The 170,948-nt window shown below is 63.5% G+C and carries 175 protein-coding genes, 3 tRNA genes and 5 pseudogenes; 125 read left to right on the forward strand and 58 right to left on the reverse strand.

All coding sequences use genetic code 11. From position 1 onward, the window contains the following. The first annotated feature begins 45 nt into the window (after positions 1-45). From rnd to ACFOJE_RS20155, 7 genes are all read left to right on the forward strand, one after another. Positions 46-1,170: a ribonuclease D gene (gene rnd, locus ACFOJE_RS20125; RefSeq protein ID WP_377816749.1), complete on the forward strand. Its 1,125-nt coding sequence runs from the start codon at positions 46-48 to the stop codon at positions 1,168-1,170. A 3-nt stretch (positions 1,171-1,173) separates the two neighbouring features. Further along, positions 1,174-1,467, forward strand: coding sequence for a YcgL domain-containing protein (locus ACFOJE_RS20130; protein ID WP_377816750.1), 294 nt, complete (start codon positions 1,174-1,176; stop codon positions 1,465-1,467). Positions 1,468-1,553: 86 nt separating this feature from the next. Then, on the forward strand, positions 1,554-1,988 hold the full coding sequence (locus tag ACFOJE_RS20135; RefSeq protein WP_377816751.1) for a hypothetical protein: 435 nt from the start codon (positions 1,554-1,556) through the stop codon (positions 1,986-1,988). 105 nt (positions 1,989-2,093) lie between these two features. Continuing rightward, positions 2,094-2,543 (forward strand): YcgN family cysteine cluster protein, encoded by a 450-nt coding sequence (locus ACFOJE_RS20140; RefSeq protein WP_377816752.1) that lies wholly within the window; start codon positions 2,094-2,096, stop codon positions 2,541-2,543. 64 nt (positions 2,544-2,607) lie between these two features. Continuing rightward, a complete protein-coding gene (locus ACFOJE_RS20145) occupies positions 2,608-3,831 on the forward strand; it encodes a hypothetical protein (RefSeq protein ID WP_377816753.1) in 1,224 nt (407 codons plus the stop codon). A gap of 212 nt (positions 3,832-4,043) precedes the next feature. Continuing rightward, positions 4,044-4,493: a bacteriohemerythrin gene (locus tag ACFOJE_RS20150; protein ID WP_377816754.1), complete on the forward strand. Its 450-nt coding sequence runs from the start codon at positions 4,044-4,046 to the stop codon at positions 4,491-4,493. Between the two features lie 101 nt (positions 4,494-4,594). Further along, positions 4,595-5,464, forward strand: a complete 870-nt coding sequence (locus ACFOJE_RS20155) for a YihY/virulence factor BrkB family protein (protein WP_377816755.1) — start codon at positions 4,595-4,597, stop codon at positions 5,462-5,464. Here the strand turns inward: ACFOJE_RS20155 and ACFOJE_RS20160 are convergent. Continuing rightward, a complete protein-coding gene (locus ACFOJE_RS20160) occupies positions 5,461-7,494 on the reverse strand; it encodes a S9 family peptidase (RefSeq protein WP_377816756.1) in 2,034 nt (677 codons plus the stop codon). The two genes, ACFOJE_RS20155 and ACFOJE_RS20160, sit on opposite strands and share 4 nt — an antisense overlap. Positions 7,495-7,580: 86 nt before the next feature. Between ACFOJE_RS20160 and ACFOJE_RS20165 the strand changes: the two genes are divergently transcribed. Together ACFOJE_RS20165 and ACFOJE_RS20170 are read left to right on the forward strand one after the other, a co-directional pair. Beyond that, entirely contained in the window at positions 7,581-8,042 is a 462-nt protein-coding gene (locus tag ACFOJE_RS20165; RefSeq protein ID WP_377816757.1) for an MFS transporter, read from the forward strand. A 34-nt stretch (positions 8,043-8,076) separates the two neighbouring features. Beyond that, positions 8,077-8,859 (forward strand): class II glutamine amidotransferase, encoded by a 783-nt coding sequence (locus ACFOJE_RS20170; RefSeq protein WP_377816758.1) that lies wholly within the window; start codon positions 8,077-8,079, stop codon positions 8,857-8,859. 57 nt (positions 8,860-8,916) lie between these two features. Here ACFOJE_RS20170 and ACFOJE_RS20175 read toward each other — a convergent pair whose 3' ends face one another. Next, the gene (locus ACFOJE_RS20175; RefSeq protein ID WP_377816759.1) at positions 8,917-10,095 is read right to left on the reverse strand and encodes a vWA domain-containing protein; all 1,179 of its coding nucleotides are present in this window, start codon (positions 10,093-10,095) and stop codon (positions 8,917-8,919) included. A 29-nt stretch (positions 10,096-10,124) separates the two neighbouring features. Beyond that, positions 10,125-10,970, reverse strand: coding sequence for an AAA family ATPase (locus ACFOJE_RS20180; RefSeq protein ID WP_377816760.1), 846 nt, complete (start codon positions 10,968-10,970; stop codon positions 10,125-10,127). 201 nt (positions 10,971-11,171) lie between these two features. On the opposite strand from ACFOJE_RS20180, the gene cysK reads away from it, so the two are divergent. The 4 genes from cysK (at position 11,172) to ACFOJE_RS20200 (ending at position 14,903) form a co-directional block, all read left to right on the forward strand. Continuing rightward, a complete protein-coding gene (gene cysK / locus ACFOJE_RS20185) occupies positions 11,172-12,149 on the forward strand; it encodes a cysteine synthase A (RefSeq protein ID WP_377816761.1) in 978 nt (325 codons plus the stop codon). 86 nt (positions 12,150-12,235) lie between these two features. After that, entirely contained in the window at positions 12,236-13,948 is a 1,713-nt protein-coding gene (aceK, locus tag ACFOJE_RS20190; RefSeq protein ID WP_377816763.1) for a bifunctional isocitrate dehydrogenase kinase/phosphatase, read from the forward strand. 133 nt (positions 13,949-14,081) lie between these two features. After that, the gene (locus ACFOJE_RS20195) at positions 14,082-14,216 is read left to right on the forward strand and encodes a PA1414 family protein (RefSeq protein ID WP_377816764.1); all 135 of its coding nucleotides are present in this window, start codon (positions 14,082-14,084) and stop codon (positions 14,214-14,216) included. 87 nt (positions 14,217-14,303) lie between these two features. After that, entirely contained in the window at positions 14,304-14,903 is a 600-nt protein-coding gene (locus tag ACFOJE_RS20200; RefSeq protein ID WP_377816765.1) for a tRNA-uridine aminocarboxypropyltransferase, read from the forward strand. 15 nt (positions 14,904-14,918) lie between these two features. Here the strand turns inward: ACFOJE_RS20200 and ACFOJE_RS20205 are convergent, their stop codons facing one another. Further along, positions 14,919-15,320: a YbaN family protein gene (locus ACFOJE_RS20205; protein ID WP_377816766.1), complete on the reverse strand. Its 402-nt coding sequence runs from the start codon at positions 15,318-15,320 to the stop codon at positions 14,919-14,921. A gap of 7 nt (positions 15,321-15,327) precedes the next feature. After that, positions 15,328-15,912, reverse strand: a complete 585-nt coding sequence (locus ACFOJE_RS20210; RefSeq protein ID WP_377816767.1) for a UPF0149 family protein — start codon at positions 15,910-15,912, stop codon at positions 15,328-15,330. 213 nt (positions 15,913-16,125) lie between these two features. Here ACFOJE_RS20210 and recQ point away from each other — a divergent pair, with 213 nt between their 5' ends. The 4 genes from recQ to ACFOJE_RS20230 all read left to right on the forward strand — a co-directional run bounded on the left by recQ (position 16,126) and on the right by ACFOJE_RS20230 (position 20,154). Next, a complete protein-coding gene (gene recQ, locus ACFOJE_RS20215) occupies positions 16,126-18,249 on the forward strand; it encodes a DNA helicase RecQ (protein WP_377816768.1) in 2,124 nt (707 codons plus the stop codon). A 162-nt stretch (positions 18,250-18,411) separates the two neighbouring features. Continuing rightward, on the forward strand, positions 18,412-18,873 hold the full coding sequence (locus tag ACFOJE_RS20220) for a MarR family transcriptional regulator (protein WP_377816769.1): 462 nt from the start codon (positions 18,412-18,414) through the stop codon (positions 18,871-18,873). A gap of 30 nt (positions 18,874-18,903) precedes the next feature. Further along, positions 18,904-19,197 (forward strand): SelT/SelW/SelH family protein, encoded by a 294-nt coding sequence (locus tag ACFOJE_RS20225; protein ID WP_377816770.1) that lies wholly within the window; start codon positions 18,904-18,906, stop codon positions 19,195-19,197. 132 nt (positions 19,198-19,329) lie between these two features. Further along, positions 19,330-20,154: a UDP-2,3-diacylglucosamine diphosphatase gene (locus ACFOJE_RS20230; RefSeq protein WP_377816772.1), complete on the forward strand. Its 825-nt coding sequence runs from the start codon at positions 19,330-19,332 to the stop codon at positions 20,152-20,154. A gap of 60 nt (positions 20,155-20,214) precedes the next feature. On the opposite strand, the gene ACFOJE_RS20235 is transcribed toward ACFOJE_RS20230, so the two are convergent. Together ACFOJE_RS20235 and ACFOJE_RS20240 are read right to left on the reverse strand one after the other, a co-directional pair. Further along, positions 20,215-21,603 (reverse strand): adenylate/guanylate cyclase domain-containing protein, encoded by a 1,389-nt coding sequence (locus ACFOJE_RS20235; RefSeq protein ID WP_377816773.1) that lies wholly within the window; start codon positions 21,601-21,603, stop codon positions 20,215-20,217. 183 nt (positions 21,604-21,786) lie between these two features. After that, the gene (locus ACFOJE_RS20240) at positions 21,787-22,050 is read right to left on the reverse strand and encodes a DUF4404 family protein (RefSeq protein WP_377816774.1); all 264 of its coding nucleotides are present in this window, start codon (positions 22,048-22,050) and stop codon (positions 21,787-21,789) included. Positions 22,051-22,698: 648 nt separating this feature from the next. Here ACFOJE_RS20240 and ACFOJE_RS20245 point away from each other — a divergent pair. The 3 genes from ACFOJE_RS20245 to rssC all read left to right on the forward strand — a co-directional run bounded on the left by ACFOJE_RS20245 (position 22,699) and on the right by rssC (position 25,250). After that, the gene (locus tag ACFOJE_RS20245) at positions 22,699-23,403 is read left to right on the forward strand and encodes an MlaA family lipoprotein (RefSeq protein WP_377816775.1); all 705 of its coding nucleotides are present in this window, start codon (positions 22,699-22,701) and stop codon (positions 23,401-23,403) included. 192 nt (positions 23,404-23,595) lie between these two features. Continuing rightward, positions 23,596-24,771, forward strand: coding sequence for a two-component system response regulator RssB (gene rssB, locus ACFOJE_RS20250; protein WP_377816776.1), 1,176 nt, complete (start codon positions 23,596-23,598; stop codon positions 24,769-24,771). After that, positions 24,768-25,250, forward strand: a complete 483-nt coding sequence (gene rssC, locus ACFOJE_RS20255) for an anti-sigma factor antagonist RssC (protein WP_377816777.1) — start codon at positions 24,768-24,770, stop codon at positions 25,248-25,250. The genes rssB and rssC overlap by 4 nt, the downstream gene beginning before the upstream one ends. Positions 25,251-25,297: 47 nt before the next feature. Here rssC and tal read toward each other — a convergent pair whose 3' ends face one another. After that, positions 25,298-26,224 (reverse strand): transaldolase, encoded by a 927-nt coding sequence (gene tal, locus ACFOJE_RS20260; protein WP_377816778.1) that lies wholly within the window; start codon positions 26,222-26,224, stop codon positions 25,298-25,300. Between the two features lie 146 nt (positions 26,225-26,370). Beyond that, positions 26,371-27,375 (reverse strand): tRNA dihydrouridine(20/20a) synthase DusA, encoded by a 1,005-nt coding sequence (dusA, locus tag ACFOJE_RS20265; protein WP_377816779.1) that lies wholly within the window; start codon positions 27,373-27,375, stop codon positions 26,371-26,373. 134 nt (positions 27,376-27,509) lie between these two features. Here dusA and ACFOJE_RS20270 point away from each other — a divergent pair, with 134 nt between their 5' ends. Next, a complete protein-coding gene (locus tag ACFOJE_RS20270) occupies positions 27,510-28,664 on the forward strand; it encodes a tyrosine-type recombinase/integrase (RefSeq protein WP_377816780.1) in 1,155 nt (384 codons plus the stop codon). Here the strand turns inward: ACFOJE_RS20270 and ACFOJE_RS20275 are convergent. The 8 genes from ACFOJE_RS20275 to ACFOJE_RS20310 form a co-directional block, all read right to left on the reverse strand. Then, on the reverse strand, positions 28,644-28,913 hold the full coding sequence (locus ACFOJE_RS20275; protein WP_377816781.1) for a pyocin activator PrtN family protein: 270 nt from the start codon (positions 28,911-28,913) through the stop codon (positions 28,644-28,646). The two genes, ACFOJE_RS20270 and ACFOJE_RS20275, sit on opposite strands and share 21 nt — an antisense overlap. Further along, on the reverse strand, positions 28,910-29,416 hold the full coding sequence (locus tag ACFOJE_RS20280; RefSeq protein WP_377816782.1) for a hypothetical protein: 507 nt from the start codon (positions 29,414-29,416) through the stop codon (positions 28,910-28,912). Before ACFOJE_RS20280 ends, ACFOJE_RS20275 begins: the two co-directional genes overlap by 4 nt. A 58-nt stretch (positions 29,417-29,474) precedes the next feature. Further along, positions 29,475-29,765 (reverse strand): pyocin activator PrtN family protein, encoded by a 291-nt coding sequence (locus tag ACFOJE_RS20285; protein ID WP_377816783.1) that lies wholly within the window; start codon positions 29,763-29,765, stop codon positions 29,475-29,477. Positions 29,766-29,814: 49 nt separating this feature from the next. Then, complete coding sequence (locus ACFOJE_RS20290; RefSeq protein ID WP_377816784.1) at positions 29,815-30,117, reverse strand: hypothetical protein; 303 nt, start codon at positions 30,115-30,117, stop codon at positions 29,815-29,817. Further along, complete coding sequence (locus ACFOJE_RS20295; RefSeq protein ID WP_377816785.1) at positions 30,114-30,308, reverse strand: hypothetical protein; 195 nt, start codon at positions 30,306-30,308, stop codon at positions 30,114-30,116. Before ACFOJE_RS20295 ends, ACFOJE_RS20290 begins: the two co-directional genes overlap by 4 nt. Positions 30,309-30,617: 309 nt before the next feature. After that, complete coding sequence (locus ACFOJE_RS20300; protein ID WP_377816786.1) at positions 30,618-31,127, reverse strand: hypothetical protein; 510 nt, start codon at positions 31,125-31,127, stop codon at positions 30,618-30,620. Then, positions 31,124-32,407, reverse strand: a complete 1,284-nt coding sequence (locus ACFOJE_RS20305) for an AAA family ATPase (protein WP_377816787.1) — start codon at positions 32,405-32,407, stop codon at positions 31,124-31,126. Before ACFOJE_RS20305 ends, ACFOJE_RS20300 begins: the two co-directional genes overlap by 4 nt. A 126-nt stretch (positions 32,408-32,533) precedes the next feature. Further along, positions 32,534-33,175 carry a LexA family transcriptional regulator gene (locus ACFOJE_RS20310; protein ID WP_377816788.1) on the reverse strand — a complete coding sequence of 214 codons (642 nt, stop codon included), beginning with the start codon at positions 33,173-33,175 and terminating at the stop codon, positions 32,534-32,536. A gap of 109 nt (positions 33,176-33,284) precedes the next feature. On the opposite strand from ACFOJE_RS20310, the gene ACFOJE_RS20315 reads away from it, so the two are divergent. The 7 genes and pseudogenes from ACFOJE_RS20315 to ACFOJE_RS20345 all read left to right on the forward strand — a co-directional run bounded on the left by ACFOJE_RS20315 (position 33,285) and on the right by ACFOJE_RS20345 (position 38,254). After that, positions 33,285-33,512 carry a helix-turn-helix transcriptional regulator gene (locus ACFOJE_RS20315; RefSeq protein ID WP_377816789.1) on the forward strand — a complete coding sequence of 76 codons (228 nt, stop codon included), beginning with the start codon at positions 33,285-33,287 and terminating at the stop codon, positions 33,510-33,512. A 135-nt stretch (positions 33,513-33,647) separates the two neighbouring features. Beyond that, the gene (locus ACFOJE_RS20320) at positions 33,648-34,145 is read left to right on the forward strand and encodes a phage regulatory CII family protein (protein WP_377816791.1); all 498 of its coding nucleotides are present in this window, start codon (positions 33,648-33,650) and stop codon (positions 34,143-34,145) included. Further along, a complete protein-coding gene (locus ACFOJE_RS20325) occupies positions 34,138-34,344 on the forward strand; it encodes a TraR/DksA family transcriptional regulator (protein WP_377816792.1) in 207 nt (68 codons plus the stop codon). Before ACFOJE_RS20320 ends, ACFOJE_RS20325 begins: the two co-directional genes overlap by 8 nt. Then, entirely contained in the window at positions 34,341-35,390 is a 1,050-nt protein-coding gene (locus tag ACFOJE_RS20330; RefSeq protein WP_377816794.1) for a PriCT-2 domain-containing protein, read from the forward strand. Before ACFOJE_RS20325 ends, ACFOJE_RS20330 begins: the two co-directional genes overlap by 4 nt. A gap of 80 nt (positions 35,391-35,470) precedes the next feature. Then, positions 35,471-37,138: pseudogene (locus ACFOJE_RS20335) on the forward strand (primase-helicase family protein); the annotation flags it as partial. Positions 37,139-37,466: 328 nt separating this feature from the next. After that, a complete protein-coding gene (locus ACFOJE_RS20340; RefSeq protein WP_377816795.1) occupies positions 37,467-37,973 on the forward strand; it encodes a hypothetical protein in 507 nt (168 codons plus the stop codon). Positions 37,974-38,183: 210 nt separating this feature from the next. Further along, positions 38,184-38,254: transfer RNA gene (locus ACFOJE_RS20345), tRNA-Val, on the forward strand. Here the strand turns inward: ACFOJE_RS20345 and ACFOJE_RS20350 are convergent. The 3 genes from ACFOJE_RS20350 to ACFOJE_RS20360 all read right to left on the reverse strand — a co-directional run bounded on the left by ACFOJE_RS20350 (position 38,243) and on the right by ACFOJE_RS20360 (position 40,412). After that, positions 38,243-39,091, reverse strand: coding sequence for a hypothetical protein (locus ACFOJE_RS20350; RefSeq protein ID WP_377816797.1), 849 nt, complete (start codon positions 39,089-39,091; stop codon positions 38,243-38,245). The genes ACFOJE_RS20345 and ACFOJE_RS20350 overlap by 12 nt on opposite strands. Positions 39,092-39,722: 631 nt before the next feature. Next, entirely contained in the window at positions 39,723-40,100 is a 378-nt protein-coding gene (locus ACFOJE_RS20355; RefSeq protein WP_377816798.1) for a hypothetical protein, read from the reverse strand. Positions 40,101-40,133: 33 nt separating this feature from the next. Further along, positions 40,134-40,412: a hypothetical protein gene (locus ACFOJE_RS20360; RefSeq protein ID WP_377816799.1), complete on the reverse strand. Its 279-nt coding sequence runs from the start codon at positions 40,410-40,412 to the stop codon at positions 40,134-40,136. 463 nt (positions 40,413-40,875) lie between these two features. On the opposite strand from ACFOJE_RS20360, the gene ACFOJE_RS20365 reads away from it, so the two are divergent. The 24 genes and pseudogenes from ACFOJE_RS20365 (at position 40,876) to ACFOJE_RS20480 (ending at position 61,997) form a co-directional block, all read left to right on the forward strand. Continuing rightward, a complete protein-coding gene (locus ACFOJE_RS20365) occupies positions 40,876-41,802 on the forward strand; it encodes a BRO-N domain-containing protein (RefSeq protein WP_377816800.1) in 927 nt (308 codons plus the stop codon). A 238-nt stretch (positions 41,803-42,040) separates the two neighbouring features. Continuing rightward, positions 42,041-42,364 (forward strand): phage holin family protein, encoded by a 324-nt coding sequence (locus ACFOJE_RS20370; RefSeq protein WP_377816801.1) that lies wholly within the window; start codon positions 42,041-42,043, stop codon positions 42,362-42,364. Continuing rightward, positions 42,348-42,707: an HNH endonuclease gene (locus tag ACFOJE_RS20375; protein WP_377816802.1), complete on the forward strand. Its 360-nt coding sequence runs from the start codon at positions 42,348-42,350 to the stop codon at positions 42,705-42,707. The genes ACFOJE_RS20370 and ACFOJE_RS20375 overlap by 17 nt, the downstream gene beginning before the upstream one ends. 116 nt (positions 42,708-42,823) lie before the next feature. Next, positions 42,824-43,354: a phage terminase small subunit P27 family gene (locus tag ACFOJE_RS20380; RefSeq protein WP_377816804.1), complete on the forward strand. Its 531-nt coding sequence runs from the start codon at positions 42,824-42,826 to the stop codon at positions 43,352-43,354. Continuing rightward, a complete protein-coding gene (locus ACFOJE_RS20385; RefSeq protein ID WP_377816805.1) occupies positions 43,320-45,068 on the forward strand; it encodes a terminase large subunit in 1,749 nt (582 codons plus the stop codon). Before ACFOJE_RS20380 ends, ACFOJE_RS20385 begins: the two co-directional genes overlap by 35 nt. Further along, positions 45,068-46,339: a phage portal protein gene (locus ACFOJE_RS20390; RefSeq protein WP_377816806.1), complete on the forward strand. Its 1,272-nt coding sequence runs from the start codon at positions 45,068-45,070 to the stop codon at positions 46,337-46,339. Before ACFOJE_RS20385 ends, ACFOJE_RS20390 begins: the two co-directional genes overlap by 1 nt. 17 nt (positions 46,340-46,356) lie before the next feature. Next, positions 46,357-47,022, forward strand: coding sequence for an HK97 family phage prohead protease (locus ACFOJE_RS20395; RefSeq protein ID WP_377816807.1), 666 nt, complete (start codon positions 46,357-46,359; stop codon positions 47,020-47,022). An 11-nt stretch (positions 47,023-47,033) separates the two neighbouring features. After that, entirely contained in the window at positions 47,034-48,197 is a 1,164-nt protein-coding gene (locus ACFOJE_RS20400) for a phage major capsid protein (protein ID WP_377816808.1), read from the forward strand. 11 nt (positions 48,198-48,208) lie between these two features. Next, positions 48,209-48,541 carry a head-tail connector protein gene (locus ACFOJE_RS20405; RefSeq protein ID WP_377816809.1) on the forward strand — a complete coding sequence of 111 codons (333 nt, stop codon included), beginning with the start codon at positions 48,209-48,211 and terminating at the stop codon, positions 48,539-48,541. A gap of 3 nt (positions 48,542-48,544) precedes the next feature. Further along, positions 48,545-48,865: a phage head closure protein gene (locus ACFOJE_RS20410; protein ID WP_377816811.1), complete on the forward strand. Its 321-nt coding sequence runs from the start codon at positions 48,545-48,547 to the stop codon at positions 48,863-48,865. 9 nt (positions 48,866-48,874) lie between these two features. Further along, the gene (locus ACFOJE_RS20415; protein ID WP_377816812.1) at positions 48,875-49,369 is read left to right on the forward strand and encodes an HK97-gp10 family putative phage morphogenesis protein; all 495 of its coding nucleotides are present in this window, start codon (positions 48,875-48,877) and stop codon (positions 49,367-49,369) included. Continuing rightward, complete coding sequence (locus ACFOJE_RS20420) at positions 49,366-49,749, forward strand: DUF3168 domain-containing protein (protein WP_377816813.1); 384 nt, start codon at positions 49,366-49,368, stop codon at positions 49,747-49,749. Before ACFOJE_RS20415 ends, ACFOJE_RS20420 begins: the two co-directional genes overlap by 4 nt. A gap of 84 nt (positions 49,750-49,833) precedes the next feature. Continuing rightward, on the forward strand, positions 49,834-50,316 hold the full coding sequence (locus tag ACFOJE_RS20425; RefSeq protein ID WP_377816814.1) for a hypothetical protein: 483 nt from the start codon (positions 49,834-49,836) through the stop codon (positions 50,314-50,316). A gap of 56 nt (positions 50,317-50,372) precedes the next feature. Continuing rightward, the gene (locus tag ACFOJE_RS20430) at positions 50,373-50,726 is read left to right on the forward strand and encodes a hypothetical protein (RefSeq protein WP_377816815.1); all 354 of its coding nucleotides are present in this window, start codon (positions 50,373-50,375) and stop codon (positions 50,724-50,726) included. Between the two features lie 32 nt (positions 50,727-50,758). Then, positions 50,759-50,947: a hypothetical protein gene (locus tag ACFOJE_RS20435; protein ID WP_377816816.1), complete on the forward strand. Its 189-nt coding sequence runs from the start codon at positions 50,759-50,761 to the stop codon at positions 50,945-50,947. Between the two features lie 160 nt (positions 50,948-51,107). Next, positions 51,108-51,662, forward strand: a complete 555-nt coding sequence (locus ACFOJE_RS20440) for a hypothetical protein (protein WP_377816817.1) — start codon at positions 51,108-51,110, stop codon at positions 51,660-51,662. A gap of 91 nt (positions 51,663-51,753) precedes the next feature. Continuing rightward, positions 51,754-56,370, forward strand: a complete 4,617-nt coding sequence (locus ACFOJE_RS20445) for a phage tail length tape measure family protein (RefSeq protein ID WP_377816818.1) — start codon at positions 51,754-51,756, stop codon at positions 56,368-56,370. Beyond that, positions 56,367-57,257, forward strand: coding sequence for a hypothetical protein (locus ACFOJE_RS20450; protein ID WP_377816819.1), 891 nt, complete (start codon positions 56,367-56,369; stop codon positions 57,255-57,257). Before ACFOJE_RS20445 ends, ACFOJE_RS20450 begins: the two co-directional genes overlap by 4 nt. Then, on the forward strand, positions 57,254-58,639 hold the full coding sequence (locus tag ACFOJE_RS20455; RefSeq protein ID WP_377816820.1) for a hypothetical protein: 1,386 nt from the start codon (positions 57,254-57,256) through the stop codon (positions 58,637-58,639). Before ACFOJE_RS20450 ends, ACFOJE_RS20455 begins: the two co-directional genes overlap by 4 nt. A gap of 2 nt (positions 58,640-58,641) precedes the next feature. Next, entirely contained in the window at positions 58,642-58,827 is a 186-nt protein-coding gene (locus tag ACFOJE_RS20460) for a hypothetical protein (RefSeq protein WP_377816821.1), read from the forward strand. A gap of 96 nt (positions 58,828-58,923) precedes the next feature. Beyond that, complete coding sequence (locus tag ACFOJE_RS20465; RefSeq protein WP_377816822.1) at positions 58,924-59,469, forward strand: glycoside hydrolase family 19 protein; 546 nt, start codon at positions 58,924-58,926, stop codon at positions 59,467-59,469. Next, positions 59,466-59,948: a hypothetical protein gene (locus ACFOJE_RS20470; RefSeq protein WP_377816823.1), complete on the forward strand. Its 483-nt coding sequence runs from the start codon at positions 59,466-59,468 to the stop codon at positions 59,946-59,948. Before ACFOJE_RS20465 ends, ACFOJE_RS20470 begins: the two co-directional genes overlap by 4 nt. Then, positions 59,875-60,051, forward strand: a pseudogene (locus tag ACFOJE_RS20475) (hypothetical protein); the annotation flags it as partial. The gene ACFOJE_RS20470 and the pseudogene ACFOJE_RS20475, both read left to right, overlap by 74 nt. Before the next feature lie 254 nt (positions 60,052-60,305). Then, a complete protein-coding gene (locus ACFOJE_RS20480; RefSeq protein ID WP_377816824.1) occupies positions 60,306-61,997 on the forward strand; it encodes a methyl-accepting chemotaxis protein in 1,692 nt (563 codons plus the stop codon). A gap of 84 nt (positions 61,998-62,081) precedes the next feature. Here the strand turns inward: ACFOJE_RS20480 and ACFOJE_RS20485 are convergent, their stop codons facing one another. Continuing rightward, the gene (locus ACFOJE_RS20485) at positions 62,082-62,483 is read right to left on the reverse strand and encodes a helix-turn-helix domain-containing protein (protein ID WP_377816826.1); all 402 of its coding nucleotides are present in this window, start codon (positions 62,481-62,483) and stop codon (positions 62,082-62,084) included. Between the two features lie 2 nt (positions 62,484-62,485). Beyond that, positions 62,486-62,764 carry a type II toxin-antitoxin system HigB family toxin gene (locus tag ACFOJE_RS20490; protein WP_377816950.1) on the reverse strand — a complete coding sequence of 93 codons (279 nt, stop codon included), beginning with the start codon at positions 62,762-62,764 and terminating at the stop codon, positions 62,486-62,488. A gap of 734 nt (positions 62,765-63,498) precedes the next feature. Between ACFOJE_RS20490 and ACFOJE_RS20495 the strand changes: the two genes are divergently transcribed. Then, positions 63,499-63,708: a cold-shock protein gene (locus tag ACFOJE_RS20495; protein WP_377816827.1), complete on the forward strand. Its 210-nt coding sequence runs from the start codon at positions 63,499-63,501 to the stop codon at positions 63,706-63,708. A gap of 53 nt (positions 63,709-63,761) precedes the next feature. Here the strand turns inward: ACFOJE_RS20495 and ACFOJE_RS20500 are convergent, their stop codons facing one another. Next, positions 63,762-65,093, reverse strand: coding sequence for a phage antirepressor N-terminal domain-containing protein (locus ACFOJE_RS20500; protein WP_377816828.1), 1,332 nt, complete (start codon positions 65,091-65,093; stop codon positions 63,762-63,764). 436 nt (positions 65,094-65,529) lie between these two features. Between ACFOJE_RS20500 and ACFOJE_RS20505 the strand changes: the two genes are divergently transcribed. The 3 genes from ACFOJE_RS20505 to ACFOJE_RS20515 all read left to right on the forward strand — a co-directional run bounded on the left by ACFOJE_RS20505 (position 65,530) and on the right by ACFOJE_RS20515 (position 67,725). After that, on the forward strand, positions 65,530-65,922 hold the full coding sequence (locus ACFOJE_RS20505; RefSeq protein ID WP_377816829.1) for a DUF6228 family protein: 393 nt from the start codon (positions 65,530-65,532) through the stop codon (positions 65,920-65,922). Positions 65,923-66,490: 568 nt separating this feature from the next. Beyond that, entirely contained in the window at positions 66,491-67,003 is a 513-nt protein-coding gene (locus ACFOJE_RS20510; RefSeq protein WP_377816830.1) for a hypothetical protein, read from the forward strand. Between the two features lie 311 nt (positions 67,004-67,314). After that, positions 67,315-67,725 carry a hypothetical protein gene (locus ACFOJE_RS20515; RefSeq protein ID WP_377816831.1) on the forward strand — a complete coding sequence of 137 codons (411 nt, stop codon included), beginning with the start codon at positions 67,315-67,317 and terminating at the stop codon, positions 67,723-67,725. Between the two features lie 112 nt (positions 67,726-67,837). Here ACFOJE_RS20515 and ACFOJE_RS20520 read toward each other — a convergent pair whose 3' ends face one another. Then, complete coding sequence (locus tag ACFOJE_RS20520; RefSeq protein WP_377816833.1) at positions 67,838-68,260, reverse strand: hypothetical protein; 423 nt, start codon at positions 68,258-68,260, stop codon at positions 67,838-67,840. A 157-nt stretch (positions 68,261-68,417) separates the two neighbouring features. On the opposite strand from ACFOJE_RS20520, the pseudogene ACFOJE_RS20525 reads away from it, so the two are divergent. Together ACFOJE_RS20525 and ACFOJE_RS20530 are read left to right on the forward strand one after the other, a co-directional pair. Further along, positions 68,418-68,582, forward strand: a pseudogene (locus ACFOJE_RS20525) (type II toxin-antitoxin system HigB family toxin); the annotation flags it as partial. A 5-nt stretch (positions 68,583-68,587) separates the two neighbouring features. Next, positions 68,588-68,961 (forward strand): annotated as a pseudogene (locus ACFOJE_RS20530) (helix-turn-helix domain-containing protein). A 617-nt stretch (positions 68,962-69,578) separates the two neighbouring features. Here the strand turns inward: ACFOJE_RS20530 and ACFOJE_RS20535 are convergent. The 3 genes from ACFOJE_RS20535 to ACFOJE_RS20545 all read right to left on the reverse strand — a co-directional run bounded on the left by ACFOJE_RS20535 (position 69,579) and on the right by ACFOJE_RS20545 (position 71,022). Next, entirely contained in the window at positions 69,579-69,839 is a 261-nt protein-coding gene (locus ACFOJE_RS20535) for a hypothetical protein (protein ID WP_377816834.1), read from the reverse strand. A gap of 466 nt (positions 69,840-70,305) precedes the next feature. Then, the gene (locus ACFOJE_RS20540; RefSeq protein WP_377816836.1) at positions 70,306-70,509 is read right to left on the reverse strand and encodes a YjfB family protein; all 204 of its coding nucleotides are present in this window, start codon (positions 70,507-70,509) and stop codon (positions 70,306-70,308) included. Positions 70,510-70,659: 150 nt separating this feature from the next. Continuing rightward, positions 70,660-71,022: a hypothetical protein gene (locus tag ACFOJE_RS20545; RefSeq protein ID WP_377816837.1), complete on the reverse strand. Its 363-nt coding sequence runs from the start codon at positions 71,020-71,022 to the stop codon at positions 70,660-70,662. A gap of 660 nt (positions 71,023-71,682) precedes the next feature. On the opposite strand from ACFOJE_RS20545, the gene ACFOJE_RS20550 reads away from it, so the two are divergent. Beyond that, positions 71,683-72,324, forward strand: a complete 642-nt coding sequence (locus tag ACFOJE_RS20550; protein ID WP_377816838.1) for a YfdX family protein — start codon at positions 71,683-71,685, stop codon at positions 72,322-72,324. A gap of 123 nt (positions 72,325-72,447) precedes the next feature. Here the strand turns inward: ACFOJE_RS20550 and ACFOJE_RS20555 are convergent, their stop codons facing one another. The 4 genes from ACFOJE_RS20555 to ACFOJE_RS20570 all read right to left on the reverse strand — a co-directional run bounded on the left by ACFOJE_RS20555 (position 72,448) and on the right by ACFOJE_RS20570 (position 74,480). Beyond that, positions 72,448-72,831 carry an Arc family DNA-binding protein gene (locus tag ACFOJE_RS20555; RefSeq protein WP_377816840.1) on the reverse strand — a complete coding sequence of 128 codons (384 nt, stop codon included), beginning with the start codon at positions 72,829-72,831 and terminating at the stop codon, positions 72,448-72,450. Positions 72,832-72,988: 157 nt separating this feature from the next. Then, positions 72,989-73,528, reverse strand: coding sequence for a hypothetical protein (locus ACFOJE_RS20560; RefSeq protein ID WP_377816842.1), 540 nt, complete (start codon positions 73,526-73,528; stop codon positions 72,989-72,991). A gap of 329 nt (positions 73,529-73,857) precedes the next feature. Further along, a complete protein-coding gene (locus ACFOJE_RS20565; protein WP_377816843.1) occupies positions 73,858-74,022 on the reverse strand; it encodes a hypothetical protein in 165 nt (54 codons plus the stop codon). A gap of 191 nt (positions 74,023-74,213) precedes the next feature. Continuing rightward, positions 74,214-74,480, reverse strand: coding sequence for a hypothetical protein (locus ACFOJE_RS20570; RefSeq protein ID WP_377816845.1), 267 nt, complete (start codon positions 74,478-74,480; stop codon positions 74,214-74,216). A gap of 354 nt (positions 74,481-74,834) precedes the next feature. Between ACFOJE_RS20570 and ACFOJE_RS20575 the strand changes: the two genes are divergently transcribed. Then, positions 74,835-75,950 carry a mechanosensitive ion channel family protein gene (locus ACFOJE_RS20575; RefSeq protein WP_377816847.1) on the forward strand — a complete coding sequence of 372 codons (1,116 nt, stop codon included), beginning with the start codon at positions 74,835-74,837 and terminating at the stop codon, positions 75,948-75,950. 21 nt (positions 75,951-75,971) lie between these two features. On the opposite strand, the gene ACFOJE_RS20580 is transcribed toward ACFOJE_RS20575, so the two are convergent. Then, positions 75,972-76,835 (reverse strand): isocitrate lyase/PEP mutase family protein, encoded by an 864-nt coding sequence (locus tag ACFOJE_RS20580; protein WP_377816849.1) that lies wholly within the window; start codon positions 76,833-76,835, stop codon positions 75,972-75,974. A 224-nt stretch (positions 76,836-77,059) separates the two neighbouring features. Between ACFOJE_RS20580 and ACFOJE_RS20585 the strand changes: the two genes are divergently transcribed. Then, entirely contained in the window at positions 77,060-77,983 is a 924-nt protein-coding gene (locus ACFOJE_RS20585) for a pseudouridine synthase (protein WP_377816851.1), read from the forward strand. A 7-nt stretch (positions 77,984-77,990) separates the two neighbouring features. Here ACFOJE_RS20585 and ACFOJE_RS20590 read toward each other — a convergent pair whose 3' ends face one another. Both ACFOJE_RS20590 and ACFOJE_RS20595 read right to left on the reverse strand, forming a co-directional pair. Then, complete coding sequence (locus ACFOJE_RS20590) at positions 77,991-78,518, reverse strand: Hsp20/alpha crystallin family protein (protein ID WP_377816852.1); 528 nt, start codon at positions 78,516-78,518, stop codon at positions 77,991-77,993. Positions 78,519-78,659: 141 nt separating this feature from the next. After that, positions 78,660-79,595, reverse strand: a complete 936-nt coding sequence (locus tag ACFOJE_RS20595) for an AEC family transporter (RefSeq protein ID WP_377816853.1) — start codon at positions 79,593-79,595, stop codon at positions 78,660-78,662. Positions 79,596-79,876: 281 nt separating this feature from the next. Between ACFOJE_RS20595 and ACFOJE_RS20600 the strand changes: the two genes are divergently transcribed. The 7 genes from ACFOJE_RS20600 (at position 79,877) to ACFOJE_RS20630 (ending at position 90,708) form a co-directional block, all read left to right on the forward strand. After that, positions 79,877-81,181 (forward strand): HlyD family type I secretion periplasmic adaptor subunit, encoded by a 1,305-nt coding sequence (locus ACFOJE_RS20600; protein ID WP_377816854.1) that lies wholly within the window; start codon positions 79,877-79,879, stop codon positions 81,179-81,181. A 113-nt stretch (positions 81,182-81,294) separates the two neighbouring features. After that, a complete protein-coding gene (locus ACFOJE_RS20605; protein WP_377816855.1) occupies positions 81,295-83,010 on the forward strand; it encodes a type I secretion system permease/ATPase in 1,716 nt (571 codons plus the stop codon). A 431-nt stretch (positions 83,011-83,441) separates the two neighbouring features. Further along, positions 83,442-84,524: a calcium-binding protein gene (locus ACFOJE_RS20610; protein ID WP_377816856.1), complete on the forward strand. Its 1,083-nt coding sequence runs from the start codon at positions 83,442-83,444 to the stop codon at positions 84,522-84,524. A gap of 465 nt (positions 84,525-84,989) precedes the next feature. Continuing rightward, positions 84,990-86,717, forward strand: a complete 1,728-nt coding sequence (locus ACFOJE_RS20615) for a calcium-binding protein (protein ID WP_377816857.1) — start codon at positions 84,990-84,992, stop codon at positions 86,715-86,717. A 232-nt stretch (positions 86,718-86,949) separates the two neighbouring features. Then, the gene (locus tag ACFOJE_RS20620; RefSeq protein WP_377816858.1) at positions 86,950-88,197 is read left to right on the forward strand and encodes a calcium-binding protein; all 1,248 of its coding nucleotides are present in this window, start codon (positions 86,950-86,952) and stop codon (positions 88,195-88,197) included. A 138-nt stretch (positions 88,198-88,335) separates the two neighbouring features. Then, positions 88,336-89,592 (forward strand): calcium-binding protein, encoded by a 1,257-nt coding sequence (locus ACFOJE_RS20625; RefSeq protein ID WP_377816859.1) that lies wholly within the window; start codon positions 88,336-88,338, stop codon positions 89,590-89,592. Between the two features lie 27 nt (positions 89,593-89,619). Further along, positions 89,620-90,708, forward strand: a complete 1,089-nt coding sequence (locus ACFOJE_RS20630; RefSeq protein WP_377816860.1) for a calcium-binding protein — start codon at positions 89,620-89,622, stop codon at positions 90,706-90,708. A 4-nt stretch (positions 90,709-90,712) separates the two neighbouring features. Here the strand turns inward: ACFOJE_RS20630 and ACFOJE_RS20635 are convergent, their stop codons facing one another. Both ACFOJE_RS20635 and ACFOJE_RS20640 read right to left on the reverse strand, forming a co-directional pair. Beyond that, entirely contained in the window at positions 90,713-91,921 is a 1,209-nt protein-coding gene (locus tag ACFOJE_RS20635; protein ID WP_377816862.1) for an MFS transporter, read from the reverse strand. 134 nt (positions 91,922-92,055) lie between these two features. Further along, a complete protein-coding gene (locus tag ACFOJE_RS20640; RefSeq protein ID WP_377816863.1) occupies positions 92,056-92,955 on the reverse strand; it encodes a helix-turn-helix domain-containing protein in 900 nt (299 codons plus the stop codon). A gap of 233 nt (positions 92,956-93,188) precedes the next feature. Here ACFOJE_RS20640 and ACFOJE_RS20645 point away from each other — a divergent pair, with 233 nt between their 5' ends. The 7 genes from ACFOJE_RS20645 (at position 93,189) to ACFOJE_RS20675 (ending at position 100,224) form a co-directional block, all read left to right on the forward strand. After that, the gene (locus tag ACFOJE_RS20645; RefSeq protein ID WP_377816865.1) at positions 93,189-94,025 is read left to right on the forward strand and encodes an SDR family NAD(P)-dependent oxidoreductase; all 837 of its coding nucleotides are present in this window, start codon (positions 93,189-93,191) and stop codon (positions 94,023-94,025) included. A gap of 82 nt (positions 94,026-94,107) precedes the next feature. Next, a complete protein-coding gene (locus ACFOJE_RS20650) occupies positions 94,108-95,853 on the forward strand; it encodes an FAD-dependent oxidoreductase (RefSeq protein ID WP_377816866.1) in 1,746 nt (581 codons plus the stop codon). Next, complete coding sequence (locus ACFOJE_RS20655) at positions 95,853-96,179, forward strand: NIPSNAP family protein (protein WP_377816867.1); 327 nt, start codon at positions 95,853-95,855, stop codon at positions 96,177-96,179. The genes ACFOJE_RS20650 and ACFOJE_RS20655 overlap by 1 nt, the downstream gene beginning before the upstream one ends. A 146-nt stretch (positions 96,180-96,325) precedes the next feature. After that, positions 96,326-97,687, forward strand: a complete 1,362-nt coding sequence (locus tag ACFOJE_RS20660; RefSeq protein WP_377816868.1) for an MFS transporter — start codon at positions 96,326-96,328, stop codon at positions 97,685-97,687. 118 nt (positions 97,688-97,805) lie between these two features. After that, complete coding sequence (locus tag ACFOJE_RS20665) at positions 97,806-99,176, forward strand: OprD family porin (RefSeq protein WP_377816869.1); 1,371 nt, start codon at positions 97,806-97,808, stop codon at positions 99,174-99,176. 76 nt (positions 99,177-99,252) lie between these two features. After that, a complete protein-coding gene (locus ACFOJE_RS20670; RefSeq protein WP_377816870.1) occupies positions 99,253-99,972 on the forward strand; it encodes an SDR family NAD(P)-dependent oxidoreductase in 720 nt (239 codons plus the stop codon). A 175-nt stretch (positions 99,973-100,147) separates the two neighbouring features. After that, positions 100,148-100,224 (forward strand) — tRNA-Val (locus ACFOJE_RS20675). 717 nt (positions 100,225-100,941) lie between these two features. On the opposite strand, the gene ACFOJE_RS20680 is transcribed toward ACFOJE_RS20675, so the two are convergent. After that, the gene (locus ACFOJE_RS20680) at positions 100,942-101,115 is read right to left on the reverse strand and encodes a hypothetical protein (RefSeq protein ID WP_377816871.1); all 174 of its coding nucleotides are present in this window, start codon (positions 101,113-101,115) and stop codon (positions 100,942-100,944) included. A 31-nt stretch (positions 101,116-101,146) separates the two neighbouring features. On the opposite strand from ACFOJE_RS20680, the gene ACFOJE_RS20685 reads away from it, so the two are divergent. From ACFOJE_RS20685 to ACFOJE_RS20730, 10 genes are all read left to right on the forward strand, one after another. After that, positions 101,147-101,293 (forward strand): hypothetical protein, encoded by a 147-nt coding sequence (locus ACFOJE_RS20685; RefSeq protein ID WP_377816872.1) that lies wholly within the window; start codon positions 101,147-101,149, stop codon positions 101,291-101,293. 473 nt (positions 101,294-101,766) lie between these two features. Next, on the forward strand, positions 101,767-103,689 hold the full coding sequence (gene thrS / locus ACFOJE_RS20690) for a threonine--tRNA ligase (RefSeq protein WP_377816874.1): 1,923 nt from the start codon (positions 101,767-101,769) through the stop codon (positions 103,687-103,689). Next, the gene (infC, locus tag ACFOJE_RS20695) at positions 103,689-104,240 is read left to right on the forward strand and encodes a translation initiation factor IF-3 (protein ID WP_377816951.1); all 552 of its coding nucleotides are present in this window, start codon (positions 103,689-103,691) and stop codon (positions 104,238-104,240) included. Before thrS ends, infC begins: the two co-directional genes overlap by 1 nt. A gap of 61 nt (positions 104,241-104,301) precedes the next feature. Further along, positions 104,302-104,496 carry a 50S ribosomal protein L35 gene (gene rpmI / locus ACFOJE_RS20700; protein ID WP_039804765.1) on the forward strand — a complete coding sequence of 65 codons (195 nt, stop codon included), beginning with the start codon at positions 104,302-104,304 and terminating at the stop codon, positions 104,494-104,496. Between the two features lie 30 nt (positions 104,497-104,526). Further along, positions 104,527-104,883, forward strand: coding sequence for a 50S ribosomal protein L20 (gene rplT, locus ACFOJE_RS20705; RefSeq protein WP_377816875.1), 357 nt, complete (start codon positions 104,527-104,529; stop codon positions 104,881-104,883). Positions 104,884-105,079: 196 nt separating this feature from the next. Continuing rightward, on the forward strand, positions 105,080-106,096 hold the full coding sequence (pheS, locus tag ACFOJE_RS20710; RefSeq protein ID WP_377816876.1) for a phenylalanine--tRNA ligase subunit alpha: 1,017 nt from the start codon (positions 105,080-105,082) through the stop codon (positions 106,094-106,096). Positions 106,097-106,125: 29 nt separating this feature from the next. Continuing rightward, on the forward strand, positions 106,126-108,504 hold the full coding sequence (pheT, locus tag ACFOJE_RS20715) for a phenylalanine--tRNA ligase subunit beta (RefSeq protein ID WP_377816877.1): 2,379 nt from the start codon (positions 106,126-106,128) through the stop codon (positions 108,502-108,504). Positions 108,505-108,507: 3 nt separating this feature from the next. Further along, entirely contained in the window at positions 108,508-108,810 is a 303-nt protein-coding gene (gene ihfA / locus ACFOJE_RS20720; RefSeq protein ID WP_377816878.1) for an integration host factor subunit alpha, read from the forward strand. After that, the gene (locus ACFOJE_RS20725) at positions 108,791-109,147 is read left to right on the forward strand and encodes a MerR family transcriptional regulator (protein ID WP_377816879.1); all 357 of its coding nucleotides are present in this window, start codon (positions 108,791-108,793) and stop codon (positions 109,145-109,147) included. The genes ihfA and ACFOJE_RS20725 overlap by 20 nt, the downstream gene beginning before the upstream one ends. Positions 109,148-109,228: 81 nt before the next feature. Beyond that, positions 109,229-109,305 (forward strand) — tRNA-Pro (locus ACFOJE_RS20730). 90 nt (positions 109,306-109,395) lie between these two features. On the opposite strand, the gene ACFOJE_RS20735 is transcribed toward ACFOJE_RS20730, so the two are convergent. The 9 genes from ACFOJE_RS20735 to ACFOJE_RS20775 form a co-directional block, all read right to left on the reverse strand. Beyond that, positions 109,396-110,505, reverse strand: coding sequence for a tyrosine-type recombinase/integrase (locus ACFOJE_RS20735; protein ID WP_377816881.1), 1,110 nt, complete (start codon positions 110,503-110,505; stop codon positions 109,396-109,398). Further along, positions 110,505-110,717 carry a hypothetical protein gene (locus ACFOJE_RS20740; protein WP_377816882.1) on the reverse strand — a complete coding sequence of 71 codons (213 nt, stop codon included), beginning with the start codon at positions 110,715-110,717 and terminating at the stop codon, positions 110,505-110,507. The genes ACFOJE_RS20735 and ACFOJE_RS20740 overlap by 1 nt, the downstream gene beginning before the upstream one ends. After that, the gene (locus ACFOJE_RS20745; RefSeq protein ID WP_377816883.1) at positions 110,714-111,202 is read right to left on the reverse strand and encodes a hypothetical protein; all 489 of its coding nucleotides are present in this window, start codon (positions 111,200-111,202) and stop codon (positions 110,714-110,716) included. Before ACFOJE_RS20745 ends, ACFOJE_RS20740 begins: the two co-directional genes overlap by 4 nt. Continuing rightward, the gene (locus tag ACFOJE_RS20750; RefSeq protein WP_377816884.1) at positions 111,195-111,887 is read right to left on the reverse strand and encodes a hypothetical protein; all 693 of its coding nucleotides are present in this window, start codon (positions 111,885-111,887) and stop codon (positions 111,195-111,197) included. The genes ACFOJE_RS20745 and ACFOJE_RS20750 overlap by 8 nt, the downstream gene beginning before the upstream one ends. After that, positions 111,871-112,083 (reverse strand): hypothetical protein, encoded by a 213-nt coding sequence (locus ACFOJE_RS20755; RefSeq protein ID WP_377816885.1) that lies wholly within the window; start codon positions 112,081-112,083, stop codon positions 111,871-111,873. The genes ACFOJE_RS20750 and ACFOJE_RS20755 overlap by 17 nt, the downstream gene beginning before the upstream one ends. Then, a complete protein-coding gene (locus ACFOJE_RS20760) occupies positions 112,080-112,301 on the reverse strand; it encodes a hypothetical protein (protein ID WP_377816886.1) in 222 nt (73 codons plus the stop codon). The genes ACFOJE_RS20755 and ACFOJE_RS20760 overlap by 4 nt, the downstream gene beginning before the upstream one ends. Next, positions 112,298-112,921 (reverse strand): hypothetical protein, encoded by a 624-nt coding sequence (locus ACFOJE_RS20765; protein ID WP_377816887.1) that lies wholly within the window; start codon positions 112,919-112,921, stop codon positions 112,298-112,300. The genes ACFOJE_RS20760 and ACFOJE_RS20765 overlap by 4 nt, the downstream gene beginning before the upstream one ends. A gap of 2 nt (positions 112,922-112,923) precedes the next feature. Further along, the gene (gene csrA, locus ACFOJE_RS20770; protein ID WP_377816888.1) at positions 112,924-113,121 is read right to left on the reverse strand and encodes a carbon storage regulator CsrA; all 198 of its coding nucleotides are present in this window, start codon (positions 113,119-113,121) and stop codon (positions 112,924-112,926) included. 117 nt (positions 113,122-113,238) lie between these two features. Beyond that, positions 113,239-113,625 carry a helix-turn-helix transcriptional regulator gene (locus ACFOJE_RS20775; protein WP_377816889.1) on the reverse strand — a complete coding sequence of 129 codons (387 nt, stop codon included), beginning with the start codon at positions 113,623-113,625 and terminating at the stop codon, positions 113,239-113,241. Positions 113,626-113,783: 158 nt separating this feature from the next. Here ACFOJE_RS20775 and ACFOJE_RS20780 point away from each other — a divergent pair, with 158 nt between their 5' ends. From ACFOJE_RS20780 to ACFOJE_RS20790, 3 genes are all read left to right on the forward strand, one after another. Further along, complete coding sequence (locus ACFOJE_RS20780) at positions 113,784-114,095, forward strand: DUF1654 domain-containing protein (protein WP_377816890.1); 312 nt, start codon at positions 113,784-113,786, stop codon at positions 114,093-114,095. 117 nt (positions 114,096-114,212) lie between these two features. Then, entirely contained in the window at positions 114,213-114,395 is a 183-nt protein-coding gene (locus ACFOJE_RS20785) for a type II toxin-antitoxin system HicA family toxin (protein WP_377816891.1), read from the forward strand. Positions 114,396-114,426: 31 nt separating this feature from the next. Beyond that, positions 114,427-114,831, forward strand: coding sequence for a type II toxin-antitoxin system HicB family antitoxin (locus ACFOJE_RS20790; RefSeq protein ID WP_377816892.1), 405 nt, complete (start codon positions 114,427-114,429; stop codon positions 114,829-114,831). Positions 114,832-115,194: 363 nt separating this feature from the next. On the opposite strand, the gene ACFOJE_RS20795 is transcribed toward ACFOJE_RS20790, so the two are convergent. Together ACFOJE_RS20795 and ACFOJE_RS20800 are read right to left on the reverse strand one after the other, a co-directional pair. Beyond that, positions 115,195-115,782 carry a hypothetical protein gene (locus tag ACFOJE_RS20795; protein ID WP_377816893.1) on the reverse strand — a complete coding sequence of 196 codons (588 nt, stop codon included), beginning with the start codon at positions 115,780-115,782 and terminating at the stop codon, positions 115,195-115,197. Between the two features lie 114 nt (positions 115,783-115,896). Next, a complete protein-coding gene (locus ACFOJE_RS20800; RefSeq protein WP_377816894.1) occupies positions 115,897-116,382 on the reverse strand; it encodes a hypothetical protein in 486 nt (161 codons plus the stop codon). Positions 116,383-116,624: 242 nt separating this feature from the next. Here ACFOJE_RS20800 and ACFOJE_RS20805 point away from each other — a divergent pair, with 242 nt between their 5' ends. Continuing rightward, a complete protein-coding gene (locus tag ACFOJE_RS20805) occupies positions 116,625-117,335 on the forward strand; it encodes a hypothetical protein (RefSeq protein WP_377816895.1) in 711 nt (236 codons plus the stop codon). 65 nt (positions 117,336-117,400) lie between these two features. Here the strand turns inward: ACFOJE_RS20805 and ACFOJE_RS20810 are convergent, their stop codons facing one another. From ACFOJE_RS20810 to ACFOJE_RS20835, 6 genes and pseudogenes are all read right to left on the reverse strand, one after another. Then, positions 117,401-117,832, reverse strand: a complete 432-nt coding sequence (locus ACFOJE_RS20810) for a hypothetical protein (protein WP_377816896.1) — start codon at positions 117,830-117,832, stop codon at positions 117,401-117,403. A gap of 201 nt (positions 117,833-118,033) precedes the next feature. After that, entirely contained in the window at positions 118,034-118,999 is a 966-nt protein-coding gene (locus tag ACFOJE_RS20815; RefSeq protein ID WP_377816898.1) for a hypothetical protein, read from the reverse strand. Next, the gene (locus tag ACFOJE_RS20820) at positions 118,984-119,451 is read right to left on the reverse strand and encodes a DUF6932 family protein (protein ID WP_377816899.1); all 468 of its coding nucleotides are present in this window, start codon (positions 119,449-119,451) and stop codon (positions 118,984-118,986) included. The genes ACFOJE_RS20815 and ACFOJE_RS20820 overlap by 16 nt, the downstream gene beginning before the upstream one ends. A 12-nt stretch (positions 119,452-119,463) precedes the next feature. Continuing rightward, positions 119,464-119,640: an excalibur calcium-binding domain-containing protein gene (locus ACFOJE_RS20825; RefSeq protein ID WP_377816952.1), complete on the reverse strand. Its 177-nt coding sequence runs from the start codon at positions 119,638-119,640 to the stop codon at positions 119,464-119,466. Positions 119,641-119,670: 30 nt separating this feature from the next. Further along, positions 119,671-120,393, reverse strand: a pseudogene (locus ACFOJE_RS20830) (endonuclease); the annotation flags it as partial. Between the two features lie 36 nt (positions 120,394-120,429). Next, positions 120,430-121,290, reverse strand: a complete 861-nt coding sequence (locus tag ACFOJE_RS20835; protein WP_377816900.1) for a S24 family peptidase — start codon at positions 121,288-121,290, stop codon at positions 120,430-120,432. A 96-nt stretch (positions 121,291-121,386) separates the two neighbouring features. Here ACFOJE_RS20835 and ACFOJE_RS20840 point away from each other — a divergent pair, with 96 nt between their 5' ends. The 36 genes from ACFOJE_RS20840 (at position 121,387) to ACFOJE_RS21015 (ending at position 166,316) form a co-directional block, all read left to right on the forward strand. Further along, positions 121,387-121,668 (forward strand): transcriptional regulator, encoded by a 282-nt coding sequence (locus ACFOJE_RS20840; RefSeq protein WP_377816901.1) that lies wholly within the window; start codon positions 121,387-121,389, stop codon positions 121,666-121,668. A gap of 380 nt (positions 121,669-122,048) precedes the next feature. Beyond that, on the forward strand, positions 122,049-122,369 hold the full coding sequence (locus tag ACFOJE_RS20845) for a hypothetical protein (protein WP_377816902.1): 321 nt from the start codon (positions 122,049-122,051) through the stop codon (positions 122,367-122,369). Continuing rightward, positions 122,366-122,665, forward strand: coding sequence for a hypothetical protein (locus ACFOJE_RS20850; protein ID WP_377816903.1), 300 nt, complete (start codon positions 122,366-122,368; stop codon positions 122,663-122,665). Before ACFOJE_RS20845 ends, ACFOJE_RS20850 begins: the two co-directional genes overlap by 4 nt. Further along, on the forward strand, positions 122,662-122,940 hold the full coding sequence (locus ACFOJE_RS20855; protein ID WP_377816904.1) for a hypothetical protein: 279 nt from the start codon (positions 122,662-122,664) through the stop codon (positions 122,938-122,940). Before ACFOJE_RS20850 ends, ACFOJE_RS20855 begins: the two co-directional genes overlap by 4 nt. After that, positions 122,933-123,166, forward strand: a complete 234-nt coding sequence (locus ACFOJE_RS20860; RefSeq protein WP_377816905.1) for a hypothetical protein — start codon at positions 122,933-122,935, stop codon at positions 123,164-123,166. The genes ACFOJE_RS20855 and ACFOJE_RS20860 overlap by 8 nt, the downstream gene beginning before the upstream one ends. Next, positions 123,163-123,324, forward strand: a complete 162-nt coding sequence (locus ACFOJE_RS20865) for a hypothetical protein (RefSeq protein ID WP_377816906.1) — start codon at positions 123,163-123,165, stop codon at positions 123,322-123,324. The genes ACFOJE_RS20860 and ACFOJE_RS20865 overlap by 4 nt, the downstream gene beginning before the upstream one ends. Beyond that, on the forward strand, positions 123,321-124,148 hold the full coding sequence (locus tag ACFOJE_RS20870) for a transporter (protein WP_377816907.1): 828 nt from the start codon (positions 123,321-123,323) through the stop codon (positions 124,146-124,148). Before ACFOJE_RS20865 ends, ACFOJE_RS20870 begins: the two co-directional genes overlap by 4 nt. Continuing rightward, the gene (locus ACFOJE_RS20875; protein ID WP_377816908.1) at positions 124,145-124,912 is read left to right on the forward strand and encodes a helix-turn-helix domain-containing protein; all 768 of its coding nucleotides are present in this window, start codon (positions 124,145-124,147) and stop codon (positions 124,910-124,912) included. The genes ACFOJE_RS20870 and ACFOJE_RS20875 overlap by 4 nt, the downstream gene beginning before the upstream one ends. Beyond that, positions 124,896-125,714, forward strand: a complete 819-nt coding sequence (locus tag ACFOJE_RS20880; RefSeq protein ID WP_377816909.1) for an ATP-binding protein — start codon at positions 124,896-124,898, stop codon at positions 125,712-125,714. Before ACFOJE_RS20875 ends, ACFOJE_RS20880 begins: the two co-directional genes overlap by 17 nt. Further along, positions 125,711-127,087 (forward strand): replicative DNA helicase, encoded by a 1,377-nt coding sequence (locus tag ACFOJE_RS20885; RefSeq protein WP_377816911.1) that lies wholly within the window; start codon positions 125,711-125,713, stop codon positions 127,085-127,087. Before ACFOJE_RS20880 ends, ACFOJE_RS20885 begins: the two co-directional genes overlap by 4 nt. Then, entirely contained in the window at positions 127,084-127,386 is a 303-nt protein-coding gene (locus tag ACFOJE_RS20890; protein WP_377816912.1) for a hypothetical protein, read from the forward strand. The genes ACFOJE_RS20885 and ACFOJE_RS20890 overlap by 4 nt, the downstream gene beginning before the upstream one ends. A 548-nt stretch (positions 127,387-127,934) precedes the next feature. Next, a complete protein-coding gene (locus ACFOJE_RS20895) occupies positions 127,935-128,186 on the forward strand; it encodes a hypothetical protein (RefSeq protein ID WP_377816913.1) in 252 nt (83 codons plus the stop codon). Further along, entirely contained in the window at positions 128,183-128,677 is a 495-nt protein-coding gene (locus tag ACFOJE_RS20900; protein WP_377816914.1) for a lysozyme, read from the forward strand. Before ACFOJE_RS20895 ends, ACFOJE_RS20900 begins: the two co-directional genes overlap by 4 nt. Beyond that, positions 128,674-129,045 (forward strand): hypothetical protein, encoded by a 372-nt coding sequence (locus ACFOJE_RS20905; RefSeq protein ID WP_377816915.1) that lies wholly within the window; start codon positions 128,674-128,676, stop codon positions 129,043-129,045. The genes ACFOJE_RS20900 and ACFOJE_RS20905 overlap by 4 nt, the downstream gene beginning before the upstream one ends. A 374-nt stretch (positions 129,046-129,419) precedes the next feature. After that, positions 129,420-130,031: a hypothetical protein gene (locus tag ACFOJE_RS20910; protein WP_377816916.1), complete on the forward strand. Its 612-nt coding sequence runs from the start codon at positions 129,420-129,422 to the stop codon at positions 130,029-130,031. Then, positions 130,022-130,471, forward strand: a complete 450-nt coding sequence (locus tag ACFOJE_RS20915; protein WP_377816917.1) for a hypothetical protein — start codon at positions 130,022-130,024, stop codon at positions 130,469-130,471. The genes ACFOJE_RS20910 and ACFOJE_RS20915 overlap by 10 nt, the downstream gene beginning before the upstream one ends. Further along, entirely contained in the window at positions 130,468-132,384 is a 1,917-nt protein-coding gene (locus ACFOJE_RS20920) for a YncE family protein (RefSeq protein WP_377816918.1), read from the forward strand. Before ACFOJE_RS20915 ends, ACFOJE_RS20920 begins: the two co-directional genes overlap by 4 nt. A 112-nt stretch (positions 132,385-132,496) precedes the next feature. Next, positions 132,497-133,300, forward strand: coding sequence for a Gp49 family protein (locus ACFOJE_RS20925; RefSeq protein WP_377816919.1), 804 nt, complete (start codon positions 132,497-132,499; stop codon positions 133,298-133,300). Between the two features lie 2 nt (positions 133,301-133,302). Continuing rightward, positions 133,303-133,860: a terminase small subunit gene (locus ACFOJE_RS20930; RefSeq protein ID WP_377816920.1), complete on the forward strand. Its 558-nt coding sequence runs from the start codon at positions 133,303-133,305 to the stop codon at positions 133,858-133,860. 2 nt (positions 133,861-133,862) lie between these two features. Next, positions 133,863-135,458, forward strand: coding sequence for a terminase (locus ACFOJE_RS20935; RefSeq protein ID WP_377816921.1), 1,596 nt, complete (start codon positions 133,863-133,865; stop codon positions 135,456-135,458). An 8-nt stretch (positions 135,459-135,466) separates the two neighbouring features. Beyond that, positions 135,467-137,755 (forward strand): portal protein, encoded by a 2,289-nt coding sequence (locus ACFOJE_RS20940; RefSeq protein WP_377816922.1) that lies wholly within the window; start codon positions 135,467-135,469, stop codon positions 137,753-137,755. A gap of 250 nt (positions 137,756-138,005) precedes the next feature. Next, positions 138,006-138,983, forward strand: a complete 978-nt coding sequence (locus ACFOJE_RS20945) for a hypothetical protein (protein ID WP_377816923.1) — start codon at positions 138,006-138,008, stop codon at positions 138,981-138,983. 29 nt (positions 138,984-139,012) lie between these two features. Next, on the forward strand, positions 139,013-140,305 hold the full coding sequence (locus ACFOJE_RS20950; protein ID WP_377816924.1) for a phage capsid family protein: 1,293 nt from the start codon (positions 139,013-139,015) through the stop codon (positions 140,303-140,305). Positions 140,306-140,360: 55 nt separating this feature from the next. Continuing rightward, positions 140,361-140,840 (forward strand): hypothetical protein, encoded by a 480-nt coding sequence (locus ACFOJE_RS20955; RefSeq protein WP_377816926.1) that lies wholly within the window; start codon positions 140,361-140,363, stop codon positions 140,838-140,840. A 49-nt stretch (positions 140,841-140,889) separates the two neighbouring features. After that, positions 140,890-141,312, forward strand: a complete 423-nt coding sequence (locus tag ACFOJE_RS20960) for a hypothetical protein (RefSeq protein ID WP_377816927.1) — start codon at positions 140,890-140,892, stop codon at positions 141,310-141,312. Positions 141,313-141,314: 2 nt separating this feature from the next. Continuing rightward, on the forward strand, positions 141,315-141,983 hold the full coding sequence (locus ACFOJE_RS20965) for a phage adaptor protein (protein WP_377816929.1): 669 nt from the start codon (positions 141,315-141,317) through the stop codon (positions 141,981-141,983). 83 nt (positions 141,984-142,066) lie between these two features. After that, on the forward strand, positions 142,067-143,302 hold the full coding sequence (locus tag ACFOJE_RS20970) for a hypothetical protein (RefSeq protein ID WP_377816930.1): 1,236 nt from the start codon (positions 142,067-142,069) through the stop codon (positions 143,300-143,302). After that, entirely contained in the window at positions 143,299-143,811 is a 513-nt protein-coding gene (locus tag ACFOJE_RS20975; protein WP_377816931.1) for a hypothetical protein, read from the forward strand. Before ACFOJE_RS20970 ends, ACFOJE_RS20975 begins: the two co-directional genes overlap by 4 nt. A gap of 9 nt (positions 143,812-143,820) precedes the next feature. Continuing rightward, positions 143,821-144,267, forward strand: coding sequence for a hypothetical protein (locus ACFOJE_RS20980; protein ID WP_377816932.1), 447 nt, complete (start codon positions 143,821-143,823; stop codon positions 144,265-144,267). Between the two features lie 10 nt (positions 144,268-144,277). Then, entirely contained in the window at positions 144,278-146,152 is a 1,875-nt protein-coding gene (locus ACFOJE_RS20985) for a hypothetical protein (RefSeq protein WP_377816934.1), read from the forward strand. Continuing rightward, entirely contained in the window at positions 146,152-147,123 is a 972-nt protein-coding gene (locus ACFOJE_RS20990; RefSeq protein ID WP_377816935.1) for a hypothetical protein, read from the forward strand. Before ACFOJE_RS20985 ends, ACFOJE_RS20990 begins: the two co-directional genes overlap by 1 nt. Position 147,124: 1 nt before the next feature. Further along, positions 147,125-148,978, forward strand: coding sequence for a hypothetical protein (locus ACFOJE_RS20995; protein ID WP_377816936.1), 1,854 nt, complete (start codon positions 147,125-147,127; stop codon positions 148,976-148,978). A gap of 9 nt (positions 148,979-148,987) precedes the next feature. Further along, the gene (locus tag ACFOJE_RS21000; protein WP_377816938.1) at positions 148,988-149,578 is read left to right on the forward strand and encodes a hypothetical protein; all 591 of its coding nucleotides are present in this window, start codon (positions 148,988-148,990) and stop codon (positions 149,576-149,578) included. Positions 149,579-149,590: 12 nt separating this feature from the next. Continuing rightward, on the forward strand, positions 149,591-150,052 hold the full coding sequence (locus tag ACFOJE_RS21005) for a hypothetical protein (protein ID WP_377816939.1): 462 nt from the start codon (positions 149,591-149,593) through the stop codon (positions 150,050-150,052). 65 nt (positions 150,053-150,117) lie between these two features. Then, on the forward strand, positions 150,118-151,731 hold the full coding sequence (locus ACFOJE_RS21010) for a hypothetical protein (RefSeq protein ID WP_377816940.1): 1,614 nt from the start codon (positions 150,118-150,120) through the stop codon (positions 151,729-151,731). A 2-nt stretch (positions 151,732-151,733) separates the two neighbouring features. Beyond that, positions 151,734-166,316, forward strand: a complete 14,583-nt coding sequence (locus ACFOJE_RS21015) for a PLxRFG domain-containing protein (RefSeq protein WP_377816941.1) — start codon at positions 151,734-151,736, stop codon at positions 166,314-166,316. A gap of 273 nt (positions 166,317-166,589) precedes the next feature. Here ACFOJE_RS21015 and ACFOJE_RS21020 read toward each other — a convergent pair whose 3' ends face one another. The 4 genes from ACFOJE_RS21020 to ACFOJE_RS21035 form a co-directional block, all read right to left on the reverse strand. Beyond that, positions 166,590-168,269, reverse strand: coding sequence for a protein kinase family protein (locus ACFOJE_RS21020; protein WP_377816942.1), 1,680 nt, complete (start codon positions 168,267-168,269; stop codon positions 166,590-166,592). 1 nt (position 168,270) lies between these two features. Continuing rightward, the gene (locus ACFOJE_RS21025) at positions 168,271-168,999 is read right to left on the reverse strand and encodes a hypothetical protein (protein WP_377816943.1); all 729 of its coding nucleotides are present in this window, start codon (positions 168,997-168,999) and stop codon (positions 168,271-168,273) included. An 8-nt stretch (positions 169,000-169,007) separates the two neighbouring features. Continuing rightward, positions 169,008-169,841, reverse strand: a complete 834-nt coding sequence (locus ACFOJE_RS21030; protein ID WP_377816944.1) for a vWA domain-containing protein — start codon at positions 169,839-169,841, stop codon at positions 169,008-169,010. Positions 169,842-170,205: 364 nt separating this feature from the next. Then, on the reverse strand, positions 170,206-170,388 hold the full coding sequence (locus ACFOJE_RS21035; protein WP_377816945.1) for a hypothetical protein: 183 nt from the start codon (positions 170,386-170,388) through the stop codon (positions 170,206-170,208). Positions 170,389-170,948: the final 560 nt, after the last annotated feature.

Below are 170,948 nucleotides of genomic sequence, written 5' to 3' on the forward strand. Positions count from 1 at the left end.
GCAGGCCGCGCCGGAAGTGGCGACCCATCGGAATAAGGAGCCCGCGTGGCCATCGAGATACACTGGATCCGCGACGATGCCGACCTGGCGAAGCAGTGCGCCGTCTGGCGACAGCTGCCCTTCGTGGCGGTCGATACCGAGTTCGTGCGGGTCGATACCTTCTACCCGCAGGCCGGCCTGGTGCAGGTGGGCGACGGCCGCGATGCCTGGCTGATCGACCCGCTGGCGATCGGCGACTGGCGGCCCCTGGCCGAACTGCTGGAAGACCGCGCCGTGGTCAAGGTGCTGCATTCCTGCAGCGAGGACCTGGAGGTGCTGCAGCGCCTCACCGGCAGCGTGCCGCAGCCGCTGTTCGACACCCAGCTGGCCGCCGCCTATCTGAATCTGGGCTTCTCCATGGGCTACTCGCGCCTGGTGAAGGAGGTGCTGGGGATCGATCTGCCCAAGGGCGAGACCCGCTCCGACTGGCTGCAGCGCCCGCTGAGCGAGCTGCAGGTCAGCTACGCCGCCGAGGACGCCGTGCACCTGGCCGAGGTCTACCTGGCGCTGAGCGAGCGGCTGTCGGAGGAGAAGCGCGCCTGGGTGCTGGAAGACGGCGCCGAGCTGGCGGCCAACCTCAAGCGCGAGGTCCCGCCGGAGGAACTCTACCGGGAAGCCAAGCTGGCCTGGAAGCTGAGCCGCCAGCAGCTCGCCGTGCTCCGCGTGCTCTGCGCCTGGCGCGAACGCGAGGCGCGCCGGCGCGACCTGCCGCGCAACCGCATCCTGCGCGAGACCAGCCTCTGGCCGCTGGCGCGCTTCCAGCCGGACAACCTGGCCAGCCTGGGGCGCATCGAGGACATGCATCCGCGCAGCGTGCGCCAGGACGGCGAGACCCTGCTCCGGCTGATCCGCGAAGCGGCCGCCACGCCGCCGGATAGCTGGCCCGAGGCGGTGCCCGAGCCGCTGCCGCTGGAGGCTTCGTCACTGCTGAAGAAGCTGCGCCGGATCGGCCAGGCCGAGGCCGAGCGCCTGCAGATCGCCCCGGAACTGGTGCTGCGCAAGAAGAGCCTCGAAGCCCTGCTCAAAAGCGGCTACCCCAACGGCCCCTACCAGCTGCCGGACTCCCTGCGCGGCTGGCGACGTCAACGCATGGGCCAGGCACTGCTCGATTGCCTGGCCGGAGATCGATAAGGCATGAAACGAATCTGTTCCATCTACAAGAGCCCGCGCAAGAGCGAGATGTACCTCTACGTGGAGAAGAAGGACGCCCTGCGCCGGGTGCCCGAGGCGCTGCTGGCGATCTTCGGCCCGCCGCAGCACGCCTTCGACCTGGTGCTGAGCCCGGAGCGCCAGCTGGCCCGGGAGGACATCGGCAAGGTACTGGAGAATCTCGAGAAGCAGGGCTTCCACCTGCAGATGCCGCCGCAGCAGGAGGAGTACATCGAGCACCTGCCGGAGGAGCTGCTGCGGATGAACGACCCGGTCTGAGGCCGGATCGCGGCGCAGTGGGCGGCGGCAGGCGACCGGCCGGGAAGGCTTCTACACTGACGTCACCCGATTCGTGGGAGAGTGCCATGAAGATCCATGTCTGGTTGATCGGAGGCCTGTTCGCCGGTCTGGCGCTGACCGCCGCTGCCGAGCAAGCCGCGCCGGCCCCCGGGAGCGCGCCGCCCGCCGAGCAGAGCTGGCAGCAGCATTGGCAGCGGATGCAGGAGTACCGCCAGCGATGGCAGGCGGCGAAGACGCCGGAGGAGCGGCAGAAGCTACGCGAGGAGCACTGGAAGAGCATGCAGGAAGGTATGGCCGGCGGCTGCCCGATGATGGGCCGGCACGACGGCATGGGCATGCACGGCGGCGGCCAGGGCGGCATGATGGGCCATGGCCGCATGGCGGGCGCCGGGGGCGGCATGCCGGAGCCGACCGCCGAGCAGCTCGACCGCCATATCGACCATATGGAGAAGATGCTCGAGCAACTGCGCGCCCACCGCGAGATGCTCGACAAGCAGTGACCGACCGATCCCGGCGAATCCCCGTCCCGCGCCGGTCCCGGCCACCCTTGGCCGGGGACCCGGCAGCCGCTAGACTGGCGCACTTTTTCTGCGGCGGTGGCTCCCATGGCGGCGAAAGTCGAACCCTTCTGGAAACGCAAGACCCTTGACCAACTGGACCCCGAGGAGTGGGAGTCCCTCTGCGACGGCTGCGGCCTCTGCTGCCTGCAGAAGCTCGAGGACGAGGAGGACGGCAGCGTCTACTACACGCGCATCGCCTGCAAGCTGCTCGACCTGGAGACCTGCCGCTGCAGCGACTACGCCGACCGCCGCCGCTCCGTTCCCGACTGCATCCAGCTCACCCCGGCCCAGGCCGACGAGTTCCAGTGGCTGCCGCCGACCTGCGGCTACCGTCTGGTCGCCGAAGGCAAGGACCTGCCGCTCTGGCACCCGCTGGTCTGCGGCGATCCGCAGGCCGTGCACCGCGAGCGGATTTCCCAGGCCGGACGCATGCTCAGCGAGACCGCCGTGGCCGAAGAGGACTGGGAAGACCATCTGATCTTCCGCGCCGGTTGAGCTTCCCCGGCCTGCCGGCGTCCAAACCGAATTCCCCGTTGCGCTCGCGAAGGAGCCGTACCGCATGTCCGCCCGCCTGAACCTGTTGCTCTGTGCCGTCCTGCTCGGTGCGAGCGCGCCGTCCTGGGCCGAGAAGAAGGTCGATCTCGACTACCACGTGAGCTTCCTGCCGGCGAGCGACCAGGCCGAGGTCCGCCTGACCCTGGAAGACGGCAGCGCGGTGAAGAGCCTGCGCTTCGATTTGGGCGACGACGGCCGCTACAGCGACTTCAAGACCGACGGCGGCTGGCTGCAGGAGAGCCCGAGCGCCGGCACCTGGCAGCCCGGGACGGGCAAGACCAGCCTGAGCTACCGGGTGCGGGTCAGCCATCAGCGCCAGTCCGGCACGTTCGACGCGCGGATGACCGAGGACTGGGTTCTGCTGCGCGGCGACGATCTGGTGCCGGGCGCCAGCCTGCGCCAGCAGGACGGGGTCGAGCTGGTGGCGCGGCTGCAGTTCGAATTGCCCAAGGAGTGGCCGGGCGTCGAGACCGGCTGGCCGCGCATCGGCCCGAATCGCTTCCGCATCGACAACCCCGCACGCCGCTTCGACCGCCCGACCGGCTGGATCCTCGCCGGCAAGCTCGGCTCCCGGCGCACCCGGCTCGGCAACGCCAACGTCAGCGTGGCCGCCCCGCTGGGCCAGGGCATGCGGCGGATGGACATCCTGACCCTGCTGACCTTCGTCTGGGACGCGTACCGCGCGGTGTTCCTCCGCGAGCCGGCCAAGCTGCTGGTGGTCGGCGCCGGCGATCCCATGTGGCGCGGCGGGCTGTCGGCGCCCAATTCGCTGTACCTGCACGCCGACCGCCCGCTGGTCAGCGAGAACGGCACCAGTTCCCTGATGCACGAGCTGGCCCACGTGTTCCTGCGCATCCGCGACGTCGAGCGGAGCGACTGGATCAGCGAGGGGCTGGCCGAGTACTACGCCATCGAGCTGCTGCGCCGCGCCGGCGGCCTGAGCGAGGAGCGTTACGTCAAGGTCTACCAGCGCCTCGGCCGCTGGGGCGAGAAGGTCAAGAGTCTGCGCGGCGAAGCCGTCCGCGGGCCGGAAACCGCCCGCGCCGTGCTGCTGCTGCGGGAACTCGACCGGGAGATCCGAGAGCAAAGCGGCGATCGCCATTCCCTGGACGACGTCGTCCAGGGGCTGATGCGCCTGGACGTGGTCAGCACCCGGGATTTCATCGCCCTGAGCGAAGACCTCATGGGCGGCAAGTCCAAGGTGCTGGCCAGCCGGCTGCTGCGTTGACCGGCACATTGCTATTGTTCCAACATGTAAGAAACACGACAAAATCCGAAAGACGCAGGGAATGCGCGCCGCAATGGTGAGAATCAAGGAATAACCGGGCAAAAACCCGCCTTCAGGGGGCTTTGGTTGGCTGGTGTCGGATTGCCATGCTGAGGCATAGTCGTTGCATGCAACCCTCTATCAGATAACTATTTTTCCGAGGTATGCGAAAGATGCCCTTGACAATCGGTTGGACTGAAGAGTTCGAAACCGGAATCGATATCATTGATGAGCAGCACAAGCGCATCTTCGAATACCTGAACGAGATCAACGAAGCGATCGCGCAAGAGTCTGCTCCCGAAATCGAGCGAGTCATCAAGGCGGTCATCGACTACACGATCTCGCACAACACCTTCGAGGAAAGCCTGATGGAGAAGGCGGGCTATCCGCTGCTCCAGGCCCATCACCGGGTGCACGAGCGCTTCAAGGAACGTGCTTACTCCTACGGCAAGCGCTTCGCCGACGGCGAAGACCCGATCGAGCTGGCGCGGGAAGTGCGCACCGACATCGGCCTCTGGCTGATGAACCACATCAAGCTCGACGACAAGCACTACGTGGCGGACGTGAAGAGAAGCATCGAGGGCGGCTTCGTCACCCGGATGCTGAGCCGGTTCTTCCACTGACCGACTCGGGCGACCGCCGTTAGCGCTTGGTCGCCGCTGCGGAAACTCGCCAAGCCCCGGCCCGTCTATCGGTCATGGTCCATCCATGGGGAGGGAGGGTTATGTTCGTGCCTGATTTGCGCGGTCTCGGGCTCGTCGAGCTGCTGAAATGCACGGTGAAGGACTTCATCGAGGACGAGATGCCGATCTATGCCTCGGCGCTGGCCTTCCAGATGCTGTTCTCGCTGTTTCCCTTCCTGCTCTTCCTGATCGCCCTGATCGGTTTTCTCGATCTGCAGAAGTTCTTCGACTGGATCCAGCAGCAGGCCGCCCTGTTTCTCCCGGCCCAGGCCATGGGCCCGGTCAACGAGGTCATCGCCCAGTTTCAGACCGAGCGGGCCGGGTTGTTCTCCCTGGGGATAGTGCTGGCGCTGTGGACCGCCTCGGCCGGGGTGCGCTCGACCATGAGCGCGATGAACAAGGCCTACGACGTGGAGGAGGGCCGTCCGGCCTGGAAGCGCATCCCCCTCTCGGTGTTCTACACCGTCGGCATCGCCCTGATGCTGCTGAGCGCCGCCGGGCTGATGGTGGTCGGCCCGGAGGTGATGCGATGGTTGGCCGGCTGGGTGGGGCTGGAACAGCTGATCGTCACCCTCTGGACCTGGCTGCGCTGGCCGGTGGCGATCCTGCTGATGATCCTCGCGGTGGCGGTGACCTACTACGTGGCGCCCGACGTGGAGCAGAGCTTCCGCTTCATCACGCCCGGCTCGGTCGTCGCCGTGCTGGTGTGGATCGTCGCCTCGCTGGGCTTCGGTCTCTACGTGCAGAACTTCGGCCATTACGACGCCACCTACGGCAGCGTCGGGGCCATCATCGTCATGCTGCTGTACTTCTTCATCTCCTCGGCGGTCCTGCTGTTCGGCGCGGAGCTGAACGCGGTGATCGAGCACCATCATCCCGAGGGCAAGGCTCCCGGGCAGAAGGAGCTCTAGACCTGGCGCAGCACCTTGAGCAGGAAGGCGTATTCCAGCGCCACGTCCTTCAGCGCCTGATAGCGTCCGCTCACGCCGCCGTGGCCGGCGCCGAACTCGGTCTTCAGCAGCAGCAGGTTGTCGTCGGTCTTGCAGGCGCGCAGCCTGGCCACCCATTTCGCCGCTTCCCAGTACTGCACCCGGCTGTCGTGATAGCCGGCCACGGCGAGGATCGCCGGGTAGTCCTGGGCGCGGACGTTCTCGTAGGGCGCATAGGCCTTGATCCGTTCGTGGACTTGCGGATCGTTCGGATCGCCCCATTCGTCGTACTCGGTGACGGTGAGCGGCAGGTCGGGGTTGTGCATGGTGTTCAGCACGTCGACGAAGGGCACCTCGGCGATGGCCGCGGCGAACAGCTCCGGGCGCAGGTTGAGCACGGCGCCGATCAGCAGGCCGCCGGCGCTGCCGCCGCTGATAGCGAGCTGCCGGGGCGAGGTGAAGCCTGAGGCGATCAGGTGCTCGGCCGCCGCGATGAAGTCGCCGAAGCTGTTCTGCTTGTGCTCCAGCTTGCCGGCCCGGTACCAGGCCTCGCCCAGCTCGCCGCCGCCGCGCACGTGGGCGATGGCGAAGGCGAAGCCGCGCTCCAGGAGGCTCAGACGGGCGTGGGAGAACCAGGGATCGAGGCTCTCGCCGTAGGCGCCGTAGCCGTAGAGGTAGAGAGGGGCGGGTCGGCCCAGGCTGTCGCGGCGGGCGACCAGGCTGATGGGCACGCGGGTGCCATCTTTGGCCTGGGCCCAGAGGCGCAGGCTGAGGTAGTCGTCGGCGTTGAAGCGGCCTTCCACCGGGGTTTCCTTGAGCACCCGCTGGACGCCGTCGGCGAGGCTCAGCTGGCGGATCTGTGCCGGCCGGTTGAGGGCCTCGTAGCGCAGGCGCAGCACCGGGCTGTCGAACTCCAGGTGGTCCTGCACGTGCAGGCTGTAGGCGGCGTCCGGCAGTTCGACGCGGTAGGGCACGGCGCCTTGCGGATGCACCTCGACGATCGGCAGGCCCTGCTCGCGCAGGCTGAGGAGGAAGGCGCCGGCGTTCAGACTGAGGTCCTCGATCATTCGCGCCGGGTCGTGGCCGATCCGTTCGCGCCAGTGCTCGCGGCAGGGCGTGGCCTCGTCGGCCTGGTAGACGGCGAAGTTGATGCCGGCCTGGTTGCTGCGGATCAGCCAGCCCCAGTCGCCGTCGATGCGCCCGTGATCGGGGTAGTATTCGTGGCCTTCCTCGCGCGGCGCCAGGCAGACGAAGGCCTCGAAGGGATGCTCGGCATCCAGCACCCAGGCCTCGCAGGTGGTCTTGCTGTTGGCCAGCAGGATCAACTGGCGCTCGGAGCTGGAGCGGTAGCAGTGGATGAAGAAACGCCCGTCCGGTTCGTTGAACACCAGTTCGGCTTCGGCGTCGCCCAGCCGGTAGCGGTACAGCTTGTGCGGCCGGTGGGTGTCGTCCAGCTCGGCGAAGAACAGCGTCCGGCTGTCGTTGGCCCAGGTCATGCTGCCGTCGCAGTTCTCGAACGGCAGCTCGTGGAGCTCGCCGCTGTCCAGCTCCTTGACGAACAGGCGGTAGATCTCGTCGCCGCTGGTGTCCAGGCTGTAGGCCAGGCGCGCATGGTCGGGGCTGACGCTGAAGGCGCCGAGGGAGAGGTAGCCGTCGCCGGCCAGGGCGTTGGGGTCGAGCAGCAACTGCTCGGCGTCTTCGTCCACCTTGAGCGAGCCGTCCGCCGGGCGCGGGCCGCGGTAGTGGCGCGGATATTCGTCGCCGGCGCTGGTGCGCTGGTAGTAGAGGTGCGGCCCCCAGGGAATCGGCAGCGACAGGTCGGTCTCGCGGATGCGCCCCTTGATCTCCTGGAACAGGGTCTCGCGCAGCTCGTCCTGATCCCGCAGGGACTCCTCCAGGTAGGCGTTCTCGGCCTCGAGATAGGCGAGCACTTCCGGGCTGTCGCGCTGTTCCAGCCAGCGGTAGGGATCGGCGGTGTGGTGGTCGGCGCGGGCGATGGGGGCTTGCGTCATGGGGGCTCCTGGAGGACCGACAGCTGGGGCGCGGGGGGGTGAAAAAGTCGTTATCATAAGCGCCCTTTTGTCTGCCCTACACTGCCATGATCGAAAACGAGTATCTGCTTGCCTGGGCCATCTATGCCGTCGCCGCACTGGGCTGCCTGCTGGTTTGGTTTCGAATGACCGGCTGGATGTGGCGCTGGGTCCGCGAGCCGTTGCGGGTCGTCATGGGAGTGTTGCTGCTGACGCCGACCCTGGTCGATCAGGCCCGGGACCTGTACGCGCCGGCGCTGGCCATCACGGCGCTGGATCTGCTGTTCCACGCCGGCAGCAGTGCCTGGCGTTCGGTGAGCGACCTGGTGCTCTACAGCCTGAGCGCCCTGTGCTTCTACCTAGTGCTGGCGGTGCTGCGCTGGCTGGTCCAGCGCTGGCTGCAAGCCGGGCGCGAGGAGCAGGCCCCGGCCGCCGACGAGGAACCGACCCTGCGCGAGCTGATGGCCAGGCAGCCGGCCGGGACCGGCGACCGCCAGGGCCCGCGCCTGCGGATCGAGCCGCGTATCTGACCCCCACCACCTGCCTGCGAGGGGCTCCGACAAGATGTGCGAATTGCTCGGCATGAGCGCGAACGTTCCGACCGATATCGTCTTCAGCTTCACCGGCCTGATGCAGCGCGGCGGCCGCACCGGGCCGCACCGCGACGGCTGGGGCATCGCCTTCTACGAGGGGCGCGGCATCCGCCTGTTCCAGGACCCGGTGGCGAGCGCCGAGTCGGAAGTCGCCAAGCTGGTGCAGCGCTATCCGATCAAGAGCGAGCTGGTCATCGGCCATATCCGCCAGGCCAACGTCGGTCGCATCGGTCTGGCCAACACCCATCCCTTCGTGCGCGAGCTGTGGGGACACAACTGGTGCTTCGCCCACAACGGCCAGCTGGCGGACTTCCAGCCGTCGCCGGGGTTCTACCGTTCGGTGGGCGACACCGACAGCGAGCGGGCCTTCTGCGAGCTGCTGAACCGGGTGCGCCAGGCCTTCCCCGAGCCGGTCGCCGGCGAGACGCTGCTGCCGACCCTGATTGCCACCTGCGACGAGTTCCGCCGCCACGGCGTGTTCAACTGCCTGCTGGGCAATGGCGACTGGCTGTTCACCTTCTGCAGCACCAAGCTGGCGGAGATCACCCGCCGCGCGCCCTTCGGCCCGGCGCAGCTCAAGGACGCCGACCTGACCGTGGACTTCCAGGCCGAGACCACGCCCGACGACGTGGTGACGGTGATCGCCACCGAACCCCTCACCGCCAACGAGACCTGGACCGCCCACCTTCCCGGTGCGTGGAGCCTGTGGCGCCGGGGCGAATGCGTGGCGCGCGGGCAGGTGCCGGCGGCCTGAGACGGGTTTCCCGGCAGCGAACGCCTTCGCCCCGGGCATAGTCGTGCGGCTCGTCGCTCACTTGGCGAGGAAGCGCATTCCGTCCTCCAGACCGGCCAGGGTCAGCGGGTACATCCGATTTCCCACCAGTTCGCGGACGATCCGGGTGGAGGCGCTGTGCTCCCAGAACTCCCGCGGGGTGGGGTTGATCCAGATGAGCTTCGGGTAGGTCTCGCGGAAGCGCTGCATCCAGAGGTAACCGGCTTCCTCGTTCCAGTGCTCGACGCTGCCGCCGATCTGGGTGATCTCGTAGGGCGACATGGTCGCGTCGCCGACGAACACCACCTTGTAGTCGGGGCCGTACTTGTGCAGCAGATCGTGGGTCGCGGTCGTCTCGGACTGGCGCCGCCGGTTGTTCTTCCACACCGCCTCGTAGACGAAATTGTGGAAGTAGAAGTGCTCCAGATGCTTGAACTCGGTGCGGCAGGCGGAGAACAGCTCCTCGCAGGCCTTGACGTGGAAGTCCATGGATCCGCCGATGTCCAGCAGCAGGAGCAGCTTCACCGCGTTGCGCCGCTGCGGGCGCAGGCGGATGTCGAGCAGCCCGGCGTCCCGGGCGGTGTGCTCGATGGTGGCGTCGAGGTCCAGCTCCTCCGGCGCCCCCTCCCGGGCGAAGCGGCGCAGACGGCGCAGGGCCATCTTCAGGTTGCGCGTGCCCAGCTCCGCCTGGTCGTCCAGGTTGCGGTACTCGCGCCGTTCCCAGACCTTCACCGCCTTGCCCTGGCGCTCGCCGGCATCGCCGATGCGGATGCCCTCGGGGTGGTAGCCGCCCGAGCCGAACGGGCTGGTGCCGCCGGTGCCGATCCACTTGTTGCCGCCGGCGTGGCGTTCCTTCTGTTCCTCCAGGCGCTTGCGGAAGGTTTCGAGCAACTGGTCCAGCCCGCCTAGGGGCCGGATCTGCGCCTTTTCCTCGGCGCTCAGCCGGCGCTCGAACTCCCGGCGCAGCCAGTCCTCGGGAATCAGCGCCTCGAGCAGCCCGTCGAGGTTCTGCAGGCCGTGGAAGTAGGCGCCGAAGGCGCGGTCGAACTTGTCGAAGTGGCGTTCGTCCTTGACCAGCACGGTACGGGCGAGGAAGTAGAACTCGTCCATGTCGGCGAACACGACCCGCCTTTTCAGCGCCTCGATCAGATCGAGCAGCTCGCGCAGCGACACCGGCACCCGGGCCGCGCGCAATTCGTTGAACAGGTTGAGCAGCATGCTGTGCCCTCGCTGGGGGGCGCCCGGCGTCAGCGCCCGGCGCGGCGGCTCATGAAGGCCAGGCGCTCGAGCAACTGCACGTCTTGCTCGTTCTTCACCAGCGCGCCGGCCAGCGGCGGGATGGCCTTGGTCGGGTCGCGCTGGCGCAGCACCTCGACGCCGATGTCGTCGGCCAGCAGCAGCTTCAGCCAGTCGACCAGCTCGGAGGTCGAGGGTTTCTTCTTCAGGCCCGGGACTCGGCGCACCTCGAAGAACAGGTCGAGGGCCTCGGCGACCAGCTCGCCCTTGAGGTTCGGGAAATGCACGTCGACGATCTTCTGCAGCGTCTCGCGGTCGGGGAAGGCGATGTAGTGGAAGAAACAGCGGCGCAGGAAGGCGTCCGGCAGCTCCTTCTCGTTGTTCGAGGTGATGACGATGATCGGCCGCTGCCGTGCCCTGACCGTTTCGCCGGTCTCGTAGACGAAGAACTCCATGCGGTCGAGTTCCTGCAGCAGGTCGTTGGGGAACTCGATGTCGGCCTTGTCGATCTCGTCGATCAGCAGCACCACCCGCTCCTCGGCCTCGAAGGCTTCCCACAGCTTGCCCCGGCGGATGTAGTTGCGCACGTCGTGGACCTTGTCCACGCCCAGCTGCGAATCGCGCAGGCGGCTGACCGCATCGTATTCGTAGAGGCCCTGGTGGGCCTTGGTGGTGGACTTGATGTGCCAGGTGATCAGTCGGGTGCCGAGGGACTGCGCCAGCTGCTCGGCGAGCAGGGTCTTGCCGGTGCCCGGTTCGCCCTTGACCAGCAGGGGGCGCTCCAGGGTGATCGCGGCGTTGACGGCCAGCTTGAGGTCGTCGGTGGCGACGTAGGAGGCGGTGCCTTCGAACTTCATCTCTGAATCCTCGAATGGGGACGGCGCGAATCCGGCGCTCGCGCTGGGGTCGAAGAATCGACTATACGTGCCGCCGCCCCGGGAGGAAATCGGGCCGGGCCGGCACGGCTCCGGGCAGCGTCCCCGCCGCCGCTGGACGACCGCCGACGGGGGTCTTAGGCTTGAGCATTTCCCGGCCATCTGTATTCAAGGACAATCGCCATGAGTCGCATCTATGCAGACAACGCGCAGGCAATCGGCAACACGCCACTAGTCAAGATCAACCGACTGGGGCCCAAGGGAGTCACCATCCTGGCCAAGATCGAGGGGCGCAACCCGGCCTATTCGGTCAAGTGCCGGATCGGCGCCAACATGGTCTGGGACGCCGAGGCCAGCGGCCGACTGAAGCCGGGCATGACCCTGGTCGAGCCGACTTCCGGCAACACCGGCATCGGCCTGGCCTTCGTCGCCGCGGCGCGCGGCTACAAGCTGATCCTGACCATGCCGTCGTCCATGAGCCTGGAGCGGCGCAAGGTGCTCAAGGCCCTGGGCGCCGAGCTGGTCCTCACCGAGCCGGCCAAGGGCATGAAGGGTGCGATCGAGAAGGCCGCGGAGATCGCCGCCTCCGATCCCGAGCGCTACTACCTGCCGCAGCAGTTCGAGAACCCGGCCAACCCGGCGATCCACGAGAAGACCACCGGCCCGGAGATCTGGAACGATACCGACGGCGCGGTCGACGCCCTGGTGGCCGGGGTCGGCACCGGCGGCACCATCACCGGCATTTCCCGCTACATCAAGAAGACCCGCGGCAAGCCGCTGCTCTCGGTAGCGGTGGAGCCGGTCGGCTCGCCGGTGATCAGCCAGACCCTGGCCGGCCAGGAGGTACAGCCCGGCCCGCACAAGATCCAGGGAATCGGCGCCGGTTTCGTGCCGAAGAACCTCGATCTGTCCATCGTCGACCGGATCGAGCAGGTCTCCGACGAGGAGGCCAAGGCCATGGCCCTGCGCCTGATGCGCGAGGAGGGCATCCTCTGCGGGATCTCCTGCGGCGCGGCCATGGCCGCGGCGGTGCGCCTGGCGGAAACCGAGCCCTCCATGCAGGGCAAGACCATCGTGGTGATACTGCCGGACTCGGGCGAGCGCTACCTTTCCAGCATGCTCTTCGAGGGTCTGTTCACCGATCAGGAACTGCAGCAGTGAGCGGGGCCGGCGCGGGCGCTGCCTCTGGTCGCGTCCGTGCCGGCTGCTGAACCATTTCCCACCTTCCCCACGTAGAGGTCGCCCGCATGACGCAGCAATGGCCGACCGCCGAGATCGCCCGGCAGATCCTCGCTGGCTTCGATGATTACCGCGAGCGCTTCCGGCAGATCACCCTCGGCGCCCGGGCGCGCTTCGAGCAAGCGCAGTGGCAGGCGATCCAGCAGGCCTCGGCCGAGCGGATCAATCTCTACGAGGACAAGGTCGCAGAGACCCGGGAGCGCTTGTGCCAGGCGTTCCCCGCCGAGATCCTGCGCGACGTCCAGCTCTGGCCGCTGGTGAAGAGCGCCTACATCGGGCTCATCGATCTGCGCTACGACGACGAGCTGGCGGAAACCTGGTTCAACTCGATCTTCTGCAGCCTGTTCAGCCACGATTGCATCAGCGACGGCTGCATGTTCGTGCACACCACGCGGCCCTCCCTGCGCCGCCATGCCCATGCCGCGCAGACCTGCAGCTATGTGCCGGAGTCCGATCTGCGGGGCATGCTCGAGCGGATCCTCGAGGACTACCGCTTCGGCGTGCCCTACGAGGATCTGCCGGACGACGTGGCGTGCCTGGAGAGCCAGCTGCGCAGCCATCTTCCCGACTGGGTCTGCAAGGACCCGGAGCTGACCGTCGAGCTGTTCTGCCCGGTGCTCTACCGCAACAAGGGCGCCTATCTGGTCGGCCGCCTGTTCACCCGCGACGAGCAGTGGCCGCTGGCGATCGCCCTGGTGCATCCGGAGGGCCAGGGCATCCGCGCCGATGCGCTGATCACCGACGAGGCGGAAGTGTCGATCATCTTCTCCTTCACCCGTTCCTATTTCATGGTCGACGTGGCGATTCCGGCCGAGCTGATCAGCTTTCTCAGGCATATCCTGCCGGGCAAGCACATCGCCGAGCTGTATACCTCGATCGGCTTCTACAAGCAGGGCAAGTCGGAGTTCTACCGGGCCCTGATCAACCACCTGGCCAGCAGCGACGACCGTTTCGTCATGGCCCCCGGGGTGCGCGGCATGGTCATGAGCGTGTTCACCCTGCCGGGTTTCAATACGGTGTTCAAGATCATCAAGGACCGCTTCTCGCCCTCGAAGAACGTCGACCGCAACACGGTGATCGCCAAGTACCGGATGGTGAAGAGCGTCGACCGGGTCGGGCGCATGGCCGATACCCAGGAGTTCGCCGATTTCCGCTTTCCCCGGGAGAAGTTCGCCCCCGAGTGTCTGGCCGAGCTGTTGGAGGACGCGCCTTCGACCGTCGAGCTGGAGGGCGACACGGTGCTGGTCCGCCACTGCTGGACCGAGCGGCGCATGACCCCGCTGAACCTCTATCTCGAGCATGCCAGCAAGGCCCAGGTGCGCGACGTGCTGGAGGACTACGGCCTGGCGATCAAGCAGCTGGCGGCGGCCAACATCTTCCCCGGCGACATGCTGCTGAAGAACTTCGGCGTCACCCGCCACGGCCGGGTGGTCTTCTACGACTACGACGAGATCAGCTATCTCACCGAGATCAACTTCCGGCGCATACCGCCGCCGCGCTACCCGGAGGACGAGATGGCCTCGGAACCCTGGTATTCGGTGGCGCCGAACGATGTCTTTCCCGAGGAGTTCCCCCATTTCCTGTTCGTCGATCCGGCCCAGCGCAGGCTGTTCCAGGAGTTGCACGGCGACCTCTACCGGGCCGAGTACTGGCAGGGACTGCAGGCGGCGATCCGGACCGGCAAGGTGATCGACGTCTTCCCCTACCGGCGGCCGGCGTAGAGTACGCTGTCGTCTGCGGCGAAAATCGGATCGGGGGTATATCGGCGGCCGCGAAGGGGCTATCCTGAAATCCATGGGCGTCGCTGACCTGCCGGGACGGCCGCCCGACGACCGACGCATAGGGAGGTTGGCCATGAACCCGTTCCACCGCTTGCTCGCGCACCTTGCCGCCCTGTTCGCGCCGTCTCCATCGGAGCGGCTGCAGCCCATTCCGATCCCCAGTGAGGAGCGCCGTCGTCTGGCCGAGGAGCGTGCCCGCCGGCGCTGATTCCGGCAGGGCGCGCCCCGCGCCGGGCGCTCCTGCCAATTCCGGCTTCGTTCGTGCTGTGGCAGACTCTCCCGGTAAGGAGAGTCCATGTCACGTCCCTACTGTACCCGCTGCGCCCGTCCCCTTAGTCATTGCCTCTGTCCGCTGATCCCGCATCTGCCCAGTCGCACCCGGGTGCTGATCCTGCAGCATCCCAGCGAGGTGTCCCATGCGCTGAACACCGCGCGGCTGGCTGCGCTCGGCCTGACCAACGGCGAGCTGAGGGTGGGTGAGAGGTTTCCCGAACTGGAAGCGGAGATGGCTGACGGAGCCTGGCATGACTGCCTGCTGTTCCCCGGCGAGCAGGCGACGCTGGTGGGCAGCCAGGCCCCGGAGCGGCCGCTGCGCCTGATCGTGCCGGACGGCACCTGGCGCAAGGCGAGCAAGATCCTGCACTGCAATCCATTCCTCGCGGCCCTGCCGCGGGTCACCCTGCCGCCCGGGCTGCAATCCCGCTACCGCTTGCGCAGGGCTCCGATGGCCGGGGCGCTGTCGACTCTGGAGGCGATCGTCGGGGCTCTCAATCTGCTCGAGGGGCCGGGGCGTTTCGATCAGTTGCTGGCGCCCTTCGAGGCGCTGATCGAAGGGCAGATCGCGGCGATGGGAGAGGAGGTTTACCGGCGCAACCACCTTGAGACGAAGCGGTAGCGACGACGCCTCGATTCAGCCGGCGCTCGGCCGGGTCTTCTGCTTGAGGATGTAGAGGGTCACCAGCGCAGCGCTGGTGAGGAGGAAGATCCGTGCCGGCAGTACCGGTACGAAGTAGCAGGACAGCAGGATGCTCGTCCACATCAGGCCGATGGCGTAGACCTTGCCTTTCAGCGGGATGCCTTCGCCATCGAGGTAGTCGCGAATCCAGGGGCCCAGGTGCGGATGGGTGACCAGCCAGGTGTGGAAGCGCCGCGAGCTGCGCATGAAGCAGGCGGCAGACAGCAGCAGGAAGGGTGTGGTCGGCAGCAGCGGGACGAAGATGCCGACTACACCCAGTATCAGACTGAGCAGGCCGATGCCCAGCAACAGATAGCGCACCAGGCGATTCGGATGCTCGCGGATCTCCCGGGACATGCAGTCCTCAGTGGCGCGGCTTGAGCAGCGCGGGCTTCTCTTCCGGGGCGTTGAACAGAAGGAAGAGGGCGGTGAGCAGCTCTGGAATCTGCTCAATCATTTCGTTCATGAGGTCCTGATCGCGGGCGATATCGGAAAACTCCGGCTGTTCGTCGAACAGGCCGGAGCCGACCATGATCGGCAGCAGCAGCTCGCTGACCTCATCCTCGGCATTCTCGAACCAGATGTCCTCGCGCAGGAACACGCCTTCCATGAAGCCGATGCACCAGCCGCGCAGGTCGGAGTCGTCCGGATCGTCGCCCAGGTCGAGTTCGCAGGGCAGTTCGGGATCATCGTCGCTGGCCAACTGACGGGCGATGTGCGCCTTGAGCTGAATCAGGGTGCCTTCGATCTCTTCGCGCTCGGCGTCGCTGCGGTAATGCGGCGGTTCGGCGAACAGGGCGTCGATCCACTCGCGCTCGGGCACCTGTTCCGGGCAGATCGACAGGGCGGTCAGGTAGCCGTGGGCAGCCACGTAGTCGAGTGCCTCGTCATGCAGATCGTCGGCATCGAGAAAGGCTTGCAGGCGGGACAATTGCTCGGCGAAGGACATGGTGCAGCTACCCTGTAGGTTATTGAGGCTCGATTTTAGCCCGGATATCACCAGGCGGGGCGCCGGGCCGCGGTTTTTTTCATGGCGGACGGCCCGCAAGCGCTGGCCGAGAACCGTGTCCGCCGACCGGATGCACTCCCATCTCACGTATAATGCCCGGCTTTCTCGGTCAGCCAGGTCCCGAGCGGACGCTGCCGCACACGTGGGGTACCCATGCTCGAACAGGCTCAGCGCATCCTCAAAGACGTCTTCGGTTACGACGCCTTCCGCGGCAATCAGGCGGCGATCATCGAGCGCGTAGCCGGGGGCGGCGATGCCCTGGTGCTGATGCCCACCGGCGGCGGCAAATCGCTCTGCTACCAGGTGCCGGCGCTGCTGCGCGAGGGGCTGGCGGTGGTGGTTTCGCCGCTGATCGCGCTGATGGAGGATCAGGTCGCCACCCTCGACGAACTGGGCGTGGCGGCAGTGGCGCTGAATTCCACCCTGAGTCCGGACGAGCAGCGGGAGATCGCCGAGCGCATCCGTCAGGGGCGGATCAAGCTGCTCTATCTGGCGCCGGAGCGACTGGTCCAGCCACGCATGCTGGCCTTCCTGCAGCACCTGGACATCGCCTTGTTCGCCATCGACGAGGCCCACTGCGTATCCCAGTGGGGACACGATTTCCGCCCGGAGTATCTGCAGCTCGGCCAGCTCGCCGAACTCTTCCCCAAGGTTCCGCGCATCGCCCTGACCGCCACGGCGGACAAGCGCACCCGCGAGGAGATCGTCCAACGCCTGCACCTGGAAAACGCCGAGCGCTTCCTCTCCAGCTTCGACCGGCCGAACATCTTCTATCGGATCGTCGCCAAGGATCAGCCGCGCAAGCAATTGCTGGGCTTTCTCGCCGAGCGTCGGGGCGACGCCGGAATCGTCTACTGCATGTCGCGCAAGAAGGTGGAAGAACTGGCCGCCTTCCTCAGCGAGCAGGGCTTTCCGGCCCTGCCGTACCACGCCGGGTTGTCCAACGAGTTGCGGGCCTATCACCAGAAGCGTTTCCTCAACGAAGAGGGGCTGATCATGGTGGCGACCATCGCCTTCGGCATGGGCATTGACAAGCCGAACGTGCGTTTCGTCGCCCATCTCGATCTGCCCAAGTCGCTGGAAGCCTATTACCAGGAGACCGGTCGGGCCGGCCGCGACGGTCTGCCGGCAGATGCCTGGATGGCCTACGGCTTGCAGGACGTGATCTTCCTCAAGCAGATGCTCAGCAATTCCGAAGGCGACGAGCGGCACAAGCGGGTCGAACAGCACAAGCTCGACGCCATGCTCGCCCTCTGCGAGGAAACCCGCTGTCGCCGCCAGGCGCTGCTGGCCTATTTCGACGAGGAGATGGCCCAACCCTGCGGCCACTGCGACAACTGCGTCGACGGCGTGCAGACCTGGGATGCCACCGAGCCGGCGCGCCAGGCCCTGTCGACGATCTACCGCAGCGGCCAGCGCTACGGCGTCGGCCATCTGGTGGACATCCTCCTCGGTCGCGACAACGACAAGGTGCGCGGCCTGGGCCATCAGCACCTGTCGGTGTTCGGCGTCGGCAAGGCGCATAGCGAAGGGGAGTGGCGCACCCTGTTCCGTCAGCTGGTCGCCCGTGGCCTGGCGGATGTGGATCTGGACGGCTTCGGTGGGCTGCGTCTGAACCCGGGCTGCAGGCCGCTGCTGCGCGGCGAGGTGTCCTTGGAGCTGCGCCGCGATCTCAAGCCGCAGGTGCCGAAGCCGACCGCCAGCGCCGCGAGCCAACTGGTGCGGGGCGAGGAGCGCGAGCAGTGGGAGGCACTGCGAGCCCTGCGCCGCAAGCTAGCCGAGGAGCACTCGGTGCCGCCGTACGTGATCTTCCCGGATGCCACCCTATTGGAGATGCTGCGCAGCAAGCCGCGGACCCTGGCCGATATGGCAGGGGTCAGTGGCGTCGGCGCGCGCAAGCTGGAACGCTACGGCGAGGCCTTTCTCGAAGTGCTCAACGCGTCGGGCGAGGCGCCCAAGGCGGTCGGCGATCTGCGTCACGAACTGATCAGCCTGGCCTGCGCCGGGATGACTCCGGCACAGATCGCTCGGCAATTGAATTGCTCGGAAAAGAACCTGTATAGCTTGTTGGCCGAGGCCATCGGTCGTCAGCAGATCAGTCTGGAGCAGGCGCTGGATTTGCCGGAAGAGCTGCTCGGTGAGATCCATGACGCCTTCCTCGACGGCGAAGGCGAGCTGCCGCCGGTGGCCGCCGTGGCAGGGCAGTTCCATGGACGCGTGGCAGACGGTGTCCTGCACTGCGTGCGGGCTGCACTGCAGGCCGAGTTCGAGCTGTAGTGGCGAATCCAACCGCCTGGCTGCCACTCCGGCATCGGGCCGCTGTCTACAGGATAGGTTGTCCGTGGCCGTCGGCCCGGGGGCTAAGTCATGGAGCTCTTTCTCGCTTATAGTTACGGTTAGCTCACTAATAATTAGTCCAAATAGAGTTACGAGCTCGAAATGTCCCAGTTAGATCAGCATCGATTTGCGATGCAGCTTGCTCTCCTGTCTCGTTCCTGGCGCGCCGAGCTGGATCGCCGCCTGTCCGACCTGGGGCTGTCGCAGGCTCGTTGGCTGGTTCTCCTGCATCTGGCCCGTTTCCAGGAGATCCCGACCCAGCGCGAGCTGGCCCGGAGCGTGGGTATCGAGGGGCCGACCCTGGCTCGTCTGCTGGATGGTCTGGAGGCCCAGGGGCTGGTCAGTCGCCAGGCCGTTCCCGAGGATCGGCGAGCCAAACGGGTCATCCTGAATGCTCCGGCGCTGCCGCTCATCGAGCGGATCGAGCGGATTTCCACGGAGTTGCGCGAGGAGCTTTTCTCCGGCATCGACCCGGAGGAGCTGCGCCGTTGCCAGCAGGTCCACAAACAGATCCTGGCCAATCTGGAAAGACCCAAGCCGAGGAAGCGAGCGCCGCTATCATAGTCGGCGTCTTTCTCTAGCGAGTGCTCCGTCATGCTCAGTTCGAAGCCAGAAATCGTCATCACCTACTGCACCCAGTGCCAGTGGCTGCTTCGCGCCGCCTGGCTGGCGCAGGAACTGCTCAGCACCTTTGCCGAGGATCTCGGTAGGGTGAGTCTGGAGCCGGGCAGCGGGGGCGTATTCCGCATAACCTGCGACGGCCGGCAGATCTGGGAGCGCAAGGCCGATGGCGGTTTTCCCGAGGCCAAGACGCTCAAGCAGCGGGTCCGCGATTGCATCGATCCGGGACGCGATCTCGGTCACAACGACCGCCCCAGGCAGGGCTGAGAGTCTGGGGCTCATCATTCCCCCGAAGAGGGACAGACGGCGAGAGGCGGGGTGTCACGGAATCGACTTCCGGCGGTCACAGGGCCTTCATTCCGGGCGAAGAAGATCGGTTAAACACCGTCGGAGACGCTCATGAGTCGCCCCCTGCATGATGTCAAACCGACCAAGCAGTCCGTTCGTACCCTGTGGATCTCCGATGTCCACTTGGGTACGCGCGATTGCAAGGCCCAGCATCTGGCGAGTTTTCTCAAACGCTACAAGCCGGAGACCCTCTACCTCGTCGGCGATATCATCGATGGCTGGAGGTTGCGCGGTGGCATCTATTGGCCCCAGACCCACTCCAATGTCATCCGGCGCCTGCTGACCATGAGCAAGCGCGGGACCGAGGTGATCTACGTGACCGGCAACCACGACGAGTTCCTGCGGCGCTACTCCAAACTGGTGCTGGGAAATATCCAGCTGGTTGACGAGGCCGAGCATGTGACCGCCGACGGCCGGCGGTTGCTGGTTATTCACGGCGATCAGTTCGACGTGATCACCCGCTATCACAAGTGGCTGGCCTTCCTGGGCGATTCGGCCTATGGCCTGACCCTGACCCTGAATCGCTGGCTCAACCATTGGCGCGAGCGCTGGGGTTATGGCTACTGGTCGTTGTCCGCTTACCTCAAGCACAAGGTCAAGACCGCGGTCAGCTTCATCAGCGACTTCGAGGAGGCCATTGCGCACGAGTGCGTCAAGCGCGGGCTGAGCGGGGTGGTCTGCGGTCACATCCACCATGCGGAAATCCGCCGGGTGGGGGCGGTGGAGTACCACAACTGCGGCGATTGGGTCGAATCCTGTACCGCTCTGATCGAGCACTGGGACGGCCACATCCAGCTCTACCGCCTGGCTGAGGAACAGTCACTGCGCGGGCATAGGAGGTCCAAGCGAGCAGACGTCGCCGAGCCCGTCGCATAAGGCTCCGCATCGTCAGCGATGCCTGGCTGCTGTAGGGCATCCGCCCGACGTACGCTGGCGTCAGACGATCACCTTGTCACGGAGTTTCTCCGCGGCCTGGCGAAGGGCCAGGATGACCCGCTCCTTGTCGAAGTTTTCGATGCCGTTAGTATCGAGATACATGGAGAAGCCGGGTAGCTCGTGTTCGATGAAGCTGGACACCGCCCCTAGGTCCCGGCGGAAGTCGACGATCTGGTAGATCTGCACTGGCCGGCTGAAGCCCTTGACGGAAATCTGGCCCTTGTCGCGGCACATGATCACGTCCTTGACCAGCGAGTAGGTTTCATGGGAAACGAGGATTTCCCCGGCTTCCGAAGCGCTTTCCAGGCGGCTGGCGAGGTTAACTTCGCGACCGATGATGGTGTAGTCCATCCGGGTATCCGCACCGAAGTTACCCACTGTGCAGTAGCCGGTATTAATCCCCATGCGGATCTCCAGCGGCTTGGTGATACCCTGTGCACGCCATTGCTGGCGCAGGACCTTCATGTGCTTACGCATGGCGATGGCCATGGATACCGCAGCCAGCGCATCCTTCTTTGCTCCTTGGCTGGCTGGGTCGCCAAAGAAGACCATGATGCAGTCGCCAACGAATTTGTCGATAGTGCCACCGTATTTCAGGGCAATTTTCGACATTTCATTCAGATAGTTGTTGAGCAGGTCGGTGAGCTCTTCGGCTTCCAATTCCTCGGAGAGCTCGGTGAATCCCTTGATGTCCGAGAAGAACACGGTGAGCTTCTTGCGCTGAGTTTCCAGGCGCACGCTTTTCCTACCGGTGAAGATCGATTCCCAGACCTGCGGCGACAGATACTTGGCAAGGCTGCTCGCCAGTCGCGCGGCCTTCTCCTGTTCTCGTTTGATCTCGCCGCGAACTTGAATGAGGCGCAATCCTTGCTGATGGACGAATCCAGCCGTGATGCAGACATAAAGCATGGTAAAGGCGATGCTCACCAAGGCGACTAGGTTGGGAGTGGTGCCCTGGAAAGGCTTTCCAATCAGGCCATTGGCCAGGAGCCCGCTGCTGACCGTTACCATCAGGGCTACGGTCAGGTGCCGTAGACCTCCGCTCATCAGTGCGCTGAAACACAAGGTCAGCAGGAACATCAGGCTGGGTACTATCGAGAACCCCAGAAAGGCTGCGCCGATCCCCGTATGCAAGGCATCGATGAAAAGCAGCACCTGCGTGGCCTGGGTCGGATGCTCCCGGCGGAATCCTTGGCTGAGGTGGTGGGCCAGATGGGGATAGAGCAGGGCGTAAGGGACCAGCCAGAGAATGTCGTAGCTGAAATACTGAGCGTAGGTGCCCGCTGCCACGCTAGCAGCACCAGCGATATAGGCCAGCATGCGCGAGTAGTACTCGCGCAGGGATGAGCCTGGCGCCTCGTCAATATTGCTGCAGATGATGTCTTTCATTGAGAGGGGTATCCCGCTGTGTCTGGCGACTCTACAAAGGACGCCTCGGGGTATGGATGATCGGATCCAGGCAATCGGCGGGAAGATAGCCACACGCGCATTGGCAACAATCGTGACTCCTTCCGATGGATACGCGCTCGGACCGCATCGGTGCAGTCCCATGGTTCAGCTTCAAGTCGGCCACTAAATTCCCATGCTGACTAGACTTTGAAGAATATTCCGCAATGTTGCTGCCAAGGTCGGATGCTCGACCTCGAAACGCTCCACGGCCAAGTTCACCCCGTCCACCAAGCTCTCATCCGGGACGCCCCCGGCCTCTCGAGCCAATTGCAGCTCAAGATCCTGAGCCAGTGCACTCAACTGGGCCCGTTCTTCATCGCTCATCGACGGATTCTGCGCCAGCTGATCCCGCAGTTGTTGCAAGTGCTGCTGGAGATTTTCAGGCATAGGAGGTTCTCCTGTTGAATTGGGGGCTTAGGATGCAACCTACGTTCCTACTTTGGAAAATATGGCTAATCATTCCTATCCATGAAAAAGAATAATTCAGAGAAAGCGCTTCTGCTTGATCCGAGTCAATTCGCCATCAGATAGCACAAGGCCTCACTCTTCCTCTTTCTTGATGCCAGCTCATCCAGTCTCGGGGCCGATGGTTGGAGGGGCTGCCTGATCTCAATGCTCTTGCCGCAAGTAAGGGGGCAAGCTGGCAGGCCTACCGTCTACAGACCGGCTTTGAGATCAGCCAAGCAGCCGGACGGCTGAAGAACAATGCCGTCAAATGCGGCGGCGAGGTGTCGAGCGATGGCATGAGGTGATTCCGGGCATGAGAGTGCGAATTATTGATGTGGCAATGTGACATATATGTGACGGCGGTAGTGCCCAAGAGGGGCACTGTCCAGGCCGGAAATGGAGGCTGAAGCCGGGGGATGGTGAGGGTGTTCCTGAAAAAACAGCCAGCAATAGGTAGGATTGCCAGGATTTAGGGCTCCCTTATTTATTCGTGTCTGCATAGAATACTTAGCTGGCTATATAAAATTGCCCTCCGGCATGCCCTGATCGGGAGCCGCGGCTGTTGTTATTTTGCGAGGAGGTACTGCAATGCATGTGAGCGCTGCCGACTGGACTGGACGAGTGGGGCGCATCCTGGCTTGTGCCAGCATGGCTTTGTTGCCCGTGGTGGCTTCGGCTGCCGTCGAGGAGGATCCCTGGGAAGGGGTCAACCGGAAAGTTTTCCGTTTCAACGATACGCTCGATGCTTATGCGATAAAGCCCGTAGCGAAAGGTTACCAGTGGATTGCGCCGCAGTTCGTTGAAGATGGCGTGCACAACTTCTTCCGTAACGTCGGTGAGCTCACCAACCTGGCCAACGACCTGCTGCAGGGCAAGATGAAGGATGCCGGTGTAGATACGAGTCGGCTCTTGATCAATACCACTGCTGGTGTTCTCGGCTTCGTCGACGTGGCTACCAAGATGGGGCTGGAACGCAACGACGAGGACTTTGGCCAGACCTTGGGAGCCTGGGGGGTCAAGAGCGGTCCCTACATGGTTCTTCCGTTCTTCGGCCCAAGCACCATTCGCGATGCTGGCGGGATGGTTGGGGACATGTTCACTCAGCCCTACTTCTATATAAACAACTCGGCTGTGAATTACGGTTTCTTCGTCGCCCAGGTCATCGATACCCGCGCCAGTCTCCTGTCGGCTGAAAAGATCATCACGGGCGATAAATACATCTTCGTGCGTAATGCTTACCTGCAGAACCGCGAATTCCGTGTCAAAGACGGTGAAGTGGTCGACGACTTCTAAGCAATCCACCAGCTTTTATAACCAGCAGGCATAGGCAGTGGGCATGCGATCCGCTGCCGCTGGTGCGGGGTTGAATCATGGTGCCGATGGGAGTACCGTCTGCGCCGTTGAGCGAACCCAGTATCTGCGCTTTGGCTTCTGGCCGGGCGTATCCGCCAGTTCAATCCTTGGCGCCGTCTGCCCGGATATCACATGCACAATCCCAGTGCCACGCTGCTGATCATCGATGACGACGAGGTTGTTCGCGCCAGCCTCGCAGCTTACCTGGAAGATAGCGGCTTCCGGGTCTTGCAGGCGGGTACTGCGTTGCAGGGGCTCGAAATTTTCGAGCAGGATGAGCCCGATCTGGTGATCTGCGATCTGCGGATGCCCCAGATCGATGGCTTGGAGCTGATCCGCAGAATGGGAGAGCAGCGGGCCGAGACCCCGGTTATCGTGGTCTCCGGTGCGGGCGTCATGAGCGATGCCGTCGAGGCGCTGCGTCTCGGGGCCGCTGATTATCTCATCAAGCCTCTGGAAGATCTGGCCGTGCTGGAGCACTCGGTTCGTCGAGCTCTGGATCGATCACGGTTGCGCTTCGAGAATCGACGTTATCGCGAGAAGCTCGAGGCCGCTAATCGTGAGCTTCAGGCCAGCCTCAATCTGTTGCAGGAAGACCAGAACGCCGGGCGGCAGGTTCAGATGAACATGCTGCCGGAGACGCCTTGGGAGGTGGATGGTTTTTGCTTCGCGCACAAGATCATTCCATCGCTGTATCTCTCGGGGGATTTCGTCGATTACTTCCGTGTCGACGAGCGGCGTGTGGGCTTTTACTTGGCCGATGTCTCGGGGCATGGGGCCTCTTCGGCGTTTGTCACGGTACTGCTCAAGTTCATGACTACACGCCTGCTCTACGAGTATCGCCGCGTGTCTTCATTCAAGCCCTCTGATGTGCTCGCCCACATCAATCGCGGTCTTATCAACTGCAAGCTCGGCAAGCATGTCACCATGCTCGGTGGAGTCATCGATGAGGAGGCGGGGCGCTTGACCTATTGCATCGGGGGGCATTTGCCTCTGCCGATTCTCTACAGGGATGGGGAGGCCTCCTACCTCGAGGGCAGGGGCTTGCCTGTCGGTTTGTTCAAGGAAGCCACGTACGAGAACTACGAATTACCGTTGCCGGAGTCCTTCAGTCTGACGCTGATGTCCGACGGTATTTTGGACCTTTTGCCAGGTGGCACACTCAAAGAGAAAGAGGCAGCGCTTCCCCAGGTGGTGAAATCTGCAAGGGGCAGTCTGGATGGGTTGCGCCAGGTATTGGGGTTGGCCGAGTTGGGCGAGATGCCGGACGATATCGCCTTGCTCGTATTAAGCAGGAATCTTGGATGAACACCGGTAAAATCCAGTTCGCTGAGCAGTGCGGAACGTTCGTGCTGAAATTTGTCGGGGAAATCCGGCTGACACTTTGTTCGGCCTTGGATGCCACCATTGAGCGTATTTTCGCTGCCCTGAATTTTTCGGCCATCATCATTGATCTGACTGAGACTCAGAGTATCGACAGCACGACTCTGGGGCTCTTGGCCAAGCTTTCGATTCTATCGAGGCAGAAAGTCGGACTGCTACCCACAGTAGTAACGACCCATCCGGATATCACGCGGCTATTGCAGTCTATGGGCTTCGACCAAGTATTCAATATCGTTGATCGACCGATTCCCTGCCCTGAGTCCTTGTCCGAGCTTCCCTCCCAGGATCAATCTGAGGAGGTTGTGAAAGAGAAAGTGCTGGAAGCCCACCGGATTCTCATGGGGCTGAACGAGTCCAATCGAGATGCCTTTCACGACTTGGTCAGCGCCCTTGAGCGCCAATGATTGGCTATCACTCCCAGCGGGGCGCCGTGTAGGGCACCCGCTTCGTTTCAAACCTTTCCTGCCAGTAACGATTCCAGCTTGATCTGGTCCCGGGCGAATAGACGGATGCCTTCGGCCAGTTTCTCGGTAGCCATGGCGTCTTCGTTGAGCGACCAGCGGAACGCTTTCTCGTCCAGTTGCTGACATGCTTCTCCGGCTCCGCCTGGTGCCAGTTTTCGCTCTAGGGAGCCCTGGTCTTCAGAGAGTTGTTGCAACAGCTCGGGGCTGATGGTCAGGCGGTCACAGCCGGCCAATTGCTCGATCTGGCCGATGTTGCGGAAGCTCGCACCCATCACTACCGTATCGTAGCCGTTGGCTTTGTAGTAGTTGTATATCCGTGTCACCGACTGCACACCGGGATCTTCGGCTCCGTTGAAGTCTCGACCCTCCGCCTTCTTGTGCCAGTCGTAGATACGCCCGACGAAGGGGGAGATCAGGAAGGCTCCGGCATCGGCGCAGGCAGCAGCCTGTGCGAAGGAGAACAGCAGGGTTAGGTTGGTGCGGACTCCGCTTTTCTCCAGCTGTTCGGCAGCTCGAATGCCTTCCCAGGTGGCGGCTATCTTGATCAGTACGCGTTCCGGACCGATGCCTGCCTTGGCGTAGAGATCGATCAGGCGTTCGGCGCGCTGAATGGTTGCCTGGGTATCGAACGACAGGCGTGCATCCACCTCTGTCGAGATTCGCCCGGGAATCACCTGGAGAATCTCCTGGCCGACCGCGACGGCGAAGCGATCGCAGGCCAATCCCAGGTCGCTCGCGCAGCCCGTGACGGCTCGATCCAGCAGTCCAGCATAGCGGGGGAGAGCGGCTGCCTTGAGCAGTAGCGACGGATTGGTGGTGGCGTCGACCGGTTTGAGGCGGGCGATGGCATCCAGGTCGCCAGTGTCGGCGACCACAGTGGTGAATTGCTTGAGTTGCTCCAGCTTGGATGTCATGGGACGGTGTCCTTTTTGCGATTTCCTGACCTTACCTGAGGGAAGGGTAGCGCTCAACGGGGGTATGGCAGGTATCTGCATTGGCAGACAAAGCGAGACTTTGATGTCCGATGCCCTGAAGTGGTTCCATCCTCTGTCGGCAGCGATCAGCGTCCTTCGAGTAGATCCAGCGCTTGATCAAACAGCGCTAGCGGGTTCGCGGCCTTATGTATGTCCACCGACAACAGCTGTCGGAAGCGCCTGGCCCCCGGAAAGCCTTGGCTCAAGCCCAGTACATGGCGGGTGATATGGTGCAGAGCGCCGCCTTCGGCCAGATGGTGCTCGATGTAGGGGCGCAGCCGCTCCAGTGCGTCATATCGGCTGGTCACCGGAATTGGGCTGCCGAACAGCTCCTGATCGACTCGGGCAAGCAGGTAGGGGTTGTGATAGGCCTCGCGCCCGAGCATCACACCGTCGAAGGCCAACAGGTGTTCGCGGCATTCCGAGAGAGTCTTGATTCCGCCGTTGAGTATGATTTCCAGATCGGGGAAGTCGCGCTTCAGCTGTTGTGCGACGTCGTAGCGCAGGGGCGGGATCTCGCGGTTCTCCTTTGGAGAGAGCCCCGTCAGAATGGCGATGCGTGCATGCACGATAAGGCTCCGGCAGCCGGCTTCGCTGACCTGCCCGACGAAATCACAGAGCTCGGCATAGGAGTCGCGTCCATCGATGCCGATACGGTGTTTGACGGTCACCGGAATGGACACCGCATCTCGCATGGCTTTCACGCAATCGGCCACCAAGGTCGGATGGCCCATCAGACAGGCGCCTATCATGTTGTTCTGTACCCGGTCGCTGGGGCAGCCCACGTTCAGGTTGACCTCGTCGTAACCCGCACTCTCGACCAGTCGTGCGCAGGCCGCCAGTTCACCCGGGTTGCTGCCGCCCAGCTGCAGGGCTAGCGGGTGCTCGGTCTCGTCGTGACGAAGGAAGCGCTGGGCATCGCCATGAAGCAAGGCGCCAGTGGTGATCATCTCCGTATAGAGCAGGGTGTGCTTCGATAGCTGGCGCAAGAAGAATCGGCAGTGTCGGTCCGTCCAATCCATCATCGGCGCAACGCAGAAGCGGCGGGACGGCTCAGGCCGCGTGGTTACTGGGGTTGCGCCTTGTTTCATGGGGTCTCCAGCGTGTGTCATGCGGGTGTCTTTTTGGGCGCTTTTTGGTGGTTTCGGGGTGTTTTTTCAGGCTCGGTGGTACAATGTACCACTCGACTTCCCGCTTGTACCACCTGCCAGGAGGGCGTACCACCATGGCCACGATCAGATCGCGCAAAAGGGCTGACGGCTCGGTCAGTTACACCGCGCAGATACGAATCAAAAGGGATGGCGTGCAAGTTTATCAGGAGAGCCAGACCTTCGCCCGCAGGAAGGTCGCCGAGGCCTGGGCCAAGCGGCGGGAAAGCGAACTGGCCGAGCCGGGCGCCATCGAGCGTGAAGCTCGCGCCAGCGTCACGCTCCGGCAGATCATCGAGCGCTACCTCGACGAGCACGACGCGACCCGTCCTCTGGGCAAAACCAAGGAAGCCTCCCTGCGGCGCATGGCGGCCTGCCACCTGGGCGAGCTGACCGACCGCGAGATCACCAGCCAGGCGCTCGTCGACTTCGCCCAGTGGCGCATGGGCGAGGAGGGCGGCGGCGTCCAGGCGCAGACCGTCGGCAACGACCTCGCGCACCTCGGCGCGGTGCTGTCGATCGCCAGACCGGCCTGGGGCTACGAGGTGGACGGCAACGCCATGGCCGACGCCCGGCGCGTGCTCAAGCGCCTGGGCCACAAGATGCGCAGCGTGGAGCGTGACCGCCGCCCCGCGCTCGAGGAGCTGGACCGTCTGCTGCAACACTTCTGCTCGGTGCTGGCCTACCGCCCGACCTCGATGGCGATGCCCAGGGTCGTGCTTTTCGCCCTGTTCTCCAGCCGCCGGCAGGAAGAGATCGTCCGCATCCGCTGGGAAGACCTCGACGAAGACCGCCAGCGCGTGATGGTGCGCGACATGAAGAACCCCGGCGACAAATGGGGCAACGACGTCTGGTGCCACCTGCCCGACGAAGCCATGGCTATCGTCCGCAGCATGCCGCGCGCCTTCGACGAGATCTTCCCCTACACCGTGGACGCCATACAGGGCGCCTGGGCCCGCGCCTGCGAAGCCTGCCGGGTCGCAGACCTGCACTTTCACGACCTGCGCCACGAAGGCGTCAGCCGGCTGTTCGAGATGGGCTGGGACATTCCCAAGGCCGCCAGCGTCTCCGGCCATCGGGATTGGAACGCGATGCGTCGCTACACGCACCTGCATGGGAACGGCGACAAGTACGCCGGCTGGGAGTGGCTGCCGAAGGTCCTGGCCATGCCAGTGACCTACGGCGCCTGGGTGGAGAGAAAGAAGCGGCCGTCAGGCGCGCCGGCGGTTTAACTGCTCGCACTCCTTCACGGCAGCGGCCCGCTGGGCATCGATGTAGTTCGCCAGATCGTCGATGTGCACGCCCCGCGGCGCCTTGTTGCTCGGCTCGATGCGCGTGATCGGCAGCCTGATCTTGCCCTCCAGCACCTTGCGCTCGAGCATCGCCGGGCACAGGTGCGTGAAGTAGTCCGCGCAGATCTGCTCCAGCGAGATGAACAGTTGGCCGTGGTACTGCGCCAACAACAGAAATTTCGTGTTCATGCCGCCTCCTTATCCGTAATGCCCTGCGGCCGCAGCCGGTCGGCAAGGGTGGTCAGACGCTCGGCCAGCGTGCGGGCGTCCTTCTCTTTCAGCGTGACGCCGAGGCTCCGCCAGCTCGCCGCGGCCAGCCGGTGGTTGGCCGCCGACTGGCGCAGCAGGCCGGCGTGGGTTGTGTTCAGCGCCTGCGCATCGTCCAGGCGCAGCGTCAGCTCCTCCAGCGCCTCGGTCGCGTTGTGGCGGGTCTGGTCGCGCTCCTTCTGTACGCGCTGCAGCTCGCTGCGGGTGGCGGCCAGCAGGCGTTCGGCGCCGCTGCAACGCTCCGCCGACTCGTCCAGCTCCGCATGCAGGCGCGCTTCTGCCGCGTCGAAGCCCTCGCGGTAGCCGATGGCATGGCCGCGGCGAAAGCCTTCGTTGCGGGCGGGCCAGTAAACCGCCACCGCCGCGAGCAGCGGCAGGGCGATGAGGATGGCCAGAGCGACGATCTGTTGGGTCGTCAATTCCATGGTTGCTGTGCTCCTTTCGAGCCGCGCCGGCGGCTGTGGTGGACCGGCGCGGGTGGGGTCATGCCACGTCCGTGGCGGCCTGTTCCGCCCGGTCGAGAAACTCGGCCAGATGGCGGAGGTAAACGATACGCGGCGCCCGTGCGCTGTCGTGCAAGCGCGACAGTGGCAGGTCGATGTGTCCGGCGCGGATCGCTGCCCGCAGGTGCCGCTCGGTGCTGATGTGCGGGAGGTGGTCGCGCAACAGCTGCTCTACGGTGATGTAGTTGCAGCCATAGCGCCGGCGCAGCAGCTCCAGCGTGCTGGACTCCCCGCGCCCCTCCTGTGGGAGTGCCGGACTGTCTGTCGTCACGCCTGCCTCCTATGCAGCGCGGCGCCGGTGAGATCAATCGGCAGCGTGCTCATGCGGCCTCCTGTTCGTCATCCAGCAGGTGGAGGCGGGCGAAGGCGAGCATTTCGCGTGCCTCGGCCAGTGCCTCGTCTTCCGTGTAGGTCCGGTCGGGAACGAACTGGGCATCCCGGCGCTCCACCTCTGGCCAGTTCTCGACTGGCCCCGAGTAGTCGAAGCCGGCAGGGCGGAAGTAGAGGTTTGCCTTGCCGATATGGCCGCTGATGGAGAAGTGTCCGTGCCAGCGGCCTTGGGCGTTGATCTGCAGAACGGTATCGAGGGTCAGCATGATCAGAAAGTCGATGTTCGGTTTCATGCGGCATCCCCTTCGAACGGGCCAAAGTCGATGGAGGAAGGGCGCAGGCTGGCGGCCTTATTGCTATCGCCGACGATCACGCGAAGGCCGGTGCGGCGCTGGATGCGGGCGATGACGGTGGGGTTGGAGGCGGCAGTCGGGTGCAGGTAGACCGGGCAGCGGGGGAGGGGCTTGCTGTGTGGGGTGGGCATTGCGGAAGGCTCCGTACTGTGGTGAGTACGGATAAATTACATATTGTATTTTTGGCAGTCAATACTTAATGTATTATTATGGTTGTGGTGAGCCATGTTGATCGATCAAGGTCTCCAAGTGATTAAGGGTGGGCCTGTGCTTGAAGCGGCCGATCTATGATGTGGGTAGTGACAAGGGGCTCTACTCCCACCAGTGGGACAAGGCACAGGCAGCTTGAAGGGCTATCCTACAAAGCATAGATCAGCCAAATTATTCAATTAATGAGGATGATAGTGTGATTTGAACAGTATAGCCTTTGAGGGGGCTTTTTAGCTGCGACGTCGAGGGATGCTTAAAGGTTGTGCAGGTTCGTGCGCTTTTAGGCCTCTATCTCCAGTGAGAATTTCGACGGCATATCCTGCCCTAGCGTAGTACTCGGCTACGTCCTTAATGGTGGCGTCACCAATAGTTAATTTTTGTGCGGCAAGCGCAGGCCATGCGTCAGCAAGAGTGTGGAGGTGTTTGGGTTCCCATAGCTCTGTTTGTTCGGTAAACGCGACCCATGGTGATTTTGCGTCTGCTGCTTCACGGAGGTTGCAGGCTAAAGCTTTGGCGCACTCAAAACGATTGTTGGGTGCCTGGGCTATGTGGTTGCCAGTTTCAATCAGTGTGGCTAACGGTAATACTAACGTGCTGTGCTGTTTTAGCTCATGTTCAAGTAGTTTGCAGATTCGTGCGTGGTTCCAGCGGTCGCTCTCTGGGCCTGCCTCTTCTTTTCCTGGAACTTTAAGCCAGCAGCACAGAACGGAGGTATCCATTATTAGGATGCGCTTAGTCACTCTGCGCCTCCTTCTGCTTTTTCAATCTGCGCGCTGGTAATGCTTTGTTCAATGAGCCCTTGGCTGGAAAGGCGACCGATGGGGCCCTGTGCTAGTAATTTTGGTAGTTGATCGATATCTTCTAGCAAAGTAAGCACGCTATATCCGGTAGATGGATCGCGATTGGCAACTGTGATGAATGGCACCATCTCGTTCCCCATTGCATCCAACAAAGCTGGGTTGTGGGTTGTGACTAAAATATCGACGCTGCGCTGATTTCCTATTGTCTTGAGCATGTCAAGAAGTAAGCGGGCTCTAGATGGATGAAGTCCATTGTCTACTTCCTCAATCACAAGCAAGCTATATTTGGGGCGCGTCAGAAGTGCTGTCAGTATGGCAAGGAACCGTAAAGTCCCATCGGACATGCCTCGGGCATCAACTGTCGGTGTATCGCCATCATCCTTCCAATACTCTTCACAGTAGAGCATTGCATCAGAATTAAACTTCCCGACTGTTTCTGCATAGACTCTTCGGATGTCGCGCTCTGGCAGTTTTCTAGCATAGCTGGTCAGGACTGCTTCGATCTCTTGCTGCTTTTCCTTAGGTAGTGCGGCTAGTACGCCTGCTATATTTCGTGCGTCCGGATCAAGCCGCTCTGATAGGGGGGAGTAAGCTCGCATATGCGATGGAATTGGGTCGAGAATAAATATATCGCGCAGAGCTGAAATAACCAGGCTGACACCGTCCTGTATTTCTTGTCTCAACTTCTGTCCGACTAGTTGGAATAAAACTGAATGTGTACGGCTAATCTGGCGTGGAGAGCCCTGTTTCTCGTTGTATAGGCGGGCTACGATTGTCGGTGAGTCATCACTACAAGCATCAGTTCTGAATAGTTTAATGTTGCCGGCTTGTGATTTTCTAATGCCGTCCTTGCCCAGTCGATATTTGACCCGTATTAGTTGTTCTGCGTGCAGGTCACAGCGGTTTTCCCGGATGCTGCCTTCCAGTCGGTACTCGTAGTCTGTGAGGTCGTCGGCTCGGCATGTAATGCCCAAAGCGAAGGTTGAGCCTGGTCGCCTAGCTGCCCATTCGATACCGCCACGGAGGGGAACCTGTACTCCATCGCCTTGCAGGGCAGAGGTCAGCATGGTTCCAGACGCAGTGCGATTTAGCAGTAGCAGGGCATCCAAAGCATTTGATTTGCCACTGGCATTGGTACCGACTAATACCGAGAGCGGATCAATATAAAGGGTAGCTTTCTCGTAGCTCTTCCAATTCTCGAGCAGTAGCTCAGTGATCATGAGGGCTCCGTGCAAAGGCTATTGGATTAATATGAGAAATCATACCGTCAAAATTCCGTCCATTAGGCGAGATAGAGGTAATTTGGCAAGCATTTATATGGACACGCCTTGGTGACTCTCCCGAAGTTAATACCTGATCTTGCTGGGCGGTACGATTCCCCCAACCGCATGCATATGCTCAATCTCGCTACGCGGAATAGTCAGCCGCCCATAGTTTGCGTTGACCGACATAAGGCTCACGCACTCGTTGTTGGCGTAGAGCAGTTCCTTGACCATCTGTTGGCCATCGGTGCGGCGGACCATGACATATTCGCCGGGTACCGGCTCTCGGTTCGGCTCGCACCAGACGGCCCAGCCATCTCGGATGGCCGGCGACATGGACTCGCCGCGCACGCGCAGGGAGTAGGCGTCTGGGTCGCAGGAGGGAATGTCGATCCAGCCGTCTGCGTATTCGAGTACATCCCAATATCCATCTGGGCCTAACTGGGCGATTCCCTTCATTGGCGCGCGCCGAAAGGCTTTGGGCTCCAGCTTTCCTTCGTGGACGAGGGTGCTTTCTTCAGCTGCGGTGGATGGCGCCGACACTACCAGGGGCGGTAGATCGAGCATCTCCAGCATGCGGTTGATGACCTCCAGCTTCGGTTCGCGGCGGCCATTGAGCCAGTGGCCGATCGCGCCCTGGGTCACTCCCATGCGCTCGGCCATCTGTTCCTGACTGATCTGCCGTTCGCGCATCCGCGCTTTGGCTTGTTCGTACCATGTCTTCATACGCTAGAGCCTACAACGTGTATTGCTATCGGCAATCTACATGCTGTATTTGCTTGCACCTTGTAAGCACAAAATGTATTGTTCTGACTGAGACTCATCGGAGGACACCATGAAAGGGCTAAGGGCTATCCGCACGGCGGCTCAAATCACTCAACAGCAACTGGCCGAAAAGCTCAGCCTGACGCAGGCCGCTATCGGTCATTACGAGAAGGGGCGCCGACAGCCGAAGCTGAGCGAGGCGCGTCGGCTGGTCACTGTGCTCAACGAACTCGGCGCGGAATGCACGCTGGATGAGGTGTTTCCACCGGAAGGGGAAGAGGACGCGCAAGCCGCGTAGAGGAAAAGGCGCTGGCGGGGCACCCACCACGGTAACCCCCGCCAGCATGACGTCGCACAGCAAGCACCACGTCGCGGCAGATGATAGGCGATTGCGCCTTTGTCTCGCCATGGCGTGGGCGAGGAATTAACGCCAATGTCGAGAATCGACCCCACCCGTGGCCTCGGCCCTGTTCTGACCCTGGAACAGGCCGTGGATCACGACACTCGCCGCGAGCGCGGCGGCCCGGTCGCGGTTTGCGCCACGCTGGGCTTTTCCTACAACAGCTACCAGAAGAAGTTTTCCATCAGCTATCCGGACCACCTGCTGAGCGTGCGCGACTTCGAGCGCTGGCTCGAACTGGTGGAGGCGGCGGAGACGCTGCGCACCATCGCGCGCATCAAGGGCGGCGTGTTCTACCGCCCGAAGCCGGTGCCGGCCACGGCAGATGCATTGCAGGCGCTCGCCGACGTGCTGACCCGTGAGGGCCGCTTCGTCGGCAGCTTGCATATCGGGCTGGCCGACGGCCGTTGGGAAGAGCGCGAAGTGCTGCAACTGGAGCGCCACGGCAACGAGGTGATCGAGGCGGTGCTGGCCATCATGGCCGGCGCCCGCGAAGCGATGGAACGCGCCCAGGAGGTGGAGCATGGCTGATCTGTGCGACGTCGCCGACGGCCTGATCGAGCAGCAACTCGCCATCGCCCTCGACCGCCATCACGCCCAGCGCCCCACCGGCGCCGGCGCGCTGGAGTGCGAAGACTGCGGCGACCCCATCCCGGCCCCACGCCGCGCGGCGCTGCCGGGCTGCGTGACCTGCGTGGACTGCCAGGGGCTGAGGGAGCGGCGTAGATGAGCGGCAAGATCGATCTGCAATTGGCCGACCTGCCATTGCTGCTGCGCTTCATTCCGGCGGATAGCCGGGAAGTGTGGATTCAAGTGGGTATGGGGTTGAAAGCCGAGTTCGGCGAGTCGGCCTTCGATGCCTGGGACGATTGGAGCCAGTCCGGTACGGGCTACAGCCCGTGCGATGCCAAAACGGTGTGGCGCTCGTTCAACAAGGCCGGCACCGGGATGGGGACTGTCATCAAGCTGGCGAAGGACGCTGGCTGGTTGCCCGAGAAGCGCGAGCAGAGCCGAGAGGACAAGCGGAGACTCGCCGAGCAGCTGGAGGCGCGGCGCAAGGCGCGTCAGGCCGAGGTCGAGGCGGACGAGGCTCGTTCGGCACGGATGCGCGAGGCAGTGGCCGAGGCGTGCGGTCGGATCTGGGCCGAGCAGTGCGGAACCGAGGGCGAGAGCGACTATCTGCAGCGCAAGCAGGTAAGCGGCCACGGCGTGGGCTACTTCTCGCGGCTGGTGGTGCTGGAGATCGACGATCAGGCCGAGCGCTGCCAGGTCTGGATCGGCGAGGACGCGCAGCGCTGGCTGGGCATGGTGCCGAAGCCACGCCCGGCGCACCTGTCGATGTTGGTATTTCGCAAGGGCTACATGGCCGTGCCGCTGCGCGATGCGGCGGGGCGGCTGTGGGCGTTGCAGTCGATCAACGGCCAGGGCACCAAGCTGTTCCCGAAGTACGGGCGCAAGCAGGGCTGCTTCCACCTGATCGGCGAGCCGGCCGGCGCGGCGGTGCTGGCGGTGGCCGAAGGCTACGCGACGGCCGCGAGCGTGCATGAAGCCACCGGCTGGCCGGTGGCGGTGGCGTTCGACGCCGGCAACCTGCTGGCGGTCGGCCGCGCGCTGCGCGAGCTGTACCCGGAAGCGGCGCTGGTGTTCGCTGGCGACGACGACCCGACGCAGCCGGACAACCCCGGCCGCACGAAGGCCGAAGCCGCCGCAGCGGCGTTGGGCGCAGTGGCGGCCTTTCCGTCACTGCCGGCCGAGGCAATGGAGGACGCGGCGTGATGGGCGAGGTAAGGAAGCTGGACTGGAACGACCTGCACGTGGCCCACGGCCTCGATGCCGTGCGCGCGCAGCTCGCGCAGGCACTGACTCTTCCCCGCACCCCATCTGAGGTGCAGCCGGCCGACACGCCGGAGCCAGCTGCGGCGACCGAGGGGGCAGGGGAGGACGAAGAGGCCAAGGCGCGGCGGGAGGCCGCCATTGCTGCGAAGGTCTTCCAGAGGTTCGCGCTGGTCGAGGGCAAGACGGCGGTCTTCGACATGCACAAGCAGACGGTCCTCAAGAAGTCGGCCTTCGAGGCGCTGGTGACCAAGCCGGTAGCCACCGCCTGGTTCGGGCGGATGGACAAGAAGCTGATCGCCGAGGATCAGGCGCAGCGGCTGGTCGATCAGGCGAAGCTGGCCGGAAAGGCGACGCGCGAGGGCGGAACGGAGATGTCGCCGACCGAGCGCTACGTCTACATCGACGGCACCAAGGATGCCTGGGACGTGGCCAAGCGCCGGCGTGTACCGGAAGGCGCGGTGAAGATGGCCCTCGGCGACGCCTACGGCCTGTGGCTGAACAGCCCGCAGCGGCGCACGGTGGACATGGATCACATCGTCTTCGACCCGACCATGACCAAAGACCCGGAGGTGTACATCAACACCTTCGAGGGCCTGCCCATGACACCGGTGGACGCGCCGGAGCTGTGCCAGACGCTGCGCTGGATGATCGGCTTCCTGTGCAATGGCGACCCGAAGGCCACACATTGGCTGACCTGCTGGCTGGCGTACCCGCTGCAGCACTTGGGCGCGAAGATGGACACGGCCGTGCTCATGCACTCGACGATGGAGGGCTCGGGCAAGAGCTTGCTGTCGGCGGACATCATGGGCGCGATCTACGGTGCCTACGCCGCCACGGTCGGCCAGGCGCAACTGGAGTCGAACTGGACGGTGTGGCAGTCGAACAAGCTCTACGCCGTGTTCGAAGAGGTGGTCAGCCGCGACCAGCGTTACAACCAGGTCGGCAAGATCAAACACATGATCACCGGCAAGACGGTGCGGATGGAGTCGAAGTTCGTCAACGGCTGGGAAGAGGCGAACCACATGAACGCCGTCTTCCTCTCCAACGAGATCATGCCCTGGCCGATCAGCGAGAACGACCGGCGCATGCTGGTGATCTGGCCCGAGGAAACGCTGCCCGAGGAACGACAGAAGGCGGTAGAGCAAGAGTTGGCGAATGGCGGGCTGGCGGCGCTGTACGGCTACCTGCTGAGCTATGACCTGGGCGACTTCAACCGACGCACCCGACCGCCGCATACCGAGGCGCGGGAGCGGCTGGTGGCCCTGAGCCGGGCCAGTTGGGAGAGCTTTCTCGTGGCTTGGCGGTACGGAGCGCTGGGCGTGCCCTTTGGCTTGGCGCGCACAGAAGACATCCACGACCTCTTTCTGGTGTGGTGCTCGCGCAACCGCGAACACACCCTGAGCACGACCAAGCTCTCGCAGTTCCTCTCCACCCAGGTGCCCAAGACAAGCGGCCAGATCGGCTGGTTCGGCGACGACGGCATCCGACGACGGTCGATCCTCTTCGTGCCGGAGGGCGAGACGCTGGACCTCAGCGACGGCAAGGCCGTCGGCGCGAAGATACGGGCCTTTCGCCGTGCGGCCTACTGGGCCGGCTGGGGGCCGGATAAGTGGGAGAAGTGCCTTGGCTTCACCGTGCCCATGGAAGCGGAAAGACCCAAGGAGGTGCCCGATGCCTCGCCTGTCTAGGGTTGCTAGGGGTTGTCTAGGGGCGAATTCGCCAACCCTAACCAGCGCAAACCCGCGCCGTTGCTGGCTTAGCGGGAGTCTGTCTAGGGTGTCTAGGGTTCATGCGGGCGCGCGCGTACGCGAGCGGGTTTTTCCCGGTAACTGACGGCGCCTCGATGCGTGCCGACGAGTTTTTCTCATGCGTGAAGGAAAACCCCTAGCAACCCTAGACACCCTAGTAAAAGCCTATGAAGCCTTTGAAATTAAAGGACTTTTTGTAGCTAGGGTTATAGCTAGGGTTGAGGGTTTTCCGACTAGGGTTCGATTCGACCAGAAGGAGAGCAGGAATATGGCGGTTGAGGGCGTAGAAAAGGGCCAGGTGCGCGCAGGCGGCATGGTATCGGCGGTGGACGACCTGCTGCGCCAATGGGGCCAGGAACTCGCCGCGCCGGCGCTGGAGGCCTCCGTGCGCTCCCCGCTGGGCGACACCGACCAATGGCTCGGCGGCGGCCGTAGCAGCGGCGGCGAGCGCGGCCTGGGCGTGGCGGCGCTGTTCGCCCAGTACAGCCGGGTCTGCCGCGTGGTGGACGACGTGCTGCGCTCCCTGAGCGCCCCACGTGAAGAAGGCGGCCTCGGCGGCCGCGGGCTGACGCTCTACACCCTGGCCAAGGTGCGCTACGTCCACGCCGGCGAGCAGCCCCCAGTGGCCGCCCAGCTCGCCGAGCTGGCGATCAGCGAACGCACCTACCGCACCCAGGTGGCCGAACTGCACCGGGCCGTGGCGGAGCGGCTGGAGAAGCGGTTGCGGGAGGCGGATAGGGCGGCTTGGCGGGCTCTGATGGTTGGGGCGGCGTGAAGGGTGGGTGGCTGGAAAGTGAAAGGCCCGGTGGGGAGGGCGGGCCTTTGGGGGACGTGGCGGTTAGGCTGGTGGTCCGGACCGCTAGCGTGATGATCGCCAGCAATTTGTATCGATAGGCAAGGCGGCGCTGTGGTCTACACCAATCTCTATGTTTTAGATTGTTTTTAGGTTAAATTCGAAATTCTTATTTGGTTTTTAGTTTTATCCCCCAGTAGCTCAGTTAGTAGAGCGCCTTCATCACGTGAAGGAGGTCGTAGGTGCAAGCCCTACCTGGGCAAGGGTTTTCTTCGAGAGTCTTTGCCCAGTGGCTTTCCAATGTTCTTGGGAAGCGGTTGCCTTTGAGCATTCGCGTGGCGTACTAACGCCTGCCCATCACAGTTCTCAAAGTTCTCATTTATCCACCTTACACAGTTCATATTCTGTGTTTCATCAACTTCCATTCCGTAGATGTATCTGGCTCCGCCCATTAATACCCCGTGATGTATTGCTGCTTTGGTGTTGAAAATCCCTGCAAGCTGTATCGGTCCTCCAGTTAGAGGGTCATCCCCGGAGATCACGTGGTGATACAAACAGGAATAATAAGATCTGCTATAGCCAGAAATATCAGATCTTTCGAAATTATTGCGGTATCTGTTTTTGTATATTCCTCCTCCAGAGCCAGATGCAGTTATGATCCCTGTTTGGTTGGGGATTTTTAATTCGTTTGATTCCCAGCCTTTGGCCTTGCTCCATTTTATTTCAAATGCGGCAAAGGAGTATTTTTTTATTCTCGTTGCGTAGATAATGCTAAATTCATCTAAAGCGCATTTTGTAGGGTAGGCGCCAAATGAACGCTTGATTAGATTGTAGATTAGTTGGAAGCGTTGGTGTGGGCTGGGTTCTACTTCGAAGACTTCGCATGAATCTATGTATGTCATTACTTGGGATGTGATTTGAGAGCAGAATGTTACATCTCCACAATACCCAAGGATGTCCGGATACTTACTTGAGCAGTAAACTTTTCGCCCGGAGTCCCAGGTGACTTGGCTGCTCCAGCTTAATCTGCTGTCGCTTGCAATATATAATGATGATTGTTTGTTTTGGTCATATGTGATCCAGCTGATGAGGGTTGTCATTATTGGGCTTAATGCTTTTTGGCTATTGACGAAAACTGGTAGCGTATGGAGTCGCTAGGTGTGACCGGTAGAGTATTCCAGTCCCCCTATGTCAAACAGTTTGTTTTGTGGGTTTTATGGCTAATTTAGTCGATTTCGGTTTTATAAACCTCGTGGCTCAGCGCCTGTTAGCTCTCCTGAAACGCTGCGAACTTCTCGGCTAGTTCCCTGCCCACCCACCTGCGAAGGTTACTCCCGCTGCCGCCAAATCGGCAGCCATGGTCGGGACGGCGTGAAGTGCGGATAGTAGCTGAAAGCGAAAGGCCCGGCGGGGAGGAGCCTTTGGGCGGTTGTGTGATGGCCAGTCGTAGGGTGGGTAACTCGCGTAGTGATTACCCACCGCTGGCATCGGTAGACAAGGCTGCGCCGTTGTCTACCCTACTTGCTGCAATACAGAGCCAACAGGCTGCGTCGGGAAGCACTGGTAAGGTTCTGGAGTTTCCAAAGAGGGAGCGCTGAGAGCGAAAGGCCAGACGGGGAAGGGCGGGCCTTTGGGTGAGTGCGTGGTGGTCAGCCGTAGGGTGGGTAACTCGCGTAGCGATTAAAGGAGGTGGACAAGGCTGCGCTGTTGTCTACCCTACGTGCTACGCGATTATTTACACGCACCAACTGCGCATGCTGCCTCACAAGCAACATTGCAACCCCACCAAAAGCAACAGCTGGCTATACACGCCAAGCAAGCTTCAGTGCTCCCCATGGGCTTAATTGATGTGTTCTCTGGGGTTAACTTAAGCATATCCTTATACTTCGCGGCTTCTTGGTTTGTCAGGCTCCCATCCATCCATTTCTGGAGAGCATCAGTAGCGGCTTTGCGATCTGCTGAAGGTGCTTTTGCAAGGGCGTCCGAGTAAAGTAATATCTGCTCGGCTGTGGGTCTTTTGATAAAATCAGATGGCTCTTTTGCGGCTGCTATAGAGGTCAAAAATCCAACAGCCAAAAGTGCAATGATAGACATTATCTTGGTTTTCATTATTTCTTCCTTTTGGTGGTTGAAGGTCGGCTGCTACTCTATTACTCCCTCGACAGTTGAGCCAAGAGGGATTCCTTTGAAGCAAACGCCAATGTTTGCCCATACATCTGCCGTTCGAATTGTGATCTCATCTTTGAATTCTTCTTCGGTCATATTTTCGTTGTCCTTGTAGTACTTCACCTTCCCTGTAACTAGGGTGTCACCGATTGATGTGTAAGAAATCTTAAAGGCTATAGATCCGCCATGGCTTTGGATTGTAGTCCATGGTCCCCACGACATTGGTGCAGCATATGCTGTAAATGTTTTTGACATTTTTGTCCTCTGGCGAATGTTAGGTGCTACCAGTCATGGATGGACTCTTGTCTGTGCATGACTGTTTGGGTGAGATTTGGGAAGGACATTTCTTATAAGTTGCACCATATCTTCTTCCCTTGCCGGTTTCACGGGCATATACGAATGTATAGCCGCCTTTATATGCGCTTCACTCAGAGAATAGCTCACCATTTGACTTCCACCAGCTTCCCCCGCTAATGTTCTCCCGCTGCCGCCAAATCGGCAGCCTGGGCTTGGCGGCCCGGTAAGTACAGGCGGACAACACCGCCACAAGAGCGGTTTTTTTATGTCCGCAGCATGGCTACACCCGTTATGGGCGGGCCGTGTGTGGGGGCCTCACGGCCCGCCGGTTCCTGTACCCGGTCCGCCAACCCGCACGGTTCCGCTCACCCATCTTGGCGGATGGACGCGGAGATCAGTCTCTCGTACAGGATCGACTCCCATGCAAGCGCTCGCCTTCCACAACACCCAGTTCGATATCGTTGATCGCAACGGCCAGCCGTGGCTAAGGCTGCCTCAAGTTGGGGTAGCCCTCGGGTACGCCAACCCTTACAAGGTCCAACAGGTTTACGACCGCAACGCGGACGAGTTCACTAGCGAGATGACTGCCGTGGTCGAGTTGGATACCGCAGGCGGTCGGCAGCAGGTCCGCATCTTCTCCCTCCGCGGTGCCCACCTGCTGGCGATGTTCGCTCGCACCAAGGTGGCCAAGGAGTTCCGCCGCTGGGTGCTCGATGTTCTGGAAGGTATTGCTATTGCCCCTGCCAATCCGAAGCGCAAACCCAAGGCGTTGCCCAATGGCCTCACCAGCGACCAGCAGGGCGCGCTCAAGGCGCTGGTGGCGGCGCGCATCGAGGGCTTGCCGGAAACGGCACGGGGTAGGGCGGCGACGGTGTGCTGGTCGGCGCTCAAGGCCAAGTTCGGCTGCGGCTACAAGGAGATCGCGCCGGAGCAGTTCACCGAGGCGGTGAGCCTGGTCGCGCGCATCGTGCTGGAGGGCGAGCTGCTGGAGCCGGAGGCGCCGAAGGTGCTCGGCCGCCTGCCGATTGACTTCCCCATCGAGGACTGGAAGGCGCGCAATTCTCACCAGTTCCAGCACGACGACGCGCACAGCAACGTGCTGACGATGACCTGCGGCGATGTGCTGCTCTGCGAGTACTCTCCCGCCGAGGCGCTGCTCGGCCAACTGGCCGATGCCGGCTACCGGGTGGATGGCCCACTGTACGAGCTGCGTTCCCTGCGCTCGCTGGCCAAGCGCCTGGACCTGACCATGCGCCTGATGGCCGGCAACCTGCGGCAGGCGCTGGACGGCTTCGAGAGCGACCGCCGCACGTTGCAGCGCTTCGAGGGCGCGAAGGCGCCGCGCTGAGGCGACCGTTCGTCGGGGCGAAGTGCTGCGAGTCGGCTGCGAACCGGACGCGAGTCGGCGGCGAATCGAACTGGCGTTTTTCCCCCGTTTACGCCACTGCCGGTCGAGGGGTACAAAGCCGCTACTTTTGTGGTCGCTGCGACTGAGGCGACCTTCCCGCAACACCTCCATCCCCGACTCTTCCCCAGACCCCGCTTCGGCGGGGTCTTTCGTTTCCACCGTTCGCCAAGGAGCGCCGATGTCTACCGATCAATCTCTTGCCGATATGCCGCTCTGGCTGGTGATGCTGCTGAGCCTGGCCGGGCTGTCCGGCGAGATGCTCAGGGCATCCGGCCACAACCTGACGCTGCGGCAGATCCTGCAGCGGGTCGCGCTGCGCTTCCTGGCCTCCGGCCTGCTGGGCATGGCGGCGGTGCTGCTGGCGATGGCGGGGTGGGGCGATCTGTACATGGCCGCGGGGCTGGGCATCGTCACGGCGGTGGTCGGTGCGGATGTGGTGGGCGGGCTCTACACCCGCTGGCTGGCGAAGAAGGCAGGGCTGGGCGATGTCGAGTCGCGCTGAGCCGAGGGTCTACAACTCGCGCTGGGCGAAGGCGGCTAAAACCTTCCTGGCTGGGCATCCGCTGTGCGCGATGTGTCAGGCGCAGGGGCGAGCGGTCGCCGCGACGGTGGTCGACCACATCCGCGAGCACCGCCTGAAGCAGGCATTGCGCAGCGGCGACAAGGCCGCCATCGCCCAGGCGCAGCGGTTGTTCTGGGACAAGAACAACTGGCAGGGCCTCTGCAAGAGCCATCACGACTCGACCAAGCAGCGGATCGAGAAGCGCGGCGTCGAGATCGGCTGCGACGTGAACGGTCTGCCGATCGATGCCGGGCATCACTGGCATGGGGTGGGGGGAGGGTAGAAGTTCGGGGCCCTTCGAGACGAGACCGCCCTAGCCCCTTTTTGTGCAACGGCGGGAAAAATGGAGGGGGCCCCCTTCCGGACAGAGCGCGTTCCTACGCGAGATCCGAGGTGAAAATGAGCGGAAACCACAACTCCGGGCGACCTGCGAAACCGGCCATCGTCCACCTGCTCAACGGTAACCCCAGCAAGAAGAACGCCCGCGATCTGTTGCAGGAGGCGACCCAGCCGCTCCTGCCGGTGGAGGCGCCGCCCATGCCCGACTGGCTGGACGAGGATGCCCAGGCCGAGTGGGAGCGGGTGGTGCCCGATCTGATGACGCTGGGCCTGATCTCGACGCTCGACCGCCAGGTCCTGGGCCAGTACTGCGAGGCGGTCAGCGACTACCGCCGCTGGACGCTGCGCATCCAGGAGTTGAACGCCCGGCTGGCCAGTCCGGACAGCGGCGACGTGCAGACCTACCGCACTGGCGCCAAGGACCTGTCCATCTGGCGCAAGCTGCGCAACGACGCCGAGCGCCGGGCCGATGCCGCCGGCGCCAAGTTGGGCTTCACACCCATGGCCCGGCGCAACCTGAAGGCGGCCCAGGCGCCACAAGGCGAGCTATTCCCCAATGAGCAAAAGCGGATCGCAGACAAGTACTTCTGACCGGACCACGGACTACGCCCGCGACGTGCTGGCCGGCCGGATCGTCGCCGGGCCGGACATCCGCAACGCCTGCCAGCGTCACCTGAACGACCTGGAGCACGGCCCGGCCCGCGGCCTCCACTGGGACCTCGACGCGGCCAACCACGTCATCGGCTACTACGAGGACGTGCTCTGCCTGAACGGCGGCGAGTTCGAGGGCCAGCCCTTCGTCGTGCTGCCCTGGCAGGCGTTCATCCTCGGCAGCCTGTTCGGCTGGAAGGGAGCGGACGGCTACCGCCGCTTCCGCACGGCCTACATCGAGACGGCCAAGGGCTCCGGCAAGTCGCCGCTCGCCGCCGGCATCGGCCTGTACGGCATGACCTCGGACGGCGAGCCCCGGGCGGAGATCTACGCCGCGGCGACCAAGAAGGACCAGGCCATGATCCTGTTCCGCGATGCGGTCTCCATGGTCGATCAGTCGGCCCTGCTGGCCGAGCGGATCGAGAAGACCGGGCGCGGCGAGAAGGTGTGGAACCTGGCGCACCACGCCAGCGGCAGCTTCTTCCGGGCGATCAGCGCCGACGACGGCCAGTCCGGCCCGCGGCCGCACGTGGCCCTGCTCGACGAGATCCACGAGCACAAGACCCGCATGGTCGTCGACATGATGCGGGCCGGCACCAAGAGCCGCCGGCAGGCGCTGATCGTGATGATCACCAACAGCGGCCACGACCGAACCAGCCTCTGTTACGAGTACCACGAGTACGGCCGGGCGCTCTGCGCGGGCACCAAGGAGGACGACAGTTTCTTCGCCTTCATCTGCAGCCTGGACGAAGGCGACGATCCGCTGAAGGACGAATCCTGCTGGCCCAAGGTCAACCCCAGCCTGGCCTTCGGCAAGGCGGACGACCCGAACGGCGGCGTGCCGGGCTACAAGTACCTGCGCGAGCAGGTCACCGAGGCGCGCGGCATGCCGGCGAAGGAGTCCACCGTCCGCCGGCTGAACTTCTGTCAGTGGGTGGACGCCGATAACCCCTGGATCTCGGGCCATCTCTGGATGCAGTGCGAGGAAGACTTCGACCCCGACGAGCTGATCGGCGAGGAATGCTACGGCGGGCTCGACCTCTCCGGGGCGCGCGACCTCACCGCTCTGGCGCTGTACTTCCCGCGCCTGCGCAAGGCCTTCGTCGAGTTCTGGACGCCGGGCGACACCCTGCACGAGCGGGCCCGCACCGACCGGGTGCCCTACGACGTCTGGCTGCGACAGGGGCACATCCGCGCCCCGAAGGGCAGTGCCGTCGACTACGCCTCGGTGGCCCAGCGGGTGGGCGAGCTGGTCCAGCGCTATCAGGTGCGGGCCATCGCCTTCGACCCGTACCGGATCAAGTACTTCACGCCGCAGCTGGATGCCGAGGGCATCGCCGTCGAGCTGGTCTCGCACGGGCAGGGCTACTACAAGTCCGCCGAATCCGGGCTCTGGATGCCGCGCTCCATCGAGCTGCTGGAGCAGGCCCTGACCGAGCGGCGGGTGCGCATCAAGGCCAACCCCTGTCTGCGCTGGAACGCGGCCTGCGCGGTGCTGGAGGCGGACAACAAGGACAACCGGATCTTCGCCAAGCGCAAAAGCACCGGACGCATCGACGGCGTGGTGGCTCTGGCCATGGCATTCGGCGTGGCCGACGACGCGCCCGAGTTCGTCGACATCGACGATTTCCTCAACCAACCCCTGAGCATGTGATGGCGGACACCGACTACAGCATCGACCTGCGCACCAACAGCCCGCTCTGGGCACGGGTGTGCGCCTTCTTCTCGGGCGGGCGGCTGGTCACGCCGGAAAAGGGCTCGCAGACCGGGCCGGTCTCGGCCAGCGGCACGGTGGGCGACTCGGTCGTCTCCGACGAGCGCACGCTGCAGATCGCCACGGTCTTCGCCTGCGTCCGGCTGATCTCCAGCGTGGTCGCCGGCCTGCCGCTGGATGTCTTCGAGACGAAGGGGGACGAGCGGACCCGGGTCGGCCTGGAGCAGCCCCTGGCCCGGCTGCTGCGCTACAGCCCGAACCCGTACATGACCGCCGTGGAGTTCCGCGAGGCCATGACCATGCAGCTGTGCTTCTACGGCAACGCCTATGCGCTGATCGAGCGCAACGGCGCGGGCGACGTGATCAGCCTGCTGCCGCTGCTGTCGGCCAACATGGACGTGCGTCTGGAGGGCAAGCGGGTCATCTACCGCTACAAGCGCGACACGGAATACGCCGACTTCAAGCCGAGCGAGGTCTTCCATCTCAAGGGCTTCGGCTTCAACGGCCTGGTCGGCCTCTCGCCCATCGCCTTCGCCACCCGCGCCGCCGGGGTGGCGGTGGCGATGGAAGACCAGCAGCGCGACTTCTACGCCAACGGCGCCAAGTCCCCGCAGCTGTTGATGACCGGCGACCGGACGCTGAGCAAGGACCAGCGCGCCCAGCTGGAGCAGAACTTCAAGGAGATCGCCGGCGGCCCGGTGAAGAAGCGCCTGTGGATCCTCGAGGCTGGCTTCACCACCCAGGCCATCGGCGTCAGCCCGCAGGACGCCGAGACCCTGGCCGCCCGCAAGTTCCAGGTCGCCGAGCTGGCCCGCTTCTTCGGCGTGCCGCCGCATCTGGTCGGCGACGTGGAGCGTTCCACCAGCTGGGGCTCGGGCATCGAGCAGCAGAACCTCGGCTTCCTGCAGTACACCCTCAAGCCCTATTTGGACCGCTGGGAGGCGGCCATCTGGCGCTGGCTGGTCAAGCCGGCCGAGATCGCCCGCTACCACGCCGAGCACAACCTCGAAGGACTGCTGCGCGGCGACTCGGCGGCGCGCGCGACCTTCATGACCGCGCTGGTCAACAGCGGCCTGCTCACCATCAACGAGGCGCGCCGGCTGGACAACCGGCCGCCGTTGCCGGGCGGCGACGTGGCGACCCGGCAGGCGCAGAACGTGCCCATCGCCCAGCTGGGCCAACCGCAGAACCCCGCCCCGAGCGGGGTTTAGTTTTTCTGGAGGCAAGCATGCCCACCATCTGCAAGACGCTGGCCTTCGAGCAGGCCGAAATCAAGTTCGCCAACCAGGCCCAGGGCGTGTTCGAGGGCTACGCCAGCGTGTTCGACGTGACCGACGCGGACGGCGACATCATCCTGCCGGGGGCCTTCAAGAAGGCGCTGGCCAGCCAGAGCCGGGCGGTGGCCATGTTCTACAACCACCGCGCCTGGGAGATCCCGGTCGGCAAGTGGCTCGCCCTCGAAGAGGACGGCAAGGGCCTGTTCGTCCGCGGCGAGCTGACGCCGGGGCATTCCGGCGCCGCCGACCTCAAGGCCGCCATGGCCCACGGCACGGTGGGCGGCATGTCGGTCGGCTTCCTGGCCACCAAGGACGACTACGACCTCGGCGCGACCGGGCGGATCTTCAAGAACGTCGCCGCGCTACGCGAGATCAGCATCTGCACCTTCCCGGCCAACGAGCAGGCCACCGTGTCCTCGCTCAAGAGCCTGGAGGGTATCGACAGCCTTCGCGACGCGGAGCACTGGCTGAGGGATTCGGCCGGCCTCTCCAAATCGGAAGCGCAGGGCCTCATCGCCCGCATCAAGTCCGCGGTTCGGAGCGAGTCCGAAGGCGGCGACCGCGTCACCCTCGCCGCGCTCCTCGAGCGCATCCAGACCTTCCCCTCCCTGAACTGAGGAGTTTCCCCATGTCCGATCTGGCCATCATCCAGAAAGCCATCGAAGACGCGCAGAAGAACATGCAGCAGCTGTTCGAGGCGCAGAAGAAAGAAATCGAATCCACTGGTGCCGTCAGCAAGCAGCTGCAGGGCGACCTGATCAAGGTACAGGAGGAGCTGAAGACCGCCGGCACCCGCCTGTTCGACCTGGAGCAGAAGCTGGCCTCCGGCAGCCTCGACCCGGCGCAGACCGAGAAATCCTTCGCCGAACGCACCGCCGAGGCGCTGATCAAGGGCTGGGACGGCCGCTCCGGCCACGCCGAGGTGAAGTCCTTCCACAAGGCGCTGGACAGCGGCGCGGCCAGCGCCGGCGCGCTGATCCAACCGCAGACTCTGCCGGGGATCCTGATGCCCGGCCTGCGCCGCCTGACCATCCGCGACCTGCTGGCCCAGGGGCAGATCTCCAGCAACTCGCTGGAATACGTGCGCGAGAACGTCTTTACCAACGGCGCCGCGCCAGTGGCGGAGAAGGCGCTGAAGCCGGAGTCCAACCTGACCTTCGCCAAGGAAACGGCCAACGTCAAAACCATCGCCCACTGGATCCAGGCGTCCCGTCAGGTGATGGACGACGCGCCGCAGCTGCAGTCCTACGTCAACAACCGGCTGCTGTACGGCCTGGCGCTGGTCGAGGAAACCCAGCTGCTCAACGGCGACGGCACGGGCGACAACCTGATCGGCCTGAACGCGGTGGCGACCGCCTACGACGCGAGCCTGGACGCGGCCGGCGACAGCAAGGCCGACCAGATCGCCCACGCCATCTTCCAGACTAGCGAGTCGGAGTTCGAGGCCAGCGGCATCATCCTCAACCCGCGCGACTGGCATGCCATCGCGCTGCTGAAGGACGCCAACGGGCAGTACGTCTTCGGCGGTCCGGCCGCCTTCGCCGCCAAGGTGATGTGGGGGCTGCCGGTCGTGGCCACCAAGGCCCAGGCGCAAGGCACCTTCACCGTGGGCGGCTTCGACATGGCCTCGCAGGTCTGGGACCGGATGAACGCCAGCATCGAGGTGAGCCTGCACGACCGGGACAACTTCGTGAAGAACATGCTGACCATCCTCTGCGAAGAGCGCCTGGCCGTGGCCCACTACCGGCCGGCCGCGATCGTCAAGGGCGCCTTCACCGTCCCGGCCCCCTGAGCGAGGTCCCTATGGTGACGATTGACGCCGCGGCGGTCGTGCCGCTCGAAACGCTGCGCCTGCACTGCCATGTCGACGACGACCTGCAGGACGGCCTGCTGCAGCAGTACGCGCAGGCCGCGCTGGACTACTGCCTGGCGGTCGTCGACGAGCCGGGGATCGATGCGCCGGAGCGGGTGCCGCCGCGGATGACGCAGGCGGTCCTGATGCTGGTCGGCCACTGGTTCGCCAATCGCGAGGCGGTGGTCACCGGAACCATCGCCGCGCAGGTGCCGCTGGCGGTCGAGGCCCTGCTCTGGACCTGCCGCAACTTCTACGGCGGCCCGCTGCCGGTGGCGGGGTGAGCCATGCAGGCCGGCCGACTCCGCCACCGCTGCTCCCTGCAGCAAAAACAGCGCACCGCCGACGGCATGGGCGGCGGTCTCGAAACCTGGACCGAGCGGCGCTCGCTCTGGGCCGAGATCGCCATTCCGACCGGGCGCGTCGCCACCGTGGCCCAGCAGCTGGAGGCCACCGTGACCGCCGAGATCCGCGTGCGTCTGGCCGCCGACATCCGGGCGGGCATGCGCCTGGTGCACGGCGGCACGACCTACGCCATCGAGGCGGTACTGCCCGACAACGAACGCACGCTGCTCCGGCTGCTGTGCTCCAGCGTTGCGCATCTCTGAGGAACGACCATGGCCCGACGATCCCGCATCCTCGGCGACTTCAAACTGCGCCGCACCCTGCGCAACATCCACAAGACCCTGGACAACGAGCTCAAGCCGGCCATGCAGGAGGGGGCCGACAAGATCCTCGCCGACATGCAGCGCCTGGCGCCGAAGGACACCGGCGCCGGAGCCGCCGCCCTGACGGCCTTCGTCGCCAAGTCCGGGCTGGACGCCCAGATCGGCCTGCGCGGCAAGAAGGCCAACCGGAAGTTCTACTACCTGCGCTTCATCGAGTACGGCACCAAGGGCGTGTCCGGCGAGAAGCGCGCCGGCAATCGCAACCGGCGCGACAGCAACAAGAGCGACGGCGAGCACTGGTTCGGCAAGTACCCGGACATCCCGGCCCGCCCGGCGCATCCGTTCGTTCGCCCGGCCTACGACCTGAACCGCGACGAGATGGTGGCGCTGATCCGCCAGGCCATCGCCAGCACCCTGGCCCGCGCCGCCGGAGGTGGCCCGTGAGCGATCCGGCCCTGGCTGTCCAGGCCGCCCTCTACCAGGCGTTGACGGCCGGGCTGAGCTGCCCGGTCTACGACGCAGTGCCGGAGGAGGCCGCGTTTCCCTATGTGACCCTCGACTACGAGGTCGCCGCTAACCGCGACTTCCTCGCCAGTCGTATGGACGAGCGTTTCCTGTATCTGTCCGTCTGGTCGCAGTACCCCGGGCAGGCCGAGGTGAAGCGCCTCATGGGCGAGATCGACGCCGCCGTGCACGGCAAGAGCCTGCCGCTGGGTTCGGGCCAGTCCACCCGGATCAGCGTCCGGCGCAAGAGCACCAACCGCGAGCCGGACGGCCGTACCTACCAAGGGCAGGTCGTCCTGCAGGTTCTGACGCCGCACTGACGCCAGCTCAACCAATCCAGCCCGCCCAGCGCGGGCCTTTTCGTTCCTGCCGCGCCTGCGGCATCACTCCACAGGAGACAACCCATGTCCGTCATGACCGGTGCCGGCACCCGCGTGTTCATCGGCAGCAAACTCACGGCTGCCCTGAGCGACGACGACGCCACCGACCTGGCCGCGCTGAAGGCGGCCGCCATCACCTATACCGAGATCGGCGAACTGATCGGCGTCGGCGACTACGGCGACTCGGTTAGCGATGTGTCCTACACCGCGCTGGCCAAGTCCCGCGTCACCCACCTGAAAGGCGTGGCCGATGGTGGCACCGTCGATCTGACCATCGCCTTCGATGCGGGGGATGCCGGCCAGGACGCCCTGGTGGCGGCCAGCAAGGACCGCGCCGGTTTCTACTACCTGTACCCGCTCAAGATCCAGTACGTCGACGGTCTTATCGACTACTGCGCCGTAGCCGTCCAGGGCGTGCGCAAGCAGCCCGGCTCCGGCAACGATGTCGTGCAGCGGGTGGTCACCGTGGCCGTCAACAGTCCGATCCTGGAAGACGCCGGCGCCTGATCCTTTTCCCGGCCCGCCCCGGGCGGGCTTGCCCTTTCTGACTCGAGGAACTCCCCATGACTACCCAGACCCTGCGCGGCACCACCGCCGTTACCGTCGGCGAAGACGTCTTCACCCTGGTCCCGAACCTGGCCGCCGTGCGTGCCATCGAGCTGCGCTACGGCGGCCTGCTGAAGGCGGCCCAGGCCTGCGACGCCATGTCCGTCGATGCCGTCGCCCATGTCATCGCCGCCGGCGTTGGCCTCACCGGCAAGGCTGCCGAGACCCTGCCCGAAGGCGTATTCCAGGCGGGCGTGGTGCGCGTGTACGGCCAGATCCGCCCCTATCTGCTGGCCCTGCTGAATCCGCGCGGCGCCGAGGAGGGCAAGGAGGGAAACGCGGAACCGGACGGGAGCGCGAAAGCGCCGTAAGGGACGGCAGCTACGTCGACTACCTGTTCGGCGTGGCCACCGGCCTGCTGGGCTGGCTGCCCGACGTGGCCTGGCGCACGCCGATCCCGGAACTGCTGATTGCCATGGACGCCAAGATCGAGTGGGCGATCGCGTTCCATCCGTTCGGGGGCGGGAAGAAGGAGCCGGAGAAGCAGACGCCGCAGGAGATGCGTAGGGCGCTGCGGGCGCGGTCGACGTGATGAGCCTGAACTGATCAGGCAATTACCTTTGCAACGCCTCAGCATGTTCCCAAAGGCTGGAGGAGGCGGTCCTCCTTCCAGCCAAGGAGATCCTAATCTGGGCTCTTTTGATGTCATTTTGATATAATCATGCTATCACAACGAACAGGGATGTACGCCCATGCTTTACAAAGCTTTTCGTCTTTTATTCGCCACTGCAGTAATTACGTTGACGGGCTGCGCAAGCATCGTGAGCGACTCGAAATACCAAGTTGAAATTTCTTCGAATCCAACAGGGGCCAAGTTCGAGATTGCTAACGAGGACGGCGAGATTGTGAATAGGGGTGTAACCCCGGATCACATCATGCTTGATGCTGGGGCCGGGTATTTTGACGGAGAGACATACCGAATCATCTACCGGAAAGATGGATACGAGCAAAAGTCGACCTTGCTCGATAGTAAGGTAGATGGTTGGTATTGGGGGAATCTCGGCTTCGGCGGGATCATCGGGATGCTCTTTGTCGACCCTTTAACCGGGGCTATGTACAAGCTCCCGAGAGCAGCCCATGTGAATCTTCAGCCATCCGAGCCCCCGCAAACAGCTGCGGTTTCTGTGCCAAGCAAATCTGCTGACGAAAGTTCCCGTGCCAAGCTACTGAATGAATTGGCCGCAGACAAATCGCTTTCGTATGACGAGTACCAGCGCCGATACAACATCATCATGCGTCAGCCGTAGCTGCAACCCAGAAACATCGGAGCCCGCCTAGTGCGGGCTTTTTCATTCAACCAACCCGCTCCGGCGGGTTTTTTATTGCCCGGAGAACCGCATGGCCGACCAAGACGTCCAGGGAATGCTGATCCGCATCGAGGCTACCACAGCCCAGCTGCGTCGCGAGCTGGAGCTGGCCGACCAGGCGGTGGCCTCGACCAGCCGGAAGATCGACAAGAGCCTGTCCGTCGTCGACCGGGCCTTCGACCGGATCGACGCGACCATTTCCGGCGCCGTCGGCCAGGCGCTGGGCGACCTGAACGCCAGCGTCGCCGCCGCCTATGCCCGTCTGGACCTGCTAGAGTCCGGCTTGACGGGCACCTCGCAGTCCGCGGCCCGGATCGTGCCGGCGTTGAGTAGCTCGAACGAGGCCCTGAAAAAGGGCGGACTCAGCGCCGGCCAATACGCCCAGGCCATGCGTCTGCTGCCGATGCAGCTGTCGGACGTGGTCAGCAGCCTGGCCAGCGGGATGCCGGTCTGGCAGGTGGCGATCCAGCAGGGCGGGCAGGTGCGCGACGCCTTCGGTGGGATCGGCAATGCCGCGCGCGGGGTGGCTTCCGCCGTCGGGCCGGTAGCCGGTACTTTCGGCGCCATTGCCGCTGCCGCTGCCGTCCTACTTTCCGCTCATGAGCAGGGGGCGGCCGAGGCTCGGGGCTACGCGCAGGCGCTGATCCTCACCGGCAACGCTGCCGGTACCAGCGCCGATGCCCTGGCCGGCATGGCCATCGCCCTGGACCAGGCCGGCTCGACGCAGCACGCCGCCGCAGCGGCGCTGGCCGAGCTCGCCGGCAGCGGCCGGTTCGCCGAGAACCAGCTCGGTGCCATCGCCGAGGCGGCGCTGGCCATGGAGGAGGCCACCGGCACGGCGGTGGCCGACACGGTCAAGGCGTTTTCCGCCCTGGCCGACGCCCCGGCCGCGGCCAGCGCCAAGCTGAATGAGCAGTACCACTACCTGACCGAGGCGGTTTACCGGCAGATCCGTGCGCTGGAAGAGCAGGGCCGCACGACTGAGGCCGCCAAGCTGGCGACCGATACCTATGCCGCGGCCCTGACGGAGCGGGCCGGACAGATCGACGAGCACTTGGGTACCCTGCAGAAGGCTTGGCGGGGAATCACCGGCGCCGCCGGCGAAGCCTGGGACGCCATGCTTGGCCTGGGCCGCGAGAAGACCCTCGAGCAGCAGATCGGCCAGCTGGAAGGGCAGCTGGAGAACCTGCGCCACAACCCGTTCACCGGTAGCGTTTTGGACTTCGGCCCCAGCGAAGAGGAACTGAACAACGCCCTGCTCGGCCTGCGCATCCAGCAGCAGGGACAGGCCTTGATCGCCGAATCGGCCGCGGAAGAGGCCCAGCTGAACCAGGAGCGTATCGCCGCCGACCAGCGCGAGCAGAAGGCGCAGGAATCGCTGAACCAGGCCTATGTGGCCCGGCTGGTCAGCCTGAAACAGTCCGCCGCGCTGCAGGGCCAGAACTCGGAAGAGGCCCGCGTCCGCTACGAGATCGAGCGGGGGGAACTGGCCCGGCTCGGCGAGGCGCAGAAACAGGCGCTGATCTCGCAGGCCCGGACGGTCGACGCCCAGCGGGCAGCCGAGCAGGCATCGAAGGACCAGGCCGAGGCCAGCAAGAGGGCGGCTGAGGCGCAGAAACGGGAAGCTGCCTCATTCCAGCAACTGCTCGACAGCCTGCTCCCGGCCGAGGCCGCCAGCCGCCGATACGGCGAGACCCTGGCCGCGCTGGACAAGGGGCTGATTGCGGGCTCCCTGTCGCTCGATACCTACCAGTCCGCCGTCGAATCGGCCTGGCAGGCGCTGAACAAGGCCGACTGGGAAAAACAGAACCAGGCCATCGCCGAGCAGAGCCAGCAGTTCCAGTCGCTGGCCGACCGGCTCGACCCGGCGGCCGCGGCCGCCGAGCAGTACGCGCGAGACCAGCAAACCCTGAACCAGCGGCTCGCCGACGGGAAGCTCTCCGCCGAGGAATACGCCCGCCTGCTGGGCCTGCTCGATCAGGAATACCAGCAGAATGCGGCCTCCAGTAGCGAATGGGCCCAGTTCACCGAACGCCAGCTGGACCGGGTGGACCAGGCGTTCTCGGATGCCTGGCTCAACATCGGCCACGGCTTCGACAGCTTTGCCAGCAGCCTGAAGCGCGCCTTCGAGCAGATGCTGGCCGAGCTGGCCCATATGGCCATTACCCGGCCGATCATGCTGCAGATCGGCTCGGCGCTGGGCGTTGTTTCGTCGGCGGAAGCAGCAGCCAACACGGGGATCTGGAGCAGTATTTTCGGCGGCAGCGGAGGCCAGACCAGCATTCTGAGCCAGCTCGGCAGCGCCCTATCCATCGGTAACATCGTCAGCAAGGTCGGCGGCTGGCTTGGTATCGGCTCCATGACCGAGGCGACCTCCAGCGCAGCGGCGGCAGCAGGATCGGCAGCCACTGCTGCTGAGTCGGCAGCCGGAGCGGCAACTGCGGCGGAATCCACGGCCGCCGCGACAGCGGGCATCGCATCTAGCCTTTCGTCTGCGCTCCCGCCCCTGGCTGCTGCCCTGGCTCTCTATCAAGGGGTCAGCTCCTACATGGATGGGGCAAGGCCTGACCCCAAGAGTACCCGTGGAAACCTGCTGGCCTGGGCGTCCTTCCAGCCGCTTGCCGAATTGAATGGCGCCATCAACAAGCTGACCAAGCTGGTCGGTCTGGATGGCACCGTGATCGGCGGTCTGCTCAATGCGCCCGGTATGATCCTGCAGGGCATCAGCAATGCCCTGTTCGGCAGCTGGAAAATCAAGGACTACGGTATCGCCCTGGGGGTGAATGACGGCGAGCTGAATCCGCAGAGCTACGTCTACAAGAAGAAAAAGGGCCTGCTCACCGGTACCAAGAAGAAGACCAGCTACGACCCACTCACCGGCGATAACGCCCAGCAGTTGCAGGAGGCATTCGCTACGACCGAGGACGGGGTCGCCTCGCTGTTCGAGCAGCTTGGCTACGCCATCGACCAGGGCACGTTCGACGGCCTGCAGATCACCCGCTCGAAGATCAGCACTAAGGGCAAGACGCAGGACGAGATTTCCAAGGCCGTCCAGGACTGGTTCACCCAGGCTGGGGAAGGCATCAACACCTACCTGAATACCACCCTGGGCACCGGATTGAGCTATGACGTTGCCGGCATGGCGACGTTCGTCAATGACCTGTACGCGGTTAACGGCCTCCTCGACCACCTGAACGTCGGCCTGTTCACCACCAACGTGGCCGGCGGCAAGCTGGTCGAGGAACTGCTGGGCCTGACCGGCGGGCTGGAGGCGCTGACCACCAGCGTCTCCACCTACTACGACCAGTTCTTCGCCGACGCCGAGAAACAGGCCAACACCCTGGCGGACGTGAACAAGGCCTTCGCCGACGCCGACCAGACCCTGCCGGCCACCCGCGCCGGGTACCGGGCGTTGGTCGAGAGCCTCGACCTGACCAGCGAGGCCGGCCGCTCCACGTTCGCCACGCTGATGAACCTGGCGGGGCAGGCCGACGCCTACTACGACATCCTCGAGCAGCGGGCGAACGCCGCACAGGCGGCCCTGGACAGCTGGGCCGGTGGTCTGGCGGACGCGGCGGGGACGGCGTTCGACACCCTGAAGACCAGCCTCGCCGCGCAGCAGCAGGCCCTGACGGACACCTACAACGCCCGGCTGACCTCGTTGAACGACCTGCTCGACTCGGCCAATAGCTCGGTCGGCAGCCTGACCGCAGTCGGCAACAGCCTGGATGCCGCGCTCAAGCAGTTGTCCGGCTCGTCCGAGCAGGCGACGACCCTCCTGCACGAGCAGGCGGTCTCCACCCTGCAGTCGGCGCTGGCTTTCGCCCGGGCTGGCGGGGCGCTGAGCGATTTCACCGGGCTGCAGGAGGCGCTCGACGCGGCTACCAGCATCGATGCCGGGCGCTACGGGACGCTGGTGGACCTGCAGCGCGAGCAGGGCCGCACCGCCGGCCTGATCGCCCAGTTGCAGGGCGTCAACGGCGCTCAGCTGACGACCGAGGAAAGTATCGTCGCCAGCTTGCAGACGCAGATCGACCAGGCCAAGGCCGACTACGACCTGCAAGCGGCGGTCCTCGACGCCCAACTGAGCGCGGCGCAGGCGCAGCTGGATGCGCTCAAGGGCATCGACGACTCGGTCCGCTCCGTTGCCGAGGCCTTGGACGGCTTCGCGCAGGCGCTGGCCGCCGCCCAAGCGGCAGCCGCTACGCCGACCGTGGGCAGCGTGGTCGCCAGTGTCTACCAGAGCGTGCTCGGCCGGGCGCCGAGCGCCGCCGAAGTCGATTACTGGACCGGGCAGATCGGTGCGGGCGCCACGGACATCGGCCATCTGGGCGAGGCGGTCGGAGCCTCTGGCGGGTCGGTGCCGGCCTTCGCCGCCGGAGGCCTGCATAGCGGCGGCCTGCGGCTGGTCGGCGAGCAGGGGCCGGAGCTGGAAGTGACCGGCCCGAGCCGGATCTTCAACGCCCGGCAGACCGCCGACCTGCTGTCCGGCGGTGGTGCCTCGGCCGAGGAGCTCCGCGGCCTGCGCGCCGACCTGGCGCAGGTGTTCGACGCCCTGCGCGCCATCGCCAAACACACCATGAAGACCGCCCGGAACACGGATCTCCTGCCGCCGGTGCTGCAGCAAAACGAGGCGTTCAATCCATGAGGATCATCCAACCCATCGACATCACCGAGGCGGTGCTGGTCGCCAGCAACGTGCCCGAGGACGACTACCCGCCGTGGGCCCCGGCGACCGCCTACCTTGTCGGCGACCGCTGCCTGCGGGGTCACCGGCTCTACGAGGCGCTGCTTGCGCACAGCGGCGTCGACCCGGGCGGGCCGGCCACCAACCCGGCTACCTGGCTGGATCTGGGGATGGACAACCGCTGGCGGATGTTCGACGACCAGGTCGGCTCGCTCACCCGGCAGGTGGGCGCCATCGCCGTCGCCCTGCAACCCAATGCGGTGATCAACGCCCTGGCCCTGTTCAACCTGCAGGGCCGGACAGTGACGGTGGCGATGACCGACCCGAACGAGGGCGAGGTCTACCGGCGCACGCTGTCGCTGGTCGATGCCGGGGTGAGCGACTGGTACGCCTGGTGCTTCGCACCGATCGGCCGGCGCACCGACATCGTGCTGCTGGACCTGCCGGCCTACGGCACCGCCCAGCTGAGCGTGACCGTCGACAACGCCGGCGACCCGGCGGTCTGCGGCCATCTGGTCACCGGCACCCAGGCCGACCTCGGCGTGGCGCTGTACGGCACCAGCGTCGGCATCACCGACTACTCGCGCAAGGACACCGACGACTTCGGCAACGCCCTCGTCGTCGAGCGCGCCTACAGCAAGCGCGCCGAATTCGACCTGCGCCTCGACACCGCCCGGGTGGGCGCCATCCAGCGCCTGCTGGCCTCGATCCGCGCCCGCCCGGTGGTGTGGATCGGCGAGCCGAGCTACGAGGCGACCGTGCTGTTCGGTTTCTTCAAGGACTTCACCCTCTCGATCTCCGGCCCGTCGCTCTCCGACGGGACCCTTACCGTGGAAGGACTGGTATGACCCTACCCGCGATCACGCCGCTGCCTCCGGCACCGGCGCGCAGCGACGCGCCCAACGATTTCTCGGCCAAGGCCGACGCCTTCGCCGCGGCGTTGCCCGGCCTGGTGAACGAACTCAACGAAGCCGCCGGCTTCATCGACCAGCGCGCCGCCGACGCCCAGCAGAGCGCCCAGGCGGCGCTGAATGCCGTGGCGGTGGCCGGCAGCGCCGAAGGTATTCCCGCCCTGGCCGGCAACGCCGGCAAGGTCCTGCGCATCAACGCCCAGGAGAACGCGGTGTTCTGGGACACGGCCGCGCCGCCGGCCAGCAGCGGAACGCCCGGCCTCGTCGCGCTGGCCACGCCACAAGAAACGGCTGATGGCTTAGACAGTACTCGTGCAGTCACTCCGGCCAGTCTGCAACCGTCACTGGCCGGAAAGCAGGCTGCCGCTGCCAACTTGAATGCCCTGGCCGGCCTGGCGGCTTTGGCAAATCAGTTGCCGTATTTCACGGGAGCAGGGGCAATCGCACTGGCCGTTCTAACCACCAAGGCGCGGGATCTGCTGGCGTCGGCCGATACCGGGGCCATGCAGGCCGTACTCGGGCTGGGGACCGCTGCCACTCGTGGGGTCGGGACAGGGGCTGGCCAGTTGGTCGAGTCTCAATCTGTGGCCCAGCTTTACTCCCTGGAGCTGCGGGCTAATGGGGGCACCCCTTTCATTGATTTCTCGAATGACAACTTGGTCGATTTTGACGCTCGCCTGATCCTTACCGCCGATGACGTGCTGAATGTGGATGGCGTCGGGGTAAACGGCCTGCTGGTCGGTGGATACCGGGTTTTCAACGCCGGCAACGTCACGGCCTTCATCCAGACCCTGATCGATGACGCGGATGCCCTGACAGCTCGATCGACGCTTGGCGCCTGCGGCATCTCCGGCCCAGTGAGTCAAACGCTGTCGGGCACGGCCGTGGATTTCACCGCCATTCCGAGCTGGGCCAAGCGGCTGCGGGTCGGCTTCAACGGCGCCAGCCTCAACGCGGCCACGGCCATCATGGCCCAGCTCGGCACCGCTGCCGGGATCGTCTCCGGCGGATATGGGGGCGCCGTGGCGGTCACCGTCAACGGCGGCGTGTCGGCGGTGAACCTGAGCACGGGCGTGGACCTGGACAACCCCTCGGGCCCCGACGCGAGCATGGTCTACAGCGGGCTCCTGGAGTTCGAGCACATGGGGGGCAACGTCTGGGCCTTCAAGAGCACGATCTCCCGGACGGACAACACCCGGCAGACCAGCACGTCCGGCGCCGTGGCATTGCCGGGGGGCCTCACCACGCTACGCCTCACGTCCCATAACGGCACCGCATCGTTCGATGCCGGCACGGCCAGTCTCACCTATGAGGGGTAACCATGTTCCGCGTCGAATACAACATTGAAACCGGCGAGCGCCGGGAGATCGAGCAGACCGCCTACCGCGATCAGAACGACCACATGATCATCCAAGTGCTCGATGCGGTGGAACCGGCGCCGGCAGGCATGGAGGCGTTCGATCCGGCCGCCGTGGACAGCACGGCCACCGACCCCGTCCCGTCCTGATCGGACCGTTTAAGCCCCATCCCAGGAACCCGCCCCGGCGGGTCTTTTTTTGCCCAAAACCCGGTTCAGCGCCGGGTTTGCATGCTGGAGACCTCCATGCCCATCACCGAGCAGCAGCTGCTGCAGATCATGCCCAACGCCGGCCCTCGTGCCGGCGTTTTTGTGCCGGTCCTCAACGCGGCCATTAAGCGCTGGCAGATCACTACGCCCCGGCGGATTGCCGCCTTTCTCGCGCAGATCGGCCACGAATCGAGCCAGCTGCGCAATACCCGGGAGCTCTGGGGGCCGACGCCGGCCCAGGCGCGCTACGACCTGCGCACCGACCTCGGCAACACCCCGCAGGCGGACGGCGACGGTAAGCGCTACCGGGGTCGTGGTCTGATCCAGATCACCGGCCGGGCCAATTACGCAGCGGTGAGCATCGCTCTGTTCGGCGACGACCGCCTGCTCAAGACGCCCGAGTTGCTCGAGCAGCCGGAGTGGGCGGCGGAATCCGCCGGTTGGTTCTGGTGGGTGAAGGAGCTGAACGGCCTCGCCGACCAAGGCCGGTTCGCGGACATCACCCGCCGGATCAACGGCGGGCTGAACGGGCAGAAGGAGCGGTTGGCCCTGTGGTCGCGGGCCACGGAGGTGCTGGCATGAGCCTCACCGACCTGATCCCCGTGCAATACCGCTTGCTGGCCGCCGGCGGCATCGCCCTGGTCCTGCTGCTGGCCGGGGCCGGCCTCGTCTGGTGGGGGCTGTCGCCGCGCATCGGCCTGCAGTCCGCCCGGGCCGATCGCGCCGAACAGGCGCTCGCCGACTCGCAGCAGTTGGTCGAGCGACAGGCCAACGTGCTGGCCGAGCAGCAGAAACAGATCGCCCAGGTCACCGCCCTGGACCAGCGCATGCGTGCGCTCGAACAAACCATCACTCGTAATGCCCAGGCGCAGAGCCGCGCCCTCGAGGAGCTGAAACGTCATGACCAAGCCGTCGCCGACTATCTCGCTGCTGCTGTGCCTGCTGCTCTTGGCGGGCTGTACGAGCGGCCCGAGACCGCCGACCCCGCCGCCTACCACGGCCCGGATCGACTGCCCGCTGACCCCGTGCCGGCTGCCGGCGCGGCCAGCGCTGCACACTAATGACGACTGGCGCGCCGCTGTCGATGCGCTGGAAGGGGAGTTGCTGAGCTGCGCCGGGCAGGTGCTGGAGTGCATCGAGCGACAGCAGGTGGCGCGGGAGTGATGAGGTGCTTATCTGTGCGTGCAGCGGCTCTGTCGGGATGTGGCGGCTGGAAGCGTGATGTAGTTTGCAAATTGTGTGGATTTTTTATTCGTAATCGGTATAAGCATAATCCGTTGAGGCATAAAGATCGCCGCCCGGCGTTCCGATAATGTCCAGTAAGAAAGGATGGTTTTTTACGACCCCATGGATGGTGAAATGGGGCGGTCGCGACAGCGATCACCCCGCTGTGGTCTCTTCAAACCCAGGGGGGTTCTATGAATTACAAGAATATGAAAATCTCCAGCCGCCTCATCTTCGGCTTCGGTCTTTTGACTCTGTTGATCGCTCTGATGGGCGGAATCTCAGTGGTCAAAACCAATCATCTGGGCGAAGCCTTCGATCAGGTCGTCAATGACCGCTACGCGAAGATCGCCACGCTCAACAGCATCAAGGAAGGCATGCACCAGATGTCGGGGCAGTTGCGCAATGCCGTCATCATGACCAACCCAGACGACATCAAGGCTCAGCTCGACGAGGTGGAGTCGGTCCGCAAGGGGATAGTGGAACACTGGGAATGGCTGCATAAGACCATCAAAAGCGACAAGGGCAAGGAGCTGCTGGCGAACGCCGAGGAGCTGCGCCGCAAATATGTGGCCGTTCACCAGCGCGTGGTTGGGCTGATTGCCGAGGGCAAGAGGGAAGCAGCGGCCACTGCGTTGCTGGGGGATCTGCGTCCAGTCCAGCAGGCTTATTTCGCCGGGGTCGATCAGTTCGTCGAGTTCCAAAAGGGCTTGATGGACGAAGACGCTCGGCAGACCGCCAGCGACATCTCCGGCATGGAGATCTTCACCGGAGCGTTCGGCGCCGTGGCGATCGTGGCCGCGGTGCTGTTGTCCATCTGGCTCATCCGCGCCATCACCCGACCGCTCGGTCAGGCGGTGGACATTGCGCAGGCGGTGGCTGATGGCGACCTGAGCATGGAGTTCGACGCCGAAGGCAACAGCGAGACCGCCCAGTTGCTGCGCGCCCTCAAGAACATGCAGAACAGCCTGGTCAAGGTGGTTTCCCACGTGCGTCAGAATGCCGAAGCGCTGGCCTCGGCCACGGGCGAGATCTCTCTGGGCAACACCGATCTGGCGCAGCGCACCGAGGAGCAGGCCGCCGCGCTGGAGGAAACCGCGGCGAGCATGGAACAGCTGACCGGCACCGTCCACAACAACGCCGAAAACGCCCGCCAGGCAACCGAAGTGACCACCAGCGCCTCAAATATCGCCCAGCGCGGCGGCGACGTGGTCGAACGGGTGGTCGAGACCATGCAGGGCATCTCGCAGAGTTCCGACAAGGTCGCCGAGATCATCAGCGTCATCGAAGGCATCGCCTTCCAGACCAACATCCTGGCGCTCAACGCCGCAGTCGAGGCGGCCCGTGCCGGCGAGCAGGGACGCGGCTTCTCGGTGGTGGCCAGCGAGATCCGCGCGCTTGCCCAGCGCAGCTCGACGGCAGCCAAGGAAATCCAGACGCTGATCAGCGACTCGGTAAGCCGCGTGAATGCCGGCTCCCGGCTGGTGAACGAAGCCGGCAGCACGATGACCGAGATCGTGCAGTCGGTGAAGCGTGTGACCGACATGATGGACGAGATCGCCACCGCCTCGAAGGAGCAGAGCACCGGCATCGAGCAGGTGAACACCGCCGTCAGCCAGATGGAGCAGATGACCCAGCAGAACGCCGCGCTCGTCGAGCAGGCCTCGGCCGCCGCCCAGTCGCTGGTCGATCAGGCTGAAAGCCTGCGTGCCGCGGTGGCGGTGTTCAAGATCGCCGGTCAGGCTGCCAATGAGGCGACTAGCACCTCCGCCGCACCGGCGCCGAAGGCCGGTCGCCTGGTGGCTCCGGTCTCCGCTCCGCGCAGTCTGCCTGGCAAGGCAAAGCTCGCCTCGGCGTCCGCCGTGAGTGAGTGGGAAACCTTCTGATCCTGAGGGCGGTGCGGGGTAGAACACGCCTCGCATTCTGAAGGAAGCGCAAGCCCCTGCCGTACCGGCAGGGGCTTTTTTACGTCAGAGAAACACGTCGGCGGGTACGCCAAAACGCTCCGAGAGCGCCCGGATATGCCGGACGTTGAGTTGACGCTTGCCGCCCAGAATCTCGGAAATAACGGACTGCGTGCCAACCTCAGGCAGGTCGCCCTGGCTTAAGCCATGCTCCTGCATCAGATACCGCAGCACCTCCACGCCGCTTGCCCTGGGCAGAGGCCGGTGTGCCTCGTCGTAGGCTTCGATCAGGTCGCCCATGTGCGAGACAAGACTGGCCAGCGGGTGATCTTCGTCGTCACCGACGATGACCAGCAGCTCGTCCAGAGCCTCGACCAGCGCGTCGTAGTCTTCTTCGTTGGTCGGCTTGCTGAGCAGAGGGGCGACATAGCGCCAATGCTCGCAGGCCTGCTTGATCAGTGTGGACAAGGTTATTCCCTCCACTTGCCTTTATCGTATTCGGCGTGATCCAGCACATGCTGGATAAGCACCTTCTGCGCCCGGTATTGGACGATGGCGATCAGGCGCAGTTTGTTGCCACCGATATCGAACACATGCTGCGGCCCAACCTTGTCTGTGGCAGGGAACAGCCGTTTCAGTTCGGCGAAGTCCTCCGGGCTGCTGGCCTTGATCAGTCGATACCAAGCCTCGAGCGCCGTCGCAGCCTGTGGTTTGTCGATCTCGAGTCGCCACCGGCGCCTATGGCTCAGTAGATGTACAGCGAGCTGTTGCTCGGGCTGAGCGAGTGATGACGCGCACTATGCCCCTTGCGATGATGTACTCCGTAATGGGCATGCTGCTCATATTGAGCAGTGCTCTGAGGCTGATACGGGTTATGGGAGCAGCCGGCCAGTGCAAGACTGGCCGCGACCAAGATGGCGCTTGTGAGTTTAGCTGGCATGATGGCTCCTGACGCACGTATGGAGCATGGAGCTATTCAGACATTCCAAGGGGGCTATCGGTTCTGGAGGATGGCTTCCGGGAGAAAGGATGTATTGCCGCCTGGAGTCTCGGAAGTGACGGATTTGAGATTTTCCTTGGAAATTGAGGACTTACACGGCTACAGGTATGAGCCTTATTTGTGCTTTCGTATTGCCAGTTTAGTGGCACAGGCACAGGGGCATGCTCCTGTGCTGGGGACTCAATCGTCCTGAGCCCCACGTTCGCGGGCAAGTCCCAGGAGAGCGAAGCTGACTGCCTTCGTTGCTCCGAGATCTGCCCATGTGCGGATATATTCGGTGTACCGATTATCGATGCATCCCGAAAAAGCTATACATCACAAATAAAAGGTGTATATTTCGGCCACTGCTTTGCAATTGCTACATCGATACTCGGTTTGATGTTTTCTGCTTTCATCTCCTTGGCTCGTTTTGCTTTTCGCACCTCAGTCTCGGCTTGGCTTTCTTTACGCCGCCGTAGTCTTATTACACCTTGGAGATAAAACATGTCTAACCGTGAAAATGGCACCGTCAAATGGTTCAACGATGAAAAGGGTTTCGGTTTCATTACCCCTGAGAATGGCGCCGACCTTTTCGTCCACTTCCGTTCGATCGAAAGCAACGGCTTCAAAAGCCTGAAAGAAGGCCAGGCAGTTACTTTCGTCACCGTCAAAGGCCAGAAAGGTCTGCAGGCGGATCAGGTGCGGATCGTTTAAGTATCCCGCTCTAAAAAAAGCCCCGTTAATCGGGGCTTTTTTATGCCTGCTCCTTACCCCTTCAACACCTTCGCCCCATCGAAGTGCTGCACCCGGCGGTGGTCGTGGTCGAAGCTGTCGATCGCCTGCCGCACATGCCCGGCCATAAAGCGCATGGTCATGTCCAGGCGGCGGGCCAGTGAGCGCAGGGCGCGCAGTTCGTACAGTGGCCCGTCCACCCGGTAGCCGGCCTCGGCCAGTTGGCCAAGCAGTGTTTCGCCGGGCGAGTACTCGCTCATCAGCAGATCGCCCGTGGTCACTGTCAGCTCCGTGCTGTTTGGGTTGTCATGGCGAAACTGCTGCGGGTTCTTCGCCTTCCAGTCCTCGATGGGGAAGTCGATCGGCAGGCGGCCGAGTACCTTCGGCGCTTCCGGCTCCAGCCACTCGCCCTCCAGCTCGATGCGCGCCACCAGGCTCACCGCCTCGGTGAACTGCTCCGGGGCGATTTCCTTGTAGCTGCAGCCGAACTTGCTCTTGAGCGCCGACCAGCAGGCGGTGGCGGCCTTGCCGCGCCGGGCTTCGGGCAGGGCCTCGATGCGCGCTGCGACCAGGATCTTGATCGCGCTCTGCTGCTCGCCGGACAGGCCGTTGGGGAGGGCGCGTGGCGCTGGGCTGGGCACGAACTGCTCCAGGGCGGCATCGAGCCACAGGCGCAATGGTTCGGCGCGCTCCGGGCGGGCGTGGAGCAGGGCGAGGTCCAGGCCGCGGCGGTCGATCACGTTGAGCATCTGCCGGCCGACTTGCCGCTGCGACCGGTGCTCGGGGCGCAGGTGGCGGGTGACGCAGTAGGCGTCGCGCAGGCTCAGGGCGTTGGCCACGTCGGCCGCCACGAACCACAGCTCCTCGCCCTCGGGCACGATGCGGAAGGCGCGGTCGTTGTAGGTCAGGCGGATCGGCGGCCCGGCCGGGGCGGTGGCCATCGCGCGCGGGCTCAGCGCCTCGCCCTGTTGCCAGTAGACGGCGAGGGCGGCGAAGCACTCGCGCTGATACTGGATCAGCCGCTCGCGGATCTCCGAGCGCACGCGAGAGGCATCCACGCCGAACAGCCAGCCGTTGAGGTAGTCGAGGGGGAGGCAGACGAGTTCGCGGTGCTGATCATCACCGGGCATCTGAATGTCCATGACGGACATGCAGATAGACAGAACAGGATGGCGCTTGATGCGCTTGAGCTGCGCTTCCCACTGGAGACCGATGGCCTCGCAGATGGGCTTCATAGCTACAAGATGTTCGCCGGAGGCAGAGGTGAGGACGGTCAGGGATTGGCCGTGGAAATCGACAGAGGCAAGTACGGGGCTGGTATTCGACATGGCATGGATTCTCGGATGCTGAGCTGTAACCGCGCCCATCCGCCAAGATGGGTGAGCGGAACCGTGCGGGTTGGCGGACCGGTCCGAGGGCCGGCGGAGCCCGAAGGCTCCCCACACACGGCCCGCCCATAACGGGTGTAGCCATGCCGCGGGCACAAAAAAACCGCTTGTAAGCAGCGGTTTCGTGACCGCCTCGGAGTGCAGGGCCGCCAAGCCCAGGTCGCTGGATTTACAGCGACGGGGGAACCTTAGCGGGAGTTATGCGAGAGAGTCAACTGGTAGGTTATTCCATTGATAGCGGACTGCCATTGCAGGTAGTACATGGTGTATAACGTCGCAAAGCGGTCAGATTGGTCGTGAAATCCGCGCTATAGATAGGGAGAGCTGAAGCGATAAGGACTATTATCCATCAGTCTTGTTCAGGGAGTTATACACCATTTGGTGTCTAATTATAGTTAGCCTACAGAGGAAATAGATGTTTTCTATCCACTCTACAGAATCTGGCAGCATACTCACCTTTGATAAGGTGCAAGGCGATTATTTTTCTGTCTGCTTTAGCTCTTCTGCGCTAAGTGTTAAGCGTGGAGTTTGGGCATATACCGACGCACATAGCCTGGCAAACCTTTTCGAATACCTTGCAAGTCATGAATTTCCTTGGCTGACTTCTGAGAAGTGGGAGTCAATAGAAGGCGAGTTCTCGTTGAATGCAACCTGTAGTTCTCGCGGCATAGTAAATTTCAAGGTCTGCATTTCTGATTTTGGAAACGAGGAACCATGGAGGTTTGAAGGGAATATCTGCACAGAGCTTGGCCAGTTGCCAACTATCGCAAATTCCGCACGGCAGTTTTTCGGCTTGCCTGTAGACTAACTATGCGCGCAACACCATTCGCTTCGCTCACTGGACTCGTAAAATCCATGCTTTTGCTCGCCTGTTAGCTTAATCGTTAGGAGTAGCCGATGCATCAAAACGTCAAAAAACTCGCTGCTATTCAGCAAGTAGGGTAGACAACGGCGCAGCCTTGTCTATCGGTAGAAACACTGTTCGCAGATCGCGCACTTCTGCGATGTGGGTCGCCACCGGAGGTCGTTCGGTAGCGTATCTTGGCCGCATAGGGCAGCCGTCTTGCCCAGGAACTACCTCAATCGGCCGCGTTGTGAATAACGGCGCAAAGCAGTCGGCACGGCCGTGGAACCCTCGGCGTAGGCAGGGAGAGCCCAATTGAACAACAGCCCCAGATCCTTATTCCGAGTATTCGCAGTTATTTTTTTTCTGCTGCTATTCGGGGTAGCCATGTTTGCACATGGATGGGTTAGCTGGTCGGAGGGCAGTATAACTATGAGCCCAACCTCGCTCACTTCATTCGCTGGACTCGCAAAAGCTGCGCTTTTGCTCGCCGATAACACAAGCGTTAGGCACTTTTAGTATGAGTCGTACAATGATCTATCAAGGCGAAATGTTCGAGAACGGAAGTTCTATATTTCAGGGTGATCTTGATGTTTTTGATTCTGAATATGAGTTGAGAGTTCATAAGCATGTCGAATGCATGTTTAGAGGGAAGAAGTTAATAATTAGTCCGTTTAACAAAAGAATGTTTTTGGGTAGTGCTGTAGAACAGGGCTATAAAATAACTATGGAAGGTAATTCCCTTGGTCGCTATCTCAATGGGCCAAAAGGCCATCCGGGCGATGGTGAATATGATATTTATAGTGTGTGTAAATTATCTATTTCTGGAGTGTACAAGCGTGGTGGATTAACTGTAACTATTGAGGCATCTACTGGAGCGGGGAGGGATGTTTGTTTTTTTACTGGTGAAGAGTATGAGAATAGATTTGTGCCAGTTGTAGTTAAAGTATTATTTCATGTGCCTAAAGCGGATTTAAAAGAGTTCTTGGGTTTCAGTGATAATAATATTTCAGGCTTTTTAGCGCGTATTGACGCAATTGCTTAACAAAGAGCTTAAGCAAGTAGAGTAGACAACGGCGTAGCCTTGTCTATCGAGGCATATCCTTCATGGGTTTTGGTGTTTTCTTTGCCTCCGCTCTAGTAGGTAGTTTAAATCGCTTACTCTGTTCACAGGGACAGTGTTAACGTAGCGCTACTTAACTTAACCTAAGTGTTAGGATCAAACGAATGGATCATGCCAGCGCAATCACCTACCAAGCTGGCTTTTCGAAGTGTCCGTTGCAGCAATATGCCAGTTAGCGCATACGGGAGATATAGCTCGCGTTATCTTGTTGGCTAATACTTTTCGGGGTTTTTATGGTCTTTGTTAATGAGTTTATTTCTCAGGATGATATGGAAAAGTATGGTATTCGTGAAATAAATAAGAAATATTTAAAAATGAACTCGCGCAACAGTTGGACTATAGATCGCGAGAGAAATATATATCTTCGCTATATGATGTCGGGGCGGGAAGATCTTTCTAACTTACATACTTTCACCTTCTTTTGGGGAGGGGAGCTATTTGAGGTTCAGCTTTTTGGTGATGGGTATGCTAAGCGGGGTGGTAGCGGGTTGAGTATTTGGAGGCCAAGATTGATTGATATTCCGAGTAAGTTGTCAGAGAGAAGAGAAGAAATTTTGGGTGATCTAAAAGAAGCACTTACTGAATACAAGGAGGCTGGGGTTTTTACGACTGTAGAACAGCATGCCGTAAGATTTGAATTTTGATTTGACTTGATTGAGAGCAAGTAAGGTAGACAACAGCGCTGCCTTGTCTACCGATACTGACGATGGGCAATTGCTCCGCGACTATCCGGATCGCTGGTGATCACCCGGCCATTCAACGACCATCCAGAATCTTTTTCAGAGACTCGGAAAAGGAGTAAGAGGGCGTTTCTGTGCCGTTACTGGCGTAGCTTATTTCTCCCCCAAGCGCCTTGGCTATTTGTTCGGCGCGATCACTGGCGGAGCTTGTGGCGGTTATTTCAGAGGAAAGGTGGGCATAGGCGTTTGGCAGTTCGACAAGGCCAGACTTCCAGATGTTCGCCACTACTTTGCCGGAAACTTTGACTTGGGCATATAGATTATCCCGGCTGTTGTCGGCCTTCTGGTAGTTTGCCCCGGCCTCGCTGGCTTTAACGATGTTGTTGAGCTTTTCTATGTCCGTCGTCGGTATCTTTTTCGAGGGCAAGTCGGACAAGGGTTTGACTTGGCCTTGTAGTGCATTGGTGATGCTGTTGTTCGATATTCTCGATATGCTCACTTTTTAGTTCTCCTTCGATCCTTTAATGGTTCCCACGCTTCTGCGAGGGAATCGCTTTTGAGGGAGGCTATCACGGTCCGCTCCAATTAGGCCTTTCGCTTTCAGCCTTTGCACGTCCTTAACACCGCCTACAGGCGACTTCTCCAGCGAGTAGGATAGCGCGAGCATTCTCAAGAGCCGTCGCGTGGTCTTCAACATCAAGGGTAACGACTACCGTCTGGTCGTCGCCGTGGCTTATCGCTTCGGAGCCATTTATATCAAGTTCATCGGCACGCACCGACAATACGATGCCGTTGATGCCGATACCGTTGAAATGGAGTGAACGCCATGAACATTCGTCCGATTCGCAACGATCAAGACTACCGCGCGGCTCTCAAGGCACTCTCGCCGCTTTTCGACAATGAGCCCGAGCTGGGCACCCCAGAAGGTGACCGCTTCGAAGTCATGCTGACTCTGGTAGAAGCCTACGAAGCCAAACACTTCCCGGTGGATCTTCCCAACCCTATCGATGCCATCAAGTTTCGCATGGAGCAATCGGGGCTGACCGCCAGCGATCTGAGTCCGGCAATCGGCCGCACCAACCGGGTCTATGAGGTGCTGAACGGCACCCGCTCTCTGACTTTTTACCGATGATCTGGAAGCTACACAGCTTGTTCGGAATCCCGGCGGAAAGCCTCATCAAACCGACTCCGCGCGCCTGAGCATAACCCCCGGAGCGCGTAGGGTAGACAACGCGCGGTCTACGAGAAGGCGAAGGGGCGGTAGAGAGGCCAGATATGGCGATGTATTTCGTAGGCGCTGTCTAGGAAATTCGGAGCTTGGTGGTAAAAAAGTGGTACGGAACGATTGCCTGCTCTCTACAGCCCTTTATCCATGTGGGCTCTGAGCTTAGTCGGGACGATCCATCATCGGCGCAACGCAGAAGCGGCGGGACGGCTCAGGCCGCGTGGTTACGAGTCTGAGGCGGTTCTGCTGCGAGCCTGTCTGTGCCGAGATCTTCCCTTATAACTCCGATCCTGCTCGACTTCGTTCGCCCGAGGATGCTGGAGGAGGTTCTCCGTTTCCATAATCGATGGATTATGGATATCAGCGGAATATTCGAAACGGCCTGGAAATAACAGTGGCCAGTATTTCTGATCATGGGGCTGCGGCGTTATATGCGCCAGCGAAGGAGGGAGCACGTATAAGGAGAGGAAGGAGAGAACCGTTTGGGCGCCTGTTGAGGCTGGGGAGGTGTAGGGCAGTATTTCCTAGTTTTCTTGGGGACGTTTATGGAAAACGCCTTGCCATAAGCAGACAAGGCGCTTTGGGTTTCTGCTTACTTCTTCTCTTCAGCAGCACCCTCGGTTGCTTCGGCAGCCTTCTGTTCGGTGGCAGCGGCAGCTTCCTGGGGGGCGGCGGTAGTGTTTTCAGTTGCTTCGGCTGCTTTCTGCTCCACGGCGGCGGCATCGCCAGTAGACTGGGTGGCCTGGGGAGCAGCAGTGTTTGCCGGCTCTACCTTGTGGTCTGACTTTTCGCCGCAGGCGGCCAGACCGAGAGTGGCTGCGAGCAGCATGGCGTAAGTCAGCGTTTTTTGCATCTTCTACTCCTTGAGAGTATCCATGGGAAAAAGCGGGAATACTGACCGTCTGTAGGTTCCGCTATTTTTGCAAGGTCGGCATTGCAACAGACAATCGCGTGGCCCCAAGCCACTGTTCATGATATGGGGCTGGTTAGGGCAATTTAAAGTGCGAGGGATGCATGAGGTATTTATTCTTCTCGCGATGCAATTGTCGCAGATGGCCCTCTAAGACTCCTGGGTTCGCGGTTAGTTTCCGCAGATCCATAAATTTTCTCGGCTTGGCGCCTAATGGCCATAACCTGAGTCAGCTTGTATATGTCAGCTTCTCGCAGGGGAGGGGCTGTTGCTGGCTGTACCATCGATGTCTGGCGTCTCGGATGGCCAACATCCGAAGCGAAATACCGATGCAACTCAAGGATGGCCGATGCCGTCTTCCGCAAGCAGCGGGTCGGCATCCCTTGACTCGTTGCCTGTCTCAGCCCCTTCAGGCGTAGGTATTGACCTGCGTGCCCAGGGTTCCTTCGGTGGCCAGCTGCGGCGTCGGCATTGCCGACTGAATCAATTGCAGGGTGGCGGAGGATTGGAGGTCCAGGGCCTTCTTCAGTAGCGTCATCTGTGCTTCCTGACCGACTTTCGCCTGTTGCAGCACCACAGAATCGGCGACGACGTTGTTCACGGAAATATCCATAACGGCTCCTAATCCGCTTTTGCTTGGTAGGCCCTGCCCGAGAGAGGTGCCTACGCCATTGTGGCAGGAACTCCGAGTGTACTGGAACTCCCGTGTTAGATGTGTTGTGCGCGTAGGCCGCTAAGCTGGGAGGCTACAGATGTAGCTCAATCACTGGGGAAGGGTTTTGCCAATTTCCGCAGCGGCACGAACGACGGCGCGTCGTGTAGCGGCGAGCAGATCGAGTCCTTCCCGCTCCGTAGCGAGCGGCCCGTGTCGTCGTCCCGCTGAAATCTCGTGACCGTTCTTCCCGGTGAAGGTAACGTTCAGCCGCAGTTTCAGCGCCAGCCGCAGAGCGTCCTTGTCATTTTTCAAGGGGTTCCAGACTGCATTGTGCCCGTTGGCCTCTTCGACCGGGAGCAGCAGGCCGCATGCGCTCCCTCGTGGGTGGCAGTCGCCGCAATGGTCGATCACCCACTCTCCCTGAATGCCAGCTGCTTTGGCTGCCAGTTCCAATAGTTCGCAATCTGTCATGCCTGCACTCCTTCCATAGAACATTGCAGATTGATGATAGCCATAGCTGACTGCAGGAGCGAAGAGGAGAGTTAACCTGATCAGGCCAAAGATGAGGCGTGACGAAGCCCCCTCTTTGGTGGGGCAGCCACTGCCATCTGATCGATAAACCCGGCGGGAGCCCCTGGGCTTCGGGGGTGGGCAGGCTATTCGGGATGTTATAGCGATGGTGCTCGACGCACCGGTGTATCGCTGAGGGTGTCATCGTCGAAGCTGCTGGCGACACCGCCGAGGATGCTGACGGTGGCGTCCATGTTTCAATCTTTCATCCCTGATGGTGACAGCGATTTCCGTCATGACACCGGTATTACCGCTTACAGCGTAATCAAGCATTTCTTCCGCTTTCCATCAGAATGAAGGCAAGTGCCGCATGGGAAACATTGTTTTGATAGTTCATCCGGCTTGGTGACGCATCTACCGGTCAGCCTGATGGCCAGGGTGGGGAGCTTGTAATCGGTTAGTTTTCACGGAGCAAGATCGTCTTTTCGTTATTGACTCGATATATGCAACTCAGAATTGCGCCCAAGTTGGATTGACAGAAAATTGGCATTTTGTTTTTGTGATTGCCAGTCTTTAGAGCCTCCGAAGGCTGATGTCTCTGAACTGCGTCAAGGTAGTACTATGAAGCGCGTGTTTAAAGTAGCGACACTTTCTCTTGCCATTCTGTCTTCCTATGCCTGGTCTGCCGATAATGCGGCCAAGACCCTGGCTCTGTCCGCCAAGCAGGAAGAGCAACTGTTCCAGATCTCGCGTCAAGGCTTCGATGCCATGGATAGTGTCCAGCGCGCCCGACTGGCGCTGTTCAGCGGCCATCCGAACGAGGCCAAGCTGCTCGTCGATAGCGCTGCCGATCTGCTGTCCGCCGATCAGGACGAGTGGAAGGCTTTCCTCAAGGCCGACAAGAAGACTCCCCATGGCGATAACGATTACATTGTGATCGATGCCGCTATAGCCGTGGCGGAAGATTACGTTGCAACTCCGGAAAAGCAGAAAGCGATTAGCAAGGCCAACGAGAAGTTCGGCAAAGGCGATCATAAAGGCGCTGTCGAAGAACTTCGCCTGGCCGGTGTCGGCGTATCGGAAACTCAATTCCTGATGCCGCTGAAACATACGCTTCAGTCCGTTCAGAGTGCCCGGAAACTGCTGAAGGACGGAAAATACTACGAGGCCAACCTGGCACTGAAAGGTGCCGAGGATGGAATCGTCACCGAAACCGAGACCATCACCGAAATCCCGGACCAGCCCTTATCGGCCAAGAAATAGTCCGGGGATAATTCTTCGGGTCATGCGTTGTCCCAAGCCAAAGCCCGGAGCCCCTGTTCTCGGCAGGGGCTCTTTTTTGTGTCTGCGATTTAGCGGCCGTGCGGGCGAGCCTGCGTATTCCGGCTACTCGCCCAAGTCGGGGATGCCATATCCATCGATGCCGTTGACCACCTTATCGCGTTCGGCATTTGGGTTTTCCTTCGATGGGTGGGATGCAGCGCGCTTTGCATCCAGGATCTTCTGGGCCTTCTGAAGAGAGGCCTGTACCTCATTCAGGTCGTCAGCAGCTGCCAGGCCAGTCTGGAGTACGTCGCCAAGTTCGACCAGTAGAGCGTCTCGGGCAGCCTTGGCTTCGGCAATATCCTCGCGGGAAAAGGTTTCCTCCAGACGGGTGATGACTTCCTCGGCCGCCGAGCGATTGTTCCTTGTGGCGGCCTCCATCAGCTTGATTTTCAGTTCTTCAGGAAGCCCGAGATTGTCGAGTTGTGGTGAGGCTGAGCGGCTCATGATGGGCCTCGTTATTGAATAGGGTCGTCCTGTTGTGGCGATTCCTTATCTTAGGTTCCTATTCAGTATGGCAATTGCGTAACGAAAGCGCCGGGCCCGACCGACCCACGGTTCGAGCACTGTGCGGTACAGCAGGTCGGCCGCTAGGGGAGGCGGGCTAGGCGTGTTCTCTTTCCAGGATGGCCAGGGGAGCGGGGGCAGGGCGGTCGATGGTGTAGATGGCAATATCCAGAATGACACCGAGTGCCGTTCTGTCGCCTGGTTTGTCATAGACCCAGTCCACCTTGGACTCCAGGCTGTAACTGGGGAGGTCGATCAGAGCCGAGAGACGTTCGGCGGCCTTCGGCTTGAGATAGCCGATCTGTTCTCCATGCACGAAGACGGCCATCGAGTGGCTGCCGGCCTGCCATCTGAGCTCGACCGGATCGCCCCGGTAGACGTCTTCCCGGATGATGTCCTGGCGGCTGCGGCCGTCCTCGTTCAGATCCGTTTCTCCGACCACGGCATAGATGAGATTGCCGAACAGTCTCTTGCGCACAGCCGGAGAGGTGCCGCGGTTTTCGGGACGCGATGACGCAGCGGGCTCGACGCTGTGCCCTTCGAGGGGGATTGGCTTTGGCTTACCTGCCTTGCTGGTCTCAGTATGTTGCCCGTGATCGGCTTCCGAGAGATCCATGAGGCGGTCGAACAGAGACATGAGTAGCCCTCCTTGTCGTTTTCTTATTGTTCTTCTTTGGCTCTGTTCCGATAGTAGCTCACTAATGGCGTATTGCTGCCTCCTGATACTAAAGGCTGATTTGACAACCCAGGACGTTCTCGGGAGACGGCCTTGACGCTTTTGGCTCGAAGAAGAGCCGATCAGCCGTATCGAGGGGCTCGGGGGCCGGGAAGAGCCCCTGCCAGCGTGGCAGAGGCTTTTGGAGGACGAGTAATTCAGTCGCGGGACGAGGACTGCAGCCGTTCGGGCGTTCTTCTCGTCTGCGGAATTAAGAAGGGCCGGGACGCCAATTTGGATAGCCTGACGACTCAGCCGATCGTGATTTCCGGAGGCAGCCCCAGTGGCTCGAGCAAGGGCAGGTCGGGCATATCGATCACGACGCTGACCGCATCGTGGCTGTTACCCAGGGGGATGTTGTCAGGAATATCGGGTAAAGCGGCAAGATTACCGAGAACGCTGATGATGTCGTCCATTTTCAATCTCACTCCATGATGAGGGTAGCGATTTGGGGCGGGACATCGGTACTACCGCTTACAGCGTAATCAAGCTTCTCCCCCTCGCCATGAGCAGAAGACGGACGGCAGCGGGCTTCCCAGTCCTGCAGGTGGACAGGAATGGTTGTTCTGCCTTGGGCGGCCCCGAACGAGCGGGGCCTGCGTAGGGGTCAGTACTTGTCCCAATTGTCCTTGAGCCATTTCGTGATGTTCTTGGCAGTCTGGATCGAGCCCGGCATGTGCTGCTTGATCAGGCGCTCGGCCTTGAGCGCCGTTTCTATGGAGCGTTTGTCCCTGCTCAGGGCGTTCAGGTAGTACAGGACTTCGTGTCCTTCGTTGCGGTCGACGAAGTAGCTGTCCGGCACTCCGTTGAATCTCGGACTTTCGCTGGTCCATTTGTATTTGAATTGCAGATCGTGTTTGGTGACGGTAGCCATTCATTCTCCCATGGTCTTCTTTCCGAGCCGGGCATAATGCCCATATGCCATCAAGCCATGGATTTTGAACGGATTTCTCTTGTGAGCGTCACGAAACAGTCTTTTTCGGCAGCCTTCAATCTCTAGCCAAAGGCGCGCCTTCGCTGGTCTTTCAGGATTTGCTGCCTGATCCGTAAAAGACCTTTGCTGAAATATTTCTGCAATCTTCGAGTGATCATGGCCTGCCCGGGGTGGGCTCGGCTGGCTGCTTTCCGCGAACCCGCCCACAGGAACTTATCGCGGCGATTTCCACCGAAAACAAGGGGCTGGAACTTGCGTCCGTGTTCGGTCGCGTCGCGTAGAGGAACTCGTTCGATGAAATGGGAAGCGCTGCTGGACGAAACGCTATGGATCAGGCTCGGCATCCTGCTGGCGGTGACCTTCGCCAGTTACTGGCTCCTGCGCAGCGTGGTGCGTATCGCGACCAAGCGGCTGGAGGCGCTGAGCGGGCGGGGGCGGCTGTATGCGTTCGCCGCACAGATGCTCGGGCAGACCAGTCGCCTGCTGATCTTCGCCTTCTCGCTGCTGATCGGACTGAAATGGGTGGCGCTGTCCTCGCGCTGGGAATCCGTGCTCGCCCATGGCTGGTTCGTGGCCTTGGCGTTCCAGGTGGCGCTCTGGCTGGATACCGCCGTTCGCCTCTGGATGGAGAGCCTGACCCTGGACGGCCATGTCCGCAATCCGGTGACCACGGCCATCGTCGGCGTCATGTTCCGGGTGCTGATCTGGACCATGATGCTGCTGTCGATCCTGGCCAATCTGGGCGTGGACATCACCGCGATGGTCGCCAGTCTGGGCATCGGCGGTATCGCCATCGCCCTGGCGGTGCAGACGGTGCTGGGCGATGTGCTGGCTTCGCTGTCGATCGGCATGGACAAGCCGTTCGAGGTGGGGGACTTCGTGGTCTTCGACGATGTCGCCGGCACCATCGAGCACATCGGTCTGAAGACTACCCGCATCCGCAGCCTGGGCGGGGAGCAGGTGGTCTGCGCCAACGCCGAGCTGCTGAAGAAGACGGTGCACAACTACAAGCGCATGGATACCCGGCGCATCGTCTTCAAGTTCGGCGTCACCTACGACACGCCGGCGAGCAAGGTGCGCGAGGTCGCCGCGCTGGTGCGGCGGATCATCGAGGGCATCGGCGACACGCGCTTCGACCGGGCCCATTTCCTGGCCTTCGACGACAGCCAGCTGACCTTCGAGGTGGTCTACCTCGTGCTCAGCTCGGACTACAACCAGTACATGGACATCCAGCAGGAGATCAATCTCGGGCTGCTGCAGGGGCTGCGCGATCTGGACGTGCAGTTCGCCTTTCCCACGCGCAGCGTCGAGTTCGTCGGCGGCAGCCTGCCGGAGATCAGCGTGGCCGGCCTGCCGCAAGGCAGGGCCGCGACCGGGGCGGGAATGGAGGCGGGCGTCCGGGCCCGCTAGCCGCGGCTCGGCGCCGGCGGACTAGTCCTTGGCGTCCATGAACTCGCGCGCCCAGATGCGGTATTCCTCCAGGGTCGAGTAGCGGGCGCAGAGCTCGGGAGCGCTCATGTCCTGGGCGGCGAGCTGGCGCTGCTCGCGCAGGCAGTCGTAGGTGGCCTTGATCGCCGCGTAGTAGGCGGCGTGCCCATTGACCGTCACGCGCACGCCGGCGTCGGCCAGCCGGCGCAGGTCGCGCAGCTTGGGATTGCCATAGGTGATCAGCATCAGCGGGATCTTCACGTGCTCGGCGATGGCTTCCAGATGCTCGAAATCCCGGATGCCGAACAGGCAGATGCCGTCGGCTCCGGCCGCCTGGTAGGCGCTCACCCGTTCGATGGTTTCCGGAATGCCGAGCTGGCCGGCATTGGTCCGGGCGATGATGCTCAGGGACGGATCGATCCGCGCCTCCAGGGCCGCCCGAATCTTGCCGACGGCTTCGTCCAGCGGGATCAGATCGCTGATCTTGTGCCCGTACTTGGGCGGCAGCTGGGTGTCCTCCAGGGTCAGCGCGGCGATGCCGGCGCGCTCCAGCTCCCGCACCGTGCGCATGGCGTTGATCGCGTTGCCATAGCCGTGGTCGGCGTCGCAGATGATCGGCAGGCGCGCCACCCGGCCGATGCGGGTGGCCTGCTCGACGAATTCGCTCAGGGTGATCAGGGCGAAGTCAGGGGCGGCCAGGACCTGCAGCGAGGCGACCGAACCGCCGAGGATGCCGATCTCGAAGCCCAGATCGCCGGCGATGCGGGCGGACATCGGGTCGAACACGGAGGCGGCGTCGTAACACTGGCTGGACTCCAACAGCGACCGGAACTGCTGCCTCAATTCGTGCTGGGAGGCGATGGTCATAGAGTGCTCCTTAATGCGTCGTCTTTTCTTCTCGTCGGTCCGAGAATCGGCCTTTCTTCCCCGCCGGGTCAAGTCGGGAAATCGGCTAGGGGCGGGAAGGGGGCGATAACCGGTCGGCCGCTCCCGGACGCCGTCGACGGTTCGGTTCGGCGCGACGGGGACCGTCCCGGGCGCCGGCAGTGTCATAATGGCCGGCCACTCCTCTCTGCACGAACCGGTCAGCCATGTCTTCCATCAGCACCTCCGTCGGTCTGCGTCCCAGCGTCCTGCACCTGCCCCAAGGCGACTGGGACACGGTGCTGGACTGCCTGTGCGCGCACTTCCCGGCGATCGCCCGCGAGGTCTGGCTCGACCGCATGGCCCGCGGGCGGGTGCTGGACGGCGAGCAGCGGCCGATAGGCCCGCAGCACCCCTATCGGGAGGCGCTGCGCATCCACTATTTCCGCGAAGTGACGGCGGAGACGCCGATCCCCTTCGAGGAGAGCGTGCTGCACGTGGACGAGCATCTGGTGGTGGCCGACAAGCCGCACTTCCTGCCGGTCGCCCCGGTCGGGGAGTACGTCGAGCAGACCCTGCTGGCGCGGCTGGTGCGCCGCCTCGGTAATCCGGATCTGGTGCCGCTGCACCGCATCGACCGGCTGACCGCGGGCCTGGTGCTGTTCTCCTGCAATCCCGCCAGCCGCGGGCGTTATCAGGCGCTGTTCCGCGAGCGGAGCATGGACAAGGTCTACGAGGCCATCGCCCCGGCGCTGCCCGGCCTGGAGTTTCCGCTGTGGCGGCGCAGCCGTCTGGTCAAGGGCGAGCCCTTCTTCCGCATGCGCGAGGCCGAGGGGCAGGCCAACAGCGAAACCCGCGTCGAGGTCCGCGAGCGGCTCGGCGAGCACTGGCGCTACGCGCTGTACCCGGTGACGGGAAAGACCCATCAGCTGCGCGTGCACATGGCCGCGCTGGGGGCGGGGATCTGCAACGATCCGCTGTATCCGGAGCTGCTCAAGCGTTCGCAGCGGGAGACGGACGATTACCGTCGGCCGCTCAAGCTGCTGGCGCGGAGCCTGAGATTCGTCGATCCCCTGAGCGGGGCGGAGCGGAGCTTCGAGAGCCGGATCCGGCTCGAGGCGGGCGGTCCCTGCCCGGAGGGCAGGGACTAGGCGGCGATCAGCTCGGCTTGATCTCGATGGTCTTCTCGGCGGCCACGGCTTCGGGCTTCTTCGGCAGGTTCAGGGTCAGCACGCCCTTCTTGAAGGTGGCCTCGATGCGGTCGGTGTCGACCACCTCGGGCAGGTTGAAGCTGCGCTGGAAGGAGCCGTAGTAGCGCTCGGAGAAATAGGAGTCCTTCTTCCTGTCCTCCTTCTCCTCTTTCTTCTCGCCCTTGATGGTCAGGACGCGGTTGGCCAGTCTGACCTGGACGTCCTTCTCGTCCATGCCGGGCAGTTCGGCGGAAAGCTCGTAGAAATCCCCCTTGTCGCTGATGTCGACGGCGGGGATGCCCTGGCTGAACAGCTCGCGGGACCAGAGCGGCTCGCCCTCGAACAGGTTGCGGCCGAAGGGGGAGCGCAGTGCCTTGCGGTTGAAGTCGGAGAAGAGATGATCGATCTGTCGGCGCAGACGCTCCAGGGGATGCGGGCTCTCCGGGGACTTGCCGCTCTCGCCGTTCACTGGAACTTGCTTTTCGGTATCAGCCATATCCAATTCCTCCCTAGTTCGAGTCCGAAGCGGACGCTGCGATTCTGGCGCTCTCCAGATGGAAGCCTTTTGACTGTAGTCAAACCCGGCCGGACCTGCCGGCGCCGGGAGGCTCTGGCGCGCCGGAGGCGGAAACGGCCGTCACGGGGACGGCGCGACGAAGCCGAGCAGGGTGCTGATGGTGACGAAGGAAGCCACCGTGGTCAGCAGCAGGGCGGCGGCGCAGCGGCCGTCGACGCCGAAGCGCTGGCCGAGGATGGGGTAGATGCTCAGCATGGGCGCGCTGGCGAAGAGCACGCCGGCGGCCATCAGCGCCGGGTCCACGTCGGGCAGCAGCGAGAAGATCAGCAGCACGGCCAGCGGATGCAGGATCAGCTTGCCGAAGGCGATCATGCCGATCTCGCCCTGCATGCCGCTGAGCCGCAGGCCGTAGAGGGAGCCGCCGATGACGAACAGCGCCAGCGGCGCCGAAGCGGTGGCCAGCATCTCCACCACCCTGGCCGGCACCGCCGGCAGGCGCAGCTCCAGCAGGGCCAGCGGCAGGCCGATGGCCATGGCGATGATCAGCGGGCTTCTCGCCAGGCGCTTGAGGGTTTCCCGCGCCACGCTCAGGGCCGAGCCCTCCTGTCGGCCGGCTTCGGCCAGTGCCAGGGCCAGCGGGATGATCAGCAGGTTCTCCACCACCATGTTCAGCGCCAGGCCGATGGCCGCGGTGGCGCCCAGGGTCATGGCGACGATGGGGTAGCCGACGAAGCCGCTGTTGGAGTTGGCCATGCCCAGGGCGGCGATGGCGCTGCTGTCCAGCGGTTCCCGGCGCAGCGTGCGGCTGGCCAGCAGGCCGAGGCAGAACACCGTCAGCGAGCCGAGGCCGTAGGCCGTCAGGTACTGCCAGTTGAACACCTCGCCGATCGGGTTCTCCGACACCGCCTTCAGCACCAGCGCCGGCAGGGCGAAGTTGATGACGACGGCGCCCATGCCGCGGACCTGTTCGCGGCTGATCAATCCGCCCCTGGCGGACAGGAAGCCCAGCCCGATCAGGATGAAGATGGGGGTGGTGATGGAGAGAATCTGCAGCACGGCGGACATCCTTGTTTTGGCGGTGCTTGGTGAAGCGGCTGGCTTCGATTGTACCCAGCGGCAGGCTCGTTTGCCTCACCGGCGGGAGGCCATTGAGTTCGTTCGGCGAACGGGGCCTTGTCCGGCACCGATCCGCCCGCCACCGCATCAGCTCGTCGGCCGGGGCCGGCGGATTCGCCTCGCTTCCCGGCGAACCTGATCTAGTCTCTTTCCCCAGCCCGCCGGAGCCTGTCAGGCCGCAGTCGGCGCGGACCGGCCAAGCCAGCCGCAACGGGGAAGCCATGACCACTGCCATCGCCAAGGGCCTGCCCACCTCCGACAGTCGGGTACGCCATATCGGCTACCTGATCGTCTTCGTCACCTTCGGCCTGTTCGGCACCTGGGCCACCCTCGCGCCGCTGGACAGCGCGGCCCTGGCCCAGGGGGTGGTGACCGTGCAGAGCTTCCGTAAGACCATCCAGCATTTGGAAGGCGGCATCGTCAAGGAACTGCACGCCCGCGACGGCGACATGGTCAAGGCCGGCGACCCGCTGATCGTCCTCGACGACACGCAGATCCGCGCCGACTACGAGGTCACCCGCAGCCAGCTGATCGCCGCCCAGGCCATGGAGGCGCGCTTGCGCGCCGAGCGCGACGACCTCCCGGCCATCGACTTTTCCCACATGGTCGAACAGGACAGCCCGCGCGCCCGGGAGGCCCGCGACGGCGAGAGCCAGGTGTTCCAGGCCCGGCGCAACTCGCGCCTGGGCGAGATCGCGGTGCTGGAAAAGCGCATCGGCCAGTTGCACGAGCAGATCAATGGCCTGCAGGAGATGATCCGCACCAAGAACGGCCTGGAGGACTCCTTCCGCAAGGAGATCGCCGAGCTCAGGGAACTGCTCTCCGAGGGCTTCGTCGACAAGCAGCGGCTGCTGGAGCAGGAGCGCAACCTGGACAAGATCCACGCCGAGGTGGCCGACCACCGCTCGGAGATCACCAAGACCCGCCTGCGGATCAACGAGACCGAATTGCAGATCGTCCAGCTCAACAAGGACTTCAACGCCGATGTGGTCGGCCAACTGGCGGACGTGCAGACCAAGGTCTTCGACCTGCAGGAGAAGATGAATGCCCTGGAGGACCGCCTGGGTCGGGTGGTGATCCGCGCCCCCGAGGACGGCATGATCCTCGGCATGACGGTGCACACCGTCGGCGGGGTGATCAACCCGGGCACGCCGCTGATGGACATCGTGCCCTCGGTGTCCGACCTGATCATCGAGGCGCGGGTCGCACCGGTGGACATCGACCGGGTCGAGGTGGGCAAGCTCGCCGACATCCGCTTCAGCAACTTCAACAGCCGCACCACGCCGATCATCGAGGGCCGGGTGATCCAGGTCTCGGCCGACCGCCTGGTCGACGAGAAGACCGGGATTCCCTACTACCTGGCCCGCGTCGGCCTCACCGAGGAAGGCTCCCGGCGCCTGAGCGGGCTCAGGCTGCAGCCGGGGATGCCGGCCGAGGTCTACATCAACACCGGCAAGCGCACCATGCTGGAGTACCTGCTGCAGCCGGCCAGCAACGCCGTCGCCCGCGCGCTGATCGAGGAGTAGCGGCCCCTGCGTCGCCGGCCGTCCGATAGACGCGTGGGGAGGGCAGGCTCGCCATGCGTCCGCCCGGGGATTTTCTATGCTCGTCCTGTCGGCAGGAAAGAGACTCCTGAACCATGACAGCTTCCCCCCGATCCGACCTCCAAGTCGTCCTGACGGCCTGCAAGGGCAGTTTTCTTGCGGTGGGCCTGTTCAGCCTGTTCGTCAACTTCCTCATGCTGGTGCCGTCCTTCTTCATGCTGCAGGTCTACGACCGGGTACTGGCCTCCGGCAGCGAAGCGACGCTGGTGATGCTCTGCCTGATCCTGCTGCTGCTGCTGGGCACCATGGGCTGCCTGGAGTGGGTGCGCTCGCGGATCATGGTGCGGGTCAGCACGCGCATCGACAGCCTGCTCGGCCCGCGCCTGTACGACGCCAGCTTCCAGCAGGCGCTGCTGAGCGGCGGCATGCTCGGCTCGGCCCAGGCCCTCAGCGATCTGACCGGGCTGCGCCAGTTCCTCACCGGCAACGGCCTGTTCGCCTTCTTCGACGCACCCTGGCTGCCGATCTACCTGGCGGTGATGTTCCTCTTCCACCCCTGGTACGGCTGGTTCGGCACCTTCAGCGCGCTGCTGCTGGTGGTCCTGGCCTACGCCAACGAGCGGCTGACCCACCAGCCGCTGCAGCTGGCCAACCAGGAGAACCTGGCGGCCACCAACTTCACCAGCAAGAGCCTGCGCAACGCCGAGGTAGTGGCCTCCATGGGCATGCTGCCGCAGCTGCGCCAGCGCTGGGAGGGCATCAACCACCGGGCGCTGATCCTGCAGTCGCTGGCCAGCGACCGCGCCGGCGCGCTCACCGCCCTGTCGCGGACCCTGCGCCTCTTGGTGCAGTCGCTGATCCTGGCGCTGGGTTCCTACCTGGTGCTGGAGCAGGAGATCAGCCCCGGGCTGATGATCGCCGGCTCGATCCTGCTCGGCCGGGCGCTGGCGCCCATCGACCTGATGATCGGCGTCTGGAAGGGCTTCTCCACTGCCCGCAGCCAGTACGCCCGGCTCAGCGAGCTGCTGCGCAAGTTCCCCCCGGCGCCCGAGCGCATGCCGCTGCCGGCGCCGCGGGGCGAGCTGAGCGTCGAGGGCCTGGTGGTGGCGCCGCCCGGGGGGCGCCAGCCGACCCTGCGCGGGCTCAACCTGCGGGTGGCGGCGGGCGAGGCGGTGGGCGTGGTCGGCCCCAGCGGCGCCGGCAAGTCGACCCTGGCGCGCGCCCTGCTCGGCATCTGGGCGGCGCAGCAGGGCAAGGTGCGCCTGGACGGCGCCGACATCGCCTGCTGGCAGCGCGACGAGCTGGGGCCCTACCTCGGCTATCTGCCGCAGGACATCGAGCTGTTCGAGGGCACCATCAGCGAGAACATCGCCCGTTTCGGCAAGGTCGATCCGGCGGCGGTGGTCGAGGCCGCCCGCCTGGCCGGGGTGCACGAGCTGATCCTGCGCCTGCCGGAGGGCTACGACACCCTGATCGGCGCCACCGGCGGCGGGCTCTCCGGCGGCCAGCGCCAGCGCATAGGCCTGGCCCGGGCGGTGTACGGCCAGCCCCGGCTGATCGTGCTCGACGAGCCCAACTCCAACCTGGACGACCAGGGCGAGCGGGCCCTGATCCTCGCGCTGCAGCAGCTCAAGGCCGCCGGCGCCACCCTGTTCGTCATCAGCCACCGGCCGAGCGTGCTGTGCGGCGTCGACAAGCTGCTGGTGCTGCGCGAAGGGATGGCCGCGCTGTACGGCCCGCGCGAGCGGGTGATGGCCGAGTTGCAGGGCGGCCAGCCGCCGGTCCCGGCGCCGCGCCGGGCCGGCGAGTGAAGCGAAGTACCTGCGAACTTCGTAACTTCCGCGCATTGCGGGAAAACCCTCAATGCCAACCGATAATATCGTGGACTTGAACTTTCCGGATTGATCGGAACGACACGAGTTCGACGTTGGTTTATTGACGGCTGAAACTTTCTCGCGGACTTTTCCGGATGACTTGGATAAATGCCGCGATATTATTCGGGTGGGCCGAAACAATATCGACTCTTTGTCCGGTATTTCATGGGCCGCTGATCGGATAAAACGGGCCGCATTCTTTCCCGGCGGCAGCCAGTCATTAACTGTCTATGCTTGCCTGTGCGGAATCGCATTATCGAATCGCTGGCAAGTTGGGTCGGCGGCTTTCGTATGGATGAAAGAAAAGTTCGCAGCTCACACTGGCCGGCAATCACAACCCCTGGGGTAAAGAGTAGGGAGCGTGAAACATGGTTATCGTAGGCACTGGCAACAACGACAGCCTTCACGGCGGTAACGAGCCGGACACCATCAGCGGCCTCGACGGCGACGACACCCTGAGCGGCGGTCACGGAGACGACCGGCTCGACGGCGGCAACGGCAACGACTGGCTCTACGGCGAGGACGGCAACGACCAGCTCTACGGCGGTGCTGGCGAGGACACCCTCTACGGCGAGAACGGCGACGACCGCCTCTGGGGCGGCGCCGACAAGGACCACCTGGTCGGCGGTAACGGCAACGATACGATCGACGGCGGCCTCGGCGACGATCACGTGATCGGCAGCGAGGGCAACGACACCCTCGCCGGGGCGGCCGGCGACGATTTCCTCAACGGCGGCGACGGTAACGACTCCCTCGTCGGCGGCGTCGGCAACGACCACCTCGACGCCGGCTCCGGCAACGACCTGCTGGACGGCGGGCAGGGCGAGGACGAGCTGGACGGCGGCGCCGGCAACGACCGGCTGATCGGCGGCCTCGGCGGCGACACCCTGATCGGCGGCAATGGCAACGATCAGCTCGACGGTGGCCTCGGCGGCGACCGGCTGTTCGGCAGCGACGGCAACGACCAGCTCAACGGCGGCGGGGGCGGCGACTGGCTATTCGGCGGCGCGGGCGTCGACCGGCTGATGGGCGACAACGGCGACGACTGCCTGGTCGGCGGCGACGGCGCGGACATCCTCCAGGGCGCCGGCGGCTCCGACACCATCGTCGGCGAAGGCGGCGCGGACCAGCTGAGCGGCGGTGCCGGCTTCGACCGTTTCACCTACGTCAACCTCACCGACAGCGGCCCGGACAGCGGCAGCCGAGACGTCATCAGCGACTTCGGCCATGGCGACATCCTCGACCTGTCGATGCTGGACGCCAACGCCGCCACGCCCGCCAACGACGCCTTCACCGGCTTCGTCGACAGCGGGAGCCCGTTCACCGCGTCCGGCCAGCTGATGTTCGACAACGGCGTGCTCTACGGCAACGTGAACGCCGACAACGCGGCGGATTTCGCCATCCAGCTCACCGGCGTCACCGACCTGCACATGTCTGACGTGGTCGCCTGAGGCGGGCCGGCATGATCGGCCCCGGCGCTCGCCGGGGCCTTGTCGTGCCGGGCGGAATCGCTCCGACTCTTTTCTCTTCGGCTTCGGCAACTTTTCCGTATCGATTCTTCATTATTGAAAAGAGGCGAAGACAACTAAGCAGTGAATCGTTCTGCTTGAACGAAACGAAGAATAGGGGCGAGCGGAATAATTATCCGGTGAAGTTGCGCTCGGCATGTTTCCGGTTCATGTCGAACGAGCGTAAGTATATTCGGCCATTGGCGACCGGTTATCGATTGAATCCCGCGAATCAATATTTTCGACGGCATCCCGGGATTATCTGACTATTCTTCCAACTTGCTGAAATGCAGCATCCCATTGCTGGCGAGTCGATTCAGCGGCTACCGATTAATTCTCCAGGTCCATTGAGCGAACTTGCCAGCGATTCAACGACCCCCTGATTTATTGAGTAGGGAGACTGGAAGTATGGCTATCCGCATCGGAACACCCGGCCCCGACATCATCAACGGCACCCTCGCCCCCGATTACATCGACGGCCTCGCCGGCAACGACACCCTCAACGGTCTGGCCGGCGGCGACTGGATCGTCGGCGGTCCCGGCAACGACACCCTCAACGGCAACCTGGGCAACGACCAGCTCAACGGCGGTCCCGGCAACGATCAACTCAATGGCGGCTTCGGCAACGACTGGCTGGTCGGCGGCCCGGGCAACGACCAGCTCGACGGCGGCGCCGGGGCCGACAACATGGCCGGCGGGCAGGGCAACGACACCTACTTCGTCGACAATCCCGGGGACGTGATCAACGAGCCGGTCAACGGCGGCGTCGACACCGTCAACTCCAGCGTCACCCGCATCCTCGGCGCCAATCAGGAGAATCTCGTCCTGAGCGGTCTCGCGGCCATCAACGGCACCGGCAACGCACTGGACAACCATCTGACCGGCAACAACGCCGACAACGTGCTCAGCGGCCTGGGCGGCAACGACACCATCGACGGTCTGGGCGGCAACGATACCCTCAACGGCGATGCCGGCAACGACACCCTCAACGGCGGTCTGGGCAACGACGTCCTCAACGGCGGCCTCGGTCTCGACCGGCTCTATGGCCAGGAGGGCAACGACCGTCTGTTCGGCGGAGCCGACCACGACTACCTCGACGGCGGCGACGGCAACGACTGGCTCGACGCCGGCGAGGGCAACGACGAGCTCTACTCCCGTGCCGGCGACGACCAGCTCTGGGGCGGCGCCGGCAACGACCGGCTGCATGCCGGGCTGGGCAACGACGAGCTGCACGGCGGCATCGCCGACGACTGGCTGTACGGCGACGAAGGCAACGACCAGCTCTTCGCCGAGGAAGGCAACGACCGTCTGGACGGTGGCGTCGGCGACGACCGGCTGATCGCCGGCGACGGCAACGACCGCGGCTTCGGCGGCGAGGGCAACGACTTCATCGACGGCGGCAACGGCAACGACTGGTTCGACGGCAACAACGGCGACGACACCCTCTACGGCGGTGCCGGCAACGACACCCTCTACGGCAGCAACGGCCTCGACCAGCTGTGGGGCGGCATCGGCGACGACCAGCTCTACGGCGGTCTGGGCAACGACACCCTCAACGGCGAGGCCGGCAACGACCGGCTCTACGGCGAGCTCGGCAACGACCAGCTGAACGGCGGTCCGGGCAACGATCTGCTGGACGGCGGCCTCGGCAACGACTGGCTCGACGGCGGCCTGGGCAACGACCAGCTCCTCGGCGGCAACGGCGCCGACCTGCTGCGCGGCATGGCCGGCGACGACCGCCTGGACGGCGGCAACGGTGCCGACTGGCTGGAGGGCGGGCTGGGCAACGACGTCCTGACCGGCGGTCAGGGCCACGACACCCTGAACGGCGGTCTGGGCAACGACACCTTCGTCTACAGCGCGCTGACCGACAGCGGCCTCAACCTGGTCAACCAGGACGTCATCAACGGCTTCGCCCACGGGGCCGACAAGGTCGACCTGTCGGCGCTGGACGCCAACACGGCCACCGCCGGCGACGACGCCTTCACCGTGTTCGTCGACGACTTCACCGCCGCCGGACAACTCAAGTTCGAAGGCGGGGTGCTCTCCGGCAACGTGAATGCGGACGTCGCCCCCGACTTCGCCATCCAGGTCACCGGCGTTCCGAACCTGACCCTCGGCGACGTGATCGCCTGACCGGCAGCGTTCGCCGCGAACGGTCCGGGGGCGGCTGTTCCGCTCCCGGATCGCTAGCGACGCATCAGGCTTTCCCGGCTACGGGGCGCGGACGTCATCCGTGTCCGTGTGTTCTGGCTTCCTGCCGCCGCGCGGCAGGCAACTGCCGGCAGATTCGTACGGCTGCCCCGAGCGGCGCGGGCCGATGAACCGCCGGTGATACGACACCCGATCAAGTGGGAGGAATGGAAGTATGGCGATCATCAACGGTACCGCCTTCGACGATACCCTCAACGGCACTCCCCTCAACGACACCATCAACGGCCACAGCGGCAACGACACCCTCAACGGCCTGGGCGGCAACGACGTTATCAACGGCAGCACCGCCAATCCCCTGACCCATCTCGACAACGAACTCGACCACATCCTCGGCGACGACGACGTCATCAATGCCGGCTTCGGCAACGACCTGGTCAGCGGCGGCAGCGGCGCGGACGTGATCAACGGCGGCGCCGGGGACGACCGTGTCAGCGGCGGCGACGGCGAAGACCGGATCAGCGGCCAGGCCGGCAACGACGTCCTCAACGGCGACAACCACGACGACTTCCTCGACGGCGGTATCGGCAACGACACGCTCAACGGCGGCAGCGGCCACGACGAGCTCCACGGCGGAATCGGCGCCGACCGGCTCAACGGCGGCAACGGCGTCGACCATCTCTGGGGCGAGGACGGCAACGACATCATGGATGGCGCGGAAGAGGCCGACTGGCTCTACGGCGGCAACGGCCACGACCGGCTCGCCGGCGGCCTGGGCGACGACGAACTGCACGGCGAGGCCGGCAACGACACCCTCAGCGGCCAGGCCGGCGACGACGAGCTCGCCGGCGGTGCCGGCTACGACACCCTGCTCGGCGGCATCGGCGCCGACAGCCTGGACGGCGGCGCCGACGACGACTGGCTCTACGGCGGTATCGGCAACGACCGCCTGAAGGGCGGCCTGGGCAACGACGAGCTGAACGGCGAGGCCGGCGACGACTTCCTCCGCGGCGAGGACGGCGACGACGATCTGGATGGCGGCTTCGGCAGCGACACTCTGAGCGGCGGCAACGGCGACGACCGGCTCGACGGCGGCTTCGGCAACGACCATCTGGCCGGCGGTGCGGGCAAGGATGTGCTGAACGGCGGGCTGGGCAGCGACCACTTCGTCTACACCTCGGTCGCCGATTCCGGACTCACCGGCACCACCTGGGACGTCATCAACGGCTTCGCCCGGGGCAGCGACAAGATCGAGCTGTCGACCATCGATGCCAACACCGCCACGCCCAACGACAACGAGGCCTTCTCGGCGTTCGTCAATCCCATGGACCCCTTCACCGCGGCCGGACAGCTGAAGTTCGACGCCGGGGTGCTCTACGGCAACGTGGATGCCGACGCCGCCGCCGAGTTCGCCATCCAGGTCACCGGCGTCAACAACCTGGATATGACCGACGTGATCGCCTGAACGGATGCCCGGCGCTTCGCGAAGCCCCGGCCGCCTTTCCCGGCGCCGGGGCTTTCGCGGCGATGGCGGGGCGCGGCATTTCTCGACATGGCGGACCGTGCGAACCGCCTCGGAGCGAGCCAGTGAGGAGAGCGGAACATGGCTGACTATTACGGCACCAGCGGCGACGACACCCTCAACGGCGGCAACGGCGACGACCGTCTCTACGGCCGCGCCGGCAACGACCGTCTTCACGGCAACCCGGGCCGCGACTGGCTGTTCGGCGAGGACGGCCAGGACTGGCTGTACGGCGGCGCCGGCTATGACCGGCTCGACGGCGGCCGCGGCAGCGACCGGCTCATGGGCGGTCTGGGTAACGACCAGCTCTACGCCGGCCTGGGCAACGACCAGCTGTTCGGCGACGACAACGACGACTGGCTGTTCGGCGAGGCCGGCAACGACCGCCTCAACGGCGGCTACGGTCACGACCGTCTCGATGGGGGCGACGGCGACGACCTGCTGCAGGGCGAGGACGGCCACGACTGGTTCGATGGCGGCGCCGGCAACGACCGGCTCTACGGCGGCGCCGGCAACGACGAGCTGTACGACACCGGAGTCAGCGACGATCAGTTCTACGGCGGCACCAGCGACGACCTGATCTACGCCGGCTTCGGCAACGACCTGCTCTACGGCGAGGACGAGAACGACTGGCTCAACGGCGAGTACGGCGACGACCAGCTCTACGGCGGCGACGGTCACGACCGCCTCGAGGGCAGCGACGGCAACGACCGGCTCGACGGCGGCAACGGCAACGACTGGTTCGACGGCGGCTACGGCAACGACGAACTCTACGGCGGCGCCGGCAACGACTTCCTCAACGACGGCGGCAACGGCGAAGACCTGATCTATGCCGGCTTCGGCAACGACCAGCTGTACGGCGGCTACGACAGCGACCGGCTGTTCGGCGAGGACGACAACGACTGGCTCTACGGCGAGGACGGCGACGACTGGCTCGATGGCGGCAACGGCAACGACCGCCTGGAGGGCGGCGGCGGCAACGATATGCTCTACGGCGGCAGCCAGAACGACTGGCTGGAAGGCGGCGACGGCAACGACTGGTTCGTCTACCGGGCCCTCTCTGACACCGGCCTCGACAGCGGCAGCTGGGATGTCGTCAACGGCTTTACCCAGGGCAGCGACAAGATCGATCTGGCAGCGCTGGACGCCGACCTCGACAAGCCCGGCGACGATGGGTTCACCGCCCTGCTCGGCAGCCAGGAGGAGTTCAGCTCCGCCGGGCAGCTGAAGTACGCCGGCGGGGTGCTCTACGGCAACGTCAACGCGGACGCCACGGCCGATTTCGCCATTGCCATCACCGGCGTCGGCAGTCTGACCCTGGCGGACGTGATCGTCTGATCCGCAGCTTGCGCAGGAGGAGTGGACATGACCCGGAACCCCATCGTCGGCACCAACGGCAACGACATTCTCAACGGCACCAGCGGCGCCGACGCCATCACCGCCCTGGAGGGCGACGATGTCCTCAACGGCCGCGCCGGCGACGACAGCCTCAGCGGCGGCAAGGGCAACGACCGGCTGGACGGCGGCGACGGCAACGACGCCCTGAACGGCAACAGCGGCAACGACGGCCTCTACGGCGGCCGCGGCGACGACCGGCTCTACGGCACCGCTGGGGACGACCTGCTCGACGGCGGCTCCGGCGCCGACCTGCTCAGCGGCGGGACCGGCAGCGATACCTACGTGATCGACGATCCCGGCGACCGGATCGTCGAGACCGACACCTACGGCGATCTGGAGACCGTCTACTCCAGCGTCAGCCATACCCTGGGCGACTTCCAGGAGTGGCTGGTGCTCATCGGCGACCAGACCATCGACGGCATCGGCAACGACCTGGGCAACGAACTGACCGGAAACCACGCCGACAACCTGCTGGATGCCGGCGCCGGCAACGACGTGCTCAACGGCAACTACGGCAGCGACATCCTCTACGGCGGCGCCGGCGACGACTGGCTCTACGGCGACGACGTGCTGAGCCCCGACCTGGGCAACGACCGGCTCTACGGCGGCGAGGGCGACGACACCCTCTACGGCATCGACGGAGTCGACTGGCTCGAGGGCGGCGCGGGCAACGACTGGCTCAATGCCGGCGCCGGCGACGACGTGCTCTACGGCGGCCCGGGCAAGGACCGGCTGAACGATCCCTCCGGCCACGACCGCTTCGTCTACCACGCCCTCGAGGACACCGGCCTCGACAGCGCCAGCTGGGACGTCATCTCCGGCTTCGGTCGCGGCGAGGACCAGGTCGACCTGTCCGGGCTGGACGCCGACACGGCCACCCTGGACAACGAAGCCTTCACCGCCTTCATCGACCCCGGCGCGGAGTTCAGCCAGCCCGGCCAGCTCAAGTTCGACAACGGCGTGCTCTACGGCAACGTGAACGGCGACAGCGCGGCCGACTTCGCCATCGAGCTGCTCGGCGTCGACAGCCTGACCCTCGACGACGTGATCGCCTGAGCCGTCAGTCGAAGCGGCTGCTGCGCACCAGCGCGACGGCGGCCAGCACCACGGCGCCGGCCAGGACCGTCATCGCCGGCAGCATGCCGATGGCGTCGACCACCGCGCCGATGCCGAGGATGCACAGGGCGCTGCCCAGATAGCCCGCCACGTAGAGCAGCGAATTGAGGGCGCCGCGGTGCTCCGCCGGGGCGATCGCGCCCAGGCGGCCGACCGCGCCGACGAACGAGGCGCCGTAGCCGGTGCCGGCGAGCAGGGTGAACAGGCAGAACGACCAGCCCCGGCCGTAGACCAGGCTGGCCACGCAACCGCACCAGCTGACCGCCAGCAGGATGCTGCCCAGGCGGATCGCCGGGCGCGCCTGCAGCTGCCGGCAGAGGAACTGGCTGGCGCCGGCGGAGAGCTGGAAGCCGGCGACCACCAGACCGCCGGCGGCCAGACTGCCGGAGGGCAGGGTCGAGGCCAGCAGTGTCGGGCCGAGAGCGACGAACAGCGAGCCCACCGACCAGGCCAGCACCAGCGCGGCGCAGAGCATGGCGAACGGCTGGCGGATCGGCCGCAGGGCCCGCAGCGGGCTCTCCCGGCCGGAGGCGGCCCGCTGCAGGGCGGGCATGGCCGGCTGCCTCGGCCAGCGGCCGAGCAGCAGGCCCAGGCCGGTGAGCAGCGCCAGCGCCACGTTGAACAGGAAGGGCGAGCTGCGCGGCCAGAACTCCAGGTACAGGGCCGTCGAGCTGAGCACCGGCCCCAGCGCCGCGCCGCCGGTGAAGGCGAGGGTGGCGATGCTGGCGGCGCGCTTGCGCAGGTCCAGGGCGTCGAAATCCATCAGCGCCGCGTTGGCGCTGCCGGTCAGCGCGCCGGTGCCGAGTCCGGCCAGCAGGCGGCCGAGGAACAGCTGCGACAGGTCGTCGGCGAAGGCGAACAGCAGGGCGCCGAGGGCGACCATGCCCAGGGCCGGCAGGATGATCAGGCGGCGGTCCGGCAGGCGGTCGGAGAGCCGGCCGCAGCAGGCGAGGGCGATCAGCACGCCGAAGGCGTAGAGGGCGTAGAGGGCGCTCAGGGTGACCGACGGGAAGCCCCAGAGCGACTGGTAGAGCCCGTACAGCGGCGACGGCGTGGTGCTGCCGAGCAGGGCGCTGACCAGGGCCAGGGCGAGGAAGGTGCGGGGTGTCGCCAGTCCGGTATGCAGGGCGGGCGACGAAGAGGGGGCATCCACGGCGAATATCTCGGGCGGCAGGCGGTTGGTCGAGGGAGCGGAGCCGGCGCGTCTCGCGTCGGCCGGTGAAGCGCGGCAGTGTCCCGCCGGAGCTCGCCCGGTTGAAGGCACGGGTTGCACAAAGGCTTGCACTTTTATCGCAAATCCCCGGTCGGCTGGCCATCGGGGCGAGCCTGCAGGCGGAATTCGCTGGGCGTGAGCCCGGTGTGCTTGCGGATGAAACGGCTGAAGTAGCCCTCGTCGGAAAACCCCAGATCGAGGGCGATCTCCTTGATGCTGCGGCCGGAGTAGGCCAGCTCGCGCTTGGCCTCGAGCACCAGGCGGGCGTTGATCACCGCCAGCGGGGTCATCCCCAGCTGTTCCTGGCAGAGGCGCCCGAGGGTGGCCAGGGTCATGCCCAGCTCCTCGGCGTAGTCGCTGACCGTGCGGTGCGCGCGGAAGTGGATCTCCACCCGTTCGCGGAACTGCTTGACCTGCTGGGCGCGCCGGCTGTGCGCCGGGCTCGGGCGGACGGGGCCGCCGAAGCGGAATACGTTGATCAGCAGCGCCAGCAGCAGGGCCGTGCTGCAGGCGACGTGCTCGCGTCCGCGGCCGAGGTATTCCTCCTCCAGGGCGGCGAACAGCGGCAGCAGCGGGTCCTCCTCCGGCAGCCAGTAGGGCAGCTCGATCAGCTGGCGCTCCTGCAGCTGCGGCAGCAGGCCGGGGCAGAGGGGGCCGGCGATCGACTCCAGCGGGTGCTGCAGGGCGGTGATCACCTTGCCTTCCACCGCGCCGTCCCAGCGGAAGCCGTGCACGCTCTGCGCCGGCACGTAGATGACGCAGGGCGCCCGCGCGATCAGGCTGAGGCTGTCGCAGAGCACGGTGCCGCCGCCTTTCTGCAGGTAGAGGAGCTGCAGCAGGGTGTCGTGGCGGTGGGGGGCGATCTCCCAGGCGTAGGCGCCGGAGCGCGTGGAGATGGACTCCACGTGCAGGGACTCGTGCCAGATCGGCTGGGAGACCTCGCCGTAGAGGGCGTAGTTCGGGATCTTGTTCATGTCCTGGGGCTCCTTGCCCTGGGTTCGAGCGCACGCGCGGCGACGGCAGAGGCGACGGCCGCCCGCCCATTTGTGCAAAAAGTCGGGGCGCTTGTCGATTTCGTCCATTCAGGGGCCCCGGGGGCGACCCTACCATTGCCCCACGTGCAGAGCCTTGCAGCTCGACGCTCCAACAACAATAAGAACCGCGCGGAATCGGCGTGCTCGGCACCGCGCGAAACAGCGGAGACATCATGGATAACGACAAGAACGACAACTGGCTGAAGCTGGATGCGGCCGTCTGCGTGGTCAGCGGTGCCGCCGGCGGCATCGGCAGCGAAATCGCCACGGCGCTGGTCGGGCAGGGCGCCCGGGTGGTGCTGCTGGATCTCGACGAGGGCCGCTGCCGGCAGCTCGCCGAGCGACTCTCGCCCATGAGCGCCGAGCCGCCGCTGGCCATCGCCTGCGACATCGCCGACCCGGCCAGCGTGCAGCGGGCGGCGGCGCAGGTGGAAAGCCGCTTCGGCCGCTGCGACGTGCTGGTCAACAACGCCAGCGTGTTGCAGCCCGGCGGCATCGAGGACATCGCCCTGGAGCAGTGGAACCGGGTGCTGTCGGTCAATCTCAACGGCTACCTGCTCTGTTCCCAGGCCTTCGGCCGGCTGATGCTGGCCCGCCAGTCCGGGCGCATCGTGCACATCGCCTCGATCGCCGCCCACTTCCCGCAGTCCTGGAGCGGCGCCTACAGCGCGGCCAAGGCCGGCGTCGGCATGCTCTCCCGGCAGATCGCCAGCGAGTGGGGCGCGCGCGGCGTGCGCAGCAACGTGGTCTGCCCGGGGCTGATCCGCACGCCCCTGTCCGCCGCCTTCTACGCCGACCCCGAGATCGAGCGTCAGCGCTGCGCCATGACCGCCAACCGGCGCATCGGCGAGCCGGCGGACATCGCCCAGGCCGTGCTGTTCCTCGCCAGCCCGCGGGCGGACTACGTCAACGGCGCCGAGCTGACCGTCGACGGCGGCCTGGAATGCATGCCCATGGCGCTGATCCCGCGTCCCGGCTTCGAGTCCCCGGTAGCCGCCCGTCGCGGCTGATTCCCCCTTCCGCTAACCCCCATCGGCGTGCGCCGCGTCCGCGCGCGGGCGCGCCCGTGCCCATCCGGCAAGGAGACTGCCCATGAGTCAGCAACCCCCTCGTCCCGCCCTCGAGTGCGACGTCCTGGTCGTCGGTTCCGGCGCCGGCGGACTATCCACCGCCATCACCGCGAAGAAGAACGGCCTGGACGTGGTCGTGATCGAGAAGGAGGAATATTTCGGCGGCACCACGGCCTTTTCCGGCGGGGTGCTGTGGATCCCCGGCAACCGTCACGCCAAGGCCAACGGCGTGCAGGACAGCCGCGACGCCGCGCGCACCTACCTGCAGCACGAGACCGGCGCCTTCTTCGACGCCGAGGCGGTCGACGCCTTCCTCGAGCACGGCCCGGAAATGGTGGAGTTCTTCGAGCGCGAGACGACCGTCAAGTTCGTCCCGACCCTGTACCCGGACTACCATCCGGACGTCGGCGGCGGGGTGGACATCGGCCGCTCGATCCTCGCCGCGCCCTACGACATCCGCCAGCTCGGCGACGACATGGCGCGCCTGCGCCCGCCGCTGAAGACCATCACCTTCATCGGCATGATGTTCAACTCGTCCAACGCCGACCTGAAGCACTTCTTCAACGCCACCAGGTCGCTGACCTCCTTCGTCTACGTGGCCAAGCGCCTGGCCACCCATATGAAGGAGCTGGCCCTGTACCGGCGCGGCATCAACGCCACCAGCGGCAACGCCCTGGCCGCGCGGCTGGCCAGGTCGGCGCTGGACCTGAACATCCCGATCCACACCGGCACCGCCGCCCGCGAGCTGCTGCTGGAGAACGGCCGGGTGGTCGGCGCCCGGGTGCAGGGGCCGCAGGGCGAGCTGCGGATCGCCGCCCGCCGCGGCGTGGTGCTGGCCTGCGGCGGCTTCTCCCACGACCTCGAGCGCATCCGTCAGGCCTATCCGCACCTGCGGCGCGGCGGCGAGCACCTCTCGCCGGTGCCGGCGGGCAACACCGGCGACGGCGCACGCATGGCCGAGGCCGCCGGCGGCCGGGTGGAGATCCGCTATCCGCAGCCCGCCGCCTGGATGCCGGTGTCGCGGGTGCCGCTGGGCAAGGGCCGCTACGGGGTCTTCCCGCACCTGCTCGACCGCTACAAGCCGGGCATCATCGGCGTGCTGCGCGACGGCCGGCGCTTCACCAACGAGTCGAACTCCTACCACGACGTCGGCGCCGCGCTGATCCGCGCCTGCGAGGGCCTGGGCGAAACGGCCATGTGGCTGATCTGCGACCGCACGGCCATCGCCAAGTACGGCCTGGGCTACGCCAAGCCGGCGCCGATGCCGCTGGCGCCGCTGCTGCGCAGCGGCTACCTGCAGAAGGCCGGGACGCTCGCCGAGCTGGCGGCCAAGGTTGGCATCGATCCGCACGGGCTGGCGGAGACCGTGCGGGCCCACAACGCCGGCGCCCGCTACGGCGAGGACCCCGAGTTCGGTCGCGGCAGCACTTCGTTCAACCGTTACCTGGCGGACCCGGAGCACAAGCCCAATCCCTGCGTGGCGCCGATCGAGAGGGGGCCGTTCTACGCGCTCAAGGTGATCATGGGCGATCTCGGCACCTTCGACGGCATCCGCACCAGCGTGGCCGGCGAGGTGCTGGACGGGCAGGGCGCCGCCATCCCCGGCCTGTACGCGGTGGGCAACGACCGCGCCAGCGTGATGGGCGGCAACTACCCGGGCGCCGGCATCACCCTCGGCCCGATCATGACCTTCGGCTACATCACCGGCCGCCATCTGGCGCGGGCCGGCGACGAGAAGAACACCAAGCGCTACCTGGAGGCCGTCTGATGAACCACAAGCCCGTCGTCGATCACCGCATCTACACCATCAAGCCGCGCGGCATGGCCGAATTCCTGGAGGTCTTCGACCGCCTGGCGATGCCGGTGCTGCTGCGCCACCTGGGGCCGCCGCTGGCCTTCTACACCAGCTGCATCGGTCCGCTGAACCAGGTGGTGCACCTCTGGGGCTACGACAGCCTGGACGATTTCGAGCGGCGCGGCCTGGCCCGCGACCGCGACCCGGATTTCCCCGAGTACCTGCAGGCCTCGGCGCATCTGGTGATCGCCCAGGAGACCCGGATCATCAGGCCGGTGCAGTTCAAGAGCCTGCTCTGAGGAGCCGGCGGCGGGCCGGACGCGGCGATCGCCTTGCCGCTGCGTCCGGCTCGGGAATCTGTCAGTCGGCCCCGCCCCATCGAGTGTCGCTTCAACAATAAGAACGAGCCCCCACGGGGCGCTCGATAAAAACGAGGTGAACCCAAGTGAACGCAACAAGAACAATAGATGTGCGTGAACTGATCAATGGCCGACCCTTCGGCGCCTTCCAGAAGCTGGTGGTGTTCTTCTGCTTCCTCATCATCGCCCTGGACGGCTTCGACGTGGCGGTCATGGGGCTGATCGCGCCCCAGCTGCGCGAGGAGTGGGGCGTGTCGCCCCAGGCGCTGGGGCCGGTGCTGAGCGCCGCGCTGATCGGCCTGGCCATCGGTGCGCTGGTCGCCGGTCCCCTGGCCGATCGCTACGGGCGCAAGATCGTGCTGGTCTGCAGCGTGGCGTTCTTCGGCTTCTGGACCCTGGTCACGGCCTGTTCCGCCGATGTCACCCAACTGGTGGTCTTCCGCTTTCTCTCCGGCCTGGGCCTCGGCGCCGCCATGCCCAACGCGGCGACCCTGACGTCCGAGTTCGCCCCCGACCGCAAGCGTTCCTTCCTGGTCACCGTGGCCTTCTGCGGCTTCTCCTTCGGCGCCGCCGGCGGCGGCTTCCTCTCCGCCTGGATGATCCCGCACCTGGGCTGGCACAGCGTGCTGATCCTGGGCGGCGCGCTGCCGCTGCTGGTGGCGCCGCTGCTGTACTGGAAGATGCCCGAGTCGGTGAGTTTCCTGGTGACGAGGAAGGCTGCGCCGGCGAAGATCCAGCGCATCCTCGAGAGGATCGCCCCGGGCGCCAGCGACGGCCGCTGCGAATTCGTCCTGCCGACCCCGGCGCAGCGCAAGAGCGGCGCGCGGCTGGTGCTCTCCGGGAAGTATCTCTTCGGCACCCTGATGCTCTGGTGCGGCTACTTCACCGCGCTGTTCCTGGTCTACCTGTTCAGCAGCTGGTTGCCGACCCTGGTCAAGGACGGCGGCTACAGCGTCGCCGACGCCGCCATCGTCACCTCCATGTTCCAGGTCGGCGGACCGGTCGGCTCGCTGGTCGTCGGCTGGGCGATGGATCGCTTCAAGCCGCACGGGGTGCTGCTGCTGACCATGCTGGCGGCGGCCATCGCCACCTATGCCATCGGCCAGGTCGACGACGAGCTGTTCCTGCTCGGCGCCATCGCCTGGGCGGTGGGCTTCTGTCTGAACGGCGGCAGCGTCGGCATGAACGCGCTGGCCACCTGCTTCTACCCGACCGAGGCGCGCGCCACCGGAGCCAGCTGGATGAGCGGGATCGGTCGCTTCGGCGCCATTCTCAGTGCCTTCGCCGGCGGGCAGATGATCGCCATGGGCTTGCCCCTCGAACAGGTGTTCGCCCTGCTGGCGATTCCGGGCGTGCTCTCCGGGCTGGCCATGGCGGCCAAGGGCCTGGGCGACCGGCGCCGGCTGGCCGACGCCGGCGTGCTGCAGGCCAATCCCGCCCATTCCTGACCACCGGCCGCGCCCACCGCCGGGCGCGGTCCCCTTTCTCGCTGCGAGACCCGGTCCGGATCGCCGGCGACACGGGACGGGCCGTCTCGATACAACAAGAACAAGAGCAGCTAGGGATATGCATATTCTCAACGTGAAAATCGGCGTCCTGGCCTGCTGTGCCGGACTGTCGGTGACTGGCGCGGCCCTCGCCGGGCAGGCGCAGTCCAGGGGATTTTTCGAAGACAGCCACTTCGACCTGTTGAACCGCAACTACTATTTCAATCGCGATTTCCGCAACGGCGCCCGCAACAACCTCGGCGGCAACGCCCACAAGCCGCCGGCCGAGCGCAACGGCTATCGCGAGGAGTGGGCCCATGGCCTGATGGCCTTCTACCGCTCGGGATTCACCCGGGGAATCGTCGGCTTCGGCCTCGACGCCCACGCCTTGGTCGGCATCCGCCTGGACAGCGGCGCCGGGCGCACCGGTACCAGCCTGCTGCCCTGGGACGGCGACGGCAATCCGGAGAGCGAATATTCCGAGCTGGGCGGCGCGCTCAAGCTGAGGTTCTCCAGCAGCGTGCTGAAGTACGGCCAGCAGTTGCCCAACGTGCCGGTGTTCTCCATGAACCAGACGCGCCTGCTGCCGAGCACGGCCACCGGCTTCAGTCTGACCGTGGACGAGATCGGCGGCCTCAATCTGCAGGCGGGGCATTTCACCGCGGTGAGCGGGGTGGATTCCAGCGACAACCATGGCGAGATCACCACCGACTACGCGGTGCTGCCGCCGGCGCGCAGCATCGACTACCTGGGCGGCACCTACAAGTTCGGCGAGGATCTGAGCCTCACCCTGTACGGCAGCGAGCTGGAGGACATCTGGCGGCAGTATTACGCCAATGCCCGCTACCGGCTGGCGCTGCCGCACAACCAGGCCTTGACCTTCGTCTTCCATCTGTACGACACCCACGATCACGGCAAGTCGAAGGGCGGGAACATCGACAACACCTCCTGGTCGCTGAGCGCCGCCTACCGGATCGGTGGCCATACGCTCACCCTCGGCCATCAGCGCATCGACGGCGACGAGCCCCTGGACTGGGTCGGTTTCGACGGCACCCAGGGCGGCATGCTGTTCATGGGCAACGTGTCGCAGGTGGTGACCTTCAGCGAGGCCAATGAGCGCTCCTGGCAGCTGCGCTACGACCTGGACCTGGCGCCCTACGGGATTCCCGGGCTGACCTTCATGACCCGCTACACCCGCGGCGATCACATGGACAACGCCGATAGCGACAATCCGTTCTACACCCGCCATGGCGCCAGCGTTTATCAGCGGGGCAAGGACTACAGCCACTGGGAGCGCAACGTCGAGCTGGCCTATGTGCTGCAGTCCGGGCCGGCCAAGGATCTGCTGCTGCGGGTACGTCAGTCGACCCATCGGGCCAGCATCGGTTACCGCTATCCCGATCATGACGAGGTGCGCCTGATCGTCGAGTATCCGCTGGGGCTGTTCTGACCCGGGCGAGTGCTCTGCCCGGCCCATTCGGGGCCGGGAGATGACTGTCCATGTTCGAATGAGTGAGGAGGCAAACATGCTCGAGGGTAAGGTGGCGGTGATCACCGGCGCCGGTTCGGGAATCGGCGAGGCCGTGGCCCGGCTGTTCGGCGCGGAGGGAGCGAAAGTGGTGGTGGGCGATGTCGCCGCCGATATCGTCGTCCAGGGCGGCGAGGCGATCTTCGTGCTGGTCGACGTGACTGCCGAGGCGAGCGTCGCGGCCCTGATGCAGGCGGCAGTGGCGACCTTCGGCAAGCTGGACATCCTGGTCGCCAATGCTGGCGTTCCGGAACAGAAGGGGCCGGTTCACGAACTGGATCTGGCCGCCTGGCAGCGCGTGCTGGATATCGACCTGACCGGCGTCGCCCTGTGCAACAAGTACGCGGCCGCGCGGATGCTGGAAAACGGCTCGGGCTCCATCGTCAACATGGCCTCGATTCTCGGCCATGTCGGTCAGGCGAACAGCACCGCCTACTCGGCGGCCAAGGCGGCGGTGGTCAACTTCACCCGCTCGGTCGCCCTGACCTATGCGCGGCGGGGCATCCGGGCCAACAGCGTTTCCCCGGGCTACGTGGACACGCCGCTGCTGGCACAGCTGCCGAAGGAGACCAGGGACGCCATGCTGAACAGGCAGCCGATAGGTCGCCTCGCTCGCCCGGAAGAGATCGCCCAGGTGGTCGCCTTCCTGGCCAGCGACAGGTCTTCGATCATCACCGGCGCCTGCATCAATACCGATGGCGGCTACACCGCGATCTGATCGTGCAGGCGGGGAGCGCCGCGCCTGCTCTTTCGCCGTGGTCGGTGGTTATCCGGAGAGCCCCACAACAGGGGCCGCCAGTCAGCTCCCGAAGGAAAAATCCTTCTTTTCAGTTATTTAGCGAAAATAGGTGTTGACACCCCGGATCAGTTCCGTAGAATGCGCGGCCATCAGCAGGCACATAGCTCAGTTGGTTAGAGCACCACCTTGACATGGTGGGGGTCGTTGGTTCGAGTCCAATTGTGCCTACCAAACAAAACCCGCAGCTGGCGGGGCTTAGAGGGCGATCCGAAAGGGTCGCCCTTTTTGTTTTGGGGGTTTTGGGGAAATGCCTGCCTTCTCATGGCGTCAGATTTGCCTGAGTTCGCGGTTGATGCCCCTTAAAGGGGGGCGTCGGTATTCGGGCATGAAAAATACCCGCCACCCCATACTGGCAGCATGCGGGGGTCAGTGCTGGGTATCGTCCAGGGCCATCCGAATCCCCAGGATGATGATATATAGCCAGTACAGCGGCCATAGCAGAACGCACCTGTGAAAGTGCGTCGGCTTGGTCACGCCGAACGATGTAATTACTGCGCCTATAAAATAGGTGACTACCAAGTCGACGATGGTCATGGCTTGGTCTCAAGTGGGGCGCTCCGCAATGCTTCTCCGGCTGCGAACTCACATGATGCAAGACCGTGCTGGGTCTTGGGCGTCGTTCGGCTGGGTTGCGCTGCAGTGGTCGCCATCATCGCTTCCGGTCTGCTGCGAAAGCCTCTGTAGCGGCCTTTCCGGCTTTGCGCTGTTCTGGCAGGCAGACATCCTCGCCCCCGACCTCGTCCTGAGGAACTTACCTATATAGGACTTTGCTCGGTCGCGAAGTTCACGTAGGGGATTCTTGCTGCTGGTGGGGGCGTCCGCTGTCCTGCTATTTCCGAGGGTGTGTGCTGGGGGTATGGAGAGGGGGGCTGCCGACTTCGGTGGGGATTATCGGGTGTGGATGCCTGCCGCCTCGATGGCTTCTCGGCATTCGTCTATTCCGTTGCTTCGCTCGAGGCTCAGGTCGTATTCCGGCAGTTCGATGGCAGAGCCTGAGTAATCGCTACGGCTTTTCGCCCAGGCTTCGAAGTCCTGACGTATCTGCTCGAACCTTTCGCTCATGTGTGTGCTCTCTCGGTTCTGGTGATTGCGGATGTCCGGCTTGCGTGGCGGCTGCTCTGTATTGGAAGCGGAAATGCTCGGCGTGGTTTCGAGTGATGTCGCTGTGGGGGCGGCTTCGTCAGATGCCGAGCTTCTGGGCGAGCAGAAGAAAGAGCGTAATGGTGATAACCGCAAGTAAGACGCCAAGGGGCGGTCCGATGAGGTGCTTCACATTCTGCTCCTTATCTGACTGATTTTCATAAGATTCTACCTGACGATGGAGCTTGGTGGGGCCGCTCTTCGGTGCCAATTGGAGGATGGTGGGGGCAGCTCGGCGGGCTGCGAGTTGCTGTGCCGCCCTGGTTGATCGATTTTTGTGCTAGCATGCTGACATCTCAGATGGCGTGAGCCCGACCTGTTTGCCGGTCGTCCGAATCGCTTCCTCTTTTGGCTCGAGGCATGGAGGGGCCGGGCGCGATTGGCGAGATCGCTTGTCAACGTCGCGGCTTTCTGAAAGCATCCGCCATCTTTAATCTTCCAGTGACTCCGGTTCGTTCGAGGCGGCCTTCGGGCTCCTGCCACGGTGAGGCAGGCATCTTCGGCGGATCGCTTACTGGCTCATCCCAACCCATGTGGCCTTTGGTAGGGGTCACCACTAGGAGAGGAGGCGCCATGCCCATCATTACTCTTCCAGACGGCAGTCAGCGTTCGTTCGATCATCCGGTTTCGGTTGCCGAGGTCGCCCAATCCATCGGTGCCGGCCTGGCCAAGGCCGCTCTGGCCGGCAAGGTCGATGGCCAACTGGTGGATACTTCCTGCGTCATCGAAGGCGATGTCGCATTGTCGATCGTCACTGCTCGGGAAGCTGAGGGGGTCGAGGTGCTGCGCCATTCCTGCGCCCACCTGATGGCCATGGCCGTACAGCAACTGTTCCCGGGTACTCAGGTCACTATCGGTCCGGTGGTGGACAACGGCTTCTACTACGACTTCGACTGCGAGCGTCCCTTTACCAGTGAAGATCTCGAGAAGATCGAGGCGAAGATGTACGAGTTGGCTAAGGCCGACTATCCGGTTACCCGTTCGCTGATGTCGCGCGACGAGGCGGTGGCCTTCTTCGACAGGCTCGGCGAGAAGTACAAGGTCGAGATCATCGGCTCGATTCCCAGCAACGAACCGCTATCGTTCTACCAGCAGGGCGAGTTCATCGACCTGTGTCGCGGCCCGCACGTGCCGTCCACCGGCAAGCTGCAGGCGTTCAAGCTGATGAAGGTGGCTGGTGCCTACTGGCGTGGCGACGCCAAGAACAAGATGCTGCAGCGCATCTACGGCACCTGCTGGGGCAGCAAACAGGATCTCAAGGACTACCTGCACCGCCTGGAAGAGGCGGAGAAGCGCGATCACCGCAAGATCGGCAAGCGACTCGATCTGTTTCACACTCAGGAAGAAGCGCCCGGTATGGTGTTCTGGCACCCCAACGGCTGGACCCTCTACCAAGTGCTCGAGCAGTACATGCGTAACGTGCAGCGGCAGAACGGTTACCTGGAGATCAAGACTCCGCAGGTGGTCGATCGTGTACTGTGGGAGAAGTCCGGCCACTGGGCCAACTACAGCGACCTGATGTTCACCACTGAGTCAGAAAGCCGCGACTATGCGATCAAACCGATGAACTGCCCGTGCCACGTGCAGGTGTTCAATCAGGGGCTGAAGAGCTACCGCGAGCTACCCATGCGTCTGGCCGAGTTCGGCGCCTGTCACCGCAACGAACCGTCCGGTTCGCTGCATGGCATCATGCGTGTGCGTGGCTTCACCCAAGACGACGCACACATCTTCTGTACTGAGGAGCAGATGCAGGACGAGGCGGCGGCCTTCATCAAGCTGACCCTCGACGTCTACGCCGACTTCGGCTTCAAGGACATCCAGCTCAAGCTGTCGACCCGTCCGGAGAAGCGTGTCGGCTCCGACGAGCTGTGGGATCGCGCCGAGGCCGCCCTGCAGTCCGCGCTGGACAATGCCGGTCTGCCTTGGGAGTTGCAGCCGGGCGAGGGCGCCTTCTACGGCCCGAAGATCGAGTTCTCCCTGAAGGACTGCCTGGGGCGTGTCTGGCAATGCGGTACCTTGCAGCTGGACTTCAATCTGCCGATCCGCCTCGGCGCCGAGTATGTCAGCGAGAACAACGATCGGCAGCATCCGGTCATGTTGCACCGGGCTGTCCTCGGCTCATTCGAGCGCTTCATCGGTATCCTGATCGAGCATTACGAGGGCGCTTTCCCGGCGTGGCTGGCGCCGACTCAGGCGGTGATCATGAACATCACCGACAAACAGGGCGGGTTTGCCCTAGAAGTCGAAAAGATGCTCAATCAAAGCGGATTCCGTGCCAAGTCTGACTTGAGAAACGAAAAGATCGGTTTTAAAATCCGCGAACATACTTTGCTCAAGGTTCCCTATCTCTTAGTCATTGGAGACCGGGAAGTTGAGACACGATCCGTTGCTGTGCGTACCCGCGAAGGGGCCGATCTGGGTTCGATGCCGATCGAGCAATTCCGCGAGATGTTGGCACAGGCGGTTTCCCGGCGTGGTCGCCAAGAGATGGAGTAATCATTATTAAGCGTGAAATGAGACAAGATAGACGAGCTCAACCGAAAGCCCCGATCAACGAGAATATCTCGGCACGCGAGGTTCGGTTAATTGGAGTGGACGGCGAGCAAATTGGCATCGTCTCTATCGATGAAGCGCTTCGCGTAGCGGAAGAAGCCAAACTGGATCTGGTGGAGATATCCGCTGATGCAGTGCCGCCGGTGTGCCGGATCATGGATTACGGCAAGCACCTCTTCGAAAAGAAGAAGCAGGTTGCGGCGGCCAAGAAGAACCAGAAACAGGTTCAGATCAAAGAAATCAAGTTTCGTCCAGGGACGGAAGAAGGGGATTACCAGGTAAAACTACGCAACCTGGTACGTTTCCTTAGTGAAGGGGACAAGGCCAAGGTATCCCTGCGATTCCGTGGTCGTGAGATGGCTCACCAGGATCTGGGCATGGAACTGTTGAAGCGGGTCGAAGCCGATCTCGCCGAATACGGTACCGTCGAACAGCATCCCAAGATGGAAGGACGCCAGCTGATGATGGTCATCGCCCCCAAAAAGCGAAAATAACCTCCAGGGCACTGGCAGGCCTTGTGGTTATGTGTATTGACTGAATGCGGAGTATCCGAACATGCCAAAGATGAAAACTAAGAGTGGTGCAAAGAAACGCTTCAAGCCGACTGCTAACGGCTTCAAGCACAAGCACGCTTTCAAGAGCCACATCCTGACCAAGATGACTACCAAGCGTAAGCGTCAACTGCGCGGCACCTCGCTGATGCATCCGTCTGACGTCGCCAAAGTAGAGCGCATGCTGCGCGTTCGTTAATCCTGGTCAAGATTCTAGAGGTAATTACCCATGGCTCGTGTTAAGCGTGGCGTCATCGCTCGTCGCCGTCACAAGAAGATCCTGAAACTCGCCAAAGGCTACTACGGTGCACGCTCTCGCGTGTTCCGCGTTGCCAAGCAGGCGGTGATCAAGGCAGGCCAATACGCCTACCGTGACCGCCGTCAGCGCAAGCGTCAGTTCCGCGCTCTGTGGATCGCCCGTATCAACGCCGGTGCTCGTCAGAACGGTCTGTCCTACAGCCGTCTGATCGCCGGTTTGAAGAAGGCGGCCGTCGAGATCGATCGCAAGGTTCTGGCCGATCTGGCTGTGAACGAAAAAGCGGCGTTCGCTGCGATTGTCGAGAAAGCCAAGTCCGTTCTGGCTTGATTTCCCGATAGTCCCGGGCTTGCCCGGTGCTGAACGTCACCGATAGGGGAAGGGCCTTGTGCTCTTCCCCTATTTCGTATCTGAGAAGGGGCTTTTGCAAAACCGAGCCTAGCGTTGCAGGCAAACCGCTCTGCCGAGTGCGATGAAGTCGAATCGGACGCCAGGACAGTTCTGCAAGACCCTCTGGAGGTTGTACATGGAAAACCTGGATGCATTGGTCTCGCAAGCGCTAGAGGCCGTGCAACATAGCGAAGACGTCAATGCCCTGGAGCAGCTCCGGGTCCACTACCTCGGTAAGAAGGGTGAGCTTACCCAACTGATGCAGACTCTCGGCAAGCTGTCCGCTGAGGAGCGTCCCAAGGCCGGCGCCCTGATCAATGCTGCCAAGTCCAGCGTGCAGGATGCCCTCAATGCACGCAAGGCAGAGCTCGAGAGCGCTGCGCTGGCTGCAAGGCTCGCAGCTGAGCGAATCGACGTGACCCTGCCGGGGCGTGGCCAGGTTTCCGGCGGACTGCACCCGGTAACCCGCACCCTGGAACGGGTCGAGCAGTTTTTTACCCATATCGGTTACAGCGTCGCCGAAGGTCCGGAAGTCGAGGACGACTATCACAACTTCGAAGCGCTCAATATCCCCGGCCACCATCCGGCACGGGCGATGCACGATACCTTCTATTTCAACGCCAACATGCTGCTGCGTACCCATACCTCGCCCGTCCAGGTTCGCACCATGGAGACGCAGCAGCCGCCGATCCGCATTGTCTGTCCTGGACGCGTATACCGCTGCGACTCGGATATCACCCACTCGCCCATGTTCCATCAGGTAGAGGGCTTGCTGATCGATGAAGGCATCAGCTTCGCCGACCTCAAGGGCACCATCGAGGAGTTTCTTCGGGTGTTCTTCGAGAAGCCGCTGGGCGTTCGCTTCCGTCCGTCCTTCTTCCCCTTCACTGAGCCATCCGCTGAAGTCGACATGCAATGCGTGATGTGCGGCGGGCATGGTTGCCGCGTGTGCAAGCACACCGGCTGGCTGGAGGTAATGGGTTGCGGCATGGTGCATCCGAACGTGTTGCGCATGTCGGGCATCGATCCGGAGAAATACCAGGGCTTCGCCTTCGGCATGGGCGTCGAGCGTCTGGCCATGCTGCGTTACGGAGTCAACGATTTGCGCCTGTTCTTCGAAAACGACCTGCGCTTTCTCGCGCAATTTCGCTAGCCGTAATCGAATTTTCAGGAGAGAACAGGATGAAATTTAGTGAACAATGGCTGCGGAGCTGGGTAAGCCCGCAGGTAACCCGCGACGAGTTGGTCGCTCGTCTGTCCATGGCCGGTCTTGAGGTGGATAGTGTCACGCCTGCAGCCGGTGCTTTCAGCGGTGTGGTGGTCGGCGAGATCCTTTCCGCCGAGCAGCACCCGGATGCGGACAAACTGCGCGTTTGCCAAGTCAGCAACGGTAGCGAAACCTTTCAGGTGGTTTGCGGCGCGCCGAATGCTCGCCCGGGGATCAGAATTCCGTTTGCCATGATCGGGGCCGTACTGGGCGAAGACTTCAAGATCAAGAAGGCCAAGCTGCGCGGTGTGGAGTCCTTCGGTATGCTCTGCTCGGCCTCCGAGCTGCAGATCAGCGATGACAACAGCGGGCTGATGGAGCTGGCGGCAGATGCGCCGGTAGGGCAGGACATTCGTGTCTACCTGGGCCTGGATGATGCCAGTATCGAAGTCGACCTGACGCCGAATCGTGGTGATTGTCTTTCTATCGCCGGACTAGCCCGTGAAGTCGGTGCTCTTTACGGGGCGGAAGTGACGCGTCCGAGCATCGAGGCTGTGGCTGTCGTGCACGATGACGTGCGCCCGGTCGAAGTGCTGGCGCCGAAGGCCTGTCCGCGCTACCTTGGGCGTGTGTTGCGCAACGTCGACTTGTCCCGGCCGACTCCGCTGTGGATGGTCGAGCGCCTGCGCCGCTCCGACATTCGCTCTATCGATCCGGCAGTCGATGTCACCAATTACGTGATGCTTGAGCTGGGTCAGCCGATGCACGCCTTCGATCTCGCCGAGATCAATGGCGGAATTCGGGTGCGCATGGCTGAGGAAGGAGAGGAACTGGTTCTGCTCGACGGCCAGGAGGTCAGCCTGCGCGCCGATACCCTGGTGATCGCCGATCATCAGCGCGTGCTGGCTATCGCCGGCGTGATGGGGGGGGGGCACAGCGGAGTGGGTGGCAAGACCCGAGACTTGTTCTTGGAGAGTGCTTTCTTCGACACTATCGCTATTGCCGGTAAAGCGCGTTCTTATGGACTGCATACCGATGCCTCGCACCGCTACGAACGTGGCGTCGATTGGCAGCTGGCTCGCCAGGCCATGGAGCGCGCTACCGCATTGTTGCTGGAGATCGTCGGCGGTGAGCCGGGGCCGATAGTCGAGGTGGTCGATCCGGCAAGCCTCCCGCAGACGGCGCCGATTGTTCTGCGTGCCGAGCGCATCAGCCAGATGCTCGGTCTGCAGATGGAATCGGAGCAGGTCGAGCGCCTGCTTCCGGCGCTGGGACTGAAAGCCACCAAGACCATGGTCGGTCAATGGCAGGTCGAAGTACCCAGCCATCGCTTCGATATCAGTCTTGAAGTCGACCTGATTGAAGAGCTTGCTCGTCTGCACGGCTATAACAACCTGCCCGTACGTTACCCGCAGGCACGCCTGGCGCCGCAGGCTAATACCGAGGCCCGAGCCGAATTGCCGGCACTACGTCGCTTGCTGGTCGCTCGTGGTTATCAGGAAGCGATCACCTACAGCTTCATCGATCCCAAGTGGTTCGAGCTGTTCGCCCCAGGCATGCAGCCCCTGACCTTGGCTAATCCGATCTCGATGGATATGGCGGCGATGCGTCCTTCGCTCTGGCCTGGGTTGGTTAAGGCGCTGCAGTACAACCTGAATCGGCAGCAGAGCCGCGTGCGGCTCTTCGAAAGCGGCCTGCGCTTCGTCGGTCAACTGGGCGATCTCAAGCAAGAGTCGATGCTGGCGGGTGTCGCCACTGGTAGTCGTCTGCCAGAGGGTTGGAACCAAGGTCGCGAAACGGTCGATTTCTACGATATCAAGGCCGATGTGGAGGCCTTGCTCGGTGCTTCCGGTGCGCCAGACGAGTTTTCCTTCGTTGCCGGTGAGCACCCGGCGTTGCATCCGGGGCAGACCGCGCGTATCGAGCGGGCTGGAAGGCTAGTAGGCTTCCTTGGGGCTCTGCATCCTGAGCTGGGCAAGACGCTGGGTCTGGAGCAGCCGATCTATTTGTTCGAACTACTACTCACAGAGGTCGTCGAAGGGTGTCTGCCGAAATTCCAGGAGCTCTCCCGTTTCCCGGAGGTGCGTCGCGATCTGGCGCTGATAGTCGAACGCGATACCCCGGCAGAGATGATTCTGCAGGCGATCCGGGAGACTGCCGGTGAATACCTGACCGATGTCACGCTCTTCGATGTCTACTGTGGTAAAGGCATTGATCCGCAACGAAAAAGTCTTGCGGTTGGCTTGACCTGGCAACACCCATCGCGCACTCTTAATGATGAAGAGGTGAATGCCACAACCCAGAATATCCTCGCCTCGCTGGAAGAAAGGTTCAATGCCACGTTAAGGAAATAGCGTATGGGGGCTCTGACGAAAGCTGAGATGGCTGAGCGTCTCTATGATGAGCTTGGCCTGAATAAGCGGGAAGCCAAGGAATTGGTCGAGTTGTTCTTCGAGGAGATCCGGCAGGCTCTGGAGCATAACGAGCAGGTCAAGTTGTCCGGTTTCGGCAATTTCGATCTGCGTAACAAGCGCCAGCGCCCCGGCCGCAATCCCAAGACAGGAGAGGAGATCCCGATTACGGCTCGTCGCGTGGTCACCTTTCGTCCAGGGCAGAAACTGAAAGCCAGGGTTGAAGCCTATGCTGGAACCAAGTCATAACGACGAGTTGCCGCCGATCCCAGGTAAGCGCTACTTCACCATTGGAGAAGTGAGCGATCTCTGCGCTGTGAAGCCCCATGTCCTACGCTACTGGGAGCAGGAATTCCCACAGCTGAACCCCATAAAGCGCCGGGGCAACCGGCGCTACTACCAGCGTCAGGATGTTCTGATGATTCGGCAGATCCGAGCGCTCCTGTATGAGCAGGGCTTTACCATTGGTGGCGCCCGTTTGCGCCTCACCAGTGACGAAGCCAAGGATGACAGTACTCAATACAAGCAATTGATCCGTCAGATGATTGCTGAGCTTGAGGATGTTTTGCTGGTATTGCGCAAATAGCCGGCTGGTAAAAAAAGCTTCCAATTTTCAGCAAGTTAGTATATAGTTCATCTCGCTTCCGGTGACACGGGGCGAAATAGTCGGGGCGTAGCGCAGCCTGGTAGCGCACTTGCATGGGGTGCAAGGGGTCGAGTGTTCGAATCACTCCGTCCCGACCAAAATTCTCCAGAAAATCCAAGCACTTACGGGTGTTTGGATTTTTTTATGCCCGCACGTTGCGCAATATGGGCGCAAAAACGGCGCAAAACTCATCCAGAAATTTCGCTGATATCCAGATCGGGAACCGCCTCTGACCAGACCACTTCGGCATGGTCACGCTGGTAGTTCTTCGTCATCTCCTCGCTGGCATGGCCGGCAATTCTCTGACCGTCTTTACCGGCCCGCTTGTACAGGTGTAGGGATAGGGCGCGAATCTCATGAAAGCCCGGCATCTCCTCGTCCTTCAGCCCCTTGTATGGGTTTGCCTCATCTCTGGCCGCCTTGAATGCGCGGGTGAGGAAGCGCTCCTCGATCTTCGTCCAGTGGTCTTTGCCCTGGGCTTGCTTCTGCTTCAACCGTTCCGGCTTGCGGTGGATCAGGTAGGGCGATAGCACCTCATCCCGACAGCGAGCCAGCACAGCGGCGAGCTGGGGCGTCACTTCGAACTTCAGCCACCCGGCATCGCTTGCCCGCTCGGTCTTGCTCTGTACCACGTACAGATAGCCGTCGCGCACGTCCTCGAACTTCATGTTGATGATGTCACCGCGGCGCTGGGCGGTGATAAGGGCCAGGTCGATGGCATTCTGTAGCCAGCGAGGGGCCCTGGCCCGGATTGCCTTCAGACCTTCGACCGTATGGCGCTTGCGTTGCTTCTTCTCGATCTTCGGAATGGTGCTGGCGGCTGGGTTGTCCGGGCATAGGCCTTTCGCTGCTGCATGGGTGAACACGTCGACCAGCATGGCGCGGGCCTGATTCGATGCCCGTGGCGTGAGACCGTCGAGAAACTCTGCAACCATGCGTATGGTGATCTGATCGATCGGCTTGGCTCCGAGCGCTGCGCGAGCCTGTTTCGCGCGAACCTGGAACAGATCCATGGTTGCCTTAGCCAACTCGCGGGGCGGCAATACCTCGCGCTCGTAGTAGTCGAGAAAGGCATCGAGCGTGTCTGTTGATCCGAGCACACTGGCCACCAGATCAGCTCCCTGCATCAGCATACTATTGAGCTGCTTGGCCGCCTGGATGGCCTTCTGCCGATCCGTACCCATCGGGTGCCAGGTACCGGTGTCGGGTCGGCGATAGCGAAAGGAGCCGCGCCGGGTGTCCTCGTAGAGGTTTGGTGGCAGCCCCTTGTATTTCGACATCCGAGGGCGCGGTGACATTAACGTGCTCCTCGCAGCACGGCATCCACTAGGTCGTTACCGGTGTGGCGTGAATAGGCCGCCCAGTCCACATACCAGAGCTTGCCGATCTGCTGACCTGGCAGTTTGTCGTTCCGCAGCTGCTGACGGATCGCCTGGGCGCACATGGGCGTCCCGTTCTCACCCCAGCAGCGGCGCTGAAACTCGCTGATCTTGATGAGTTCCCTTTTCATGAACAGTAGTCCTCCTCACCGCTCATGCTTGGCAGTGGTGCGAGAGGCATTGATTGGGAGAGCTGCTCGGCGGCCTGCACCACGGAAATCGAGCTCATTGGCAATATCTCCCCGTTCCGGTCTTGGTCTGGATTGCAAACAGGCGATAGCCGGGCTTTGCGGGTGTTCGTGTGAGACTTGCGTGCTGGGAAGGCCTTTCCTTCCCAGCGACCTGCTGGCCCTCTGATTTCTGCTTGAGGCTGGTAAGCCCGCTGGCGCTTTCCGTCGAAATGCTCCTGGCACGCCTGGAACAGCTCGACCTCGTCGCCGATACCCATTAAGGCCTGTCCGGTGGTTGAGCCGATCTGCACCCTGCCGTCCTTAACCTTGCCATGCTGACTTGTCCGGTAAAGGTAGTAGCGACGGCCTCCGCGGCTGCCGTCGCTGGCCTCGTTGAGATAGAACGCGACGTCGCCTTGGCGAACCCGGAGAGCTGACTTAGCCATTTGGCTGCTCCTTCCCAGGGTGATCTAGCAGGTTGTCGACGATAGTCTCGTCGTGCAGTGTCTGCGCTGGCCGCGTGGTGAAGACCTGGCCGTTGCCGTCCACCATCCTGATCGGCTTCCCGTAGAGTGGGCCGTTCGGCGCGAATGGATCTGGCATGAGCTCTGGGTGCTCTAGCGAGAAAGAAACCATCAGCTCGAGCACGCAGTGGAAAAGCGGCCCCTCCTTCACGGGCGATTGGCGCTTTGCGTTCTTGTGGGTGGCGCTGTCCTCTAGCCCAGCGACAAACGCGATGTAGTCGAGCGCGCGGCCTTTTTTAGCCTCCGTGAGCCCTCTTCGGTGCACTGGGTTGACGGCCAGAGCATCGCAGATCCCGCTGACGCCGATTTTTTTCTCGATGTCGGTGCTGGTGCTCATCAGCCACTCACCGATGACTAAACGCGCCTGCTGGCGCAATGCGCACTGATTTCTGTAGTCCTGCTCCAGCTTGTCGATCTTTGACTTCGTGAATGGCAGCCCCTTCTTGAGGTCACGTATGAGGCGCGATAGCAGCAGCCCATCGATCTCATCAATAAGGTCGTACTGGCGGGCTAGCCTGCGCGATATCAGGAGCTTGGCTCGGGGCGAAAGCTCAGGTTGGCGCCAGATCCTGACCATCTTCCGGAAGTACTCAGGCTTTATCAGCACGGAAGCCGTCCTCCACCACCTTGATGCGCAGATCCAGGCCGCAGGCCTTGGCCAGCGGCACCAACTGCTCGATGGTGCTTTCCCCGTTCTGCAGAGCGAGCCCCAGCTGTACCAGGCGATCACCCAGGGCGGCGAAGGGGCTGGCGCTGGCCGGCGCGGGAGAGCGGTGCGCCGGAGCGTATGCGGTCGTGGTCATAGGATGAACCTCGGGTGTGGGAGCGGCTGGCCGGTGGCTATCGGTGTCTTCTGCTTTGGGCACGTGACCACCCAGGTGTTGCCGCTCATTTCGATTACAGGCTTCGCCAGGCGCTTGGCTTCATCGCGTTGGTAAAACGCCACCTGTGCGATGGAGAAGCTCGCCACGGCGGCGATACCCAGGAGCCAGTGGCAGAACCAGTGCTGTCGGCTGCTCACCCTTCACCTCCTGGCGTCATCGCTTCGCCTTCTCCATCAACAGGCGAGCCACCGCAGAAGCTGCAGGGCTTGAGCGCTACCGGATCGGGGACATGCTCACGCAGACTGGCGGCCACTCGCTCGATCTGCGCCAAGTGCTCGGCTTCATCGGGGAGTTGAGTGGCTGGCCTCTCGCCTGCCAGGCTGGCGGTTCCCGTAATCACGTCAAAGATCGAGCGAGTGCTGGACTTGCCTTGCTGCGCCACGATTTCAGAGTGTTCGGAATCGTGGCGCAGCTCACCGGGTTGCATCGCAGTGCGCCAGATGCCCGCCAGCTCCTCGATCTTGCCCAGCGTTTCCGCCGCGCGTACCGGCGATCCGGCCTGGCCCGCTTGTGCCAGTTCTTCAATCGTGCGAAATGCTTCCCCGGCCTGCTCGATGACGAACTCCAGGCTGTTTGCGCCGTGCTGGTACTCGGCGACCAGTTGCAGCAGTCCGGCAGGAGCATCGCCCTCAGCCAGGCCGGCGATCACGGCTCCGCCTCGGCCGATGGCCACCGCCGCGCCGAGTTGCAGAGCAGGACGCATGGCCTCGAAGTTCAGGCCTAGGCCGGGCTTCAGTACCACGGTGATCTTTTCCATGGTCAGGTCCTCGCGGCTGCCGGTTGGCGGCTCCGCTCCGAGCCATGGATGCGCTGGTAGATCTCCTCGCGGTGTACCTCGACGTCTTTGGGCACCTTGATGCCGAGGCGGACTTGGTCGCCTTGGTGGCCGAGCACAACGACCTCGATGTCGTCCCCGATAATCAGTTTCTCGCCGACCCTTCTGGTCAAAATCAGCATGTGAATCTCCTTTTTTCTGGGCAAGCCAAAGGCCTGCCGACGTTCATGGCTTTGCCGAATTGATGGTTGATTAGGTTGTTGCCTGGCTGCGCCCTGGCTATGGGCGCACGCCGCTGATCACGCGGCTATCAAGCCTGTCTCTCCGCAGCACCGACCGGGCTGGTGCTGTTCCGTCTTGCGCTCCGGCTGGCGGAAGTCGCGGCGTGTTGGGGCGCTGTCGAGGGTTGGGTGGAGGGCGGTCACGCCGTTCAGCATCAGCACGCATGCTGGGGTGATGATCTGGCGGCGGAAGGCCTCAAGCACCAGACCGCGAACGGTTTTGGCCCCAAGCTTGAACCGAGCATCATCAAGTCGCTTTTGCGCCGTTCCAGGAGCAATACCCATCTCGCGGGCAATCTCCTTTGCGCTCAGGTCGCCGGCAGCCAGCAGCGTTGCCACCAGCTCGCGTGGAGCGAGCCCCATGCCCAAGCGGCCCTTCCAGTTGCCTGCAATGATGGTGTCCATGATTACCTCTTTGCTCTTGGGTTAAGTTTCTCGATAGCCAGAATATAAGCCTTTGCCTAATCCGTGTAAATAGGCATTGCCTAATTATTGCTGGCGATTGGTTTGAAATTCTCATTCAGAGCATTTACTGTATGTTCATACAGTAAAAGGAGTGGCACATGGCCAAGCAGAAAACCAAGCAGCAGCCTCAAGAGCTCTCACCGTTCGAGAAATTGGGGCTACGTGTCTCGTCGATGATTAACGCGCCGAAGGCGCAGCTTGAGCGTCAGGTGACTATTCACCGGCTGGACACCGATCCGGACGAGGCGTGGGAAGGGATGCTTGAGCTGCTAGCCGAGACGGATGGCCTGAAAATGACCCGCAACACGGACGGCACGATAACTCTCAGGTGGGATCGGCCGGAGGGCGATGATGCTCAGATGCATGATGCGGAGCTTGAGTCTGTCGCCGAAGACGAAGCCGCATTCTGATGACATGGAGGTCCGAATCAAGTGGGAGGAAAGGAGGCCTTGCGACAGGAGGATCAAGCTAATCGCTTTGGTGTGTATTATGTGTATAATTTCGGCAGGCAGCGCGAGGAGACGGCAATGCGAAGTCGGGAGGTGATCGAGCTGCTGGAGGCGGATGGCTGGTACGAAGTGGCCGTGAAAGGCAGCCACCACCAGTTCAGACATCCGACCAAGCCGGGCAGGGTGACGGTTCCGCACCCGAAGTCGGACCTGCCGAAAGGCACCTACCAGAGCATCCTGAAGCAAGCCGGCCTCAAGTGAGGCCGGCTATACCACCCAAGAGGGGCACACCATGAAATATCCCGTCGTCATCCACAAAGAGCCTGGCAGCGACTACGGCGTGACGGTGCCGGATGTGCCCGGCTGCTTCTCCGCCGGCGAGACGATGGCTGAGGCACTGGAGAATGTCCGCGAGGCGCTGGAGCTGCATTTTGAGGGGCTGGTGGCGGACGGAGAACCGCTCCCTCAGCCGCAGGAAGTCGATGTGCACGCTGCGAACCCTGACTACGCGGGCGGCGTATGGGCGCTGGTCGACTTCGATGTGACGCCCTACCTGGGTAAGGCTGTGCGCTTCAACGCCACCTTGCCGGAGCATCTGCTGGCGCGGATCGACGCCTACGTGAAGAGCCACCCGGAACAGAAGAGCCGATCAGGATTCCTGGCCGAGGCGGCCTTGCGGGTGTTGCAGCACGGCTGAGGGCAGAAACAAAACAGGACGAGAAAACCAAGATTGTCACTGAGAAAGGCGCCGGATTGGTAGGGGCTTTTTCTTTTGTGGGGCTCACTCTCTCGGGACGAGAGAGAGAAGAGAGCATTTACATTTATCGAGCGCTAAGTCTGAGAATGGTTAGAGATGGTCATTAGGCGGGGAAATTTGCTGCCGCTTGCTTGGAGCTTCCTCAAATTTGGTCGGCTTGCTCGATAGAAGAGTAAGAAGCATCTGTTCTCAAGGGGGCAGTGTGCATGATGCGCCCACTGCCGTTACGTAGTTAAAAAACTGAGTCCATAAGATATTAACGGCATCAAATCCAGCTACTTGCGACCCAGTCGCTGGTTATGATTACTCGTATGGATTGAGATCAATAACCTCTTGCAGCGTTCCTCCACGTATGTCGCATTGCGCCTTCACAGCGAAACCTGCGCCACCATTATCAAAGTGTCCGGCCATGACCGGCATATCTTTCTTGTACCTCGGGTCGTCTCTTTGTTGGGTCCAAAGTCTGAGTGTGCCATAGCTTATATTGCCGCGCGGGGAGATCCTTTGCTGCAAGTCCTCACGGCAGCGTTCTAGCAACTCCGTTCGAGACGCTGGACGGAGCTGCGCACTTTGCATAATCACACACTCGCGGACATCTTTAATTTCCGCGAGGATCGCTTTAGTGCTTTCGGCAGACTTGTCGCTAAGCTGCTTTAGCAATGCGGATTCCTGCATGTCTACGCTGTTATTCATTGTGTTGCTGAACTCTACGCCTCCCTTTTTATTTGCTACGGCAAAGGCCGTTTTGAATATATATGTGGTTTGCGTACTCAGGCCCATACCACAACTCTTGAGTGCGATATTCACGGGGTCAGTTTCGGCCGGCGTAGACGTGCAGCTTTGCAGGATGGCCAACGGGGCAAGGCAAAAAAAGAACTGTTTCTTAGTCATCTGCTTCTCCAAGTAGCTCAACTGATTAACGGCAATCAATTGAAAAACTTGAATATGCAACCACAAGAGCTATCGGGAAGGAGCAGTTCCAGAAGGCGAGGGCTCACATCGAAATTAGGCGTTCGGCTGAGCAAACTCTCCGTCTGCCCAGCGACGCTCGAAGTCTTTCCTGAACCTTGCCTCCCGGCTTGAACACACGTCAAAGCGCGTTGGCGACTCGGGGTGTTTGCAGGCCTCTGGTGGGATGTAGAACCGCTCCCACGCTGCATCCTTGAGTCGCTGCTGTTCGATCTGCCGCTGTAAGTCAGCAGTTCTTTGCGCTTCAATCTCAGCAGCCCTCTGAGCTTCATATGGAGACATTGTTTGGCTCTGCTGGATCGTGTGTGGCTGAGCCGGCTTCTGAGCTTGAGCCTCCTTCATCTTCGCCTGGACTTGCGTTTGGGCCGCTCTGTTTCTGGCCAGCATGTCTTCCTGCATGGTCGTGAACGTGCGGGTAATGACCTTTGCGACTACAAACCACATGAAGAGACCGAAGCCGGCCGCCAGGGTGATGCGTAGGAGAATGTGGGAGAGGGAGTCGGGATTGCGGCGTCGTGCCATGCAGGGCTCCTTGCAGATAGAGGCAGGATGCTATCGCAGGGGAGCAGCTGGTGGAAAGCAGAAACAAAAGCCCCGCTGGAGGGAGCGCTCTAAGCTAATTTACCGAATAGACTTGGTTTGGGTATGCGATTTGCAGCAGGAGGCGGCGGTTCGGGGTATCCTCCTGCCCGCTTCTTTGTCACTTATCGGAGATTGCAGTCTTGGTACATCATTGGCTCGTTGTCGTATGCGAGTGGTTGCTCGTGGGATCGTTCCTGTTCACGGTCGCATCGACCGCGCAAGCGTCGTCCAGCAAGGGGAAAGCCAGCGCCTACCCTCATATCCCGGAGCCAATGGTCTTTGACATGATTCGCCCGCTCGGTGCGCACCAGGGCGAGTTCGAGACCAATGCGCTGGCCACCTCCCCATTGTCCGGATCCGATCGGGTGACCCACTGGGCGCCGGAGGCGGAATTGGCTTTCGCCGATGGCATGGCCATCGAGTTCGAATTTCCCTTTCAGGATGACCGACTGACCGAATACAAGCTGGGACTGCAAGGCACGTTCGGCACCTTCAATCATGGGCGCTCCGTCCATGGCGCCCAGTATCTGGGCATTTACGATCGCGAGCGTCACACCTATCTCAACAGCTTGGTCTATATGCTGGGCAACCGATTCAGCAGCCGCTGGAGCACCATGAGCATGATCGGACTTGCTGATATCAGCTGGTCTCGCTCCAGCCAGCGCAATGATCTGATCCTCAACCATTCGACCTTCTACGATGCGACCGACAGCACCGTTCTGGGGCTGGAGGTCAATTATCTGACCGGCCATGATAGCCATGTCCTGTTGATGCCCCAGATCCATCAACGACTCACTCGGCTGGCGAATATCCAATTCGGTCTCGGAGTCAACAAAAGCCGCGGCGAGTCAGCGCGTCCCGAGGTCGGAATGCGCCTTATCCACCAATTTTGAGCGATCGATAGCCTGATAGGGGCTGAGGAAGCCGCTGCTGGAGAGGGAGAAGGCTCACATCGAAACTAGGACTTTGGTTGAGCAAACCTTCCAGCAGCCCAGCGCCGATCGAATTCCTTTCTGAATTGAGCTTCTCGAAGCACACAGATCTCAAAGCGGTCTTCAACATCAGGATGCTTGCAGGCTTCTGGTGGGATATAGAACCGTTTCCAGGCTGTATCCTTTAATAGCTGCTGCTCAGCCGTCTGCTGAACTTGATTTCTCGGCATTGGCTGGCGCTGTTGGAGCTCGTATTGCCGGATCGCCTGCCGGGCTTGAATCTCCCGCCATATGGCTTGACCACGTGCCTGGACTGCATGGATCTTGGTCAGAACACCTTCATGTACGATTGCGAGTGAGCGGGTGATTGCCGGGGCGGCGATGAACCCAATGAAAAGGGCTAGGCCGGCCGCTAGGAACAGGTAAAGGAAAGAATGGGCGATGCGGCGCCTTGTCATCGGGCGCTCCTTACTGCTGGAGACAAAATGCTATCGCAGAGGAGCTCCTGGGGGAAAGGCAGAAACAAAAAGCCCCGCTGGGGGAGCGGGGCTAACTGGAACATCACGACCCTTGTAGATTAGGGGCTGCGGTGTGAACGTTTCGTCATGTTGGCGTTAGGAAAATGAGAAGCCCCGCCCCGCGCTGGGCGGGGCTCTACTTTAGAGTGAGGTCTGCTCGGGGATTGCAGCTGGAATAATGCGGGAGGCGAACATTAGTCTTGGCTTTCCGGATGGATCGCTTTCATATTCACCCTCAACGCAGACATGACATCCTAGTATCTTTTTGCCAAGCTCTCCAGATACCTCCGGCATCACGCAGCGTAGGTTTCCAACTCCTGATATATTTCTGAGCTGGAAGCGGCCAGCATCTAAGTCAATTACACGGACCTCTCCCACAAAACGACCGAATCGCTTTTGCCGTGAAATAGGCTTTAATAAGGCCTCTCTTAGTACAACTCTCTCCTTTGTCGTTAATGCATTTTTTCTGGTGTCTGGCGACGATATATCAATCGTATGTATGCCGGCGCGTCCAGATGGAGAAAGATTAAATACGGCCTCTAAGCTTGCGTCTCTCAAAGCAGGGTCTGGCATGATTTCAGAGATGCCGTGGCTTATCTTTTCATCGCCAATATACTCAGGGATTACCGGCAGTTGTCTTACTGCAGACTTAATTGTGTTGTATACCGTTTCTGGTTCATTGCTTCCCAAGATTGACTCTATTTCAGATATGGAAAATCCAGCATAAATGCTTCCTGGGGCAAATCCTGAGAAGCGTATGTCGAGCTTTCTATATAGTACTTTAGAATCGAAATCAGAAATTTCGAATATTGACTTCGCTAGAGTTCGTATTTGTTTTTCTGCGGAAGTACAAAGCCAATTAAATGCATGTAGCCCTGGTGAGTTTGTAGATGTGGATGGGCCCTCGGCATGTAATACCAAGTCAGATGAGTCAAGAATTCTGGCTAACGGCATTTCTTCTGCATAAATGCTCTCAACCATTTTCCTTAGTTGTTCGATGGCGGTAGATATATCAACTTTTGCCTCGGCTTCTGCTTGCTTCCAAGCCATTAGTTGATCAAGAAAGACAGCTGCTCTACCGTGTACTTGCTCTACCCAAGTTCCCATTCGATCACCTCCACGACTCCGCGTCCTGCTTTTTCGTCGAGACCTTTTAATGAGGCCGTTTTTGGTCCTACGTACTGGAAAAACTTTACGAAATCGCTCTGCCCAGGCATCTGAATAGATGGATAGAAGTCTACTTTGTTTTGCTGTTTGTAGTGCTCGTGTAAGGAAAATACCCCCATGACTGCTAGGAACCTAGCCTGGGGCAAAGCTGGCAAGCATACCGTTGCTTCAATGTCAGCAGGATACGGTTTGTCGGAAAAAAAACTTCCACCCAAGAATAATCGTAAGCCCGTCGCAGCTTGGCGCAAGGGCCCATCAATGAATGATCTGACATGGGTATATAGCTCTATACGATATGCGCTGTGCAGGAAAATCTGCTCAATTTCCACAAATCTACAAGGATGCTCTCCTCGAGGGAGCAGTCCTCTATGGTCCAATGGAGGAATAGCCAAATCTAACTCCTTCTAGCGGCAAATACTTTCACACGGCACCCCATCCCCATCCCGATCCAGCCTCCGATTCCCGCACTGCTCCAGCTGAAACCGGGCCTCGGCACAGTTCGTCATCTGCCCGCACGTTTTCCGTGCAGCGCAGCTGAAGCCGTCGGCTTCGGCCGGCGAGGTCGTGTAATTCGCCCTGATTAGCGAAGGGGCCTCGGTAGGCGCCGCAAGGGCTGCATGACTTTGCTTGCTCGAGCAATTGGACAGATCGACATTCCCCACGTAGGGATTCCCCCAGCCCATGACGCAGCCAACAGCCTGGTTACGCCACCGCTCCCATTCGCTGACCGGGTACTGCCGATTCCATGCCTCGTAGGTCCGGCGATCTTGGCTGGAGAGACGCAGCTTGTAGCGGTCGGCCATGTAGAGGGTGACCCTGGCAGCCGCGCCGCGGACGGTTTCCGGCGGCATCGCCGTTTTCGCTTTGAAGTCGACCACCATGGGGCAGGCGCCGTACTGGGTCGGTTTCTCGGCCAGCATCCCGTAGGCGAAGTTGTTGCGGTCGCCGTTCACCTCGCCCACCGCCGGCACCAGGTTATGCAGATCGGCCTCGGCTGCGGAGAACACCGGGTCGTTGGCCGTGCAGTTCTTGCGGCCGCCGTTCTGCCAGCACTGGCGCTGATGGCCGATCACCCAGGCCGGAACGATGTGTTCCCACTCGACGCGCTCGGCCCGGTTGGCATTCTTGCGAGGCACGTAGCCGCAGCTCGCGAGGTCAATGCGGTTGCCCTGGTACTTGCAGCCGCAGTAAAAGTCGACCGGCCGCTCGGCATAGATCTTCCAGGCGATCTTCTTGGCTTCGGCAAACGTGCGGGGCGCCTCGGTAGCCTGGAAAGCGCCGGCAAACGGGGAGAGGAAAGCGAGCAGCAGAGGAAATGCGTACAGCGATCGCATAATGCTTCCTTGCAGAGTGTTGTTGATGCGTGAGGCTTACAGCAGGTGTGCATTCCAGACCAGTAACACCCGGGCGTGGATGTAGGTCTCGTCTATGCGGATGAGTCGGGTGCGGTGCATGGCGTTGTCCGAGATCATCTCGAAGTGGTCTTCGTCCTGCACCTGTAGCCGCTTGATGTAGAGATGTCCTTGCCAGGTGAAGAGATAGATCCCGTCGCCAGTAAATTCTCTGATGCTGACGTCGACAATCAGCGGGTCGCGATGCCTGATGGTGGGCTCCATGGACTGCCCCCACCCGGTGACCACCTTCAGGTAGTTCGGGTCGCTAAACGTGACGCCCAGTTCGCGCAGGCGCTGCTGACTGACCTTCACGTCGCAGAGCATCTCGGCGTAGTCGGCCGGCAGCTGGCCGCCGCCCATGGCGCCGCGCACGTCGTAGTGTGCCAGGCTGATTTCGTCGCCAACAAGCCCTGGGCGAGAGAAGTCCGCAGTGATGACGTTTCCTGTCTTTGCCTTCACCTCGACAGGAGCCTCCTCGACAGCGGCCATGATCCTCTTCCGCGCATCGCCTGACAGGCTCTTCCCGTGCTTTTCAAGCATCTTGAGTACTAAATCTGCAGAGGTTTCCGCAGCTTTTATCTCATCGGCAGGCTGCTCGACTGAGATGAGCAGGAGGTCATTGTCATTTTTGCTCAAGCCCCAGTGCTCCGGTCCAACAACGTCCGAGAAGAACCTAATGACCTCAATCAGCTTTGACTTGTCGATTCTTCCGGTGGTCACCCAGCCCTGAACAGACGGCGCGGCAACCTGGAAGGCTTCCGCAAGGGCCTTCTTGGTGATGTTCTTTTTTTTTCGAGCCGCATCAATAGCAGCTCCGAGTTCTGGTCCAGTAAGCATTGCCTAATATGCCCTTACATTCCGCTGATTAGGCAATGGCTTGTCATTAGTTAGCCAATGCCTTATTTTGTCATGAGCTTTCACCGGAGAAATCTCATGACCCCTTCAGTGTCCGCGCGCAAGGCGGCGGAACTGCTTGGCAGCAAGGCAGAGCTTGCGCGACGCCTTTCTGTGAAAAAGCCAACTGTCAGCCAATGGTGCTCTGGTACTAGGCCCATTCCTGCCGCAAGAGCAGTTGAAATTGAGCGCTTGACCGAGGGAGAGGTAAGCCGGAGAGATCTTTGCCCATCGTTCCCCTGGGCGGATGCCGATATGAGCTCCGCCGACCTTGAAGCGAACGATAGTACTCAGGTCGGCTCCTCGGTAGGTGGTCAGTAATGCTGATGATCTATCCAGTACTGCTGGCCTCCAGCACCAGAGAGGGATCTAAACGCATGCGCGGAAAAACAGGGCAGTGCATAACCATAAAAACGTCCGAACAGCATGTTAAATCCAATCGCTTTTTCGCCAGTTCGGATATGCGCACACGTACTCATCAACCACCTTAGATCAAGGGGATAGCCCTTTATCTTCCAGGCACAAAAAACCCGGCCTGCAAGCCGGGTTCATCAACTCCGCTCTCTGCAAAGAGCGGCTTGTACTTCATCGCTTTAAACGGAGCGAAAAATGTCGCAGTTGAAAAGTAACACCACAGATGTTGTGACGCAACAGAGTAAATCTGCAAATGCTCAGCTGGATCTGAATGCGAGGAAGATTAAATGAGTGCGCTTTCCTCTCTGATTCAGACCGTTACGCCAACCTCCACCGCCGAGCTTGATTGGGTTAAGTCAAGGATGACGTCCGTTTCCATAGCTCGCCATAACCTGGCTGCCGGTATTTCGGCCATTGGCTCCATCATGGCCAAACTGGCCGGCGAAGAAGAGTTGAGCCATAGCGAGGCGTATGGCCTCGGCTGGCTGCTGGAAGAACTCGGCGACACCCTCCTTGAACTGGAAAACATGGGCACGGCGGCAAGTGATCGCCGGCGCGCGCTCGAAGCAGGGGCGAGGACCCTTGAGCTTCAAGGAGGTGAGGCATGACAGTCGCTACCAGCTCAGCGCTGGAGGCTAAGGTCTCCGCTGCCTCTATCCAGCAGTTTACCCCCCTAATTTGCTGCGAAACCCAGTTCGCGCCAGTGGCAGGGCTCACCGTAGAGAACTGTCTGGACGGCAGTAGCAACCTGCTCGCCGGCTGTGAGCACCTGACGCGCTTGATTGTCGATGGCACTCCGGAAGATGCGAAGCAGTCCGCCTATTGCCTGTCCTTCCTGCTGGAGGGAGCAAGGGCGCTGCTCGACTCCGCCAACACCCAACTGAACAAGAGGGTTAAGCCATGAGCAGGACTACCCTCGGAATCACGTTCCGTGCCACCCCGCCGGCTGATCTGGCGAAGAAGGGCAACACCGATGTGCTCTGCACGGTTCAGAACATCGATGCCGATCTGGCGCTGGACGGCGCGCTCGATCTGCTGGACGCGGCACGCGGTGGCCTGCTGAACATCGTCGATGAGGAAAACGTCTCTCGCCAGGTGGTGCTGGTGCTTCATGCCCTGGAGAGCGCAACCGCCCTGGTGCGCGCCGCCTTCGAGGGCGAGGAGGTGGCCAATGACTGAGCGCACCGACATCCAGCAACTGGCCGACCAGGTCGAGAACTGCATCACCGCCATCATCGGCCTGGCCAAGGCGGTTCACGAGGATCTCGCTTTCGAGGGCTCTGACGCTGGACCGCGCATGAGTACGACCGAGGTGGATGCCATCCACTTCTCGATCATCACCATCGCACAGGTCGCTGGAAACGACCTCGCCACCCTGCTGAACAAGCTGGGGGTTCCGGTATGAGCCAGAAGAGCGAGAGGCAGCAGAAGCGTTGGCTGAGCAGCCACGCTGGTTCGTTTGGGGCGATCACCTACAACGCGGACAACTGGCACAACCCGTTCGAGGTCGAGCGGGCGTGGCCTGAGAACGACCTGAAAGCCGCTGGGGAGGATTCGCTGTGAGTGATCTGACCGCCATCGGCGGAGGCGCCGTCACCATGACCAGCCTGGAACTGGTCGACTTCATCAACGGCCACCGCAGGCAGCAGGCCGAGCTGGCTGGGGCTGAGTTTCCGTCAACGCAACATCCGACACTGCTGCATAAGAATTTTCTGGCGAAGGTTCCAGAAGTTTTAGGCGCAGAGACATCGGCTAAGTTTTCAGCCGATCTCCCCGACCGCTATGGGCGTCCTCGCAAGGGCTACCGCTTCCCCAAGCGCGAGTCCTGCCTGATGGCCATGTCCTACAGCTACGAGCTGCAGGCGGCGGTATTCGATCACATGACCGCCCTGGAGCAGCAGTTGGCGGCCGTCTTCACCGTCCCGCAGACCCGGGCCGAGGCCCTGCGCCTGGCGGCCGATCTCGAGGAACAGAACGCCCAGCTGATGCTGGAGAACCAGCAGAAGGCCCTGCGGATCGAGAGCCTGGAGTCGGTCTTCCAGGCCGGCATGACGCCGACGCAGTTCTGCAAGCGCCTCAACGGCGTGAATACCCAGCAGGTGAATGGCGCGCTTCTGGCCATCGGCTGGATCTACGACGCGGAGCGCGACCCGGAGCGGTCGGCCAAGTACCGGGTGTCTAGTAGGGCTAGGGACAAGTACCTGACCGAGGGCGTGATCAGCATCGAGAAGGAGGGCGGCAGTCCCTTCGTGAAGTACACGCTGGTGCTGCTCCAGAAGGGTGCGGCCCGTCTGCACGAGCTGTACCTGCAGGAGGCGCTGCCCATGAAGGCGGATTGGGACGGGAAATTCACCCATGCCAAGTTCGCCCTGGGAGGCCGGCAATGAGCGTACAAGCCATGACCTGGGCCCTGGAACAGAAGGTCGTCAGCGATGCCACGGCGCGCCACGTGCTGTTGTGCCTGGCCAACTACGCCGACAAGGACGGCAAGGCGGCGTTCCCTTCGGTGAAGAGCCTGAGCGACGACACCGGGCTCTCCGAGCGGACCGTCCGCTACAAGCTCGACTCGCTCGAGGAGGCGGGCGTGATCGTCAGGGGTAACCAGGCGATCGCTGCCGCCCACATCGACCGCCATGACCGTCGCCCGGTGGTGTACGACATCGTCATGGCGCGGGGTGCAGGAGCTGCATGCCGTAACGAGCGGGGTGCAAATGAAGACGCACCGGGGTGCAGCTCACGACAGGACGGGGTGCAAACGAAGACAGAACGGGGTGCAGGAGCTGCACCCAATCCGTCCTTGAACCGTCCTTTACCCGTCAATGAACCGTCTTTGTCCGACTTCGACCGGTTCTGGACGCTGTACCCGAAGAAGGTCAAGCGCAAGGACGCGCTCAAGGCCTGGACGAAACTCAAGCCGAGCACCGAGCTCCAGCAGACCCTGATCGCTGCCCTGGGGAGGCACTGTGCCTCGCAGGACTGGATCAAGCACGGCGGCCAGTACATCCCGCTGGCCAGCTCCTGGCTCAACGGCGAGCGCTGGGAAGACGATCTCAAGCCGGGGGCTGCCGCGGGACAACCGTCGGCCTACACCAACCTGCCCCAGCACACCCCCGAGATGTACCAGGGAGGCTCCGATGGCCCGCAATTTTAACTTCACCCGTCGTCCGGAAGTGGTGGAGCGCGACGTGCTGCTGACCATCTGCCCGGTACCGGGGCACGGTGGCTACATGGCCGCCGAGGTCGAGCAGTTCGACGGCTCCTACCGGCGGCAAGGGTGTCCGAAATGCCTCTGGGAGGCCCTGAATCTTGCTCCGATCGGGAGCGATGCCCGTGCCCAGGCGGCAGCCATGAAACGCGCTGAGCGCGTCAATGCGCTGCTGGTCGGCTCGGGGATCAGTCCGCGGTTCCGCGAGTGCACGCTGGAGAACTACCGCACGGACGGTGGTAACGCGGCCATGGTCACGGCGCTAGAAACCTGCCGGCAGTACGTCGAGCGGTTCGAAGAGCACTACGCTGCCGGCCGTTGCCTGCTGCTGCTGGGGAATGTCGGTACCGGGAAAACCCACCTGGCCAGTGCCATGGCTCAGGCGCTGATTCGGCAGCATCTGGCGGCGGCGGTGATCACCACGGCCGGCGAGGTGATCCGCGTCGCCAAGGAAGCGATGGACCGCAAGGCCGGTTACACCGAGCGCGACGTGTTGAACGAGCTGGCCGGTTTCGACCTGCTGGTGCTGGACGAGGTCGGCGCCCAGGCGGGCACGGAGTACGAGCGAGGCCTGCTGCATGAGGTGATCGACCGGCGCTACCAGTCGGTGCTGCCGACCATCCTGATCTCCAACCTGTGCGCCGCGGATCTGGCCAAGTACATCGGCGATCGCGCCCTCGATCGCCTGCGCCAGGGCGGCGGCCTGAGGGCGGGATTCACCTGGGAATCGCTCCGGAGGCGTGCATGAGGGTGGATCTTTACAGCGAAGAGTCGGAGTACGGCGTCATCGGCGCCATGCTGCTGCAGGCCGAACTGATCGAGGCGGTGACTGAGCGCCTGGTGGTGGGCGACTTCTACGATCCGGTCTGCCAGGAGCTGTTCCAGCTGATCCGGGCCTGTCACGAGCAGAGCCTGCCGGTCGACGTGGTGACCCTGTCCGAGCAGAAGCCGATGCTGGCCTGCGGCGAGCGCACGCTCTTCGTGGCAGGCACCATCGCGAGCAATACCCCGAGCACGGCGAATTGGGAAACCTACGCCAAGATCGTCAAGCAGCGCTCCGTCGCTCGGAAGGTGGTGGCGGCCGCCGACCAGATCAAGCAGCGCATGGAGGAGGGCCTGTCGCTGGACGAGGTGCTCGCCTTCGGGCAGCAGGCTTGGGTGGAGCTCGAGGCCGAGGGGACGACCGCCCGCAAGGAGTACCGCTTCATCGGCGAGATCCTCCCGGCGGCCGTCGACGGAATCGATGCCCGCTTCAACCGGCAGGTGATTCTCGGACACGACACCGGACTGACCGATCTGGATGGGCTGGTGCCGGGGCTTTGCCCGGGGCACCTGGTGGTGGTTGGCGGCCTCCCGGGCCTCGGTAAAACCACCTTGGGCCTGGGGTTTGCCGAGCGCATTGCGGTCCAGCACCAACGTCCGGCGCTGGTGTTCAGCCTGGAGATGACGGACGTGGAGTTGGTGAACCGCTCCATCGCCGCGGCGGGCACCGTTCCGCTCAAGCGGATCAACGAGGGGCATTCACTCGAGGACGGGGACTGGACCGGCATCACCTCGGCCGTCTCCCGGCTCAAGGACGCCCCGCTGATCATCTGCGACGACGCCTCGCTGACGCTCCGCGGTATCCGGCGCATCGCGCGATCGGTGAAGCGCGAGTATGGCCTGGATGTGGTGGTGATCGACTACATCGGCCTGATCGAGGCAGACCAGAAGTCGGGCAGCCGCTATCAGGACGTGACGGAGATCAGCAGGGGGATCAAGCGGCTCGCCAAGGAGCTGGCGGTGCCGATCGTGCTGCTGGCGCAGCTCAACCGGGGATCGACCAGCCGGCCTGGGAAGAAGCCCACCAAGAGTGACCTGCGCGACTCCGGACAGATCGAGGCGGATGCCGACATCGTGATCTTGGTCCATCGCGACATGGAAAGCGAGGCCGGGCAGAACGGGGTCACGGAGTTGATCGTCGACAAGAACCGCCACGGCCCGGTGGGGAGCTGCTTCGTCCAGCACCAGGGCGCCTATCACCGATTCGTCAATCTCGCCGGCCCGCGGGAAGTCAGTCAGGAGGAGGTCGAGATGGGCCGCACCTTCGCCAGCAAGTTCAAGGGGAGAAAGACCGCATGAGTAAGGTAACAGCGGCATTGCCGCGCAAGAGCATGACCGCCCTGGAGCGCCAGTTCCTCAAGATCGCGGGTGAAGAACTGGCCAAGGTGACGATCGGCGGCCCGCTGGCCCTGGCCACCCTGCTGGACATCGTTGCCAGCTGGCACGCCAGCCGGACGAGTCTCAGCTTTCACGACTATGGCAAGTCCTGGCTGCAGGAGGGTAATGCGAAGAACAAGGTGGCCGATCGTTTGCTGCGCGATCTGTTTGGAGTGAGGCCGAAGACGGCAGAGGCTGGACCGTCTGATTCACGGGCATAAAAAAAGCGACCCCCCCGAAGGTAAGGCCGCCCGCTGCAGGGCAATGTTATCACCTCTCACTTGAGGGGTGAAACCTTCGGGGAGGGCATCGCATGCGGTGGCGGACGAGACAGTATTTCTGCGAGCAGCAACTGACGCTGGACCTGACGACCGTTGAGGTGGCGCGGGTTCGAGAGACATGCGCGATTGGTACGCCGATCACCATTGACGGCGTGACTCGCACCGCCGGGGAGTGGGCCATGCTGCGTGGACTCAAGTGGCAGACCGTGAAAATGCGCCGAATGAGGGGCAACAGCTGGCGAGAGGCGCTGCGCCCAGGGCTTCGCAGGGTTCGGTGGATGGATGGCTGGTGCCGGGATGGATACCGCCAGGCCTGCAGTCTGTGAGGTCCGGAAGAGCGATGTGGCGATCAGGGGGCTGTCGTCCTGCTGGCTTTCCCGATATGTCGAAGAGGGTTGTCTGGCCCATGCAGTCACATAGCGTCCGCCGTGGCACTGCATGGGCTCCTATGCGGAGCCGATCATCGACCCCAGCATAGGAAGTACCCAATGAGCGATAACACCAGCACCACGAATGTCCTGATCGAGGCGGGTAAATCCGCGCCGGCCGTTGCCGCCAGCGGCGTCGTGCTTACCAGCGGGCCGAGCCTGGCGGACCAGGCCAGCATCATCGTTAGCGCCCTGACCGCGCTCTATGTGTTGGTGCAGTTGGCGTTCCTACTGCGCCGCGAACTTCGCTTCCGTAAAGCCTCGCGCTTGCAGGAGGCGATAAACCAGCAGGAGGAGGTCGGCACGAAATGAAGGGTCGAATCGCCATCGCTGCGCTGACCATCAGTGCAGCGGCCTTCGCCGGTATCCTGACCCGCGAGGGCTTCAGCCCCGAGGCCTACCCGGACCCGACCCGTGGCGAATCCCTGCCGACTATCGGCTTTGGCTCGACCTCCGGCGTGCGGATGGGAGACACCATCACGCCGGTCGCTGCGATCAACCGCAGCCTGCGCGAGGTGACGGAGTTCGAGGGGGCAGTCAAACAGTGCGTTCACGTCCCGCTCTATCAGGCCGAGTACGACGCCTACCTGGCCCTGGCGCACAACATCGGCCCGGGAGCGTTCTGCGGCTCGACCGTCGTCAAGCGGCTGAACGCTGAGGACTACCGCGGCGCCTGCCAGGCGATCCTGCTGTTCAAGTTCTCGAATGGCTACGACTGCTCCAAGCCTGGAAACCGGGTCTGTTCCGGGCTATGGGCTGACCGTCAGCGCGTCTACCAGCAGTGCATGAGCGCACAGCAATGATCTTCCCCGTGGATGGACTGCGCCTGCTGGCCTATGCGGGCCTGGCCGGCGCCGGCTTCGCCTGTGGCTGGCAGATCCGCAACTGGCAGGCCGACAGCGCGGAGCTCGTCAAGGTCCAGCAGCAGGAACACCAGCGCGCCCTGGTCGCCGACGTGACCCGGAAGACGCTGAGCGCGATCGGGAATATCCGCATCGAGCAGCGGACCATCTACCAGAAGGCCACGAAGGAGGTTCTCCGTGATCCGGTTTATATCAATTGCCGTGTGCCTGCTGATGGTATGCAGCTGCTCAACACAGCGCGGAGCGGAGCAGATGGACGAGGGGCTGCTGCAGGAGTGCCCGCCGATGGAGGCGATCCCGGCCGCTGAGGACGGTACCGCCCCTATGGGAGACGTGGTGAAAGCCGACATCGCCCTTGCCGGCCAGTATGAGGAATGCCGGACGCTGCATAACGGGCTGGTCAAGGCATTGAGGCAGGGAAGCGGCAAGCATTAGACCAACCGCGTAGATAGGCACGGCGAGGCTGACCCCTCGCCGTTTTTATTTGTGCCGAGAAAGGCAGCCACTCTTCTCCTCAGCAACAAGTCTTCAACTGCCATCTTTACACCAAGCGTAAAGCCGTCACTCCAATACAATCGCACCCAGTTTTTACTAAGGTCATATCCCCTCCGGATCTGCATGGCCATCTTGCGCTTACCAGGCAGTCACATAGGTTCCGCGGCATTCCTACCGGAGTGCCAGCATGACCGCCCCCACCTTCGACCTGACCATTACCAAGGGTAAGACCCTGGCGCAGTCGTTCGGCTACCACGACGAGCAGCTGGTCTACCGCGACATCACTGCCATGCCGAGCAAGGCCCCGGTGCGCCTGACCGTAACCGGCCACGGCGTGCCGGACAATTGGGCCGTGCGCATCGAGCGCACACGCGCGCCGGCCGAGCTCAACACGCCCGAGGGCGAATACTGGACGCCCCTCGTCGTTGACGCCGATACCTTGGAGTTCGACCAGCTGGACATGGTGGGCGCCAGGGCTTTCGCGCCGCCGGGCGTGTTGGTCTATCCCAGGCCTGCCGATCTGGAGGGCTGGAAGGCCCGCATGCAGATCCGCGACCGCATCGGCGGCGCTGTCCTGCTGTCGTTCAGCTCCGACCCGGCCGACCAGGCGGATGGCACGATCGAGGTGGACGTGGCCAACAGCGCCTTTGTCATCGGCCTGGATGCGGGCCAGACGGCGGCGATCGCCTGGAGCAGCGGCACCTACGATCTGGAGGCCATTCGGCCCGATGGCGCCGTGGTCGCCGTGATCGGCCCGAGCCGGGTGGTGATCGCCCCGGAGGTGACGGTATGGGCCTGATCGTCATCCAGCGCAGCGGCGGCGTCATCGTCGGTAGCGGCGGCCTCCGTGGCCGGTCGGGCGGCGTCGAGTCGGTGAACGGCCAGACGGGCGCCGTCGTGCTCAAGGCCGCCGACGTGGGCGCTGATCCCGCGGGCACCGCCGCGGGCCTCGTTGAGGCGCTGGCCGGGACTGTCGCCAGCCAGGGCCAAGCCATCGCCGCCCTGCAGCAGGCGCTCACCGCACAGGCCCAGCAGCTCGCCGCCCTGCAGCAATCCGACGCCTCGCAGAACACCAAGCTCGCCAGCCAGGCCGATTCGATCGCCTCGCTGTCGTCTCGCGTCGCCGCCCTGGAGCAGGGGACTACCCCGTCTGTTCCCGCCAATGCCCTGACCGATGCCAGCGGCAACCTTCTCACCGATGGCACCAATCAAGTTCTAACCACTGGAGCAGCAACATGACCGTCCAGCACATCGTACAGGGAGCAGGCGCGCCCACCTCTGTGCCCCCCAGCCTCACCGCCCATTACACCGACACCGAGAGCGGCGACCAGTACATGGCGAAGGGGACCGCCTCCGCCGCCGATTGGGTGCTGGTGGAGAAGGGCGGCGCCGGAGCGGCGGCCGTCAAGGCGCACGAGCAGACCTACAACCACGCGGATTTCGTCACCACCCAGGCCATGACCCAGGCCCTAGCGACGAAGGTGAACGCCGTAGACGGCAAGGGCCTGTCGACCAACGACTTCACCACTGCCGAGAAAACCAAGCTCGCCGGCCTGGAGAGCAGCCGCTTCAAGGGGACGTTCGTTGACCTGGCATCCCTGCAGGCCGGCGTGGCCTCGCCGATCGCAGGCGACTATGCGGACGTGGATGCTGGTGCCGGCGCCGACGTGATGCGCTACCTATGGGACGCCAGCGATGCGGCCTGGAAGCCGCAGGCCAGCGCGACCAGCCTCACTGCCGCCCAGGTCAAGGCGCTGTACGAGGCGAACGCGGATACCAATCCCTTCACCGATGCCGAGAAGACCAAGCTGGCGGCCATTGCCGAGGGCGGCAGCAGTGGCGGCGGCGGGGGAAACAGTGCGGTGGCCACCTCGACTGCGACCGCCGTGAGCCTGACCAGCAGCCATGACAGCAGCTATCTGGTATCCGAGACGGCGGACCCGGCGGTGCTGACCATCGCTGACCAGGCGACGGGCGGCTGGGCTGCTAATGCCGAGCTGGAGATCGAGCAGGCCGGTGCGGGCGCGGTCAAGTTCGCCGCGGGCAGTGGCGTGACGCTGCGCCTGCCCGGGGACTGCGACCCACGGATCGCGGAACGCTACGGGGTGGCCAAGCTCAAGCGCATCGCCGAGAACATCTGGACGCTCTCCGGCCGGCTGGCCGATTACAGCCTGCCGAGCGCCCTGTACGTCGGCGTCGGCGCTTCCCCGTATCTGCGGGCGTTCAGCCCGAGCGACTGGAGCGAGATCGTGCTGCCGGCGCTGGTGAGCACGAAGGTGCTCAAGATCGCAGTGAGCCCTGATCGGACGATGATTGCGCTGGCCCGCGAGAGCGCATCCGGCCCTCTGACCCACGTCCTATCCGTATTCCGGGTGAAGGGGTGGAAACTGCTGGCTGAGTGGGCAGGCAACGGAGACGAAATGATCACTGACGTGGCGTTCAGCCCGAACAGTGGGCGGCTGTACGTCATTCATTCGGCCAGCCCGTACCTAACGGTATTTGATACCGCGTCCTGGGCGGCAACGGGAGGACCTGCGCTATCGGCGGCGCCAACTGCTATTGCCGTGAACCCGGCTGGAAATACCGTCGTCCTTGATATCGCTGAAACCCCGTACCTCGCGATCTATGACACGGCTACCTGGGCGGCCAAGCCGGCGGTGGACACGGCACTGCCTGGGTACGCCAACGCGATCGCCTTCGATCCGCACGATGAAATGTTCTCTGTAGCACACGGCGGGGCCCCGTACCTGTCGACCTACGCGCTGGACCCCAACTCGGGCGTGTACAAGTCCATGCCGTTCGCTACGCTGCCAGCGTCCAATGCGGTGGCGGTCGCGTACAGCCCGAACGGGGAGCTGGTGGCGGTGTCGGTGGCCTCGGCGCCGTACCTGCTGATCTACAACAACCTCACCGGCGACAAGCTCGCTGGCCCGGCTGCACTCCCGACCTATCCATACTCCAGGCTATCGTTCAGCCAGGATGGCAAAGTCCTGACGCTCTCCGACCCTAACATGACGCCGAGCGTGTTGAGCTACAACGTCTCCGACTGGAGCAAGCGCGCGGACGCCACCATTGCGGCGATCAGCGGCGGCCAGTGCGCCACCTTCAGCCAGGACGTGGCCGTGACCGTGACCCCGTTCCCGTCATCGTAGGGGACAAGGACCGTTCAAGAGCCCGCCGCGTGCGGGCTTTTTCATGTCTACTGCCTTGACCAGGCCAGGCAGTCACATAGGTTCCGGCGCATCCCAACCAAGGAGCGCCACCATGATTCACCCCACCCCCGGCCGCATTGTCTGGTTCCACCCCAACGGCATTACCCTGCCGCCGAACTTTGCCTACTCGGATTCCGAGCAGCCGCTGGCTGCAACGATCGCCTACGTTCACAGCGATCGGATGGTCAATTTGTTTGTGATCGACCAGAACGGCATGGGCTACTCCCTGACCAGTGTCACCCTGCTGCAGGATGACGATGCGACTCCCGGTGCCGGTTCCTATGCCGAATGGATGCCCTACCAGAAAGGGCAGGCCGCCAAGTCCAATACCATCGACCAGAACGCCATGGACGAGGCGTGCAGACTGGCCTTTAGTGCCAAGGAGCTCTTCCTTGCCAACGATTCTGACGGCGGTGCTAAGCGCCTGGCCGGCCTGATGATCCAGCGGGCCGAGCAACTGCTGGGCGGCGCTGCAGGTGAACAGCCCGCGGCAGGAGGTCTGCCGGCCATCAAGGCTAGCGCGAAACTGTGCTCTGGCGAATGCTCGCCCGGCCCGCAAACTGACAGTGCCAGTCCAACTGTAACCCTCGAGCAAATCGAGAACCTGATTGTCTCGGCGCAGTACCACGTCATTCCCGGGACCACGGTTACCGTCTGCTGCCTGGAGCTGCGCAACGGCTTCAACGTGATCGGCGAGTCGGCCTGTGCCAGCCTCGACAACTTCAATGCGGAAAAAGGGCGCACCTATGCCCGAGAGAAGGCTATCGAGAAAATTTGGCCGCTGGAGGGATATCTACTCAAGCAGCGGATCTATGAGGCCACGCTGGCAGGCCGGCAGGACGTGGGATTGCAGTAAGCATGGCGGCAGCAACGCAGCGTGGCCTGACGCAGAAGCAAGAGCTCTTCGCCGAGGCCTATGTCGTGACGGGGAACGCCTCGGAAGCCTACCGGCGTGCGTACAGCACTGCGCGCATGAAGGCCGAGAGCGTCCACACCAATGCGGCAAGACTGCTAAGCAATGAGCGCGTAGCCGAGCGCATCAGCGAACTGCAGGGGGCGGCGGCTGAGGTCGCCGTTCTCTCTGCGGCCGATGTGCTGCTGGAAATCCGACGCCTGGCGCTGAATGACCCGCGTCGCTTGGTGCATCAGGATGGCCGCCTCAAGAAGCTGCACGAGCTGGATGCCGACACGGCCGCCTGTATCTCCGGCATCGATATCGAGAAGGACGGGACGATCAAGTACCGCTTTTGGGACAAGGGCTCTGCGCTGGAGAAAGCGGCGAAGCACCTGGGCCTGTACGAGCGGGACAACAAGCAGAAGACCGACCCGCTCGCCAGCCTGCTGGAGCGCGTCTGTAGCAGCAACGGCAACGGCTTTGCCCCGGTAGCGCAAGACCCGGACCACGACGAGGACTGAGCATGGCCTTGCGTGTGTCGAGCGATATCCCGTTACAGACGATGCCCACCACCGCCGAGGAGCTTGAGCGGTGCCTGGCCGATCCCGAGTGGCGGCTGTTCTCCGGCTGCCTCTACAAGATCATGGTCAAGGGGGACGATGACGACGAAGAGGCCGAGGCCATGGTGATGCCGTTCCAGCCCAACCGGGCGCAGCGGCGATTCATCAAGCGCCTCTGGCATCGCAACCTGATCCTCAAGGCCCGGCAGCTGGGATTCACTACCCTGATCGCCATTCTGTGGCTGGATCATGCCCTGTTCAACGCCAACCAGCGCTGCGGGATCATCGCCCAGGACCGCGAGGCCGTGGAGGCGATCTTCCGCGACAAGGTGCGGTTCGCCTACGACAACCTGCCCGATGAGATCCGCGAGCGCTTCCCGCTGGCCCGAGACAGTGCCCGGGAACTGCTGTTCGCCCACAACAACAGCTCCGTGCGCGTGGCGACGTCCCTGCGCTCGGGCACGATTCACCGTCTGCACGTCTCCGAATACGGAAAGATTTGTGCCAAGTACCCGGATAAGGCGGCCGAGGTCCAGACCGGCTCAATCCCGGCGGTACCCACCAACGGCGTTCTCGTCATCGAGAGCACCGCCGAAGGGCGGGAGGGCGAGTTCTTCGAAATGGTGCAGCAGGCCGAGGCCAAGTACCAGAGCAAGCAGGAGCTCACGCCGAAGGACTACCGCTTTCACTTCTACCCCTGGTGGGAGGAACCCAAATACCGCCTGCCGGCCGGTTCCGTCCCGATATCCATCGATGAGCACGAATACTTCGACCGGATCGAGGGGGTGATGGAGTGCACCATCGGTCCCGAGCAGCGCGCCTGGTACATCGCAACCCGCAATGCCGACTTCACCGGCAAGGAAGAGCGCATGTGGCAGGAGTACCCGAGCACGCCGGCCGAGGCCTTCCAGATCAGCACCGAGGGCAACTACTACGCCAAGGACATGCCGGCCATGCGCAAACGTGGCGGCATTACCCGCGTCCCCGTGCTGGATCTGCCGGTCAACACCTTTTGGGACATCGGAAACTCGGATGGTTGCGCCATCTGGTTTCATCAGGATCTGCGCGGCGAGGATCGATTCATCGACTACTACGAGGCCCATGGCGAGGATCTGCGTCACTACGTTGCCCAGCTGCAGGCCCGCGGCTATGTGTTCGGTACCCACTTCCTTCCACACGATGCCAACCACAAGCGCCTGGGCGACTACAACCGCAGCACCATGGAAATGCTCCAGATCCTGATGCCCGGGCAGCGCTTCATCATCGTGCCCCTGGTCACTGAACTGATGACGGGGATTCATGCCACCCGCAAGCACATGAAGGGCTGCTACATCGACGAGGCCAACTGCAAGCTGGGTATCCAGCGGCTTGAGGGCTATCGCAAGAAATTCAGTCGGGCAGACCAGCGTTTCATCGACCAGCCCGACAAATCCAACGGCTGCACCGAGGGCGCCGACTCCTTCCGGCAGTATGCACAGGCCAAAGAGACAGGCCTGCTGTCCAGCTCCGCCTACAGCTACGACTACGACGAAGCCCCGCCACCCGACTGGCGAGTTTGAGGACCATCATGGACGCCATGACTAGCACGCAACCCAGTACCGGCCAGGCTGACGAACTGGCCTTGACCGTCGATGAATACGCCGAATTCATGCGGGAGATCGAGGAACAGCCCAAGTGGCGGCACACCGCCGACAAGGAGATGGAGTACGCGGACGGCAACCAGCTCGATTCCGAGCTGTTGAAGCGGCAGCAGGCGCTCGGCATTCCGCCGGCCGTGGAGGATCTGATCGGCCCGGCCCTGCTGTCGATCCAGGGCTATGAAGCCACCATCCGTACCGACTGGCGCGTGACCCCGAGCGGCGGCATCGGCGGGCAGGATGTGGCGGACGCCCTGAACTACAAGCTCAACGAGGCCGAGCGCGAGAGCCGGGCCGATCGCGCATGCTCCGATGCGTTCCGCTCGCAGATCGCCGTCGGTATCGGCTGGGTGGAGGTGCGTAAGGAAACCGATCCCTTCAAGTACCCCTATCGCTGCGGGATGATCCATCGCAACGAGATGCATTGGGACTTCAAGGCCCAGGAGCCGGACCTGTCCGATGCCCGCTGGCTGCGGCGGCAGCGCTGGCTGCCCAAGGAGCGCATTGCCCTGGTGTTCCCCGAGCACAAGGAGGTGATCGAGGCGATCGGCACTCACGGGCCGAGCTGGTGGGCCGAGCGCGGCATCGAGCTGCTGGACGGCGGCACCTCCACTGGCCTGCACAATGCCTGGGCTGATGCCCGCAACTGGACCGTGCAGGAGGACCGCTGGTACAACCCGACCAACAAGGACATCTGCCTGGCCGAGGTCTGGTACCGGCGCTGGGTGAACGTGCCGGTCCTGCGCAGCCCGGACGGGCGCGTGGTGGAGTACGACGAGAATAATCCGGCCCACAATGCCGCGGTCCTCAGCGGCAAGGTCGAGGTCTCCCTCGCCGTGGTCGCCCGGGTGCGGCGCAGCTACTGGCTCGGCCCGATCTGCCTGCATGATGGTCCCAGCCCCTACACCCACCAGCATTTCCCCTATGTGCCGTTCTGGGGCTTCCGCGAGGACACCACCAGCGTGCCCTATGGCTATGTGCGCGGGATGGTCTACCCGCAGGACAGCGTGAACAGCGGGATCAGCAAGCTGCGCTGGGGCATGGCAGCGGTCAGGACCGAGCGCACCAAGGGCGCAGTGGCCATGTCGGACGCGCAATTCCGCCGGCAGGTCGCCCGGGTGGATGCCGATATCGTGCTGGACGCCGCGCACATGGCGCAGCCGGGCGCCCGGTTCGAGGTCAAGCGCGACTTCCAGCTCAACTCCCAGCACTTCCAGCTGATTCAGGACGGCCGGCAGTCCATCCAGCGGGTGTCGGCGGTGACGTCCGGTTTCATGGGCAAGGAGGGCACGGCCCGCAGCGGTCTGCAGGAGCAGACTCAGGTGGAGCAGAGCAACCAGAGCCTGGCCCGCATCATGGACAATTTCCGCTTCGCCCGCTCCCTGGTCGGCGAGATGCTGCTGGCGATGATCGTCGACGAGCTGGGCGAGCAGCAGCACGTCATCGTGATCGAAGGCGACGCCGTGCGCGCCGATCGCACCGTGGTGCTGAACCGGCCCGAGGTGGACCCGCATACCAGCATTCCCTACCTGTCCAACGACCTGCAGCGCACCCGCCTGAAGGTCGCGCTGGAGGACGTGCCGAGCACCGCCAGCTACCGTGGCCAGCAGCTCAACGCCATGAGCGAGGCGGTCAAGTCGTTGCCGCCGCAGTACCAGGCGGCGGTCCTGCCGTTCCTCGTCTCGCTGATGGACGTGCCGTTCAAGAAAGACGTGGTGGAGGCGGTGCGCGCTGCAGCCCAGCAGGAGAGCCCGGAGCAGATCCAGCAGCGTATCAACCAGGCCGTGCAGGATGCCCTGGCCAAGGCCGGCAACGACCTCAAGGCCCGCGAGCTGGACCTGAAAGAGCGCAAGGCCGAATCGGAGATCCGCAATCTGGACGCCAACACCGTGCAGACCGGCGTGCAGGCCTCCTACAGCGCCATGCAGGCCGGCGTTCAGGTGGCGCAGATGCCGCAGATTGCGCCGATCGCCGATGCCGTCATGGAGGGGGCCGGCTACCGGGCGCCGAACCCGGGGGGCGACGATCCCAACTTCCCGACGCCGGCCGGTCCCCAGCCCGCGGGAAGCGTGCCGGTTGAGGCGTCAGCCGGAGCCCAGCCGGTGGAAGCGCCGGGCGTGCACCACAACACCAGCCCGGCATTCCCGCCGGTTCCGCAGCATGGCGCCTCGCCCATGCACGGCATCGAGACACCAACCCCCGCTGACAACCTGCAGTGAGAAAAGGCCCGCCGAGTGCGGGCTTTTTCATACCCGGCGCGCTTGCGTACCCCCGCCAGTCACATAAGTTCGCCACGCATCGGCAGGCAAGGCGCCCGCCGAATGCCTGGCAGCTGGCCCCTGCTGGGCGTCCATGAACCCCCATGCGGCCACGGCGATATGTGGCGGGATAGGTATGACAACCACAGCAGAGTTTTTCCAGCAGCACGCACCGGATGGAAACCTGACTCCAGAACAGGCGGCCCAGCTCTTGGAGCTGACCGAATTGGGCGATACCGGAGCCGCCGCAGGCGGTACCCCGGACACTGGCAGCGCGCCCAGCGCTACCCCTGCTCCCGAGGCTCAGACCCCAGGTGCTGCGCCGACCACCGAGAACCCCTCCACTGACCCAGCGGGGCAGCCGCCTGCAGCCACGGACCCGGCCAGCGCCGTGATCCTGGCGAAGGACGGCAAGCATACGATTCCCTACGAAAAGCTCATCGAGGCGCGGGAAGGGGAGAAGCAATGGCGGGACAAGGCCCAAGCGGCACTGCAGGAACTGGACGCCATGAAGGCCCAGGCCCAGCAGCGCGCCGATGCCGGCCAGGCCCCGACCCAGGCTGACCAGAACCTTGCCATCGCCGAGCAGGCGATCGACCAGGGTGCAGACCCTGACCTGTTCGGGGACTTCTCCGAAGAGGCGATCGCCAAGGGGGTGCAGTCCCTGGTGGATCAACGGGTGCAAGCCCTGGTGGACGAGAAGGTGAAAGCGGCCCTGGCCCCACTGCAACAGCAGCAGGAGGCCGATCTGCAACGGCAGCAGGCCGCCGCCACCGAGGCGCACTTCCGGGCGATCTACGAGAAGCACCCGGACGCCGACTCCATCGCCGAAAGCCAGGAGCTGGCGAACTGGATCAAGGCTCAACCGAGCTTTGCCCAGGCCGGGATCGAGGCCGTTCTGCAGAAAGGCAGCGCGGACGAGGTGATCGAGCTGCTCGATCAGTTCAAGGGAACGGCTGGAAAGACTCAACCGGCGGCCGACGACGCAGCAGCGAAGGAAGCCGCCAAGCAAGCCATGGCCAAGGCGCGCGCGCCGGTACCGGGCAGCCTCTCGGATATCCCGGGCGGCACGGCCGGGCCGGCCTCGCGTGATGAAGCGCTCGCCAAATTGAGCGCCCCGGACATGGCAGACGCAATGGCGAACATGACCCCGGCTCAGATCGAGGAATTCCTCAACCGGAGCTTGTGAGCCCATTCCCGACTGATTAGGAGCTGTAGATGAGCGGATCTACCAACATGGCGTATGGCGATAAGGTCGCCATGGTGCAGCAGGCCGTGGGCCTGTTCGCCACGCACAACCAGCGCAACACCACCCTGAGCCGCCTCAGTGGCCCGATGCCCAAGGGCACGGCGGGCGCCGAGGCTACCCTGCGCAAGCAGTCCACCCAGCACATGCCGATCGTCAAATGCCAGGACCTGTCCAAGGGCCGGGGCGATGAGGTGACGTTCCACCTGCTGAACCCGGTCGGCGGCAAGCCGATCATGGGCAGCAACCGGGCGGAAGGCCGCGGCGTCGGCATGAAGCTGTCCGAGGACAAGCTGCGCGTCAACCAGGCGCGCTTCCCGCTCGACCTGGGCAACGTGATGACCTCGATCCGCAGCCCGGCCGACTTCCGCCGCCTGGGCCGTCCGGTCGCGCAGGGCCTTGCCGACAAGTACGTCGACCAATCCCTGCTGGTCCACATGGCCGGCGCCCGGGGTTTCCAAGACAACATCGAATGGGTCGTGCCCACCAGCGACGACCCGGAATTCGCGGAAATCATGGTCAACCCGGTGCGCGCCCCGTCGAAGAACCGCCATTTCATGGCGGACGGCACCCACGGCATCGTTCCGTTCTCCGTCAATGCCGGCGCGGTGTCGCTGGATACCACCGACCTGCTGCGCATGGACACGGTGGACGGCATCCGCACCTACATGGAGCAGATCGCTCTGCCGCCGCCGCCGGTCATCTTCGAGGGCGACAAGGCCGCCACCGACAGCCCGCTGCGCGTGCTGCTGGTATCGCCGGCTCAGTACAGTGGTTTCGCCACCGATCCGAGCTTCCGTCAGCTGCAGGCCAGCTCCCTGGCGCGCGCCCAGCAGGCCGGCGGGCACCCGCTGTTCCTGGGCGAGGCCGGTCTGTGGAACGGCATCCTCATCGTCAAGATGCCCAAGCCGATCCGCTTCTATGCCGGCGACACCATCCAATACTGCGACTCCTACAGCTCCGAGGCCGAATCGAGCTGCAAGGTGCCGGATTCCTTCGGAACCTCCTTCGCCATCGACCGCGCCATCCTCCTGGGCGGCCAGGCGATCGCCGAGGCCTGGGCGGCCAGCGATAAGACGCAGATCCCGTTCTTCTGGAGCGAGAAGGAACTCGACCACGGCGACAAGGTGGAGCTGCTGCTGGGGCTGATCCGTGGCGTTTCGAAGATCCGCTTCGAAATCGACCACGGCGGCAGCACGCAGATCACCGACTACGGCGCCACGGTGATCGACACCGCCGTGCCGATCATCGGTGCGCGCAACTGATGGGCCGGGCCGGGTGATCCGGCCCGCCTCTGTTGAACCCACATAGGAGCCCATCATGGCCCAAGTGACGCTTAATCAATTCCGTGCCCGACAGTTCGGCACCACGGTTCCCTACGGCAACACCACCACCTTGCGCTACCTGCTCAAGACCGGCGCGGCCGGCGGGGCGATCGGCGCCGACTCGTCCGCCGCCCTGGCCGAGGGCGATGTGGTGGACCTGGGGCCGCTGCCCGCGGGATTCAGCCTGGATGACTGCCAGGTGATCGTCTCCACGGCGATGACCGCCGCGGTGACCGGCTCACTCGGCTTCGTCTACGAGGATGGCGCGGACAGCGCTGAGGTGCCGCAGGATGCCGGCTACTTCGGTGCCGGCCTGGTGCTGAACATGGCCGGCCGTCTGCGCGTGGCCACCGCCAAGCCGCCGGTCCTGCTGCCCAAGCCGGCCCGTCTGATTCTGACCCTTGCCGGCGCCAGCAACGCCAAGGCATCGCAGATCGACGTGCTGATCCAGGGCGAGCTGATCGGCCCGCGCTGATGAATAGGGGGAGGGCTTCGGCCCTTCCCTTTGCCTACCGGGAGTGACCATGCAGAAACCACCGCAAGCAGTGAAGTACACCGGCCGCAAGCCGTTCAAGGACCGCCTTTACCGCTCGGGCCTGACGTTCGAGCCCGGCCAGTGCCGCCTGGTGCCGGCCGAGCTGGCGCGCAAGTTCCTGCGCCATGCCGATGTGTTCGAGGCCGCCACCGAGGCCGCCGAGCGGGGCAAGAAGAAAGCCAGCACCGACGATACCGCCGAGCTGCTGGAGCAAGCCGCCAAGGATGAGGCCCAGCGCACCGAGGATCAGAACAGCCTGCAGGATATGTTCGATCGCGTCAGCCAGATGGATAAGGAGGCCCTGGGCCAGTTCGCCAAGATCAACTACCAGCAGGATCTGGACATGCGCTACAACGTCGAGAACCTGCGCGGCCAGGTGATTTCCCTGATTGATCGCTTCGGACTGGTCTGACGATGACCCGTGACGAGCTGATCCAAGAGTTCCGGGTGCAGACGCAGGATCTGATCGACCCCTACCTGTGGCGCACGCCCTGGGTGGCCAACTGGCTGGAGGAGGCCGAGGCGGAGGCCTGCATCCGGGGCCGGCTGCTGCATGTGGCGGACGACCCGGCCCTCTGCGAAATCGCCATCGCGCCCGGGCAGCGGGTCTATCCGCTGCATCCGATGCTGTACGAGCTGGACCACCTGGGCATCAAGGAGGCGGGCGAGGCCCGGCGCCGGCCGGTGCGCCTGGTGTCCACCGAGTATCTGGACGCGCACCTGCCGGATTGGCGCGATCACAGCGGGCGCGTCGAGTACGTCGTGCAGGATGACACCTCGCTGCGCCTGGTTCCCACCCCAACGGCCGCGGGCACCCTGCTGCTGGAGGGCTACCGCCTGCCGCTCGGCTCGCTGGCGGCCAGCGGTTCGGCCAGGCCGGAGATTAACGATGCCCACCACCGGCATCTGATCGATTGGGCGCTATTCCGGGCGTTCAGCATGCCCACCGCGGAAACCCTGGACCTGACCCGCGCGCAGGTGGCTGCCCAGTCCTTCGAGCGCTACTTCGGCCCGCGTCCCGACAGCGACCTGCGCCGCATCACCCGCGAGGACGTGGAGCACCACAACACGGCGTGGGTATAGCTGCCGGCGTGGATATAGCGGCTTGCGTCGCGCCGGCAGTCACATAGGTTCGGCACCCGTTACCACTTCCCAACGGGTGATCCATGCGTCCCCTCATCCAAAACCAGTGGACCGGCGGAGTCGATAACCTGACTCCGGCCGATCGCGTACCCAAGGGCTTCGTCCGCCGGGCCGTGAACATCGATGCCACCCCCGGCGGCGAGTTGCATCTGCGCTCCGGCTACGAGCAGGTCTATGCCGGTAACGCCGTGCGCGGCGTCCTGGCCCTGGGCGACAAGCTGTTGATCGCCGATGGCCCTGAGCTGATCGAGTTCGACCCGCAGACCCAAGGCGTGCGCGTGCTACGCACCATTGCCGGCGCCGGCCAGTTCATCGGCGCGGTGTTGAACAACACCCTGTATTTCCAGACCGCCAATGAAAGCCTCGAGTATGACGGCCGCCGCGTGCGGGCCTGGGGCGTGCCGGACGTGCTGGCCCAGCCGTTGCCGGCCGTCACGACCGGCGGCGCGCTGCGGGCGGGTATCTACCGCCTGGCCGTGACCTTCAGCGACGCGGACGGCCGCGAGGGCGGGACCGATACGCCGCTGCTGGTGACGGTCCCCGAGGGCGGCGCCCTGGACGTGGAGCTGCCGGCGCCGCCGGAGGGCGGCCGGGTGAATCTCTACCTGGGCTACCCGAATAGCCAGACCCTCTACCTGCAGGGGCAGGGGCAGGGGCAGGGGCAGGGCAGCGCCGCGATGCCGCTGCGCGTCACCAGCCTGCGCGACGACACCCGCACCCTGACCACTGCGCGCCTGCGGGCCCCGGTGATCGGCAGCGTGATCTGCGCCCACGGCTCCCAACTGGCGATCGCCCAGGGCCGCGTCGTCTGGCTGACCGCGCCCATGCGCCCGCATCTGCTCGACCCCCTGCGCGGTTTCCTCCAGTTCCCGGCCGAGGTCGGGGAGCTGATGAGCGATCAGACGACGCTCTATGTCAGCAGCGACGTGAGCTACAGCCTGAGCGATGTGGCCGGGGACACCCCCAGCCAGCGCGAAATCCTCAACTTCCCGGCGCTGCGGGGCTCTGCCGTGATCCTGCCCGACGAGCGCTGCGCCTGGATGACCCGCTACGGCCAGGCCGTGAGCGTCGGCGACGGCAGCGGCGGCCTGCAGCTGGTCAACCGCCAGCACTACGCCCCCGACCTGACCGCGCAGGGCGCCGCCGGGGTTATCGAGCACAACGGCAATCAGTTGATCGTCACCACCACCCGCGGGCCGCAGGGCGCCAACCAGCTGGCCGCGACGGACTTTTTCATTGGGGAGGTAGTTCGCCCATGACCCATGGACCCAGCCTGCTTGGCACCGGCTTCACCTACACCACCGAGATCCGGCGGCACGACGGCCGCATCGAGCGCGCCGAGGATCACAACCTGCTGCCCCAGGAGGCCATCGACTTCGTGGCCGGCCTGCTGCGCGGCAGCGAGGCGGCGATCGGCAACTGGTATGTCGGCCTGTTCGAGAGCAACACCGTGCCCGATGCCGCCTTCAAGGCCGCCGACCTGCCCAACCTCCTGACCGAGTGCACCGCCTACGACGAGGCGACCCGGCCGGCCTGGACCCATTCCTACGACGGCAAGGCGGTAATCGACAGCCTCGGCAACAAGGCGACGTTCACCTTCAACCAGGCCAAGCGGATCTACGGCGCCTTCATCGTCAGCACGTCCACCAAGGGCGGTTCTGGCGGCCGGCTGCTGTCGATCGCCCGCTTCGCCAGCCCGAAAGACATCGATGCCGGCGAGCCCTTCACCCTGGCCGCCGGCCTGACCCTGATCCCCACCAGCCTGTAAGGAGCCACCATGTCCCTCAAAATCAGCACCGGGCTGGCCAATGCCCTGCTTTCTTCCGGAAGCCTCAAGACTGCGCTTACCGGCCTGCACCTCTTCATCTACGCCGGTACCGAGCCGGCCAGCGCCGACGCCGCGCTGCCGGGCGATGCCGTGCTGCTCTGCGACATCAGCGGCAACGGTGATGGCTCCGGCCTGGCGTTCGCCGCCAATGCCGTGGGCGGCACCCTGGAGAAGGACGCAACCCAGGTCTGGCAGGGCACCGTGGCGGCGGCGGGCACGGCGACGTTCTGCCGCTTCGCCAAGCCGACCGACACGGGCGCCGCCAGCACCACCGACGTGCGCCTGCAGGGCGATGTGGGGGTCGCCGGCAAGTTCCTGAACCTGAACAGCGTGGCGCTGGCCAAGGATGCCATCCAGAAGGTCGAGTACGTGGCGCTGACCCAGCCGCTGCAGTAAGGAGCCGCCCATGGCGAACCGCTTGAAGAAGCTGGCCCAGGCTCAGTACACGCCGAGTTCGCCCTATCAGCCGGGCAGCCCGGCGTACTGCGTCACCACGGTCGTCGGCTATCAGTCCACGTCGGGCCTGTCGGGGTACGACGCGGGCCTGGTGGACGGGAACGGCGTGACTACGGGCTTCGGCAGTGTCAGCCCCGGCCAGGTACGCGATGCGCTCAGCGACCTGGCGAGCGGCGGCTTTGCCGGGGTGATGCTGAACACCGAGAGCGGCAACGACGAGCTGCTGCCGATCACCCGGCGCGTCTGCTACCCGGCGGTCGCGGCGATACCGGCCGAGCCGGCGAAGCTCACCTACACGGCCATCGACGGCTGGAACGGCGGCGCGCGCAGCATCAAGCCCCTGTTTGGCGACGGGGCCTTCACGTTCGAGGTGGGCCCGGCGGCGATCGGCGTCGTGGTCGGCCTGGTGGACGCCGACGAGTCCACCTCGCCGGCCGAGCCGAGCCACGCCTTCTACGTCCACCAGGGCGTGGTCGCCGTCATGGAATCCGGGGTGGTGGTGGCCACCGCCCCGACCCCGCACAGTGCCGGCAAGCGTCTGGCTATCAGCCGTTCCCTCGGCCACGTGACCTATCTCTACGATGGCTGGGCCTATACCAGCGCCGTTGTCTCCCAGGGCGCGCCGTACCTCGATGCGACCATCTACGCCTCGGGCGATTACGTCGATAACCCGCAGCTGGTCGCCGCCCTGGTGCAGAGCGGGGAAATCCGCGCCACCTTGCCGCCGCTGGTCGGCCTGCTGACCGATCGCGCGTCCTATGCCTTCGGCGGGGGCCGGCTGCCGCCGCTCGGCGGGCTGGCGTCGGGGATCGGCGGCGGGATAGGGCGGATCGAGGGGAGCCTGCCGGCGCTCGGCGGCCACGCGGCAGACCATGCCTACAGCGAAGTGCGGGGCACGCTGCCGGCGCTGGCGGGCGCCCTGAACGGCGGATTCCCGCAGGTTTCCCGCGCTACCGTGGTCGGCATCCTGCCGCCCCTGTCGGGGCTGCTCCGCGGGCTGACGGGTTCGGTGGGGCGCATCGAGGCGGCGCTGCCGCCGCTGCAAGGCCTTGGCACCGATCATGCCTACGCGGAGGCCCGCGGCACCCTGCCGGCGCTGACCGGCGCAGGCCTCACCTTCGCCCCCACCGACTACGGCAACGCGCGCGACAACTTCCTCGTGGTCGCCGACCTGTGGGTGGCCAGCTGCCGGCAGAGCGCCGTGCTGGCCGAGCAGCTGGGCCTGAGCAGCGGTTTCACCCTGGGCGTGGTGATCGACGGCGCCCTGTTCGAGGCGCTGGCGATCAGTAGCGAGGTCAGCGCCTACCGGGCGCTGTCGGCCGTGATCCAGTCCGTCCTGCTGCTGGGCGGGACGGCCGATGCCGGTACCGCCGCGTCCGTGCAGTACGCCGTCAACGTCCTGACCGGCGCCCTGACCACCTACAGCGGTTTCGACTTCGACGCCTTCGCGCTGGCCGACAACACGCTGTACGCCTGCCGCCCGGATGGCCTGTACCGCATGCGCCCGGGGGACGACGACGGCAGCCCGATCGCCGTGACCCTGGACTTCGGGGCGACCGACTACGGCGCCGTGCAGGCCAAGACGGTGCAGGAGGTTTTCCTGGGCCTGACCACCGATGGCGAGGTGATCGTCACGCTGCGCGCCGATGGCGTCGATCGCAGTTACCGGGCGGTGGCGCGCGGGCCAATGATGCGCGCCGCGCCGGCCCGGGGCGTCGCTGCCCGGCGCTGGAACCTCACCCTGGAAGTCACCGACGCCACCGAGTTCGAGCTGGACACCATTGAGCACATCGTCGCCGTGGCGGCGAGAAGGGGAATGCGGTAATGACGACGAGCAACTACAACGCCTCGACCGACTTCCTGCAGAAGCTGGCCAACTCGGCCATGCTGCAGGTCGACAACACCCGGTCGATGATCTGGAACCTGATCGAGCCGACCAACGACTTTGCCTACCTGCGCGAGCCGGACTTCACCTACTCGGTCAGCAAGCCGAGCCTCGGCACGCCGCCGAAGCTGTCGGATGTACTGGACCTGGGCGATACCACCGATACGCGCCTGGAGAAGCTCAACGCCGATGCCGCGGCCTGGATGGACAAGTTCTTTCCCTCCATGGACAAGTGCCTGCGCGAGCTGCCCGAGGACTGGCTGTGCGGCGTGATTTCCGGCGTCAAGCCGTTCGGCCAGGATGCCACCGTGTTCGAGCTGGTCTGGCACCGGGCGCGCGATCGCGCCTATCGCACGATGGCCACCGAGCAGCGGCAGCTGGAGGCGGCCTTCACCGGCCGCGGCTTCACCCTGCCGCCGGGGGCCATGGTCGCGGCCCTGGGCGAGGCCGCCGAGCGGGCCGACACGGCCATTCTCGACGTGAACCGCGAGCAGGCGATCAAGGACGCCGAGATCAAGCTGGAAATCCTGAAATTCGCCGAACAGCAGGCCCTGACCTACAAGCTGGGCATCCTGCAGGCGCTGGCCGACTTCTACCGCCAGTGGATCGCCCTGCCGGATCAGGATCTGGAGCGCGCCCGGCTCAAGGCGCAGGCCCTGTCGTCGCTGTATTCGGCGCTGTCCTCCTACTACAACGTCGAGGTGGCGTTCGAGGAGCTGGGGCTCAAGGCCAAGCAGGCGGACGTGCAGACGGATCTGGAGGTCGATCGCAACCGGATCACCAACCGCAAGAACAGCGATGCCTCGGGCAAGGCGGCGGCGCTGGCCAACGCCGCCCGCGCCTTCGGCGATGTCGCGTCCCAGGCGGCGGCCTCGGCCGGCACCCTCACCGCGGAAATCGAGACCCTGTAGCGTGGCCAAGATCATCTACCGGCCGACCAGTGGCGCCGCGGCGAAACTGCGCCAACAGGCCCGCCGGCTGGGCGAGAAGTTGGTGCGCCGGGGCGGCGGCGTGATGAACGAGCTTCACGACGGCTTCATCCTGCGCGCCGTGGCCAAGGGCGATGTGGTCCGGGTGACAGCGATCGATCCGCCGGCCGCCTGGCTGTTCTGCGATCGCTGGGGCGAGACCAACGCCTTTCCCCACCTGGCCCGCCACCTGACCCGCGGCGACCTGCTGCCGACCCTGGAGCCGCCCGCGCCGCCCGAGGTGCTGAGCATCACCGACGAGAACGTGCTGATCGCCACTGCCAGCGGTTTCGCCTCGACCGGGGATATCCCGACGCCCTATGCGTCTGGCAGCGGGCAGACGAATTGGAACAGCGGCTATGTCATGTCCACCGAGCGCTCAAAGGACCGGCAGACGGTCGACGAGAACACCAGCTACATGGTGTGCGCCCGGGCGGTCAACGGCCGCACGCCGATCAACAAGCTGCCCACACCGCGCCTCGATGCGCAGATGAACTACCTGTTCACCGACGCCTTTTTCCAGCAGTGGGCCGGGGACGCCTTGTTCACCTTCCGCCCGCACGTCAGCAACTCCCAGGCGACCAGCGCGCCGCGGATCGTCACCGACGACAGTGATGGGCTGGAGTACGAGGAGGTGGTGATCGCCGCGTCCTACTCCCGCTACGACAAGCAGAAGAGTGCCGAGAAGGGCTGGGACGTGCTGGAGCACGGCTGGCTGGTGGGGCTGTTCCGGGCCCGGCATGCCGTTCCCGAGGGCGAGGGGGACGTACTGAACCGCTGGCTGCTGCCGCGCTGGGGCATCTTCGTGCCTGCCTCGCAGAACCCGAACCCGGATCTGCGGCCGGTCCCCGATCCGCTGGATGGTTCGCTCTGGCTGGATCATCGGGTCGCCGATGTGGGCATGTCCGACGATGACGTGAATATCGTCGTCGTGGTCAGCTCGGCGCGGCGGGAAAAGGTCGGCGCGTACACCTACACCGACACCATGGGCACGCAGCTGGTCCGTATCAACCGGCAGACCGGCCAGTACAGCGTCACCACCATCGCCAAGGCCAGCGCCACCTACCAGCAGACCCTGACGGGCTACGGCGGCTACATCCTGACCGGCGCCGCCTCGTTGCCCTTCATCCTGTCGCTCAACCGCCTGGAGTACCGACGCCCCGCCCAGGACGGCGAAGAGACGGTCACCGCCCTGGCCAGCGTGCAGTTCACCGCCAGCGGCGCCGCCGGGGAAGCGGGCGCCATCATCCAGCCGGACACGATTCAGCTGGTGTTCTTCAGCACGACCGGCGACCAACTGACGAGCGGGCTGGGGGCGGCCGGCTACGCGCCCTTCTGGCCGCGCCTGTCGTGGGCCTACAGCCCCTGGGGGCACAAGGACAACCTGGGCTACCCCAACGCCCCCCAGCACTGCGTCGCGCAGTACCTGGGCAACGGCCTGATCGGTGTCGTCGCGGCGCCGCGCAGCCAGGCCGGTACCCGTTTCGCCGAGATCGACTGGCAGTTGGTCGTCCTGCGCGCCAGTGACCTGTCATTCGTGGAAAGCCGCGGGCTGATCGGCACCTTGCTTGAGCACAACAACACCGGCGTGTGTTTCACCGTGGTCCAGCCGGAAGCCGAGAGCAGCCCCGCGGTGCTGATGGCCTGGGTTTTCTCCTACTACGGGGAGCCCACCAGCCAGTACAAGCTCAGCCGAGACGGCGGGCGGACCTGGCAAACCGTGATGGCCGGCGCGACGGGGCCGGCCTTCTACCTTGGCAACCCGCTGCGGGATATCAGCATCTGCAGCGGCCTATGAGGATCGTTCATGGATAAGCCGTATCTCTTTTTGCTGGCAACCATCAGCACGGGCAAGGTGCTGGTGCGGATGGACCCTGCGACCCGGGAAGTCCTGGCGAAGTCGGCGATCGCCGGGGCACAGCTCGACGCCTCGCTCGGGGCCGACGTGGACGGCCTGCTGGCGCAGCATGCCGGCGCCGAGACGACGCTTCGGGTTTCGCAGCTGGTCGGCGCGAATGGCAACGTGGCGCGGATCGTGACGCTGTCGGGCGTGGCCCTCAACGGGACCACCTACTACCGCACGCGCCTGCTGGAGGTGTCGGCTACGGATGTCGTCGAGCTGGCAGGCCTGGTCGGCTCGACCCCCTACCGAATCGCCAAGAGCGCCATCGTGGCCACCCCGGACGGCGCCTTGGTCGCCCTGCGGCGGGTCGATGCGTCCACCGGGATCGTCTACCCCGACCCGGCGGTCATCACCCTGAGCGCGGACGGCTCGACGCGCGTCTCCACGCCAGCAGCCGGAGGCAATGCCGCGTTCGGCGATACCTGCGCGCTGGTGACGACCGGCGAGGGCGAGCGCCTGGTCGCCATGGAATACATCGATACCCGTGCACTGTAAGGAGGCCGCAACATGGCACAGCTGAACCGCGAAATTGATGGGCTCTGGCGCAAGGTCGGCGAGGTCGATCCGGTACCGGGGGACTACATGAACTATTGGGGCCAGCTGCCAGTGGCCTCCATCGACACCCTGGCAGCCGACGCCGGGCTGGCGGCGGCCGTCATCAACGGGCGCAACTGGTACGGCATCGGCTCGCCCTATACGCTGGATGCCGGCGACGCCTACGGCCTGGTCTTTCGGGATGCCACGGCGAGCTACTCGGTCGACCTGAACTGGTACACCCTGGCGATATGGGGCGGCGATCGCCACTCCCTGTTGATCGCCAGTCCGGCCGAGGGGGACAAGGTGGACGTGACTGCGCTACTGACCGAGGCCCTGGGCGAGGAACCGTCGCTGCTGGAGGCCGTGTTTCAGGTGGCGCCGCCGCTGCCGGCGTTCTGGACGAACTTCACGAACACCGCCGAAATAGTCTGACCCCAACGGCTTGCCGATCGTCGGCAGTCACATAGGTTCGGGCGCTTCCGTGACAGGAGCGCCCCATGGCTACCGATCCGAACTCCCTCGAAGAGAAACGCCGCGCCCAGCGCGCGGCCCAGCCCACCGGCCTTGGCCTCACCCCACGCTCTGCAGCTGCGCCGAGAGTACCCGCCACATCCAATGCACCCACTCCCACGCTGGCCTCGGTCGCCAATGGCGGACCGGGGACCGTCTCCGTTGGCGGACTGCGCATCTCGCACCTGCCCGACTACAGCAACCCGCCGGGCGCGGCGGATGCCGGCAACTATGACCAGATGCCCCCGGATCGCGTGCGGCAGGAGATCAGCGGCACGCCCCTGCCGGTGCAGTCGGGTGGCCAGCCCGGTACCGCCCAGCAGGTCATCGACTCCGGCCTGAATGTCGCCAGCGGGCTGGGCAAGCTCGCGGTAGGCGGGCTGGGCGCCGTGGCCGCACCGGTACTGGACACCGCCCGCAACGGTATCACCCGCCTGGCCGGCGGCGACCCCAACACCCTCCCCGGCGGTACCAGCGGCTTCCACAACTCGGCCATGCAGACCCTGCGCGAGGGCTGGCAGCCGATCGCGGCCGGTGGGCAGCAGATTGGCCGCGGCCTGTTGTCCGCCCTGGGCGCCCAGTCGGCGGGTGCTGGGGCAGAGCAGGGGGCACAAGGCGGCAGCCAGCCACAGGCCCAGCCGCAGGCGCCGTCGCGCCCGGCCTCCGTCACCGGCACGCCTTCGATGGATACCGGCGGGGCCGAGCAGGCCAGCGCCCCGGCTGCCCAGGGCAACGGCTTCCAGCAGACCGGTATCGGCGGCATCGTCGGTCGGCGCAATAGCCAGGGCGTGATGGAGTTCAGCAACGCGCAGGGCGACGTGGCCGGCGCCGCCGGCACGCGGCTGGTGGACGGCAACCTGGGCGACGGCATCGGTGGCTTGAGCGTGGGCCAGGCGGGCGACGCCCAGCAGGCGATCGAGCGCGTCGACCGCGCCAATGCCGAGCGGCAGCGGATGGTGGATGCCAGCCGCGGCGGGCTGGGGGATACCGGCAACTTCACCGTGGTCGGCGACAACACCCGCGGCTCCCTGTTCGGGCAGGAGCTGGAGGCCCGCCGCCGTCGCCGCGACGGTACCGACCAGGCGATCGCGGAGAACCGCCTCAAGGCCCGCGAGCTGAACCAGAACAACGCCAACACGCAGGCGGAGCTGGGGCTGCGGCAGCGCGAGGTGGTCAACGCCGAGCAGACCGGCGCCCTCGATCGCCAGAAGACGCAGCAGGAAATCCAGAACAACCAGCTGACGCTGGATCAACAGCAGCAGGTCCAGGCCATTCGAACCCGGCTGGCCGACCCGAGCCTGCCCGCCAACGAGCGCACCCAGCTCGAACGCAACTATGCGGCCCTCACCACCCCAGCCAAGGACCGCTACGTCCTGCAGGACGTGGTGCTGGGCCAGGACGCGACCGGCGCCCCGATCACCGGCAAGGCCGCGGTGGACGTGACCACCGGGCAAGTCGTCGGCCAGGGCCTCGGACTGACCAACCCGCAGATGCAAGCCGACCTGGCGCAAGCGCGCCGCATCGTCGCCGCCGACCCCTCGAAGCGGGCCGAGGTGGAGAAACGACTGCAACAAGCCTACAGCCGTGGCCTGGAGAACTGAGCATGGGACTTTTCGACGATCTGGAGCCGAAAGGCCAGCAAACCACCGGCACCGAGGGCGGCAGCGGCCTGCTCAACGATCTGGAGCCGAAGAAATCCGGACTTGTCCGCCGCGGGCTGGGCGACACCGGTATTTCCCTGCTGAAAGGGGCGATCGCGGTACCGGAAACGGCGGTCGGCCTGGCCGATATCGCTACCGGCGGCGCCGCCGGCAAGGCCGCCGAAGGCCTCGGCTTCCGCCCCAAGGAGGCCAAGCAGATCCTCGACAGCTACCTGAGCCCCGAGCAGCAGGCCGCCAATCGCAACGTCGCCCAGGCGGATGGCTTCGTCGATACCGCCAAGGCGCTCGCCGACAACCCGAGCGTGATCCCGCACACCGTTGCCGAGTCGCTGCCTCCCATGCTGGCTGGCGGCGTGGCCGGCCGGGGCATCAGCGCAGTGGCGCCCAAGCTGGCGCCCTGGGCGGCCGGCGCGGCGGGCGAGGGGACTGTCATGGCCGGCTCTGCCGCGGAGAACATCCGCCAGCAGACCCCGGACGGCCTACTTACCCCCGAGCAGCAGCTGGCCGCGGCCGGCACCGGCCTGATCGGCGGGGCGGTCGGCGCGGGCGGGGCGAAGGTCGGGCAGAAGCTGGGCCTGGGCGATCTGGATACGGCCCTGGTTGAGGGCGCGAAGAATGCCGGAGCCCGAGGTCTGCCGGCGCGCCTGGCCGGCGGGGCTGCGGTCGAGGGCGCCCTGCAGGAGATGCCGCAGTCGGTCGCCGAGCAGGGGCTGCAGAACTATGCGCTGGGCAAGCCGCTGGGCGAGGGCGTCGGCAATGCGGCGGCTACAGGACTGGTGACGGGCGGCGCGATGGGCGCCGGCTTCGGCGCGCTGCCGGCCGCCACGCCGAAGGCCGAGGACAGCGTGCAGCCGGCGCCGAGCGTGGATAACCCGAGCCCGGCCCCGGTGCCGCGGCCGAATCCGAACAACGGCCCGCTGTCGCGCGCCGCGAACCTGCTGCCGACCCCGGCCCCGGTGCTGGATACCCAGCGGATTGACCAGGCCGCCGGCCTCACGGCGCCGCCGCTGCTGGATGCCGCGCGAATCGCGCAGCAGGTGGATCTGAACACCTCCCAGCCGGACTGGAGCGCCAAGGCCCCGGCGGTCGACCCGCAAAAGGTCAGCCAGCAGCTGTTCGCCAAGGCTGGCAGCCCGGTGGACTGGCAGAGTGCCCCGCCGGTACTGGACACCGGCAAGCTCGGTCAGCCGGACGCCCAGCCGCAAGAGCAGCCAGCGGCCACCGCCGACGGGGCGACTGCGCCGGCCGCTGCCGTCCCCTCCCAGTCGGCCACGCTGGCGCCGGACGATACTGAGGCGCGGACCATCAAGGCCCGCTACCTGAGCCGCCAGGGCGCCGAGAGAGCCCGCGCCAAGCTGGATGCTGCCGACGAGTACAAGGTGGTGCAGGATGGCAACGCCTGGCGCGTCACCGGAAAGACCGCTGCCGAGCTGCTCGACCAGCCGGTACCGGCCGACACCGTGAGCTCCGCCGAAGCGCTGCGCCGCCAGGAGGCCGAGGCGCGTCAGGCGGCGAAGGCTGCCCGCCTCAATGGCGACAATGCCGAAGGGCGCCGCCAGCGCAGCCTGGAGCTGCAGGCCCGGGCCCAGCGGCAGCAGTTGGAAGGCCAGGCCGTCACCGATAGCCAGCAACAGCGGCTCGATGCGGCTGCTTCCCGCGTGCAGGAGGACCAGCAGACCCAGCAGGAGCAAGCGCTGCGCGACCAGCTCGCCTATGTCGAGAACCAGGCCCGCGCGAGTGGCGGCTGGAATACGCACCTGAGCAAGGAGCGCGCCCGCCTGCGCCAGGCGCTGGAGCCGTTCGAGGCGGCGAAGGCGCCGCAGCCTGCTACCGATCAAATGCCCGTCAAAGACGCAGCGCCCGCCGCCCCAGGGGCGCAGCCTGCCGAGCAAGCCGCCGATCAAAAGCCCGTCAAATGGTTCGGCTCGCGGAAGAAGGCCGAGCAGTACATCGCCAAGAACAAGCTGGGCGCCACCCATGCGGTCGAAACCCGGGGCAACAAGTACGAGGTGCGGCCGGTCGAGCAACAGCTCGAGCAATCGGCGCCGGCCACCGGGAAGCCTGAGCCGCAGAAAAGTGACCTGCCGCGTCAGCAAGTCGGGCCGAACCCGGATGGCTGGGTTAACCAGAATGCGCAGACTGACCGCGACATGGCCGATCGCCGCGGCATCACTGCCAAGATCGAGCAGCTATTCGCCGATGGGCTGACCGCAAGGCAAGTCATCGACACCATGAAGGACGAGCTGTCCTTTGTGGATCTGACCGATCGCGCCGGGTTCATCAACGGCGTTCGGGCGACGCTGGGCATTCCTTCGCAGGCGACCAGCGAAGGCAAGGACGAGTTTGCCACGTGGAAGGCAGCCCGCGATCGGCGTAAGGCTGCGCAGCCATCCCCCGAGCAGCCGGCGCCAAGCCCCGCAGCAGGGGCCGATTCGCGCTCGGCCGAGATAGACAGCGCCGCGCATGAAGCGGCCACCTCGCCGCACAACGATCTGCCAGAGCCCAGCCAGGCCCAAATCGAGGCCGGGAACTACAAGAAAGGGCACGTTCGCGTGCAGGGCCTGGATATCTCCATCGAGAATCCCCGCGGCTCCGAGCGCCGCGGCATGCGGCCGGATGGCACCGAATGGCGCCACACCATGAGCGACCACTACGGCTACATCAAGCGCAGCGTCGGCTCTGACAATGAGCAGGTCGACGTGTATGTCGGCCCGCAGCCGGAGAGCGATCGAGTATTCGTCGTCGACCAGCTCCACCAGCAGGATGGCAGTTTCGATGAGCACAAGGTCATGCTCGGCTATCCGGATGAAGCGTCGGCCGTGGCCGCCTACCGCTCCAACTTCGATCCTGACTGGAAGGTGGGCCCGGTTGCCTCCCTATCGGTGCAGCAGTTCAAGGATTGGCTTGCTGGCGGGGATCTTTCGAAGCCGGCGACCTCCAGCGAGGTACCGCCGGCCGATCAGCAGCAGTCCGCCACCAAGGCCAAAGCCGCCGATGACCGTTTCGCCGGCAATACCATCTTCACCGCTGACAAGGTAGCGGCGGCCCGCGCCCTGCTGAAATCCAAGCTGGGCCAGCTGAATGCCGGTTTCGACCCGGAGCTGGCCACCGCCGGCATGACCATCGCTGGCGGTTACATCGAGGTCGGCGTCCGCAACTTCCGCGAGTATGCCCAACTGATGGTCGAGGACTTCGGCGAGCGGATTAAGCCGTACCTCCTGGGCTTTTGGGAGAACGTGCGCTACTACCCAGGCCTGGACACCGAGGGCATGACCAGCCCCGAGGAGTCGTTGAGGCTCCACAAGGAGCTGAATAGCAGCCTGCCGGCCGAGGAAGCCGCGCCGCTGGGGACCGAGGTGAAGGCGCCGGCTACCCGGGCGAAGAAGGCCGGGAAGGGGGCCGATCGCACGCTGATTCAAGACTTCGGCGTCGAGCACATCGACGGCTACGGCGACGGCGCCCGAGAAGTCGGCAACGACACCAAGGACGCCTTCTTGAAGGATGCCACTGGCTACCTGAAAGAGGTGGCCAAGGTGCTGGAGAAGGCCGGCTACATGCCGCACACGGATGGCAAGGGGCGCTATCGGAAGGCCGTATCGGTGAATGAGGCCGGCCCCGCCGTCAGTGGCGATGTCACCCTGGCGATGCGCACTGAAACCGGCCTGAACGCCTACGTCAGCATCGGCGACAGCGCCCTGCGCGGCGTCGTGCCGAACACCAAGAGCGGCATCGCGGTTATGTACCGCGTCAGCCGCAAGGCCGGCGATACCTACGCCGCCCAGGGCGTGAATCGCTGGGCGCCGGTTGACCTGACCGCCGATGAAATTGCTACCATGATCCTGCGCGAGGCCAACGGCTTGCCGCCGGAACTGGCCCGCCCCGCCCTGGAGAACACTGCCAATGAATCAGGAAACGCTGAGCCCCGCGGAAATCAAGCGCATTCGACTCGAGTACATGCGCCTGAGAGCGGACGAGGACGTGATCCACAACCGGCGGCTGCATCAGCGGATACTGGAGACGTGGCGGCGCGACAGCCCGAAAATGTGGGCTCGTCTGTCCCAGCTGAAACTGGCGGAGCCGCTGGCCTACGTCCTGCAGGAACGGATGTGGCAGGCGATGAACGAAAATCTCCGGGCCGGGCTGCCGGTGACGGACGCCCGCGAGCAGGCGGAAATCGACCATCTGATGCTGGAGCCGGAAGAAGTCCTGCAGCCGAATCCGCGGATGTCGCCGGAGGCCGAGGCAGCGATGATGCCGAGGGAATTCTACAAGCGGTAACCGCCGCCGGCCTCTCCACGGTAGGCACGCCCACAGGGCGAAAATTCACGGTAGCACTCAAGGGCTACGAGTACGCCACAGCCGTCATCACGAAAGACGGCGACCGCTGGGCGATGACCAGCCGTGGAAAGGAAAATGCCGTCACCGGCACGCTTCCCGACGTGCTGGCCGCCGCCAAGGCGCACATGGAGTCGGTTCGCTCCGGCCCATCCTCCCAGCCGGCCTCCCCGGCAGCGACTGGCGTACAGGCCGAAGACTTCCACATCGACAACCCGCTGGAAATCGTCGGGGGAACCCCGGTGCAGCGGTTCAACCGCAACCGCCAGGCGCTCGAACTGCTCCAGACTCTGGAGGAGGAAGGACGCCAGGCGAACCCCGAGGAGCAGAAGATCCTGGCCGGCTACATCGGCTGGGGCTCGTTCGGTCAGGAGCTGTTCCAGGGAACCTGGGACCACCCGGTCTACAAGGATGAAGGCGCCTGGAAGGAGCGTGGCCAGTGGCTGCGCGATACCCTCGGCGAATCGGCCTGGAAGTCGGCCCAGCGCTCCATCACCAACGCCCACTACACCGACCCGCCCACCGTCATGGCCATGTGGGACATGGTGCGCCGGATGGGCTTCGAGGGCGGCAAGGTCGAAGAGCCCTCGATGGGGACCGGCAACTTCTTCAGCATGATGCCGGCCGACCTGAAAGCCCGCAGCCAGCTGACCGGCATCGAGCTGGACGAAACCACGGGGGCGATCGCCAAGCAGCTGTTCCCGCGCTCAAACGTGCGGATCATGGGCTATCAGGATTCCAAGACCCCGGACGGCTTCTATGACCTGATTATCGGCAACTGGCCGTTCGAGAACACGCCGGTCGCCGATCGCCGCTACAACAAGCTGAACCCGATGCTGCACGACTACTTCTTTCTCAAGACGGTCGATCAGGTCCGCCCAGGTGGCATCGTCATCGGCATCACGTCCGCCGGCTCCATGGACAAGCAGAACACCACGATCCGCCGCGAGCTGGCCCGCAAGGCTGAGCTGGTGGCCGCGATCCGCCTGCCCTCCGGTGCCTTCGAAGAGTACGCCGGGACCAAGGTCGTCACCGACATCGTGATCCTGCGCAAGCGTCCGGAGCGTCTGGTCGCCGTGCCCAAGGATGCGACCTGGGTGGAGACGGGCGACTTCCAGACCCCTTCGGGCCAGGCTGTGCGCGTCAACCAGTATTTTCTGGAGAACCCGCAGAACATCATTGGCCAGCTGGATTACGGCCACGGGACTACCACCTTCAAGGCCGGGATGATCGTGCATCGCCCGGACAACATGGCCGAGCGCCTGAAGCAGGCGATCGAGCTGGTGCCGGAAAAGGCCTTCCAGCCCAGCCAGCAGGCCGACCACCTGACCTATTACGCCAACGAAACCGGCGAGCGCCACGGTGCCCTGGCGGTGGTCAACGATCGGCTGATGGTCGCCCTGGGTGATCAGTTGGTGCTCGCCAACGACGAATCCAAGTATGTGCTCAAGGACGCCAGGAAGACCGCCGCCCGCGAACAGGAACTCAAGGCCGCGGTAGACCTGCGCAAGCGCCATAGCGCCCTGATCGACGCGGAGCGCAGCGGTAAGGATGCCGAGCAGGCCCGCAAGGCGCTGCGCGAGGGCTACCAGGCCTTCGTCAAACAGCACGGGCCGTTGCGCAGCTCCTTCGCCCTGGGCTACCTGCAGAAGCTGGACGACCCGTTCTATGCCGAGCTGGCCGCCCTGGAGAACGACGACGGCACCCCGGCGACCGTCATGCAGCGCAGCACCACTCGATCGCGCCGCTCCATCGAGAACCCGAACGTGCGCGATGCCTATGTGCTGGCGCGCAACCTGTCGGTGAATCCGAGCCTCGAGGACGTCGCCAAGATCGCCGGCAAGCCGCTGGCTCGGGTCCGCGCCGAGCTGATCGAGAGCGGTGCCGTATTCGAAGCACCGAATGGCGATATCGTCCCATCCGATATCTACCTATCGGGCAACGTGCGGTTGAAGCTGCGCGAGGCCAAGGCCGCACTGGATGACGGCAACGCGGCCATGGCCCGCAACGTCGAGGCGCTGCAGGGCGTCGTGCCCGCGGACATTCCGTACTTCAACATCGAAACCAAGCTCGGCGCGACGTGGATACCGACCGAGGTCTACGCCGACTACATCGCGCACATGCTGTCCCGTCCCAGCCCGGCCGGCGTCGAGGTGCAATTCCGTTCCGGCCGCTGGAAGGTGAAGCTGAGCGGCGAGCTGAATGCTCTGCCGGAAGCCAAGGCCAACTACGGCAGCAGCCAGGTGCTATTCAGCCGCCTGGTGCAGGCTGCGCTGAGCAATCAGACCCTGCGCCTGACCAGCAAGGACGAGCATGGCAATGACGTGTACGACGCCAAGCGCTCGGAAGAGGCGAATGCCAGCCTCGCCAAGATCCGTGAGGACTTCGCCACCTGGGTATGGAGCGACCCGGCCCGGCGCGTGGATCTGGAGCGCGAGTACAACGAATCCCGCAATGCCTGGGCCACGCCGAAGTACGACGGTTCGTTCCTGACCTTCGAAGGCATGGCGCTGACGCTGGGGAACGGGGTGTTCAATCTCCGCCAGCACCAGGCCAATGCGATCTGGCGGGGCATCGTCAACCGCCGTTCGCTGAACGCGCATGAGGTCGGTACCGGCAAGACCTTCACCATGGGCGGGATCGCCGTGGAAAGCCGCCGCTATGGCATTGCCCGCAAGCCGGCCATCCTGGCGCACAACGCCAACAGCGCCACCGTGGCCGCGGAAATCCGCATGATGTACCCGGCGGCCCGCGTGCTCTACATCGACAACCTCGACAAGAACAACCGCGCGATTCGCCTGCGCCAGATCGCCAACGACGATTGGGATGCCATCGTGATCCCGCATTCCCTGATCGATCGGCTGGCCCTGCGCGAGGAAACCCTCACGCGGATGGCCGAGGATGATATCTCCGCCCTGGAGCAGGAGTTCTACGACGCCGCCGCCGAGGATGGGGTGGACGTCAGCAAGGTGGATCTGAACGACGACGAGGCGATCGCCAAGGTTCGCTCCACCACCGCGAAGGAACTGGCGAAGGCCCGCAAGCGGATCATCGAGAACATCAAGAAGCAGGCCCAGCAGTCCAGCCGAGAGGATGCCGTCGCGTTCGAAGACCTGGGCATCGACATGCTGCTGGTGGACGAGGCGCACGAGTTCAAGAAGCCTCCGATCGTCACCCGGATGCAGATGAAGGGCCTCAACACCCAGGTATCCGACCGCTCGATCGCCCTGCAATTCCTGACCCGCTACGTCCGCCAGATGAACAACGGCGGCAACGTGCACACCTTCACTGGTACGCCGATCACCAACACCATTACCGAAATCTATCACCAGATGCGCTATGTGATGGAGACGGAAATGGAAGCGGCCGGCGTGGCGGATTGGGACGGCTGGTTCGGTTCGTTCGCCACCGAGGTGCAAGACGTGGAGCTGACCGCGGCCGGCGATTACGAGATGGTCACGCGCCTGGCCGGCTTCGTGAACGTGCCCGAGCTGCGGCAGATGGTCGGGCAGTACATGGACACCGTGTTCGCCGACGACATGCCGGAAATGCAGCCGCGCCGCACGGCCAGCGGCAAGACCATCGCCGATGACCTGACCGAGGCCGAGCGCGCCGAGCTGCTCAATGGCCGCACCGAGAAGGCCCAGGACCGCCCCTACAAAAAGGTCATCAACGAGTCGGCCGACATGACGCCGGAGCAGATGGCCATCTTCCAAGACTTGCAGGGCTATGCCCGCGACTGGCGTAGCGGTACCGGAAAACAGCGCCGCGAATGGAAGCGCCGGGGCGATCCGCGCTCGCCGATCATCACCGAGGGTATCGCCAACAAGGCGAGCTTCGACGTGCGCCTGATCGACGAGGGCCTGGCCGGGCAGGAGGGCAAGACCCAGGACGATCCGAGCAGCAAGGCTAGCCGCGTCGTGCGCAACGTGCTGGAGATTTACAACAGCCACCCGCAAGCGAATCAGGTGATTTTCGGGGAAATGGGCTTCAGCCGTAGCGTGCGGCGTACCCGCACCTCCGAGAACGGCGAGAAGCACACGGCCACCTACAAGGTCTTCTCCACGATCCACGACATTGTGGAGCGCCTGGTGCAGGGCGGTATCCCGCGCGACCAGATCGCCATCGTGGACGGCAAGACCAGCAAGGACCAGCGCAAGGAAATCGCCAAGGCGATGAACGACAGCCGCATCCGTGTGGTGCTCGGCTCTACCGATACCCTGGGTGTTGGCGTGAACATGCAGCGCAACCTGCGGGCCATGCACCATCTGGACGCCCCCTACATGCCGGGCGAGCTGGAGCAGCGCAACGGCCGCGGGCAGCGGCAGGGCAACCAGTGGAACACGGTGCTCGAATACCGCTACATGACCGATCGCCTGGACGGCCGGCGCTGGCAGATCCTCGCCGTCAAGCAGCGGTTCATCACCGCCTTTATGAAGGCGGACATGAAGAGCCAGCGTGTGATTGAGGGCGAGGCCGCTGCCGAAGAGCAGAGCGATATCCTCGAGTCGTTCTCCGAGGCTGCCGGCGACCCGCGCATCCTGCAGCGGGTGAAGCTGCAGAAGAAGCTCGAAGGCCTGCAGCGCAAGGAGCGCCTGTATTCGCAGGGCATCGCCGATATGCGCCGGCAGATGCGTTACGCCCAGGAGGATGCCGACAAGCTCAACAGCCAGGTTGAGCGCATCCAGAGTGAGGGGGTGCTGGGCAAGATCGCTGACCTGATCGCCTCCCAGCAGCAGGATTTCACGGCGACGATCGACGGCAAGGCCTACGACAACCGCAAGGATGCGGCTGCCGCCCTGCAGGATTACGTCGACGCCAACCTGCGCGTAGGCGATAAGCCGCGGCCCGTCGGCACCTATGGCGGCCAGCCCCTGCAAATCGAGTGGCTGGGCTTTTCTGATGCGCCCACCACCACGATCAAGGCCTTCGGCCAGCAGTTCGGCGGCAAGGGGATTGCCGGCGCCGAGGCCAAGATGCGCAACTTCCCGAAATCGGTGGAAGCCGACATCGCCGAGCGCGATGCCGCCCTGGCTACGGTCGAAAACATGCGCCACGCCATGAAGCAGCCGTTCGGCCAGGCCGGGGAGCTGGAGCGCGTCAGCAAGCAGCTTGCCGATCTGGAGAAGGATCTGGAGCTGAACCCGGTACCGCCGCCGTCCTGGCTGCGCCAAGGGGCGCCGATCGACTCGCAGGTCTACCGCAACGGCAAGCCCTACGTCGTCGTTGGTCACCGGTACGGCCAGGACAATTGGTATGTGATCGCCGAGGACGACAAGGGCAACACTCTGATCCCGTACATGGAGGCCACCGACAACGTAGGCATGCCGCTGTACGAGGAGCACGAGTTCACGCCGCCGCAGGTTGAGAAGAGTGCTTCCCAGGCCTCAGCAGCGCCCGCACCTGCACCCGAGGCAGAGTCGGCAGACGTGCGCTACTCCCGCGCTGGCCTGTCGCCGTCCAGCGTGGTTGTCGGTACGCCTCCAGAGAACCCGATCACTTTGGCCCAGGCAGAGCAGGCAGCGCGCGAGTTCTTTGCTGCTTACAATGGCAACATCCAACTCACCCCATGGATTAGGAAGACTCAATATGAACTGTACGGACCCAAGGGAACCATCGATCAAATCGGAATCGTCAAGGGCGCCTATCACCCAGGACGAGGAGTTTTTACCCTTGCCGCAGATCATCTGTCGTCGATGGGCGACGTTAGAGAAACCCTGCGACACGAAATCCTCGGGCACTACGGTTTGGACACGTTTAAGCCAGAGGATAAGCAGGCTCTTCTCGAAAAAATCTTAGCCAGCAAAAAGGTTCCGAGCCTAGAGCCGATCTGGACGAAGATCGCCCGGCTGTATTCCGATAAGACGGAGCTGCAGCAGGCTGAGGAAGTTTTTGCCAATATCGCGGAGCAGGAGCGTAGTACGGCGCTGAAAATCGTCGACCTGCTGCGCTCCGTGCTGACCCGTATCCTGCGTAAGGTTGGGCTGCAGAAGCGTGGGATTCTCACGAAGAGCGAGCTGCTGCGCGAAGTCGAGGTGATTTCCAAGGGCATTCGCAATGGCAGCCGTACACCGCAAGGTTCAGGGCCTGGTCCACGCTTCCGTACCACCGCCGAGGCTCTACCTCTCCCCGAGGTAGGTGCCGAAATCAACGGCAAGCAGCTGGATGAGTTCGCCCGCGCGCTCTACCGCAGCAAGGGCACCGAGTCGGCTTTCTTCCGCCACTGGTTCGGCGACTCGAAGATGCGGACCAAGGATGGCACCCCGGTACCGTTCTATCACCGCAGCTTCGACCCGCGCGAGCGCTTCACCAATGCCCGCCTGGGCGGCAAGACTGGGACCGCTACGGCCCAGCTGGGGCATTTCTTCGCTACCCGCGACGTGGGCAACGTGGAGCGCTACGGCCCGTTCGTCGAGCGCTTCTTCATCAAGATGGTGAAACCCAGGACGTTGACCATGGCGCAGTTCGAGGCCATGGGCGACTGGTCACCGGAGCGGGTACGCGCCTACCGCGAGCATCTGCAGGCCCAGGGTTATGACGGCCTCTGGATCAAGGGACTGAATTGGGCCGTTGCCTTCGACGGCAAGAGCGTGAAGGCAGTAGCCAACCGCGGAACCTTCGATCTCACCGACAACGTGCGCTTCTCCCGCAGTGAGGACGACGGGGAGTTCGCTACGACAGCTCAGGCCTATGGTGGCGAGCAGGCCTGGCGCGCAGCCCAGGTAGCAGGGCGCACCAAGCTGAACTATCAGCAATGGGTTCAGGTGAGGATGCCGACCTACAAGGCTGAGTATGGCAACTGGGAAGCGCTACGGGCACAGCTGCGGATGGATGCGATGAGCCCGCTCAAGCTGCGCTCTCCAGAGGCATGGTCGGGGTTGAGTAAGAAGGAAAGGCAGGCTGCAGTCGAGGCGCTGCTTAAGGATTTTGCCAAGAGTGGTGAGGTGTTGCAGCACGATGAGCTGGGAGGTGTGCGCGTCGGAATGAGCGGAGCCAAGAAGTCAGCCTCAACCGCTGCTGATCCTGCCAAGCTCGTAGTGCTGTCGGAGCTTCGTGCAAGTTTCAAGCATTCCATCTACGCCAGTAGTGCGTTGTCGTACAAGCATGGCCAGACGACCGTCTATCACAAGCTGCTGGCCCCCATCGATGTTGATGGTGATCCGCTTGTGGCGGTGTTTACTGTGCGGGAAGACGCGAACGGCAGGATGTTCTACAACACTGTCACGGTAGGCAGAAAAAACGAAGCCCTGGCAGTCTCTCCGGGCGATATGAGCAATGCTCAGGGGTCGCTCCCGGCCAATACCAAGGCTTCTGGTGATTTTGTACGCCGTGAACTCGATCGCGTCAATCCCGACTCCGTGACCATTGATCTGGATCCGCAGACCGGGGAACCCATACTGGCGGATGACGATGGCTTCCTCGACCCGGGCACCCGATTCCGCCTGGCCGACTTCACCCCGGACTGGATCGGCGGCAAGGCGCCGTTCAAGCTGGAGAAGCGCAACATCGCCCGAGGCCTGCGCGGCAAGCTGTCCGACCTGAAACCGGCGCTGCTGGGAGCCTTGCCGCTCTCCTACCTGCGCGACTTCGCACCCAAGAGCATGACCGCCCTGGATCAGTATCTGGAGCAGAAGCGCGCCATGGATGCCGACCGCAACGAGCTGCACACCGAGTACGACGCGATCGCCCAGCGCTGGCTCAAGCTGCGGTGGACCGATCGCCAGGCCGAGCGCGCCCTGTCGGACCTGATGCACGCCGCCACCCTGGCCGGCATCGACCCGAGCAAGCCGTTCGGCAGCCGGTACAACCCCGACCAGCGGCCGGAGTACGACCGCCTGCGGGCGCAATACGAGGCGCTGCCGGAAGGGCACCGGGCCATGTTCAACGAGGCTCGGGACGCCTACCGGGGGCAGATCGGCCTGCTGGAGCGTGTCATCGAGGAGAACATCCGCAAGAGTGCCGAGTTCGCCAAGCGGCGCGCGCGCCGCGACCGGGATGCCGCGATCGAGGAGGCCCGCGACGAGCTGACCGGCGAGGATCTTGACGAGGCCATCGAGACGGCTGAGAAACGCTATGCGCGCCGCGTGGCGGCGGCCGAGAACGGCAACAGCGCCAAGATCCTGCTGCTGCGCAAGCGGTTCGAGAGCATGCGGGTGGATGAGCCCTATTTCCCGCTCAAGCGCTTCGGCGACTACTTCGTGGCGCTGCGCGACGGCAACAAGCTGGTGTCGTTCAGCATGTTCGAGAACGCCGCCGCCATGGAGGCCGCCGCCGAGGAGCTGCGCAAGACCTACCCGGGCCTGGAGGTGAAGGTCGGGCGCCAGTCGATGAAGCAGCAGCTCGCCGGCGCCGTCGACCCGGGATTCGTCTCGGACCTGCAGGAGCTGGTGGCCGAGCAGCCGAACGCCCAGGAGCTGGGCGACCAGATCTGGCAGCTGTACCTCGACACGCTGCCCGACTACTCGATGCGCAAGGGCTTCATCCACCGCAAGAAGGTCGCCGGCTTCAGCCGCGACGCGCTGCGCTCCTTCGCGTCCTCCATGTTCCACTCGTCCTATCAGATCGCCCGCTTGAAGCACTCCCTCGAAATGGGCGATCTGGTCGACCAGATGGAGGAGCAGGCCAAGGACGCAGCTGACCCGGTGGATGCCATGACCATCGCCAACGAGATGCGTCAGCGGCACGAGTGGGTGATGGCGCCGAAGGGCAGCAAGATCGCCCAGCGCATCACCAGCGCCGCGTTCATCTACCAGCTCGGCATCACGCCGGCGGCCGCCCTGGTGAACACCACGCAGACGTGGATGATGGGTATCCCGATCCTCGGCACCCGCTTCGGCAGCGAGGCGAAGGCCCTGGCGGCGCTGACCAAGGCCTCCGCGGACTTCGTGACCGGCCGCGGGCACATCGAGAACAAGCTGGAGGGCGACGAGGCCAAGGCCTTCGCCGAGTTCCTGCGCATGGGCCTGATCGACAAGACCCAGGCCCACGACCTGGCCGGCGTCGGCGAGACGGGGGTGGAGTACAACCCGCTGCGGCAGAAGGTGATGGGCTACATCAGCTGGGGCTTCCACAACGCCGAGCGCTACAACCGAGAGGTCACCGCCATGGCGGCGTACCGGATGGCCCGGGAGAGTGGCCTGAGCCATGAGGCCGCGATCAAGGAGGCTGCCGACCTGACGTGGACCACCCACTTCGATTACTCGAGCGGCAACCGGGCGCGGTACCTGCAGAACGACACGGCCAAGGTGCTGTTCGTGTTTCGGCAGTATTCGATCAACATGCTGTCGCGCCTGGTGATCGACCTCAAGGATGCCATGAAGGGCGAGAGCGCCCAGGTGAAGAACGCCGCGCGCCGCCGGCTGGCCGGGATCTTCTCCATGTTCGCCCTGTTCGCGGGCGTCATGGGCGTTCCGGGGATGCAGACCATCCTGCTGCTGCTCAATGCCCTGGACGATGACGACGACGAGTGGACCGCGGAGGACAAGATCAAGCGGACCCTGGCCGAGACGCTTGGACCGGATCTATCCCGGGTAATCCTGGGCGGCGTGCCCGGGGCGGCGCTGGATATCTCGCTGACAGATCGCCTGGGGATGGGGAACCTGTGGTTCTACTCGCCCAGCCGCGAGCTGGAGGGGCAGGACGCCTACTACTACTGGATGGAGCAGGCCCTGGGGGCCGCCCCGGCGATGGTCGGCAATGCCTTCACCGGCATGAAGCAGATTGGCGAGGGGCATGTCTGGCGCGGCCTGGAAACCATGATGCCGAAGGCGGTCAAGGATGCGATGCGCTCGGGCCGCTATGCCAGCGAGGGTGTGCAGACCATGGCCGGCGATGCGCTGGTGGACGAGGTGACGATGTGGAACGTGCTGTCGCAGGCGATGGGCTTCACCCCGGCCCACATCACCGAGCAGTACGACCGCAACAATGCGCTCAAGAACGCAGAGCAGAAGCTCCTCAGCGAGCGGCGCCGGCTGCTGAACCGGTACGCCATGGCGACCAAGGCCGGCGATACCGAGTCGCGCCAGGCGCTCCAGGCCAAGATCGCCGACTTCAACCGGCGGTTCCCAACGGTGGCCATCACCGGCAGAACCTTCCTGCTGTCCATGAAGGCCCGCGCCCAGCGGGATGAGCGCACGAAGGGAGGTTTGGCGCTGGATAGCCGCCTTCAAGGACTGAGAGCGGAACTGTAAAGAGAAGGAGGGGGCAGCTTGTGCTTGCTCTTCGTTGAACTTGCATCTATTCGATCAAGGCATAGATGTGTTGGGGATGGAGGCGGCTTCGACAAGGACCGGTGCGGCAGGTTGCTAAGTATGGCCGCATCCCTTCAGTAATTGAGGTGGTGTTCGCTGGATGGCAACGGCGAACCGCTTCCCACAGATTCAACGGCTCAGGCCGTTTGTCTAGCGAAGCGGTAGCGCGGCGAAGCTCACGAGGACAGTTTTTATCGCTGATGCTGAGGGATGCTAGCCTCCCATCAGAGCGATGAGTACAACAATGCTGATCAGGATGAGTATCCAAGCGCCGCTACTCCTATTTTTGGTGGGTTGCGGCATAGGCGGTGTTGTTGAAGGCCTTTTTGCAGTGTGTGTTACTGGCGTTTGCGTAGTGCGTGTCACTGGCGTTTGTGCTCGCTGCCGCATTTGCTCCAGAACCTGCTGGTTGCCGCTCTTCGGAGTAGTCCCGAGGCTTGATGCGGCCACTGGCTTAGCCACGAGTGGTGGCTGGCGATGGGGCTGAGGCTTTGATTCCATATTCCGCAGGATTTCAGCGTTCCGTAGCGTAGTCTCTTCTCGTTTATTTGTTTGGCCCCCGCTTAAGGTTTTCTTTCCTAAACGGTACTGAGCCTCTTCCTCTGTCAGGAGCTGTATTTGCCCGCGCTGGGTGACGTTGATTGATATGTGTGTATAGCCATTCTTTTTAAAGGGGGGCTCTACCAGACCAGAAACTGCTATCCAGCGACCGATCCATGACACCGTGGGCGTTTCGTTTCTGAGTACTTTAAGGCCTTCCGACCAAATCGTCAGTTTGATGGCTGTTCCAAGCCAGTTGGAGAAGTTGACGAATACATAGGGTTTGCCGTTTTTCGCTTGCTTCTGTACGACTGAGTGGATGCGGCCGACCAACTCTACCTTATTGCCAACTGCTGCTAGAAAGGAAGCATAGTTCGTACCTTCGAGGACCGGATAGGCGCTTTGGTACGCAGCTCGTACCGCCTGAGCTGTATTAGCGAAGGAGACTCTGGATATTGGGATGTTGCGTTGCTGGAGAAATTCAGCGAGTCGCGGTACCTGATCTATTGGGGCCGATGCTATCTGAGCTAGGTTCTTAGCAGCGGACTCGACCGCCGGCAGCTTCATTACATCCTTGAATACCGGTGAGACGCCCGGCGCGAGGAAGTCACTTCGCCGGAAGACCACTGCGTCTGGATCGCAATGTGTGCGCCGCCAAATTCCCGGGTCAGTAGCCAGCGCTTGTAACGCGACATCAAGAGCGATAAAAGAAAAACGGTCGAGTCGTTCGTCGAAGTTGTTGGCCGAGCGTTGTGGATGCTGGAAGTTCAACTGCCCCAGTTCGGCAGCTTGTCTTCCACGTAGCGCTTCGACGAAAAGGCCGTCGTAGTCAATTAGCTGCACGGCACCACCATTCTGGCTGACCATGACATTACCGGGCTGGATATCGCCGTGGGCTATGCGCTCGCTCTCCAAGAATTCGCATAGCTTGGCTAACGCAGCCCTCAGCCGGTGAATCGAGCTGGCGTTACCATGCTCACGTTCAAGAAACTCGCTTAGGGTTTCGCCCGATGCCCAAGCCATTTTGACGATGGGGTAGGTCTGGCCATTGATACGGATGCCGCTTGGATTAAACTCGAACGGCAGAAAATAGGGGCTCGATAGTCGGTTGAGTCGCTGCGAAATAATCTGGTAGCGCCGCTCAAGCTCAGGCGCTTCCTTGTGAAAGCAGCGCAGCGCGTAACGCTTGCCGCCTGCCTCTAGCGAATAGGTGAGCGCAAAACCACCGCACATGGCCATGGGCATACCCAAGCCGGTCGTGCGGACTTTTCCAGCCTTGAGTAGCGGATCCAAAAGATATAGATGAGGCGCCTGCAGTGCTTCGTTGTACTGTTCGAAAGAAGGATAAGCCACCTCAGGAGTCTCCCTGAAGAAGAGCTATGACCAAGGTGCTGTCATCGCGGCGCATAGTCCTCTGGCCACGCTCGTCCTCCACCAGATCGATCAACTCGGTGATGGAGCGGATACCAACAAGGTATTTCAAGGCCTCGTGATTACCTTTTTCGATACAGCTGAGTAGCCAAGCGCCCAAAGCATCGGTCATGCAGAGTAGGTAGAGCTTTTTTCCTTCATAGCTCCATTGAGCAGCCGAAACCAACGGGTTGTTATCCACCCACAACTGGGTATTGTGCTGCTCAACCGTGGATAGTAAGAAAGGGCGGGTATTGAAGCCATCTGCACTTTGGTAAGGCAGACTTCCAAGAAGACGCTCACCGTCTGTCAGTACGGCAAAGGAATCGCCGAGGCAGGTTATATGTACACACTGCGCCTCAGGATTTTCCTGTGCGATCAGTAAGGTGGAAAAGCTGCCGCGCTCATAGGCGGCGGCTTTTGACCAGCTCATTTCAGCCGGGTTGTGGATCGCCTTAAATTCTGCCTGACACACTTGCACTACTGACTGTATCAGGTCGCACTTGCTGAAGCTGTCAACCAGCAGGTGAGCCCAATTCTTAGCGTCAAAAGACTCCGATGCGCCATCGCAGACAACGATACGGCCTCGCTCTCTGTCTACAAGGAGGGCGTCTTCGTTATCCTCGGAGTGATCGACAAACTTGGCGACCGTACCTTGGAAAAGGATGTCCATCGTCGTCCTTATCGAAGCTGTGCAGCTCGTGTTCCGATGTCAAAGAAATCGACGATCTCGGCAATCTCTCCGTTGTAGATGAATCCTCGGGACTCCATTGTTGCGTTGATGCCTTTATCCATCGCCACATTATGCAGGTGCACTGGCAGGGGGCTAGACATGCGATACAGGAGACAAGCGTAAGCGTCTGGCAGAGCGGCATTGGACGTTGGGAAGCGGATTGCGTCACCTCCTGCTGTGCTCACATGTAGGTTGAACAGCAGAACGTTGCCGTCCTTAGTACCAATCTGTTGTAGGTGGCCCGCTAATGCCTCAGGGTCTCCGTCGGTTGACTCACCATCGGTTATATGCAAGACGGTCGGCGGATAGCTATCAGGGTGGGCATCGCACCAGGCCGCCAGCTCTTCTGCGGCACGTGTAATGGCGTCACACATCGGCGTGCCACCTGCAGCCTTAGGTTCAAACCACACAGGAAACTTGATCGATTGATTGACTAAGCCGCCCGCGCCATCGTCGACGCGCTTGGTGCGATCTTCGATTCGCAGCGGATTCGCTTCAATTTGAGAGATGGGGTTGAGTACTGATGCCCCCAGCGCGCCGCTTAAGCCATTTTGTGCGGAGGAGCCCGAGTATCCGAGCACCCCGACATCGAAGTAATCACGGGTGCCTTCGGACTTGGTGCAGCGCTGAACCAGGGAGTACAATGTTCTGTTCAACACATCAGCGACAAACTGTGCCTTGGTCTTACCGTTTTCCATGGTGTCCTGCATGGATCCAGACTGGTCGACCAAAAAGAGAAAAGCAGTAGGTGTGGTACGGCTGATTTCGGCACTGTATGACATGGTAATCTCATGCTAAGAAATGATTTCTGATTTTTACCCCATAACAATCGCAGCGCCAAGGGCAAATGGCTATTACGCGGCCACCCAGAGGGCCGGTCACTATTTTCGTATTAAAGGCCGAGTACTGAGTGATCTGCGTTCCGGCGGGTACCGAGACAGTTTTCGCCAACTCCTCGTGCCTGCCGTATGCGTTTCTGCTACATGACATAGCCCTATGTGACCAGAGGCAGTGAACTAATTTGTGCCACGTAAGTGCACGGGTGCCTGGTTGACAGCGACGGCAGCACGGATGAGCGCGCCCGGACGAGTAAGGAAGGGGCTACTTCACTCCAGACGTCAGGCTGGCGCTCCGGCCTTCGACTGATCAGTCATCACCAATTTCACGCCGAAGCTGTCGCTGCGTCCGTACCAGCTTCTTGTTATCCAAGATCGGCAACAGTTCATTCATGGCCTGTTCTGCTGATATCCCATCTGGTTCAAACCATCTGGCGAGGATGTCCTGGGCCTGTTCCAGGGCGGATAAGACGGCCTTGCTGCTGGTGGTCATGGGCGTTTTAGGTGGCAAATTGATAGCTATCTAGGGTAGCAAGGTGAGCGTTTCTACAGGAGGGAATTGATTGCCCGGACAGGCGAGAATGTGGCGCAAAACCTGCGCTACAGGGTGCATTCCATCGTTTGCGAAACGCCACTAAAGATCGTAAATTTGCTCTGTCTAAAGATTTACTATCTTCAGCAAAATCAAATAGTTATGACTGTTCTTGCCGCTGCATGGGGTGCAAGGGGTAGAGTGTTCGAATCACTCCGTCCCGACCAATAAATTTAACAAAAAGGCCAGGTCAGTAATGACCTGGCCTTTTTGTTTGGGTGCTCGAAAGATGGTGGGCGCGGAGAGGGGGCTACTTGCCGGTGTTGTCATAGGAAGAGTTCCTGGTACTCCTCCTTCGCTGATTCGCTACTTCTCATCCAGGCCGCTGCGCCCCCGGCGCGACGGCGGTCGCGCACGGGGGGGCGGCGGGGCTCAGCCCAGCTGGGCCAGGCGGCGGGTGACGGCGGCTTCGATGCCGGCGGCGTCCAGGCCGCACTCGGCGAGCATCTCGCCGGGCTTGG

This window comes from Azotobacter bryophylli, from assembly GCF_042643485.1.
Classification (GTDB): domain Bacteria; phylum Pseudomonadota; class Gammaproteobacteria; order Pseudomonadales; family Pseudomonadaceae; genus Azotobacter; species Azotobacter bryophylli.

What these genes read in the sequence shown, in the direction of transcription:
- ACFOJE_RS20370 (WP_377816801.1), top strand. Translation starts at nt 42,041, where the DNA reads ATGTCTACCGATCAATCTCTTGCCGATATGCCGCTCTGGCTGGTGATG.
- ACFOJE_RS20960 (WP_377816927.1), top strand. Translation starts at nt 140,890, where the DNA reads ATGCAGAAACCACCGCAAGCAGTGAAGTACACCGGCCGCAAGCCGTTC.
- ACFOJE_RS20780 (WP_377816890.1), top strand. Translation starts at nt 113,784, where the DNA reads ATGGCCAAGCAGAAAACCAAGCAGCAGCCTCAAGAGCTCTCACCGTTC.
- rssB (WP_377816776.1), top strand. Translation starts at nt 23,596, where the DNA reads ATGCACAATCCCAGTGCCACGCTGCTGATCATCGATGACGACGAGGTT.
- ACFOJE_RS20200 (WP_377816765.1), top strand. Translation starts at nt 14,304, where the DNA reads ATGTCACGTCCCTACTGTACCCGCTGCGCCCGTCCCCTTAGTCATTGC.
- ACFOJE_RS20790 (WP_377816892.1), top strand. Translation starts at nt 114,427, where the DNA reads ATGAAATATCCCGTCGTCATCCACAAAGAGCCTGGCAGCGACTACGGC.
- ACFOJE_RS20290 (WP_377816784.1), bottom strand. Translation starts at nt 30,117, where the DNA reads ATGAAACCGAACATCGACTTTCTGATCATGCTGACCCTCGATACCGTT.
- ACFOJE_RS20915 (WP_377816917.1), top strand. Translation starts at nt 130,022, where the DNA reads ATGGGCCTGATCGTCATCCAGCGCAGCGGCGGCGTCATCGTCGGTAGC.
- ACFOJE_RS20230 (WP_377816772.1), top strand. Translation starts at nt 19,330, where the DNA reads ATGAGTCGCCCCCTGCATGATGTCAAACCGACCAAGCAGTCCGTTCGT.
- ACFOJE_RS20535 (WP_377816834.1), bottom strand. Translation starts at nt 69,839, where the DNA reads ATGCAAAAAACGCTGACTTACGCCATGCTGCTCGCAGCCACTCTCGGT.
- ACFOJE_RS20135 (WP_377816751.1), top strand. Translation starts at nt 1,554, where the DNA reads ATGAAGATCCATGTCTGGTTGATCGGAGGCCTGTTCGCCGGTCTGGCG.
- ACFOJE_RS20895 (WP_377816913.1), top strand. Translation starts at nt 127,935, where the DNA reads ATGAGCGATAACACCAGCACCACGAATGTCCTGATCGAGGCGGGTAAA.
- aceK (WP_377816763.1), top strand. Translation starts at nt 12,236, where the DNA reads ATGACGCAGCAATGGCCGACCGCCGAGATCGCCCGGCAGATCCTCGCT.
- ACFOJE_RS20470 (WP_377816823.1), top strand. Translation starts at nt 59,466, where the DNA reads ATGAGCCTCACCGACCTGATCCCCGTGCAATACCGCTTGCTGGCCGCC.
- ACFOJE_RS20725 (WP_377816879.1), top strand. Translation starts at nt 108,791, where the DNA reads ATGCTGGAACCAAGTCATAACGACGAGTTGCCGCCGATCCCAGGTAAG.
- ACFOJE_RS20445 (WP_377816818.1), top strand. Translation starts at nt 51,754, where the DNA reads ATGGCCGACCAAGACGTCCAGGGAATGCTGATCCGCATCGAGGCTACC.
- ACFOJE_RS20195 (WP_377816764.1), top strand. Translation starts at nt 14,082, where the DNA reads ATGAACCCGTTCCACCGCTTGCTCGCGCACCTTGCCGCCCTGTTCGCG.
- ACFOJE_RS20460 (WP_377816821.1), top strand. Translation starts at nt 58,642, where the DNA reads ATGTTCCGCGTCGAATACAACATTGAAACCGGCGAGCGCCGGGAGATC.
- ACFOJE_RS20310 (WP_377816788.1), bottom strand. Translation starts at nt 33,175, where the DNA reads ATGAAGACATGGTACGAACAAGCCAAAGCGCGGATGCGCGAACGGCAG.
- ACFOJE_RS20860 (WP_377816905.1), top strand. Translation starts at nt 122,933, where the DNA reads ATGACTGAGCGCACCGACATCCAGCAACTGGCCGACCAGGTCGAGAAC.
- ACFOJE_RS20575 (WP_377816847.1), top strand. Translation starts at nt 74,835, where the DNA reads ATGAAATGGGAAGCGCTGCTGGACGAAACGCTATGGATCAGGCTCGGC.
- ACFOJE_RS20840 (WP_377816901.1), top strand. Translation starts at nt 121,387, where the DNA reads ATGACCCCTTCAGTGTCCGCGCGCAAGGCGGCGGAACTGCTTGGCAGC.
- ACFOJE_RS20280 (WP_377816782.1), bottom strand. Translation starts at nt 29,416, where the DNA reads ATGGAATTGACGACCCAACAGATCGTCGCTCTGGCCATCCTCATCGCC.
- ACFOJE_RS21015 (WP_377816941.1), top strand. Translation starts at nt 151,734, where the DNA reads ATGGGACTTTTCGACGATCTGGAGCCGAAAGGCCAGCAAACCACCGGC.
- ACFOJE_RS20615 (WP_377816857.1), top strand. Translation starts at nt 84,990, where the DNA reads ATGGCTATCCGCATCGGAACACCCGGCCCCGACATCATCAACGGCACC.
- ACFOJE_RS21025 (WP_377816943.1), bottom strand. Translation starts at nt 168,999, where the DNA reads ATGGACATCCTTTTCCAAGGTACGGTCGCCAAGTTTGTCGATCACTCC.
- ACFOJE_RS20800 (WP_377816894.1), bottom strand. Translation starts at nt 116,382, where the DNA reads ATGGCACGACGCCGCAATCCCGACTCCCTCTCCCACATTCTCCTACGC.
- ACFOJE_RS20740 (WP_377816882.1), bottom strand. Translation starts at nt 110,717, where the DNA reads ATGAAAAGGGAACTCATCAAGATCAGCGAGTTTCAGCGCCGCTGCTGG.
- ACFOJE_RS20500 (WP_377816828.1), bottom strand. Translation starts at nt 65,093, where the DNA reads ATGGGCGCGGTTACAGCTCAGCATCCGAGAATCCATGCCATGTCGAAT.
- ACFOJE_RS20440 (WP_377816817.1), top strand. Translation starts at nt 51,108, where the DNA reads ATGCTTTACAAAGCTTTTCGTCTTTTATTCGCCACTGCAGTAATTACG.
- ACFOJE_RS20330 (WP_377816794.1), top strand. Translation starts at nt 34,341, where the DNA reads ATGAGCGGCAAGATCGATCTGCAATTGGCCGACCTGCCATTGCTGCTG.
- ACFOJE_RS20515 (WP_377816831.1), top strand. Translation starts at nt 67,315, where the DNA reads ATGGTCTTTGTTAATGAGTTTATTTCTCAGGATGATATGGAAAAGTAT.
- ACFOJE_RS20670 (WP_377816870.1), top strand. Translation starts at nt 99,253, where the DNA reads ATGCTCGAGGGTAAGGTGGCGGTGATCACCGGCGCCGGTTCGGGAATC.
- rssC (WP_377816777.1), top strand. Translation starts at nt 24,768, where the DNA reads ATGAACACCGGTAAAATCCAGTTCGCTGAGCAGTGCGGAACGTTCGTG.
- ACFOJE_RS20275 (WP_377816781.1), bottom strand. Translation starts at nt 28,913, where the DNA reads ATGAACACGAAATTTCTGTTGTTGGCGCAGTACCACGGCCAACTGTTC.
- ACFOJE_RS20950 (WP_377816924.1), top strand. Translation starts at nt 139,013, where the DNA reads ATGAGCGGATCTACCAACATGGCGTATGGCGATAAGGTCGCCATGGTG.
- ACFOJE_RS20510 (WP_377816830.1), top strand. Translation starts at nt 66,491, where the DNA reads ATGATCTATCAAGGCGAAATGTTCGAGAACGGAAGTTCTATATTTCAG.
- ACFOJE_RS20315 (WP_377816789.1), top strand. Translation starts at nt 33,285, where the DNA reads ATGAAAGGGCTAAGGGCTATCCGCACGGCGGCTCAAATCACTCAACAG.
- ACFOJE_RS20140 (WP_377816752.1), top strand. Translation starts at nt 2,094, where the DNA reads ATGGCGGCGAAAGTCGAACCCTTCTGGAAACGCAAGACCCTTGACCAA.
- ACFOJE_RS20585 (WP_377816851.1), top strand. Translation starts at nt 77,060, where the DNA reads ATGTCTTCCATCAGCACCTCCGTCGGTCTGCGTCCCAGCGTCCTGCAC.
- ACFOJE_RS20930 (WP_377816920.1), top strand. Translation starts at nt 133,303, where the DNA reads ATGGCGGCAGCAACGCAGCGTGGCCTGACGCAGAAGCAAGAGCTCTTC.
- ACFOJE_RS20665 (WP_377816869.1), top strand. Translation starts at nt 97,806, where the DNA reads ATGCATATTCTCAACGTGAAAATCGGCGTCCTGGCCTGCTGTGCCGGA.
- ACFOJE_RS20850 (WP_377816903.1), top strand. Translation starts at nt 122,366, where the DNA reads ATGACAGTCGCTACCAGCTCAGCGCTGGAGGCTAAGGTCTCCGCTGCC.
- ACFOJE_RS20735 (WP_377816881.1), bottom strand. Translation starts at nt 110,505, where the DNA reads ATGTCACCGCGCCCTCGGATGTCGAAATACAAGGGGCTGCCACCAAAC.
- ACFOJE_RS20480 (WP_377816824.1), top strand. Translation starts at nt 60,306, where the DNA reads ATGAATTACAAGAATATGAAAATCTCCAGCCGCCTCATCTTCGGCTTC.
- ACFOJE_RS20320 (WP_377816791.1), top strand. Translation starts at nt 33,648, where the DNA reads ATGTCGAGAATCGACCCCACCCGTGGCCTCGGCCCTGTTCTGACCCTG.
- ACFOJE_RS20650 (WP_377816866.1), top strand. Translation starts at nt 94,108, where the DNA reads ATGAGTCAGCAACCCCCTCGTCCCGCCCTCGAGTGCGACGTCCTGGTC.
- ACFOJE_RS20505 (WP_377816829.1), top strand. Translation starts at nt 65,530, where the DNA reads ATGTTTTCTATCCACTCTACAGAATCTGGCAGCATACTCACCTTTGAT.
- ACFOJE_RS20240 (WP_377816774.1), bottom strand. Translation starts at nt 22,050, where the DNA reads ATGCCTGAAAATCTCCAGCAGCACTTGCAACAACTGCGGGATCAGCTG.
- ACFOJE_RS20910 (WP_377816916.1), top strand. Translation starts at nt 129,420, where the DNA reads ATGACCGCCCCCACCTTCGACCTGACCATTACCAAGGGTAAGACCCTG.
- ACFOJE_RS20560 (WP_377816842.1), bottom strand. Translation starts at nt 73,528, where the DNA reads ATGTCTCTGTTCGACCGCCTCATGGATCTCTCGGAAGCCGATCACGGG.
- ACFOJE_RS20925 (WP_377816919.1), top strand. Translation starts at nt 132,497, where the DNA reads ATGATTCACCCCACCCCCGGCCGCATTGTCTGGTTCCACCCCAACGGC.
- ACFOJE_RS20755 (WP_377816885.1), bottom strand. Translation starts at nt 112,083, where the DNA reads ATGACCACGACCGCATACGCTCCGGCGCACCGCTCTCCCGCGCCGGCC.
- ACFOJE_RS20890 (WP_377816912.1), top strand. Translation starts at nt 127,084, where the DNA reads ATGAGTAAGGTAACAGCGGCATTGCCGCGCAAGAGCATGACCGCCCTG.
- ACFOJE_RS20815 (WP_377816898.1), bottom strand. Translation starts at nt 118,999, where the DNA reads ATGGGAACTTGGGTAGAGCAAGTACACGGTAGAGCAGCTGTCTTTCTT.
- ACFOJE_RS20550 (WP_377816838.1), top strand. Translation starts at nt 71,683, where the DNA reads ATGAAGCGCGTGTTTAAAGTAGCGACACTTTCTCTTGCCATTCTGTCT.
- ACFOJE_RS20565 (WP_377816843.1), bottom strand. Translation starts at nt 74,022, where the DNA reads ATGGACGACATCATCAGCGTTCTCGGTAATCTTGCCGCTTTACCCGAT.
- ACFOJE_RS20810 (WP_377816896.1), bottom strand. Translation starts at nt 117,832, where the DNA reads ATGACAAGGCGCCGCATCGCCCATTCTTTCCTTTACCTGTTCCTAGCG.
- ACFOJE_RS20975 (WP_377816931.1), top strand. Translation starts at nt 143,299, where the DNA reads ATGACCCATGGACCCAGCCTGCTTGGCACCGGCTTCACCTACACCACC.
- ACFOJE_RS20425 (WP_377816814.1), top strand. Translation starts at nt 49,834, where the DNA reads ATGTCCGTCATGACCGGTGCCGGCACCCGCGTGTTCATCGGCAGCAAA.
- ACFOJE_RS20155 (WP_377816755.1), top strand. Translation starts at nt 4,595, where the DNA reads ATGTTCGTGCCTGATTTGCGCGGTCTCGGGCTCGTCGAGCTGCTGAAA.
- ACFOJE_RS20150 (WP_377816754.1), top strand. Translation starts at nt 4,044, where the DNA reads ATGCCCTTGACAATCGGTTGGACTGAAGAGTTCGAAACCGGAATCGAT.
- ACFOJE_RS20360 (WP_377816799.1), bottom strand. Translation starts at nt 40,412, where the DNA reads ATGTCAAAAACATTTACAGCATATGCTGCACCAATGTCGTGGGGACCA.
- ACFOJE_RS20900 (WP_377816914.1), top strand. Translation starts at nt 128,183, where the DNA reads ATGAAGGGTCGAATCGCCATCGCTGCGCTGACCATCAGTGCAGCGGCC.
- ACFOJE_RS20580 (WP_377816849.1), bottom strand. Translation starts at nt 76,835, where the DNA reads ATGACCATCGCCTCCCAGCACGAATTGAGGCAGCAGTTCCGGTCGCTG.
- ACFOJE_RS20935 (WP_377816921.1), top strand. Translation starts at nt 133,863, where the DNA reads ATGGCCTTGCGTGTGTCGAGCGATATCCCGTTACAGACGATGCCCACC.
- ACFOJE_RS20745 (WP_377816883.1), bottom strand. Translation starts at nt 111,202, where the DNA reads ATGGCTAAGTCAGCTCTCCGGGTTCGCCAAGGCGACGTCGCGTTCTAT.
- ACFOJE_RS20175 (WP_377816759.1), bottom strand. Translation starts at nt 10,095, where the DNA reads ATGCTGCTCAACCTGTTCAACGAATTGCGCGCGGCCCGGGTGCCGGTG.
- ACFOJE_RS20685 (WP_377816872.1), top strand. Translation starts at nt 101,147, where the DNA reads ATGTCCGGCTTGCGTGGCGGCTGCTCTGTATTGGAAGCGGAAATGCTC.
- ACFOJE_RS20985 (WP_377816934.1), top strand. Translation starts at nt 144,278, where the DNA reads ATGGCGAACCGCTTGAAGAAGCTGGCCCAGGCTCAGTACACGCCGAGT.
- ACFOJE_RS20170 (WP_377816758.1), top strand. Translation starts at nt 8,077, where the DNA reads ATGTGCGAATTGCTCGGCATGAGCGCGAACGTTCCGACCGATATCGTC.
- ACFOJE_RS20970 (WP_377816930.1), top strand. Translation starts at nt 142,067, where the DNA reads ATGCGTCCCCTCATCCAAAACCAGTGGACCGGCGGAGTCGATAACCTG.
- ACFOJE_RS20610 (WP_377816856.1), top strand. Translation starts at nt 83,442, where the DNA reads ATGGTTATCGTAGGCACTGGCAACAACGACAGCCTTCACGGCGGTAAC.
- ACFOJE_RS20325 (WP_377816792.1), top strand. Translation starts at nt 34,138, where the DNA reads ATGGCTGATCTGTGCGACGTCGCCGACGGCCTGATCGAGCAGCAACTC.
- ACFOJE_RS20235 (WP_377816773.1), bottom strand. Translation starts at nt 21,603, where the DNA reads ATGAAAGACATCATCTGCAGCAATATTGACGAGGCGCCAGGCTCATCC.
- ACFOJE_RS20295 (WP_377816785.1), bottom strand. Translation starts at nt 30,308, where the DNA reads ATGCCCACCCCACACAGCAAGCCCCTCCCCCGCTGCCCGGTCTACCTG.
- ACFOJE_RS20785 (WP_377816891.1), top strand. Translation starts at nt 114,213, where the DNA reads ATGCGAAGTCGGGAGGTGATCGAGCTGCTGGAGGCGGATGGCTGGTAC.
- ACFOJE_RS20205 (WP_377816766.1), bottom strand. Translation starts at nt 15,320, where the DNA reads ATGTCCCGGGAGATCCGCGAGCATCCGAATCGCCTGGTGCGCTATCTG.
- ACFOJE_RS20980 (WP_377816932.1), top strand. Translation starts at nt 143,821, where the DNA reads ATGTCCCTCAAAATCAGCACCGGGCTGGCCAATGCCCTGCTTTCTTCC.
- ACFOJE_RS20160 (WP_377816756.1), bottom strand. Translation starts at nt 7,494, where the DNA reads ATGACGCAAGCCCCCATCGCCCGCGCCGACCACCACACCGCCGATCCC.
- ACFOJE_RS20655 (WP_377816867.1), top strand. Translation starts at nt 95,853, where the DNA reads ATGAACCACAAGCCCGTCGTCGATCACCGCATCTACACCATCAAGCCG.
- ACFOJE_RS20220 (WP_377816769.1), top strand. Translation starts at nt 18,412, where the DNA reads ATGTCCCAGTTAGATCAGCATCGATTTGCGATGCAGCTTGCTCTCCTG.
- ACFOJE_RS20795 (WP_377816893.1), bottom strand. Translation starts at nt 115,782, where the DNA reads ATGACTAAGAAACAGTTCTTTTTTTGCCTTGCCCCGTTGGCCATCCTG.
- ACFOJE_RS20680 (WP_377816871.1), bottom strand. Translation starts at nt 101,115, where the DNA reads ATGAGCGAAAGGTTCGAGCAGATACGTCAGGACTTCGAAGCCTGGGCG.
- ACFOJE_RS20455 (WP_377816820.1), top strand. Translation starts at nt 57,254, where the DNA reads ATGACCCTACCCGCGATCACGCCGCTGCCTCCGGCACCGGCGCGCAGC.
- ACFOJE_RS20990 (WP_377816935.1), top strand. Translation starts at nt 146,152, where the DNA reads ATGACGACGAGCAACTACAACGCCTCGACCGACTTCCTGCAGAAGCTG.
- thrS (WP_377816874.1), top strand. Translation starts at nt 101,767, where the DNA reads ATGCCCATCATTACTCTTCCAGACGGCAGTCAGCGTTCGTTCGATCAT.
- recQ (WP_377816768.1), top strand. Translation starts at nt 16,126, where the DNA reads ATGCTCGAACAGGCTCAGCGCATCCTCAAAGACGTCTTCGGTTACGAC.
- ACFOJE_RS21035 (WP_377816945.1), bottom strand. Translation starts at nt 170,388, where the DNA reads ATGACCACCAGCAGCAAGGCCGTCTTATCCGCCCTGGAACAGGCCCAG.
- ACFOJE_RS20545 (WP_377816837.1), bottom strand. Translation starts at nt 71,022, where the DNA reads ATGACAGATTGCGAACTATTGGAACTGGCAGCCAAAGCAGCTGGCATT.
- ACFOJE_RS20845 (WP_377816902.1), top strand. Translation starts at nt 122,049, where the DNA reads ATGAGTGCGCTTTCCTCTCTGATTCAGACCGTTACGCCAACCTCCACC.
- ACFOJE_RS20775 (WP_377816889.1), bottom strand. Translation starts at nt 113,625, where the DNA reads ATGGACACCATCATTGCAGGCAACTGGAAGGGCCGCTTGGGCATGGGG.
- ACFOJE_RS20495 (WP_377816827.1), top strand. Translation starts at nt 63,499, where the DNA reads ATGTCTAACCGTGAAAATGGCACCGTCAAATGGTTCAACGATGAAAAG.
- ACFOJE_RS20620 (WP_377816858.1), top strand. Translation starts at nt 86,950, where the DNA reads ATGGCGATCATCAACGGTACCGCCTTCGACGATACCCTCAACGGCACT.
- ACFOJE_RS20605 (WP_377816855.1), top strand. Translation starts at nt 81,295, where the DNA reads ATGACAGCTTCCCCCCGATCCGACCTCCAAGTCGTCCTGACGGCCTGC.
- ACFOJE_RS20400 (WP_377816808.1), top strand. Translation starts at nt 47,034, where the DNA reads ATGTCCGATCTGGCCATCATCCAGAAAGCCATCGAAGACGCGCAGAAG.
- ACFOJE_RS20165 (WP_377816757.1), top strand. Translation starts at nt 7,581, where the DNA reads ATGATCGAAAACGAGTATCTGCTTGCCTGGGCCATCTATGCCGTCGCC.
- ACFOJE_RS20570 (WP_377816845.1), bottom strand. Translation starts at nt 74,480, where the DNA reads ATGGCTACCGTCACCAAACACGATCTGCAATTCAAATACAAATGGACC.
- ACFOJE_RS20865 (WP_377816906.1), top strand. Translation starts at nt 123,163, where the DNA reads ATGAGCCAGAAGAGCGAGAGGCAGCAGAAGCGTTGGCTGAGCAGCCAC.
- ACFOJE_RS20385 (WP_377816805.1), top strand. Translation starts at nt 43,320, where the DNA reads ATGAGCAAAAGCGGATCGCAGACAAGTACTTCTGACCGGACCACGGAC.
- dusA (WP_377816779.1), bottom strand. Translation starts at nt 27,375, where the DNA reads ATGAAACAAGGCGCAACCCCAGTAACCACGCGGCCTGAGCCGTCCCGC.
- ACFOJE_RS20450 (WP_377816819.1), top strand. Translation starts at nt 56,367, where the DNA reads ATGAGGATCATCCAACCCATCGACATCACCGAGGCGGTGCTGGTCGCC.
- ACFOJE_RS20395 (WP_377816807.1), top strand. Translation starts at nt 46,357, where the DNA reads ATGCCCACCATCTGCAAGACGCTGGCCTTCGAGCAGGCCGAAATCAAG.
- ACFOJE_RS20225 (WP_377816770.1), top strand. Translation starts at nt 18,904, where the DNA reads ATGCTCAGTTCGAAGCCAGAAATCGTCATCACCTACTGCACCCAGTGC.
- ACFOJE_RS20365 (WP_377816800.1), top strand. Translation starts at nt 40,876, where the DNA reads ATGCAAGCGCTCGCCTTCCACAACACCCAGTTCGATATCGTTGATCGC.
- ACFOJE_RS20590 (WP_377816852.1), bottom strand. Translation starts at nt 78,518, where the DNA reads ATGGCTGATACCGAAAAGCAAGTTCCAGTGAACGGCGAGAGCGGCAAG.
- pheT (WP_377816877.1), top strand. Translation starts at nt 106,126, where the DNA reads ATGAAATTTAGTGAACAATGGCTGCGGAGCTGGGTAAGCCCGCAGGTA.
- ACFOJE_RS20430 (WP_377816815.1), top strand. Translation starts at nt 50,373, where the DNA reads ATGACTACCCAGACCCTGCGCGGCACCACCGCCGTTACCGTCGGCGAA.
- ACFOJE_RS20130 (WP_377816750.1), top strand. Translation starts at nt 1,174, where the DNA reads ATGAAACGAATCTGTTCCATCTACAAGAGCCCGCGCAAGAGCGAGATG.
- ACFOJE_RS20380 (WP_377816804.1), top strand. Translation starts at nt 42,824, where the DNA reads ATGAGCGGAAACCACAACTCCGGGCGACCTGCGAAACCGGCCATCGTC.
- ACFOJE_RS20625 (WP_377816859.1), top strand. Translation starts at nt 88,336, where the DNA reads ATGGCTGACTATTACGGCACCAGCGGCGACGACACCCTCAACGGCGGC.
- ACFOJE_RS20905 (WP_377816915.1), top strand. Translation starts at nt 128,674, where the DNA reads ATGATCTTCCCCGTGGATGGACTGCGCCTGCTGGCCTATGCGGGCCTG.
- ACFOJE_RS20880 (WP_377816909.1), top strand. Translation starts at nt 124,896, where the DNA reads ATGGCCCGCAATTTTAACTTCACCCGTCGTCCGGAAGTGGTGGAGCGC.
- ACFOJE_RS20340 (WP_377816795.1), top strand. Translation starts at nt 37,467, where the DNA reads ATGGCGGTTGAGGGCGTAGAAAAGGGCCAGGTGCGCGCAGGCGGCATG.
- rplT (WP_377816875.1), top strand. Translation starts at nt 104,527, where the DNA reads ATGGCTCGTGTTAAGCGTGGCGTCATCGCTCGTCGCCGTCACAAGAAG.
- ACFOJE_RS20210 (WP_377816767.1), bottom strand. Translation starts at nt 15,912, where the DNA reads ATGTCCTTCGCCGAGCAATTGTCCCGCCTGCAAGCCTTTCTCGATGCC.
- ACFOJE_RS20600 (WP_377816854.1), top strand. Translation starts at nt 79,877, where the DNA reads ATGACCACTGCCATCGCCAAGGGCCTGCCCACCTCCGACAGTCGGGTA.
- ACFOJE_RS20180 (WP_377816760.1), bottom strand. Translation starts at nt 10,970, where the DNA reads ATGAAGTTCGAAGGCACCGCCTCCTACGTCGCCACCGACGACCTCAAG.
- ihfA (WP_377816878.1), top strand. Translation starts at nt 108,508, where the DNA reads ATGGGGGCTCTGACGAAAGCTGAGATGGCTGAGCGTCTCTATGATGAG.
- ACFOJE_RS20640 (WP_377816863.1), bottom strand. Translation starts at nt 92,955, where the DNA reads ATGAACAAGATCCCGAACTACGCCCTCTACGGCGAGGTCTCCCAGCCG.
- csrA (WP_377816888.1), bottom strand. Translation starts at nt 113,121, where the DNA reads ATGCTGATTTTGACCAGAAGGGTCGGCGAGAAACTGATTATCGGGGAC.
- ACFOJE_RS20270 (WP_377816780.1), top strand. Translation starts at nt 27,510, where the DNA reads ATGGCCACGATCAGATCGCGCAAAAGGGCTGACGGCTCGGTCAGTTAC.
- cysK (WP_377816761.1), top strand. Translation starts at nt 11,172, where the DNA reads ATGAGTCGCATCTATGCAGACAACGCGCAGGCAATCGGCAACACGCCA.
- ACFOJE_RS20765 (WP_377816887.1), bottom strand. Translation starts at nt 112,921, where the DNA reads ATGGAAAAGATCACCGTGGTACTGAAGCCCGGCCTAGGCCTGAACTTC.
- ACFOJE_RS20920 (WP_377816918.1), top strand. Translation starts at nt 130,468, where the DNA reads ATGACCGTCCAGCACATCGTACAGGGAGCAGGCGCGCCCACCTCTGTG.
- ACFOJE_RS20630 (WP_377816860.1), top strand. Translation starts at nt 89,620, where the DNA reads ATGACCCGGAACCCCATCGTCGGCACCAACGGCAACGACATTCTCAAC.
- ACFOJE_RS20835 (WP_377816900.1), bottom strand. Translation starts at nt 121,290, where the DNA reads ATGCTTACTGGACCAGAACTCGGAGCTGCTATTGATGCGGCTCGAAAA.
- ACFOJE_RS20465 (WP_377816822.1), top strand. Translation starts at nt 58,924, where the DNA reads ATGCCCATCACCGAGCAGCAGCTGCTGCAGATCATGCCCAACGCCGGC.
- ACFOJE_RS21030 (WP_377816944.1), bottom strand. Translation starts at nt 169,841, where the DNA reads ATGTCATACAGTGCCGAAATCAGCCGTACCACACCTACTGCTTTTCTC.
- ACFOJE_RS20410 (WP_377816811.1), top strand. Translation starts at nt 48,545, where the DNA reads ATGCAGGCCGGCCGACTCCGCCACCGCTGCTCCCTGCAGCAAAAACAG.
- pheS (WP_377816876.1), top strand. Translation starts at nt 105,080, where the DNA reads ATGGAAAACCTGGATGCATTGGTCTCGCAAGCGCTAGAGGCCGTGCAA.
- ACFOJE_RS20885 (WP_377816911.1), top strand. Translation starts at nt 125,711, where the DNA reads ATGAGGGTGGATCTTTACAGCGAAGAGTCGGAGTACGGCGTCATCGGC.
- ACFOJE_RS20955 (WP_377816926.1), top strand. Translation starts at nt 140,361, where the DNA reads ATGGCCCAAGTGACGCTTAATCAATTCCGTGCCCGACAGTTCGGCACC.
- ACFOJE_RS21010 (WP_377816940.1), top strand. Translation starts at nt 150,118, where the DNA reads ATGGCTACCGATCCGAACTCCCTCGAAGAGAAACGCCGCGCCCAGCGC.
- ACFOJE_RS21000 (WP_377816938.1), top strand. Translation starts at nt 148,988, where the DNA reads ATGGATAAGCCGTATCTCTTTTTGCTGGCAACCATCAGCACGGGCAAG.
- ACFOJE_RS20965 (WP_377816929.1), top strand. Translation starts at nt 141,315, where the DNA reads ATGACCCGTGACGAGCTGATCCAAGAGTTCCGGGTGCAGACGCAGGAT.
- ACFOJE_RS20245 (WP_377816775.1), top strand. Translation starts at nt 22,699, where the DNA reads ATGCATGTGAGCGCTGCCGACTGGACTGGACGAGTGGGGCGCATCCTG.
- ACFOJE_RS20540 (WP_377816836.1), bottom strand. Translation starts at nt 70,509, where the DNA reads ATGGATATTTCCGTGAACAACGTCGTCGCCGATTCTGTGGTGCTGCAA.
- ACFOJE_RS20390 (WP_377816806.1), top strand. Translation starts at nt 45,068, where the DNA reads ATGGCGGACACCGACTACAGCATCGACCTGCGCACCAACAGCCCGCTC.
- ACFOJE_RS20375 (WP_377816802.1), top strand. Translation starts at nt 42,348, where the DNA reads ATGTCGAGTCGCGCTGAGCCGAGGGTCTACAACTCGCGCTGGGCGAAG.
- ACFOJE_RS20415 (WP_377816812.1), top strand. Translation starts at nt 48,875, where the DNA reads ATGGCCCGACGATCCCGCATCCTCGGCGACTTCAAACTGCGCCGCACC.
- ACFOJE_RS20855 (WP_377816904.1), top strand. Translation starts at nt 122,662, where the DNA reads ATGAGCAGGACTACCCTCGGAATCACGTTCCGTGCCACCCCGCCGGCT.
- ACFOJE_RS20405 (WP_377816809.1), top strand. Translation starts at nt 48,209, where the DNA reads ATGGTGACGATTGACGCCGCGGCGGTCGTGCCGCTCGAAACGCTGCGC.
- ACFOJE_RS20305 (WP_377816787.1), bottom strand. Translation starts at nt 32,407, where the DNA reads ATGATCACTGAGCTACTGCTCGAGAATTGGAAGAGCTACGAGAAAGCT.
- ACFOJE_RS20145 (WP_377816753.1), top strand. Translation starts at nt 2,608, where the DNA reads ATGTCCGCCCGCCTGAACCTGTTGCTCTGTGCCGTCCTGCTCGGTGCG.
- ACFOJE_RS20645 (WP_377816865.1), top strand. Translation starts at nt 93,189, where the DNA reads ATGGATAACGACAAGAACGACAACTGGCTGAAGCTGGATGCGGCCGTC.
- ACFOJE_RS20355 (WP_377816798.1), bottom strand. Translation starts at nt 40,100, where the DNA reads ATGAAAACCAAGATAATGTCTATCATTGCACTTTTGGCTGTTGGATTT.
- ACFOJE_RS21005 (WP_377816939.1), top strand. Translation starts at nt 149,591, where the DNA reads ATGGCACAGCTGAACCGCGAAATTGATGGGCTCTGGCGCAAGGTCGGC.
- tal (WP_377816778.1), bottom strand. Translation starts at nt 26,224, where the DNA reads ATGACATCCAAGCTGGAGCAACTCAAGCAATTCACCACTGTGGTCGCC.
- ACFOJE_RS20875 (WP_377816908.1), top strand. Translation starts at nt 124,145, where the DNA reads ATGAGCGTACAAGCCATGACCTGGGCCCTGGAACAGAAGGTCGTCAGC.
- ACFOJE_RS20350 (WP_377816797.1), bottom strand. Translation starts at nt 39,091, where the DNA reads ATGACAACCCTCATCAGCTGGATCACATATGACCAAAACAAACAATCA.
- ACFOJE_RS20555 (WP_377816840.1), bottom strand. Translation starts at nt 72,831, where the DNA reads ATGAGCCGCTCAGCCTCACCACAACTCGACAATCTCGGGCTTCCTGAA.
- ACFOJE_RS20940 (WP_377816922.1), top strand. Translation starts at nt 135,467, where the DNA reads ATGGACGCCATGACTAGCACGCAACCCAGTACCGGCCAGGCTGACGAA.
- rpmI (WP_039804765.1), top strand. Translation starts at nt 104,302, where the DNA reads ATGCCAAAGATGAAAACTAAGAGTGGTGCAAAGAAACGCTTCAAGCCG.